This window comes from Williamsia sp. z71, from assembly GCF_059553375.1.
In genome coordinates, this window is the sequence record NZ_JCANWX010000002.1 from 285383 (window position 1) to 514335 (window position 228953).

Here is a 228953-nt window from a genome sequence, read left to right on the forward strand (position 1 = left end):
GCCGATCGGGGCGGCGGCGAGCCGGATGTCCATGTCCCGCCACGACTGTGGGACCCAGGGGGCTTCCGGATTGAGTTCGGCGGTCTCGGCGATGGGCAGCCAGCCGGCATCGGTGAGCTGGGTTTCGGGAGCGCTGGAGCTGCCGAACAACTGGATCGCACCACCGCCACCGCCTGCGGTGATGATGGTCGCCCAGTCGACTCGGAGCACGCGGGGCGCGGAATCGACCAATACCTGCAGGCGGTCCCGGCCCGCCCCGGCGATGTCGTTGACCAATTCGAGTTCGCGATGTGTCTCGAGCAAGCCGGTATACGGCCGGATCGAGTCGACGCGAACCCCGTCGACCTTCTCCGCTGCGGTGATCAGGGTATCGGGCAGCGCACCGCGGGGGACCTCGACAACGATGTCGTCGACCGCGTAACCCTCGCCGCGCTCGACGACGTCGAGGGAGAGGATGTCGGCGCCGACCGAACCGAGTGACACGGCCAGTAGACCGAGTGAGCCGGGACGATCTTGCAGGTAGACGCGCAGCAGATAGGACACGCCGGTCATTGTCCCATCGCAGTTGGTCCGGCGCTGTTCAGGCGGCCGACATGTGAGGTCGGTCGCCGCCCACCATCGACTTGAACCCGGCGCCGATGTTCGATCCGAGATGGCGCGAACGAACGGTCAACCCGAAACACTCGCCGATGGTGTTGGCGATCCGGTACCCGGGAATATCGTCAGAGGTGACAATGATCATGTGATGAACCTAACCGATATTGGTGCAGCAGACGAGATTTGAGAGTTCAGGCGCCGGCGGCGGGAGGGTGAGAGGACGTCCGTGCTGATCGTCGGTATGTGCCGACTACTCTGGCCAGAGGGTTCGGCGCACAGTTTCGTGGCCGACCCACCGACAAGAAAGGGTGCATCTGCGTGTCTGCCATCTCGCGTGATGAAGTAGCGCATCTGGCCCGGCTGTCCCGGCTGGCGCTGACCGACGACGAACTCGACCACTACGCTGGTCAGCTCGATTCGATCCTGTCGCACGTCGCGAACATCTCCGAGGTCGCCGCTGCCGACGTTCCCGGCACCGCGCATCCCGCGGACCTGGCCAATGTGCTGCGTCCGGATGTCGTCGTGCCCGGGCTCACCCCCGCGCAAGCCCTCTCCGGTGCGCCCGCAGTGGAGCAGCAGCGGTTTGCCGTCCCCCAGATCCTCGGAGAAGAGCAGTGAGCGCCCCCACCAGAGAGTCCGGTGTGATCACCGGACAGTCCGCTGCCGACCTCGCCGCGAAGATCCACGCCGGTGAGCTGTCCGCGGTCGAGGTCACCCAGGCCCATCTCGACCGGATCGAGGCGGTCGACGGTGAGCTCAATGCCTTCCTCCACGTCGGTGCCGAGCAGGCGCTGGCGACCGCGGCCGAGGTCGACAAGGCCGTCGCCGCGGGTCAGGCCCCGGCCTCCCCGCTGGCCGGTGTTCCGGTGGCGCTCAAGGACGTGTTCACCACGACCGACGCTCCGACGACCTGCGGTTCGAAGATGCTCGAAGGTTGGGTCCCGCCGTACGACGCCACCGTCACCGCCAAGTTGCGCGCGGCCGGTATCCCGATCCTGGGCAAGACCAACATGGACGAGTTCGCGATGGGCTCGTCCACGGAGAACTCTGCCTACGGTGTGACCCGGAATCCGTGGGACACCACCAAGATCCCCGGCGGCTCCGGTGGCGGCAGTGCCGCTGCGCTCGCATCGTTCCAGGCTCCGCTCGCCATCGGTACCGACACCGGTGGTTCGGTGCGGCAGCCGGCTTCGGTCACCGGCACCGTCGGCGTCAAACCGACATACGGCACGGTGTCGCGGTACGGGCTGGTCGCCTGCGCCTCCTCGCTCGATCAGGGCGGGCCCTGCGCCCGAACGGTTCTCGACACCGCACTGCTGCACCAGGTGATCGCCGGACACGACCCGCGTGACTCGACGTCGATCAACAAACCCATCGCCGACATGGTTGCCGCTGCCAAAGCCGGTGCCGCCGAAGATCTTTCGGGTGTGCGGATCGGTATCGTCACCGAACTCCAGGGTGACGGCTACCAGGCTGGTGTGCTCGAATCGTTCAACGCCGCGGTGACAACGTTGAAGGAGCGCGGCGCCGAGATCGTCGAGGTCTCCTGCCCGCACTTCAGCTATGCGCTGGGCGCGTACTACCTGATCCTGCCGTCGGAGGTGTCGAGCAACCTCGCTCGCTTCGACGCGATGCGTTACGGATTGCGGGTCGGCGACGACGGCTCCCACAGTGCCGACCAGGTGATGGCGATGACCCGCGACGCCGGATTCGGCGCAGAGGTCAAGCGCCGCATCATGATCGGCACCTACGCCCTGTCGTCGGGGTACTACGACGCGTACTACGGTCAGGCACAAAAGGTTCGGACCCTCATCGCCCGGGACTTCGCCAAGGCCTATGAATCGGTCGATGTACTGATCTCGCCGACCACCCCGACCACCGCGTTCGCGATCGGTGAGAAGGTCGACGATCCGCTGGCGATGTACCTGTTCGACCTGTGCACCCTGCCGGTCAACCTGGCGGGCAACTGCGCGATGTCGGTGCCGTCGGGCCTGTCGGCGGACGACGGACTACCCGTCGGTCTACAGATCATGGCGCCGTCGATGGCCGACGAACGTCTCTACCGTGTCGGCGCCGCCTACGAAGCCGCCCGAGGCCCCATCGTCTAACCCGATAATGTGCCCTTTTGGCGAACAAAACCCCAGGTGGGCGCCGCCAGAAGGGCACATCATCGGTGGCACGCAGGCGCTGGTAGGCCCTGTTCGGTGCCGTATTGGTGGCCGTAACCGGCCGGGAACGACAGGGCTCCGATGAGGTCGGCGCTGGTCTGGATGAAACTTGCGACCGGGATCCATGGTGCCCGGGGCATGCCCGAGACCAGGTGGGGCGGTAGCCGCGGTGGTTTCCAGAGCAGTCGCGGAGACCATCGGATGACGGGATCAGAACTGTTGCCCAGCACCGTGGTATCGGGGGCGGCCACCGTCGTCGAACCTTCCGGTGCACCGGCGAGAACCGTGTGGCAGATCGTGTCGGGTGCGGTGTCGAGGAGTCGGCGCCGGGCGGCGTCGGCACCGATCGCGCCCAGGCTCTGACCGTAGAGGTAGATCGCCGGACGCTCATGGGCCGGAGATCGCTCGACGGATCGAACCACCGCCTCGGTCAGTGCCATCGCACTGTCCCGGGCCGGTTGTGGCGACGAGGCGAACGCCTGCCATGACGGAATATTGCTGTACTGCAACGCGATCAGGCCGACATCGCCGCCGAACCGGCTCTCGAATCCGCTGATCGCATCGGGGTCCACCCATCCTGAACCGGTGGGTATCGCAATCACCACCGCCTGCCGCCGCAACCCGCCGGACGCCTGCCAGCGCCGCACGGTCTCGGTCGCTCGAATCCCCACATCACGGTCGTCCAGCTCGCCATAGATCCGCAGCGACGAGGAGGTGGACTTCGCGCTGATGAATTCGTCCGCCCGGCTCTGGGTGGGACCGGCGGCGCCCGCGGGTGAGGGCATCAGCGGCAGTATCGCCGCCGCGGCAAGTGCTGCAACGATCGCCCGCGTCCGGGGCCGGGCGTAACAGATGGCCGCAACCAGCGCCGACGGACCCAGGGTGCCGAGCATCCACCAGAGGTCGATCGGTGCCATGTCCAGGTGTTCACGTAACCCGTTCTGCCACCAGAGCATCTGGACGAACAATCCGGCGGCCAGGGCCGCGCAGATCCACCCGGTGCGAAACCTGGTCCGGACGTTGCCCGCCCACCGCAGTCCGGCGGCCCGGCCGATCAACGCCCCCAGTGTGCCGAAGCCGGCCAGGACCAGTCCGGCAACCAGCGCGCCGCGGGGCAGCGACGCCGGCGCAAGAGCCGGCGCGGCACCCATCATGGCTCCGATGCTGGTCAGCGGACGTGGCCAGGTAGGCGACTTCAGGTGCGGGGTCCTCATCGCAACCCCACCAACGAGGCGAGTGATTGGCCGCCGCGTACAACGGAGGTCAGCACGATGGATGACATCGGTTCCTTGCTCACGGGTGCGCCGGCATGCTGGCGCCAGGTGTTGAACGCCAAGCCGATTCGCGCCAGGTCTGCAGCCCAGTGGCAGGCCGGGTTGCTGCAGGAGTGGTGCATCGACTCGATCAGCATGCGGTCCAACGACGTTCGCGCCCAGGGGCCCAACGGCTGACCGTGGCGCTGCGCGTATCGCAGTAGGTCGTAACCGAAATCGTGTGTCTTGCAGAGGTCCCCGAACTGCTCGGGCAGGGGGATGGGCGACGAGCACGCCCCGTCGGGGTTGCTGGGCAGGCCATCGGTCAGCTGCGGGTGATAGCCGAGCAGCGCCCGGAAATCGTCGGGCAGCACCTGCATCGCCTGCTGGGGGTCGGGCCCGGTGAGGGCGGCGACAACGCGTCCGGCGGCGCTGTTGCGTTCGGACATCTCGGTTGCCGGCATACCCGCCGGGGCGGAGGTGGCGCCGGCTGCGGCGGGCCACATACCCACCGCGACGACTGTGCTGATCACCATGCCGGACAGGAAGATTCGACTTACGGCGGCTCGCATGGGATCAAGGTAGGAACCGCAGGCACCGGGGCACATCGGTCGACCGGGGTGTATGTGGCACATGTGTTCGGGTGAGTTGGACTGCGGACCCCGCCACTGCAGGGCTGCCCCGATCTCACTCTCAGGTATGAGGACCGACGAGCGTCCGAGCACTAGCGTTGGAGTGGTGAAACTGTGGACAGTGGCCACCGACTACGTCGCCGACGAGGTCAAGAAACTACCGATCACCGTGGATCCCGCGGTGGCGCGGTTCCTTGGGCACCGGATCAACATCTTTCTGACGCTCGTGGCACTGATCATGTATTCGATCGCCTGGCCCACGCTGCCGCAAACCCACGACGTCACACCCGCAGTGATGCCGATCGTGGCGGCATTTGCCGCATTCCCGATCATGCTCGGATGGTTCAATCCGACGCTCGGCTGGGCGATTTCTGTGGTGTCGGCACAGCTCATCGGACTGACGATGGATCCGGTCAACGGCTGGAATCACACGATTCAGGTGGTACATCTGATCGAGATCTTGGTGCTGACCGTGCTGGCGTACCTGCGGGCTCCGTTGCGGTTGCTGCCGATCTTCTGGGGTGTGTCGTCATTTGTCATGTATCAGGCCACCCCATCGGAAGCCCGGGCCGGCTGGGTGGTCGGCCTCACTATCGCGGCCATCATCTGCGTCCTGATCCGGATCATCGTCCGATCGCGGGTTGCGTTGGCGCGGCAGACGGTGCTGAAGGACACCGAAAAGTCCAAGAATGCCGTGCTCTCCGAACGGACCCGCATCGCGCGCGACCTCCACGACGTTGTCGCACACCGGATGTCGGTGGTGGTGGTGCAGGCACAGACCGCGAAGTATCGGGTGGACGGAGTCGGGGAGGAGGCAGCCGCCGAATTCGACGCCATCGCCGATGTCGCGCGCGAAGCCCTCGACGAGGTACGGATGATGTTGGGAGTGCTTCGGCTGGAAGATGATTCGCCGGGCGCCGAGGCATGTGTGCGCAATCCGAACCCCGGACTGGAACAGATCGACGGGATCGTCGCGGCCACCCGCGGGGCCGGCGTCGATGTCACCTATCAGCCGTTGTCGACCGGTGAGCAGGTCGGGGACACCTGCGCGCTGGTTGCGTACCGCATCGTTCAGGAATCACTGGCCAACACCACCAGATACGCCGTCGGCGCCCGGGTCACCGTCGAATTGTCGGTGGTCGACGACGATCTGAACATCACCGTCGCCAACACGGCGTCCACGGGAGCGCCGATCAGCCTGGAGTCGTCCGGCGGGCTGGGGATTCCCGGGATGATCGAACGGGCAAAGGCGGTCGGTGGGGTGTTGTCGGCAGCGCCGCAGCCCGGTGGTGGATTCGTGGTCCGTGCTGCTCTGCCGCTCCGAGCGGTCACTGCGCCGGAACTTCCCCGGTCGGACAACTCCTGAAAGTAGGGTTGGCCGGGTGTCCATCACGGTGTTCATCGCAGACGATCAAGCAATGGTGCGTCAGGGTTTTGGTGCGCTGCTGGCTGCGCAGCCCGACATCTCGGTGGTGGGGGACGCCCCTGACGGCCGGGCCGCGGTGACAGGTGTCCGGGCATTGCATCCCGACGTGGTGTTGATGGATGTCCGCATGCCGATCCTGGACGGGCTGGCCGCGGCCGAAGAACTACTCACCGGGCCACTACGGGTGCCGAGCAAGATTCTGATGCTCACCACCTTCGACATCGACGACTACGTGTATCAGGCGTTGCGGATAGGGGCTTCGGGTTTCATGCTCAAGGACGCCCCGGCCGAGGAGCTGGTGCGCGCGGTGCGGGTGGTTGCTGCCGGTGAGGCATTGCTCGCGCCGTCTGTGACGCGTCGTCTGATCGCAGAGGTGACCAGTCGACATCGGCCGCGCAGAGCCGAACCGGGGGCGTTGGCGGCCCTGACACCCCGCGAACGGGAGGTGCTCGAGCAGGTGGCCGAGGGCAAGTCGAATGCCGAGATCGCCGGAGCGCTGTTCGTCGCCGAACAGACCGTCAAGACCCACGTCAGCAATGTGCTCTCGAAGCTGCATCTGCGCGACCGGGCGCAGGCGGTCGTCTACGCCTTCGAGAACGGGGTGCGCTGACCTCGCCCGATGGACGAGGTGAACCCGTACCTCAGCCAGACTTGACGATCGGTTGCACAATTGAGGGCGGTGGGTATGCGCCCGCCGAGGTGACGCCGGAACGACGACTGCCAGACGAGGAGCGGGACATCTGATGCGCATTGGAGTGCTTACCGGCGGCGGCGACTGCCCGGGATTGAACGCGGTCATCCGTGCGGTGGTCCGCACCAGCGAGGTCCGATACGGTTCGGCGGTTGTCGGGTTTCTCGACGGCTGGCGTGGACTACTCGAAGACCGGCGGATCCATCTCGCCGCCGACGACCGCAACGACCGTCTGCTGGCCAAGGGCGGTACCATGCTCGGCACCGCCCGTACCCACCCCGACAAGTTGCGCGCCGGACTCGATCAGATTCGGCAGACGTTGGACGACAACGGGATCGACGTCCTCATCCCGATCGGTGGCGAGGGCACACTGACCGCCGCGAGCTGGCTCTCCGACGAAGGTGTGCCGGTGGTGGGGGTCCCGAAGACCATCGACAACGACATCAATTGCACCGACGTCACCTTCGGTTTCGACACCGCGCTGACCGTGGCCACCGACGCCATCGACCGTCTGCACAGCACGGCCGAATCGCACCAGCGGGTGATGCTCGTCGAGGTGATGGGCCGGCATGCCGGATGGATCGCGTTGCATTCCGGGATCGCCTCGGGTGCGCACATGATCCTCATCCCCGAACAGCCCTTTGACGTCGAAGAGGTCTGCCGGCTGGTGAAACGCCGGTTCCAACGTGGTGACTCGCATTTCATCTGCGTGGTCGCCGAAGGTGCCAAACCCCGAGAAGGGGGCTCATTCTCGATGATCAAGGGCGGGACCGACGAGTTCGGTCACGAACGCTTCACCGGCGTCGCGCAGCAGTTGGCCGTCGAAATCGAACGCCGGATCAGCAAAGAGGTCCGGACCACGGTCCTGGGTCACGTGCAGCGCGGTGGAAAGCCGACACCCTTCGACCGGGTCCTCGCGACCCGTTTCGGGGTCAATGCCTCCGACGCCGCGCACAACGGCGACACCGGGCAGATGGTGAGCCTGCAGGGCCAGAACATCGGGCTCGTGCCCCTCGGCGACGCGGTCAAAGAACTCAAACTCGTCCCCCAGAACCGCTACGAGGACGCTGCAGCCTTCTTCGGCTGACCCCCCCTGCGCCACCCCGATGATGTGCCCTTTTGGCTGTGCTCACCTGGGCTTTTGCTCGCCAAAAGGGCACATCATCGGGGGTGGCGGGGGGCGTTCAGAGGCGGGGTTCGAAGAGACGGGCGGTGGCGTTGAAACGGACTGTGGGGGAGTCGAACTCGGTCGCGATGGTGCCGTCGCCGACCAGTTGATCGGCAGTCGCGGCCACCAGGTTTCCGTCGCGGCGGGCGAGCCAGACCGGCCCGACGATCCGCAGGGCGACCTCGACGTCGTGCGTCGACATCACCACCACGATGCCGGTCTCGGCGGCCAGTTTCCGCAGAACCAAGAGCAATTCGGTGCGGGCGGCGACATCGAGAAAGGAACTCGGCTCGTCGAGGATGAGTAGTTGCGGTTCCTGGGCCAGCGCGCGGGCGATCAGCACCCGCTGGCGTTGTCCGTCGGACAGTTCACCGATTCGGCGGTCGGCAAACGCCGAGGCACCCATCCGGGCGAGCGCTTCGTCGACGATGGGTGCGGTCTGGGACGATCGGCCCGGGATCCACGAGTGATAGGGCGTGCGGCCGAGTTCGACGAGGGCGCGGGCGGTCAGCAGGCCGCTGTCGTCGACGCGGTCGGTGAGCACCACCGCAACCTCGCGCGCCCGGGACGCCGGACTCATCGTCAGCAGTTGGTGGTCACCCAGGTTTGCCGTACCTCCGAGTGCCGGCTGCAGTCCGGCGAGGGTCCGCAGCAGCGTCGACTTACCGGTGCCGTTGGCGCCGATCACCGCGGTCACCACGCCGGGTTCGGCGGTGATGTCGGCGGCCTGCAGGATCTGGTTGTCCTCGCCGCCGAAGCGGTGTCTGCGATAGCCGACCCGCAGCTTCGACAATTCGAGCGACGTCATCGCGTTGCCCCCGATCGCAGTGATCGGACCAGCACCAGGACCACGATCGGTGCGCCGAAGAATGCGGTCAGCACGTTGATCGGCAGGATGCCGTCGCGGCCCGGCATGGTGGTCAGCGCGGCGCAGATCAGCGCGATGACGATGCCCACCAGTGCGGCGACCGGTAGGACCACCCGGTGGTCGGACTTGCCGAGCGCGATCCGCGCGACGTGAGGCGCCGCGATACCGATGAACGCGATCGGCCCGCAGTAGGCGGTGACCGACCCCGCCAGCAGCGCGGTGGCGACCACCGCGCCCACCCGGGTCAGGTTCATCCGGATGCCCATGGTCCGCGCGTAGGATTCGCCGAGCAGCAGCGCATTGAGCGCCGGGATCATGGCGATCGTCACGACGGCACCGGCGGCCACGACCGGGGCCAGGATCTGCAGGTCTTCCCACAGCACCCCGGAAAACGATCCCAACCCCCACATCACGAACTCGCGGATGTCACCGGGACTGGCGTAGGCGAGCATGAACGACACGATCGAACTCACCACGGAACCCAGCATGACGCCGGTGATCAGCAGCCACGACGACGACGTGATCCATTGGGAGAGAATCACAACCACACCCATCACGGCGGCGGCGCCGAGTGCGGCGGCGACCGTCACCGAGGTCTGATGGTCGTCGGCGACGGTGAGGAACGCGCCACCGGCCCCGAGCGTCACCACCGCGACACCGAAACTCGCACCGGCCGAGACACCCAGAATGTACGGCTCGGCAAGGGGATTGGCGAAGATCGCCTGCATCAGCAGACCGGCCAGGGCCATTGCCAGGCCGGCCAGGATCGCGGTCACGATCCGCGGCATCCGGAACTCGTGCAACAGCGTCGTGTACTCGGCGGCGCCGGCGTCCCCGGTGAACAGATACTGAAAACAGTTGCCGATCGGGATGATCGTCGACCCGATCGACATCGCCGCGATCAACGCGGCAACCACCGCCAGCACCAGGCCGGCGATGGTCCAGGAGGTCCGGCTCAACTCAGCTGCTTGTAGAACGTGAAGGTGTGGTCGGGCGCCAGCTCCGGGTGTGCGATCGCGATCAGGTCGGCGAGTGTGAGATCCGGCCGGATGGCGCCGAGTTCGAAGTAGTTGTTGGCGCCGGCGTCGTTGACCTGTGCGGACGCTGACCACGCGTTGCCCTCGCGGTACGCGGCGAACTGCGCGATCCGCGGGTCGGTGGCGATGGCCTGCGCCAGTGTCGCGGTGCTCTCACTGCTCAGGGCCAGCGGCGCGGCGCCGGCGCGTGAGTACACGGTGTCGATGTCTTCGGAGATGCTGCCGGTGGAGGGATTGTCGGCCCAGGCGTAGGTGATCCCGGCCGCCTTCATCAGCGTCGCGCCGTAGCTACCGCCGCCGGGGATGTACCAGGTGCCCTGATAGGGCAGACCGAGCGCGGCGTCCACCGGAGCCACGCCCTCGACCTTTGCCTTGATGGCGTTGTAGCTGTCGGCGACCCGATCGAAGAAGTCGTTGGCCGCTTTTTCGGTATTGGTCAGTGCCGCAAACAGTTTGATCCACTCCGCGCGGCCCAGCGGATCGACCTCGAGCCAGTCGCTGTTGATCATCACCGGTACTCCGGCCTTTTCGATCTGTTCCAGCGACCGGTCGGTCGGATAGTCGGTGATCAGCAGTTGCGGTTTGGCCGTGACCACCATTTCGGGATCGATCTCACCGGTCGGTGCGTATTGCGGAAGTGCGGCAACAGCCTTGCTCTCGGCCTCGCCGTAGACGTAGTCGCTGCTGGCGAAACCGGTCACCACGTCGAGTTGATCGAGCTCGGCCAGTGCGGCGAGCTGTGTGGTCGATCCGAGGAACAATTCGGTCGCCGGCGCGTCGACGACGGTGGCGCCGGTGAGGTCTCCGGTCAGTTCCGGGGTGGGCGCGCCGCACTTGGCGAACACGAACGTGTCCTGCTGCCCCGGGCTGGTCCCGTTGACCCTCGCGACGACGTAGGAGTTGCGGTAGTCCAGGTCGAAGTTGTCGGCGTGGTCGATCGACAACTTCTCCGGGTAGTAGTCGGTATCGGCGTCGAAGTCGACGATGCAATCGCGCTCGGCCCCGACCTGTTCATCATCGCCACCACCGTCCGAGCAGGCGGTGAGCAGTGTCGCGACGAGGGCGGCGACACCGACAAGAGCCAGCGGACCCCTGCGGTTACCGGCGCTGCGCGCAGACGATGAGGCGGATCGAAATGGTGATGGCACAGGCACGGCGTCTCCTCTGCGGGATATCGCGTCCCGCTCTCGATGGATATCTACCGTGCTGCGGTGTTCTGACTCATCACCTCTTCGGTGATCTCACAGTGGCGCGACCGTCCCGGATTGAAACCGGATTTCCCACTCGCACGGCGAACCGACTATAACCTGCAGGTTCGAGCCGGTTTAAACTACGTGTCATGACTGCTGTGACCACCGAACTGCTCGACTACGACGACGTCATCGCCGACTTCGACCCGGTGATGGGTATGGAGGTGCACGTCGAGCTGGGTACCGAGACCAAGATGTTCTGTGGCTGCCCCACAGCCTTCGGTGCCGAACCCAATACGCAGGTGTGCCCGGTGTGCATCGGTCTGCCGGGTGCACTGCCGGTCGTCAACGAGAAGGCCATCGAATCGGCCATCCGGATCGGCCTGGCGCTCAATTGCTCCATCCGGCCCTCGAGCACCTTCGCCCGGAAGAACTACTTCTACCCGGATCAGCCGAAGAACTACCAGATCTCGCAGTACGACGACCCGATCGCCTATGACGGCTACCTCGACGTCGTGCTCGACGACGGCACCACCTGGCGGGTCGAGATCGAGCGCGCCCACATGGAGGAAGACACCGGCAAGTCGCTGCACGTCGGCGGAACCGGACGTATCTCCGGCGCCAGCCACTCGCTGCTCGACTACAACCGCGCGGGCGTGCCGCTGATCGAGGTCGTGTCCAAGACCATCGAAGGCGCCGGTGCCCGGGCACCCGAGGTGGCCCGCGCCTATGTCACCGCCCTGCGTGATCTGCTCAAGTCACTGGATGTCTCGGACGTCCGGATGGACCAGGGCTCGATGCGCTGCGACGCCAACCTCTCGCTGATGCCCAAGGGTGCCACCGAGTTCGGAACTCGCACCGAGACCAAGAACGTCAACTCGCTCAAGAGCGTCGAAGTGGCGGTGCGATACGAGATGCGCCGTCAGGCCGCGCTGCTCAAGGCCGGCGTGGAGATCATCCAGGAGACCCGGCACTTCCAGGAAGGCGACGGGACGACGTCGGCCGGTCGCCGCAAGGAAACCGCCGAGGACTACCGCTACTTCCCGGAACCGGATCTGCCCCCGGTGCAACCGGATTCGGCGTGGATCGAGGAGATCCGGGCCACTTTGCCCGAGCTTCCGTGGTTGCGCCGGGCGCGGATCCAGGAAGAGTGGGGTGTCTCCGACGCGGTGATGCGTGACCTCGTCAATGTCGGTGCCGTGGACCTGATCATCGCGACCGTCGACGCCGGAGCGCCGGTCGACGCAGCCCGCAGCTGGTGGGTGTCGTTCCTGGCGCAGCAGGCCAACTCCCGTGGCACCGACCTGGCAGATCTGTCGATCAGCCCGGCGCAGGTCGCCACGATCATCAAGCTCGTCGAGGATGGCAAGCTGACCAACAAACTGGCCCAGCAGGTGATGACGGCGGTTCTCGAAGGTGAAGGTGAGCCCGAACAGATCGTCGCCGATCGTGGCCTCGAGGTCGTCCGGGACGATTCGGCGTTGCAGAAGGCGGTCGACGAGGCACTGGCCAACAACCCCGACATCGCCGACAAGATCCGCAGCGGCAAGGTCGCGGCGGCCGGAAAGATCGTCGGCGACGTGATGAAGGCCACCCGTGGCCAGGCCGACGCCGGCCGGGTCAAAGAACTGGTGCTCGCCGCCTGCCAGTAGATCTCTGACGGTCCAAGCGAGAACGGGCCCGGCCCGGGGCGACGAACTCCCCGGGCCGGGCCCTTTCAGATGGTGGCGTCTTCCTCACATATTGGTATCTGCCGCGCCGGCAGGCAGCGGGACGATCACGACGCGGTCGTCGGTCGGACCGGCCGTCCCGGTTTGCTTGTTCACCGTTCCGACCTGGAGCAGTCCGGCCGGGACCGCGGTGAGACGGCCGAGGGCCCCGTACTTCTTGTCCAGGAAGGTCGTCGGTGCCTCGATGCCCGGCTTCTCCTCGGTCGGTGCGTTCAAGAACTGCAGTGCCTGCGTTCTGGTCTGCGACACCACGATCATGCCGCCGACGGCGGCGCAGCCCGCGGTCTCCGGCTTGTCCGGCCACGTCCACAACGTCCGTCCGACACCGGTGGGACTGATGATCTGCAAGCGGTCCTCGGCGGGCGCGCGGTCGGTGAGATACAGCGCGCCGGTGACGACATCGGGGCACAGCGCCGGGTTGGCGCCGAGTCCGGAGGTCAGTACGCGTGGCGGTGTGGTGCCGCCCGATGACAGGTCGGTGACCGAGAGTAGTTTTCCGGCAAGCGAATTGGGGTCGGCTGCCGACTCCGGATCGCCCGCGTCACCGGTCGCGACCAGCAGTTCGGTGGGGCTCTTGAAGTAGATCGTGCCCATATTTCCGGTGGGACCCTTGGGGATACCGACCACGATCGGCTTGGGGATGTCGCCCTCGGCGATCCGGACGACCCGATTGTCGGTTGCCGTGGTGATGTAGGCGTAGACCAACTGGTCTTGCGCGTAGTCGGGGGAGGGCGCGAAGTCGAGCAGACCGCCATCGCCGGAGGCATCGACGTCCAACGACGCGATCTCCGTCGTCGGGCCACCGCGTTTGGTCCGCACGATCCTGCCGGTGACCCGCTCGGCGACCACGGTCGAGGTGGCATCGGCACTGGCCGCGAGGATCCCGCTGGTGGCGCCGAGGCACGTCGCGATGACCGCCGGGTCGGGGTCGGGACACGGGCCGGGATCGGCGCCCGGGTCGGTCGAGGGGACGCTGGGCTGGGTTTGGGAGGGCTGCTGCATCTGCGGGTTCTGATTTGCCGAGAAATCACCGGCCTCACGGTTGCGGTCCTGCTCGGCGAAACCGTCGTTGCAGCCGGTCACGACCAGGGCCGCCGCCGCGAGCGAGACCACGAGGCGGGCAAGCGCAGGCCGGTGGCGCAGAGTCATGGCGTCCACCCTACTGATTGCGCCCGAACCGGTTGACCGCGAACTGGTCGGCCGTGATGGGCCCGGTGAGCACATCCTTCCGGCGCACAACCCTTAAGGTCGTCTGTGTGACCGAACGAGATTCCGACGGCCAAGGGTCGAGCCCATACGACGAGCCGACCGAGCAGATCGAGTTGCCCCTGACCCGGGCACACGACCCTCGCAGGACGAAGGCCCAGGGGGATACCGGCGAGTACGGCTATGAGCCCTACCGCTCAGCCGGTTTCTCCGACAGTGAGGCCGAGCTCGAGGAAACCGAGCAGATCCCCACCATGCGCAAACGCCAGGCAAACGATCCCTTCCCGGCCGGTATCGCCGACCAGGACACAGATGTGGTGGTGGCCCCGTCGGCCGATGCGCCGTCGTCCAACGCGACGACACGCATCCCGGCCGCGGCGATCGACCGGGACGACTTCCACCGGGAACACGGCCCGCAGCCGCGCTACGACGACGATGACGACTTCGCCACCGGCGGTCCGGCCGAACCGGAACCGGTGGCGCCGCTGGTGACCGAGCTGCCGGCACGTCGCGGCACGCTCGATCTCGGGCTGCTGCTGCTGCGGCTCGGGGTCGGCCTGATCGCGATGGCGCACGGCAGCCAGAAGTTGTTCGGGTGGTGGAACGGACCACGTCTGTCCGGGTTCGAGGACTACCTGATCAACGCGCCGGACACCTCGATCGGCTTCAATTCCGACGCGGCCAAATACCTCGCGGTCCTCGGCGCACTGTCCGAGACCATCGGCGGTCTGATGCTGGTGCTGGGTCTGCTGACACCGGTCGCGGGGTCGGCGGTGCTGGGCGTGATGCTGGTGGCCTCGGCCTACAAGGCAACTCTTGCCGGTGGCGTCTGGTTCTTCGCCTCGGACCCCGACTACGCCGGTGGTGGCATCGAGTTCGAGTTGCTCCTCGCGCTGGCCGCTGCAGCGATCATCCTGACCGGTCCCGGCCGCATCTCCCTCGACTTCGGTCGAGGCTGGGCCACCCGGCCGTTCATCGGTTCGGTGGCGTGGTTGCTCATCGGCATCGCCGTCCCGATCGCCATCTGGTTCGTCTTCAACGGCACCAACCCGTTCGAGTCCCCGGGTAACCCCACCCCCTGACAGCCCGGTCTCAGACCCCGACGACCACAAACGAGCCACCTATACGAAGACGAGCCACAAATTTGTGGCTCGTCTTCGTATAGGTGGCTCGTTTGCGGTTTGTGGGGACGCCGCAGGGGGGTCAGTCGACCTTGCGGACCGCGCCTTTGTCGGCCGATGTCGCGAGTTTGGCGTAGGCGCGCAGTGCGGTGGTGACCCTGCGCTCGCGGACCTCACGGGGCTGCCACGGACGTTCGGAGGCGTCCATCTTGGCGCGGCGCACGGCCAGGGTCTCGTCGTCGACGAGGACCTCGATCTTGCGGGTCTTGACGTCGATCAGGATCTGGTCGCCGTCCTCGATGAGTCCGATCACGCCACCGGAGGCGGCTTCGGGTGAGATGTGCCCGATCGACAGACCCGAGGATCCGCCGGAGAACCGGCCGTCGGTGATCAGGGCGCACTTCTTGCCCATGCCGGTGCCCTTCATGAAGGCCGTCGGGTGGAGCATCTCCTGCATTCCCGGTCCACCGGCGGGACCTTCGTAGCGGACCACCAGGACGTCACCGGCCTGGATGGTCTTGCTCAGGATGGCCTGGACAGCGTCTTCCTGGGATTCGACCACACGCGCCGGGCCCTGGAAGTGCCAGAGGTCTTCGTCGATGCCCGCGGTTTTGAGGATGGCGCCGTCTTCGGCGAGGTTGCCCCGCAGCACGCAGAGTCCACCCTCGACGGTGTAGGCGTGGGCGAGATCACGGATACAACCGCCGGCCGCGTCGGTGTCGAGTGAGCTCCACCGGTTGGCCGTCGAGAACGGAGTGGTGGTGCGCACGCCGCCGGGGGCGGCATGGAACAGTTCGAAGGCTTCGTCGATGGCCTTGCCGCCGCGGATGTCCCAGTCGTCGAGGAAGGTTCCGATGGTGGGGGAGTGGACCGTGCTCGCGGTGTCATCGATGAGCCCGGCGCGGCGCAATTCGCCCAGGATGGCGGCGATTCCGCCGGCCCGGTGCACGTCTTCCATGTGGTAATCGGAGTTCGGGGAGACCTTCGACAGGCAGGGGACCTTACGGCTGATCTCGTCGATGACACTGAGATCGAAACCGTCGACCTCACCCTCCTGGGCGGCGGCCAGCACGTGCAGAACCGTGTTGGTGGATCCGCCCATGGCGACATCGAGGGCCATTGCGTTGCGGAATGCGGTGGGAGTGGCGATATTTCGCGGCAGCACCGATTCGTCCTCTTCGTGGTAGTACCGCTTGGCGGCCTCCACGACGACGGTTCCGGCGCGGGTGAACAGGGCGTGCCGTGCCTCGTGTGTGGCCAGCGTCGAGCCATTGCCGGGCAGTGCCAGGCCCAAGGCCTCGGTCAGGCAGTTCATCGAGTTCGCGGTGAACATGCCCGAGCACGAACCGCAGGTCGGGCACGCGGCGAGTTCGACCTCGCGCAGTGCGTCGTCGTCCACGGCATCGTTGGCCGAGGCGGAGATCGAGGTGATCAGGTCGGACGACGGGTGAACCGTGTCTCCGACCACGACGGCCTTGCCTGCCTCCATCGGCCCGCCGGAGACGAACACGGTGGGGATGTTCAAACGCATCGCGGCGTTGAGCATGCCGGGAGTGATCTTGTCGCAGTTCGAGATACACACCAAGGCGTCGGCGGTGTGCGCGTTGACCATGTATTCGACCGAATCGGCGATGATCTCGCGGCTCGGCAGGGAGTAGAGCATGCCGTCGTGGCCCATCGCGATCCCGTCGTCGACGGCGATCGTGTGGAATTCGCGGGGCACGCCACCGGCAGCGCGGACGGCCGCGGCGACGATCTCACCGACGTCCTTGAGGTGGACGTGGCCGGGGACGAACTGGGTATACGAATTGGCAATGGCGACAATCGGTTTACCGAAGTCGTCGTCGGTCATGCCGGTGGCGCGCCAGAGTGAGCGTGCGCCCGAGGCGTTGCGTCCGATGGTGGTTGTACGTGACCTCAACTGCGGCATGACTATTGGTTCCTCGCCTATCGACCAGCTCCGACCGGGGCTGCGGTGCGGAGAGTTGCGCGGTTCACGCTACTCCGCTGCGCGGCACCGTTTCAAAACGGTGGTCAGGAGGCGTTTTAGTCCGAGCGGCTCTGGTCGGCGGCCGCAGAGTCCGACGCCGCGTACGGGTCCGGGATGCGGCCTCGACTGGCGGCGGACAGTCGGGGCAGGTCCCGGAAGCTGATCGCGGGCAGGGTCAACGTCGATTCGTCCTGCAGTACCGCTCGCACCGCGCCCCACCGCGGGAACTGCAGTCCGGTGATCTGATCCCACGTCGCGCTGTGCGCTCCGCGCAGTGTCCGCGTGATCAGTCCGTCCTCGGTGACGATCGTGCGCAGACGGTGTACCCACACGGCGACGACGACCGGTACCAGCAACGTCCAGCCGAGGTAGGTAAATGAAACCCCGGCCATCACGAGTGCGGAAACGCCCATCATGAAGACGGCGAAATAAGAGATGGGGTGGATGCGGAACTCCGCGGGCAACTCGATTGCTTCTGGCTCAGACACACCTCCATTGTTCCATCACTTGGGAGTGGCCTTCGACGGTCCGCTCCCACCACCGCATCGGTGGCTGCCGGCTGAGCACCTGATCTCATCATGTGGGATCGATCTGGCATGAGTTTGACTCCTCGAACCTGCAGTTCTAGCCTCGTTAATTGTGATGCAGAAACAGATTCTCGTACTCGGCCGGCGCGTCTCCGCCTGACCGGGTACACGAAGTACTCACAAAGCATCGACGCGCCACCCTCGCACAGCACCGCTGTCGGGGGTTTTTTGTTGTCCACCGACGTTGCCGCCCAAGAGTTGCAACGTCTGAGCAGAGGGAAAGTGCAGTGAGCGCACCAACAGCACGCACCCAGCCGGGGCCAGGCCCCCGCGGAACGGGATCGCGCAACACGGGCATCGGCGCACCGGCCGTACCGGCGTCGCAGCAGCGACGTACGGTCGCGCCTGAGCGTGTCAGTGGGGCGCAGGCAGTAGTGCGCTCGCTCGAGGAACTCGGCGTCACGTCGGTCTTCGGCATTCCCGGTGGGGCCGTGCTCCCCGTCTACGACCCGCTGTTCGACTCCAAGCAGGTCCGCCACATCCTCGTCCGCCACGAGCAGGGCGCAGGACACGCCGCCACCGGATATGCGCAGGCCACCGGCCGCGTCGGCGTCTGCATCGCGACCTCGGGTCCCGGCGCCACCAACCTGGTGACCCCGCTGGCCGACGCGCAGATGGACTCGGTTCCGGTGGTCGCCATCACCGGCCAGGTCGGCCGCTCGCTGATCGGTACCGACGCGTTCCAGGAAGCCGACATCTCCGGCATCACCATGCCGATCACGAAGCACAACTTCCTGGTCAGCAGTGGCACCGAGATCGCCAAGGTTATGGCCGAAGCCTTCTACATCGCCGAGAGCGGTCGTCCGGGCGCAGTCCTGGTCGACATCCCCAAGGACATCCTGCAGGCGCAGACCACGTTCTCGTGGCCGCCGCAGATCGACCTGCCCGGCTACCGTCCGGTCACCAAGCCGCACGGCAAGCAGGTTCGGGAGGCCGCGCGGATGATCGCCGCGGCCCAGGCGCCGGTGCTGTACGTCGGCGGCGGCGTCATCAAGGCAAACGCATCTGCCGAACTGCTCGAATTGGCAGAACTGACCGGCGTTCCCGTGGTCACCACCCTGATGGCCCGCGGCGCTTTCCCGGACAGCCACAAGCAGCACCTGGGAATGCCCGGAATGCACGGCACCGTCGCGGCGGTTGCCGGTTTGCAGCGCAGCGATCTGCTGATCACCCTCGGCGCTCGCTTCGATGACCGGGTCACCGGCATGCTCGACTCGTTTGCGCCGGACGCCAAGGTGATCCATGCCGACATCGATCCGGCGGAGATCGGCAAGAACCGTCATGCGGACGTCCCCATCGTGGGCGACTGCAAGTCGGTCATCACCGAACTGATCGAGGCGGTCCGCGACGAGCGTGCCACCACGACCGAGGCGCCGGATCTGAGCACCTGGTGGCGCTACCTCGACGGGGTTCGTCGCACGTACCCGCTGAGCTACGACCGGCCGTCGGACGGCTCGATGTCGCCCGAGTTCGTGATCTCGGCGATCGGCAAGACGGCCGGACCCGACGCGATCTACTGCGCCGGGGTCGGTCAGCACCAGATGTGGGCGGCACAGTTCATCTCGTACGAGAACCCGCGTACCTGGCTGAACTCGGGCGGTCTGGGCACCATGGGCTACGCCGTCCCGGCCGCGATGGGCGCAAAGCAGGGCAGGCCCGAGGCAGAGGTGTGGGCCATCGACGGTGACGGCTGCTTCCAGATGACCAATCAGGAACTGGCCACGTGTGCCATCGAGGGCATCCCCATCAAGGTGGCCGTGATCAACAACGGCAACCTGGGCATGGTCCGGCAGTGGCAGACCCTCTTCTATGAGGAGCGGTACTCGAACACGAACCTGTCGACCCACAATGCCGATCCGTCACAACGGATCCCGGACTTCGTCAAACTGGCGGATGCCCTCGGTTGTGTCGGACTTCGTTGTGAGCGCGAGGAAGACGTCGACGCCGTGTTGGCGCAGGCGCGTGCGATCAACGACCGGCCGGTTGTGATCGACTTCATCGTCGGCGCCGACGCGCAGGTGTGGCCGATGGTCGCTGCCGGCACCGGCAACGACCAGATCATGGCGGCCCGGGGCATTCGTCCACTGTTCGACGACGACGAGGCCGCATCCACCCATCCCGATGAGATCCACCAGGCGATGAACCGCAGCGTCGAGAAGGGCGAGCAGAAATGACCACCCACCACACGCTCAGCGTGCTTGTCGAAGACCGTCCCGGCGTACTGGCCCGGGTGGCGTCGCTGTTCTCGCGTCGCGGTTTCAACATCGAGTCGCTGGCCGTCGGTGCCACCGAACTCAAGGGTGTCTCGCGGATGACCATCATGGTCTCCGTCGAGGACTTCCCGCTCGAGCAGGTGACCAAGCAGCTCAACAAGCTGATCAACGTCATCAAGATCGTCGAGCAGGACCCCGGCACCTCGGTGGCCCGTGAGCTCCTGATGGTCAAGGTGCGCGCCGACGCATCGGCGCGCGGAGAGGTGATCGAAGTCGTGAACCTGTTCCGCGCCAAGGTGATCGACGTTTCACCCGACTCGATCACCGTCGAGGCGACCGGTACGCAGGACAAGCTCGACGCGCTGTTGAAAATGCTCGATCCGTACGGCATCAGGGAGATCGCCCAGTCGGGCATCGTCGCCCTTGGCCGTGGCCCCAAGAGCATGTCCGCGGCTCGCTGACACAATCTAGACAAACAGAACTGATCCCTGGCCAATGATGGCCGGGAGATTCACCGAAGAAGGGAAGTCAAGTGGCAGTCGAGATGTTCTACGACGACGATGCCGACCTGTCGATCATCCAGGGCCGCAAGGTTGCGGTCATCGGATACGGCAGCCAGGGTCACGCGCACTCATTGAGCCTGCGCGACTCGGGTGTTGAGGTCCGAATCGGCCTCAAAGAAGGCTCGAAGTCTCGTGCCAAGGCCGAGGAAGCCGGCCTGACCGTCGGTACGCCGGCCGAGGTCTCCGAGTGGGCCGACGTCATCATGGTGCTCGCACCGGATACCGCTCAGGCAAGCATCTTCACCAACGACATCGAGCCCAACCTCAAGGATGGCGACGCGCTGTTCTTCGGTCACGGCCTGAACATCCACTTCGACCTGATCAAGGCCCCGGAGTTCGTCACCGTCGGCATGGTTGCGCCGAAGGGCCCCGGCCACCTCGTGCGTCGTCAGTTCGTCGACGGCAAGGGTGTCCCCGCGCTCATCGCGGTCGATCAGGATCCCAAGGGTGAGGGACAGGCTCTGGCGCTGTCGTACGCCAAGGGCATCGGTGGCACCCGCGCGGGCGTCATCAAGACCACCTTCAAAGAAGAGACCGAAACGGACCTCTTCGGCGAGCAGGCCGTGCTCTGCGGCGGCACCGAAGAACTCGTCAAGGTGGGCTTCGAGGTGATGGTCGAGGCCGGTTACGCGCCCGAGATGGCGTACTTCGAGGTGCTTCACGAGCTCAAGCTCATCGTCGACCTCATGTACGAGGGTGGCATCGCCCGCATGAACTACTCGGTGTCCGACACCGCAGAGTTCGGTGGCTACGTCTCGGGCCCGCGGGTCATCGACGCCGGCACCAAGGAGCGCATGCAGGCCATCCTCAAGGACATCCAGGACGGCACCTTCGTCAAGCGCCTGGTCGCCAACGTCGAGGGCGGCAACAAGGAGCTCGAGGCGCTGCGCAAGCAGAACGCCGAGCACCCGATCGAGGTCACCGGCCAGAAGCTGCGCGACCTGATGAGCTGGGTTGATCGCCCGATCACCGAAACCGCCTGATATTCAAGCGAATTCATAGAGAGGCCCCGAACCGTCGGTTCGGGGCCTTTCTGTTGATGTGGGGGCGATTTGTCTGACCCGGACCAGTTGCGCCGGGGCCGGGGAGTGGGTCAGTAGACCCGGAATCCGTTGACCCCGCGCAGGGGCAGGTCGTCGAGGATCGGCTTGATGTTGGTGCCCGTCTCGGGTCCGATGCAGCCGACGTAGTAGTAGGCGTTCACCATGCCGATGAGGCGGTCACCGACGACGACGGGGCTACCGGAGTCGCCTTCGAGGACGCAGATCTGGCTGATGTGCTCGATGCCGTCGGCGAACCAGGTGATGCCGCAGGTGTTGCCGGTGGTGCGGCCTTCCTTACATGCGATGTCCGGGAACCGCGGGGGCGTGGTCTGCACGCTGCGGATGGTCACGTTGCCGACCGTGCGGGTCGGGACGACCTTCTCCGGATCGAAGGCGATGATCGCGTAGTCGAGTCTGTGATTGGAGAAAGTGATCCGGCCCAGGACGCCACGGTTCTGGAACTGCTCGGAGGCGACCCGTTGCCCACCTTCGCCGCAATGGCCCGCGGTCAATCCGTACAGCGCGCCGGTGTTGTCGGTGCCGATGGTGGTCAGTGTGCACGCCGACGCGCTGTTACCGCCCTTGAGGATCAGGATTCCCGAGCCTCCGCCCAAGGCCACTTTCGCCGGAGCGGCGACCGCTGCGCCGCCCCCTGTCACCAGAAGTGCAGCCGACGCCAGCGCCACCAGGGCAACCAGCAGTTTCTTCAGCATCAGGTTCCCCAATCATCGGCATGGTTCATCCGGTTTGTCTCCCCCGAGGCCGTAAATGCCCTACAAGAAACATAGACGTATTCGATCTCTGGGGCGGCATTTCCCTGGTCATTCGGCGGAGTGATCCGATTCGTGCAGGTCCGCGCCGGGTTCGTCCTTATACCCGGGGACGGAACGCTATGGGAGGCAACTAAGCTGGTCGCTGGAGTTGCCACTTTCGCTGGCTCCCGGTATGCGCCGGGCGCTACCCGACCCCAGGAGAAATTACTGTGAGCCCCACCGGCCGCCCAGTCGTCTTGATCGCCGACAAATTGGCACAGTCCACGGTTGCTGCCCTCGGCGAAGATGTCGAGGTGCGCTGGGTCGACGGCCCCGACCGCCCGAAGTTGCTCGAGGCAGTCAAGGACGCCGACGCCATTCTCGTGCGTTCGGCCACCCAGGTCGATGCCGAGGTCCTTGCCGCCGGACCCAACCTGAAGATCATCGCCCGTGCCGGCGTGGGACTCGACAACGTCGATGTCGCAGCTGCCACCGAGCGGGGCGTGATGGTGGTCAACGCACCCACGTCCAACATCCACACCGCCGCCGAGCACGCCGTCAGCCTGTTGCTGTCCGCTGCCCGCCAGATCCCGGCCGCCGATGCCACCTTGCGCCGGCACGAGTGGAAGCGCTCGAAGTTCAACGGTGTCGAGATCTTCGGCAAGACCGTCGGTGTGGTCGGACTCGGCCGGATCGGGCAGCTGTTCGCACAGCGCCTGGCCGCCTTCGAGACCAACATCATCGCCTACGACCCCTATGTGTCCCCGGCTCGCGCCGCGCAGCTGGGTATCGAGCTGGTGACCCTGGACGAGCTTCTCGAGCGCGCCGACATGTTCTCGGTGCACCTGCCCAAGACCCCGGAGACCCTCGGCCTCATCGGTGCCGACGAACTCGCCCGGACCAAGAAGGGTGTCATCGTCGTCAATGCCGCCCGCGGTGGACTGATCGACGAGCAGGCCCTGGCCGATGCCATCAAGACCGGGCATGTGTTCGCCGCCGGCCTCGACGTCTACGCCACCGAGCCGTGCACCGACTCGCCGCTGTTCGAGCTGCCGCAGGTTGTCGTGACCCCGCACCTGGGTGCCTCCACCTCCGAGGCGCAGGACCGCGCAGGCACCGACGTCGCCAAGAGCGTGCGGCTGGCGCTGGCCGGACACTTCGTCCCCGACGCCGTGAACATCACCGGTGGCGCCGTGGACGACGAGGTCGCACCGTGGCTCGAACTCGTCCGCAAGCTCGGTGTCCTCGTCGGCGCCCTGTCGGGTCAGGTTCCGGCCAACCTCAGCGTCGACGTCCGCGGTGAGATCGCCGCGCGCAGCGTCGATGTCCTCGGACTGTCCGCGTTGCGTGGTCTGTTCTCCGCCGTCATCGAGGAGCCGGTCACGTTCGTGAACGCTCCCGCGCTGGCCGCCGAGCGTGGCGTCACCTCTGAGGTGACCACCGCGTCGGAGAGCCCGAATCACCGCAATCTGGTGGATGTGCGTGCGGTGTTCGGCGACGGCACCGTGCTCAACGTCGGCGGCACCCTGTCGGGTCCGGCCGAGGTCGAGAAGATCGTGAACATCAACGGGCGCAACTTCGACCTGCGTGCCGAGGGTCTGAATCTTGTTGTCTCCTACGGCGATCAGCCGGGTTCGCTGGGCAAGATCGGTACCCTGCTCGGTAATGCCGGCATCGACATCCAGGCCGCCGGCCTGTCGCAGGACGCCGAGGGCGAAGGCGCGACCATCTTGCTGCGCGTGAGCCAGTCGATCCCTGAGACCGTACTCACCGCCATCGGTGAGGCCGTCGGCGCGACCCTCATCAAGCAGGTCGACCTGTCATGAAACTCGCTGTCATTGCCGGCGACGGAATCGGACCCGAGGTCATCTCCGAGGCGCTGGCCGTTCTGGACCACGTCCTTCCGGGAGTCGAGACGACCGAGTTCGATCTCGGCGCCAATCGCTACCACCGCACCGGTGAACTGCTGACCGATGAGGACCTGACCGCGATTCGCGGCCACGACGCAATTCTGCTGGGCGCGATCGGCGATCCGTCGGTCACGCCGGGGATCCTCGAGCGTGGTCTGTTGCTGAACATGCGCTTTGCGCTCGATCATCACGTGAACCTGCGTCCGAGCAAGCTCTACCCCGGAGTCACGTCGCCGCTCGCAGGCAATCCCGACATCGACTTCGTGGTGGTCCGTGAAGGCACCGAGGGTCCGTACACGGGCAACGGTGGTGCCATCCGCGTCGGCACCCCGAACGAGGTCGCCACCGAGGTCAGCGTCAACACCCGGTTCGGCATCGAACGTGTTGTGCGCGACGCGTTCAAGCGCGCACAGGCCCGGCGTAAGCACCTGACGCTGATCCACAAGACAAACGTGCTCACGTTTGCCGGTTCGATGTGGAAGCGCACCGTCGATGAGGTCGCGGTGGAGTACCCCGAGGTCACCGTCGACTACAACCACATCGATGCGGCGACCATCTACATGGTCACCAACCCGGGTCGCTATGACGTCATCGTCACCGACAACCTGTTCGGCGACATCATCACCGACATCGCCGGCGCGGTCAGCGGTGGCATCGGCCTGGCGGCATCGGGCAACATCGACGCCACCGGTACCAACCCGTCGATGTTCGAACCGGTCCACGGCAGTGCCCCGGATATCGCCGGGAAGGGCATCGCCGATCCGACGGCCGCCATCTTGTCGGTGGAGCTCCTGCTGCGACACCTCGGCCACGACGCCGAGGCCGACCGGATCTCCCAGGCGGTCGCCGCCGACCTGGCCAGCCGCGGCGAACTGCCGGTCGACACCAAGGAGATCGGTACCCGGATCCGCGCAGCCCTCGGCTGATCCCGCCCACCCCGATAACTCGCTCCGCTTCCCGGCGTTCGCTCCTGTTTGCAACAACTGGAGCAGTCGCGGGAAGCGGAGCGAGTTTGCGTTGGGGGGTTATTCGGGTGTCGAGACCGACGGTGTGCGTTCCTCGTCGGGGGGAACCAATCCGATCGCGGCGGCGGGCGCTGCGGCCGCGAGCAGGAATGCGGCCGGATAGCCGAACGCCGCGATGGCCATGCCGAACAGTGGCGTGGACGCGGCCATCCAGAGGTATTGACCGGTGTTCTGGACCGCCAGGGCGCGGCCGCTCCACTCCGGCCCCGAGAACTCGGCGATGGCGGTGAATGCCAAACCGTTGTCGGCCACCGTGATCACGCTCGCGATCACCATGATGGCAGCGGCAGCGGGACTGTTGCACCAGTCGGTGAACGCGAGCAGGCCCATCGATGCGGTGGCGCCGATCGAGATCAACCGGATCGGTTTGGTGCGTGTGCCCCAGACGTCGGACCATCGGCCGGCGCCGATGCGACCGGCGGCGCCCAGGAGCTGACTGATCGTCACCAGGACGCCCGCGGTCATCGGTGACCAATCGTGCGCAACGATCAGCCAGGCCGGCACAAAGGTCCACAGCATGCCCTGGGGGACGCACAGCAGAATGCTCACTCCGTGAATGCGCGGCAGGAACTGGCTGCGGCGATACGGATTCGACGACATGGCGACGGAGGTGCCGGAGGTCGATGGCCGATTCGGGTCGGCGACCACAACCAGGACGAGCCCGGCCGCGATGATCGTGACAATCAGAGGAATCACCAGTCCGGTTGTGACGCCGAACTTTTCGGACAGGACCGGGATGGTCAGGGCGCAGACACCGATGCCCAGTGGTTGCGCCGTCTGCCGGATACCCATTGCGGTGCCGCGTTTCTCGGGTGAGAACCATCCGACGACGATGCGGCCGCCGGCGCCGTTGGTTGCGGCCGAAGTGATACCGGCGACCAACAGTGCCAGGCCCAGGACGGACTTGGGCGCATCCCACATGTTGGCCAGGCAGGCCGCGGTCATGGCGACGACGGTGGAGGTCAGTGACAGCAGCAGGATGCGGCGTTCGCCGAACCGGTCGAGGGCGATGCCCCAGGCGTAGGTCGACAACAGGAGTCCGAAGGTTGGGGCCGCGGCCAAGGTTGACGCCTCGGTCAGCGACATCCCTTCGGAGCGGTGCAGTTCCGGGATGAGAAATGCGACACCGCTGACGACGCAGGTGGTTGCCATCGCGGACAAGAGGGAGGCGCAGAGCATCGCCCAGCGGCGGGCATCGGTGGGCATTGCGCGACCTCCTCGCGATGGTCTCAGTATATGAAACCGAGTGTCCACATAGTAGAACCGCGACTTTGTTGTTGCCAACCGCGACTCCCGACAGTTGGGACGGTTCCGGTGCGATAGTCTGGCGGTCATGCGACTAGGTCGAATTGCCAGCCCTGATGGGGTTGCTTTTGTCAGTATCGAAGGCGACGGCGACGCCGCCACAGCTCGTGAGATTGCCGAACATCCCTTCGGCACGCCCACGTTCACCGGCCGCAGTTGGCCGCTCGCCGATACCCGCCTGCTGGCGCCGATCCTGGCGAGCAAGGTGATCTGTATCGGTAAAAACTATATGGCGCATGTGCAGGAAATGGCCGGAGACGAAGCGCAGCGGAGCTCGACCAGTTCGGTTGTGGAGGCACCGGAGAATCCGGTGATCTTCATCAAGCCGAACACCTCCATCATCGGACCCGGTGTGCCGATCCTGCGTCCGAAATCGTCGGACCGGGTGGACTTCGAGGGTGAACTCGCGATCGTGATCGGCCGACCGTGCCGCGATGTGAAGGCGGCTGCGGCGAAGGACGTCATCCTCGGCTACACGATCGGCAACGACGTGACCGCCCGCGATCAGCAGAAGGCCGATGGGCAGTGGACGCGCGGCAAGGGCCACGACACGTTCTGTCCGCTCGGCCCGTGGATCGAAACCGACATCGATCCCGCCGATCTCGAGATCCGCACCGAACTCAACGGTGAGGTCAAGCAGCGCAGTCGCACCAGTCTGATGCTGCACGACGTCGGGGACATCGTCGAGTGGATCAGCGCCGTGATGACCCTGTTGCCCGGCGACGTGATTCTCACCGGCACGCCCGAAGGCATCGGTCCGATGGTCGCCGGCGACACGGTCAGTGTGACCGTCGAAGGCCTCGGTACGTTGACCAACCCGGTCGCCGATCGGGGCTAGCAGATGCGTCCGCAGCCGAAAACAGCTCAGGTCAACGGAATCTCGCTCAGTTACGAGGACTCGGGAACGGGTCCGCTGGTAGTCATGGTGATGGGCAGTGGCAGCCCGGGCCGGGTCTGGAAAGCTCATCAGCAGCCGGCGCTGGTCAAGGCGGGTTACCGCGTCGTCACGTTCGACAATCGCGGCATCGCACCGTCGAGCGAATGCGCCGAAGGATTCACCATCGACGACATGGTGGCCGACACCGCCGCACTGATCGAGTTCCTCGGCGGTGGGCCGGCGGCCGTGATCGGCACCTCTCTCGGTGCGAAAGTGACCCAGGAACTGGCGTTGGCGCGTCCGGATCTCGTCCGGTGCGCGGTGATGATCGCGACATACGGTCGCAGTGGGCCACTGCAGCAATGGATTTCCGAGGGGGAGCGGGCGCTCTACGATCAGAAGATCACCCTGCCCTCCCACTTCCATGCGGCGATCACCGCCCACCTCAATCTTTCTCGGCACACACTCGACAACGACACCGCGGTGCGGGACTGGCTCGACGTGATCGAGTTCTCGGGCCAGACGGTGACCCCGGGCATGCGGGCACAGCTCGGCCTGCACGACGGCGAGAGCGATCGGCTGGCCGCGTATGCCGGGATCAGCCGTCCGTCGTTGGTGATCGGATTCGCCGACGACCGTACGTTGCCACCGCATCTGGCTCGTGAGGTCGCCGACGCGATACCCGGTGCGCGGTATGAAGAAGTGGCGAAGGCCGGGCATTACGGTTACCTCGAGCAACCAGGTGAGGTCAATGCACTCCTGGTCGAGTTCCTGGGGCAGCGCAGCGCCTGAGGGTGAGGGGTAACAGCGACGCTGTTACCCCCGCGTAATCTGGGCGTATGAGTCAATCGCAGGTCCGCGTCCGTTTTTGTCCATCTCCGACCGGCACCCCACATGTCGGGTTGGTGCGTACCGCGTTGTTCAACTACGCCTACGCCCGACACAACGGTGGTGCGTTCGTGTTCCGGATCGAGGACACCGATGCCGCGCGGGACAGCGAGGAATCGTATGCCGCGATCCTCGACGCGCTGCGCTGGCTGGGATTGAACTGGGATGAGGGCCCGGAGGTCGGTGGCCCGCATGAGCCCTATCGCCAGTCGCAACGCAAACCGCTGCATCTGGATGCGGTCGCCAAACTCCTCGACGCCGGTGAGGCGTACGAGGCGTTCTCGACTGCCGAGGAGGTCGAGGCGCGGCACAAGGCGGCCGGCCGCGATCCCAAGCTGGGCTACGACAACTTCGATCGCGATCTCACCGAGGAGCAGAAGCAGGCCTACCGCGACGAGGGTCGGACCGCCGTCGTCCGCCTCAAGATGCCCGACCGCGACATCTCGTGGGACGACCTGGTTCGCGGAACCACCACCATTCCGGCTGGGACGGTGCCGGACTTCGCACTGACCCGTGGCAACGGAGATCCGTTGTACACCTTGGTCAATCCGGTCGACGACGCGCTGATGGAGATCACCCACGTCCTGCGTGGTGAGGACCTGCTGTCGTCGACGCCGCGTCAGATCGCGCTGTACGAGGCTCTCATCCGCGTCGGAATCGCAAGCCGGACACCCGAATTCGGTCACCTCCCGTTTGTGATGGGGGAGGGCAACAAGAAGCTGTCGAAGCGCGATCCGCAGTCGAGTCTGTTCCACCACCGCGACCGCGGATTCATTCCGGAGGGCCTGCTGAACTACCTGGCACTGCTGGGCTGGGGCATCGCCGACGATCACGACATCTTCACCCTCGACGAGATGATCGCCGCATTCGACATCTCGAAGGTGAACTCGAACCCCGCGCGTTTCGACCAGAAGAAGGCCGACTCGATCAACGCCGAGCACATCCGTCGGCTTGCACCGGAGGACTTCGCGCAGCGGTTGCGCGACTTCCTCGTCCACCACGGTCAGTTGAGCGAACCGGTGGACGAGGCCCAGTGGGCCGTGGTCGCCGATCTGGTCCAGACCCGCATCCAGGTCCTCGGGGACGCCTGGGGGCTCATCGCATTCCTCTACGTGTCGGATGACGATTTCACGATCGACGAAGCGGCGGCCCGTAAGAACCTCGGAGCCGATGCGGCCCCCGTTCTGGACGCGACCATCGAATCGCTGTCGGCATTGCCTCAGTGGACGACTGAGGCCATCGAAAGCGCCCTCAAGGAAGCGTTGGTGGAACGGCTCGAGCTCAAACCGCGTAAGGCATTCGGTCCGGTTCGGGTCGCCGTGACGGGGTCGCACATCAGTCCGCCACTGTTCGAGTCGATGGAGCTCCTCGGCGCCGAGCGGAGCCTGGCCCGGCTGCGGGCAGCACGCGCGACAATCGCCTAAAAAAGTGCCTCTGACCTGGCGATTACAGGTTGAGGCAAATGGTTTGATAATCTCTTTCTCGTTGCTTTTCCAGCCGCCACAAGCGACTGGGAGAGCAGCGAATGGGGTATGGTGTAATTGGCAACACAGCGGTTTCTGGTACCGCCATTCTAGGTTCGAGTCCTGGTACCCCAGCGACAACAGAGTTAAAAAACTGTGTCAGTTCTGGCCCCGTCGTCTAGCGGCCTAGGACGCCGCCCTCTCAAGGCGGTAGCGCGGGTTCGAATCCCGTCGGGGCTACAACAAGATCAACCCTTCTCCTGCATTGCAGGGGGAGGGTTTTTCTCTGTCCGGACCTCGACCCCGGGGTTGGACACTCCGGGAGTCGACGGGCAGCATGGGCCGATGACCAAGAAGACGACGAAGAACGAGTTGCTCGCCGATCTGGACCTCGAGATCGAGTCGGTGTCACCCGATATGCCGTCGCCCGAATCGCAGCCCGCCAGTGCCGCGCAGGGCCGGGAACGGCATCGCACACTGACCGAGTGGCGGGAACGGGTGGCGGCCGCAGCCGAGGACGATCCGATCATCGAGGAGATCGCAGCGCAGCTCGACAGCTGACGCCCACCGACCGCCCGCGGACGACGAAGAGCAACGGCCCCCACATCCGATCGGATGTGGGGGCCGTTGCCCGTTCGGAACCTCAGGAACTGGTCTCGCTCACGAACCCTGCTCGTTCAGGAATGCCGCCGTGGTCCCGGCGAGCGGTACTTCGGGTAGTCCGAGCTTGCGGTGGTCCCAGCTGCGTACGCGGTCGGTCTTCACGCGGATCGCCACCCGCTTGTTCATCATCTGGTCGACGTACGGCCGCATCTCTTCGGTGTAGGGGCCGTTGTACCGTTCCCACACACTGATACCGCACATCAGGATGGAGTCCGGATCGTCGAGGATCTCGGCGGTCCCGTCGATCGACACACCGCGCAGCTCGTTGTACGTGAGGCCGGCCTCGATCATCACGGTGCAGACCGGATTGCGGCGGATGTTCACGGCTTTCTGTGATTTCGCCTTTGTCTCGAACCAGATTTCGCCGTCGATGACGCCGTACCACATGGCCACCAGATGGGGACGGCCCGCGGCGGACACCGTTGCCATCGTGGCGGTGCGGTTGCGGACGATGAAGTCGTCGATCTCATCGTCGCTCATCACGATCTTGCTGCGCTCGTTCGTTCCCATCGGCTACCTTTCGCGTTTCCTGCCGGGAGCCGCGAAGGCCGGGCAGGTCACTGTCTTTCGGTGATGTGACTTTCGATACCCCACCCTAGAGCCGTTTGTTGATTGCCTCTGCCGCGGCCAGCAGATCCGCCGCCCACCGTGAACCCGGACGTCGTCCCATCCGGTCGATCGGACCGGAGACGGAGATGGCCGCGATGACCTCGCCCGCGTTGTCGCGGACCGGGGCCGAGATGCTCGCCACACCCGGCTCGCGTTCCCCGATGCTCTGTGCCCATCCACGGCGGCGGACCTCGAGCAGTGTCCGTTCGCTGAAGCCGTTCTCACCCAGCAGGAGCCGGGCGGTGGCCGGGTCGGCCCAGGCGAGCAGGACCTTGGCCCCGGATCCGGCGTTCATCGGCAGGCGGGCACCGACCGGGACGGTGTCCCGGAGTCCGGAGGGCGGTTCGATGGCGGCGACGCAGATGCGGTCGGCGCCCTCTCGGCGATAGAGCTGCACACTCTCGCCGGTGATCTCCCGCAGTCGGGGCAGAATGAGTGCGGCGGCCTCGCGCACCGTGTCGGTCGCTCCGGCGGCGAGCTCACCGAGTGCGGGGCCCGGGCACCACAATCCGGAAGTGTTGCGCGCCAACAGGCGGTGGGTTTCGAGTCCGACGGCGAGGCGGTGCGCGGTCGCACGCGGCAATCCGGTCCGTATGCACAGCTGGTTCAGGTTGCACGGCCCCTCGGCGACGGCGTGCAGAACGGCGACGGATTTGTCCAGAACACCGATCCCACTGGCTACTGCCGATGCGGTATCATTTCTCACAGGTCGATACTATGCTCTCGCATACTGAGATGCCAGCCCATCTCATCGGAAGAAGAAACTTGGTGATCATGATGACCGAACGTCCAATGACCTTGGCCGAAAAGGTTTGGGAAGAACATGTTGTGGTGCGCGGCGAAGGAGAAGGTGTGGGCCGCAAGCCCGACCTGATCTACATCGATCTGCATCTCGTCCACGAGGTGACCAGTCCTCAGGCATTCGACGGCCTGCGACTGGCGGGTCGTCCGGTGCGACGCCCCGACCTGACGATCGCGACCGAAGACCACAACGTGCCCACGATGGACATCGACAAGGTGATCGCCGATCCCATCTCGCGTCTGCAGGTCGACACGTTGCGCAGGAATTGCGAAGAATTCGGAATCCGGTTGCATTCCATGGGGGATGCCAGTCAGGGCATCGTCCACATCATCGGGCCGGAACTCGGTCTGACGCTGCCGGGTATGACCGTCGTCTGTGGTGACAGTCATACCGCCACCCATGGTGCTTTCGGCTCTATCGCCATGGGCATCGGTACATCTGAGGTCGAACACGTGTTGGCGACCCAGACGCTTTCGCTGCGGCCGTTCAAGACGATGGCCATCAATGTGGACGGTGAATTGCCGCCCGGTGTCACTGCCAAAGACCTCATCTTGGCGGTCATCGCGCAGATCGGAACCGGCGGCGGCCAGGGTTATGTGCTCGAATACCGCGGCCCGGCCATCGAGAAGCTGTCGATGGAGTCCCGAATGACCGTGTGCAACATGTCGATTGAAGCCGGTGCTCGCGCCGGACTTATTGCACCCGATGACATAACCTTCGAATACGTCAAGGGTCGCCCGCATGCACCGACCGGCGCCGACTGGGATGCCGCTGTGGAGAACTGGCGTCGGCTCCGCACCGACGAGGGCGCGGTCTTCGACGCAGAGGTTCATATCGACGCGAGCAAGCTGACTCCTTTTGTCACCTGGGGAACCAACCCGGGGCAGGGTCTGCCCCTGGGTGCTTCGGTGCCCGACCCGACCAAGATGGCCGATGCCGCAGAGGCAGAGGCGACCGAGAAGGCTCTGCGGTACATGGATTTGACGCCGGGCACGCCGCTGCGGGAGGTCGAGGTCGACACCGTGTTCGTCGGCTCGTGCACCAACGGGCGGATCGAGGATCTGCGTGCAGTTGCCGAGGTCCTGTCCGGTCGTCACGTGGCCGAGGGCATTCGGATGCTGATCGTGCCCGGGTCGGCGCGCGTGCGCCTACAGGCCGAAGCAGAGGGACTCGGCGACATCTTCGAGGCGGCCGGCGCGGAGTGGCGGCAGCCCGGTTGCTCGATGTGTTTGGGAATGAACCCCGATCAGCTCGCACCCGGCGGACGGTCCGCGTCGACCTCGAACCGCAATTTTGAAGGGCGGCAGGGCAAAGGAGGCCGAACTCACCTCGTCTCACCGGCAGTGGCTGCCGCCACTGCGATTCGAGGACGCCTCAGCGCCCCGACCGACCTGACCGATTCAGTTCCCGCGGTCTGAGCGCGGACGAGAAGGAGTATTGAACATGGAACCGATCAGCATCCACACCGGAATCGGCGTTCCGCTTCGCCAGGGCAACGTCGACACAGATCAGATCATCCCGGCGGAGTTCCTGAAGAGGGTGACTCGCACCGGATTTGAGGACGGCCTGTTCGCCGGCTGGCGCACGGACCCGGGCTTCATCCTGAATGTGGAGCCGTACAACCACGGATCGGTCCTGGTGGCAGGCCCCGACTTCGGTACCGGATCGTCCCGCGAGCATGCGGTCTGGGCGTTATCGGACTTCGGTTTTCGGGTCGTGATCTCGTCCCGGTTCGCCGACATCTTCCGCGGCAATGCCGGAAAAGCCGGGTTGGTGGCCGCACAGGTGGACCAGTCGGACGTCGAACTGATCTGGAAGCGCCTCGAGGAGCAGCCCGGGCTGGAACTGACGGTGAGCCTTGAAGATCAGACGGTCACGGCAGCGGACCTAGTGGTGCCCTTCGCAATTGATGAGTACACGCGGTGGCGTCTGATGGAGGGTCTGGACGACATCGGATTGACATTGCGGCAGGTGGAGGCCATTTCCGAGTATGAAAAGGCAAGGCCCGTATGGAAACCGAAGACCCTGCCGGAGCCCGTGTCGGGGCGCTGACGGAGGGTGCGGCTGTAACCTGTTAGACGGCTTACCTTTCGCCACGCCGGGCGAATTTGGCGTGGATCGTGGACCTTTTGCGATTTGACGTTTACCGTGTTCATTTAGATGGCCCAAAGTGGGTCAACAGTTTGCGGAGGTTGAATCCATGAACAAGGCAGAGCTCATCGAAGAACTAACAAAGAAGTTGGGGACCGATCGCCGTACGGCTACTGACGCCGTCGAGCACATCGTCGACACAATCGTGCGGGCGGTGAACAAAGGTGAGAGCGTGACGATCACCGGTTTCGGTGTCTTCGAAAAACGGCGTCGCGCCGCTCGGGTTGCTCGCAACCCGCGCACCGGCGAAACCGTCAAGGTCAAACCGACTTGGGTGCCGGCATTCCGCCCGGGCGCACAGTTCAAACTCGTTGTGTCCGGCAAGCAGAAGCTGAGCGCATCGGGTCCGGCCGTCAAGCGCGGCAGTGCAACTGTCGCAGCGCCGGCCAAGAAGACCGCAGCCAAGAAGGCGGCTCCGGCGAAGAAGGCCGCACCCGCCAAGAAGGCTGCACCGGCCAAGAAGGCCGCACCTGCCAAGAAGGTTGCAGCCAAGAAGGCGGCTCCGGCCAAGAAGGCAGCTCCGGCGAAGAAGGCCGCACCCGCCAAGAAGGCTGCTCCGGCCAAGAAGGCCGCACCTGCCAAGAAGGTTGCAGCCAAGAAGGCAGCTCCGGCCAAGAAGGCCGCACCCGCCAAGAAGGCTCCAGCGAAGAAGGCTCCGGCCAAAAAGCGCTGACGTACACAAACTAAACCCCGGTGGACCTTCCCTCCACCGGGGTTTGTTTTGCGTTCAAGGCATTTCGGTTACCGACGGCTAACCCATCGGGCTGTCGACGTGGTAGGCGTCGACAAGTTTCCCGTTGTGCAGTGAGAGCACCCAGAAACTTCCCTTCCGGTTTCGCGATGCCGGGAGCTTCAGCTCGTCCTGTGCAGCCCACCATTTCAGTAGCGGGGGAATCACCTTGCCCTGGCTGCACACGACGTGAGTACCGCTCGACTGGGCGATCTCTCGTATTCGCCTGCGCCCACTCTTCGGGTCATCGGCGAACGACTCTTCCGACAGCGACGGCTCGGCCTCGATGTGGATGTCGAGTTCGCCGGCCAGTGGTGCGACGGTCTGGACACATCGCACCCGGTCCGCTGAATGGACATCGGTGGGGCCGAACAACACCAGTTGTGACACCAGTGCCTGCGCCTGTGCCAGACCCACCTTGTCCAACGGACGTAACCGGTCGTCGCCCTTGTACCGGGACTTGCGGCCGGCCTTGGCATGCCTGACCAGCAGAAGGACATCGAGCTTTGCCGGCAGGTTCTGAAAGGACTTCAGAACCTTCCTGTCCAGGTGGTAGGAGATCGTGGACTGTGCCGATTCCACTGAAAGCCAACGCAAGTCGTCAACCTCATCATTGGGCGTGAAATCGCCGGAGACAACTTCTGCCGACCAGTAGTGAACGTGCTTGCGGCCGGGACCGCGAAGGTCGTAGCTGACCATCCGCACATGCCTGCCGAGTCGAACGCGGTAGCCCGTCTCCTCACCGATCTCACGGACCGCCGCGCTGAGGAACGTTTCCCCGGGTTCGACCTTGCCCTTGGGCAGGGTCCAGTCGTCGTAGCGGGGACGGTGGACGATCGCGACCTCGATCTCCCCGTCCGGATTCTCGCGCCATACAACGCCACCGGCCGCGTAGACGACCGCGCCGTTGCCGCTTGCCGACTTGCTCACTGGCTCAGGTCGGCCCGACGACGGTTGCGGCGCATCATCTGACGCTGATGATCGCGAACCTCTTCACCCGCTGCGGGTGAAGCCGTCCAGCTGCCATTCGGCCCGAGCACCCAACAGCGGGTGGTCGGGTCCATCGCAGAGGCGAAGATGTCGTCGAGTTCGCGGGTCAGTCTCGGGTCGCGAACCTGCGCCATCACCTCGACGCGTCGGTCGAGGTTGCGGTGCATCATGTCCGCGCTGCCGAACCAGAACTCGTTGATCGACTGGAAGTGGAACACTCGCGAATGCTCCAGGAACTGCCCGAGGATCGACCGAACCGTGATGTTCTCGCTGAGGCCGGGCACCCCGGGACGAAGAGCGCAGATACCGCGCACGACCACATCGACCGGGACACCGGCCTGTGATGCCCGGTACAGCGCATCGATGACCTGCTCGTCGACAAGCGCATTGGCCTTCAATCGGATTCGGACATCGGTGTGTCCGCTCAGCGCTCGCTCGATCTCGGCGCCGATGCGGTCGATGATCCCGGCCCGGACGCCATGTGGTGCCACGAGGAGGTTGCGGTACTCGACCTTGCGCGAGTAGCCGGTGAGCGTGTTGAACAGGTCGGTCAGGTCCGCACCGATATCCGGCGCGGCGGTGAACAAACCGATGTCTTCGTAGAGCCGTGCGGTTTTGGGGTTGTAGTTGCCCGTTCCGATGTGGCAGTAGCGCCGGATCGTCGAGCCCTCACGCCGAACAACCAGGCAGGTCTTGCAGTGGGTCTTCAGTCCGACGAGCCCGTAGACCACGTGCACGCCGGCCTGCTCGAGCTGCCTGGCCCACTTGATGTTTGCGTGCTCGTCGAAGCGCGCCTTGATCTCGACCAGCGCCACCACCTGTTTGCCCGCTGCCGCGGCGTCGATGAGGGCGTTGACGATAGGGGAGTCACCGGAGGTTCGGTAGAGGGTCTGTTTGATGGCCAGGACATCGGGATCGGCGGCCGCCTGCTCGATGAACCGTTGCACGCTGGTGGAGAACGAGTCGTACGGGTGATGCACCAGGACATCTCCCTCGCGCAGCGTGGCGAAGATGCTCTTCGGCGTTTCACGTTCACCGAAGGCCGGGTGGGTGGCCGGGACGAACGGTGGGTCCTTGAGCGCGGGGCGATCGATCCCGGCGACCTGGAACAGGCTCGACAGGTCGAGCAACCCGGGCACCTCGATCACGTCGGCCGGATCGACATCGAGTTCGCGCAGCAGCAGTTCGAGCATGTGCTCGGTCATGTCGCCGGCGATCTCCAGCCGGACCGGTGAACCGAAGCGTCGGCGCGCAAGTTCGCGTTCGAGGGCCTGGAGCAGGTCTTCGTCGCGGTCTTCCTCGACCTCGAAGTCGGCATTACGCGTGATCCGGAAGGCATGGTGCTCAACGATCTCCATACCCGGGAACAGATGGTCGAGATGTGCCGAGATCAGATACTCCAGCGGAAGGAGGATCGATTTGGCCGGTGCGGTATCGGTTTTCGCATACAGGTGGCGGAACTGGGCCGGCATCAAATGGTCCACCCGGACAAAACGGTCGACGTTGTCGGGGACTTTGACGCGGGCGAAATGCTCGCCGCCCTTGCCGACGTCCTTCACCGTCACGGCCAGGTTCAGGCTCAGACCCGAGATGTAGGGGAACGGATGAGCGGGGTCGACGGCCAGTGGCGTGAGCACGGGGAAGACCACTTCATGGAAATACTCGCTCATCCGGCGCCGCTCGTCGTCCGAGAGCACTTCCCAGGTGACGATGTGAATGTTGTTGTCCGCCAGCGCCGGTTGTACCGAGTCGAGGAAGACCCGGGCGTGCCGGTCGGCCAGCACCTGGGTGCGTTGGGCGATCAGCGCCAACTGTTCACGGGGCGACAGACCGTCGGCCGAGCGAACCGACAATCCCGTCTCGTGGCGGCGTTTGAGCCCGGCGACCCGGACCATGAAGAACTCATCGAGATTGGAAGCGAAGATCGCCAGGAACTTGGCACGTTCGAGCAGCGGTAGCGATGTGTCCTCGGCCAGCGCCAGCACCCGGGCGTTGAAATCGAGCCAACTCAGTTCCCGGTTGAGATAACGATCTTCGGGAAGGTCGGCTGTGCTGGTCGGCAGAGCGGTCGCCGCCGGTGGTGCTGTCGGCATCGAGGGAGGGTTCGACGACTGGCGCGTCGTATCTGCTGTGCTCACGTGACCATCATGGCGCATCGGGCCGGACTGTGGAATCGCGAGTTTGTGATTGTTCACTCAGATGCAGGCGGGTCACGATCGCCGAGGTCGCCCGACCGAGACCGAACTGCGCGGCGGTGCGCAGATCGTCGATGGTGTCGACATCGATCCGCAGGTCCGGCCAGCGGTCGGAATCGTCGACGAGATCGACGGCGCCGTGGTCGGAATGACGCTGCGCGGAGTCGGCGCCGAAACGCAGGAAGTCGGTGGTGTGTGGGCCTTCTAGGTCGAGAAACAGTGCGGTGGTTCCGGTCCCGGCGTGATCGGGGATGTACGAGGAGGTCAGGGGTGCGGACTCGGCGATGGCCGCAATCAGGCTGGCCGGAGTCGCGGCGGGCAGATCGGCCTGCAGCACCAGGATTCGGCTGCCGGGCCATCGCGACAGTGCGTGGTCGATACCCATCGCGAACGCCCGGTTGAGGACATCACCCCGGTCGACGACCGTTTCGGCGCCGAACGCGCCGGCGGTGGTGGCCACGGCCCGGTCGGGGGACACCACGACGACCCGGTCGAGCCCGGTGTCGGCCACTGCGGTGAGCGTGTCCTCGAGCATCGCGAGAACCAGGGCGCGGCGTCCATCGTGGTCGATGGCCGGAGCCAGCCGCGTTTTGGCGCCGCTGAGTTCTTTGACCGCAATGACGACTGCGATCGGCCGCGTTTCCATGGGGTCCATCATGGTCGCCGCCCTCACCGGGGTGAAAAGGTACCCCGCCTTGGCACCGACCTCTAGGCTTGGAGCGTCGCGGAGAGACCGCACACAGTCGAGGAGACGAAGTGGTGGGTGGCGTTATGCGGGCGGTCGTCATGGGCTCGGGTTCATGGGGCACGGCGATGGCCAAGGTATTGGTGGAGGCCGGTACCGAGACGATCCTGTGGTCGCGCCGGCCGGAGTTGGCCGACGCGATCAATCAGACGCATACCAACCCTGACTACCTCCAGGACGTGACGCTGCCGCCGGAGCTGCGTGCCAGTGCCGATCTGGCAGAGGCGCTCGATGGTGCGGATCTGGTTGTGTGCGCGGTGCCGTCCCAATCGCTGCGCACGAGTATGCAGACCTGGCTACCGCATCTGAGTGATACGGCCACACTGATGTCCTTGGCCAAGGGCATCGAGACGGGCACCCTGTTGCGGATGAGTGAGGTCATCACCGAGGTGAGCGGGGCGTCCGCGGATCGGGTTGCCGTGTTGTCGGGACCGAACCTGGCCGGGGAGATCGCCATCGGACAGCCGGCGGCCACCGTCGTGGCATGTGCGGACGAGGTCCGCGCCCGCGAGATTCAAAAAGCCTGCAGCACCAAGTATTTTCGCCCGTACACCAACACCGACGTGGTCGGCTGTGAGGTCGGTGGGGCCGTCAAGAACGTCATCGCACTGGCCTGCGGCATGGCCTCGGGGGTCGGACTGGGCGACAACACCCGCGCCTCGATCATCACCAGGGGGCTGGCCGAGACCATTCGCCTCGGGGTCGCCCTGGGGGCGCGCCCGGAGACGTTGGCGGGTCTGGCCGGCATCGGTGACCTGGTGGCCACCTGCTCGTCTCCGCTCTCGCGCAACCGGACCTTCGGCAGTCGCCTCGGCGAAGGCAAGACACTTGCCGAGGCGCAGGAGGCGACCCACGGTCAGGTCGCCGAAGGCGTCAAATCATGTTCGTCGGTACGTGCGCTCGCGCAGAAGCACGATGTCGATATGCCGTTGACCGACGCGGTCCACCAGGTGTGTCACGAGGGTTTGACCGTCACCGACGCGATCTATTCGCTGCTCGGCCGGCGCACCAAACCCGAGTGACTCCGTCACGCCAAACCCGAGTGACTCCGTCACGCCAAACCGGAGTAGAAGGACTAGTTGCCGAGATCGATCGGGGCGGTGGGCAGGTATTCGTCGATCAACTGTGAAAACTGTTGAATCGGAGCATTTCCCACATTCTCGGGAAGCCAGATCGCCACGTAGGGGCGGTGGTCGACGGCGTACCAGAGGAACCCTGGTGCCTCGGTGGTCGCCGACACCAGGAACCATTGCACCGGATCGACCACCTGCAGGCCCGAGGTGGGGGACAGCGACTCGGGTCGATCGACGCCGCAGCGCAGTTGGACCGGTCCGGGTACCTGTTCTCCCGGCGGCCAACTGACCATGCCGTCGTCGGACACCGTCTTCTTGCCGAATCCGTCGAAGGTCTCCGGCAGCGCGGCGACGAGCGCCGCGCAGTCCGGTGAGGACTGCTCGGGTGCCGCCATCGACTTGAGAGGCGTATCGGCAGAGGTGTTGTCGTCGGTCTTGATGACCGCGTAGGTGATGAAGGCCACGATCACCATGACCGGGATCGTGATGATGGTGGCGATGACCGCCGGGTGCAGGCGACCTGCGCGGCTCGGGGCTGACTCGCTCACACCAGCCTCGGGGTGCCGGTCACGACAGGGCATGTCAGGGTTCGGGTGATCCCATCGACCTGCTGGATCTTCGGGACCACCTCTTCGGTGAGGTGGGCCGCGTTGGCCGCGTCGACCCGCACGATGACGTCGTACGGTCCGCTGACCTCCTCGGACGAGGCAACGCCGGCGATATCCGAGATCGCTGCTGCGGCCACCGCAGCCTTGCCGACCTCGGTCTGGATCAGTATGTAAGCCTGAACCACGGCGTTCCCTTCGTTCACGACGATGATCAGCGGAGCGGCTGACCCAAATAGACTGGCACATATTGTCACCGACAACGGCGCCGAGTCGCCAATCAAGCAGGCCGACATCCAAACGAAAGGCGCGGTGAGAACGCTGTCACCCGATCCGGTTCCCACGGTCAGTGAGGTCGGCGAGCAAGTGCTGATCGATCTGTTCACGACCCCCGACGACGACGCCAGAGGCGATCACATGGTCCTGGTCGGTCCCGGCGACGACGCCGCCGTGCTCGCCGGTGGCGGCCCGGTGGTCGTCAGCACCGACGCGCTTGTCGACGGTCGGCACTTCCGCATGGACTGGAGCAGTCCGGAGCAGATCGGGTTCAAGGCTGTGGTCGCGAACGCGGCGGACGTCATCTCGATGGGCGGCCGGGTCACCGGCTTTCTCGCATCGGTGACCTGTCCGAAAGACATTCCGGTCGCCACTCTGGTGGGCCTGCGCGACGGGATGCGCGAGGCGGCCCGGCGGTACGGGGCGAACGTCGTCGGCGGTGATCTGACGGCCGGCGATCAGCTGGTGCTCGCGGTGACCGCGATCGGAGCCATGGATGCCCGTACCCCGGTGCGGTTGTCGACGGCGCAGGTCGGTGACGTGGTCGCGGTGTCGGGACCGCTGGGGTCTTCTGCTGCCGGCATGGAGTTGTTGTCGGCCGGGATCGGCGATTTCACCGACTTGGTGCGCGCACACTGTGCGCCGGAACCGCACCTGGAACTCGGTGTCGCTGCTGCGGAGGCGGGCGTTCATTCGATGACCGACATCTCCGATGGCCTGATGCGGGAGCTCCACACGATGTCGCGGGCCGCCGGGCTGCGGATCGAGATCGATGCTGCGGCCATCCCGGTGGTGCCCGAATTGCCGGCTGCCGCAGCCCGGCTCGGCGTCGACATGAACCGCTGGACGACAACCGGTGGTGAAGATCATGAGTTGCTGGCCACCTTTGCTGCGGGGGAGCTTCCGGTCGGGTGGACGGCGATCGGTTCGGTGCACGCCGGCCCCGCCGAGCCCCCGGTCACCGTGCGTGGCATGGACTCGGTCGACCTCGAAGCGGGTTGGCATACGTTCTAAAGGGGTGCAGGTGCTGTTCGGCACTACCCGATACTGTGACGTTCATGGCTATTTACGCACTTGATGATCGGGAACCCGAACTGGGCGAAGGCGCCTACGTACACCCGGATGCCGTGGTGATCGGCGCGGTGACCCTCGCGGCCGGCGTGTCCGTGTGGCCGGGCGCTGTGTTGCGCGGTGACTACGGGACGATCCACATCGGTGAGAAGACGAACATCCAGGACGGCACCGTAATCCACTGCACACCCGTGCATCCGACGGTGATCGGTGCTGGTTGCGTGGTCGGGCACAACGCACACATCGAGGGTGCGACCATCGGCGATGGTTGCCTGATCGCATCCGGATCGGTGGTACTCAACGGTTCCCAGATCGGGGCCGGGTCGATCGTCGGCGCCGGCGCGGTGGTTGCATACGGCTTCGAACTCCCCGAACGCTCGATGGCACTGGGGGTCCCGGCGAAGATCCGTGAGGGTTACGTGGTCGCCGAGGGGCACATTGAGATGAGCGTAGAGAACTACGCGGCGAATGCTGCGTACTATCGCACCGCGCTGCGTCGGCTGGACTAGCCGGCAATGTCTGACGCACAACCACTTTCGGAACTGGTGGATCCGGGTTGGGCCAGTGCGCTCGCGCCGGTCGCCGACGACGTAGCCCGGATGGGAGATTTCCTGCGGGCCGAACTGGCTGCGGGCCGGACGTATCTGCCCGAGAGCGGAAATGTCCTGCGCGCCTTCACGAATCCTCTGGACCAGGTTCGTGTTCTGATCGTCGGGCAGGACCCCTACCCGACACCGGGCCACGCCGTCGGCCTGAGCTTTTCGGTGGCACCCGAGGTGAAACCGGTACCGCGGAGCCTGGGCAACATCTATACCGAATACACCGACGACCTCGGATTTCCGCGGCCGTCGAACGGCGATCTGACACCGTGGAGCAAGCAGGGGGTTCTGCTGCTCAACAGGGTGCTCACCGTGGCGCCGGGGTCGGCCGGGAGTCATCGCGGGAAGGGCTGGGAGGCGGTCACCGAGTGCGCCATCAAAGCGTTGGCGGCCCGAGATCAACCGCTGGTGGCCATCTTGTGGGGCAAGGATGCGGCGTCGTTGCAGGCGTGGCTACCGGGGGTCGCGACGATCGTCTCGCCGCATCCGTCGCCGCTCTCGGCCCGTCGGGGATTCTTCGGTTCCAAGCCGTTCTCGCGTGCCAATGCCGCATTGGTGGAGCAGGGCGGCGCCGAAATCGACTGGCGCCTACCTTGATCGGACACTGAACTCACAGCCGGTGAATACAAAAAATGGCCACCCGCGAAAGCGGGTGGCCATTTTCAGGTTTGAATATGCGATCGACGACTCAGCGCTCGGCGTTCACGGCCGCGTAGTCCGGCTTGGTCTTGCCGACAAATGCGTTGACACCTTCGATGCCGTCCGGAAGGGCCGACAGCGCGGCGATCGACTCTGCCTCGGCGTCGAGCTGCTCGGTGAGCGAGCGGGTCGCCGATGCGTTCAGGAGCTTGCGCGTCGCGGTGAGCGTGCGCCACGGGCCGGCCGCGATCGAAGCTGCAGCAGCCTCGGCGGTGATCAGCACCTGATCGTCTTCGACCACCCGTGAGACCAGTCCGAGGTCGAGTGCCTCGGCGGAATCGATCGCGCGGTTGGTCAAGATGATCTCGCGTGCACGTGCGGCGCCGATGACCCGCGGCAGCGACCAGGTGAGGCCACCGTCGGGGGACAGTCCGATGCCGAGATACGCCGGACGGAGCTTTGTCGAGGTACCGGCGATGGCAACGTCACAGTGCGTGACGATGCTCATTCCGGCGCCCGCGGCCCAGCCGTGCACAGCCGCGACGACAGGTACGTTCGCAGCGGTCAGTGCCCGGATGAAGTCGTGGAAGTCTCCGGCCAGTCCGGCCAGGAACTCGGCACGATCGTCGGCAGAAGCGAAGTCGCGGACGTTGCCGCCCGCGCAAAAATTCGCTCCGGTGCCGACGAGCAGTACCGCGCCCGCCTTGATCTCGCCGCGTGCCAACTGACGCAGCGCAACAGCGCCACGATCGAAGTAGGCCCGGTCCAGCGAGTTACCGGCCTTGTCCGAGGCGATGGCGATGCGGAGCACACCATCGGTGAGTTGAACTGAGTCGAAATCGGTCGAGGACGACCGCAACTCGGTCACACTCAGCCCCGAACGACTTTGCCGGCCTTCAGGCAGGAGGTGCAAACGTTGATCCGCTTGCGGTTTCCGGGGGCGACCTGCGCACGCACGGACTGGATGTTGGGATTCCAGCGCCGGTTTGTACGCCGGTGTGAGTGCGAGACCGACTTACCGAAGCCGGGGCCCTTGGCGCATACGTCGCAGACGGCAGCCATCGTCGAACTCCTTCATGAGAAATTAGGTGGTCATCGGCCCAGAGGAGCCGACACGGGTGTCGACACCCAAAGGGCAACCCTGCAAGCTTAGCCGCCACCGGGTCTGTGATCCAAATGGTGGTCGAAGGCCTGACCAGAGATGGTCGTGAACGACGGTGTCGGCCTCTCAGATTAGTCTGTGGGTCAGACCACAAGAAGGAGGTGCGGCACGTGGTGGATCAGATCGGGGCACCGGCGATGGACCCGGGTGTATTGCGGGACTGGATCCACGGTGCCGTGACCAGCCTTGATCTGGTGCGCGCCGAGATCAATGACCTGAACGTCTTCCCGATCCCGGACTCCGACACCGGCAGCAACATGCTGCACACCATGAAGGTGGCCGCCGAGGCCGTGGACGCACTCGACGACAACGCGGACACTCCGGCGGTCGCCCGGGCCATGGCCGAGGGTGCCGTCGCCAAGGCCCGCGGCAACTCCGGGATCATCCTCTCGCAGGTCCTCGTCGGCCTGGCCGATGCGGCCGAGATCAATGCCGTCGAACGTCGCGTCTCCTTCAACAGTCTGTGGGTTGCCGGTCTGAGGCTGGGATCGCTCGCCGCGACGCGGGCCGTCAGCGAACCCCGTGAGGGCACGGTCCTGACACTGCTGCGGCGGGCGGCCGAGAACGCCGCCGCCCACGCGGCGTCCACCCCCGCCGACCTGGCCCGCGCCATCGCCGACGGTTGCGCCGAGGACCTCGACCTCACCCAGTCCCAGCTCGATGTCCTGGCCCAGGCCGGAGTGGTCGACGCCGGTGGCCGAGGGCTGCTGGTGATCTTCGACGAACTGGTCAAAGTGCTCACCGGTGTGTCCGCTCGCCGTCGGCGGTACCAGGGCGCACTGGTCGGAGGCGGGGATCGGATCGGGCACCGGATCGGCGAGTCGTGCGACAGCGACAACGAGATGGACTTCGAGGTGATGTACCTGCTGGGCGGTGCGGCCGCCGACAAGATCTCGACACTGCGCACCAACCTCGGTGAGATCGGCGATGCCGTGGTGATCGTCGGGGACAGCGCGGACGACGGTGTCGGCGAACGTTTTTCCATCCACGTCCACACCTGTGAGCCAGGTGCCGCGATCGAGGCAGGCGTGGCCCTCGGTCGAGTGAGCGACATCAGGATCAGCTGCTTCCTCCTCGACGCCCACCGCGGACAAGACGACAAGGCCTCGCGTCCGCCCCGGCGCAATCGCGCTGTCGTTGCCGTTGTCACCGGTGACGAGGCCGCGGAGTTGTTCGAGCAGGAAGGCGCGGTGGTTGTTCGGGCCGATACCGCCGGCGAGGGCGAGCTGGATGCCGAGGTGCTGGCGAAGGCGATCATCGATGTCGACAGTGCACACGTGATCCTGATGGGTAACGGAGCCCTGCCGGCCCAGGACCTGGTCGCCGTGGCGGCGGCCGCGCGCTCGCGCGAACGTTCGGTGGTGATCCTGCCGGGTGGTTCGATGGTCCAGAGCCTGGCGGCGATGGCGGTTCACGACCCGGGGCAACTGCCCGACGACGATGCGTACGCGATGGCCGACGCCGCCGCGGCCACCCGGTTCGGTGCCGTGGTCACGGCCACCGAACGCACCCTGACGTTTGCCGGAACCTGTGAACCGGGTGATCACCTGGGACTCATCGGTGACGGTGTACTCGTCATCCATCGCGAGATCATCGGCGCTGCAGCGGGCCTGGTAGACCTGCTGCTGAGCACCGGTGGCGAGATGGTCAGTGTGCTCGCCGGGCGTAATCTTGATCCCGCGGTGCTCGAACAACTCGAGCATCACGTGAACACCGTGCACCCGGGTGTCGAGTTCGTGAGCTTTCCAGGTGGGCAGGTGGGCGAACTGCTTCAGGTGGGAGTCGAATAGCAGTGGTGGCATTGTCGGAGTCGCTCGATGTCGTGTTGGGAGCGAAGGCTGCCGATCTGCTGGCCGAGCAGATCAACGTGACCACCGTCGGCGAGTTGTTGCGGTACGTGCCGGATCGCTACGTCAAGCAAGGTGATCTGTCGGGGGAGCGCAAACCCGAGCCGGGCGAGCGGTTGACGGTGGTGGCCAGGGTCGAGGACAGCAAGACCATCCCGATCCGGAACTCGCGCCGCAAGATGACCAAACTTGTTGTGTTCGACGGCAATTTCCGCATCTCGGTGACGTTCTTCAACTCGCCCTGGATCGCGTCGAAGCTCCCCAAGGGCTCCCGCGTGATGATGGCCGGTGAGGTGAAGTACTTCAACAAGGAGCTGCAGCTCACGCACCCCAACTGGCTGAAGCTCCCCGAGGACGGTACGTCGATCGAAGCGGACGACGCGGTGGGTTCGGCCCTGATGCAGGGGATCGCGAAGGCGCTTGCGACCGACGCCGGCAGCGGTGAAAAGGTCGATGGCACAATAGATTTCTCCGAGTTCCTGCGCGATGTCATCCCGGTCTACCGGGCCACGGCCAAGCTGCAGGCCTGGACCATCTGGCAGTGTGTGCGCGCCGTACTGGGTTACCTCGACCCGATCGAGGATCCGTTGCCGGACGACGAACGCAAGGCCCGCGGACTGATCGGCGCCGACGAGGCGCTGCGCAAGATCCACATTCCCGAGGGACAGAACGACATCGATCAGGCGTCGGCGCGGCTGAAGTTCGATGAGGCGCTGGCGCTGCAACTGGCGTTGGCGCAACGCAGGTATGTCGATCGCGGCGCCCAGGGACCGTCCTGCCCGCATGTCGACGGTGGTCTCGAAGACCGATTCATGAAGCGCCTGCCGTTCACGCTCACCGAAGGCCAGAACGAGGTCATCGGCGAGATCACCGCGGATATGGCCCGGCCGGAAACGGACGGGCAGACGAAGGTCGCGCCGATGAGCCGGCTGCTGCAGGGTGAGGTCGGATCGGGTAAGACCCTGGTGGCGTTGCTGGCCATGCTGCGGGTCATCGACAACGGTTACCAGTGCGCGCTGCTTGCGCCCACCGAAGTGCTTGCTGCGCAGCACTTCCGGACGCTGGAGAACATGCTGGGCGGATTGGCCAAGGAGGGTGAACTCGAAGGAGAAGAGGGTGCCACCCGGATCGCTCTGATCACCGGGTCGATGAAAACCGCGGCCAAACGCACCGCGCTGCTCGAGACGGTCACCGGGCAGGTGGGCATCCTCATCGGGACGCACGCGTTGCTGCAGGAGCATGTCGATTTCTTCAACCTGGGCTTTGTTGTTGTCGATGAGCAGCACCGGTTCGGTGTGGAACAACGGGATACGCTCCGCTCGCGGGGACGCGACGACATCGTGCCGCACCTGCTGGTGATGACCGCGACCCCGATCCCGCGCACGGTCGCGATGACCGTCTTCGGTGATCTGGAGACGTCGACGCTGCGGGAACTGCCGCGCGGCCGTCAGCCGATCACCACCAGCGTGGTGCCCAAGGGCAACCCGAAATGGGTGCAGCGGGCCTGGGAACGGGTTGACGAGGAAGTGCAGGCCGGGCGCCAGGTCTATGTGGTGTGCGCCCGGATCGGTGACGACGGCACGGCGGCCGGCCAGAAGTCGGCACAGAAATCGTCCGAGGCGGGTGGCGAACCGGCCATCGCAGCGGTCGACATGTTCAACACGCTGTCCACCGGGCCGCTGGGCAAACATCGGATCGAACTGCTGCACGGGCGGCTCCATGCCGATGACAAAGCCCAGGTGATGGCCGACTTCACGGCGGGCAATATCGACATCCTGGTCTCCACCACGGTGATCGAGGTCGGTGTCGATGTTCCCAATGCCACCACGATGGTGATCGTCGACGCCGAGCGGTTCGGCGTGAGCCAGTTGCATCAGCTGCGTGGTCGGGTCGGTCGAGGCGGGTTGCCGGGTCTGTGTCTGCTGATGACCGGAGCGGCAGATATGTCACCGGCGATGGAACGACTGCGGGCTGTTGCGGCGTCCAATGACGGGTTCGAATTGTCGCTCGTGGATCTGGCTCAGCGGAGGGAGGGTGATCTGCTTGGCTCGCTCCAGTCCGGTCAGACGTCCTCGCTCCGGTTCCTTTCGCTCCTCACCGACGCCGACCTCATCGACGACACGAGGGCGTTGGCCGACGAGGTCGTCAGCTCCGACCTCACCCTGGTCGAGCACAAACCGATGGCCGCACTTGTCGATTCGATCCTGGGCCCGGTTCGGCTCGCGTTTTTGGACAAGTCCTAGCGGAGGTCGGCTTCCGGTCCGGATATGGGCCGGGCTGATCGCTTTTGCTGTCTCGGCTGTGCTGGTGGCCGGCGTCGGTGTTGCGATCAACCGACCGCATGACATCTCACCTGACGCGCAGCGGCTGTTGGGTGAGTTGACGCTGATCCCGGCGCTGGCCGGGCGTCCGGATGCGCCGGACTACGACCGCAGCGCTTTCGGTACCGCGTGGACGGACAACACCGATGCTGTTGGTTCAGGCAACGGATGCGACACCCGTAACGACATCCTTGACCGCGACCTGCAGGACAAGACGTTTGCGGTGATGACCAGTTGTGGGCGGGCCGTGGCCACCGGCGAGTTCCGTAGTCCTTACAGCGGTCGGTGGGTGGTCTTCCGGCGGGGACAGGGGACCGGAGCCAGAGTCCAGATCGACCACATCGTGCCGCTCTCGTTCGCCTGGGATATGGGTGCCCGGAATTGGAAGTCGACAGTGCGGCAACGCTTCGCGAACGATCCGGCCAACCTCGTCGCGGTCGACGGAGATGCCAATCAGGACAAGGGTGACAAACAGCCGTCGCGGTGGATGCCGGCGAACAAGTCGTTTCACTGCCAATACGCGGCGCAATTCGTGATGGTGATGCGGACGTACGGGCTCTATCTTGATACGCCGTCGGTACCGGTGCTGCGGTCGGCGCTGCGCCGTTGCTGACGTAAGTCCCTAGAACCAAGTCATATAGACCACGTATCCAACCGTCGCAAGGGCGCATCCGATGACTATTCCCAGCCCTGCGTTCCGCGCTCTTCCTCCCGTCGCTATTCCCACGAATCCCAAAGCAATTGCGACACTCAGCGGATCCCCGTCGAGCGTGCCGATATCCCCGTCGAGTGGGCCTTTATTACCGTCGATCGTGCCGAAAATGCTTGCGGTTGCGTAGTTTTCGTGGTTTGTCGGTGGGTGTTGATGGAACTGTGTCATGGCGTCGGGGGTGGCAGATCTGATCGACCGTATCGAGGGCATGGCCCTGGATGCGGAAGAGATTGTTGCTGTCCGTGAGGTGTTGTCCGGCAGGCTTGTTGAGGTGTCGTTGGCGAGCCTGTCCGACAAAGAGACTGTGGAAATGGCCCAAGCGGTGGAGATGCAGACCCGTCGGGACGAGTTGGTGAAAGTACGGGTCGCCGTCGAGTTGCGGGAGCGGTCCGTGGCTGCGAAACAGGGGTTGAAGCACAACAAGTTTCTGCGGCATCATCTGCGGATTTCCGCGGCCCAGGCCAGTGCCCGGTCGAGAAGGGCTGAGCGCGTCGGCCACTGGCATGCTCCATCGGGTGAGGTGATCGCCCCGACGTATCCCCATACTGCCGCGGCGATGGGTGATGGTGCGATCGGGGTGGGCCTGCACCTGCATGCGCATCTGAACCCGGACGGGGAGTTCGTCGACACCGACCGCGCCCAGAAACGGGAGTTGTCGGTCTCCAAGCAGGGCGCCGACCATATGGCCGGGATCAAAGGCACGTTGGATCCGGCGACCAAAGCACTGTGGGAATGTGGTGGCCGCGAAGTGGGCGGCCAAGGGGATGAACAACCCGAACGATCCGGACTCACCGACCGGCATCGCCGACAAGGCGGAGAAGGAGGCCCTACGTGCGGCGGCCGAGCGCGATACCCGCACGGCTGGGCAGCGTAATCATGATGCGTTCAAGAAGTTGATGGAGATGGTGGTCGGGCAAGGCAAGCTCGGTACCCACCGCGGGCTGCCGGCGCAGGTCATCGTGACGATGACGTTGGAGCAGCTCGAACAGGAAACCGGTCTGGTCACCACCGCCTCCGGCGGAGTCGTGAGTGTCAAGGATGCCTTGAGGTTGGCTGGGGTGAGCCGTAAGTTTTTGGCGTTGCTCGATGACAAACATCGCCCGCTGTATCTGGGTCGGGAACAACGTTTGGCCACCGCCGATCAGCGACTCGCTCTGACTGCCGCCGAGCGGGGCTGTTCACGGCCGGGCTGTGATGCCCCGGCCTCAGAATGCGCGGCCCAACGCCGCATAGCAAGCACCCCGATGATGTGGTCCTTTGGTGACCAAAAGCCCAGGTGGGCACCGCTAAAAGGGCACATCATCGGGGTGGGGAAGCGGATCAGACCCCGGTGGTCACAAACGGAACCGCTGCTTCGCCCGTGTACACGAGGAATGTGAAGGACTCCTGGAAATACAGGTTGACGCCGGTGGCGTCATGGGAGTCGTAGCCGATCGAAACATCTTGTCCGATGGTGAGATCGAAGTCGCCGCCACGGGTACTCAGCAGGAACGCAGAGTCGATGGCGGGGGCCCAGATGATGTCGCCGTCGATGACGCGCTGCAGATGCTGGATGATCGGGTAGCCATGGTTGGAGGTCTCGTTGACCTTCAGCCACACGTCGGCGCTCAGTGCCAGGGAGTAGGGGCCACTCACCGACGACAGGCGAAGCCGGCTCAACGCCTGGCTGATTGCCTCGGGGTATTCGCGAACATCGCTGGGAAGCTGGATCGGATCGCCCGGGGCCTGGCTGCGGATGCCCGCGATGCCCGCAGCGGAATAGCCTTCGAAGATGGCGCGGTCCTCGGCCTGGGCAAGACTGCGCGCAGCCTCGATGACCGGATCCCAATCGGAATCCTGTGCGCCGCGGTCGACGTCGTCGACGGCCTGCCGGCTGACCGTGAACGGCACCTTCAATTCGATGATCGACTGCGATGTGCGGGCACTGGCCTCGATACCGGGGCGCGGTGCATCGATGGGAAGCCGACGTCCCGTGGTGACCGCGGCGAGTTCCAGCCCGTGCGGACCGTTGACATCCACGAGCCGGCGACCGGCGCTGTTGCGCTTGAAGGTTCGCGTCGCCTCCTCCTCGATCTCCTTCCAGGCCGCAGCCGAGATCGGTGCGAGTTCGCGGTGCAGGTTGTTCATTTTTCCTCCGTGGTCAGCTGCCGGCGCCGGGAGAGGTCGCCGATCCGAAGGGACCCCGAATCGGGGACCGTGTCGGTGGTGATCGTTTCGGGTTCGTTCGTTTCAGGTGTTTCGGACGCGCGGTCCGGGAGCGCCGGTGGATCGTCGAGAAAATCGATCGTGGGCGCGAAATAGCGACTGCCGGTGACAGCGGTGGAGAAGTCGAGGAGCCGGTCGTAATTGCCCTCCGGTTTGCCGATGAACATGTTGCGCAACATCTCGTCGGTGACCTCGGGACCGGCCGAGTAACCGAGGAAATACGTCCCGAACTCGTCCTGGCCGACCCTGCCGAACGGCATGTTGTCGCGCATGATCTGCACTTGCTCACCGGTCTCGTCCTCGATGACGGTCAGTGCGGTGTGTGAATTGGACGGTTTGGTGTCGTCGTCCATTTCGATGTTGTCCCACTTGGTACGTCCGAAGACCTGTTCCTGCTCATCGGTGCTCGTGGCGTTCCACGCAGTCATGTTGTGCAGATACTTCTGGATCAACACGTAACTTCCGCCGGCGAAGTCGGGGTCATCGTCGGCGTCGACGGTCACTGCCCGTTCGGCGGCCGGGCCGTCGGGATTCTCTGTCCCATCGACGAATCCGACCATCGAGCGCATGTCGAACAACCGGAATCCGTGGACCTCGTCGACGATCGTCACCGCGCCCTGCAGGGCAAAGGTGATCTGGGTGGCGATCTCGAAGCAGGCGTCCATGGTCCGGGCGCGGATGTGGAAGAGCAGGTCGCCTTCTGTTGCCGGTGCCGTGTGCACGGCGCCTTGCAGCGGGATGAAGGGCGCCAGGCCCGCCGGCCGGGGACCGGTGAAAAGCCGGTCCCAGGCATCGGAGCCGATGCCGACCACACAGAGCAGCCGAGAATCGGGGACTCGTGAGGCGACCGATCGGATGAGACCGGTGACCCCGGAAAGGAAATCCCAGACAGCCTCTTCGGCGCCCTCGTTGACGGTGGCCACCAGAAAGATTGCGGCCTCGGGCAGCCGCGCCAGGATGGGTTGCGGTGTGGGGCCTTCGGAACCGGTGATGATCGTTGCCTTCCGCCGCTGATGGGTATATCCGAATCACGTTAGCGTTACCCGGAGCCGTTGGGTGCGTTGACACCCCGCCGGACAATTGTGTGCAGACTTGCGCCGCGAACACATGAGTCGAATGTCCCGGTTCGGGACGGCGCGCAAAAATATCGTTAGAACTTGATGCACGATGTATTCAAGCCGCCGGCCGATGCGTAGAACGAAATACGTGAGACCACTTCAAAAACAGCGTCCCGGTACAGAATTCGATCCCGACCCACTCCAGCAGGTGGGTCTGTGACACTCACGTCGATCTTGCCGACCCTGCGCGCGAGCATCCCAGACCCGCTCAACGACTCTTTATGGCCCGACAACACAACCACCACCGTGACGGACGTTCTCGTCGACGGACTCTCGATGACACACCTCATCGAATTGTCGGGAACGCCCGCGGTGTATCCGAGCCGCACTCCGGGGCGAGGCGTGGTGATGATGCGGGTGACCGAAGCCCGCGACGTCGGTCCACGCCGGCGGATCATCGCCGTCGACTTCGACGCCGAACGAGTGCAGCTCATCTGGTCCGAGGCGCGCCTGATCGGGCGTATCTCCACCGCCCGAGTGGCGTCGACCGACATCGGTCCGAAGGGGCGAGACGCCGCGATCACCGCCCCACGCCCGGCGGACATCGTGCCCGGCGACGTGCTGGCCGCACCCTGCGTGATGCCTCTGCACCTGTGGCTGCCGAACCGGCCCGCCGAAGTTGCCGCAGCGGGGCGGGTGCATGGGGTCTTTTCGCCGACCACCTGACCGGCTAGGTTCGACGGTAACCGACCTCGGGAGGTGGCCGCCGATGACTACTCCACCGACATCCACGACGGTGAACGTGGACCGCGACGGCCCGGTCACCATGATCAGCATCAACCGGCCGCAGGTGCGTAACGCCGTCGACGCCGTGACCGCGCAAGCGCTGGCCGATGCATTCCGCGAGTTCGACGCCGATCCAGACGCGTCGGTGGCGGTCTTGCACGGCGAGGGCGGAACATTCTGCGCCGGTGCCGATCTCAAGGCCGTGGCGTCCGGCCGCAACATGAATCGGATAGCGGCCGAGGGCGACGGCCCGATGGGCCCGACTCGAATGCGATTGTCCAAGCCCGTGATCGCGGCCATCGCCGGGCACGCGGTGGCCGGCGGTCTGGAACTCGCGTTGTGGGCCGACCTCCGGGTCGCCGACGAGGACGCCGTCCTCGGAGTGTTCTGCCGCCGATGGGGTGTGCCACTCGTCGACGGTGGCACCGTGCGGCTACCTCAATTGATCGGTACGTCGCGGGCGATGGACCTGATCCTGACCGGCCGGCCGGTGTCGGCGGGTGAGGCCGGACAGATGGGGCTGGTCAACCGGGTGGTGCCGGCCGGTGAAGCGGTGTCGGCAGCCCGGGAGCTCGCCCACGAACTGGCAGCGTTCCCGCAGACCTGCATGCGCCAGGACCGGCTCTCGGTCCTCGAACAAGAAGGGCTGTACGAAGAGGACGCCATCTTCAACGAGTACGTCCACGGCCTGACGTCGCTGTCGGCCGACACGGTGACGGGCGCAACCCGCTTCGCCGGGGGAGAAGGCAGACACGGGACGTTCGACAACGGGTCGGGCAAACGGCACGGGCCCTCAGACGAGGATCGGGGCCGCTGAGGCGTCGGTCGGCGAGAACGTCGATCTCATCGCCACCTATTCTGGATGAATGAGTGCCACCACCACGACTCCGGCCGACATCGAACAGATCGTGCGCGCGCAGGCGACCGCCGCGAAAGCCGCATCACGCGTGCTCGCGGGCCTGACGACCGATCAGAAGAACCGGGTTCTGCACGACGCCGCCGAGGCGTTGCTGACCCAGTCCGATGCGGTCCTGGCCGCCAACGCCGAGGACGTCGCCCGGGCCGAGGCCGCCGGGACCGAGGCCAGCCTGATCGACCGGCTGCGTTTGACGGCCGACCGGATCGAGGGCATCGCCACCGGACTGCGACAGGTGGCCGGACTGCCCGATCCGATCGGTGACGTGATCGCCGGCAAGACGTTGCCCAACGGGATGCAGCTCCGGCAGGTCCGGGTGCCGCTCGGCGTGGTCGGCATGGTCTACGAAGCCCGGCCGAACGTCACGGTCGACGCCTTCGGCATCGCACTGAAGTCGGGCAATGTGGCGCTGCTGCGTGGCTCGTCGTCGGCCGCGAGTTCCAACGCCGAACTCGTCCGGATCCTGCGCGAGACCCTCACCGCCGCGGGTCTGCCCGCCGACGCGGTGCAGTTGCTGCCGTCGGACGACCGGTCGAGCGTCACCCATCTCATCCGGGCCCGCGGGCTCGTCGACGTGGTGATCCCCCGCGGCGGGGCCGGATTGATCAAGGCAGTGGTCGAGAACGCGACCGTACCGACCATCGAGACCGGAACCGGCAACTGCCACATCTACATCCACTCGGCGGCCGATCTCGACATGGCGGAAGACCTGGTCCTCAATTCCAAGACCCGTCGGCCCAGCGTCTGCAACACCGCCGAGACGCTCCTCATCGATCAGGCGATCGCCGCGACCGCGCTGCCGCGCCTGACCCAGGCACTGCAGAGCGCCGGGGTGGTCATCCACGGCGACGAACCGGGCATGACCCCGGCCACCGAAAGCGATTGGTCCGACGAGTACCTGACACTCGACATCGCGGTGAAGGTCGTCGCGGGTATCGACGAGGCCGTCGACCACATCGACCGGTACGGCACCAGCCACACCGAGGCGATCGTCACCGCGGATCTGGCCGCGGCCACCGAGTTCACCCAGCGCGTCGACGCCGCAGCTGTCATGGTGAATGCCTCCACCGCGTTCACCGATGGCGAGCAGTTCGGGTTCGGTGCCGAGATCGGCATCTCCACCCAGAAGTTGCACGCCCGTGGCCCGATGGGGCTCCCCGAACTGACGTCCACCAAGTGGATCGCCTGGGGCAACGGCCAGACCCGGCCTCGCTAGCCCGAGCCGCCCGGTCCGGATCCCGCTACTCGTCCAACCACATAGCCCAGGAGCAACAACGATGGCCGTAGAGCCCAGTTTCACCGACGTGCCCGGCGTACGCCAGACGCTTGCCGGCGTCGGGTACCTGGCCGACGAGGCAACCTCGACGTCGGTCTTCCTGGCCGACCGGCTGGGTAAGCCGCTGCTCGTCGAAGGCCCCGCCGGTGTCGGCAAAACCGAGTTGGCGCGCGCGATCTCGCAGTCCACCAACGCCGATCTGGTGCGACTGCAGTGCTACGAGGGAATCGACGAGGCCCGCGCGCTCTATGAGTGGAACCACGCCAAGCAGATCCTGGCGATCCAGGCGACCGGTCAGCGTGGCTGGGACGAGACCAAGGCAGACATCTTCTCCGAGGAGTTCCTGCTGGCGCGTCCGCTGCTCAAGGCCATCACCGCGCCCGGACGGACCGTGTTGCTCATCGACGAGGTCGACAAGGCCGATGTAGACATCGAAGGCCTGCTCCTCGAGGTCCTCAGCGATTTCGCGATCACGATCCCCGAGATGGGCACGGTCACCGCCACCCGTCGCCCGATCGTGCTGTTGACGTCCAACGCCACCCGGGAATTGTCCGAGGCCCTCAAACGCCGCTGCCTGTACCTCTTCATCGACTTCCCCGACGCGGCGCGCGAGCGGGAGATCCTGGCCAGCCGGGTACCGCAGCTCGCCGAGTCGGTTGCAAAAGAACTTGTCCGCATCATCGGGGTCCTGCGCACCCTCGACATCCGCAAGAAGCCGTCGGTGGCCGAGACGATCGACTGGGCCAACACGCTGCTGGCTCTCGGTGTCGGTGAGAAGCCGGGGACCGACATCGACAACGCGTTGATCGCCCAGACCCTGGGGGTCGTCCTCAAGCACCGTCCGGACGTGGCCACGGCCCTCAAGGAACTGAAGCTGAGCTGAGCGCGCCGTGCCCACCCCCATTGCGACTGCCCCCTTCATCACCCAGCTGACCGGGTTCGTCGACGACCTCCGGGCTCGCGGGATCGTGGTCGGGCCGGCGAACCTGATCGATGCCGGGGAGGCGGCCACGGTCCTCGACCTCCTCGACCGGGAAAGCTTCCGCGAGGGGATGGCCTGCACGCTGCTCCACGACAACGGACACCGCCGGGTCTTCGACTCGGTCTTCGATCTGTGGTTCCCACTCGGCGCCGGTGACCGCAGTGGCGACCTGGACGCCGCGTTCGCCCGGGATGCCGACGGCAAGATCGACACCGAGGCCGTGCGGTCCCGTCTCGCCGAACTCCTGGCCGACGATTCGCCGGAGTCCGACGCGGAGTTGGCCCGGTTCGCGGCGATGGTCGTTGCGGAGATGGGCAAATATCAGGCGACCCGGGATTCTGCGTACTCCACGTATCAGGCGATGTCGACGATCGATCCGCAGACGCTGATCGCCCGGATCGCCGCGGCGATGGCCGTCGGGGGCGGTGGCACCGAGGCCGACGGCAGAGATCCGCTCTTCCGCAAGGCCGCCGCCGACCGGGTCCGGAAGTTCCGGACCCTGATCGACGGTGAGACCAAACGCCGGATGGCCGAACGCAACGGACGCGAACGGGTCTCGCAGTACGCGGTGCCGAACCTGCCAGAACGCATCAACTTCCTGTCCGCAGGCGCGGCGGAGGTCGCCGAGGTCCGACGCACGGTCGCACCCCTGGCACGACTGCTGGCATCACGCCTGGAGATCCGCAGGCGGCGTGCACACCGCGGGGCCATCGACGTCCGCAAGACACTGCGCGCCTCGATGTCGACCGGGGGTGTGCCGATCGATCTGGTGCGCCGCAAGCCGCGTCCCGGCCGTCCCGAACTGGTGATCCTCTGTGATGTATCGGGGTCGGTCGCCGGTTTCTCCCAGTTCACCCTTCAGCTCGTCTATGCCTTGCGGCAACAGTTTTCGAAGGTCCGGGTCTTCGCGTTCGTCGACACCGTGGACGAGGTGACCGAGTTCTTCGACGGTCCCGACCTCGACGTCGCCGACGCGATCGGGGACATGATCAAGAATGCCAAGCTGATCACCCGCGACGGTCACTCCGACTACGGCCACGCGTTCGCGGGCTTCGCCGAGGAGCATCTAGACGCCCTGACACGACGCGGCGCCCTGCTGATCCTGGGGGACGGGCGTAACAACTATCGCGACCCGAAGCTCGACGCGCTGACCAAGATGGTCGACCACACCAGGCACGCCTACTGGCTCAATCCGGAGGCCGGCGTCAACTGGGATTCGGGTGACTCGATCGCCGCAACCTACTCCGATGTGATTGACATGCACGAATGCCGAAACGCCTCACAACTGGCAAAGGTGATCGCCAACCTGCTGCCCGTATGAGCTGATCAGTAGACTCAATCCTCATGCCCGAAACGACACCTGACTCCCGCGCCTCCACAGGGCGGAAGATCGGCGTCATGGGCGGCACCTTCGACCCCGTCCACAACGGCCACCTGGTCGCTGCGAGCGAGGTCGCGGACCGCTTTGGTCTCGATGAGGTCATCTTCGTCCCCACCGGCCGGCCCTGGCAGAAGTTCCAGGCCGACGCCGGGGTCAGCCCACCCGAAGACCGCTACCTGATGACCGTGATCGCAACCGCGTCAAACCCACGGTTCTCGGTGAGCAGGGTGGACCTCGACCGCGAAGGTGACACCTACACGGTCGACACGCTACGTGACCTGCGTCGCATGAACCCCGACGCGGAATTGTTCTTCATCACGGGTGCGGACGCGTTGGCATCGATCTTGTCTTGGCAGGACTGGGAAGTGTTGTTCGAGTTGTCGAGCTTTGTCGGGGTCTCCCGGCCCGGCTACGAACTCGGCGCAGCACATCTCGACAGGCATCTGCAGAAGCTTCCTCCCGATACCCTCCATCTGATGGAGATACCGGCACTGGCGATCTCGTCCACGGACTGCCGCGCCCGCGCGGCGGCCGGACGGCCGGTCTGGTACCTGGTACCGGACGGAGTGGTGCAGTACATCAGTAAGCGAAAGCTCTACCAATCGAAAGGCACTCTGTGACAGCGTCACCCGAAGCGGTCGCCATGGCCACCGTCGCCGCCCACGCGGCCGCCGACAAACTGGCCGCCAATGTGATCGTTCTCGATGTTTCCGAGCAGTTGGTCATCACCGACTGTTTCGTCATCGCATCGGCGGACAACGAACGACAGGTCAGCGCCATCGTTGACGAGGTCGAGGAAAAACTGCGCGAAGCCGGCCACAAGCCGGTCCGGCGTGAAGGCACCCGTGAAGGGCGCTGGACCCTGCTCGACTACATCGACGTGGTCATCCACGTTCTCCATGAAGAGGAGCGGGAGTTCTACGCTCTCGAGCGTCTGTGGAAGGACTGCCCGGTCCTGGACATCCCCGGGCTCGAAACCCCCGTGATCGCGACCGGCGGTGACGACGAAGAGCCCGAGAGCCCGGACGATGAATGAGTTGTTGCGTCCGGACGGACACGACTCGAGCGTTGAACGGATGACGCCGGTCGTGCGCCGGCTCGTGCTGCTTCGGCACGGGCAGACCGACTACAACGCAACGAGCCGCATGCAGGGACAGCTCGACACCGATCTGTCCGAGCTGGGTGTGCACCAGGCTGCGGCGGCGGCGAAGGTACTTGCCGCCAGGGAACCGCGGCTGATCATCTCCTCGGACCTGCGGCGGGCGCGGGACACCGCGGCCGCACTGGCCGAGCAGGTCGGCCTCGAGGTCGGGCTGGACCAGCGACTGCGCGAGACCCATCTCGGCGAGTGGCAGGGGCTGACCCATCATGAGGTCGATGCACTGCTGCCCGGGGCCCGCCGCATCTGGCGCGACGACGCCACCTGGACGCCACCCGGTGGCGAGAGCCGCGTCGACGTGGCCCGCCGAAGCATGCCGGTGGTAGAGGAACTCGTTGCCGGACTTGGTGATTGGGGCCGCGGTGACAACGCTGACTCACCCGTTGTCCTGGTGGCGCACGGTGGGGCGATCGCTGCCCTGACCGCAGGCCTGCTCGGACTTCCGATCAGCCACTGGCCGGTCTTCGGCGGACTGGCCAACACCAGTTGGGTACAGCTCAGCGGGCACGGCGAAGACGACGACACCACCTGGCGACTCGACGTGTGGAATGCGTCCGCCGAGGTCTCCGACCTGGCCGTCCAGTGAGTGCGATGTCATGAGCCAAGACCTCGTGCCGGCCGCTGATCCGCTTGGAACAGGGGGGCGGGGCAGTCTGCTGGTGCTCTCGGATTCACTGGCCTACTACGGACCCAAGGGCGGGCTGCCCGCCAACGATCCGCGGATCTGGCCGACCTTGGTCGCGGAGGAACTCGGGCTCGAGCTCGAACTGTTCGGGCGGATCGGCTGGACCAGCCGCGATGTCTGGTGGGCCCTGACCCAGGATCCGAACATCTGGGCTGCCGTCCCGCGGGCCAGCGTGGTGGTTTTCGCTTTCGGTGGGATGGACTCGCTGCCGTCGCCGCTGCCCACCGCACTGCGGGAGCAGATCCGTTACGTGCGGCCACCGCGGTTGCGGCAATATGTCCGCGACACCTACGGATGGCTGCAGCCGAGGCTGGCCCGGACCGGATGGCCGCTGGCACTGCCACCGGCGCTGACGGCCGACTATCTCGGCAAGATCCACGAGGCGCTGATCGCGATCCGGCCCGACCTGCCCGTGGTCGCCTGTCTGCCGTCGACGCACCGCAGTCCCTATTACGGCAACGTGCACAAGGGACGGCCGCAGACGGTGGCCGCGATGACCGAGTGGGCCCGGGCCGCGCAGGTTCCGCTCGTCGACCTGATGCCGCCGACCGCGGCACACTTCGACCGCGGCGAAGGCAATCCGGACGGTATTCACTGGGGCTTCGGTTGTCACCGTGAGGTCGCCGATCTGGTGCAGGCCGCGGTGTCCGGCGCCCTGACGACTTCCGGCCCGTCGACGACTAACGTGTCCCTGTGACCGTTGTCATCGTGACCGACTCCTCGGCGCGCCTGCCGGAGGCACTGCGCCGGCGGTACCGCATCAGACAGGTGCCGTTGCATGTCCTCTCGGGCGAGCTGGATCTGCGTGAGGACGTCGACGAGATCGGTCCGGACATCTACAACAACCCTCAGACGACCACCTCGGGTGTGACACCGGCAGACCTCGAGGCCGCGTACGCCCAGGCCGTGGACGAAAGCGACGGCGACGGAGTGGTCGCGGTCCACCTGTCCCGGCGGTTCAGCGGGACCTGGGGGTCGGCGCGCGTGGTCGCCGAGAAGTTCCAGGGCCACATCCGAGTGGTCGATTCACGGACGGTGGGGCTCGGAGTCGGGTTCTCGACTCTTGCCGCAGCGCAGCATGCCGAGGCCGGTGCCGACATGGACCGCGTGTACGAGGCGGCGATCCGTGTCGGGTCGACCACGGAATGTCTGCTGTGTGTGCAGCAGTTGGAGAATCTGCGGTCGAGCGGACGCATCGGTGCCACCACCAGATTGTTTGCCTCGGCACTCGCGATCAAGCCGATCCTGCGCGTGGTCGACGGGACGTTGGCGCTCAAGGAAAAGCAGCGGACCACGTCCAAGGCCATCGCCAAGATCATCGATTCCGCCGTTGAGATAGCCGACCAGCGCCCGGTGACCCTTGGGGTACAGCATTGTGAGGCACCGGATCTCGCGAACCAGATCATCGAAGCGCTGCGGTCCAAGCTGACCATCACCTCGCTGGTGGAAGCCGACTTCGGTCCGGTCTTGTCTCGGCACGTGGGCAGTGGAGCCGTCGGTATCGCCGTGACGACCTCACTGGACCCGATCGATCTCTCCTGAGTCCACCACCACACGAGCCACTTATACGAAGACGAGCCACAAATTTGTGGCTCGTCTTCGTATAAGTGGCTCGTGTGGTGGTGTGATTGAGGTTGTCCACAGTTCGGCGCTGTATTCACAGGATTAGCGTCACGACTGCTCGGTCGCGGTGAGTTGGCCGGTTCGTTTTCTACGGTTCGGCCATGAGAAGCAATCTCGATCGCCTCGCGGAGCCGGGTTCACCGGAGCCGCCCGAACCACCGCAATCGTCATGGGCGCAGGCCGAACCGGTGCAATCAGAAGCGGCGCAGTTGGCTGTCCCGGCCGAACATGCTGCCCCCGACTGGTTGGGATCGGCGCAGTGGTTGCAGGGCACCGCGACGCACGAATCCGAGCGTGCTCGCCCGGCTGATACCGCTGACCCCGATGATCCCGATGACGGATACCGTCCGCGGTGGGCAGAGGACGACCCTGAACCCGAGGGCCCATTGAAGCGTCGGTGGCGCTCCACTCCGGCGGCCGCCATCGCACTGGTGGCAGTGGGATTGTGCGCCACCGCCATAGCCCTGTACACAGCGTTCGCCAGTGGCGGTACGGGCCCGCAGGTGCCGGTGAACTTTCCGACCACCGCCGGGGCGGCCGCGCCGAGCACCGCAGTGAGTGCGGGTGGGCCGGTTCCGGAAAGCGCCTCACCTCCAGCCGAACTCGTCATCAGTGTGGTCGGTCTGGTGCACCGGCCCGGGCTTGTCCGCCTGCCGCCGCAGGCTCGGGTGGCCGATGCCATCAGCAGCGCCGGGGGCGCGAAGAACGGCGCGGATCTGTTGTCGCTGAACATGGCCCAGCCGCTTCGCGACGGTGATCAGATCCTGGTGGGTTTCGCCGATCCGGCCGGCGGGGTCCAGATGCGCAGTGCGGTGGTGCCGGTCGACGGCTCAGGGGGTGCGGGCGCCACGACAGCGGCGCCAACCGGTTCCGCGTCGGCCGCGCCCGTATCCGGGGGGCTGGTCAACATCAACACCGCAACCGACATCGAGTTGGACACCTTGCCCGGTGTGGGACCGGTGACCGCGGCGTCGATCATCGCCTGGCGGCAGGCCAACGGCAACTTCGCCTCCGTCGATCAGTTGGCGGAGGTCGACGGGATCGGGCCCGGTCGTCTGGAGAAGCTCCGGGACAAGGTCACGGTGTGACGGCTTTGGCAACGTCGACTGGTCGCGGGCGCACCCGGCTCGACATGCGACTGGTGCCCGCGGCGGCCGCGAGTTGGTTCATTTCGACTCTGGGAGTGCTCAGTTCGGTCCCGGTCACCGCCGCAGCGGCCGGCACGGCGTCGCTGAGCACGGTCGTGATGATCGTCGCGATGATTCGTGGGTCGCGAATGGTCATGTTGCCGTTGTTGATCGGATTCGCCGGAACCCTGGCCGGGTTCGGGTGGGCGATGGTCCTGCGGCAGCATCACATCGCGTCGAATCCGTTGGCGGACCCCGGGCTGCGGGGGAGTAAGGCAACCGCCACGGTGCGGATCTCCGACGACCCGAAGATCATCGCGCGCACCGACCGGGTGGTGGTGGCGGTGACGGTGGTGGGCGTACGCGGTCGTTCGGTCCCGAACGTGGGAGCCACGGTCTTGGCCCCGGTCGACGGATGGCTCGAACTGATTCCGGGACAACAGGTATCTGCGGTGTTCACGGTGACCGACCCGCGAAGGCCGGATCTGACGGTGGCCACACTCACCACCTCCGGCGCACCGAAGAAAGTCCGTGGCCCACCGGCCCATCAGCGGTGGGCGGGCACGGTGCGAGCGCAGTTTCAGCAGGTGTCGTCGCAGGCGCTGGGTGCGCCGGAGTCGGGTTTGTTGCCGGGGTTGGTGCTGGGGGACACCTCGGCACTGAGCGACGATCTCAAAGACAACTTCCGGGCCTGCGGACTGACCCATCTGACCGCGGTATCCGGCGCCAACTTCGCGATCATCATCGGGGCACTGCTCCTGGTGGTGCGCTGGCTCGGCGCCGGTCCTCGTCTTGCGGTAGCTCTGACCGCTGTCGCCATCGTGGTGTTCGTGATCCTGGTCCGGCCGAGTCCGAGCGTCGTCCGTGCGGCGGTGATGGGTGGTGTGGGGTTGTCTGCGCTGTTGATCCGTCGACGTTCACAGGCCATGCCGGCACTGTGTGCGGCGATCATGACACTGCTGATGATCTGGCCGGCGTTCGCGGTGCAGCCGGGGTTTGGGCTGTCGGTGATCGCCACTGCCGGGCTCATCGTGCTGGCGCCGGTTGTCGCGGGATGGCTTCGGGATCATCATGTTCCGGTCGGTGTCGCGGAGTTGCTCGCGGTGGCAGTGGTCGCGCAGATGGTGACCACGCCGGCCGTCCTGCTGATCAGCGGACAGATCAGCTTTGTTGCGATCGTGGCCAATCTCGCGGTGGCACTGGTGGTGGCACCGATCACCGTGCTGGGAACCAGCGCGGCGGTGGTGGCGATGATGTGGTCACCAGTTGCGGTGGTTCTGGCCCGGTTCACCGGCCCGGAACTCTGGTGGATGGTGTGGGTGGCCGAACACCTCAGCCGCGTTCCGTTTTCGACTGTGACACTGTGGTGACCGACCCGCTTCGTCGGGAGGAACTATGCCTGCGACGACTGTCGCCAGAGCGAAATATCCGATCCGATGGTGAGTAGGATGTCTCCGCGAGCGCTGGACACAGTTGTGCCGCGCGGGTCGGCGCCGGGGGGGCAATGGAATCGACCAAATGATGTTTCCGTCGGCTGCCCGTAGAGAATGGAAGCCGGTGTAGTCACTGAAGACGTAGTGTTCCCCGTCGGTGAGGCCGTCATATATCCAGTACGCGTCGGTCCAGGGATTTTCCCAAACTTGCTGTCCAGTCCAAAGATCCAGGCCGATCAGCGTCTGTGTCTCGGCCGATGCGACGACGACTGTGCGATCGGCCAGCGCGCGAATGGTGCTGATCGGATCTCCTTGACGGTTGAGAAGGCGGGGATCACGCCAGAGCTCTTGGCCGGTGGCCGGGTCGTAGGCCCCGTCGCCGATGAACACCGGCGGTCCGACAGCGGTGGCCGTCGGCACCGGTGTTGTGGTGTACGCAGGGACAGGTGCGGTAAGGATCGGTGAACCATCACTGGCAACCAGTTCTTGGGTTCCGACCGAGCCGGACTCCGCGCCACGGGTGATGACGAACAGTCCGTCTCCCACGACATTCAGTAGGTCGGCTGCGATGGTGAAACGTGGAGTTCCACTGCCCAAGTTGTAGATCGTGTACTGGTAGATCGGAGCGCCCCCCGTCTGTGTGCTGACGACGAACAGATCCTGCGAGGGAACCACCTGATCCACCGAGGATATTGGCCCCGCGACATCAATCGTGCGTCGAAAAGCAGTGGCTGGAGTCGTAGGGGTTCCGCCGCTCAGGACAATGCTCAGCTTGTCCCCGTCGCGCTTGCTGCCGGAAACGAATGCCTTGCCGTCAACCACCTCGCTGCGGCCGATCTCGAAATCCGGTGCTGTATCCGACAGAAGGTCGCCGGTCTCAGTATCGACGAAAACAACATGATTGCTGTCCCAGCAGGTGATCACGCCAGAGTCGAGTTGATCAGAACATTGAGTGACGTGGCCGATCGGGCGTTTCCACTTTGCCGATCCATCGACGACATCGATCCCGACCAACGTGACGGTGGAGATAGGTTGGCTCTCAGAGAGATCCGTCGTCACGACTTGACCGATAGCGCCAACCAAGCTCGTTGGAGCTTCGAGTACCGATCCATACCCATAGTACGAATCAACCATCTGCGGCAACGCCAACAACACATCATTGACGTTTCCGGTCAATTTTCGGACGTCGAGCGTCCAAGCCTTAGAGGGCAATTCGCCGAGATCAGGTGTCGGTTGCGACCGATCGGGTTCGTCGCGAAACGGTTGGGCCACAAATCCGTAGACCCCCACTGTCGCGATTACCAACAGAATCCCAAACCCGAGCGAAACCGCCCTCAAGCGACTTGGCTGTCTCCACCCCATGGGAAGAACCTACCGTGCGAGACCAGGCCATCATGCAGAGAGGAACAGGGCGCATGCTCGCCTCTGGCCTCACCACGGCTGCACCGCTCAGTCTACCAACGTTCGCGGACGATCAGATGTCATGTGGATATGGAGGAGGCTGAGATGTGCCCGGCGACGTTGGTCACTGACGCAGATCACGCGGGAGCGCGAGTGCAACAGTTGTCGTGTGCCTCTGGCACGATGACCATGTGAACAGCGTGCATCTGATCCTCGGGGATGATGAATTCCTTGCCGAACGCGCGACGTCCGCGGTGATCGCCGAAGTCCGCGGCACCGTCGACAACCCCGAGGACATCCCGATCACGCGGCTGCGGGCCGGAGATGCGACGGCACCGGAACTCGCCGAGCTGCTCAGTCCTTCACTGTTCGCCGAAGACCGGATCATCATCCTGGACGCTGCCGGTGAGGCCGGCAAAGAACCGGCGAAGCTGGTCACCGAGGTAGGTGAGAATCCGCCGGATGGCGTCACGCTCATCGTCTGCCATTCCGGGGGTGGACGCGCCAAGTCGATGGCGTTGGCGCTGCGCAAAGCCGGGGCCGAGGTCCACGAATGTGCCAAGCTGCCGCCGTGGGAGATGGGCACGTTTGTGCGCAGCGAGTTCCTCCGGCTCGGCGTGAAGGCCAACCGCAACGTCGTCGACAAACTGGTCGAGTCGGTGCGCGCCAACCTGCGGGACCTGGCGGCGGCATGTGCGCAGTTGGTCGCCGACACCGGCGGCAAGGTGACTGTCGACTCCGTGACGCGTTATTACTCGGGTCGTCCGGAGATCAAGGGCTTCGACGTCGCGGATCTGGCGGTCAGCGGCGACCGGGCCGGAGCGTTGGAGGCCTTGCAGTGGGCGCACCATCACGGCGTGGCCCACGTACTCGTGGCCGACGCGCTCGGTGAATCGATCCACGGCATCGCCCGGGTGTACGGGATGGGCAAGCCCAATCCGCAGGCCATCGCGTCCGAGTTGGGGATGACGCCGGGCCGGGCCAAGCGCGTCCAGGCGCAAGCCATCGGATGGGATGCACCGTCGATCGCACGTGCAATGTCGGTGGTCGCCACGCTGAACGGCGAAGTGAAAGGTCAAGCTGCCGACGCCGATTTCAGTCTGCAGCGGGCCGTGGCCGCGATTGCTGATCTGCGACCGTCGCCGCGCCGCTAGCGCGTCCACACCGCAGCCGCTCCACCACACACGGGCCTGCCATGTCAGTGCCTGTGAAGCACACGACTTTCGCATACAACAAACACCCCGGCGACTGCGTGGGAGCCGCCAGGGTGAGCGCGTCTAACGTGAAGTTATGGGGCCCGGTGACGGGCGGGGCAGATCAGAGCTTGTTCAGCGCCAATGCCATGGCCGACTTCTTGTTGGCGGCCTGGTTCGAGTGGATGACACCCTTGGTGGCAGCCTTGTCCAGCTTCTTGCCGGTGGCAACCAGGAGCTCGGAAGCCTTGTCCTTCTCGCCGGACGCAACGGCCTCGCGGAATGAACGGATCGCGGTACGCAGGGCCGACTTGGTCGACTGGTTACGCAGTCGTGCAGCTTCGTTGGTCTTGTTCCGCTTGATCTGAGACTTGATGTTTGCCACGCGTGTATTTTCCTTAGCTCAAAGATGGTCGTTTCGGTGTCAGCACCAGCGAGCCACATTACCAGCCGGGTCACTGTGACCCAAATTGCCGACCGGGCCGCAAGATGTGGTGCAGTCAATACCGCGTGGTGGTCAGCCGATATCGGTCACTTACGGCACCATGTGTCAGATGACGGCGGCAACAGCAGCAGGTTCGAAACGTGCGGGAGCACCTCGGGGAAACGGAACCAAGCCTTCGGCGGGGGACCCTCCAACAGGCAAGAAGTCCGCGAAAGTGACGGGTACAGGCGCGCCGCGCGACAAGGCCGCCAAGAAGTCGACCGCGGCCAAACCGGAGAACGGCGCGGTCGGGATCTTCGAGGGATACGAGGCCGGTCCGTACGGCGGTGCCTTCGACGAGATGTTCGACGGCTACGACACCGCCGAGGTCCGCGGCCCGTACAAGGGCATTCACAAGGCGCTCGGCAGCTATGACGGAGCCGATCTGGAGACCCGGGTCGAGGCGCTGGGCCGGGCATTCATCGACCAGGGCATCACGTTCTCGCACTCGGGTCAGGAACGACCCTTCCCGCTCGACGTGGTTCCCCGGGTCATCTCGGCCGGCGAGTGGGCGAAACTCGAACGCGGGATCACCCAGCGCGTCAAGGCGCTGGAGATGTTCCTCGACGACATCTACGGCGACCAGGCCATCCTGCGTGACGGCGTGGTGCCGAAGCGGCTCATCACCTCCTGTGAACACTTTCACCGTCAGGCCGTGGGCATCCGGCCGCCCAACGGCGTGCGAATCCATGTGGCGGGGATCGACCTGATCCGCGACGAGCACGGCGACTTCCGAGTGCTCGAGGACAACCTGCGCTCACCCTCGGGGGTGTCGTATGTGATGGAGAACCGTCGCACGATGGCCCGGGTGTTCCCGGACCTGTTCGCTTCCCATCGGGTGCGCGCGGTCGGCGACTATGCGTCGCACCTGCTGCGGGCCCTGCGGGCGTCGGCGGCGTTCAACGAGGCCGATCCAAATGTTGTGGTCCTGACCCCCGGTGTGGCCAATTCGGCGTACTTCGAACACTCGTTGCTCGCTCGCCAGATGGGTGTCGAGCTCGTCGAAGGTCGAGACCTGTTCTGCCGCGACAACATTGTCTACATGCGCACCACTGAAGGTGAGCAGCGCGTGGATGTCATCTATCGTCGCATCGACGACGACTTCCTCGATCCCATGCAGTTCCGCCCCGATTCGATGCTCGGTGTGGCCGGGTTGTTGAATGCCGCTCGGGCCGGCAACGTCGTCATCTCCAGCGCCGTCGGCAACGGAGTGGGTGACGACAAGCTGACATACACCTACGTCCCCGAGATCATCGAGTATTACCTGGGGGAGAAGCCGAGTCTGGGCAATGTCGACACATTGCGTTGCTGGCTCGACGACGAGTGCGAAGAGGTCCTCGACCGGATCGATGAACTCGTGGTCAAACCTGTCGAGGGTTCAGGTGGTTACGGCATCGTGTTCGGACCGGACGCCACAGCGGAGGAATTGAACGTGTTGGCGCGCAAGGTTCGTCAGGATCCGCGCGGCTGGATCGCGCAGCCTGTTGTTCAGCTCTCGACCGTTCCCACCAAGATCGGGGGACAGTTGGCGCCCAGGCATGTGGACCTGCGTCCGTTCGCGGTGAACGACGGCGAATCGGTGTGGGTGCTGCCCGGTGGGTTGACCCGGGTTGCCTTGCCGGAGGGCTCACTGGTGGTCAACTCCAGCCAGGGCGGCGGGTCGAAGGACACCTGGGTGCTCGCCTCTCGTACCTCGGCCGAAGAGCGGGAACTCGCCGGCGACGAATTGGTCAGCCGGTCGGGGGCAACGGCACAGAGCACACCCACCGAACAGGGCCCGGACATCGCATCGCAGCAGGAACAACAACAACAGCAGCAACAGCAACAACAACAACAGTTCGGTGGTGACCGCTGATGATGCTCGCTCGAAATGCCGAGTCGCTCTACTGGATCGGTCGCTACGTCGAACGCGCTGATGACATCGCCCGGATCCTTGACGTGGCAGTCCATCAGCTACTCGAGGACACCACCGTCGACCCCGATGCCCGGTGTCGGCTGGTGCTCGAAGTCCTGGGTATGGAGTTGCCCCCGAAAAACGAGCCACTCGACGCGTGGTCGCTGACCGAGCGGGTCGCGTATTCGAAGACACTGCCCGGTTCGATCGTCGACAGTGTCGGGCACGCCCGTGAGAATGCCAGGGGCGCGCGAGAAGTCACCTCCAGTGAGATGTGGGAGTGCCTGAACACCACGTACAACGGACTCGGTGACGCAGAACGGGTCGCCCGGAAGCTGGGCCCCTACGAGTTTCTCTCCTATGTGAAGAACCGCGCCGCGATGTTCGCCGGGCTGGCCGATGCGACCCTGAGTCACGACGACGGATATCGCTATCTACTGCTCGGGCGTTCCGTGGAGCGGGTCGACATGACCGTCCGAATGCTGTTGTCGCGAGCCGGAGACCGTTCGGGCTCACCGGCCTGGGTCACCGTATTGCGTTCGGCGGGTGCGCATGACACGTATCTGCGAACCTACCGCGGAGCGCTCGACGCGACCCGGGTCGTCGAGTTCATGCTGCTCGACCGGCTGTTCCCGCGATCGGTGTTCCACGCCATCAGTCTCGCGGAGCAGCAGCTTCTCGAACTCGACAATCGGCCCAGCCGCGTCGGGGCCCGCGCCGAGGCGCAGCGACTTCTGGGCCGGGCGCGTAGCGGCTTGGAGTTCATGCAGCCGGGAATCTTGTTGCAGGACCTGCAACCTCGACTGAAGGAACTGCAGGAGACGTGCCGGGAAGTGAGTGAGGCCGTGACGGCGCAGTACTTCCACGTCTCGCCCTATGTCGCGTGGGCCGGGGTTTCGGCCAGCGATTCCGTTGATCGCTTCATCGAGGAGAGTGAACTGTGAGCTGGCGCCTGCGGGTTGTGCATTCGACGGGTTTTGCCTACAACGCCCCGGTCACGTCGTCCTACAACGAGGCTCGGCTCACGCCTCGAAGCGACACTCGGCAGAACGTGATCATCAACCGCGTCGAGACGATCCCGGCGACTCGTTCATACCGCTACACCGACTACTGGGGTACCGCGGTCACCGCGTTCGACCTGCACGCTCCGCACGAGGAGCTGGAGGTCTCGGGAATGTCGGTGGTCGAGACCGAATCCGACGAAATACCCTCCGAAGAAGAACAGCTCGGGTGGGAAGATCTGCACTCGTACAGCGTTGTGGACCGCTATGACGAGCTGCTCAGCAACACCGGCTACGTCCCGGGCAGTCGTCAGCTGGCGCAGATCGCAAAGCGATTGGCCAAGGGGTTGACTCCGCACGAAGCGGTACTCGCGGTGTGCCAGTGGGTCAATGCGGAGATGGAGTATGTGCCGGGCACCACCGGCGTGCACACCTCGGCCGTCGACGCCTGGAAGGAAAAGAAAGGCGTCTGCCAGGACTACGCGCACCTGTGTCTGGTGATGTTGCGCAGCCTGGGTATCCCGTCGCGCTACGTGTCCGGGTACCTGCATCCGAATCGGAAGGCGGCGATCAACCGCACCGTCGAAGGCCAGTCCCACGCCTGGATCGAGTCGTGGACCGGCCGATGGTGGGGCTACGACCCGACCAACGATGTGACGATCACCGAGCGTCACGTGTCGGTCGGTGTTGGTCGCGACTACTCCGACGTCACCCCGCTCAAGGGCATCTACACCGGCGCCGGCGCGAAAGACCTCGAAGTCAAGGTCGAGATCACCCGGTTGGCCTGATCGATATCAGTTCGTCGCCCTGAAAACTGTGCGATAGCGGGCGTCCGAGGGCATATTGCACTCGGCGCCTACCCATCTGACAGTTTTCAGGGCCTTTGCTTTCAAAGGTGCGGTCAGTGCCAGCCGTATCGGCCGCGCAGGACCGCGGCCACCTGATCGAACTGCGCGCGGGGCACGATGGCGCCTTCGCGGCGGATCCCGTTCTCGGCGATGTCGAGGACGCGGTCGAGCCGGATGAAGCTCTCCCGGTGCTCCCTGTCCCAGGACCCGGTACCGATGCTGACCCAATCCCGGTCGTCGCGACGATGCTCCTGGCTCGAGAGCATCAGTCCGAGCAGGGTGTTGCCGTCGCGGCCGACGACCAGCACTGGCCGGTCCTTGCCCTGCGACGGATCGTCCTCGAATTCGACCCAGGTCCAAACGATTTCGCCGGGGTCGGCGTTGCCGTCGGCCGCGGGGGAGTACTCGAGCTTCCTGGCCCGCTGCTCGGTGGGGCGGGTGGGAGTCGGTCCGGTTCGAGCACCGGGCCGCGCTGCGGACCCTGTTGTGGACCGAGCTGCGGGCGAGGACTTCGTGCCCGACGACTTGGTCAGTTCGCGGAGCAGTCTCGGGCCGTGTTGCCGGACCAGCGACATCGCCAGTCGGCTGAATTTTCCTGCCATCGGTTCAGCCTATTGGCCGCCCTCGATCGCGAAGAACTCGAACATCGCATCGACGGCGAGCCGGGGTGAGCCCGAGCGGTCCGGCTTGAGGTCGTGCCCGACCTTCGGTAGGTCGATGAGCCGGGTGGGTGCCGGGATCAGATCGAGCGCGGCGGTGAGTTCGTCGGTCGTGGCAAAGGGATCACTCGCGCCGTGGACCACCAGGACCGGCCGCGTGATCGATGGCAGGTGTTCCGTGCGCAGCCGGTCGGGTTTGCCCGGCGGATGCAGGGGATAGGACGTCAACACCAGTCCGTCGGCGACGGCCGGGTCGTCGGCCACGACCATCGAGGCCTGCCGTCCGCCGTAGGAGTGTCCACCGACGAGCAACGGTCCGGCCGATTCGCTCCGAAACGCGGTGCACGCGGCGACGATCCCGGCGCGGTCTGCGGCGGCGCCGGACGGGCTCGGTGGACCCTTGGGTCGCTTCTGCCGGTACGGGAGGTCGATGCGGGCCACCGCGACATCGCGTTCGCAGAGCAGTTCGGCCATCGCGCGCAGCATCGGCGAATCGTGGTTTCCGCCGGCTCCGTGCGCGAGAATCACCGCCGCGAGCGCGGTCCCGGAGGGGCGGTGCAGGGCCCCGACGACACCGTCGGAATCCCAGTCGATGACAGTCATGAGCTCACGCTAGCCGCTGCCGAGCGCACCGAATGCCGACCCGGCGGCCCGGCCATGAGAAACTGGAGGTCACACGTGTGCCCAAATGCCGACAGAGCTCGGTCGGGGCTCGACCAGCATCACCCGCGTCACCCAAGGAGTGAGTTCAATTCCCAGGCTTTCCGACACCACGTTCACTGATCCTTCCAAGATCAGGAACTTCTGCATCATCGCGCACATCGACCACGGCAAGTCGACGCTTGCCGACCGGATGTTGCAGGTCACCGGAGTTGTCGAAGGTCGCGACATGCGCGCGCAGTACCTCGACCGGATGGACATCGAGCGGGAACGCGGCATCACCATCAAGGCGCAGAACGTGCGGCTGCCGTGGAATGTCGACGGCACCGACTACGTGATGCACCTGATCGACACACCCGGCCACGTCGACTTCACCTATGAGGTCTCACGTGCGCTCGAGGCGTGTGAGGGTGCGGTGCTGTTGGTGGATGCGGCCCAGGGAATCGAGGCGCAGACGCTCGCCAACCTGTACCTGGCGCTCGACAAGGATCTGACCATCATCCCGGTGCTGAACAAGATCGACCTGCCCGCCGCCGACCCCGATCGGTATGCCGCGGAGATCGCGCACATCATCGGCTGCGAGCCCGGCGACGTGCTGCGGGTCTCGGGCAAGACCGGTGTCGGTGTCACCGAGTTGCTGGACGAAGTCGTGAAGCTGATCCCGGCCCCGGTCGGCGATCCGGACGCCCCGGCCCGCGCGATGATCTTCGACTCGGTCTACGACACCTACCGCGGTGTGGTGACTTATGTGCGTGTGGTCGACGGCAAGATCGTCCCCCGCGAGAAGATCAAGATGATGTCCACCGGGACCACCCACGAGCTCCTCGAGGTCGGCATCGTCTCGCCGGACCCGAAGCCCTCGAAGGGTCTTGGGGTCGGCGAGGTCGGCTACCTCATCACCGGTGTCAAAGATGTCCGTCAGTCGAAGGTCGGTGACACGATCACCCTGGCGCGCAACGGTGCCACCGAGCCGCTCACCGGCTATCGCGAACCGCGACCGATGGTCTACTCGGGGCTCTATCCGGTGGACGGGTCGGATTACCCGGTTCTGCGTGAAGCGCTGGACAAGCTGCAACTCAACGACGCCGCACTCACGTACGAGCCGGAGACCTCGGTGGCCCTGGGCTTCGGTTTCCGCTGTGGCTTCCTCGGACTGCTGCACATGGAGATCAGCCGGGAACGCCTCGAGCGCGAGTTCGGCCTGAACCTGATCTCCACCGCGCCCAACGTGGTCTACCGCGTCGAGATGGAAGACGGCACCGAGCACGTCGTGACCAACCCGTCCGACTGGCCAGACGGCAAGGCCCGCAACATCTACGAGCCGATCGTGAAGACCACGATCATCTCGCCCAGTGAGTTCATCGGTTCGATCATGGAGCTGTGCCAGTCACGGCGCGGTGAGCTCGGTGGCATGGACTATCTGTCGGAGACCCGTGTCGAACTCCGTTACACGCTGCCTATGGCGGAGATCATCTTCGACTTCTTCGATTTGCTCAAGTCGCGGACCCGCGGCTACGCCAGCCTTGACTACGAGGAGTCCGGCGAGCAGATTTCGCAGCTGGTCAAGGTCGACATCCTGTTGCAGGGCGAGGCGGTGGATGCGTTCAGTGCGATCGTCCACAAGGACGGTGCCGCGGCGTACGCCACGAAGATGACCACCAAGCTCAAAGAGCTGATCCCGCGTCAGCAGTTCGAGGTGCCGATCCAGGCTGCCATCGGGTCGAAGATCATTGCGCGCGAGAACATCCGGGCCATCCGCAAGGACGTGCTGGCCAAGTGCTACGGCGGTGACATCAGTCGTAAACGCAAGCTCCTCGAGAAGCAAAAAGAGGGCAAGAAGCGGATGAAGACGATCGGTCGCGTCGAGGTGCCGCAGGAGGCATTTGTGGCAGCACTGTCGTCGGACGACCCAAGCGACAAGAAGGGCAAGTAGCGGGAGACTTCGGGCGCGCGACACTACGATCGGTCCATGGCATCGAATCCTGTCCTGGTCCCCAGTCCGCACCTGCATGGTCTGCCCGACTTCCCTTCGATCAGCGACGACGATTTTCTGCCTGCTTTCGAGGAGGCGATGGCCGAGCATCTGCGTGAGGTCGAGAAGATCGCCGGGCAGAAGCCCTCGCCGACGTTCGCCAACACCGTCGAAGCGCTCGAACGCAGTGGTCAGGCGCTGGCCAGGGCGGCCGGGATCTTCTACAACCTCACCGGTGCCGACACCAACCCGCAGCGCAACGCGATCTCCACGGAGCTCGCGCCGAAGCTGACGGCACACGCCAACACCATCGCGCTGAACCCGGGACTGTTCGCCCGGATCAACCAGCTGTTCGAGACCCGGACGAGTCTGGATCTGGACGAACCGTCGATGCGGTTGCTCGAGAAGCGTCATCGGGAGGCGATCCGGGCCGGCGCCGGACTCGACGTCGACCAGCAACCGCGGATGCGTGAGATCTCGGAGCGACTTTCCACCCTGACCACCGAGTTCGGGCAACGTGTTCTCGAGGGCAGCAACGAGGCAGCGGTGCTGGTCGACACCGAGGACGAGCTCGCGGGTCTGGCTGCTGGGCAGATCGCGGCGGCTCGCCGCGCAGCGAAGGATGCGGGCCATCCGTCGGGTTATCTGCTGGCCATCGAGTTGCCGACGAGCCAGTCCGCGGTTGCCTCCTTGGAGGATTCAGAAACCCGGCGCAGGGTGTTCGAGGCCTCGGTGACGCGGTGCGCCCTCGGGGGCCCCAACGACACCCGCGACATCGTCTTGGAGATCGTCAGGTTGCGCGCCGAACGCGCGAGGATGCTCGGCTACCGCGATCACGCGGAGTTCGTGATCGCCGAGGAGACCGCGCCCGGTCCGGAGGCTGTCGAAGACCTGTTGTCCGACCTGGTGGCCTCGGCCATGCGCGCCGGGGGACGTGAGCTGACCGAGCTATCCGCCGAGCACGGTACGGAGATCGGCGCCGCCGACCTCACCTACTTGCTGGCCAAAGCCGATCAGCAGCGGGCCGCGGTGCCGCTGGATACGTTCTCGGACTATCTCGAACTCGACTCGGTGCTGACGAAGGGTGTGTTCTACGCCGCCGGTGAGCTCTACGGGTTGTCGTTCCGGGAGCGCACGGATCTGCCCGTCTACCACCCCGATGTACGTGTGTGGGAGGTGCTCGACCGAGCCAATACGTCCATTGGATTGTTCCTCGGCGACTTCTACGCCCGGCCCAGCAAGCGCGGCGGGGCGTGGATGAACAACTTCGTCGACCAGAGTTACCTGCTCGACAAACGGCCGGTGGTGGTCAACGTCCTCAACCTCACCAAACCCGAAGAGGGACAGCCCGCTTTGCTGACGATGGATCAGTTGACAACGTTGTTCCACGAGTTCGGCCACGCCCTGCACGGGTTGCTGTCGGCGGTCAGGTATCCGTCGCAGTCGGGAACATCGGTGCCCCGGGACTTCGTGGAGTTTCCCTCCCAGGTGAACGAGATGTGGGCGCTGCACCCGAAGGTGCTCGACAACTACGCGACGCACCACAAGACCGGTGCGCCGATCCCCCCGGAGCTGGCGGACGCGGCCCGCGCCAATGCCGACGTCGAATCCGTCCACGGCACAATCGAATACCTGGCGGCGGCCGTTCTCGACATGGCCTGGCATCGGGTCACGGTCGAGGATGAGATCACCGATGTGGAGACCTTCGAGAAGGCCGCATTGGTGAAGGCGGGTGCGTCGTCGGACCTGATCCCGCCGCGATACCGCAGTGCGTACTTCAACCACATCTTCGGTGGCGGGTACTCGGCCGGCTATTACTCCTACATCTGGTCCGAGGTCCTCGACGCCGAGACCGAGCAATGGTTCCTCGACGGCGGTGGGCTCTCCGCCGAACGCGGTGCCGGCTTCGTGGCGACCACATTGTCCCGCGGCGACAGCACCGACCCGATCAAGGCGCATCAGGAACTCCTGGGCCGCCCGGCCGAGATCGATCCGCTCCTGCGTCGCCGAGGACTTCTCCCGACCTGACCCGCCGATCCGCCGACCGTGCCGAAATCACCGCCGAGCGTGCCGAAGTTGTTGGCAGTCTGGCGTTTTCGGCACGGTCAACGGCGATAAAGGCACGGTCGACGGTGATTTCGGCACGGTCGACGGAGGGTGGGCTGGTCAGTTGGCGGGGATGAAGGTGTTGTGGCCCTGGGCTTCTTCGGCCCGGATCACGTGCATCACGGCGTTGATCAACGCCAGATGGGTGAAGGCCTGCGGGAAGTTGCCCAGGTGCCGGCCGGTGTGTGGCTCGATCTCTTCGGCGTAGAGCTTGAGCGGGCTGGCGTAGTTCAGCAGACGCTCACACAGCGTCTTGGCCCGCGGCAGTTCACCGATCTCCACGAGCGCCGACACGAGCCAGAACGAGCAGATCGTGAACGAACCCTCTTCGCCGGACAGGCCGTCGTCGGTCTCTTCGACGCGATACCGGAGGACGAGTCCGTCCTCGCTGAGCTCGTCCGCGATCGCGATCACGGTGTTGCGCACACGGGGATCGTCGGAGGGCAGGAATCGCAACAGCGGGACCAACAGGAGCGAGGCGTCGAGGGCGTCGCTGCCGTAGCGCTGGGTGAAGATGCCGCGCTCGTTCACACCGAACTCGAGGATGTCGGCCTTGATCTCGTCGGCGATCTCATTCCAGGTCTTCGCGTAGGACTTCTCGCCGTGGATGGCCGCGAGTTTGGCACCACGGTCCAGGGCAATCCAGCACATCACCTTCGACGAGGTGAAATGCTGTGGTTCGCCGCGTACTTCCCAGATGCCGCGGTCGGGTTTGCGCCAGTGCTTGACCGCTTCCTCGACCTGAGCTTTCAGGACCGGCCACAACGTCTCGGACACTGTTTCGGTGGCCTTCGTGTTGAGGTACACCGAGTCGAGCATGGTGCCCCAGATGTCGTGCTGGCTCTGGTTGTAGGCACCGTTGCCGATGCGGACGGGCCGGGCACCGTCGTAGCCGGAGAGGTGATTGAGTTCGGCTTCCTCGAGTGTGCGTTCGCCGCCGACGCCGTACATCACCTGCAGCGGATGATGCTCACCGTTGGTGGTGCCGGAGACATCGGCGATGAAGGAGAAGAAATCGCTGGCCTCGCGGTCGAGTCCCAGGGTGTACAGACCCCACAGGGCAAAGGTCGAGTCGCGCACCCATGCGTAGCGGTAGTCCCAATTACGTTCCCCGTGAGGGGTTTCCGGCAACGAGGTGGTGGCCGCGGCCAGCAGTGCGCCGGTGGGCGAGTAGGTCAGGCCCTTGAGGGTCAGGGCGCTGCGCTGCAGGTAGTTGCGCCACGGGTGGTCCGGGAAGGTGCCGATGTTGATCCATTGCCGCCAACTCTCGGAGGTCTCCCACATCATCTGGGCGGCCTCCTCCCAGTCCTGCGGAGGTGGCTGACTGCCCCAGCTCATGGCGACGAAGTGGTTGTCGCCTTCCACCATGCGGGTACGCGCACGGGCCTCGCGTCCCTCGAGCCCGAGTTTGAGGCTGGTGGTCAATTTCAATGACGGCACGTCGTCTGCCACGACACCGGTCGCGGTGGCGATCGCCTCGCTGTACGCCGGCCCGGCGTACTCCCACTTGGTGCCGCCGCGGTGATAGTCGAAGGCGGGTTCGCAGCTCATCGCCAACTCCACGGTGCCGTTGACGCAACGGACCGTGCGGAGCAGGACGTGCTTGGCATCCCAGTCGGTCGGGGTACGTCGATGTGTCCGGGAGCGGGCCTCGTTGTCGTGCCACGGGCCCATCACCAGGGCGTCGCGGACGATGAGCCATCCGGTGTCGGTCTGCCAGGTCGTCTCGACCATCAGGCTGCCGGGCAGGTAACGGCGGTCGACCGGGACGTTCACACCGTAGGGCGCCAGTCTGAAGTGACCCGCGCTGCGGTCCAGGACGGCACCGAACACGCTGGGGGAGTCCGGGCGGGGGACACACATCCATTCCACCGAACCGTTGCGGGCGATCAGGCAGTTGCACTCGCAATCGGACAGGAACGCGTAGTCGCCGATCGGGGGGAATGCATTCTGCGGCAGTCCGGGAGACGCGGTGGGCATGGGTGAGCTCAGCGCGGAATGCGTGGTCTTGTGGACCACGCCGGGAGGTCCGGCCGGGCCGGTGGCGGTGAGGCCAGAGGTGCTGCTGTCCTCGGATGTGGTTGTCATGGATCCATCATGGTGGCGGCGGTACTCCACTGCCACCGGGGCAGGGATTTCGCTCGGTGACGGGTATGGGCGTCCCAGGACCCCTGGTGATGGCCCCCGGCGACTTTTAATCACGGTGATCAAAAATAGAGGGGATAGGGTGGTCCGGTGGATTCATTGACCCGATGGTGGGATGGCGTCGAAGAGTGGCTGACGTCGTTGTCGTTCGTGCCGCAGATACTCGTCTGCGTGGCGATCGTCATCCCGCTCGCCGTTGGCATCGCGGTGTTGATGAATGTGCTGGTAGATGCATCGTTTCGGCTCTTTGACCGTCGCGATTCCGCTGACGTAGATGGAGGGGAACGGTAATGCCGCGCTCGAAGGTGACTATTGCATTGATCGCTCTGGTTGTTCTGGTTGTCGTCGCCTGGTTTCTTTTGCGCTGAGTTGTGGTGATCGGTCCGGCGAGGTGGTCGGATTCACATGCGGAATTCTGGTGCTAGTGTTCCGCCTATGTCTGCAGCCAGTGGTTACCGCGTGCGCCATACGTTGGCGCTTTTCGCGGTCGACTATCGCTGTGTTTTCGACGCTCACTGTCGTTGAACTCCGTCTTGTTCAGGCCCTGAGCCCACCGACTCGCTCTTCCATCACCTTCTGACCGTGAAACAAGGGGACACAACTATGCTTTTCCGATTCTCGCGCCATGCGCGGCCACGGGGGCGAAAGCGCCGGACAGACCTGTCCGTCGCCGGTTCGCTCACCGTTGCGGTCGTATCGGCGCTGGTGTTGTCGGGCTGCGGGGGCGGCTCGACGGACGAACCCGGAGGCCAGGACATCTCCAGCGGTTCGCGACATCTGAATCTCTATGCCTACGCGGTGCCGAAGATCGGCTTCGACGCGATCATCCCGGCGTTCCGGGATACGCCGGAAGGCGACGGCATCGGATTCTCGGCCTCCTACGGGGCGTCAGGCGACCAGTCGCGCAAGGTCGCCCGCCGGGTACCGGCCGATGTGGTCAACTTCTCGGTCGCGCCGGACATCACCCGACTGGTGAAAGCCGGTGTGGTGGACAAGGATTGGGCTGAGTTGTATCCCAACGGGAGCACCCCGTTCGGTTCGGTGGTGGCGTTGGTGGTCCGTGAGGGCAACCCCAAGAACATTCAGACCTGGGACGACCTGCTCAAGCCGGGCATCCAGGTCGTGACACCGAATCCGGGCAGTTCGGGTTCGGCGAAGTGGAATCTGCTGGCACCGTTCGCCGCCAAGAGCAACGGCGGCGTCGATGAGCAGGCCGGCCTCGACTACGTCGCGGAACTGGTCCGCGATCACACCCGGATCCAGCCGAAGTCCGGACGCGAGGCGACCACGGCCTTCGAGCAGGGCCAAGGCGATGTGCTGATCAGCTACGAGAACGAAGCGATCTTCCTCAAGAACCAGAACGCGACGGCCGAGCCCAGCCAACGGGTCGACTACGTGATCCCGTCCGAGACCTTCAAGATCGAGAACCCGGTCGCGGTGGTGAACTCCAGCGAGGAGAAGGATGCGGCCAACGCGTTCGTCAAGTATCTGTTCACCCCTGCGGCGCAACGGATCTGGGCAGAGAACGGATTCCGCCCGGTTGATGAGTCGGTGATCGAGGAGACCAGGTCGCTGTTCCCGGGTGATATCGCCAAACTCTGGACGATCAAGGAGTTGGGTGCGGTCCTCGGTGAGGGGACCGCCGCCAAGAACGACGGCAAGGATCTCAAGGGCTGGTCCGCGGTGGACAAGGCGCTGTTCGGTACATCCGGCGCGATCACCGAGATCTACAACGCCGGAGGCAAGGTATGACCAGCACTGAAGTAACAGCAGTGAAGCCGCCCCCGGCCGCCAGGCCCACCAAGCGCACCTGGGGCAGCGTCGGACCGCTCAGCGTCGGTGTTGCGATGCTGTGGCTCACGGTGATCGTGCTCCTGCCGCTCGCCGCCATCACCAGCGAGGCGTTCGACGACGGGTGGAGCGGCTTCTGGGACGCCTTCACCGCCGAAGGAGCTCTCGACACCCTCAAGATCACGGTTCTGGTCTCACTGGTCGTCGCCCTGATCAATGTGGTGATGGGCACGATCATCGCCTGGGTGCTGGTCCGGGACGAGTTCCCGGGCAAGCGCTTCGTCAACGCCCTGATCGATCTTCCGTTCGCCCTGCCGACGATCGTCGCGAGCCTCGTGCTGCTCTCGCTCTACGGCCCGAACAGTCCGATCGACATCGAACTCAACGCCACCAAGCCCGCGCTGGTCATCGCGCTGGCCTTCGTGACCCTCCCGTTCGTGGTGCGTCAGGTACAGCCGGTGCTGATCGAGATCGACAAAGAGGTCGAGGAGGCCGCCGCGTCGCTGGGCGCCAACAACTGGGTGATCTGGTGGAAGATCATCTTCCCGGCCCTGGCCCCGGCAGTCCTGTCCGGAGCCGGCCTCGCCTTCACCCGCGCCATCGGTGAGTTCGGATCCGTCGTCTTGATCGGCGGCAACATCCCGGGCGATACGCAGGTTGCGTCCCAGTACATCCAGCAGCAGATCGAGATCGACGCACCCGTCGACGCTGCGACGGTCTCGGTGATGTTGCTGCTGATCGCGTTCGTGGTGCTGCTGGTACTACGCGTTGCGGGTCGTCGGACCTCACGCCGTGAGGAGCTGAACTCATGAAACTGTCTGCCTTCCCTCGCATTTCGTTGCGCATCATCGCGCTGCTCTATCTCTTCTTCCTGCTGGTGATCCCGGTCGGGCTCATCTTCTGGCGGTCCTTTGAACACGGCCTCGGCCAGTTCTGGGACTGGATCACCACCCCGGCCGCGATCTCGGCGCTCCAGTTGAGTTTGCTGATCGTCGCGATTGTGGTGCCGCTCAACGTGATCTTCGGTGTGTTCACCGCACTGGCCCTGGTCCGCGGGCGTTTCCGTGGACGCGGCGTGATGGAAGCGATCGTCGACCTGCCGTTCGCCGTGTCTCCGATCGTTGTCGGTGTGGCCCTGATCCTGTTGTGGGGCTACGGCGGTTGGTTCGGCGGATTGGAGAGTCTGGGATTCCGGGTGATCTTCGGCCTGCCGGGCATGGTGCTCGCGACGCTGTTCGTGACGTTGCCGTTCGTGGTCCGTGAGGTCGAGCCGGTGCTGCGTGAGATCGGGACCGAGCAAGAAGAGGCCGCAGCCACACTCGGTGCCAGCGGATGGCAGACGTTCTGGCGGATCACCCTGCCGGCCATCCGGTGGGGCCTGTCGTACGGCATCGTGTTGACCATCGCCCGCGCACTGGGTGAGTACGGCGCCGTCATCATGGTCTCGTCCAACCTGCCGGGTGTTTCGCAGACACTGACATTGTTGGTGTCGTCGCGGTACACCGACGACTACAACGAGTACGGCGCCTACGCGGCCGCGACTCTGTTGATGATCATCGCGATCATCGTGTTGCTGCTGATGACCTTGGTCGGGCAGAGAACCGAAACCAATCGAATACCCCGCCGACGCGCGCGCGAAGAGGCCGACGCGGCCGCTGCCCCGGCTCCCACCAGCCCGATAGCCCAGGAGAGTGAACTGGTATGACCATCTCGGTGATTGACGCGAACAAGCGCTACGGAGATTTCGCCGCGCTCGACAACGTATCGATCGACATCCCGGTCGGCTCGCTGACCGCCCTGCTGGGACCGTCGGGGTCGGGTAAGTCGACCCTCCTGCGGGCGATCGCCGGTCTCGACCAGCTCGACTCGGGAACCGTGATCATCAACGGCGACGACGTCACCCGGGTGTCGCCGCAGAACCGCGACATCGGGTTCGTGTTCCAGCATTACGCCGCCTTCAAGCACATGACGGTGCGCGACAACGTGGCATTCGGGTTGAAGATCCGTAAGCGGCCGAAGGCCGAGGTCAACAAGAAGGTCGACGAGTTGCTCGAGGTTGTCGGGCTGGCGGGTTTCCAAACCCGTTATCCGGCTCAGCTCTCTGGTGGTCAGCGTCAGCGGATGGCGTTGGCCCGCGCACTTGCCGTCGACCCGAAGGTGTTGCTGCTCGACGAGCCCTTCGGTGCGCTCGACGCCAAGGTCCGAGAAGACCTGCGGGCCTGGCTTCGTCGTCTGCATGACGAGGTGCACGTGACCACCGTCCTGGTGACCCACGATCAGCAGGAAGCGCTCGACGTCGCCGACCGGATCGCAATACTCAACAAGGGTCGCATCGAGCAGATCGGTTCGCCGGCGGATCTCTACGATCGTCCGGAGAATCATTTCGTGATGTCGTTCCTCGGTTCGGTGGCCAAGCTCAACGGAGTTCTGGTGCGTCCCCACGACATCAGGGTTGGACGCACACCTGATCTGGCGTTGGAGACTGCCGACAAGGCGGCTGCGGAGACGGGCGTGCTCAAGGCCCGGGTCAAGCGTGTCGTGTACCTCGGCTTCGAGGTCCGGGTGGAGTTCGAGAACCTCGCCACCAGAGAGGATTTTCACGCCCAGATCACCCGCGGTGACGCGGCGGCGTTGGGCCTGAACGACGGCGATGAGGTGTACGTGCGGGCCACGTATGTGCCTGAGGCCGCGCTCGCCTGACCCCCACCGCAAACGAGCCAGAAATACAAAGACGAGCCACAAATTTGTGGCTCGTCTTCGTATTTCCGGTTCGTTTGCGGGTCGGGGAGCCGGCGGCGGTCGGGGTTGTCAGGTGGTCTGGAGGAACTCGGTGATGAGTTCGGCGGTGCGTTCGGGTTGATCGAGCATGATCAGGACGTAGGCGTCATCGATCTCGACGAGTCGCCCCTGCGGGAGCAGGTCGACGAGTCGGCGCCCGTGATCGCGCGGCATCACCTTGGTCTCCGGTGCCCACAGCACCAACGCGGGGCCGGTGAACTGACGCAACTTCTCGGTGTTGGCGATCAGGGCGGCTTTGCCATAGTCGGTTCCGCGGCCGTAGGTGAGTACATCGCGGCGGACACCGGCCGAGGCGAGTCCCGGATCGGTCCACGCCGTGATGATGTCGTCGGGGATCGGCTTCTTGGCCATCAGTCCCAGCACCATCGGGGTTCTGCGGAGGATCCGGCTACGGAACTGAAGAAGCGCGAACTTGATTCCTCCCGGTACCGAGGCCGCCAGGACGGCCATCTTTCCCGGGAATCCGGGCGGGAAGTTGTCGAATGCCTCGGCGGGGCAGATCACCAGCCGGCTCACCCGCTGCCCGGTCTGCAGCTCGGGTAGGAACAGTGGCCCACCCCAGTCGCTGACCACCAGAGTTGCGTCCCCGGAGATCGAGCGCGGACAGGAAGTCGGACAGGATGGCGACCATCCCGGGCATCGTGAGGTCTGCCTCGGGGCGCATCGGGTTCCGATGGCCGCCCAGTGGTAGCACCGGCAGCAGATACCGAAATGTCTTGGGCAACAGCGGTAATACCAGATCCCACTGATGGTCGTTCATGAGCAGACCGTGGAGGAGCACCACCGGAGGACCGTGGGGATCGCCGGCTTCCCGGTATTCGATGGTGCCGGCGGTCAGTTCGACGTTCTCCATCTGAATCTCCTCGAAGCCTACTAGAGCGTTCGTTCTAGAGCAGTTGTTCTAGTATGTGATGCAGGAGGTCTGGATGGCAAGGGGTACCCGCGAGACAATTTTGACGGCCGCAATCGAACTCATGCGCGTCCACGGTTACGCGGCGCTGAGCATGAAGCAGATCGTGGCGTCGTCGGGTGCTCCGATCGGTTCGATCTACCACCACTTTCCGGAGGGTAAGGCTCAGATCGCGCGAGAAGCGCTGGTCAATGCCGGCGTTGCATACGCGGCGGTCCTACCCATGGTGATGGCCGACCAATCCGAATTGGGTGCCGGGATCCGGGCGGCGTTCAGCCAAGCCGCCGATGACATGGAACTGACCGGATACGCCAACATGTGTCCGGTCTCGACCGTTGCCGGAGAGGTCGCGAACGCCGACGAATCGTTGCGGATGGCTGCGGCGTCGGTCTTCGGTGATTGGATCATGCTCGGGCGCAGCTATTTTCAGAGTCGCGGCCTGGACAAAGATCTCGCCGAAGAAGTTGTCACCGCGATCGTGTGCTCGCTCGAGGGTGCGTTTGTGATGGCGCGGACGCTTCGCAGCAAGGCGCCGCTGCTCGCGGCCGGTCGGGCGCTGTCGGGGACGTACGAGGGCATCGCGCTCGGGCCCGTGCCCGCGATTAGACACTAGGGATGGGTTCAGATCCGGTGGTGCTCGATCTGCCGTTCCGCGGACGCTGGATGGCCCGCAACAGTCCTGCCCGCCGGATACCCAGTCACGGAACACATCTGTTCGGCACCACCTACGCCATCGATTTCATCGCGGTGGATGGGGCCGGACGACCGGCGCCGCGGACGTGGCGGACCGCGCTGTCGGTCGAGCGTCCCGAGTTGTTCGTCGGATTCGGTCAACCGGTGTTGGCGCCCGGTGCCGGAACTGTGGTGATCGTCCACGACGGTGAGGTCGACCATGCCGCGCGCCGCTCACAGCTTGCGCTGTTGCCGTACGCGATCGGGCAGGCTGGTCGAGTTGGGCAGGGCTCCAATGCGATTGCCGGGAATCATGTGGTGATCGATCTGGGTTTCGGTGGTCCATATGTCTTACTGGCGCACTTGCGTCGTGGATCGATTGCCGTGGCGGTGGGGAATGTCGTCGCGGCCGGCGATCACATTGCCGACTGCGGTAACTCCGGGAACAGCACCCAGCCGCACGTCCACATCCAGGTCACCGATTCACTGGATTGGCCCACGACCCGAGGTCTGCCGATGGCGTTCCGTCGGGCGGGCACAGGCGTTTTCATGCCGGGGGAGTCCCAGATCGTCCACGGCTAACCGTCAAACGAGCCACCTATACGAAGACGAGCCACAAATTTGTGGCTCGTCTTCGTATACGTGGCTCGTTTGCGGGAGGAGTCGGGTGGGCGCGCGTCAGGCGGAGACGGGAAGTGCGGCGCGGTAGCGGTCGCAGACGACGTCGATGAGAGCCGGGTGGGCTCCGAGTGGTCCGGCGATCTGGGCACCGGGGGCGAGGGCGTCGACGGCGGTGTCGACACGCTCGGTCAGCAGCCCGGCCGACAGGAAGTACGGGCTCACGACGATGCGCCGGGCACCTTCGCGGCGGAGCCGTCCGATGGCTGAGCGCAGGTTGCGGTTGTCCTCGCCCAGCCGGGTGGCGAACACGAGTTGCACCAGCGGCGTGCCGATTTCGAGCGCCAACTCCGTGGCTCTGCGACGGACCGCGTCGTCGGCCGCGGCATCGCTGGATCCGACCGCGGTCATCAGGACACCGTCGGTGGGCCGCAGGCCGACCTGGTTGAGTCGCTGGATCAGGGCGGTGATGATCCGGGGGTCCCCGCCCAGGGTCGGCAACTGCCGAACCGTCAGGGTCGGATTCGCGGCGCAGGCCTGATCGACGAGCGCGGGCAGGTCGATCTTGCTGTGAAACGCCTCCGACAGCAGCAGCGGCGCCAATAAAACCTCACCGCGGCAGTCGGCCAGGACCTGCGACACCGTGGGGGTGTTCAGGTCGAGGTAGGCCAGTCGGACATCCACGTCGCGTAGGCGAGCGCGGACGGCTGCAGTGATCCGTTCCACGGTGGCCGCGAACCGGGGGTCGCGGCTACCGTGGGCGGCGAGAACCAGTGTTGTCACACAAGCTCTTTCAGGTGCAACGTCGACAGGGCGTCACCCACCAGGCCGGCGCCGAGAGTGTTACCACCCTGCGGATCGATCAGCAGGAAGCTGCCGGTCTCGCGGTTGGTGTTGTAGTCGTCGGCGCTGACCGGCTGTGCGGTCTGCACCGAGATACGGCCGATCTGGTTCAGTTCCAGCGCATCCGGGGACTCCCGCAAGACCAGTTCCTGCTCGTCGAAGAGGACCTCGAGTCCGCCGACGATGGCCTGAGTGGTCCGGGCCCCGTGCTTGAGCAGCAGGCGGGCGCCGGGACGCAACGGCTTGTCACCGAGCCAGCAGACGGTTGCGCTGAACTGCGAGATCGGTTCGGGTGCATCGGCCACCGCGGCGATGACATCACCGCGGGACACGTCGACGTCCTCGGCGAGGATGAGGGTGATGCTGCGGCCGGTGTGTGCCGATTCGAGCGAACCGTCCGCGGTGTCGATCCGTTCGACCGTGGTGCGGGTACCCGAGGGCAGGATCACCACCTCGTCGCCGACGGTCACGCGGCCGGCGGCAACCTGGCCGGCGTAGCCACGGTAATCCGGGTATTCCGCTGTGCGCGGCCGGATCACGTACTGGACCGGGAACCGGAAGCCGACCGGCTTGCGGTCTTCACCGGCAGGTACCGATTCGAGGTGCTCGATCAGGGTGGGGCCGTTGTAGAACGGGGTCTTGTCCGACCGGATCGCCACGTTGTCGCCGTGCAGCGCGGACACCGGGATGGACACGACACGTTCGGCGCTCCAGCCGAGCGACGTCGTCATGTCGGTGAACTCGGTGCGGATCTCGTTGAAGACCTTCTCGGGGTCGTCGACGAGGTCGATCTTGTTGACGGCCAACACCAGACGGGGCACGCCGAGCAGCGCCATCACCGCGGCGTGGCGACGGGTCTGCGAGATGACGCCCTTGCGGGCATCGACCAGCAGGATCACCAGGCCGGCGGTGGAGGCACCGGAAACCGTGTTGCGGGTGTACTGCACGTGTCCGGGGGTGTCGGCCAGGACGAACGACCGCGTCGGGGTGGCGAAGTAGCGGTAGGCCACATCGATGGTGATGCCCTGCTCGCGTTCGGCGCGCAGTCCGTCGACCAGCAGCGACAGGTCGGGCTGGTCGAGGCCGCGGTCCACCGAGGCGCGGGTGACGGCGTCGATCTGGTCGGCCAGAACCGATTTGGTGTCGTAGAGCAACCGGCCCACCAGGGTGGACTTGCCGTCGTCGACGCTGCCGGCCGTGGCCAGTCGGAGAAGATCGGGGGCGTGATTCATCAGAAATAACCTTCTCGTTTGCGGTCTTCCATGGCGGCCTCGGACACTCGGTCGTCGCCGCGGGTGGCACCGCGTTCGGTGAGTCGGGATGCGGCGACCTCGGCCAGCACGGCTTCGTTGTCGGCCGCATCGGAGAGGACCGCGCCGGTGGTGGAGCCGTCGCCCACGGTCCGGTAACGGACCGAAAGGGTCTGCAACTCTTCGCCTTCGGCGGGGCCGCCCCAGACACCGGGGGTCATCCACATGCCGTCGCGGGAGTAGACCTCACGCTGATGGGCGTAGTAGATCGACGGCAGGAGTACCTGCTCGCGGGCGATGTAGCGCCAGACGTCGAGCTCGGTCCAGTTGGACAGCGGGAACACGCGGACGTGCTCACCCGGCGCATGCTTGCCGTTGTAGAGGTTCCACAGTTCGGGGCGCTGACGCTTGGGGTCCCACTGGCCGAATGCGTTGCGCAGCGAGAAGATCCGCTCCTTGGCGCGGGAGCGTTCCTCGTCGCGCCGGGCGCCGCCGAAGACCGCGTCGAAACGGTTCTCGGTGATGCCGTCGAGCAGCGGGACCGTCTGCAGCGGGTTGCGGATGCCGTCGGGCCGCTCGGTGAGTCGGCCGTCGGCGAGGTAGTCCTCGACCTTGGCGACATGCAGCCGCAGGTTGTGGCGGGCCACCACGTCGTCGCGGAACGCCAAGACCTCGGGCAGGTTGTGCCCGGTGTCGACGTGCAACAGCGAGAACGGCAGCGGTGCCGGCCAGAACGCCTTCAGCGCAACGTGCAGCAGGACGGTGGAGTCCTTACCGCCGGAGAAGAGGATCACCGGGCGCTCGAACTCTCCGGCGACCTCACGGAAGATGTGGATCGCCTCGGACTCGAGGGCGTCGAGAGTGGTGAACTCGTCGGCGGTGTCGACGGGCAGGGTGTCTGCCGGTAGGGCGTTGGTGCTCTGTTGGATGGTCATGAGGCGTGCAACCCGCATTCTGTTTTGGCAAGGCCGGCCCAGCGGCCGCTTCGTGGATCGGCACCGGCAATCGGCTTGCTGGTGCAGGGCGCGCATCCGATCGACGGATAGCCCTCGTCGACGAGGGGATTGACGAGCACGCCATTGGCGTCGATGTAGTCCTGGAACTGCTCGTCGGTCCAGGCGGCCAGCGGATTGATCTTCACCAGACCGAAGGCGTCGTCGAACGAGATCAGCGGGGCATCGGCCCGGGTGGGGGATTCGACCCGGCGGATCCCGCTGACCCAGGCCCGGTAGCCGGACAGTTCGCGCTTGAGTGGGACCACCTTGCGCAACCGGCAGCATTCACCGGGGTTGGTGGCGAACAGGTTTCGGCCGACTGTCGCATCTTGCCCGGCCACACTCTGCTCGGCTTCGGCGGTGACGATCTCCACGCCGTAGACCTGCTCGACCGCGTCGCGGGTACCGATGGTCTCGGCGAAGTGGTAGCCGGTGTCGAGGAAGAGCACCTTGAGCTTGTTGCCGCCGAGTTGCTCCGAGCTGATCGCGCCCGTCGCGACATCGATCAGAACCGCGTCCTGCATATTCGAGGCGACCAGGAAGTCGCTGCCGAATGTGTCGGCGGTCCACCGGAACAGATCCTGTGCGGACGCGTCCGGTCCGAGCTGTGCGGCGCCGGCCGTGGCCAGCTCACGCAATTGCGCTTCATCGCGAACTGCGGTACTCATCGCAAATCCTCCTCATCGGCGCGAATCGCCCACTGGGCGAAGCGTTCCCCTTCATTGCGTTCCTTGACGAAGTTGCGGACAACCCGCTCCATGTAGTCGCCGATGTCGGTCGAGAGCACCTTGTGCTGGCGCAGCTTTCGGCCGAAGGCGGAATCCTGTCCGAGGCTGCCACCGAGGTGAACCTGGAAACCCTCGACGGTCTTGCCCTCGTCGTCCTCGACGAGCATGCCCTTGAAGCCGATGTCGGCGATCTGGGCGCGGGCGCAGGAGTTGGGGCAGCCGTTGATGTTGACCGTGATCGGCACGTCGAGCTGATCGTTGATGTCGGCCAGGCGCTGTTCGAGTTCGGGAACCAGGACCTGTGATCGCTTGCGGGTCTCGGTGAACGAGAGCTTGCAGAACTCGATGCCCGAGCAGGCCATCAGGTTGCGGCGCCACGGTGACGGACGGGCCTCGAGACCGTGCTTCGAGACCTCTTCGATGAGCTGCTCGACCTTGTCGTCCGGGACGTCGAGGACAACCAGCTTCTGGTACGGCGTGAACCGTACGCGGTCGGATCCGGCGCGCTGAGCGGCATCGGCGACAGCGGTCAGCTTCGTACCGGAGACGCGGCCGGCGATGGCGGCGAACCCGACGGAGTTCAGGCCGTTCTTGAGTCGCTGAACGCCGATGTGATCGCGCGGCGCGGTCAGTGGGGCGGGTGCCGGTCCGTCGATCAGCTTGCGGCCCAGGTACTCGTCTTCGAGGACCTGGCGGAACTTCTCGATGCCCCAGTCCTTGATCAGGAACTTCAGGCGGGCCTTGGTGCGAAGCCGGCGGTAACCGTAGTCGCGGAAGACCGAGACGACGGCCTCCCAGACATCGGGGACCTCGTCGAGCGGGATCCAGGCACCGACCCGCTGCGCGAGCATCGGGTTGGTCGAGAGGCCGCCGCCGACCCAGAGGTCGAGTCCGGGGCCGTGCTCGGGATGGTTGACGCCGATGAACGCGACGTCGTTGATCTCGTGGGCGACGTCCTGCAGGCCGGAGATCGCGGTCTTGAACTTGCGGGGCAGGTTCGAGTACTTCGGGTCACCGATGTAGCGGCGGACGATCTCGTCGATCGCGGGAGTGGGGTCGAGGACCTCGTCGAGGGCCTCACCGGCCAGCGGTGATCCCAGGATGATGCGGGGGCAGTCGCCGCAGGCTTCGGTGGTCTTGAGTCCGACGGCCTCGAGGCGGCTGAAGATCTCCGGGACGTTGCGGATGTCGATCCAGTGGTACTGGACGTTCTCGCGGTCGGAGAGATCGGCGGTGTCGCGGCCGAACTCGGTCGAGAGCTGACCGACGGTGCGCAGCTGCTCGGTGGTCAGGGCGCCCCCGTCGCACCGCACCCGGAGCATGAAGTGCTTGGCCTCGAGGATGTCGATGTTGTCGTCACCGGTCCAGGTGCCGTCGTAGCCCTCGGCGCGCTGGGTGTAGAGCCCCCACCAGCGCATCCGGCCACGCAGATCCTGCTTGTCGATGGAGTCGAAGCCCTGCTTGGAGTAGATGTTCTCGATCCGGGCCCGGACGTTGAGCGGGTTGTCGTCTTTCTTGACCTGCTCGTTGGGGTTCTGCGGTTCGCGGTAGCCGAGCGCCCACTGACCTTCTGCCCGGCGTTTGGGGGGACGCGCGCGGCGCTGCGGCGGCTTTCCGGGGGCGTCGGTCGTCGACGTCATGATGCTCCTGTCTGACGGATCCATCCAGGGCAGCGCTGGGCATGTGCCGACGGCACCCGAATGATCCTGCGAAATGAAGTGAGGGGGAGGCAGTGAGTGGCACGTATGAGAACCCGGTGCGATCCCGGGCTGCGGGTCGCGAAGCGGACGTGCTGGTTACATGCGACACAGCGCGCTGCATGCGCGCTTGAGATCAATGTGCCGCCGCATTGCGAGCCACACCCCTTGAGAAGTCACGTCGCCCATAGTGCCACGGCCCCCCTCGATGCGTCTACTTGGGCTTACTTCGACTCATCCTGAGTGGAAGTCGGCCGGCTGGATTATTTCGCCTTCAATTCAGAGACAACAACCTGCGCGGAGGAGTCATTCCGAGGTGGACGATTTCCCGTTGCGGATGTCGCGGCTCCATTTCACCGCCGCCAGGATCACCTTGATCCCCACCCCGACAACGATGAGATTGAGCACCATCTGGACGCTGACCACGGCACGGGAGGTATCGACGGCAGCGGTGATGTCACCGAAGCCCACGGTCGCGAAGACCGAGAGGGTGAAGTAGAGCGAACTCATCAGGGACAGCGGCTCGTTGAACTGGTCGGGGTTGTTGTCCGACAACATGAAGTAGCCGAGTGAAAAGGCCAGTAGGTAGATCGGCACGATGATCGCCAGGGCTTCGATGGCGTGCACGGCCGGGTAGGGCGATCTCAGTATCTTGCCGACCTGCCAGATCGCGGTCGCTGTTGCGACGGCCAGGAAGCCGACGACGATCGCCAGAGCCGTCCAGTCGCTGAACCTGTCCCAGGGAAACACGAAGTAGGCGACGAGATAGACCACCACGGTGATCACCGATCGCACCAGCGCCCACACGAGCAGCGTTGTCGGCCATTCGGGTTTGGTGGCCTCGTGCGTACCGCCTTCACCAGTGGCCACCCCGTGTGTGCCCGGCCCGCCTGTGTCCGACTCGTCTGTGGCTGGCATGGCATGACCCCTGTCGCGTGAAGTCGTCCTGAGTTTGTTGTGACCAGCGTGCCTGGGATGATCGATTTACGATGGAAAACTTTCTGATTCCGCAGTCCAGCAGCAACACGCCGCTGGGGCTCTACATCCACGTGCCGTTCTGTGCCACGCGGTGCGGGTACTGCGACTTCAACACCTATACGCCCGGCGAGCTGGGCAGTGCCTCGTCGCCGGACCAGTGGATGACCGCACTCGACGGGGAACTGGCGATGGCTGCCCGGCAGCTGACCCCGGTGCGGCCGGTCTCGACGATCTTTGTCGGCGGCGGTACGCCGTCGTTGCTCGGTGCCGAGGGGCTGGGGCAGGTGCTGACGTCGGTGCGGAAGTACTTCGACATCGCAGACGGCGCCGAGATCACCACCGAGTCCAATCCGGAGTCGACATCACCGGAGTTCTTTGCCGGCATCGTGGGAGCCGGCTTCAATCGGGTCTCACTCGGAATGCAATCCGCCGCAAGCCATGTGCTCGCCGTCCTCGACCGCACCCATACCCCCGGCCGGGCGGTGACCGCGGCGTTGGAAGCGCGCGCCGCCGGGATCGAGCACGTCAACCTCGACCTGATCTACGGCACGCCGGGTGAGCGCGATGAGGACCTGGCGCTGTCGTTGGACGCCGTCCTCGAGGCAGGCGTCGATCACGTCTCTGCCTACGCGCTCATCGTCGAGGACGGCACGGCACTGGCCCGGCGGATCCGGCGGGGAGATCTGCCTGCCCCCGACGATGATGTGCTGGCCGCTCGCTACGAGATGATCGACGCCCGGCTCACCGCGGCGGGGATGCGGTGGTACGAGGTGTCGAACTGGGCGCGACCCGATGTTCCCGGCGCCGAGTGCCGTCACAACCTCGGCTATTGGGACAGTGCGGACTGGTGGGGCGCCGGGCCCGGGGCCCATTCACACGTGGCCGGGGTCCGATGGTGGAACCACAAGCATCCGGCCAGGTACGCGGCCGCGGTGGCCGCCGGCGACCTGCCCGTGGCCGGAAGTGAAGAACTCACCGCCGAGGATCGGCACACCGAAACGGTGATGCTGACCGTTCGGCGATCGAGCGGGCTGCCGTGGGACGAACTGGACGCCGGTGAGCAGGCGCGGGCCCGTCAGAGCATTGCCGATGGACTCACCGAATTGGTCGGCGATGACCTGGTTCTGACCAACCGTGGTCGGCTGCTGGCGGACGGCGTCGTCCGAAACCTTTTGGCGGGGTAGGCAGATCGTTCGTGCTGTCGATGTTCTCCGGGTTCGCCGACGCTGCCGAGAGGTGGTCGAGATCGAGGAGCCGGGCATGGATGACGTTCCGGTTCCGCAGCGCCGACCGCACCGCCCGGTGTAATCCGTCCTCGAGGTAGATCTCGCCGTGCCATTGCACGGCGTGGGCGAACAGGTCGCCGTAGAAGGTCGAATCCTCGGACAACAGCTTGTCCAGCGCGAGCACGGTGGTGACGGTGGTCAGCTGATCGAGCCGGAGCTGCCGCGGTGGGATCTTGGCCCAGTCGCGGATCGAGAGCTGATGGTCCGGATAAGGTTTGCCGTCGCGGACGCCCTTGAAAATCACCGGTTCACCGTAACCGGTATCTCTCGCCGTAGACTGGTCAAACGCCGTGAGGGCGACAACGTCCCTCACCGAACACGCAATCGCCATCGTGAGGGCTGGAGGTGACCGCTCGTGTCGAGCACAGACGACCGTCGTTTCGAAGTTCTACGCGCCATAGTTACCGACTACGTCGCCACGCAGGAACCGATCGGATCCAAGGCGCTGGTAGACCGCCACCACCTCGGGGTGTCGAGTGCCACCGTCCGAAACGACATGGCGGTACTCGAGGCCGAGGGTTACATCACGCAACCGCACACGAGTTCGGGGCGAGTGCCCACGGACAAGGGCTATCGGTTGTTCGTCGACCGGATCAGTGAGGTCAAACCGATCTCCAAGGTCGAGCGCCGCGCGATCCTGAGCTTCCTCGATTCCGGCGTCGACCTCGACGACGTGCTGCGGCGTTCGGTGCAGTTGCTGGCGCAGCTGACCCGTCAGGTCGCGGTGATCCAGTATCCGGTGCTCTCGTCGTCTGCGGTCCGCCATCTCGAGGTGGTCGCGCTGACCCCGTCGCGGTTGTTGCTGGTGGTGATCACCGACACCGGGCGTGTGGAGCAGCGCATCGTCGATCTCGGTGAGGACCTGGGCGACCATGAGATCACCCAGCTGCGGGACATGTTCTCCGCGGCCCTGAACGGACAACGACTCGAGGTCGCCTCCCACGCGGTGGCCGAGCTCGCCAACCAGGCGCCCGACGGTCTTCGTCAGCCCTTCATCCGGGTTGCCACGGTGCTCGTGGAGACCCTGGTGGAACGGTCCGCCGACCGACTGGTGCTCGGTGGTACATCGAACCTGACCCGCGCCGCCGCCGACTTCGCCCCGATGGCAGGGGCGATGGGTTCGGTGCTCGAGGCACTGGAGGAGCAGGTGGTGGTTCTCAAGTTGCTGGCCGCCACCCAGAACACCGGAACGGTGACGGTTCAGATCGGCGAAGAGACCCGCGAGGAGAACCTGCGGGGTACGGCGGTGGTTTCGACCGGGTACGGTGCCTCGGGAACAGTCTTCGGTGGGCTCGGCGTGCTGGGCCCCACCCGGATGGACTATCCGGGAACCATTGCCTCGGTCGCAGCCGTTGCCAGATATGTCGGTGAGGTTCTCGCCGACCGATGATGTGCGATGAAGCACATCGACCAACGAACAGAGATTATCCGGACACCAACTGGGTGAACTTCCGGAACTGAAGAGAGAACGGATAACGCATCGCCGTGGCACGTGATTACTACGGGATTCTGGGCGTCGAACGGGGCGCCACTGATCAGGAGATCAAGCGCGCGTACCGCAAATTGGCACGCGAGCTGCACCCCGACGTCAATCCCGACGAGTCCGCCCAAGCCCGATTCCAGGACATTTCGGCAGCCTATGAGGTGCTGACCGATCCGGAGAAGCGCCGCATCGTCGACGCCGGCGGAGACCCGCTGGCCTCGGCCGGGGCCGGTGGCTACGGTGGCTTCGGCAACGGAGGTTTCAGCGGCGGCCTCGGCGACGTGTTCGAGGCGTTCTTCGGCAACGCCGGTGGCGGGTCGGGACGCGGGCCACGCGGCCGGGTGCAGGCCGGGTCGGATGCACTGCTGCGGATGAAGCTCGACCTCGACGAGTGCGCGGCCGGTGTCAGCAAAGAGGTCAACGTCGACACCGCGGTGCTGTGTGACGTGTGCACCGGCTCGGGCACCAATGGTGACAGCAAGCCGGTCACCTGTGCGACCTGCCAGGGTGCCGGCGAGATCCAGTCGGTTCAGCGCTCGTTCCTCGGTCAGGTCATGACTTCGCGACCATGCCCGACCTGCAACGGTGCCGGCGAGACCATTCCGGATCCCTGCCACAAGTGTGGCGGCGACGGACGTGTCCGGGCCCGGCGCAAGCTGACGGTGAAGATCCCGGCCGGTGTCGGCGACGGTATGCGCGTGCGGCTGGTCGGCCAGGGCGAGGTCGGACCCGGTGGTGGACCTGCCGGTGACCTGTACGTCGAGGTCGTCGAGATTCCGCACAGTGTGTTCGTCCGCGACGGCGACGATCTGCACTGCACCGTGCGCGTGCCGATGGTCGATGCGGCCCTGGGAGGCGAAGTGGAGATCGACACGGTCCTGGGTGGCTCCACCAAGGTGATCATCGAACCGGGCACGCAGCCCGGTCAGGTCTCGAAGGTTCGCGGCCAGGGCATGCCCCATCTGCACACCGGCGTCCGCGGCGCACTGCACGTACATCTCGATGTCGTGGTGCCCACGCGCCTCGACGCGCAGCAGACCGCGAAACTCAAGGAATACCGGAAGCTCACGGACAACGATCAGATCGAGCTCGTGAACAGCGAGTCGTCCAACACCGGCGGTCTGTTCTCACGCCTGCGCAACGCATTCGCCGGGCGCTGACACCGCAGCGATGAGCCCACCGCTGTTCTGGGTCGACCACGTGCCGGACGCCGGCAACGACGCCCGGCTCGACGGGGACGAAGGGCGGCATGCCGTCACCGTCACCAGAGTTGTTGTCGGCGAACGGATCATCCTCGGCGACGGCGCCGGTCGGACCGGCTTGTGCGAGGTGACCGCCACCGAGGGCAAGTCGGTTCTGTGTGCCCGGGTCCTCGAATCCGTTGCCACCCCGTCACCTGTTCCGCGGGTGACGGTGGTGCAGGCGCTACCCAAATCCGAACGGTCCGAACTCGCCGTCGACCTCGCCACCGAGGCCGGGGCCGACGCGATCGTGCCCTGGCAGAGTGCCCGGTGCGTCGCCAAGTGGGTCGGGCCGAAGGCGGACAAGGGCGTGGCCAAGTGGCGTTCGGCAGCAATGGCTGCCGCCAAGCAGAGTCGTCGCGCGCACATTCCGGACATCGCGCCGCTCGCGCGCACCAGCGACGTGCGAACGATGGCCTCCGACGTGGTCGTCCGCGGGGGAGTGGTTGCGGTACTCCATGAATCGGCGACCACCAGCCTGCGTTCGCTGGATCTCGATGTTCCGGAGATCATGCTCGTAGTGGGTCCCGAAGGCGGACTCGATGATTCCGAGATCGACGATCTGACCGCCGTGGGCGCCACCGCGGTGATGCTCGGCCCCGAGGTGTTGCGCACATCGAGTGCGGCCGCGGTCGCACTCGGTGCGATCGGCGCGCTCACCCCGCGGTGGGAGGTGCGTCCCCGGTGGTGACCGCCGTCAAACGTGTGAAAGTTGCTTACGGTGAACGTAATTCGCAGTTCGGTCACGTCTACCTGCCGAAGGTTGCAGGAGCCGGACCCGTTCCGGTGATCGTGCTCGTCCATGGCGGTTTCTGGAGTACCGAGTTCGCTCTGACCATCGAGACCGCGATCGCGCGCGACCTGGCGGCCCGGGGCGCAGTGGTCTGGAACATCGAATATCGCCGCGTCGGCGAGGACGGCGGCGGCTGGCCCCGCACGGGCAACGACGTGGTCGCGGCGATCTCCGCCCTCGATGCGCCGGTCCGCTACGCACTGCCCGAGGAGATCTTGAGCCGGGTCGACTGGTCGAAGGTCAGCGTCATCGGGCACTCGGCGGGCGGGCAACTGGCCGTCTGGGCGACCGCGCGGCTCGGCGCCCGGACCGAGAAGTCGGCCATCTCCACGGTCATCGCCCAGGCCGCACCGCTGGACCTGCAGGCCCGCGAACGCACGTCCCGGCCGTCCCTGCGGGCGCTGATGGACGGGTCGATCACGGAGGTCCCGGACCGGTACGCCGACGCCTCACCGGTGGACCAGCCGGTCTTCTCGGCACACGTGGTGGCCATCCACGGAACCGAGGACACCGCCGTCCCGATCGAGGTCAGCCGCGACTACGTTCGTCGCGCCGGTGCGGCCGGCCAATCGGCCGAACTGATCGAAGTCGCAGGTGAGGGGCACGACGTCTTCGTCGATCCGCGGAGCCGGGGCCATCGCGAGACGGTCCGGGTACTCGGGATATGAGGGTCTTGGCAACGTCCGAAATATTGATGTGAGTCGCGGCGTTTCATGGACGTAGAATCAAAGGACCGACAAATCTGGCAGAGCAGGAGAAATACTTTTCGTGAGTGATGACAACAGCGCGACCCGGGCGCGAAGCAGCGCGGCCGGAAGCAAGGCGCCTGGCGCGGTGATCTCGACAATCGAAGTGTCGCCCGATGTCATCTTCGGACTGCTCGGTGCCGGTGACCAGAACCTCAAAGAACTCGAATCGCATCTCGCCGCCGACATCCATGTGCGGGGCAACGCCGTCACCCTGACCGGCATCTCCGCCGACATCGCGCTCGCCGAGCGGGTGCTCTCGGAGCTGGTGTCGGTGGTTCGCCGCGGCACCCAGCTGAACCCTGACCTGGTGCGGCACAGCGTGCGGATGCTGACCGACGGGTCCGGGCAGTCGCCCGCCGAGGTGCTCAGCCTCGACATCATCTCGCGGCGTGGCAAGACGATCCGCCCGAAGACGCTCAATCAGAAGCACTACGTCGACGCCATCGACAAGAACACGATCGTGTTCGGGATGGGGCCTGCCGGTACCGGCAAGACGTACCTGGCGATGGCCAAGGCCGTGCAGTCGCTGCAGAACAAAGAGGTCAGTCGGATCATCCTGACCCGGCCCGCGGTCGAGGCCGGGGAGCGGCTGGGATTCCTGCCCGGCACCCTGCACGAGAAGATCGACCCGTATCTGCGCCCGTTGCACGACGCGTTGCACGACATGATGGACCCCGAGGCCATTCCCAAGTTGATGGAAGCCGGCGTCATCGAGGTCGCGCCGCTGGCGTACATGCGTGGCCGCACCCTCAATGACGCGTTCATCATTCTCGACGAGGCCCAGAACACCACGGCCGAGCAGATGAAGATGTTCCTGACCCGCCTCGGATTCGGATCCAAGATCGTGGTGACCGGTGATACGACGCAGGTCGACCTCCCCAGCGGCGGTTCCGAGAGCGGATTGCGTGCCGCGGCCCGCATCCTCGAAGGCATCGACGACATCCACTTCTCGCAGCTGACCAGCGCCGACGTGGTCCGGCACCGCCTGGTCTCCGACATCGTCGACGCGTACGGACGCGCCGAGGCCGCCAACGAATTGCACGGAAACCGCGCCCAGCGCCGCGCCGGGAACGGACGACACCGATGAAGGACCCGGCTTTGAGTTTGTCAGCTGAGACGAGGAGACGGCGTTGAGTATCGAGGTGGCCAACGAGTCCGGTATCGAGGTACCGGAAGAAATGCTGATCGACGTTGCGACGTTCGCGCTCGGCCGCATGGACGTCCACCCGGCAGCGGAGCTGTCGATGGTGCTGGTGGACAACGAGACGATGGCAGAACTGCACATGCGGTGGATGGACCTGCCCGGTCCCACCGACGTGATGAGTTTTCCGATGGACGAACTCAGTCCGGGCGGACGTCCCGATACCGCCGGGCCCGGTCCGTCGATGCTCGGCGACATCGTGCTCTGCCCCGAGTTCGCTGCCGAGCAGGCCGCCACCGCGCGGCACTCCACCGACCACGAGTTGTCGGTGCTCACCGTGCACGGCGTGCTGCATCTCCTCGGGTTCGATCATGCCGAGCCGGAGGAAGAAAAAGTGATGTTCGGACTCCAGGGTCAGATCATCGAGGAGTGGTACGACGACCGCCGGTCGCGTGCGCGGGCCGCCCGCGTTGCCGAGCGCGACGCAAAGCTGTTGAACAACATCGGGTTCGGAGACGACAAACCGGCCGGGGAGAGCTGATCACCGGTGCTTTCTGACTTGTTGCCGCTACTCGCTGCGGTGGCGCTGGTGCCCATAGGCGGCCTTTTTGCCGCTGTCGACAATGCTCTGATGACGGTGTCCCCGGCCCGGGTGGACGACCTGGTGAAGGACGGCAGGCCCGGCGCGCTGCGGTTGCGGAACGTGCTGGCCGCCCGGCCGAAGTACATGGCGTTGACCGTGCTGCTGCGTATCACGGCCGAGACCGCCGCCACGGTGGCTGCGGCCGTTTTCGCGATGGACAAACTCGGAACCGCGTGGGGTGTGGTGGTCGCCATCGCAGGTATGGCGGTGATCAATTACGTGGTGGTCGGTGTCGGACCGCGGACCCTCGGCGCGCAGCACGCCTATTCGATCGCGGTCAACTCCGCGGCCGTGCTGCAGGCCATCGGTGTACTCCTGACCCCGCTGACCAGACTTCTCATCACGCTCGGTAACGCGATCACGCCCGGTAAGGGCTTCCGTAACGGACCGTTCGCGACCGAGGTCGAATTGCGCGAAGTGGTCGACATGGCCGAACTCACCGGTGTGGTCGCCGCCGGGGAACGCAAGATGATCCAGTCGGTCTTCGACCTCGGTGACACCAGTGCTCGCGAGGTGATGGTCCCGCGCGGCGAGATGGTGTGGATCGAATCCACCAAATCTGCCGCACAGGCGATTTCGCTGGCCGTGCGTTCGGGTCATTCCCGCCTGCCGGTCATCGGTGAGAACCCGGACGACGTACTCGGCGTGGTGTATCTCAAAGACCTTGTCCAGCGACTGCTTCCGCCGGCTCAGCCGTCCGCGGTCGAGGTCGGGGAGTTGATGCGTCCGCCGGAGTTCATCCCCGATTCCAAGCCCCTCGACAAGGTGCTCGCCGACATGCAGCGCAGCCACAATCACATGGCGGTACTCGTCGACGAATACGGCGGCGTCGCCGGTCTGCTGACCATCGAGGATGTGCTCGAAGAGATCGTCGGTGAGATCAACGACGAATACGACAGCGACGAGGTACCGCCCATCGAGCCGCTCGACGACGGCTCCGGCGGCTACCGGGTGTCGTCACGGCTGCCCGTCCAAGATCTCGCGGAACTACTCGATGTCGAGATCGATGAGGACGACGTCGAAACCGTCGGTGGTCTGTTCGGGCTCGTGCTCGGCCGGGTGCCGCTGCCCGGCGCAACTGTCGAATTGCACGGTCTGCGCTTGGTTGCCGAAGGCGGGCCCAACCGGCAAGGTCGCGTTCGCATCGTCTCGGTCGTGGTCCACAGGATCCCCGAGAAAGAGCTCGAAAAGAAGAAGAAGCGGAAGAAGAAGCGGGACACCGCACCTGATTCCGAGGAGTCCGGCGCGAACGAGATCGAGCGCGACGACGATTCGACGGAGATCGCAGAAGATTCCGATCGGCACGAGGAGGCCTCATGACATCCGACGCGGTGGTGCCCGGTTCGCCGCTCGATGCCGAAGACGACAAGCTGCTGACCCTGGCCCGCGGAGCGATGGCCCGGACCGGGGCCACCTCCGGGGCCGCGGTCCGCGACGCCGACGGGCGAACCTACGCCGCCGGGCCGGTCGACCTTGCCGCACTACAACTCTCGGCATTGCAGGTGGCCGTCGCGATGGCGATCGCCAGCGGTGCAGAGGGACTCGAGGCGGGGCTGCTTGTCGGCGGTCCCGCGACCACCGGGAACCGTGCAGACACGGACCCGGGTTTGGCGGCGCTGACTGAGGTGAGCTCGTCGGCGTACGCGATCGTCGCGGATGCACAAGGCGGGAACCCGCGTCGATTGGATCAACAGTGATGGATCAGTCCGAAGACTTCCGTTCCGGCTTCGTGTGTTTTGTGGGCAGGCCCAACACCGGCAAGTCGACATTGACCAACGCCCTGGTGGGCGAGAAGATCGCGATCACCTCCAGCCGCCCACAGACCACCCGCCACACCATCCGCGGCATCGTCAATCGTGACGACACCCAGCTGATCCTGGTGGACACCCCCGGTCTGCACCGCCCGCGGACGCTGCTCGGCAAACGCCTCAACGATCTGGTGCGCGACACCTACTCCGAAGTCGACGCGATCGGCTTCTGCGTCCCGGCCGACGAGAAGATCGGACCCGGCGACCGGTGGATCGCACAGCAACTCAAGGAGATGGCACCCAAGACGCCGGTGGTGGGTCTGGTCACCAAGATCGACAAGGTCAAGCCCGAACGCGTTGCGCAGCAACTGATGGCGCTCTCGGAGCTCCTCGGACCCGACAGCGAGATCGTTCCGATCTCGGCGACCAAGGGCAAACAACTCGACGTGCTCGTCGACGTCCTTCGTGGATTGATGCAGCCGGGTCCGGCGTTCTATCCCGACGGTGAACTCACCGACGAACCGGAGACCGTCCTGATGGCCGAGTTCATCAGGGAAGCGGCACTCGAAGGCGTCCACGACGAACTGCCGCACTCCCTGGCCGTGGTGATCGAGGAGATCATCGAACGTGAACGCCGCGACGACCAGATCCCGATGGTCGACGTGCACGCGATTCTCTACGTCGAGCGGGACAGCCAAAAAGGCATCATCATCGGCAAACAGGGTGCCCGGCTCAAAGACGTCGGCACGGTGGCCCGGAAGCAGATCGAGAAGCTGCTCGGCGCCAAGGTCTACCTCGATCTCCACGTGAAGGTGGCCAAGGACTGGCAGCGCGATCCCAAACAGTTGGGCCGCTTGGGCTTCTGACCGCATCGCCGATTCGCGGGCACGATCTGGTGCGGGCAGGGTTGAATTGGCGGTATGACGGAGCCCGGACAGCCGGAAGGCAAACACGAACTTCCGCCAGGGGTACTCGACCCCAGTCTTGCGGCGGAGTTGCGGTCGTGGAAGCTGTGGACCTTTCCGGTAGCTGTGGTGGTGCTGGTGATGGGCCTGCTGGGCTTCATGTACATGGCGCCGGTGGTCAATCCGGAAAAGTATCTCGACGATTTTCCGATCGTGGTGGTCGACGCCGACGCCGGGGCCCTGCAACCCGGAACCACCGATGACATGCAATATCTGGGCAAAGAGGTGATCGACGGCCTCAAGGCCGGGGTCGATGAGCAGTATCCGGGCAAGTTCGACCTGCAGGTGGTCGACCGCCAGACCGCGCTCGATCGGCTCGACAACGCGCAGGCCTACGGCGCGATACTCGTACCCGCCGACTTCAGTGCGGCCAGTTTTGCGTTTCTCGGTTCGGCGATCGGTGATACCGAGGTCCCACCGCCGGTGATCGAGGTGTTGACGAACCCGGGTGCGGGCGCGTTCACCGTCCAGATCGCCACGCTGTTCTTCGATCGGGCGATGGAACAGGTGAACACCCAGTTCGGCGACCGGCTCACGGCCGCGCTCGTCCAGCAGACCGAGGCCGCCGGCCTCAAGGTCACCGGCGCCGGTCTGACCGCCATCAGCAAGCCGATCGACATCAAGGCCTCGGAGGCAAACCCGTTGCCGGACTCTGCCGGCAGAGGGCTGACCGCCTTCTATCTGGGGTTGCTACTGATCCTGGCCGGGTTCACCGGATCGATGATCGTCCACACCATCGTCGACAGCCGGCTCGGCTTCGCGCCACTCGAGATCGGTCCGATCTATCTGATGCGCGCACGATTACCGTCCTCGCGGTTGGGGACGATGGTGATCAAGTGGTGGGCGATGTTCCTTGTCGCGATCGTCGTCTCGGGGCTCTACGTACTGATCTGCGAATGGGTGGGCATGTACACACCCAACAAGATGGCCCTGTGGATGTTCGGGGTCCTGGTGATCACCGGCATCGGCGTGGTCGCCAATGCGATCCTGGCGATCTTCGGCAACGCCGGCCTGATCGTCAACCTGATCTACTTCGTCATCCTCGGCATACCCTCCTCCGGAGGCACGGTGCCGTTGGAGGCGGTGCCCGGGTTCGTCCGCGATTTTGCCGTGATCGAGCCGTTGCACCAGGCGTTCATGGGATTGCGGTCGATCCTGTACTTCGATGCCAATGTCGACGCCGGCCTGTTCGACGCCGTGGTCATGTTCGTGATCTTCACCCTCGTCGGACTGATCATCGGGCCGATCGCCTGCATCTTGTATGACCGCAAGGGTCTGATCCGTCGTCCACCGGAGCCGGTCGACCACCCGGGCGTCCACGAAGCGGTGTGATCGGGAAATCCGGGGCAGGCATGTCGCGGTGCGCTTGGTCGGTGGTCAGTGGAAGACTGATCAGGTGAGGTTGTATCGCGATGAGGCCGTTGTCCTCCGCCAGCACAAGCTGGGGGAGGCCGACCGAATCATCACGTTGCTGACCAAGGAGCACGGGCTGGTCCGGGCGGTTGCCAAAGGGGTACGGCGCACCCGGTCGAAGTTCGGTGCCCGGCTCGAACCCTTTGCGCATGTCGATCTGCTGCTGCATCCGGGCCGCAACCTCGACATCGTCACCCAGGTCCACAGCCTCGATACCTTTGCCTCGGCCATCGTGTCCGATTACGGCCGGTACACCACGGCCTGCGCGGTCCTGGAGACAGCGGAACGTCTGGCCGGCGAAGAGCGGGCTCCGGCCGACCGCCTGCAACGGCTGACCGTGGGTGCCCTGCGGGCCATCGCGGACGGGCAGCGTCCCAAAGAGCTGATCCTCGACGCGTTCCTGCTGCGGGCGATGGATTTCGCCGGATGGATGCCGGCCCTGGAACATTGCGCGCGGTGCGGAGATCCGGGACCACACCGGGCTTTTCACGTCGCGGTGGGTGGCTCGGTGTGTGTGCACTGCCGACCGGCCGGATCGGCGACGCCCTCACCCGGCGTCCTGGATCTGATGGATGCGCTCTACCGTGGCCAATGGGAACACACCACCGAGGCGACCGAATCGACTCGGCGGCAGGTCAGCGGATTGACCGCGGCGCACCTGCAGTGGCATCTCGAACGTCAGCTGCGCACGTTGCCGCTGATCGAGCGCGAGGCCCCTCATCGCGGTCTGACGACCGCCGGTGCGAATGCCGACACCGGCAGGAAGGACACACGTGATCGCGCGACGGCGCAACACAACGCAGCAGGCTGAACCGGTAAAAGGGGTCCGGCCACCGGACCCACATCCCTCCGGAGCCCGTCCGCCGGCGATTCCCCCGCAGTTCGTGCCCAAGCACGTCGCCCTGGTGATGGACGGCAACGGGCGGTGGGCCACTGATCGGGGACTGCCCCGGACCGAGGGCCACAAGCGTGGCGAGGCCGTGCTGATGGACGCCGTCTGCGGTTGCATCGAGATGGGTGTCGGCTGGCTGTCGGCGTACGCGTTCTCCACCGAGAACTGGAGTCGCAGCCCGGACGAGGTGAAGTTCCTGATGGGCTTCAACCGCGACGTCATCCGTCGTCGCCGCGACGAGATGAACGAGATGGGTGTGCGGGTCCGGTGGGCCGGGCGTCGACCACGGTTGTGGCGCAGCGTCATCCGCGAACTCGAGACCGCCGAGGAACTCACCAAGGACAACACGGTGATGACGTTGACGATGTGCGTCAACTACGGCGGGCGGGCCGAGATCGCGGACGCGGCCAAAGAGATAGCTCGTCGTGCGGCCGCCGGGACGCTCGATCCGGAACGGATCACCGAGGCGTCGTTCGCCAAGTATCTCGACGAGCCGGACATGCCCGATGTGGATCTGTTCCTGCGCCCGTCGGGGGAGCAGCGGATCTCCAACTTCCTGCTCTGGCAATCTGCGTACGCCGAAATGGTGTACCAGCACAAGCTCTTTCCCGATTTCGACCGTCGCGACCTGTGGGATGCCTGTGTGGAGTACGCGAGCCGGGACCGGCGTTTCGGCGGAGTACCGGGGTCGACCGGTGCCTGAGAACACCGGGGAACCAGACCTCATCGAGCGGACCGCGCGGCTGCTGGCCCCGGAGATGTCGGTGCAGCGCGGCGAGGACGATTCGCTGACCGTCTACCACCAGGGGACCGTGGTCTCGATGAGGGCGCTCGCGCTGGCGCCAGGTCTGGATGTGCTGTCACTGACGCAGGTGCTGGCGTGGGATCTGCCGGTCACCGAACAGTTGCGCACCGATGTGGAAAAGGCCTCCGGTGCGTCCAACTTCGGCACCGTCAAGTTGGCGGTCCACGAGGTGACCGCGGATGTGCTGCTGCACTACACGTTTCCGGCCGGAACCCTGGGCGATGATGCGCTGCGCACCATGCTGCTGATGGTGCTCGGGACCGGCGCGGACGTCGGCGTCACCATCCGCGGCTGACTCCTCGGGCGGTTGGCCGGAAAGTCAGCCGCAGCCCTGGCAGCGACCGAAGATCTCGACGGTGTGGCTGATGTCGGTGAAGCCGTGCTGGGCGGCGACGTCGGTGGCCCACTGCTCCACGCTGTCGGCCTGTATCTCCACGGTGTTGCCGCATTCCCGGCAGACGAGGTGATGGTGATGATGCGCCGACGAACAGAACCGATAGACCGACTCGCCGTTGTCGGTCCGCAGCACATCGACCTGGCCGGCGTCGGCCAGTGCCTGCAGATTCCGGTAGACGGTGGTCAGTCCGATGGACTGGCCGGCGGCCTTGAGCTGGTCGTGCAGATATTGCGCCGAGCGGAACTCCTCGCTGCCCGAGAGGAGTTCGGCGATCGCACTGCGTTGACGCGTGGAGCGGACGCCGGTGACCGGACGCTGTTCGGTTCCCGAACTCATGAATCGCTCTCCTCGGTTGCGTGGGCGAGGGCATCGGTGACGATGTGCGCGAGATGGTCGTCGACCAGGGCGTAGACGACCTCGCGACCGGTCCGTTCACCGTGGACCACACCCGCCGACTTGAGAACCCGCAGATGCTGGCTGATCAGCGGCTGGGGTACCGATAGAGCACCGACCAGTTCGTGAACGCACCGTCCACCGCCGAGCAGTTGCAGCACGATGGCGATCCGGACCGGGGCGGACAGGGCCCGCAGCAATTCGCCGGCAGCGTCCAACGCCTTCTTGTCGACGGCGGTCGGAGCCGCGCTTGCATGCTGACTTGTCACAGGGCACTTCCGTTGCTGCGGGGGGATATCGGGCGGCTGTTGGAAACCATTTTCATATGCGTGGGTGGCCATGTCAAACAATGACTTTCCGGCGCGGTTCGTCCACCCGATGTGGCGGGCGTCAGGTGCCCCGCGCCGCCCGATAGGCTGGTCCCCGTGGCAGGCAAAACCAATCTCGTGGAAACCGTAGTCAACCTCTGTAAACGCCGGGGGTTGGTGTATCCGTGTGGAGAGATCTACGGCGGCACCAAATCGGCGTGGGACTACGGGCCCCTGGGTGTTGAACTCAAGGACAACATCAAGAAGCAGTGGTGGCGCAACATGGTCACCTCCCGCGACGACGTCGTCGGACTCGATTCGTCGGTGATCCTCCCGCGCAAGGTGTGGGAGGCGTCGGGCCACGTCGAGACGTTCAGTGATCCGCTCGTCGAGTCGCTGCACACGCACAAGCGTTACCGCGCCGATCACCTGATCGAGGCATACGAGAACAAGCACGGACATCTGCCGCCCAACGGCCTGGCGGACATCAACGATCCGGAGACCGGTCAGCCCGGTGCGTGGACCGAACCCCGCGCATTCTCCGGTCTGATGAAGACCTACCTCGGACCCGTCGACGACGAGGCCGGACTGCACTACCTGCGTCCCGAGACCGCTCAGGGCATCTTCATCAACTTCAAGAACGTGATGACGACGTCGCGGAAGAAGCCGCCGTTCGGCATCGGCCAGATCGGCAAGAGCTTCCGCAACGAGATCACGCCCGGAAACTTCATCTTCCGCACGCGCGAGTTCGAGCAGATGGAGATGGAGTTCTTCGTCAAGCCGGGCGAGGACGAGCAGTGGCACCAGTATTGGATCGACCACCGGATGAAGTGGTACACCGATCTCGGCATCGATCCGGAGAACCTCCGACTGTTCGACCACCCCAAAGAAAAGCTCTCGCACTATTCCAAGGGCACCGTCGACGTCGAATACCGATTCGGATTCGCCGGCGGGGAATGGGGCGAGCTCGAGGGCATCGCCAACCGCACCGACTTCGACCTCAGCACACACATCAAGCACTCCGGTGAGGACCTGTCGTTCTTCGATCAGGCCACCGGTGAGCGCTACACGCCGTACGTGATCGAGCCGGCCGCCGGCCTGACGCGTTCGCTGATGGCGTTCCTCTGTGACGCGTACACCGAAGAGCAGGTACCGAATGCCAAGGGCGGCACCGACACCCGCACCGTACTGAAGATCGACCGCCGCCTCGCGCCGGTCAAGGTCGCGGTGCTCCCGCTCTCGCGTAACGAGCAGCTCTCGCCCAAGGCGAAGGCGCTGGCCGCAGAACTCCGCCAGAACTGGAACGTCGAGTTCGACGACGCCCAGGGCATCGGCAAGCGTTACCGCCGTCAGGACGAGATCGGTACGCCGTTCTGTGTCACGGTCGACTTCGACACGCTCGACGATCAGGCGGTCACCGTGCGTGAGCGCGACACCATGACGCAGGAACGCGTCGCCCTGGACAAGGTGGTCGACTACCTGGCAGTCCGGCTGATCGGCTGCTGAGACCGGCTTCGGCTGCCTATGATTCACAGGCGGTGACGAGGCCGGAGCAGGAGGTCGGAGCGGATATGAACAAGAAGATCCTCAGGACGCTGTCGGAAGAGGAATACCGGCTGGTCCGAACGACCAAGCGTAAGAACTTGGCGGAACTCGACGAAGACGCTCTGATCAAACTGCACACGCGTACCCAGCGGGCACGCAACAAGCACGTCAAGAACTACCGGCAGGCGGGCGCCGCCAAGGTCCAGAACAAGGGGAGCCGCGGCGCCGCCCGTCCTGCCAATACTCACCATGCCGCCCGCGCGGAGGTTTTCGAGAAGGCGTTGGCGCGGGTGAGCCGTCAGCTCGGTGTGGTGGCCAGGCAAAGCGCTGCGGACCTCAAGGATTCCCGTCTGGCAAAAGCCAAGGGCAAGGGCAACGGCAAGGGTAAGAGCAAAGACCCGGCGTTGGACCCCGCACTTGTCGGCGGCAAGGGCAAGGTCATCTCGGCGGGCAAAGACCGCGTCGATGCGACCCGTAAATCGCCCGGCCGCAAAAAACAAGAGGCGTCGTCGAAGGCCGCAGGTAAGCGCCGGCAGGTGAAGAAAGACAGTCGCTGACCGCCGTGTGTCACTTTCCCGCTCGGATTCCGGCCCCGGTGGCCGGTTGGGTGTGTGAACCCTCCGGTATCTGAGATACTGAAGGTTGGGCAAGCCGTTCGGCCCCACATGGGGTGGGGTCGGTATATGCGGCCAGAGAGTGGGTTAAACCGTGTCTGTGAGTGGAAAAATCGTTCATTTCGACGCCAACAAAGGCTTCGGATTCTTGGCGCCTGATGCCGGCGGCTCGGATGTCTTCCTGCATATCAACGACATCGACATCGACGAGAATTCGCTTAAACCGGGCGCCGAGGTCGAGTTCGACATCGAAGAGACCGACCGTGGTTCCAAGGCGGTCAATCTCGTGGTGACCGGGGCTGCACCTGCCGGTGCCGCACCTGAGCGTCCGCGTCGCGAGGAGCGCCCGCGTCCGGATCGTCGCCATGACGACAGCCGTGGCGCCGGTCGTGACGATCGTCGTCGGCCTGCGCGCAGCGATTCCGCGACGCTCGATTCGGGCGCGTTCTCGGAGGAGATCACCGAGCTGCTGCTCGACGCCTCCGGAACCTTGACCGCGACCCAGATCCTGGCGATCCGGCAGCGTGTCACCGATTTCGCGATCGCTCGCGGCTGGGTGCTTGACTGACTTGTCGGCGGATACGACACCGCCACCGGTCCTGCGTGCCGACTACGACGAATCCGACGTAGAGCGGCCGATTCCGGAGGGCGTGAAGGTAGCTGGGCTGACCGGCACCCGCAATGACTATCGCAGTGCGTTCGCCCGCGACCGCGCTCGCGTATTGCACTGTGCGGCGCTGCGCCGGTTGGCCGACAAGACCCAGGTCGTCGGTCCGCACGAGGGTGATACCCCGCGTACCCGTCTGACCCACTCACTGGAAGTGGGTCAGATCGGGCGGGGTATCGCCATCGGTATCGGTTGTGATCCGGACCTGGTCGAACTGGCCGGACTGGCGCACGACATCGGCCATCCGCCTTACGGTCACAACGGTGAACGGGCGCTGGACGAGGTCGCCAGCGTGTACGGCGGGTTCGAGGGCAACGCACAGAACCTGCGTATCCTCACCCGGCTCGAACCGAAACTCCTCGACGCGCAGGGCCGCAGCGTCGGACTGAACCTGACACGGGCGTCGCTCGACGCGACGTTGAAGTATCCGTGGACCCGCAAGAAGCCCGGTGGCAAGTTCGGTGCGTACGAGGACGACGCGGCCGCGCTCGCGTGGATCCGGAACGGTCGTACCGATACCAGGCAGTCGCTCGAATGCCAGGTGATGGACTGGTCCGACGATGTGGCGTACTCGGTGCACGACGTCGAAGACGGTGTGATGGCCGGGCGTATCGATCTGCGCAGCCTCGGTGACCCCACCGAACAGCGTGACCTGGCGGCGGTGGGTCTCAAGGAATTTCCCGACCTGGAAGAAAACGTTCTCATCGAGGCCGCAGCGCGACTGTGGTCGATGGAGATCGTGCAGGATGTCGGCGCCTATGACGGCACCATGACCCGGTTGGTGGCGCTCAAACGCCTCACCAGTGAGCTCGTGGGCCGGTTCGCGTCGGCGGCCATCACCACCACCCGCCGCGAAGCGTCCCAGCGTGCGGTCTGCCGCTATCAGGCCGACCTCGTCGTGCCGCCGATCGTCGCCGCCGAGGTCGCGATGCTCAAGACGTTGGCGCTGCGCTTCATCTTCTCGGATCCGCGGCACCGGTCTCATCAGGCCCGCCAGCGTGACCGCATCCATCGGGTGGCGAACTGGCTCCTGCATGCCGCACCCGGCGGACTCGATCCGTTGCTGGTACCGGCCTGGAACGACGCGGCCGACGACGCCGCGCGGGTCCGGGTCGTCGTCGACCAGATCGCCTCGATGACCGAAGGTCGCCTCGAGCGGATGGACCGGCAGAACATGGGCGCCTCCGCGCACCTGGGCTAACCCGATGATGTGCCCTTTTTGCGAACGTTTTCCCAGGTGGACGCCGCCAAAACGGCACATCATCGGGGGTGGGCGGACGCGTGACGAGTTCCGCCTAGACTGATCTGCGTGGCAGGCCGAATTCCCGATCGTGACATCACGGCAATCCGTGAGAGTACGCACATCGAGGACATCGTCGGCGACTACGTCGCGCTGCGTAAGGCGGGCGCCGATTCATTGAAGGGGCTCTGCCCTTTCCACGACGAGAAGTCGCCGTCGTTCCATGTGCGTCCCAACCATGGACACTTCCACTGCTTCGGCTGTGGTGAGGGCGGCGACGTCTATTCGTTCCTCCAGAAGGTCGAACACGTCAGCTTCGTCGAGGCCGTGGAGCAGCTGGCCGACCGGATCGGCTACCAGATCAGCTACGAGGGCGGTGGCACCAGCGTCGCCCGCGACCGCGGTACCCGCGCCCGGCTGGTGGCAGCCAACGCGGCCGCGCAGAAGTTCTATGCCGAGCAGCTGAAGTCGCCCGAGGCGCAGAAGGCCCGCGACTATCTCACCGAACGGGCCTTCGACGGCGCCACGGCCCTGCAGTTCGGCTGCGGCTATGCACCCGCCGGCTGGGACACGATGACCAAGGCGCTGATGGCGCAGGGGTTCGAGTTCGCCGAACTCGAGGCGGCCGGGCTGTCCAAACAGGGTCAGCGCGGACCGATCGACCGGTTCCATCGTCGCCTGCTGTGGCCCATCAAGAACCTGGGCGGCGACATCATCGGCTTCGGTGCCCGCAAGTTGTTCGACGACGACAACATGGGCAAATACATGAACACGCCAGAGACCATGCTGTACAAGAAGTCTCAGGTCTTGTTCGGTCTCGACCACGCCAAGAAGAACATCGCCAAGGGTCACCAGGCCGTGGTGGTCGAGGGATACACCGACGTCATGGCCATGCATCTGGCCGGCGTGACCACCGCGATCGCCTCGTGTGGAACCGCCTTCGGTGAAGACCATCTGGCGTTGTTGCGACGGCTGATGATGGACGACAGCTACTTCCGCGGTGAGGTGATCTACACCTTCGACGGCGACGACGCGGGGAAAGCCGCGGCATTGAAGGCATTTGAAGGCGAACAGAGCATCGCCGGGCAGACCTTCGTGGCGGTGGCACCCGATGGTATGGATCCGTGCGAGCTGCGCCAGAACCATGGCGACGCCGCAGTCCGGGACCTGATCGCCCGTCGCATCCCGATGTTCGAGTTCGCCGTCAAGGCGCTGCTGGGCACGTACGACCTCGACACCGCGGAGGGCCGCGTCCACGCGCTGCGGGAGGCGGTACCGGTCGTCGCCCGGATTCGCGATGTGGCGCTGCGCGACGAGTACGCCCGACAACTGGCCGGCTGGGTCGGCTGGGAAGAAGTACCCCAGGTGTTGCGCCGCGTGCGCGAGGAGGCGGTCAGGCAGGCCAAGGCCGCGCGCTCCGGCGTGAAGGACACCTCGAAGTCGCGGGACCGCAGGGTGCAGTCGGCCCCACCGGTACCAGGACCCGATACCGACTCGAAGAACCCGACGGTGGTGCGGCCGCGGCCGTCCGATCCGCAATTGTGGGCGCAGCGTGAAGCTCTCAAGTCGGCGCTGCAGTATCCGGCGATAGCCGGGACCGTCTTCGACTCGCTGCCCGAGGAGTGCTTCACCGAGCCCGCGTACGAGATCATCCGGACGGCGATCAAGGCAGCCGGTGGTACCGGCGCGTCCCATGGGGGAGCGCAGTGGGTCGAGACCATCGCCCAGTCCGTGGACGGCACGGTATTGGAGTCGTTGGTCACAGAACTTGCCGTCGAGGCGATGTCCGTGTCGGAGAACATGATCCCGAAATACATCGGAAGCGTGCTCGCGCGGCTCCAGGAAGTCTGGGTCGGCTCTCAGATCGCCGATCTGAAGTCGAAACTGCGCCGGATGTCACCGGGGGACGACCCGGACGCCTACAACGCCTTGTTCGGCGATCTGGTGGCCCTGGAGGCCTATCGACGGAGCCTGCTGGAGCTGGCCGTGGGACCGGACGAGAACACCGCCTAGTTCGCGTGGTGTTCGTCGTTCTCAGTTGTTCCGGTATTCCTCGGGGCCGAGCACGGTTGTGTCCTCGTCGATGGTCCGCAATTCGGTCAGCTTCGGCTGCGTGCTGATCTTCTCGGAGAGCTTCTGCCTGCCGACGTCGACGGCCTTCTTGGTGGCCGGGGACTCGGCAATGGTGCGGTAAGCGCGGTTGATCTGCTCGTAGCGCTTCCGACCGGCCTTGGCCCCGAGGACGTAGCCGACGCCGAGTGCAGCGAGAAATCGAACCATAGGTGCTCAGTCCTCCGTGGTACGTGCGCAGCGGACGCGTTCGGTGCGTCCGCAGGGGGTTGGGTCTCCATCCTGCCTGATCGAGTCCGGGGTGGGGGAATCTGGCCGCGTGAAGCCGTCAGAAAAGGCCGCCACCAGCACGATTTGGTATGCGACCACCCCTATGCGCTAAAGTCTTTTTCGGCCCCAGGGCCAAGATATTCCCCCATAGCTCAATTGGCAGAGCATTCGACTGTTAATCGAAGGGTTACTGGTTCAAGTCCAGTTGGGGGAGCGCAAAGGTCCAGGTCACTCGGTTTCCGCCGAGAGATCTGGACCTTTTTTGCACCAGTGGTGCAAACGATGAGCCGAGTTTTGGCGTTCGCGATCATTGGCCATGGTTGAGGCACACTTCGACGCCGTCAGGTCCGTGCCTCGCGCCGAGGGGCGGGTTGCGCGAAGACGATGCCGACTCGGTAGCATCAGCGAGGTTTGTGGCGGTGTTTCGTCACACTTGGGGCGGTAGCTCAGTTGGTTAGAGCCGTGGACTCATAATCCATAGGTCGCGGGTTCGAGCCCCGCCCGCCCCACCAGTACCCACCGAACATCGATGGCAGGTTACCGGCCGTGGCGCCCGGCGAACCCGTCGGACAACAGGCCCACCACATCCGGGCCCGCTTCCCCCGAATGCCCGTGGCCGTCACGTTGGCCCCGGCTGAATGTGGGCCCATACACCGAACGCGACAGCTCTGCCCTTGCCGCGGAGGATGGAGTTCATGGTGGACAACGTGGCAGGGGAGGACACATGGTCCACCGCCCGGAGAAGCGTCGGTATTCGGATTGCCGATGTCACACTCCGGAGAGGGTGGATTGGGCAACGCCCGGCGCCTCGCAGGTGGAGTATTTACAACAAATTCGACGCCTGTGAGCAGATCAGTTTTGTGACAAAGGAGTTTGCTAATTCGCTGCGTGCCAGTCGATTTGATCCACACGTCCGTAGATGTGAATTGAATGATGTTGTGCTGCAGGGAAATATGAAACAACGGCGGTCAATTATGTGAGGATAATAAGGGAAATCGCCGAGATCGGTATGTCATCACCGCGCCGAAAAGCTCGGCAATCATGAAGTGTGACCTGTGCAATATGTGGCCGTGACCGTGACTTCGCCGATGGTGCCGGCGGCAGAGGTCGCAGATCGTCGGTGGGGAGGAATTGGCCCCTGAAAATGCGCCTGCCCCGACCCTGTGGGGTCGGGGCAGGCGTGCTCCGGCTTGTCTGCGCAGATGATCCGTGCCCTATTTGAGGGTAAATGGAGCTTGGATCAGGCCATGGTCAGTGCGCTTCGTCGTAGGCTTCGATGATCGCGCCCGGGATTCGTCCGCGGTCGCTGATCTCGTAACCCTCTTCCTTGGCCCACTCCCGAATCGCTTGTGTGGGTGCCTTTTCGGCCTTTTCAGCCACCCGGCCGCCCTGGCGGGAGTTGTTGATCCGCCGCGAGGCGCTCAGGTATTTGGCGAGTGCGCGGCGGAATTGTTCGGCGTGCTTGGGGGACGTGTCGAACTCGTATTGTTTGCCGTCGAGTCCCCAGCGCACGGTCTCGAATTCCTCGAGAACCTTTCCGTCGAGGTCGTCGATGAACTCTACTACTTGCTTCTTGGCCACTTCTGGACTCTCCACTCATTGTTTTTTGCGCCCGACGAACACGAACTCGAGTCTGATGGGAAGTCAATCATAACAACTTGACCTGTGAAGAAGGCAAAAGATCGCAATAGCTGGTCCGCTGTGAAGACCATCCGCGATCCCGGACCGCACAACTTGGGCGGACAACGTCGGTGGTCGTGCATCCGGACAACTATCGAAAGGCGGAAGATCACCGCTGACTTGTCCGTATTGCGTGACCCGTGCCGCATCGGAATCCGATCAAGAGATATCGGTTGATCCCGCACATTCTTGAACAAGGCCGCGGGTTCGACCACGTTCATCTTCTCCGGGGAATAGCCGGTGAGTTCGGTCATGTTGTCGACGACCGGGATGAGCCGGCCCGCCATGTCATGACGCCCGCGTCGGAAAAGCGGGTTGTGAGCATAGATTTGCCGATCAGCGCGGTCAGTTCCGGGCGGAGAACGCGGGCCCGATCACCTGCTTGGCCTTCGATTGCGGCGTGCATTGTGTGGCGTGCCGCTTGTTGGTCCGAGGTCGGCCGCGGAGGATCTCGAATCGTTCGTCGAGCATGTCGATGATTTGACGGACCGGGATCGTAGCCGATTGGCCCGCGGCGAGCCCGAATCGCCAATGGCGTGTGAACGACTGCAGCACAAATGGTTTCGATCGGCCAGTCGTGGGACGTCGGCATCTTTGCATCTCGGGCCACCTGGGGTGCGGCACGGGTTTTGCCCATGCCGCCCCACAGTGCGTTCGCACCGGCCTTTGCTCAGTCCTTGGTTGCCGCGCCGGGGCCGCCGGGTTCGTCTGTCCACAACCCGATGGATTCGAGATGACGGGTCAGCCGCTCGGCGCCGTCGGTGAACTGGCGCCGCGTCTGTGCGATCACCTCGTCGCGATCGCCCTTGCGATAGGCGTCGATCAGTTTCGCGTGGCTCTCACAGGCGACCGCGCCCCACTGCGGATCGTTGGCGTACAGGTCATGCGGTGTGTAGCGGGTGGCGTTGAGCAGGAACCAGGCCAGTTTGCCGCCGTCGGCGATGCGGTTGTGAACGCGATGGAACTCGAACTCGGCAGCGGTGACGTCCTCGGGCCGTCCGGATTCGACTGCGGTCCGCAGTTCGTTGTTGAGTTCGGTCAGCTCGTCGAGTTGGTCCGGGGTCACAGTTTTCGCGATCCGGACCGCGAGCTCTACGGCGAGAACACCCTGGAGCCAGAAGATGTCCTCGACGTCCTGGCGCGTCAGGTCGGCGACCACATATCCGCGATGCGGCGCCAGGTTGACCATCCCCTCACCGCGCAGGGTGAGCAGCGCCTCACGCACCGGGGTCACACTGACCTGCAGGTCGACGGCGGTTTCGTCCATCCGGATGAACTCGCCCGGGCGGATGGCGCCGGTCATGATGAGATGACGAAGATGACCGGCGACCTCCTCGGAGAGTTGAGGTCGCCGGCGCAGCGAGGATCGGGACGTGGTCGCCCGAGGTGTGGTCATCAGAGCAAGTTACAGACCGTAGGTCTTGCCGATGATGTCGCGTTGGATCTCATTGGTTCCGCCATACACGGTGGAAATGATCGCACCCCGCATCAAACGCTCCGCATCGAACTCCGTTGCGTACCCGTATCCACCCATCATCTGCATGCCGTCGATGGTCATCGCCTTGGAGACCTCGGTGGCCTTGAGCTTGGCCATCGACGCCTCGCGCGGCAGCATTTTCTTCGGATTCGCATCCGACTGTGCGGCCACACTGTAGACGAGCAGTTTGGTGCATTCGATCTCGGTGGCGTGGTCTGCCAGGCGGTGCCGCAGCGCCTGGAAGGTACCCACCGGGCGACCGAATTGCTTGCGCTCACTGACGAACTCGAGGGTATTGGCGAATGCACGTTCGGCGACGCCGAGTTGCATCGCGGCCAGGATGAGGCGTTCGGTGTTGAGTCCGCTCATGAGCTGGTTCCAGCCGTTGCCGACCTCACCGACCACCGCGCTGTCCGGCACGCGCACGTTGGTGAAGTAGAGGTCGTTGACCTCGCGGCCGCCGAGCGTGTCGATGCCGCTGATCTCCAGGCCTTCGGTACCCGCGGGAATGTGGAACTGGGTCAGGCCCTCGTGTTTCTTGCCGGTGCGATCCGTCCGGGCGACGAGCAGGATGCTCTTGGCGAAGTGTGCGTTGGAGCACCAGGTCTTCTGGCCGTTGATGACCCAGCCGCCATCGACCTTCTCGGCCCGGCAGGTGAGCGCGGCGACGTCGGAGCCCGCCTCGGGTTCGGACATCGAGATCGAGAGCGATTCGCCGGCAACAACATCGGCGAGAACTTCTTTTTTCATCGGCTCGTCGGCGAACTTCTGGTAGGCCGCAGCGGTGATCAGGGTCGGGCCGATGCCACCGATCGGGGCATTGCCTCGCATTGCCTCCTCGAGCAGGATGCACATCTCCATGTTTCCGGCACCGGCGCCGCCGTACTCTTCGGGCACCAGGATTCCGGCCCATCCGAGGTCCGCCATCTTCTTGTAGAGCTCCACCGAGTGCAGCTCTGCGCCGCCGGCGGTCAGAGCGTCGCGCTGTTCGCGGGTGCCGGCCTCCCGGGCGCAGAAGTCTGCGACCGATTTGGCGAAATCGGCCTGTTCGGGCGTGAAAGTGGTCATGACGATGCTCCTGAAATAGGGTTCGACTCACGGTGAAAGTAACACATCACATATATGTGATGGAATACCTGGATTCCGGCGCGACGTGAGCGAGCGGTGGTGTGGTGCCGGTCGCAGGAGGGCTTACATTGGCGGCATGAGTCCGAAAGCGAAGGTTGATCGAAACGCCGAACCCGGTGACTCGCCCAAGCCTGAACCCGCGACGACCGCGGCTACCGGGGTCGATCGCGAGATCGCGGCGACCGACACCGATTCGGAGGTCCGGGCGGATCCGTCGCCGTTCGATTCGGAGGAGTTCCTCGAGACGAATCGTCGCAACCGCGAGAAGATGCGCGCTGCCGCCGAGGCAAAGCGGGCCAAGGAGGCGGCCCGCGAACAGCGGCGGTCCGCTCGGGGACGTGGCGCCGGGCCGACGTCGGGGAAGATCGGCGATGAGCCGGTCCGCCGGCGAGTGGGCTGGGCCGTCCCGGTGCTCTCGATCCTGTTGGTCGCCGCACTGGTCGCCACCGGGGTGCTGGCCCATCTGTATCGCGAGGCCGACAACCGGGCCGCCGGTGGTGATCGACTCGATGAATTGCGACCCGGAGCGGTCACGGCCGCGGGTGAGTATGCCGCCGCACTGCTGACCTACGACTCCGCGAACTTCGCCGAGCTCGATTCCCGGATCACCGATATTTCGACTCCGGCGTTCGCGAAGGACTTCATCGAGGGCTCGAGGCAGGCTCGCGAAGGCAGTGCCGGCGCGCAGGCGGTTGCGTCGGCGTACGCCAAAGATGCTGCACTGCAATCGATTTCACCGACGACGGCGGTGGTGTTGGTGGCGATGGATCAGACCGTCAAGTCGCCACAGACAGATGCCCAACTGCCTGAGGGGATCCGATACGAGTCGATGGTCAAGGTGACGCTCGAACTGGTGGACGGCAAGTGGCTGATCAAGGACTTCGAGGTGGTCTGACGGACGATCCGGGCGGCGCTCAGGTGTGCGGGCGCAGGATCGTGGTCATCACGGCCTCGATCCGGCGTTTGGTGGCCGGGCGGGGGTCGTAACGCACCCAGTTACCGAGGTCGAGGACGGTGTTGAACGCAGCGTGCACCAGGTATCGGGCCTCGACGGGATTGAGGCCCGGCCGGACCTGGCCGACCAGTTGGGCCCACTCCTCGACGTTGCGACGCTGCTGATCGCGGAGTTCGACACGCTGCGGTTCGGGCACGCTGCCGATCTCGGACAGGTAGAGATTGAGCAGGTCGCTGTTCGCGAACGAGAGGTCCACGTATCTGCGGACCAGCTTGTCGACGGCTTCGTCCGGGGTTGCCGACTCGGCGAGGGCGTCGCTGATCCCCGCGGTGATGCGGTCACTGGCCCGCGCGAAGGCGGTCGAGAGCATGGCGACCTTGGTATCGAAGTGCCGGTACACGCCCGATTGGTTCATGCCGACCGCGGCGCCGATCTCCTCCATCGTCACGTCGTGGAATCCGCGGGCGCTCATCAACCGGATCGCCTCAGTCAACAAGGCCTCCCGCTTGGACGCCATCGGCAGGCCCACCGACACCGCCGGTCGTGTGGTCGAGGGGGCCGGATCATTCGGCGGCAGGTCGGTGCGGGACACATTCATCGCGGCGTCGAGGATCACCGCCTCGATCCGCTTGCGGGGTAACGATGCCCGGTGCGTGGTGATCGATCCGATGACGCTGAGCACCGCGCCGCTGAGGTACTGCGCGTCGGTGCCGAGACGACCCGGCTGGGGTTCGCCGCCGGCCGACAGCTCCGGGTGTATCTGATCGAGAAGCGCAGCGAAGCGGGCGTGCAGCCGGCCGACCAGCCGGCCGAGGTCCCGGCGGTCTTCAGGATTGAGGTATCGCGCCTCCCACCGGTAGAGCGCCCCGCGCGACCGGTTTTCGATGGTGGTCTGGGTGAGTTCGGTGATGAGCAGATGCAACTCGCGTTCGGGCTCGCCGGGCAGGACCGGTACCTGCGCCATCGCACTGTCAAGGTCGGCGCCCAGAGTGCGGACGGTCTCGGAGAACAGCGCATATTTGTTGGGGAAGTGGCGGTACAGGGCCGGGCCGCTGATGCCCACCTTTCCAGCGATCTGATCGACACCCGTCGCGAAATAACCCTGTTCGCTGAAGGACTCGGCAGCCACCCGAACTATCTGTTCCCGACGGTCCTTCGGTCGCTGCCGAGTTCTCGGGGCGACGGCAGCGGGTGCGAGGGCGTCGTTGACGCGTCCGTTGGCGGAAGCCATTTATCCATGTTAGCGGCAGGTACAGACCTTCTGCAGCAGAGGGGGTGAGTCCCGCCGACCAGCGAGGAAGGGCGACGGGCCAACACTTGACGCGTCTGGCGAAGATCTGACAAGTTAATGTGGATTCACGTGATCTACATCGCAATCGTGATTATTTGAGCTTAGGGTGGCGAGCATGCCAGGGGACAAGGGTCTGATCACGTCGGTCGACGACCGGGGTGTTGCGCGCGTTCTGATCAACCGGCCCACCCGGAAGAATTCGATCGATTCGGCGGCCAATCAGGAACTGATCGACGTGTTGGGGACGTGGGCGGACGACGCCTCGATCCGGGTCGTGGTCATCGGGGCGCCGGGCCAGGATTTCTGTACCGGTGCCGACCTCATCGAGATGGCGACGGCGCCGCCACCGGCCACTGAGGACGAGGCCCGCGCACGCGCCGAGCGGACGATCAATGCCGGTTCCGATGTCGTCCGGGCAGTCCGGGCGCTGCAGGTTCCGGTTGTCGCGGTGGTCGACGGAGCAGCAGTCGGTATCGGCGCTTCGATCGCGTTCGCCTCAGACCTGATCTACGCCTCCCAGAACGCGTACTTCTTGCTCGCCTTTGTCAACATCGGACTGATGCCGGATGGGGCGGCGACGGCAACAGTCGCCGCGGCGGTCGGTCGCGCCCGGGCCAATGAACTGGCACTGCTCGGTGAGCGGTTGCCGGCGGCCCAGGCGTTCGCCGACGGTTTGGTGACCGCGGTCCTGGCGCCAGAAGCGTTGTCGCCGAAGGTTGATCAGGTGGTCGACAAACTGCTGGCCGCCTCACCGCGGGCGCTGACGTTGACCAAGAAGGCCATCGACGCGCAGACCATGACCGGCTTCGATCTGGCGTTGGAGCTCGAGACCGAGGGACAGACAGAGCTCTTGCAATCACCCGAGTTCGCGGCGCTCATCACCGCATTCGCGCGTGGCAAAAAGGCGAAACCGACAGCGGCATCTCAGTAGCAATCGAATCATCATCGCCGGGGGTCGATTTCGGCGAATGGTCACACGACAAGGAAGTGGAAAATGACGAGCACCACGTTGCCCCAATCGGACCATCTCGTCGAGGAACCATTCCGGTCCCGGCGCAACAACTGGAACACCCATGTCCGTCGCCATGCGGAGATGAAGCCCGACGCGGTCGCCTTGCGCTTCGCCGGGCAGGACACCTCGTGGAAGCAACTGAACGAGCGGTCCACCGCATTCGCCGCTGCATTGCACCGTCGCGGCGTCCGCTTCGGTGATCGTGTCCTGGTGCTCATGCTCAACCGCAGCGAATACGTCGAGGTGATCTTCGGGGCAAACCTGATCGGTGCGATCGCGGTGCCGGTCAACATCCGGATGACACCGCCCGAGATCGGGTTCCTGATCGCCGATTCCGGTGCCACCGTGGTCGTCACCGAGTCGCTGCTCGCTCCACTGGCGGATGCGGTCCGGAAGAGCACGCCCGGGGTGGGGCACCTGATCATCGTCGGACCCTCCGACGTGGAGAACGCTCTGGACTTCGAGACGCTCGTCGCCGAGGGTTCGTCCGACCTGCCGGCGATCGATGTGCCGGAGAACTCCACCGCGATGATCATGTACACCTCGGGGACAACGGGTAAACCCAAGGGCGCCATGCTTTCCCACGCAAACATGCAGGCGCAGGCGGTGACCTGTATCTCGGCTCTGCAGATCCGGACCGACGACATCGGTTCGTGCGTGGCGCCGATGTTCCACATCGCGGCGATGGGTGCGATGGCACCGCTGTTCTACATGGGGGTGCCCACGGTGATCCATCCGCTCGGTGCGTTCGACCCCGAGGCGTTGCTCGATGTGCTCGAGGCGGAAGAGATCACCTCGATCTTCCTGGTGCCCGCGCAGTGGCAGGTGGTGTGTGCGGTACAGCAGGCCACGCCGCGCAACCTCAAACTCCGGGTCATCTCGTGGGGTGCGGCGCCTGCCTCGGACACCGTGTTGCGCGCGATGTCCGACACCTTCCCGGACGCGGTGAACGTCGCGGTGTTCGGGCAGACCGAGATGTCGCCGATCACCTGTGTGCTCGAAGGCAAGGATGCGTTACGCAAACTCGGTTCGGTCGGTCAGGTGATCCCTGCCGTGCAGGCGCGGGTGGTCGATGCGGAGATGAACGATGTCCCGGTGGGAGAGGTCGGCGAGATCGTCTACCGCGGACCGACGATGATGGAAGGCTACTGGCAGAACCCGCAGGGGACGGCGGATGCGTTTGCCGGTGGCTGGTTCCACTCCGGTGATCTGGTGCGAATGGACGAAGAGGGGTTCGTCTACGTCGTCGACCGTAAGAAAGACATGATCATCTCCGGCGGCGAGAACATCTACTGTGCCGAGGTCGAGAATGCGCTCTTTGCGCATCCGAAGATCCTCGAGGCCGCGGTGGTCGGCCGGGCCGATGATCGCTGGGGCGAGGTGCCGGTGGCGATCGTCGTCCTGAAGCCGGAGCAGACGCTCGAGTTCGATGAGCTGATCGAGTTCCTGAACGAACACCTCGCGCGATTCAAGCAGCCCAAGGAAATGATCATCATCGATGAGTTGCCGCGCAACGCATCCGGCAAGGTCGTCAAGCCGTCGCTTCGTAAGGAGTACGGCGGCAAGGATGCCGGACTGCACTGACACGTCGCCCAACTGGCACTGGCGGCAAAACTGAAACACGTTACACTTTTCCCAAGACCGTGATTGCGGTCACTGTTCTGTTCGAAGTTGCTCTCCGGCCCTGGCCGGGTGCGGCGGCTTGTAGGCACCCGTGCGTGCCGCGATTGAGAGGATTCGATGAAGACAAAAGGTGCATTGCTCAGGAACTTCAATGAGAAGTGGGCGATCGAAGAGATCGAGATCGGCGACCCGCGGCCCAGTGAGGTCAAGATCCGGATGGAAGCCGCGGGCATGTGCCACTCCGATCACCATCTGGTGACCGGAGGCATCCCGATGGGTGGGTTCCCCGTGCTCGGCGGGCACGAGGGTGCCGGTGTGATCGAGCAGGTCGGTGAGGGTGTCACCGATTTCGAGGTCGGCGACCACGTGGTGCTGTCCTTCATCCCGTCGTGTGGCAAATGTCCGTCGTGCCGATCGGGCCAGAGCAATCTGTGCGATTTCGGCGCAATGCTCCTCCAGGGCGAGGCGGTGTCGGATCATACGTTCCGAATCCAGACCGCCGCAGGGGAGAACGTCTACCCGATGACCCTGCTCGGCACCTTCTCGCCGTACATGGTGGTGCACGAGACGTCCGTCGTGAAGATCGACCCGTCGATCCCGTTCGAGGTCGCCTGTCTCGTCGGTTGTGGTGTGCCGACCGGGTATGGATCGGCCACTCATAGCGCCAATGTGAAGCCGGGAGAAGACGTCGCGATCATCGGCTGTGGAGGTGTTGGTATCGCTGCGCTCCAGGGCGCAGTGATCTCGGGCGCCCGCAACGTCTTCGCCATCGATCCGGTGGAGTGGAAGCGCGAACAGGCCATGAAGTTCGGCGCGACCCACGCGTTCGCCAGCGTTGAAGAGGCCGCGATGACGATTGCCGAGGTGACTGCCGGAGGCATGGCCAAGAAGGTCATCGTCACCGTCGGTGAAGTGCACGGCAAGGATGTCGACCTGTGGATGGGCATCACGGCCAAGGCCGGCACCTGCGTGCTGACCGGTATGGGCAACATGATGGAGACCGAGGTGACGCTCAACCTCGCGATGCTGACCCTGCTCCAGAAGAATCTGCAGGGGAGCATCTTCGGTGGTGGTAGCCCGAAGATCGATATCCCGCAGCTGCTCTCGCTGTACAAGATGGGCAAGCTCAACCTCGACGACATGGTCACGCGGCAGTACCGCCTCGATCAGATCAATGAGGGCTACCAGGACATGCTGGACGGCAAGAACATTCGCGGCGTGATTCGTTTCACCGACGAGGACCGCACCGTCTGATCGCTCGGCTTTGAGATGGCCACGGGCCGGTGAGTGGCAACAACCACTCACCGGCCCGAGTCAGTTGCCGCGCACGCACCCGGCGTGATGGCATGGGCACCATGCTCAAACAACTCGACAGCTGGCCCGTGGATCACGTCTCGGCAGCGGTGGTGTCCGGTGGACAGGTGATCGAACAACACGGTGACACCACGCAGGTGTTCGCGCTCGCGTCGGTCACCAAACTGCTTGCGGCGCACGCGGCGCTGGTCGCGGTCGAGGAGGGGGCGGTCGAACTCGACCAGCCGGCCGGCCCGCCCGGCTCCACTGTGCGGCATCTGCTGACGCACGCCTCGGGCCTGGACTTCGGCACCCGCGAAGTGGTTGCCGGGGTGGGGGAGCAGCGCATCTACTCGAGCGCCGGTTTCGAGGTGATGGCCGAGCTGATCGAAACCGAGGCCGACATCGCTTTCCCGGAATATCTCGAGCAGGCCGTCTGTGAACCCCTCGGGATGACCTCGACCGGCCTGGCGGGTTCGGCCGGTCACGGCGCGCGTTCCACGGTCGCGGACCTGGCCGCGTTCGCCGCGGAACTGCTCGCACCCGAGCTGGTCTCCGCGGATCTGTTCCGCGAGGCGACATCGGTGCAGTTCCCGGGCCTGGACGGATTCGTCCCGGGATACGGCAAGCACCGCCCCTGCGACTGGGGACTGGGTTACGAGCTGCGGTCGCACAAGAGCCCGCACTGGACGGGGAGCCGGAACAGCCCGGAGACCTTTGGTCACTTCGGTCAGTCGGGGACGTTCCTGTGGGTGGACCCGGCGCTGTCGGCGGCATGCGTGGTTCTCACCGATCGGGCCTTCGGTGCCTGGGCGAAACCGCTGTGGAGCGAGTTCAACGATTCCCTGGTGTCAGTTCTTTCCGATTGAAAACTATTTTCACTCAATACCCATGGGACACTAGCGCAACACGGGTCACATGAGGCACAATAAATAACAAGTGTGTGGTATCTACCGTGGTTTCGCCAGGCGTTGGGGAAGACGTTCCTCGTCGAAACCGGAGGTGGAAAGTGCGCAACCTTAATCAGTTTGCGGACGTAACGGCAGGTGTGGTTTTTATACATTCCGCACCGGTCGCGTTGTGCCCGCATGTCGAGTGGGCGCTCTCGTCGACTCTTGATGCCCGCGCGAATCTGAAGTGGTCGGCACAGGAAGCCAGCCCAGGTCTGCAGCGGGCCACCGTCGATTGGCAGGGACCGGTGGGTACCGGTGCGCGCCTGGCCAACGCTCTGCGCGAGTGGTCGGCCCTGCGTTTCGAGATCACCGAGAACGCCAGCGAGGGTGTGGACGGCGAACGGTTCTGCTTCGTCCCCGGACTCGGTCTGTGGCGGGGGTCGATGAGCGCCAACGGTGACGTGATCGTCGGTGAGTTGCAGTTGCGCTCACTGATGGCATCGCATGCCGACGGGATGGAACTCGCCGGTGCGCTCGATGCCGCGCTGGGCACGGCCTGGGATGAGGCGTTGGAGCCCTTCCGCATGGGTGGCGCGGGCGCCGAGGTCACCTGGTTGCACCAGCGCGTCGGCTGATCCGCACAACGCCGGCACACGACACCATCACGAAAGCGGGCCCGGACTTTTCAGTCCGGGCCCGCTTTCATGTGTCTTTGTCAGATCATCGCGTCAGATCACCGCGTCAGATCACAAGGGGATGTTCTTGTGGCGTCCGCGGCGAGCCGGTGCCGAAGCGAGTGCCTCGGCGATGATGCTGCGGGTCTTGGCCGGGTCGATGATCTCGTCGACCACGCCGATCGACTGCGCACGGCCAACGCCACCGGCGATGGCTTCGTGCTCGACAGCCAGGCGATCGTGCAGTGCCTCGCGCTCGTCGTCGGGTGCGGCGGCCAGTGCCTTCTTGTGCAGGATGCCGACCGCGGCCTTGGCGCCCATCACGGCGACCTCGGAACCGGGCCACGCGAAGACTGCCGTGGCGCCCAGGGCCCGCGAGTTCATCGCGATGTAGGCGCCACCGTAGATCTTGCGGGTGACCAGGGTGACGCGGGGGACCGAGCATTCGGCGAACGCGTGCAGCAGCTTGGCGCCGCGACGCACAACGCCGTCCCATTCCTGGCCGACACCGGGCAGGTAGCCCGGGACGTCGGTCATCACGATCAGCGGAACGCCGAACGCGTCACAGAGACGGACGAACCGAGCGGCCTTCTCAGCACTCTCGGAGTTGAGGCAGCCACCCATGCGCAGCGGGTTGTTGGCGATGACGCCGACACTGCGTCCGGAGAGCCTGCCGAAACCGATCGTGATGTTCGGTGCCCACTTTGCCTGCAGCTCTTCGAAACTCGAGATCTCGGTTTCGCCGTCCGCAGCCACGTCCGTGTCGAGCAGGGCCCGCACGATCGGATGGACGTCGTATGCACGACGGTTCGATTCGGGCATCAGGGCCCGCAGGTCGGTATCGCCGGCCTCGGCCTTCTGCCGACTGAAATGTCCCTGCTGACCGAAGGTTCCGATCAGGCGACGGGCACGCCAGTAGGCGTCGGGTTCGGAGTCTGCGGTGATGTGCGAGACGCCCGACTTCTTGCCGTGGGTGAGCGGCCCGCCGAGCGACTCCATGTCGACGACCTCGCCGGTGACGCTCTTGACGACGTCCGGGCCGGTGACGAACACGCGGCCGGCCGGCGCCATGATGACGACGTCGGTCAGTGCCGGGCCGTAGGCCGCGCCGCCGGCGGCGAAGCCGACGACGATCGAGATCTGCGGGATGTATCCGGACGCCCGGACCATCGCCTCGAACACCTGGCCGACGGCATGAAGGGCTTCGACGCCCTCGGCCAGTCGGGCACCACCGGAATGCCAGATCCCGACAACCGGGGCCTGCTCGGCGATGGCGGTATCGATGGAGTTGACGATGTGCTTGCAGCCCACCACCCCCATGGCCCCGCCCATTACGGTGCCGTCGGTGCAGTAGGCGACGGTGCGGACACCGTTCACCCGCCCGACGGCGGCCTGCACACCCGACTTGTCGCGGGGGTGCAGCAACGACATGGATGCTTCGTCGAAGAAATTGGTCAACCGCAGCAAGGGATCCCGAGGATCAATGGATTCCTCTTGCTGTGTGATCGGGGCCATGGTGGTCATGAGTCTCCTTAGATCTTCAGCGCCCGCCAGAGAACTGGCTCAGGGGCGGTGGGTTCAGTAGCGCCCAAAGGCGAGCGCAACGTTGTGCCCACCGAATCCGAACGAGTTGTTGATGGCGTAGTCGATCTGTCCGTAACGGGGCTCGCCGTGAACGACGTCGATGTCACACTCGGGATCCTGATTGTCGAGATTGAGCGTCGGAGGAATGACACCCTCCTCAACGGCCTTGACCGTCAGGATCGACTCCAGCGCACCCACTGCGCCGATGGAATGCCCGAGGGCAGACTTCGGTGCGTACACCGCTGCGTGGTTGCCCACCGCGATGTTGATCGCCAGGGCCTCGGCGGTGTCACCGACCGACGTGGACGTGGCGTGCGCGTTCACGTGCGTGATGTCGGACTTGCCGAGTCCTGCGGTCTGGAGTGCGCGCGTCATCGCGCGAGCGGCGCCGGTGCCCTCCGGATCAGGTGCGACCAGGTGATACCCATCGGAGGTGATCCCGGCACCGAGTAGCCGCGCATGGATGTGCGCGCCCCGGGCGATGGCGTGATCTTCGCGTTCGATGACCATCATGGCCGCGGCCTCACCGAAGACGAAGCCGTCCCGGTCCTTGTCGAACGGACGAGACGCAGACGCCGGATCCTCATTGCGGGTGCTCATCGCACGCATCATCGCGAAGCTGGCGATGGGCACCGAGTCGATATGACCCTCCACGCCACCGGTGACGACCATGTCGGCGTCACCCATGACGATCTGACGCCAGGCGTGCGCGATCGCTTCGGAACCCGAGGAGCAGGCCGAGACGGGTGTGATCACACCGGCCTTGGCGCCGATCTCGAGTCCGACCACCGCGGCCGGGCCGTTGGGCATGGCCATCGGTACGGCGAGCGGGGAGACCTTGCGGTAGTTGCCGGTGGTGTGCATCGAGTTGTAGGCCTCGATGAGCGCGTCAGCGCCGCCCTGGCCGGTACCGATGACAACGCCGAGGCGCTCTTTGTCGACATCGGGTTCGCCGGCCTGGGCCCACAGACGCTTACCCATGACATAGGCGACCCGCTCGACGTAGGCCATGCGACGGGCCTGGACCCGTGAGACCTCCGTCGACGGATCCTTCACCAGACGCCCACCGAACCGGACGGGAAGCTCGTACTCCTCGACCCAGTCATCGGTGAGGGTTTTGATGCCACTCTCTCCGGCGAGAAGACCCTTCCACGTCGAATCGAGGTCTTCGCCGATGGAGGTGGTCGCGACCATGGAGGTCACAACCACGTTCGGGAAATTCCCGCCGAGGGTGGAGTAATCGCGAAGAGAGTTAGTCACAGTCTGTCACTCACCGGTGTTCTTGTCGGAGTCGAGCTTTGCGCGGATGGCGTCGGCGGCATCGGCGTTCTCGGCTTCGAGCTTCTGGATGTAGTTGACGGCGTCACCGACGGTGCGCAGTCCGGCGAGATCCTCATCGGGGATCTTGACGCCGTACTTGTCTTCGGTCTGCACTGCGATTTCGACCATCGACAGAGAATCGATATCGAGGTCGTCGACGAACGACTTCTCCACAGTCACCTCAGAGGGTTCAATGCCGGTGACCTCCTCGATGATCTCAGCGAGTCCGGCAATGATTTCTTCCTGGGCGGCGGCCACTGTGTGGCTCCCTTCATATTCGTGTTGCGAGTGTTTTCCGGAGAACAGTGCTGATGCGCTGCTTTGGACGGATGTGGCGAGCAACTGTGCTCTCCTACATCTCCCGGGGACGACGGCACAGGCGTGCCGCCGTCGCTATCCAAGTTCGGTGATGCCCGCGAGGTCGTCGGGGGTCTTGAGCGCGAGGGTCGGTGTTCCCTTCAGCTCACGCTTCGCGATGCCGGCAAGTGTTCCGGCTGGGGGCAGCTCGATCAATCCGGTGGTGGAGAGCTCGCGCATGGTCTGCGAGCACAGGTCCCACCGCACGGGCCGGGTGACCTGAGCAACGAGTTTATCGAGTGCGTCACGGCCGTCCTTGACCGGTGCCCCGTCGGAGTTGGAGAGCAGCGGTCGGGTCGGCTGTGACGGCGTGATGCCGGCTGCGGCACGTGCCACGGCGTCCTGGGCCGGAGCCATGTACCGCGTGTGGAATGCGCCGGCGACGGCGAGCTTGCGGATACGGGCCTTCTCCGGCGGGTTGGCGATCAATTCATCGATCGCGTCTACGGCTCCGGCGGCCACGATCTGCCCGGCCGCGTTGCGGTTGGCGGGAACCAGATCGAGTTCTTCGAGGCGGGCCAGCACGGTTGCCTCATCGCCACCGAGGACGGCGGCCATGGTGGTGGGCTCGAGGGCGCAGGCCTTGGCCATCTCGGCTCCGCGGATCGCGGCCAGTGACACGGCCTCATCGGCGGTCAGCACGCCGGCGATGGCGGCGGCGGCCAACTCTCCGACGGAATGGCCGGCGACCAGGGTGTCCGAGGGCAACGCAGAGCGCTTGCTGATCTCCTCGTAGGCGAGCAGTGCCGAGACCACAACCAGCGGCTGTGTGACTGCGGTGTCGGTGATCTCGTCGGCCGTGGCGGTGGTTCCGAGGCGTTCGATGTCAAGGCTCGTCAGCTTCGACCAGGACGCAACCTGGTCGCGTGCGCCGGGCAGCTCAAGCCAAGGCGTGAGCATTCCGACGGTCTGAGAGCCCTGTCCGGGCGCAAGCAAGGTGAGCACCTGATCAGAGAACACCCTATTCGCCCTCGATGAAGGTGCTGGACGCAATGAACCTTCGGCGACGCCTTTGTGGGAACTCCACAAAAGTGCACAACAGCGTGCCTGCATCGTCACCTCACCGATATCCGTTACATCGATGTGAATTGATGCACAACCGTAGTTTTTACTCGTTCGAACCTGTGGCTGGTGTGACTGTAGGGAAAATTGTGCGCATGTCGTGTCTGACCCGTGCCAATCTGCCCACAGTTGTTGCGACTCTCAGAACGTAAGCATCACGGGGGTTCATCGGATCGCGACCAGTAATGTCCGAAATTCTTTTTAGTCGATATCTCACAGTATTGGGATGAACGAATAGTTGACGCGCACACGACTCGACGGATCCTCCGGAATCGAGGTAGGCGTCAAGGGTGGCGGTCAGGGTGTCACCGCCCTTGGCGAGTGGCTTGACCAGAGCATCGCTCAATGTGGTCATCGCGGCCTGATCGCCGAGCAGTGCGCGTTCGGGCAGGAGCTCGAGGGAGTGAACGGGACGGGGCGCACTGGGCCAACCGGCCACCGCCTCGATGCCGGCCAGGGCGTCGATGGCACTGGCGTGGGCGGCCCCCAGGTTGGGCCTGGTGGGACCGATGACCACCGGGCCGTCGGCGAAAAGGAGGAGCAGATCGGTGATGAAAGGGTCGTCCAGCGGCACCGGGCCGCTGACGATCGCGACGAGGAGACTGCCCTGAACCACCGATAGTGCGGCGCGGCCGTGTTGACGTGCGGTGTTGTGCACGGCCAGGGGTACCGAGACGTTCCGCTCGGGTGGCGGCATCCCCACGACGACGGTGGCGGTGGCCTCGGTGTCCCAGTTGAGTGCCGCCGCCCGGGACAGCAGGGTCGGGCCGGTGTCACCGCGGACCACGGCGTCGACGACCAGCGCCTCGAGTCGAGAGTCCCAGGCGCCGCGGGATTCGGCGGCGGATGCATAGATCGAGGCGGCGGCGAACCCGATCTCACGGCCGTAGCGCAGGACGGCCTCGGTCAGGGCGCGGAGCTGGGCGTCGTTGCGGGCCAGAAGTGGCAGCCACTTCTCGAAGAACTCCATCGCCACGCGGACCATCTCGACGGTCTGCAGCAGGCTGATCCGGCGGGCGAGGTCCTGGGGGACCACCTGGAAGGCCTGCACCGTGAACTTGACGTTGCCCTCGGGATCCTGGAGCCATTCGACAAAGTTCACCACCGCGGTCTGGACCACGAGCTGGACACTGGCCCGTTGACCCGCCTCGAGATCCTCGAAATAGGGCAACTGTTCCTGCATCGAGTGAACGGCTTCGGTGGCCAGTCGTCCGCTGTACTGCTTCACCCGGCGGAGCAGGGTGTCCGGCAGGGCGTCGTGAACATTCGCCGGTGCCGGGACGTGGGCGCCACGCGGGCCGAAGAGATCGCCTACGGGCTGATCACCCGTACGGGACTCAGTCATGGCTTCAATCTATGTCAGAGGCGCGCCCGATTGGGAAACATGACGACCGCAACCGCCGACCGCCCACCCGTCGGGTGACGGATGGGCGGTCGGTGGGGGGGTGCGGAACGATCAGGCGCCGGGACCCGGATCGCTGGTCTGCTTCGGAGCAGCCAGTACATCTTCGATCTGATACTTCTCGGCAGCCTCGGCGGCAACCTTGATGTCGATATGGCCGTCGCGCGCCAGTGCCGAGAGGACACCGACCGCGATGGACTCACCATCGACGTTGAAGTAGCGGCGAGCGGCCGGTCGGGTGTCGGAGAATCCGAAACCGTCGGTTCCCAGGGTGAGGTACGTGCCCGGGACCCAGGCACGGATCAGTTCCGGCACACCCCGCATGTAGTCGGTCGCCGCAACGAACGGTCCGTCGGTATCGGCAAGGACCTCCGTGGCGAAGGGTTGCGGATGACTGCCGGCAGGTTCACGCAACGCTGCTTTCTCGTACTCGACCCCGTCCCGGGCCAGCTCGCCCCACGACGTCACCGAGTAGATGCTCGCCCCGACGTTCCACTCGTCGGCCAGCAACTGCTGTGCCTTCAGAGCGCTCGGCATCGTGACACCCGAGACCAGGATGTTGGCCGGGTACTGCTTGCCCTCGGGGGCATCGGCGAACTTGTAGATGCCCTTGAGAAGGCCTGCGATATCAAGGTTTTCGGGCTGCGCAGGCTGGGTGATCGGCTCGTTGTAGATGGTGATGTAGTAGAAGATGTTCTCGGGATCTTCGCCGTACATCCGCCGCAGGCCGTCGGAGATGATGTGTGCCAGCTCGTAACCGAACGCGGGGTCGTAGGCCACCGCCGCCGGGTTGGTCGAGGCCAGCACCAGTGAATGACCGTCGGCGTGCTGCAGACCCTCACCGGTCAGGGTGGTGCGACCGGCAGTGGCGCCGAGCACGAATCCGCGGGCCATCTGGTCCGCGGCGGCCCACAGGCCGTCGCCCGTGCGCTGGAACCCGAACATCGAATAGAAGATGTACAGCGGGATCATCGGCTCATCGTGGGTGGCATACGAGGTACCGACCGCGGTGAACGACGCCGTGGATCCGGCTTCGTTGATGCCCTCGTGCAGGATCTGGCCCTCGGGGCTCTCCTTGTAGGCGAGCATCAGTTCGGCGTCGACCGAGGTGTACAGCTGGCCGTTGCGGTTGTAGATCTTGAGCGTCGGGAACCAGGAGTCCATCCCGAACGTACGGGCCTCGTCCGGAATGATCGGCACGAGTCGCTTGCCGATCTCCTTGTCGCGCATCAATTCTTTGAAGATGCGCACGATGGCCATCGTCGTGGCGACCTGCTGCTTGCCCGAACCCTTGGCCGCGAGTTTGATGGCGCCGCTGGTGTCGGGCTTGAGCACCTTGCTCTTGGTGCGCCGCGCAGGCAGGAACCCGCCCAGTTGCTTGCGGCGATCGAGCATGTACTGGATCTCGGGGGAGTCGGCCCCGGGGTGGTAGTACGGCGGCAGGTACGGGTCTTTTTCGAGCTCGGCATCGCTGATCGGGATGCGGGTGCTGTCCCGGAAGTCCTTGAGATCGTCGAGTGTCAGCTTCTTCATCTGGTGCGTGGCGTTGCGGCCCTCGAAGTGCTTGCCGAGCGTGTAGCCCTTGATCGTGTGGGCCAGGATGACCGTCGGCTGTCCCTTGTGGGCCAGTGCCGATGCGTACGCCGCATGCACCTTGCGGTAGTCGTGACCACCGCGCTTGAGGCGCCAGATCTCGGCGTCGCTGAGGTCTTTGACGAGCTCCTTGGTGCGCGGATCGCGCCCGAAGAAGTGCTCGCGCACGAATGCGCCGTCGTTGGCCTTGTAGGTCTGGTAGTCGCCGTCGGGGGTGCTGTTCATCAGATTGACCAGCGCACCGTCGCGGTCCTTCTGAAGCAGCGAGTCCCACTCGCGGCCCCAGATCACCTTGATGACGTTCCAACCGGCACCGCGGAAGAACGACTCGAGTTCCTGGATGATCTTGCCGTTGCCACGGACCGGGCCGTCGAGACGCTGCAGGTTGCAGTTCACCACGAACGTCAGGTTGTCCAGACCCTCGGTGGCCGCGACATGCGCCAGGCCGCGCGACTCGGGTTCGTCCATCTCACCGTCGCCGAGGAATGCCCAGACGTGCTGATCCTCTGTGTTCTTGATACCCCGGTCGTTCAGGTAGTGGTTGAAGCGCGCCTGGTAGATGGCGTTCATGGGACCCAGGCCCATGGAAACCGTTGGGAATTGCCAGAAATCGGGCATCAAGCGTGGATGCGGGTACGACGGCAGGCCGCCGCCGGCGTGGGAATGCTCCTGGCGGAAGCCGTCCATGCGGGATTCGTCGATGCGGCCTTCGAGGAAGGCGCGGGCGTAGATACCGGGGGAGGCGTGGCCCTGGATGAAGATCTGGTCGCCGCCACCGGGGTGGTCCTGGCCGCGGAAGAAGTGGTTGAAGCCGACCTCGTACAGCGCCGCGGACGACGCGTAGGTGGAGATGTGCCCGCCGACGCCGACGCCGGGACGCTGGGCGCGGTGCACCATGACCGCGGCGTTCCACCGGATGAATGAGCGGAAGCGGCGCTCGACCTCTTCGTCGCCCGGGAACCAGGGTTCGTTCTCGGTCGGGATCGTATTGACGTAGTCGGTGGAGGTGAGCGCCGGAATCGACACCCGTTTCTCGCCGGCGCGTTCGAGCAGACGCAGCAGGAGATACCGTGCGCGGCCGGGCCCGGCGTGCTCGAGGAGACCATCGAATGAATCGAGCCATTCATCGGTCTCGGTCGGGTCGATGTCGGGCAGGTACGACGCGACACCTTCCCGGATCACCCGAACACGGGCCTGATTCTTTGGGGCGTTACTGCTGTCAGTCACTGCGTGCTCTTTCTCCTCGAGTCACTCGGCAGCGGTGGCCGCCGTCAACGGGATTGACCCGCCGGAACCGGGGTGTGGTTTCGACGTTGTCTTAATCGTGCCGCAACTGATGAGTAAAGGCACCGGTGCGCGGCAAAGTAACCCTACCCACGGGCGTTTCGTCGCCTTATTGCGCGCACGTCGGGCAGTATCTGGTCTGTGAGAGTTTGGGGTGTGGCCGTCTGTGCGGTTGTCGGGTTGGGCGTGACCGGGTGCGCGGCCACGATCGACGGCGCGAGTTCTGTCGACGGGCGCCAGGTGTCGGCGTACCGGAGTGAGCAGTCAGTGGCAGCGGCGCAGTCACGGGCCGCCGACTCGGCGCGGCGCGCGCAAGCCGCCAGAAATCTCACGCTGGAATTGTGCTCGCAGTTCACCACCACCGTGGTGACGATGCTCGGCAACTACAACGACTTCGTGACCAAACTCAATGAAGTGCAGTCGTATTCGGCGATCGGTGGCGCCGCACAGGTCGCGATCGATCAGCTCAACGCCGGTGAGCAGGTGATCAAGGCCAAATTGGTGCCTGACGTCGACGCTTCGTTGAGCCGACTTGTCAGCGCATTTTTCGTCCGGAACCAGGAGCTGGTGCGGGCGATAGAGGGCCAAAATCAGTCCGGCCTCAACGAACCGGCGGGGCAGTGGATCGAGGCGCGGAACAAGGTGGTGGACGTTTGCGGGGGGCTTTCCGATTGAAAAACCGGCATTCGGCTTGCAACTTGGGGGTTTACCCTGTTCGCTTGAGTGATCTAAGTGGGCACGAAACCGTGTTCACCCATTTTTTGACAGGAGGTCGTCGCGTTGGTTGCCGCTTCAGATGGTGATCGCGCCCAGAAGCTGGGAGTGACAGCGGGCATGATCGTGCAGGAGCTGGGGTGGGATGAGGACACCGACGACGACCTGCGCGGCCTCATCGAAGACACCATCGACGCTGAGATGGTCGATGAGGATTCGGACGAGGTCGTCGACATGGTCGTGCTGTGGTGGCGCGACGGTGACGGGGACCTGGTCGATACATTGATGGACGCCATCGGACCACTTGCCGATGACGGATTCGTCTGGGTGTTGTCGCCGAAAACCGGCAACGAGGGATACGTCGACCCCACCGAGGTCGCCGAGGCCGCCCCGACAGCAGGTCTCACCCAGACCAGCGCCGTGAGTTTCGGCGAATGGCTGGGATCGCGCTTGGTCCAACCGAAGACGCGGGTCGGCAAGAGAGCATGACTTCCTCTCTCGGTCGGGAGCTCCAGGTGGGAACCGAGGCTCCCGGCTTCAGCCTGCGTGACCAAAACAATCAAGTGGTCAGTCTCGCCGACTACCACGGCAAGAAGAACGTTCTGCTGGTGTTCTTTCCACTGGCGTTCACCGGAACCTGCGAGGGCGAACTGAGCATGGTCCGGGATCGGCTGCCCCTGTTCTCGAACGAGAATTCCGAGTTCGTCGCCGTATCGGTGGGTAGTTCACCCACGCACAAGGTGTGGTCGTCGGCTCAGGGGTATCTGTTCCCGATCCTGGCGGACTTCTGGCCGCACGGTGAGGTGTCGGAGGCCTATGGCGTCTTGAACCACGACAAGGGCTATCCGAACCGCGGAACGTTCGTCATCGACAAGAACGGGATCATCACTTTTTCGGAGATGATGGATCCCGGTCAGGTCCGTGACCAGTCGCTTTGGGAGAAAGCTCTGGCCACGCTAAATTCTTGAGTGTGTCCGGCACCTTCGGGTGATCGGATGGGCGGCGAGTCCGAATGTTTTCTCTCGCCGTCGCGGCTGGCGAACTCGCCTTCGTTCAGCCGCCTTGCGCGTATAGCTCAGCGGTAGAGCTCTGGTCTTACACACCAGCGGTCGGGGGTTCAAATCCCTCTGCGCGCACCGACATCGAACAATGGACAGGCCTGCTCACAGTTCTCACACCCGCTCGCTCTGTAGCGCGAGCGAATGTGAGGAACGCGAGCGGAGTCAGCTTTCTTCTGTTTTCTGACCGAATCGGCCTTGCACGGTATCGAGGATCGACATCCCCTGTGCGACGACGTTGGTCGCGAGTTCGTTGACACCCTGTGCCCCGTTGAACACGGTCAGATTCGCGCCGGCCAAACCCTTGGACACCGCTTCGACGAGCTCGGGCAGCTGCTCGATCAGCAGCTGGTCGAGTGAGATGCGGTCGTTCTCGGCGGCGGCAGCGGCCTGGATCCTGATGGCGGCGGCCTCGGCCTCGGCCAGGATGCGCGTGCGCTGTGCCTCGGCCTCCGCGGGTTTGATCACCTCGGACAGAAGTTGGCGCTCGCGCAGCTCTGCCGTGGTCTGCGCCAATTTGGTCTGCTCCGTGGTGATCTCCTGGTTCACGCGGGCCTGGGCCAGTGGACCGGCCTGCGCGGCTTCGGCGTTGGCCTTGTCGGTCTGGGATTTGATCTCGGCCCGCTTGAGGGCGGTCTCGCGCTCGTAGTCCGCCTGTGCCCGTGCAGATTTCTGCTGGGCTTCCACAGCTTGCTGCTCGGCAGCTGCCTGGGCGACGGCGGCATCACGCTGCACCCGGGCGACCTCGGGCGCGGCGAGGGACTTGATGTAACCCGAACCGAGATCGTCGATCGACTGGATCTGGAAGGAGTCGACCTTCAGGCCGATCAGGGTCAGCTCACGCTTCGACGCATCGAGGACCTGCCGGGCCAGGGTGTCGCGTTCACGAATGATCTGCTCGACGGTCATGGACCCGACGATGGAGCGCAGGTGGCCCGAAAAGATCTGGCCGGTCAGCTGATTCATCTCGTTTGACTGTTCGGAGATGAATCGTTGTCCGGCATTGACAATGGACTCGGTGTCCGACCCCACCTTGTGTGCGATCACCGCGCGGACCTTGAGTTGGATGCCCTGCGTGGTCACACACGTCTCTTCGATGGCGGCCTCGTGCATCGCCAGGGACAGATAGCTGACGCGGCGGAAGAACGGCATCACCCACTTGCCATGGCCGATGATCACCAGGAATGGTGCATTCTCGTCGTGTGACTTTTTTCCGGAGATGATCATGGCTTCGTCGGGATCGGGCACGTGATAGCCGAGCATCAATCGTCCTGCTTTCAGTTGGTGGTGCTATTTCTGCCGGCGCGCAATCACTTCGGGGACGGAAACCATTTCTCGACAACCAGGCTTCCGTCATCGGTCCGGTCGATCACCAAGATGTCGTCGCCACGGGCGATGTCGACCGACGACGTCGCCACAAACGTTTGACTCGCGCCGCTCACGGTGAGGACCACCTCACCATATCCACCGGCCTCGATCGAAAGGTATGCGGTACCGAGCTTGCCGACCATCGGATCCACGGGGGCCGCGCCCCTTCAGCGGTTCTGGCGCAGTTTGTAGATCTTGATCCCGTTGGCGATCTCGACAAGGATCAGAAGATTTCTGGTGAGCGCGTAATTCTTTGCGGAATCGGTGGTGATCACCGGTCGAATATAGCCGGGGTGCGCACTTCATTCGAGGTGAATTGTGGGGGTGACCCTGACATCTGTGTTCAGCGAATTGGCGATGTAGCACCCGTGGTGGGCCTGTTCGACAATGGCCAGAACCTGATCGGTGTCGGTGCCCGGCGCCACCCGGATGGTGGGTGAGAGATCGATGGTGTCGATGCGAGCCGGCGTGGAAGCGTCGCTCATTGCGCCGCAGGCATCGTCCTCGTAGCCCAGAACATCAATTCCGGCGCGAGCGGCAACGGCGAGGAATGACAGAAGTTGACATGAACTGGCCGCCAGCACAACGAGTTGTTCGGGATTCATCAACTGGTCGTTGCCCCGGAAATGCGGATCGGCACTCAGTCCGATCTCGTCGAGCGCCGGTGGCGTCACGCCCCGGTGGTCGCGCGAATACGCGCGATACCCGCCGCCGGTCGAACCTTCCCAGACGAGGTGTGAGAAATACGTGTGAGTCGCCATGAGTGACAATAACTCTGTCCACGCAGCGTTTTCGGTGGTTCTATCGCCACCTCATCGACCTGGCGATTGTCGCCTTGCCGATTCTGCGGCCGCTGCGGCTGCTGCGCTTGGTCATCTTGATCGGTGTGTTCCAGAAGGTCGTCGGAGGAGTCATTCGAGGACGGGTGATCATCTATACGGTGGCCAGTGCCATTCTGCTCATCTATGTTGCGTCGCTGGCGATCCTGGAGGCCGAGCGGGCACATGCCGACGCGGGCATACAGTCGTTCGGTGAGGCGCTCTGGTGGTCGATCACCACTGTCACGACGGTCGGATATGGCGACTACGCGCCAGTTTCGGCAACCGGCCGGGTCATCGCCGCGCTCTTGATGATCGGCGGGATCAGTCTGATAGGTGTTGTCACCGCTACGTTGGCATCCTGGATTGTTCAGCGAGTTGCCGAAGAGGACACGGCGAACCAGGCGGCGACTGCGGCGCACATAGACCTGCTCCGGAGCGAGGTCGCTGAACTCAAGGCAATGCTGACAACAGCCGGGTCGGTGCCATTGCCGGGCGAGAATGCTCCAGCCGACTCGACTTCTGATCAGGCATTGCGATAACGCTCGGCAGTCTTGATGTGGAAGTCTGCGACGATACGGCATTCCGTGCGTAGTTCCGCGGGAGAGATGATCGTGAAGTCGGCGTCGAATGCGTACAGCCACCGGGCAATCGACGTCAGCGACTTGCCGAAGAGCGCGACCTCGCAGCTGTTGGCATCACCACTCTCGACCTCACCCCAGGCGGAATCGACCATCTCCGCGACCTGTTGGAGGGGGCGGTGGATCCGCACCCGGGCAGTGGACTGCCGGTACACGGACCCGATGCTGGCGGCGATGAACGCGGCGGCACCACCTTCTGGAAGTTCGCGTGGGGTGAACCTGGGGCCGGTCGGGATCTTCGGGGTCAGGCGATCGACGCGGAAGGAACGCCAGTCGTCCCGACCGAGGTCCCAGGCGAGCAGGTACCAGCGTAATCCGCTGCGCACCAAACGATATGGCTCCACTTCGCGGCGGGTTTCGGCGCCGTCGCGGGCACGGTAGTCGAACCGCAGGCGTTCGTGCCGGTGGCAGACCGCCGCCACATCGGACAGCACGGTCGCTTCGACCTGGGATACGGCCGCGTGCATCGGGGTGGCGTCGATCTGGAGGGAATCGAGCCGGTGACGCAGTCGGGACGGCATCACCTGCCGCAACTTCGACATCGCCCGCACCCCGGCTTCGTCGAGCCCGGTGACCGACGCCGTGGCACCGGCTCCGAGCCCGAGGGCCACCGCGAGGACCTCCTGATCGTCGAGGAGCAGCGGAGGCATCTCCGCGCCGGCGCCGAGTTGGTAGCCGCCGCCCACCCCGACCGTGCCGTCCACCGGATAGCCGAGTTCGCGGAGTCGGTCGATGTCGCGCCGGACCGTGCGGGTGGTGATGTTGAGCCGTTCGGCCAAGTCGGCGCCCGACCATTCTTTCCGGGTCTGCAACAGGCTCAGGAGGCGGAGCAGTCGCGCCGACGTGTCCAACATGCGTATCACTTTGCCAGAAAATGCGGACCGATTCTGTCCTCATTGCGTCATAGCTTCAAGTCAATGCAGTTCACGGGCAACTTCTGGAGGCACAAGATGACACTGGGTACCGACAAGGCCGCGCCGGCGATCGAGGTCGCGGCATTGACCAAGACATTCAAACAGGGAAAGAACACGGTCGAGGCGGTCAAGGGAATAGACCTGACCGTGGCGGAAGGGGAGTTGCTGGCCCTGCTCGGTCCGAACGGTGCCGGGAAGTCGACGACCCTGCGCATGATCACCACACTGCTGCGTCCGACCTCGGGCTCGGCCTGGGTCGCCGGGCAGAACATCGCCGACGATCCCGACGCGGTCCGGCGACAGATCGGTTATGTCGGTCAGGGCAACGGTGGCGGCAACAATCAGCGCGTCCGTGAGGAACTCGTGACCCAAGGACTGTGCTATGGCATCAAGAAATCCGAAAGTGTCTCCCGCGCCGACGAATTGATCACCGCACTCGACCTGACGGGCATGGAGAACCGAAAGGTCGGCACACTCTCCGGTGGGCAGCGTCGCCGACTCGACATCGCACTGGGCATTGTTCATCGCCCTCCGGTGATCTTCCTCGACGAACCGACCACCGGGATGGATCCGCAGAGCCGGGCCAACCTGTGGACGCACATCGGGCGACTGCGCACAGACACCGGGGCGACCATCGTGCTGACCACGCACTATCTCGAAGAGGCCGACGCGATGGCCGAACGGGTGGTGGTCATCGACAAGGGCACGGTGATCGCGGACGATTCTGCGGCGGTGCTGAAAGACCGGCTGGCAGGGGACAGCATCGAGTTCACCCTCGACTCGAGCGCTGACGCGGACGAATTGGCCCGGCTGGCAACCGGTTTCGATCGGGTCCGCGGCGTGGTGGTCGATGCTCTGACCGTCGGGCTCGAGGTGGAAGGTGCCGACGTGATGCTGCCGACATTGATCGCAGCGGCCACCGAGCGGGCGATCACCATACGCACGGCACAAGCGACCCGTCCGACCCTCGACGATGTCTTCCTCTCACTCACCGGGCGCAGCTTGCGCGAATCCGCAGCCGCCTGACCCACTGCATCCAAGGAGAACTCTGATGACAACAAACCTCATGCGAGACAGTTCGATCGTCCTGGTTCGTGAACTACGGCCCACCGTCCGTGACCCGTTCACGGTGATCTTCAGCCTCGTTCAGCCGCTGATCCTGCTGGCCCTGTTCGGACCGCTGTTGAAAGGTGTTCCGGGGGCGGCGGATTCGGGCAACGTCTGGAATTGGTTCATCCCGGGTGTTCTAGCGATGATCGCAATCTTCGGAACCTCGATGACCGGCGCGAACCTGCTGGACGAGATGCACAGCGGCAGTCACGAACGGATGCTCGTGACCCCGCTGAGTCGCAGTTCACTGCTACTGGGCCGCGCTTTGAAAGAGATGGTACCGCTGGCGGCGCAGGCGGTTGTCATCCTGTTGATCGGATTGCCGCTGGGCTTCGACATCAACATCGGGGGAGCGGCGATCGGGATCGGAATCCTGGCCGTCTTCGGGGTCGGTCTGGGGTCGCTCTCGTACAGTCTGGCTCTGGCTGTCCGCGAACAGGATTGGGTGTTCTGGACCGTACAACAGACTTTGATGTTCCCGCTGCTGATCCTGTCGGGAACGATGCTGCCGCTCGATGATGCGCCCGGCTGGATGAGATTCCTGGTGAGCATCAATCCGTTGCACTACGTCGTCGAAGCCGAAAGAGCGCTCTTTGTCGGCGACTTCGACTTCTCGGTGATCGGCGCCGGCGCATTGGCCGCGGCGTTGATGGCGTGCGGTGGTCTGGCCGTGGGCATCCGGGCGATGGGCGCGGCGTCCCGAGCCTGACCCCGCCCCCGAAACTGTGCCCTTTTGGCGAACAAAACCCCAGGTGGGACCCGCCAAAAGGGCACAGTTTCGGGGTGGCTCGGGCCGGGGTGGGGAGGGGTCGGGTGCCTCAGGTCAGGATGTTCGCGGCCTTCGCGGCGCGGAGCCAGTCGGGGAATTCGGAGAGCAGTCGCTGATACAGCTCATCGTCGGAGACATTGTCGATGTCGTCGAGCGCGAAGAAGCCGGCGTTGTCGACGACCCGGCCCTCCATCTCGTCGAGTTGTTCGAGGACGCCGTAGTTCGCCTTGCCGATGCCCACGAACTGCCAGAAGACAGGGGCACTCGACGCCGCCCGCATGAGGGCGCTGATCGGGCCCTTCTTGCGGAATCCGCCGTCGGTGAAGAACAGGACGAGTACCGGACGCCCGGGTGTCACCGAACCCAGGATTTCGTTCATGATCGGCAGTTCTTCGTTGGTGGCGCCGATTTTGTCGTAGTCGAATCCGCCGTGCTTGCCGTAGATGTGGAGGTATTCGCCGGTCCACGACTCGACGTTGTCCACGCTGATGTCCGGTACCCGCAGGAAGGACTTGGCGTACATGTACGGCTCGAGTTGTCCGTCGTCGTCGATCTGGGTGGCCACGGCCAGCATGCGCTCGACGACCCGGTGGATCACCTTCTTGGAATACTGCTGGGCCATGCTTCCGGTCTTGTCGATGACGATGACAACCCGGGCCCGCACGCCGGCGGCGTTCTTGGACAGCAGCACCTTGTGCACTTCGCGCTTGCGCATGTCGAGACGCTGACGCTTTTCGAGCGAGAGTTTCTCTTCTCCCGCAACACTTCTCACGTCGATTTCGCTCGCCGGCGGTATTGGTGTCGGCGGTGCGGCCGGAGCTTCGTCGACGCTCACCCCGTGTTCACGGACGAGGTCGGCGAACCCGCGGTCCCACCCGGCGCTGACGTTGCGCACCTTCCATAGCCCGTTGCGGCGATAGATCTCGCCGAGTACGGCCGCCCGCTCGGTCGTGAGTCCGGCGGCCGGTAACTCCACCGCGACGCCGGCCCCACTGACGGCGACGGCGAGACCGGGAAGGGAGGCCAGCGCGGCGGTGCAACCCTCGTCGCAGGCGACCGCGACGGCAACGGTCTCGATGTCGACGGGGATCCGCGCGAGGTCGATCGACAGTGTGGCGGTCCCGGACAGGACAACCGCACCTTCCGGGGAGCTCGGCTGATTGAAGAAGACGAAGTCGCCGTCGGTGCGGGTCTTGTGATCGCCGGCCAGCTGGAAGGCCATCACATCGACCATGCCGGGTTGGGCTCCGGAGACCTCAACCGTCACCGGGCCGGTGTTGATGGAGGTGTTGGCGCCACGCGTCAAGGAGACCATCGGCCCATTATCTACAGTGCCCGGCGGTTCTTGCGCGGGGGACGGCCGACCCTTCAGGCGGCGGGCAGGCCGGCGAGCGGTTGAGTTGTGCGGGCCATGCCGTAGTGAGCGCTCCACGGGTATTCGCCGGTGGCATCGGGCCACACCAACTGCCAGGCCGCCACCTCACCGTAGACCGCCCGGGCGACCCGCAGGTCGCTGGTGGTCAATGCTTCGATCACCATGAGGTCGAGATCGTCGTCGATGAATCCGGAGAGGCGTTCACCTGCAGCGAGTTTGCCGCCGGCCCGCGCGACCCGGTGGCCGACGGTGTTGAGGATCGACCCGGCGATGCCGGGATCGAGTCCGTAGACGATCAGCTCGGGATGACCGAGCGAGGTCAGCCCGGTGGTGTAGGCGTGCGACGGGAAGCCGGCTGCGGGATTGGCGCGAACCGCGGTGACGGTCCAGTACCGCTTGGCGATGGCGCGGTGGGCGAAGTCGACGGGATCGGACTGCAGACGCATCGTGTCCTCCTGTGGCGGTGCGATCTTCGGAGCCGATCGCGTATGCGGAGCACCCTAATGGGCGGCTCCGACAATCGGATCGGCGAAGCCATGGCCGGCCTCTGGGGGGACGGATAGAGTTCGCGGATGCGTGATGTGGCGGTGGTGGTCGGTGTCCTTGCGCTGATCAACGGGCTTGCCCACTTCACGTTCGACCATGCGATCACGTTGTTCGTCCCCCTCGGCGCACTCGGCCTGCTCGTCTACGCCCGGTGGCGGGGATACAGCTGGAACGAGCTGGGGCTGGCCCGCAGTCAACACCGCAGGGGGCTCAAATGGGCTGCGGCGATCCTGATCCCCGTTGCGGTGATCGCGATCGGCGGCGCCCTGCTGCCGTGGACCCGGTCTCTGTACCTGTCAGATCACTACGACAACGTATCGGTGGCGCTGTGGGGTGCGTTCGTGATCATTCCGCTGCAGACGGTGATCCCCGAGGAACTCCTCTTCCGGGGTGTGCTCAATGCGGCCCTGGTCCGGGCCGCACCGGTGTGGGTGGTTTACGTCGCCGGTGCCGGATTGTTCGGTCTCTGGCACGTCTCGTCCTCCCTCGGGCTGACCGAGGGCAACGGCGGGCTGACCGATCTGCTCGGGGCAGGTGTGCTCGCACAGATCGCCGGCGTGGCCGGCGCCGTCATCGTGACCGGTACCTCCGGGTTGATCTTCATCTGGCTACGACTACGAAGCGACAGTCTGTTGGCGCCGATGGCTTTTCACTGGGCGGTCAACGGCACCGGTGCACTCGGTGCCGCACTCGCGTGGCAACTCGCCTGAAATCTGCGCAGAGCAACGGTGTGCCCGGTGGGACCCGGACGAAGTGCCGTCGGCGAATTACCCGGGAGGTAATCGACGTGCTTCTGCGGCTCGCCCACACTTGAATACAACCCGGCAGAAAAGACAGACAGGAGCCCCAGCCATGAGCGAGAGCTACGCGGTCGCCGTCCTCGACGACGTCTCCATGGGAGACGACATCACCGAATACCTGCGACGTATCGACGACACCCTGGCGCCGTTCGACGGCCGGTTCCTCATCCATGGCGCTCGGCCGAACGTCCGCGAGGGGACCTGGCCCGGCGACCTCATCGTCGTACGGTTCCCGAGCTCAGACGGCGCGCAACGCTGGTATGACTCCGATGCCTACCAGGTCATCGCCCCGCTCCGCACCAACAACTCGAAGGGCACGGTCGCACTGTTCGAAGGTGTCGACGCCGACCACCGGGCGACCGACATCCTGGCTGATCGACCTCAGACCGGCTCGCCGTCCGCCGCGGCCTCGTCCGGATACCAGCGTGCATAGACGTCCGGATGGGCCCGGGTGCGGCTTTTCCAGGTGTTCTCGCCGTAGGTCGAATAGAGCGGATTGGCCGGGTCCTGCTCGACGCCTCGGGCCTTGGCCGCGAGTTCGGCGGGCAGATCGACCGTCGGTATCACCGCGTCGAGAGCCGGGCTGAAGAAGTAGGGGATCGATACGCGTTCACCCGCCCCCGGAGGCGTCAGAACCCGATGCCTGGTGGCCCGCAGATAGCCGTGGGTTGCCACTTCCAGCATCTCGCCGATATTGACGACAAACGCCCCGGGCAGGGGCGGCGCGTCGATCCAGTTCCCGTCCGACGTCTCCACCTGTAGGCCGGAGGACCCCTCCTCGATCAGCAGTAGCGTCAGCACACCGGAATCCTTGTGCGCACCGACACCCTGATCACCGGCCACCGTTGCGGCCGGACGGGCCGGGTAACGCACCAGCTTGATCAGGGTCGCCGGGGCATGGGCGAAGGCGTCGTCGAACAAGCCGGGATCGGCCGAAAGCCCCGCGGCCCAATGACGCAGCAGGCGAAGCGATACCTCGGAGAGTGCGGCATCGTAATCGGTGATCGCCGAGCGCAGCTCGGGTAGAGCCGCCGGCCACTGGTTGTGCCCCTGTAGGCGCAGGTAACCGGTTGCGTGATCGAGCGGGTCGCGATCGGGGCCGATATCGATCTGTTCGCGCCAATCGACCTCGCCGTTGGTGAACTCGCCACCGAGGCGGTTGTAGCCACGGAAGTGAGGACTGTTGATCATCGAGACCGCCGATTTGTCCTCGTCCGGGAGTGCGAAGAAGGCGCGGGCCGTGGACTGGACGCGGTGGATGAGTTGCGGATCCACCCCGTGGCCCACGAGGTAGAAGACACCGACCTCGTGGGTGACGGCACGGAGCTCATGCCGGCCGGCGGTGGTCTCGAGTTCGGCCAGATCGATCACGGGGAGCACACCGCCAACGGTAGCCCGTCCCGCGCCTGTCGCCACCGATGGATTCAGGCCGATCCGAGTACTTGTTGCAAGACGGATCGGCACATGGGGTTTCGTGGCGACCAAGATGGGGTAATTCGGCTCACAGCCCACATTCGTGTGGTCTCCGAGAGCAGTGTGGAACTGCATGACCAGCACCATGAGAGGTAGACGATGGCAGCCAGGGAACCAGAGGAATTCCGCGAGACGGAGGTCCCATCCGAAAATACCGACAGTGAAGTGTTGGCCCCCGCGACGCCCGGAGCAGAGGTCTTGGGTGTCGATACGGAAGACGAAGAGACACAAGCCGAATAGAACCGTGCCAAGACCCCGACTTCGAGTGAATCGAGGTCGGGGTCTTGTCGTATTCGCATCTCTCAATCGCGGCCTTGTCGAAATGCAATGTCCGAATACGTCCCGGGAATGGTGGGCTCGAGGGTACGGTTCAGTCACTGGCTTCACGAGAGCACAAGCCAGTCGCCGATATCCCTTGGTGACTTCGGAACCCTTGTTCCACACCACGATTGGCGAATACTCATCCCCACGAACCGCTGCGAAGTTCGTTTGGACTCGTGGCACCGGATGCTGCCTTGCCACGCTCACCCGACTCGAGAGGTCGACAGTGCCCCGAAACAGACGTATGCCCAGGATTGCCGCGTCATCGCTTTCCGTTGTGCTGATCCTATTGTTGGCCGCGTGCGGTGGAGGCAGTACCTCGAACGGCAATGGTGCGTCCGAAGGCGAAGGCACACCGGTGGCGGGAGGTTCCGCGCGGATATTGCAGAGCGGCGAACCACGCTCTCTCGATCCCGCGGCGTTGACGAATACCTGGTCACACCAACCGGTCCTGGGTAACGCGCTGTATGGCGCATTGATGGTCAACAATGGCGAATCGCTCGCGATCGAGTACAAGATGGCCACCGACTTCTCCAGCTCCGACGGAGGCGTCACGTTCAATCTCGCCTTGCGCCCGGGACTGACGTTCACCGACGACACACCGCTCGATGCCGCAGCGGTCAAGTTCAATTGGGATCGCCTGAAAGATCCGGCGCTGGGCTCGACGTCGATCCGACAGGCAACGCAGGTGGCCGCCACCGAGGTGATCGACCCGCAGAACCTCAAGGTGACCATGACGACCGCCAATCCGCATTTTGCTCAATCGCTGCTCAGCGGGTCGATGAACTGGATTGCTTCTCCCACCGCACTGGCCAAGGGGACGAAAGCTTTTGACGAAAATCCGGTCGGCGCAGGGCCGTTCGTGCTGTCCAACTGGGCTCGTCAGGATGCGATCGACCTGACCAAGAATCCGGGGTTCTGGGACGCGCCCAAACCGTATCTGGACCAGATCACCATCACCACCGTGCCCGACAGCAATCAGCGAATCAACGTGATGACCACCGGCGGAGCCGATCTCGCCTCCGAAACAAATTGGGCGAACATTCACAAGGCCGAAAAGGCGGGCCTGACCGGTCAGGTCGTCGCCACCAGCGGCGGCCAGATCGTGGGCATGAACTTCCGCCGGGCCCCGTTCAATGACATCCGCGCCCGCGAAGCCATTGCGCTCGCCGTGGACCGCGATGCACTGAACACCGTTGTCTACAACAACGAAGCAGAGGTCCCGGCAACGCTACTCGCCAAAGGGTCACCGTTCTTCAGCGATGTTCAGATTCGATCAGCCGACAAGGCGCGAGCGCAGGAACTGTTCGATGAGTTGGCCGCAGAAGGAAAACCGGTCTCGTTCACATTCCTTTCCTATCCCACCACCGAGAGCAAAGCGGTTGCCGAAGGTGTTCAGACGCAATTGAGTGCATTCGACAATGTCGACGTCGAGGTCGAGGTCGTGGACTATGCAGCGGCCACCGCGCGTGCCGGTCAGCGTGATTTCGACATGACGATCACCGCATCACTCTTCGAAGACCCGGACGCCGGCCTGTGGCCGTCGTTCCATTCGACGTCGTCGGGCAACTTCCTGGGTGTCAACGATCCTGAGTTGGATCAGGCGCTGGATCTCGGTCGAACCGCGTCGACACCAGAGGAACGCACCCAAGCCTACGAAACCGTCCAGAAGCGTTTGGCAGAGATTTATCCCGGCGTCTGGTACGTCAGGGCCCTGCCCAGCGTCATCTTCGGGGCGAACGTCCACGGGGTCGATCTGTACACCCTGGGATCACCGCTACCCGAGGACGTCTGGCTGAACTGACGGGTCGCGCAACACCTTTCCGGCCGCGGCGAACTCGCGAACCCTGGTGTTGTCCCAGATCTGCGCGGGCACGCCGCCGCCGAGGAGCGCGCGGGTCAGCGCAGGGGAGCGGCCGATCTCGGTGTCGCTGCCCGCGATCACGATGTTGCCGTAGCGGCGGCCCTTGAGCATGGCCGGATCGGCGATGATCACCATGTGTTCGAAGATGGTTCCCATGGTGGCGGCCTCGGCGCGCGCCAAGGTCAGATCGCGGGTGTCTCCGCAGTTCACGACATAGATGCCGCCGGGCGCCAACACCCGTCGCACCTGGTTGACGAACTCCAGCGTGGTCAGCTCCGGCGGCGTGACGACCCCGGAGAACACGTCGCGGATGATCAGATCCCGGGTTGTGTCGGTGAGCGACTCGGTGACCTCCCGCGCATCGCCCGCACGAAGTCGCAGAAGCGGCGCGCGGGGCAGGTTGAACCACTCGCGGACCAGTTCGGTCAGCCGCTTGTCGATGTCGACGGCGACCTGCCTCGCGTCGGGATAGGTGGCTGCGAGATAGCGCGCCATCGAACACGCGCCGGCGCCCAGATGCAGGGCGCGCAGCCGCTCGGTGGTGGGCCAATGGTCACCGATCAACTCGGCCATCCACTGCATGTACTCGAAATCGAGCATGGTCGGATCGGCCAGGTTGATATGCGAGCTCTGCGCACCGTTGACGGTGATCATCCAGCCGTCGGTCAGGTGATCGCGGACGAGCTCACACGTACCCGTGTCGATGGGGTAGATGCCCGGCTTCGGCCCGTCGTCCTCGCGGGCCGGCGTGGACCTGCGGGACTGGGTGTTCTTACGCGATTTGGCCATCGACGTCAGTACACGTCACGGAGATAACGCTTTTCGCGTTTGAGGGTGTTCACGAAATCCTCGGCGGCGTCGGCGTCGAGGCCGCCGTGTTCGGCGACCACATCATGCAGTGCGGCGTCGACGTCCTTGGCCATCTGCGATGCGTCGCCGCAGACGTAGAGGTGCGCTCCATCGCGGAGCCAGCCGAACAGTTCGTCACCGTTCTCACGCATCCGGTCCTGGACGTAGATCTTGTGCTCCTGGTCGCGGGAGAAGGCCAGGTCGAGGCGGGTGAGGATGCCGTCGCGCTGGAACTGGACGATCTCGTCCTCGTACATGAAATCGGTGGCCCGGTGATGATCACCGAAGAACAACCAGTTGCGGCCGCGCGCGCCGCGGGCCTTGCGTTCGTAGAGGAACGACCGGAAGGGTGCCACGCCGGTGCCGGGACCGATCATGATCACCGGAACCGAGTCGTCGGCCGGCAACCGGAACGACTTGTTCTTCGAGAGGAAGACTCCTGCGGTTCCGCCGGCCTTTATCCGGTCGGCCAGATACGTCGAGCACTGTCCGCGTCGGTCACGCTCGCCCGAACGGTGACGCACCGCGGCAACCGTCAGATGGACCATGCCGCGGTGGGTCAGCGGGCTCGACGAGATCGAATAGACGCGGTGGGCGAGGGGCCGCAGCAGGTCGATGAGTTCGGCGGCGGAGATCTGCAGGGTCGGCTCGAGGTCGAGGAGGTCGAGGACATCTTTGCCCCACAACCAACCCTCGAGCGCTTCGCGGTCTTCCGTCGAGAGGATGTGGACGAGTTCGGCGTCGCCGGAGTGATCGGCCATGTGGTTGATCAGCTCCCGCGTCGGCAGCGAGATCTCGTACTCGAAGGTGAGCAGGTCGCGAAGTGTCGACTCGCCGGCGCGCGTGGTGATCATCTCGTCGGGGTCGGCGCCGATGCGCTCGATCAGCGCGGCCACCAACGCCGGATCGTTGACCGGCTTGATGCCCAGCCCGTCGCCGGCCTCATAGTCGATGTCGCTGTCACCGAGGTCGAACACCACGTGACGGACGTCCTTGCGGGATTCAGATCCCCGCAGCGGACGGTTCGCGACGAGCGTCGCGCCGTACGGGTTCTTGCGGGTCCAGGGGGAGCGCTTCGGTTTGTCCGCCCGTGGCAGAGAAGGGGTTTCGGTGGTGGCGGTCACAGCGTGCAAAATCTCCGGTGCATCAGTTGTCGTATCCAGGTCACGTAACGCGATCAGGGCGCGGGCGAGGACGTCCTCGCGGGAGGCGACGATGGTCCCGGACGCCGATCCGGTGTCGTAGCCGGCAAGGAAGCCGGACAACCACAGCCGCTCATCTCCGGTGAACTGGGCGTCATCGGGCAGGTTGGACGTTTTCATGGCCTGATTGCTCTCCGAAGTCTGCGCGCGTGCGTGTACCTGCGTCGGGTACCGCTGCTCCATTGAAGCGGCACCAGACGGTGCTGAGGGTACCCTCAGCTGGTGGTGTCGGCCGATCGCATGGATCTGGATCACATGGACCTAGGATGTGGCCGGTGAGGTCATCGGGAGCGCACCGGACAGCAGGGTTGGCGATCGGCTATCTCCTCGATCGTAGGTTCGGCGATCCGCGGCGACTGCATCCGGTGGCCGGGATGGGGATCTCTGCGGGCAGGCTAGAACGGCTCCTGTATCGCGATTCGCGGTCGGCCGGAGTGGCCTTCACCGCGGTCTGTGTGGGCACTGCGCTCGGTGCCGGGCTCATCGGTCGACGCGGCGGTGTGGTCGGTGTGGCGTTGGCCACGTGGGTTGCGCTGGGCGGATCGTCATTGGCGGACGTCGGCGACCGGTTGGCCGATGAGTTGGAAGCCGGTCACGTCGACGGAGCCCGCGGGCTCATCCCGAGTCTGTGCGGTCGTGATCCGAACAGCCTCGACGCATCCGGGATGGCGCGTGCGGCGGTGGAATCAGTGGCAGAGAACACATCTGATGCGGCGGTGGCGCCGCTGCTGTGGGGGTTCGTGGCGGGCGTTCCCGGGCTGCTGGCCTACCGGATGATCAACACCCTCGACGCGATGGTCGGCTACCGCAACGAGCGCTACGAGAACTTCGGCTGGGCCAGTGCCCGGCTCGACGATGTTGCGAACTATCTGCCGGCACGTCTGACCGGGGCACTGGTGATCGCCCTCGGGCCGAATCGGCGAGGCGCGGTGGCCGCGGTCCGGCGTGATGCCCGGGCTCATCCCAGTCCGAATGCGGGTGTGGTCGAGGCTGCGTTCGCCGGGGCGCTCGGGGTGTCGATCGGCGGCCGGACCGTCTATCGCCACCGGATCGAGGATCGGCCGGTCCTCGGCCGGGGTCCGGCACCGGCCGCGCAGGACGTACGTCGGACAGCTCAGCTGTCCCGACGAGTTCAGGTCGGAGCGTTAGCGGCCGTAGCGGTCGGACAGCTTGTCGCTGCTGCCCTGATCGGCCTTCGGACCCGAACCGATCACCCCACCGCGAACCTCTGAACCGGCGCCCCCGGTCGACGACGCCGCCAGCGCTTCCCGGGTCTCGCGCCCGCGCTCGCGGGGCTTCTTCGGGATCGTCCCGTCCTTGGCGGCACGGCGTTGCTTGTATTCGGACCAGGCGAAGTAGCCCAATCCCAGCGGGGCCATCACGCCGAACGCGATCCATTGCAATCCGTACGACAGGTACGGACCCGAATCGAGCTGGGGGAGACCCATCACGCCGAGACCGCCGGGCTGACCCTCATCGAGCTGGAGGTATCCGTTGGTCAGTGGGAGATCGACGGCAGCACCCAGGACCGTGGGGTCGATCGAATACACCTGCAGGGCACCGGCTTCGACGCGGGGTTCTCGGCCGGGACTGGTGCCTTCGGCCGAACGGATCCGAGCCTCGACCGTGACCTCGCCGGTCGGTGGTGCCGCGATAGGTGGCAGCGACGTGCCCTGCAGCGGTGTCACATATCCACGATTGACGAGATAGGTGGCGCCGTCGGTGCTCTGCAGCGGTGTGAGCACCTCGTACGCCGGCTGCCCATCGATATGGCGGAGGCGGACGACAGCCTGCTGCTCGGGGAGATAGGTGCCGGTCACCAGGACCTTGCGCCATTCGGCGTCCTCGACCGGTTGCCCGTCGTCGTACAGATCTGCGATCGGCACCGGGTCCGTGGTCTCGGCCTTGCGGAGCAAATCGTTCTGGTGTTCATTGTCCGAGTTCTTGCCCAGTTGCCAGGGCGCGAGGAGCCAGAAGCACGCCACCGCGAAAGCGACCACAACGACAGCGAGCAGAAGCCAGCCGGGCCGAAGGAAACTACGGAGGATGCGCACCCCTATACGGTACCGAGCTGCTCGATGTGTCCCCCGACTCCCCATACACACGTGCGGCGAATCCTGCCGACCGACCTCGGCCTGGTTACTCTTGGCGAGGTTGGCGGGCGGACGGCCCGCCACGTGTTGGGGAGGCTCGAATGCGCGATCTGGTGTGTCGTAAATGTGGACAGAAGTTGTCTTTCGAGAACACGCTGTGCTTGAGCTGCAGTAGCCCGTTGGGGTTTCATCTGCCGTCGCGCACCATGTTCACGCTGGACGAGGAGGCGACCACCGAGATCGACGGCGACGTTCTCGTCCGGTGTGCCAACTTCGAACTGATCTCGTGCAACTGGTTGGTGCCCCCGGTCGAGCCGGGTGCAAGCAGCCCCGAAGGAGAGCCGGATCCGTCGGCGCTCTGTGAATCGTGCCGCCTGACGCGGACCCGTCCGGCCGACAAGGACGTCGATGCGATCGCGGCGTTCGGTACCGCCGAGACCAACAAGCGGCGCGTGATCCTCGAACTCAGTGAGTTGGGCCTGCCGATCGAAGGCCGGGACGTCGATCCGCAGACCGGGCTGGCCTTCGATCTGCTCTCGAGTGCCAAGACGAAGGTGATCACCGGTCATGCCGACGGGGTGATCACCCTGGACCTGGCCGAGGGCGACGACGTGCACCGAGAACAGTTGCGGGTGTCGATGGACGAGCCCTACCGGACCCTGATCGGGCACTTCCGCCACGAGATCGGGCACTACTACCAGATGGTGCTGGTCGGGACCGGTGAGCATCGGCCCCGGTTCGAAGAACTCTTCGGCAACCCCGACGACGACTATCAGGCGGCGCTCGACCGGCACTACAGCCAGGGTCCGCCCGATGACTGGAAACAGGATTACGTCTCGTCCTACGCGACGATGCATCCCGCCGAGGACTGGGCCGAGACGTTCGCGCATTATCTCCACATCCGCGACACCCTCGACACCGCCGCCGCGTTCGCGATGGCACCTGCCGGCGCAACGCTCGACAGCGTGCTGGTCGGGGATGTGGGGTTCGATCAGATCATCGACCTGTGGTTACCGCTGACCTGGGCGCTGAACCAGATCAACCGGTCGATGGGGCATCGGGATCTCTACCCGTTCGTGCTGCCGCCGAAGGTGCTCGAGAAGATGCGGTTCATCCATGGACTGATCGCCCCGGCAGCCCTCTGATCCGAAAGAACGCCGGAGATCTACACCCGCGTGCGCACCCAATCGAGAAGTCCGGGCATGGCGGCCTCGATCTGGGTGCGCACGGTCGCGAAGTCTTTGTCGCTGCCGTAGTACGGGTCGGCGATGTCGACGTCGTCGGCGTCGGGATCGAAACTGCGCAGCAGCCGGGTCCGGTCGCCGGCGCCCATCTTGTGCAGGGCTGCGTCGTGGCTGCTGTCCATTGCGATCAGCAGGTCGGCGTCCAGATGCTCGGGGCCCACTTTTGCAGCGGTGTGTTCGTCGTCGTATCCCGCAGCAGTCAATTCGGTGCGCGCACGGGCGTCGGCGGGATCGCCGACGTGCCAGCCGCCGGTACCAGCGCTCGTCACGCGGACCTTGCCGTCCAGGCCGGAGTCTTCGAGTGCGCGCCGAAAGATGTTCTGCGCCATCGGTGACCGGCAGATGTTGCCGGTGCAGACAAACGTGACGTGTAGTGGTTCAGCCATGGATCAGCTTCCTCAACCGGTCCACCGAGTCCACCGTCCAGGCGGCGTCGGCGCCCTCGTCACCGACCGCGTACCCCCAGTCGACGAAGATCGCCGGGATCCCGTACTGCGCCGAACCGTGGACGTCGTGGGACCGGTCGCCGATCATGACGATCGGATGATCTGCGGCGTCGGCGATGCCGAGTTCGCTCAGGGCGTGTCCGATCACGTCGGACTTGCTGCGCCTGCTGCCGTCGCCGGAGGCCCCGGCGATGTACTTGAAATGCGAGGCGAGACCGAAATGTTCGAGGATCGCCTGGGCGGTGTCCTGGTTCTTGGAGGTCGCGACGGCCATCAGCCGACCGGACTGCGTCAGGTCGGCCAGCAGGTCGGCCATGCCGTCGAAGACCGAGTTCTCCAGCCATCCGGTCTCGACGTAACGCTGCCGATAGGCGGCCATGGCGGCCTCGACGTCGGCGTCGTCGAGGTCCATGCCGCGCAGGCTGTCGATCATCGGTGGTCCGGCGAGTCCGGCGACGAGCGCCGGGTCGGGTTCGGGTGCGCCGACCGCGGCGAGCGCGTGGCGGAAACTCTTCTCGATGCCCTCGAACGAATCGGTGATCGTGCCGTCGAGGTCGAACAGCAGAATGGTCGCCGGATCGGCCGGGTCCGGAAGGTCAGGCCTGTTGATCGAACTCACCACTCCATCCTGCCCGTAGGCTCGACAACTGTGAAATCGGACGAGCTGACCGACCTGGGGCGCCACGGCGACGCGGACGCCCAACCCGGCCTGATCGACTTCGCGGTCAATGTCCGCGGCAACACCCCACAGTTCGTTCTCGACGCACTGGCAGCGCGCCTCGGTGACCTGGCGGCCTATCCCGGCGCCGGCGATCAGCAGCGCGCCACCATGGCGATCGCGCGGCGTCATCACCGGGATCCGTCCGAGGTGTTGTTGCTCGCCGGTGCCGCCGAGGGTTTTGCTCTGCTGCCGGAGTTGGCCCCCCGCCGGGCCGCGCTGATCCAACCGTCGTTCACCGAACCCGAGCGGGCATTGCGTGCGGCAGGCATCGACATCGAGCAGGTGGTGCTGCCGCCGCCCTGGACATTGGACCCGCAGTCGGTGCCCGAGGATGCGGACCTGGTGGTCCTGGGCAATCCCACGAATCCGACGTCGGTGCTGCATCCCCGGCAGACGATCGAGGCATTGCGTCGGCCCGGCCGGGTCATCGTGGTCGACGAGGCATTCGCGGACGTGGTGCCGGGCGAGCCGCAGACGCTGTCGGGGTACCGCGGCGACGACATCCTGGTCCTGCGCAGCATCACGAAAACATTTGCGCTGGCGGGTCTGCGGGCCGGCTACTTCCTGGGATCGCCCGAGCTGCTCGATCGGCTGGGGCGCCGGCGACCACACTGGCCGCTGGGTACCTTGCAACTGGCGGCGCTGGAACTCTGTGCCGGCGAGCAGGCAGCCGACTACGCTCACGCCGAAGCGCTTTCGGTTGTGGAGCAACGTGATTGGCTGATCGAGGCGTTGTCCACCGTGGGGGTGCGGGTGGTCGGCGAACCGGCGGCGTCCTTTGTGACGATCTCGGTGGCCGACGGGACCGCTCTGAAAGAGGCTCTGCGGGGACATGGTTACGCGGTCCGCAGCTGCGCCAACTTCGTCGGGATGGACGCGAACCATCTGCGGCTCGCGGTCCGGGACCGCGCAACCGTCGACGGATTGGTCGACACGATCAGAAAGGTGCTCTGATGACGGGTATGACCACTGTGGCCGATGTGATCGGGATCCTCGAACGCGCATATCCGACCCGGCTGGCGGAGAGCTGGGATTCGGTGGGCCTGGTCTGCGGTGACCCCGGCGACGCCGTCACCTCGGTACTCTGTTGTGTCGACGTCACCGATGCGGTGGTCGACCAGGCACTGGAATCCGGGGTGGATTTGATTGTGGCCCACCATCCTCTGCTCCTGCGTGGTGTCGACACCGTCGGTGCCCACACCCCGAAGGGGCGGATCGTGCACCGCCTGATCAGGGGCGGGTGCGCTCTCTATACCGCGCACACCAACGCCGATTCGGCCAACCCGGGTGTCTCTGATGCCCTGGGTGCGCTGCTCGGGCTCACCGACCTCCGGCCCCTCGACCCGAAACCTGCAGAGGCGATGGACAAGTGGTCCGTGTTCGTCCCGGCCGACGACGTGGCGTCCGTCCGGGAGGCGATGTTCGATGCCGGCGCCGGTGAGATCGGTGACTACAGCCACTGCTGCTGGAGCACGTCCGGCACCGGCCAGTTCCGGCCCGGCGCGGCTGCCGCCCCGGCGATCGGCGAGCGCGGCGAGGTGACGAGGGTGGCCGAGGAACGCGTCGAGATGGTGTCGGGTCGCCGCGTGCGCTCGGGTGTCCTGACCGCGCTGCGCAGCGCCCATCCTTATGAAGAGCCGGCCTTCGACCTCATCGAGTTGGTACCGGCCCGCGGCGACGAGGGCCTCGGACGCGTTGGTGAGCTGCCCGAATCGATGAGTCTGGCGGCGTTCACGGAACTGGTCGCGCGGGCCTTGCCGGCCTCGGCCGTGGGAATCCGCGCCGCCGGTGACCCGGAGGCGACCATCACGACCGTCGCGGTTTGTGGCGGTGCCGGTGATTCGATGCTGGCCACGGCCCGCGCGGTGGGCGCGGACGTCTACGTCACCGGCGACCTACGGCATCACCCGGTGGACGAACATCTGCGAGGTGGTGGTCCGGCGCTGATCGACGCCGGGCATTGGAGTACCGAGTTCCCCTGGTGCACGCAGGTCGCGGGTCTTCTCGCCGATGCCGTCCCCGGGCTCGGGACCGGCGTTTTCGCCACCCCGACAGATCCATGGACAATTCATCGGAGCGGCCACTGACACGCGTGACCGCGTACGGTTGCAAAAATGTCATCACCGGCGCCGGGCGGCGCCGCACGACTTGTTGATCCGGCCCGTTGGACCGGACAGTAGAGGAATGAAGGAACACTGGTGAAAGCAGATCCGGCCGACCAACGCTTGATGTTGGACATTGCCGATGTCGATGCGGAATTGCATCGAGTCGAACACCGGCGGTCCACGTTGCCCGAGATCGCCGAACTGGCCCGACTCGAAGAGCAGCTGAACACGCAGCGGGACGAGGCCGTGCGGGCTCAGATCGCCGCCGAGGACCTGCTCCGCGAGGCCCGGCGACTCGACAACGAGATCACGTCGATGACGATGCGTGAGGAGAAGGACAACCAGCAGTTGGCCGCGGGCAACCTGCCGGCCAAGCAGCTGAGCGAATTGGAGCACGAGGTGACCGGATTGATCCGCCGCCGTGGACTGCTCGAAGACGAGATGCTCGAGGTGATGGAACAGCAGGAAGCCGTCGGCGCGGACGAACAGCGCGCATCGGCGATGACCAACCACACGCTGCGGCAGATCGAGGAGGCCACGGCCCGGCGCGACGCCGCCCTGGCGAAGATCGACGAAGATGCGGCCGCCATCGCCGAGAAGCGCGCCGCGCTGACCGCCAACGTCAACCCGGATCTGATGGCCATCTACGACAAGCAGGTGTCGTCGGGACGGGTGGGTGCCGGACTCCTGCGGGCCGCACGGTGCGGTGCCTGCCGGATGGAACTCGATCGGGGACTGCTCAGCCGGATCAACTCGACCCCCACCGACGAGGTCGTCCGATGCGACGAATGCGGCGCCATCCTGGTGCGCACGCACGAGTCGGGATTGGCTTCTTCGTGAGAGTTGTTGTCGAGGCCGACGGCGGTTCGCGGGGCAACCCCGGACCGGCGGGCTACGGCGCGGTCGTGTTCGACGCCGACCGGGCCGCGGTCCTGGCCGAACGCAAAGAGGCCCTCGGTATCGCGACCAACAACGTCGCCGAGTACCGCGGGCTGATCGCCGGTCTGGCCGCGGCGCAGGAGGTGGGCGCCGACGAGGTGTCCGTCCGGATGGATTCAAAGCTGGTCGTCGAGCAGATGTCCGGCCGGTGGAAGATCAAGCATCCGGACATGATTCCGCTGGCCGCGCGGGCGAAGTCGCTGGCGTCGGGATTCTCGAACGTCGACTACACCTGGATTCCGCGGCATCAGAACTCACACGCCGATCGTCTGGCCAACGAGGCCATGGATGCCGCGGCCGCCGGTGAGGAGGTCGCCGCGGTGACCGGGCAACCGAGCAAGGAACCGCTCAAGCCCGCGCCGAGGGCGCCGGGCTGGAACGGTGCGATGGGCAATCCCACGCGAATGTTGTTGTTGCGGCACGGGCAGACCCCGTTGTCGGTGGAGCGGCGCTACTCCGGGCGCGGGAATCCGCAACTGACCGAATTGGGTCGCGATCAGGCGGCAAGGGCAGCCAAACGCCTGGCGGCCCGGGCGCAGACCGCCGCCGAACCGGACGGTATCTCGGCAGTGGTCTGTTCCCCGCTGGGGCGCGCCCGCGACACCGCCGAGGCCGCTGCGGCGGCGCTGGGTCTGTCGGTCGTCGTGCACGACGGGCTGATCGAAACCGATTTCGGCGACTGGGAAGGATTGACCTTCGCCGAGGCGGCGGCCCAGGATCCCGAGCTCCACAAGGCCTGGATCGGCGATACGAGCATCGCGCCTCCCGGCGGCGAGAGCTTCGACACCGCCACCATCCGAATCCTCAAGGCGCAGGCGGAGATCATCGATCAGTACGGCCCCGGCGAGGTGCTGGTGGTGTCCCACGTGACACCCATCAAGGTGCTCCTGCGGGAAGCGCTCGGTGTGGGGTCGTCGATTCTCTACCGGATGCACCTCGACCTGGCATCTCTGAGCATCGCCGAGTTCTATCCCGACGGTGGTGCGTCGGTGCGGTTGGTCAACGACACGAACCACCTGGGCGAGATCTGATCTCTCCCAGGTGGTTCGGGGCGCACTACCGGTGCGCGATCAACTCGCGCGGGATTGTTGCTGCGGGACGGCCGCGGCGCGGCGGCGGTCGACCTGCTCGAATCCCGGCCGCTTGCTGCCGATGAACGCGTAGAGCCACGATGCGATGGCGGCAAAGCGGTTGCGGAAGCCGATCAGGTAGAACAGGTGCACCGCCAGCCAGGTGATCCAGGCGAACATGCCCCGGAATCGGATCTTCTCGTTGATGGCGACCACGGCGCTGAACCGGCTGATCACCGACATGCTGCCCTTGTCGCGGTACTTGAACGGTGTGCCCGGCAGCTTCTTCCGGCTGATGACGTCAGCGGCGTGACGGGCTTCCTGCATGGCCACCGGGCTCTGGCCCGGGTAGCCGTTGAGGGAGGTCATGTCACCGATCGCGTAGACGTTGGCGTAGCCGCCCACGGTCAGGTCCTGATTGATGAGGATGCGTCCGGCGCGATCGGTCTGCGCTCCGGTTGCCTCCGCCAGCACTGCGGTGAACGGGCTGGCCTGTACACCGGCCGACCAGATGATCGTGTCGGCCGCGATCTTGCGGGTGGCCGCTCCGGAACCGATCTTGACGGTGACGCCCTCGGAATCCATATCGGTGACAAGCGAATTGAGCAACAGCTCCACGCCGCCGGCCTCGAGCGACTTCTTCGCGTACGCCGAGAGGGAGCCGCCGTAGACGGGCAGCGCGTCCCCGGCACCCTCGACGAGGTAGACCGATACGTCGTCACGCTTGTAGTAGCGGGTGGCCAGTTCCCGGATCTGACCGGCGACCTCGACACCGGTGGGCCCGGCGCCGACGATCACGAAGCTCAGCAGGCGGCGGCGAAGATCGTCGTCGGTGGTCTGGGCGGCCCGTTCGAAGTTCTGGCGGATCTGGGTGCGCAGCTTGGTCGCATCCTCGATGGTCTTGAGCGCGTAGGAGTACTGCGCGAACTCGTTGCGTCCGAAGTAGGACTGCGTGGCACCGGTGGCCGCGATCAGGTAGCGGAACCGAACCGTCTCGGTACCGCTCTCGTGGCGGAAATGCAGGACGCCGGCGTCGGGATCGACATCGGTGACCGTGCCCAGGCGGACCTCGATGTTGCGGTGCTTGCGCAGGATGCCGGCGATGTCGGGAGCGATCTCTTCGCTGGAGAGCACGCCGGTCGCGACCTGGTAGAGCAGGGGCTGGAAAAGGTGTTCGGGGGTGCTGGAGATCAACACGACGCGCAGTCCGGTTTTGGCCAGCCGCTGTGCGGCGGTCAGTCCACCGAATCCCGAACCCACGATGGCCACATCGGCCTCGAGTTGGGTGGGAACGCTGTGCGGTGTGGGCATGGGTTGGTGATCCTTTTATCTACTTGATGGCAACTACTTCCATGTATAGCGCAATTAACTGGGGTGAAAATCCCTAATCAGGCCTATATCCAACCTGTTCTGAAGATAGAACTTATCTGCATCCCTCATATAAGCTGGTCGCATGGAACTTCGCCAGCTGACGTACTTCGCGGCCGTCGCCGAGGAGTTGAGTTTCAGCCGGGCCGCCGCCCGCTGCTTCATCTCGCAATCGGCGATCAGCCACCAGGTCGCCCGACTCGAACACGAACTGGGCTCGAAATTGATCGCCCGGTCGACGCGGACGGTGCGCCTGACCGACCTCGGCGCCCAGGTGCTGCCACTGGCTCAGCAGATGATCCGACTCGAATCGATGATCACCGCGACCGCACGCGCACCCGGCGGACGGGTCCGGATGGCGGCCAACATGTCGTTCGCGCAGCAGTCCCTGGCCGCGATCGCCAAGCTGCGCACCGAGCACCTCGATGTCGAGATCGAGTTCATCATCAAGAGCTTCGATCAGCGGATCGACGCGGTCCTCGGCGGCGACGTCGACCTGGCCCTGATCCGCGGTGGCCTCGAGCGCCCGGGCCTGGCCATCGAACACCTGTGGGTCGACGACCTGGTGGTGGCGATGTCGCAGCGGCACCCACTGGCCGGAGCTGCCGAAGTCGGGCTGGAACAGCTCGGCAAGTACCCGTTGCTGCTGCCGTCGGCGCGTGATCAGGTGCTGTTGCACAACGTGATCCGGGAGGCGTTCGATCGCCACGGACTCGACCGTCCCCGCCAGGCGCCGCCACTGCCGGTGGATCACACCGCGACCATGGAGCTGCTCAACCACCCCGAGGAGTGGACGGTGCTCTACGAGCGCACACCGCTGGCCGGCATCGCCTTCACCCGGGATGCCGAACGCGCACTGCGGGTTCCGGTGTCCGCGGTGGTGCGCGCGCCGACCGGACAATCCGAGATCGTCAACGACCTGATCGCCGCGCTGAGGTCGGTGCGCGCGGATCTGGCCGGGGGAGACGGCGCCTCCGGCTAGGTGTTGGAGAGAGAATCGCCTCCGGCTAGGTGACCAGCCACAGTGCGAACACCGATGACAACAGGGTCAACGGGACGGTCACCAGGCCCACCTTGGTGAACTCGGCGACCTTCACCCGGTGGCCGCGGGCGTTGACCAGGTTGCGCCACAGCAGGTTTGCCAGCGAGCCGAGGTAGGTCAGGCTGGGGCCGATGTTGACCCCGAGCAGCATCGCCAGGATCAGTGCCGCCGGGGCACCGCTGCCCAGTGCGGCGAGCATCAGCAAGGTGGCCGGGATGTTGTTGATCACGTTTGATGCGATGGCCGCGACCACGGCGACGATGAGCAGGTCGAGCAGTCCGGTCCCGTTCGGCAGGAGGTCCGCGAGCCACCCCCCGATCTCGCCGTCGGAGATCCCGGTCACCAAGACCGCCAGCGCACAGACGAACAACAGGAAGCCCGGTTGCGCCGACATCGCCAGCGCGCCGGGACCACAGGCACGTCCGCGCAATGCCAGGTACGCCATCGCGACCGCGCCGGCCACGGCGCACCACACCGGTTCGATGCCGACCAGTGAACTCACCCCGAACGCGATCAGGGTTGCGGTGAGAACGACGAGCGGGGCCCGTGGCGCCGGGCCGGGCTCGTCGAGCACATCCGGGCCGGGCGCGACCTCGAGGTCGCTGCGAAACCACCAGCAGAACAACGCGAACTCGACCGCAAGGGTGACCAGCCAGGGAAGCGCCATCAGCAGGGTGAACTCGATGAAGCCCAGACCCGTTGCGGCGAAGGCGAGCAGATTCGTCAGATTCGAGACCGGCATCAGTGTCGAGGCCGAATTGGCAAGCGTGACGGTGGCGTAACTGTGTGGACGGGCCGGTACCCGCAGCGCCGAGGTCATCGACAGCAGCACCGGTGTCAGCAGCAACACGGTGGCGTCCAGGCTCAGTGCGGCGGTCGTGATCGCCGCGGCGGCGAACACCAATCCGAAGAGCCGGCGCCCGGATCGGTGCCCGGCACCCTCGGCCGGGGACGCGCGGTGCGCGATCACCCGGGCCACCCATTCGAATACGCCCAGTACCGAACAGGCGTAGGAGATCACCAGCAGTGCCGCCAGGAACAGCACGGTGGACGACAACTCCCGCAACTCGTCCCAGGCCCGGTCGGGCTCCACGGCACCCACGACCATGGCGAGCGCGGCTGCCGGGACCGCGACCGCCGCCTCCGACAGGCCACGCGGACGCCACACGGCCAGTCCCAGCGCTGCCACCATCAGAACCACCGCGACAACATCCACGGCGCAATGTTCCCCGACGTCCCGGCAGCGCACCAATCAGGCATCGCCCGGAAGGATGCGTGGATCCGGTCCCGGAGAACGTACAGTGATGATGCGAACGAGCCGGCTGGGCGGCCGCGGTCGCGGGGACAGTCGCTTGTGCGGCGAGCCCGAGATCGAGGAAAGTCCGGACTCCACAGAGCAGGGTGGTTGCCAACAGCAACCCGAGGTGACTCGCGGGACAGTGCCACAGAAAACAGACCGCCGGCGCAAGCCGGTGAGGGTGAAAAGGTGCGGTAAGAGCGCACCAGCATCACGGGTGACCGTGATGGCTCGGTAAACCCCACCCGGAGCAAGGTCGAAGGTTGCACCAGGTGACTGGTGTGGCTGCGCAGGTGTTCGAGGGCTGCTCGCCCGAGCCTGCGGGTGGACCGCTCGAGGTACCCGGCGACGGTGTGCCCAGATGGATGGCCGCTGCCGACCCTTGTGGTCGGTACAGGATCCGGCTTACAGGCCGGCTCGTTCGCCCCGCAACGTGGCCTCACACCGATTACCCCGGTGTGGAGGTCACTGCCCGCTAGTGTTGGTGCGGTGCAACGGATACTTCGCGCCGCCGACATAGATTTCGGTGCCATCCGCACCGACCTCGGTCTGTCCGAGGAGTTCGGTGCCGCCGCCCAGACCGAAGCGGAGACGGCGTCGGATCGCTACGCCGAGGATCGTGTCGACCGGACCGACCTGCCCCTGGTCACCATCGATCCGCCCGGCTCGGTGGATCTCGATCAAGCCGTCCACATCGTCCGCGACGGCACCGGTTTTGTGGTGAACTACGCGATCGCCGACGTCGCGGCGCTGGTTCGGCCCGGTGGTCCGCTCGACCTCGAGACCCGCAGACGAGGGCAGACGATCTACTTCCCGGACGGCAATGTGCCGCTGCATCCGCGGGCGTTGTCGGAAGACCGCGGATCGTTGCTGCCCGATCGGCTTCGTCCGGCCGCACTGTGGCGGATCGCCGTCGACGGACACGGACACCCGACCTCGGTCGACGTTCAACGCGCGCTGGTGAGGTCGGTGGCCCGGCTGGACTATGAAACCGTGCAGGCCGACGCCGACGCCGGGAGACTGCATCCGTCCATCGAGGCGCTCCCTGACTTCGGTGAGCTCCGGCAGCGTCTGGCGATCGAGCGGGGCGCGGTGGATCTGGGTCTGCCCGAACAGGACGTGCTGCACGACGGGGCGGCCGGATGGCAGCTGGTGGTGCAACCGCGGACCCGGGCCGACATGTGGAACTCACAGATCTCACTGCTCACGGGTATGTGCGCCGGGCAGATGATGCTGGACAACAAGGTCGGGTTGCTGCGGACGCTACCGGCGGCGACCGACGATGCGGTGAAGGTGTTCCGGGCCTCCGCCGCCGCGCTGGATGTGCCCTGGCCGGAGGGAGTTTCACCGGGTGCGTTCCTGGCCGGACTGGATCCGCAGTCCCCGCTGACCCTGGCGGTGATGTCGGATGCGACGACGTTGCTGCGGGGAAGTGACTACCTGCCGATGCTGGGTGTGATCCCGGACGATGCGGTGACAACGCATGGCGGTATCGCCGGGGTCTACGCCCACGTGACCGCACCACTGCGCCGGTTGGCGGACCGCTTCGCCACCGAGACCTGCCTGGCGCTGGCTGCCGGTGAACCGGTGCCCGACTGGGTGTGCAGCGCTCTGCCGATCCTGCCCGAGGTGATGAAGAGTTCGAGTTCGGTTGCCGGCAGAGCAGATCGGTCGAGTCTGGACATGGCCGAGGCGGTCCTGCTGGCCGACCGGGTCGGCGAGACGTTCACCGCCACCGTGTTGCACGCCGCACGCGGCAAGCGGCCCGCACAGATCTTCATCGCAGATCCCGCGGTGTTCGCCACGTGCGGTGGTGATCCGGCGGAGGGGCAGCAGGTGCAGGTCAAACTGATGGACGCCGATCCGCGCACACCTCAGGTGACGTTCATGCCGGTGTAGGCGGTCGGTGCGGGCTACACCGGCCGGTACGTCGCGAGGTCGCGTGCCGCAGCAGCCTCTTCGCGGGCGTCGAGGCGCCCGTACACGTATGCGTCGGCGACGGTGACGCCCGAACCCATCGCCAGGACCGCAATATGGCTGCGGCTGATGACCGCGTCGTGGAAGTCCCCGAGAGCACTCTGGGCCCGCTTGGCAATCTTGCCGAGTTTGCGGTACTTGTCGGTGCCGAGCCGCTCGCCGGAATCGATGGTGTACCGCAACTGTTTCGCGCGTTTGCGTACGGTGTGCAGCTGCTCGACCCAGTCGGCTGAACCCTTGGCCAGGGCGTCGGCCTTCTTCTGGGCCCTGCGGACACGTTTGGTGCTGTGGGCGACGGCCTTGTCGAAGATCTCGCGGGCCGGTGCCTCGGCGTCGTCACCGGGCTGCGGTTCTGCGATGGTCCGGTCGAGCTCATCGAGCAGATCGAAATACCGCTTGGAATGCAGGAAGTCGGTGGCGGCGGCCAGCGTGATGTGCTGTGTTTCGACCTGCCCATCGATCAGGGCCTGCAAGACATGAGAGGATGCCGCTTCGCCCTTGAGCAGGTGACGATTTCGCTCCAACTGGACTTCCGCATCACGGGCGTCGCCCAATATGCCTGCCAGATACTTCAATTCACCTTCGAGCTCCTCGACACCCGTGCCCCGCAGGACGTTCGGGAACGACTGCAGGACGCTGCGTGCCCGCCGCGTCGCGACCCGCATCTGGTGGACGGCGTCGGGAGCGTTGCACCGGACCTGTGGGTCATGGGCGATGAGGTGGTCGCGGTGGTCGGCGAGCTCGGCGACCACCAGTTCCAGCGCGGTGGCCTTCTTGCCCAGGGTGGACTTCTTCGGGTGGTGCCGATCGGAACCGTCATGGGTGGTCGGGGTGGTACCGATGGCGCGCGCGAGCTTGGACGCACTGGAGGCGGTGCGGGCACCGTTGGCGCGCAACACCTTGTCGGCGGCGTAGAGGAGGTCGGTATCGCCGGTCACCAACTCGAGTTCCCATTCGCGCCAGCTCTGGGCGACACCGCCGGGGAGCAGGGATTGCGCGGCGACCGAGTCCTCGCACAACACCGCGAGCACCGCCCCCTCACCGTCGTGGAGTTCGGTGATGCGGCGAATCGTCGAGACCGTTGCGATGGGTGCCAGGTGTCGGCCGCGGATGTGGACCTGGACGGGGTCGGTCAGTTCTGCCGGCACCGCGACCTCGGCGAACGGATCGGTCGCGGTCTGCAGCGGCACGTGCATCTCGCGTCGGCCCAGGGGAGTGCCAATGCCGGGCCGTTTGAGGTGCCAGCCCTCGTCGTGGCCCCCTTCTCGCCGTCGAAGGGTGATCTTGTTGCCCGCGAGATCGAGTGCGTCGGTGTCGTAGTAGGTCGCGTCCAGGTGTTCGATCACCGGTCCCGACAGCGACTGCACAGCAGGCAACACCGTGAGGTCGGGAACGGTCGCATTGGCGTCGAGGTCGTATTTGAGCTCGACTTCGGTTGTTTCCTGGGCGCTCACGGTGCGTCCTTCCCACTGCTCTGGTCACCGACTCCGGCAAAACGATCCGTCGCCTCGATCAGATGATGCCGGATTCCGGGTTCGAACGATGCGTGTCCGGCATCGGCGACGATGTTCAGCTGCGCGGTCGGCCAGGCGCGGTGCAGATCCCAGGCGCTTCGGGCCGGGCACACCACGTCGTAGCGGCCTTGCACGATCACGCCGGGGATGTCGGCGATCAGGTGCGCGTCGGCCAGTAGCTGACCGTCTTCGAGGAAACCACCGTTCATGAAGTAGTGGTTCTCGATTCCGGCGAACGCGAGGGCATACCGGGCCGGATCGCTGTCTTTGTCGTCCTCGGCCTGGGGCAGGAGATGACTCGTGGTCTGTTCCCAGGTGGTCCAGGCGAGGGCGGCCTCGACCGCCTTCTCCTGGTCGTCGCCGGTCAGGAGCCGGTGATAGGCGGCCACGAGATCACCGTCGCGCTCGTCGGCGGGGATCGGTTCGAGGTATCCCTCCCACCGGTCGGGGAAGATGTTGGCCGCGCCCCCGTTGTAGTACCAGTCGATCTCGCTGCGGCGGAGCAGGAAGATCCCGCGCAGCACCAATTCGGTCACCCGATCGGGGTGGCGCTGGGCATAGGCCAGCCCGAGTGTCGACCCCCACGAGCCGCCGAACACCTGCCACTGCTCGATCCCGAACTCTTCGCGCAGTGATTCCATGTCGGCGATCAGGTGGTCGGTGGTGTTCACCGACAGGTCGCCGCCGTCCGCGATGTGCGGTGTCGACCGGCCGCAGCCGCGCTGATCGAACAGGATGATGCGATACGCGTCCGGGTTGAAGAACTGCCGTTGTGACGGGGTGGTTCCGCCACCGGGTCCACCGTGGACAAAGATCGCCGGCTTGCCCGTGGGATTACCGCTCTGTTCCCAATAGATCCGTTGTCCGTCACCGACATCGAGATGTCCGGTGGCGTAGGGCTCGATCGGAGGGTAGAAGTCGCGCATCCCCCCACTATGCCGGTTGAGGTCAGTACGCGTGCTCGGGGCCGGGGAACTGGCCGCGACGAACCTCGTCGGCGTACTGCTCTGCCGCGCGGCGCAATTCGCCGCCGACATCGGCGTACCGCTTGACGAACCTGGCGGTCTTGCCGTGGGTGAACCCGGCCATGTCCTGCCAGACGAGAACCTGGGCGTCGGTCTCGTTGCCTGCGCCGATACCCACCGTGGGGATGGTCAACTTGCGGGTGATCTGTCCGGCGAGGTCGGCGGGAACCATCTCCATGACAACGGCGAAGGCGCCGGCTTCCTGGACGGCGATCGCGTCGGCGATGAGCTGGTCGGCACCGTCGCCGCGGCCCTGCACGCGGAATCCGCCGAGCCCGTTGACGCTCTGCGGGGTGAATCCGATGTGCGCCATGACCGGGATGCCCGCGGCAACCAGCGTCGCGATCTGGTCGGCGACCCGTTCACCGCCTTCGAGCTTGACCGCGTGCGCGCCGCCTTCCTTGAAGAAGCGGATCGACGATTCGAGTGCCTGTTGCGGGCCGGCCTCGTAGCTACCGAACGGCAGGTCGGCGACGACCAACGCGTGCGGGGCGCCCTTCACGACACCGCGGACCAGCGGGAGCAGCTCATCGATGGTGACCGGGATGGTGGTGTCGTATCCGTACACCACATTGGCTGCCGAGTCACCGACCAGCAGGACCGGGATCTGTGCGTCGTCGAAAATGCGCGCACTGGAGTAGTCGTATGCGGTGAGCATCGACCATTTGTCGCCCTCGGACTTCATCTGGGCCAGATGGTGCACGCGCGTCGCGCGGCGGCGGGGAGAAGAAGGATCAGCTGCGGCCGCAGAAGAGGAGGGCGCAGCGCCATATACCGAAGTGTCGGACATCATTGTCTCTTTCGTGCCTCGAGTCCTGCATCCGCAGGTACCCGGGTTGGTGGATGACCACACCAGTGTGGCACCGCGGGTCGGGCAGGGAAATGCCTGGTGGTGTGCAATTTGTCACAACAGTTCGGATATTTCGGTCCCGCTCGGGCCCGTCGGTGCGCCGATACCGGCGTGGCACGATGGAACCGGTGAAGACACGAGCACGGGGTGGACGGGGAATCCTGTGCGGGGTGACCGCCATCGCGGCGGTGGCCCTGGTGGCCGGCGGTTGCAGTACCGAGCTCGAGGGTTCCGCCGAGTCGGCGACGTTCAGCTCGGGTGTCGCGCCGACGCCGGCGTTGGACCGCTTCTACGGGCAGCGACTCCATTGGGAACCCTGCGACGAATATGCCGATCAGGAGTCGTTCGGATATCCCGAGGACCGGACGGACTGCACCACCGTGACGGTCCCGGTCGACTACGACGATCCTGACGGGGATGCTGCGAAGATCGCGATACTGCGGGTGCGTGCCGGCGGCGAGAAGGTCGGTTCGTTGCTGATGAATCCGGGCGGCCCGGGCGGATCGGGCGTGGACTTCCTGGCCGGGCAGGCCTCGGCTTTCTCCGACCTCGAACTCGCAGAGCGGTTCGACCTGATCGGTTTCGATCCCCGGGGCGTCGGGAAGTCGACCCCGCAGATCCGTTGCCTCACCGACTCCGAGCGGGACGAGCAGCGGGCGCAGACACTGGTCGACATGACCCCGGCCGGCATCGCGGAGCAGGAACGCGAAGCCAGGGAGACCGCCGAGAAATGCGAGCAGCGGATGGGTGTCGGGTACCTGGCACATGTCGGGACGGTCGACGTGGTCAAAGACCTCGATGTGCTGCGCGCGGTGCTCGGAGACGACAAGCTCAACTATCTCGGCTATTCCTACGGCACCCGGATCGGGGCCGCCTATGCCGAACAGTTCCCGTCCAGGGTCCGGGCGATGGTCAATGACGGCGCGGTCGATCCGGCGGCAGATCCGGTGGAGGACATCATCAAACAGATGGCCGGGTTCCAGTCCGCATTCGAGGCTTTCGCCGCAGACTGCGCAGAGCGTGGTGGTTGCCCGCTGGGCGACGACCCGGCTCAGGCAACGGCCCGTTTCCAGGAGCTCACCCGACCGCTGATCGATCGGCCCGCGACGACGGGTCTGGGTCGGCCCCTGTCGTACGACGACGCGATGACCGGCGTGATCCAGGCGCTGTACAGCGATGCGCTGTGGGATCCGCTGCGCGAGGGGCTGGACCAGCTGGCCGAGGGCAACGGCGACACCCTGCTCCGGCTCGCCGACCTCTATGAGGGGCGCGACGAGAACGGTCGCTACAACAACACGGCCGACGCGTTCACCGCGATCCGGTGCATCGACGACCCGCCGATCACCGACCAGGCCACGATCGATCGGCTCGACACGGAGGCGCGTCGGGCGGCACCGTTCACCGACGACGGCCGGGGGACCGGTGTCGGTGCCCGGGATGCCTGTGCGTTCTGGCCGATCCCACCCACCAGCACACCGCATGAGCTGAACGTCGAGGGTCTGCCGACGACGGTTGTCATCTCCACGACAAACGACCCGGCGACGCCGTATGAAGCCGGTGTTGCCCTCGCGAAAGAGCTCGGCGCCAGACTCATCACGTTCGAGGGCGACCAGCACACGGCATCGCTCGAGGGGAAGGACTGTGTCGACGATGCGGTCACCGCGTACTTCGTTGATCTCACATTGCCGGATGAAGGCCTCATATGTTGAGAATTTTGGACGAAATCCCCAGGATATTCTGGTTGATGCGCGTCTGTAACATGCATTTAACAGGGCACTCCTAGGCTCGTTTGTCATGGATCGCCAAAAAGAATTCGTGCTCCGAACCCTCGAAGAGCGCGACATTCGCTTTGTCCGCCTCTGGTTCACCGACGTACTGGGCTACCTGAAGTCGGTTGCCATTGCGCCCGCCGAGCTAGAAGGTGCTTTTGCCGAGGGAATCGGCTTCGACGGATCGGCGATCGAGGGCTTTTCGCGGGTGTCCGAAGCCGACACCATCGCCAAGCCCGATCCCTCCACATTCCAGGTCCTGCCGTGGACCACCAGCGCCGGCCGGCCGCACTCCGCCCGCATGTTCTGCGACATCGTGATGCCCGACGGCGAGCCGTCGTGGGCCGATTCGCGGCATGTGTTGCGTCGCCAGCTGAACAAGGCAGCCGATCAGGGCTTCAGCTGCTACGTCCATCCCGAGATCGAGTTCTTCCTGCTGAAGAACCCGCCCGCGCTCGACGGCTCGGTCCCCATCCCCGCCGACAACGGTGGGTACTTCGACCAGGCCGTGCACGACTCGGCACCCAACTTTCGCCGCCACGCCATCGACGCCCTTGAATCCATGGGCATCTCGGTCGAGTTCTCGCACCACGAGGGAGCACCGGGCCAGCAGGAGATCGACCTGCGGTACGCGGACGCCCTGTCGATGGCAGACAACGTCATGACGTTCCGTTACGTCGTCAAAGAGGTCGCGATCTCGGAGAACGTGTGGGCCACGTTCATGCCCAAGCCGTTCAGTCAGCACGCCGGTTCGGCGATGCACACCCACATGAGCTTGTTCGAGGGCGACACGAACGCCTTCCACAACCCCGACGATCCGATGCAGCTGTCGACCACCGGCAAGCAGTTCATCGCCGGCATCCTGCACCACGCCGACGAGATCAGCGCGATCACCAACCAGTGGGTCAACAGCTACAAGCGACTCATCCACGGCGGCGAAGCGCCGACCGCTGCGAGCTGGGGAGCGGCCAACCGCTCGGCGCTCGTCCGGTTGCCGCTCTACACACCGAACAAGGCGTCGTCCCGGCGTATCGAGGTTCGTAGCCCCGACTCGGCCTGTAACCCGTACTTGACGTTTGCCGTCCTGCTGGCCGCCGGCCTCAAAGGCATCAAGGAAGGCTACGAGCTGCCGGACCACGCCGAGGACGACGTGTTCTCGCTGACTCCCGCCGAGCGCCGGGCCATGGGCTACAAGGAGTTGCCGGGGTCGTTGGCCGAAGCACTCACGAAGATGGAGAAGTCCGAACTGGTTGCCGAGGCCGTCGGCGAGCACGTCTTCGAGTACTTCCTGCGCAACAAATGGGCGGAGTGGACGAACTACCGCAGTCAGGTGACTCCATTTGAACTGCAGAACTATTTGTCGCTCTGACGCCGGTCGCGGGCTCCGGGTGGGCTCATGGTGTGACCAGGGCCTCGCCCAGTACGGTTTACCTCTGTGACACCACCTGCGTCCAGATCACGAGTTCCCAGCGTCGGCCGGCTCGGTCTGCTCGAACCGACGGCCACCGCGGACCTGGCCGAACTCGGCTGGGGCGACGAAGCGAGCATCGACCTGCTGTGGGCGTTGTCGCGCGCACCGAGCGCCGACATCGCCCTGCGCGCCCTGGTGCGTCTGCACAGTGCGGTCGAGTCGGAGTGGGCCGAGATCGACCGACTCCTGCGCACCGACCGGTGTTTCCGCGGGCGGTTGTTCGCGGTTCTGGGTTCGTCCACCGCGCTCGGTGATCACCTGGTCTCAGAGCCGCAGACCTGGCGACTGCTGACGCGCCCGGACCTACCCGGTCCCGATGAGGTCAGGCAGTTGATGCTGGACGCGGTCGGCGCCGAGCCGGAGCCGGGCTACAACGGCCACGAAACCGGCGCCACCGACGGGAATCTCGTCTTCCGTGCGCAGCTCACCGGCCCCAAGGCCGTTCCCGCGCTTCGGTTGGCCTATCGCAACCTGTTGGTGCAGTTGGCTGCTCGCGACCTGGCACCGACTGTCGAGGACGAGCCGGTCATGCGGTTCCGTGATGTGGGCGCTTACCTTGCCGACCTCGCCGACGCGGCGCTGACCGCGGCACTCGCGGTGGGGGTCGCGGAAGTCTGCGGCGACAAGCCGATGACATCGCGGATCGCGGTTGTGGCGATGGGCAAATGTGGTGCGCGAGAGCTGAACTACGTCAGCGATGTCGATGTCATCTTCGTCAGCGAGCCGGTCGATGCCGAGTCGAGCCGGATCGCGGGGGAGATGATGCGGGTCGGTTCCCTGGCCTTCTTCGAGGTCGATGCCGCCCTCCGTCCCGAAGGCAAGGCCGGTGCGCTGACCCGGACCCTCGAATCGCATCTGACCTATTACCGACGCTGGGCGAAGACCTGGGAGTTCCAGGCCCTGCTCAAGGCCCGGCCGATGACCGGCGACATGGAGCTCGGGCGTGACTACGTCGACGCCGTCAGCCCCATGGTCTGGGAGGCGTCGGAACGCGAGGACTTCGTTGTCGACGTGCAGGCGATGCGCCGTCGGGTGGAGGCCCAGCTACCCGAAGAGCTGCGGGTGCGTGAGATCAAGCTCGGTCGGGGCGGGCTGCGGGACGTGGAGTTCGCGGTCCAGTTGCTCCAGATGGTGCACGGACGCGTGGACGAATCGCTTCGGGTCAAGAGCACTGTCGAGGCGCTGACCGTTCTTCGAGATGGTGGCTACGTCGGTCGTGATGACGGCGCCAATCTCATTGCGTCGTATGAGTTCTTGCGGTTGCTGGAGCATTGCCTGCAGTTTCAGCGTCTCAAGCGGACCCACACCTTGCCGGAGTTCGAGGACTACGAGGCGATGCGCTGGCTCGCCCGGGCCGCCCACATCCGGCCCGAAGGCGACCTCGACGCCGGCGGCACACTGCGCGAGGAGATTCGCCGGCAGTCCTATCGGGTGCGCAAGCTGCACGAGAAGCTCTTCTATCGTCCGTTGCTCGAAGCGGTCACCCGTTTCGAAAAGGACGAGTTGCGGCTGTCGACCAGTTCGGCGGTCCGCCGACTCGCCGCTCTGGGGTACGGCAAACCCGAGAACGCCCTCGGGCACCTCAAGGCACTGGTCTCCACGGCCGGCCGGAAGGGCCAGATCCAGGAGTTGCTCCTGCCGACGCTGCTCGAATGGCTCAGCCGCACACCCGATCCCGATGCCGGCCTGTTGAACTACCGGCGGTTGTGCGACGCGGCCGCGGACCGGGACTGGTTCCTGCGGCTACTCCGCGACGAAGGGGTTGTCGCCGAGCGCCTGATGACGGTGCTCGGTACCTCGGTGTATGCCGCGGAGTTGCTGATGCGGACGCCCGATGTCATCCGGCTCTACGCGGACGGGGCCAGTGGTCCCAAGCTGACCGAGGTCGACTCCGAGGATGTGGTGGCCGGCATGATCGCCTCGGCGACCCGCCACCGCGACGTCAAGATGGCGATCTCGGTCGCCCGTTCCCATCGTCGCGGGGAGCTCGCCCGGATCGCCTCGGCGGACCTCCTCGGAATGTATGACGTCCCACAGGTCTGTCGGGCACTGTCGCTGGTGTGGGCCGGTGTGCTCAATGCCGCACTGCAGGTTGTCGTGAAAGCCTCTGTGGCCGAGCGTGGTTCGCCCGCCCCCGCGCGTATCGCCGTGATCGGGATGGGGCGACTCGGCGGAGGCGAACTCGGTTACGGATCCGACGCCGATGTGCTGTTCGTCTGTGAACCCGAAGAGGGCGTCGACGACGCCGAGGCGGTGCGGTGGGCCAACAGTGTCGCGGACAAGGTGCGGTCACTGCTCGGCACGCCCAGCGCCGACCCGCCACTGGAGGTCGACACCGGTTTGCGGCCGGAGGGGCGCAACGGTCCGGTGGTCCGTACGCTCGCGGCCTACGCGGCCTACTACGAGCAGTGGGCACAGGCCTGGGAGGTCCAGGCACTGCTGCGGGCCCACCAGGTGGCCGGTGACGAACAACTCGGTATCGCTTTCCTGCACATGGCCGACAAGATCCGTTACCCGTCCGGTGGTGTCTCGTCCGACGCGGTGAAGGAGATCCGCCGGATCAAGGCCCGCGTCGACGCCGAGCGGCTGCCACGCGGTGCCGATCCCGCGACCCACACGAAGCTCGGACGCGGCGGCCTGGCCGACGTCGAATGGACGGTGCAGCTGCTCCAGTTGCGGCATGCGCACCGGATCCCGGCGTTGCACAACACGTCGACCCTGGAGTGTCTCGACGCGATCGGTGCTGCCGAATTGCTCTCCGAAGAAGACGTGACACTCCTCAAACAGGCCTGGCTCACCGCGACAAAGGCGCGTAATGCGTTGGTGCTCGTGCGCGGCAAGGCCGTCGACCAGCTTCCCGGACCGGGAAAAGCATTGCGTGCGGTCGCTTTTGCCGCAGGCTGGCATGACGACGACTCCGGGGTGTTCCTGGACAACTACTTGCGGGTCACGCGCCGGGCCAAAGCCGTGGTGCTGAAAGTCTTCGGCGGGTGAGGCGGACTTCGGAACGACTTGCCGAGCGTGGTCCGGTGTTCAAGGTTCTGTACCTGGTTGCCGTGCTCCTCGGCTGGGCGTTGCTCGGCGCCGTGGTCGCGGCGATCTGGCTGCACTTCTATCCGGGCAAGGGGCGCGTTTCCACGGCCTTCGCCAGCGCGGTGCCGTGGCTCCTGCTCGCCGGCATCCCGGCGACCATCATCCTGGCCGTGACCAGACGCTGGCTCACCACGGCGCTGACGGTGATCCTGCTCGGGGTCGGTATCTGGACGCAGGCGCCGCTGTTCGTCGCCTCGGACGCACCGTCCGGCGAGCGCACGGTGGTGGTTCAGTCCAACATCACGCTCGGTGCGGCCGACGTCTCGGAGCTGGTGGCAAAGGTGCGGGCCAGTAAGGCGCATCTGCTCACGGTCGAGGAATTGACACCCGAAGCGCTCGAACGGATCGAGAAGACCGATTTGCGGAGTCTGTTGCCGTACGAGTTCGTCGTCCCCGGCGAAGGCGGCGTGGGCACCGGGATCTTCAGCCGGTATCCATTGCGAAACACCGCGGAGCTCAGCGACTTCGGGCTCAACAATCTGCGAGCCGAGGTCGACCTGCCGGGGGCTGCCAACACCACGGTGTTCGCCGTGCATCCGATTCCGCCCTATCCGCACGAACCGTGGCGCTGGGTCGAGGAGATGAAGCGTCTACGCGGGATCATCGGGTCGACGACCACCGAACGGGTGATCGTCAGCGGTGACTTCAACGCGACCTGGGACCACAAGCAGTTCCGGGAGTTGTTGACCGACGGATTCGCCGACGCCACCGATCAATCCGGAGCCGGATGGAAGATGACCTTCCCGGCCGACCGGAGCTATCCGGCCCTGATCGGGATCGACCACGTGATCTCCCGCGGATTCACTGCGGTGGAGCTGGACAGTTTTGGGATCGAAGATGCCGACCATCGCGGCCTGGTGGTATCACTTATACCTAACTGAGGTTGACCTAACTCCGGGATGTTCAACCGGTCGGCTCGAAAGAGGGACGCGATGACTGAAACACCTGTTGCAGCGGGGACGACGATGGATCGGCTCCGTGCCGCAACGGCCAGTGCGCACACGCGTGCCGAAGGCGCAGCGTTCATCGGAAACCTCATGGAGGGTGAGCTCGGCGTCGACGCGTACCGGGCGATGGCGGCACAGCAGTACTTCATCTACGAGGCGCTGGAATCGGTGTGTGATCAGCTGGTCGACGATCCCATCGCCGGTGCGGTGATGGACGAACGACTGCGCCGACTGCCGCGGCTCGCCGCCGATCTCGACGCGCTCGGGATCTCGGTGCCCGACATCGAGATGTTGCCGTCGACGGCGCAGTACGTGGCCTGCATCCGGGACGCTGCCGCGGACCCGGTTGCCTTTCTGGCACATCACTACACGCGGTACCTGGGCGACCTCTCGGGCGGTCAGATCGTGCGGAGCCGGCTGAAGCTGCACTACGGGATGACCGACGAGGTGCTGAGCTTCTACAACTTCGACATCGACAAACTGAAGCGGTTCAAGGATGCCTACGCCGAGTCGATCGACCGGTTGGACCTCGATGAGGAATCGGTGACGCGACTTCTCGATGAGGCAGTGCGGGCCTTCGGTTTCAACGAGGCGTTGTTCGCCGAACTGGGTGTGCACACCGGCTGAAGCGCCGATGATTTCCCGCCGATGATTTTCTCCGGGTGTTGTTGTCGATATGAGGGACGTTCATTCGACGTGGGTGTAGGAATCACTCAACCGTGATTGTCGAACCACTCAACAAGGAGAATCACCATGCGCACCCTGATCGTCACTGCTTTTGTCTCGCTGGACGGAGTCATGGAGGCCCCGGGCGGCGAAGCGGGCTACCGGAACGCCGGCTGGACCTTCAAGGACGTCGAGTTCGACCCGGCGGCCTACGAGATCAAGGGCGCTGAACAGCAGGAGACCACCGCCCTGTTGCTGGGCCGGACCTCGTACGAGGCGTTTGCGCCGGTATGGCCCACGATGGACGACTTCGCCGGGTACAACGCGATGCCCCGGTACGTGGTCTCCACCACGCTGGAATCGGACGATGAGCGCTGGCCGGCCACGATTCTGAGGTCGGTCGATGAGGTGGCCGCGCTCAAGGAAACCGAGGGCGGGCCGATTGCGGTGCACGGCAGCGCGACTCTCGGTCGCAGCCTCGCCGACGCCGGCCTGGTCGACCGGTACCACCTGCTGGTGTTCCCGCTGCTGCTCGGCGCGGGCAAGCGTCTGTTCAGCGATGCCGACAAGGACGCCACCAAGCTGAAGCTCACCGATCACGACGTGTACGGCAACGGCATCAGCAAGCAGGTTTTCGAGGTCTTGCACTGAGCATCCGCACTGAGGGGAACCGGATCACCGGCCGTCGACGAGGATCGCGAACAATGCGCGGATGTCGTCGCTGGTCGGCGTCGGGAGGCTGGCATGGCCGTGGATGAACCCGATGCCCGCGTAGACAAGTAGTCCGGCGCGCAATCGCGCGTCCTCTTCGCTGAGGTTCAGTTCGATCAGTGCTTCGCGGACGAGGTCGAAGATCCGGCGATCGAGTTCACGGACAGACTTGGCAACCTCTTCGTTCCGGAGCGCCCATTCTCTGATCGCGGCCTCGACCGACCAGTTGCGTTCGACCAGCATGCCGGCCATCTGCTCTAGCCTTTGATCGGCGGGGATGTTTTCGATGTCGGCCAGGCCGCGCAGGGCCTCGACCTGAGTGGTCTTCCAATGATCGGCGAGCGCGTTCATCAGCGCGTTGATGTCCTCGAAGTGCCAGTAGAAACTGCCCTTCGTCACGCGGAGTTCTTCGCAGAGGCGGCTGATCTTGACCTGACCCACACCTTCGCGGATGAGGAGATCAAGGGCAGCCGCGAGCCAGTCCTGCATCGAGAGCCGTGAGCTCGTATCCCGCTTCGGTTGGGTGGCCAATTACCGCGCCTGCCAATCGCATCCAGCAGAGATGTCGTGATTCGGGAGCATGAATTCGATCATACGGCGATCGTTCGGCGGGCGACTTCGCCCATACCATGCAGTAGGGTGGTGTGACGGCCGCCTCAATCGGGGCGGATCGGAGGTCGGGTGAATTTGAGCAAGCAGATCGATCGCCGTACCGCACTACGAGGTGCGGCAGTCGCGGCCGCAGCAGGCTTCGTTGCGACCCGCACAGGCGTTGCCGGTGCGGCGCCGCCGATTCCGGATCCGCCATTCGACAGCCCGCTTCTCTTTCATTCGCCGCCGATGCGCAAGTTTGTCGACGAGATGCCTCGACCTCCGGTGATCAGTGGCAGCGAATTGCACCTGACAGCCAGGACCACGCGCGCCAAGTTCCACGCCGATCTGCCCGCCTCGCCGGCTTTCGGGTTCAACGACATGCCGTATCTGGGCCCGACGATTGAGGCGCACGTTGATGAGCCGGGTGTCGTCACCCTCACAAATGCCATTGACGGCCATCCTTTTGGCGTCGATCTGGATACATCGCTTCACGGCGTCGCCGAGTCGTGGCGAACGCGTCCGCCGACGAACCTTCATCTCCACGGAGGGGTCAGCGCACCCGACAGCGATGGACACCCGCAGCGAGTCTTGCTGCCGGGTGGTGGGACGGCAACTCACTTCTTCCCGCATCGACAGGAAGCCGGCCACCTCTGGTATCACGACCACGCGATGGGCATCACGCGTGCCAACGTGGCTGCGGGACTGGCCGGTATGTACTTTTTGCGAGACGGCTACGACACCGGCCGGGAGAACAACCCGCTGGGTCTTCCCGCCGGAGACCACGAGATGCCACTGATCCTGCAGGAGAAGCTGTTCGGCGCGAACGGGTTCCAGAGCCTTCGCTCGACTCTGTTCGTGCCGGAGGGTGGTTGGGAGGGTGGTGCGGTCGGCGACGTCGGTCTGGTCAATGGCAAGGCCTGGCCGCAGTTGGAAGTCGATCGTGGGCTCTATCGCTTCCGGCTCATCAATGCCGCATCCTTCAGTGTGTGGAATCTGTTCTTCTCCAACAAGATGCAGTTCTGGGTGATCGGCAACGACCATGGGCTGTTGGGCGCTCCGGAACCTGTCCGCTCGATCAAAGTCGCCCCGGCCGAACGCTTTGACCTGTTGGTCGACTTCTCCGGAATGTCTGCTGGCGAAACCGTGGAGCTCTGCAATGACGAGGCGCCGCCATTCCAGGCCAAGATCCTGGGCGCTGTGGCAATGCCCGTGTTCTGCCGCTTCAAGTCCACTGGCGGGGCGGGTTTCACCCAGCCGGTTCCGACGGAACTCCGTGGTGGGTATGGCCTGCCAGAGGCGTTGCCGCCATTGGCAAAGCCGACATCGCAGCGCACTGTCACGGTCAGCCAGCCCTACGCGCTCCGAAATCCGCCTGCCATCATGTCGCTCAACAACCTTCGGTTCTCGGATCCGCAGATCGAGGCGCCGAAGCAGGGGACCACCGAGATCTGGAACATTGTCAACATCACCGATGATCCGCATCCGATCCATATCCACCTGGTGATGTTCCGCATCCTCGGCCGCACCCCGCTGCGGACCGTCGAATATCAGGCGGCACATCCGCAGCCGGCAATCGGCGTGAAGTGGACACCCGATCCGGCCGGCTTCCTCTCCGGCCCGATGGTGGTGCCTGCGCGATGGGAAGCCGGCTGGAAAGACACCGTATGGGTCGATCCGGGAACCGTGACCAGGATCGTTGTCCGCTTCCCGACCGCCGAAGAACTCCAATTCGATCCCGATGCGACCTTCTCTTCCGACCCGACCGCTTTGCCGGTGAATCTTCCTGTCGCTGAGCCCCCAGTTGTGGATGATCCTGTTGCGGTGGAGGAAGGACCGGATCTTCCTGCTCCGGCTCCTGCTCCGGCTGCGCCCTCGCATCATCAGCACTCCGATGAGCACGGCGGCACACCGGCGATGCTGCAAGGCTATGTCTGGCACTGCCACCTTCTCGATCACGAAGATCACGACATGATGCTCAGGTTCCGGACGGTCGAATAACCGTTGCAATTGCCTAGCGTCAGAACGTCGGCGGCGGTTCATTCCTTCCTCGTTCTTCGCGGCGTTCCCGCTTGAGTTGCTTTGCCAGTTCGCGCTGGCGACGGTTGGCGAGTCGTTCTTGTTGACGGCGTGCGTGTTTGGCAGCGGTGCGCGGCTGCGATCTTGGCGGTGATGTTGGCGGCGATGTTTTCGGTGAGCCGCGTTGGTTGTCGAAGACGATCAACCTCAGTGTCGGGAACAGGTCGTCGCCGGTCCATCCCGGGCCGTGGTAGTTGCGGTGTTCGGGGGTGGTGAAGATCAGCCGTGTCCGCCCCGTCCGAGGGTCGGGGTACTGGTCATCGAGCCAGTCGGAGTAGGTCTTGAGCAGGTGGTGAAAACGGCACAGCGTCTTCATCTCTGACGGATGGGTGCAGCCACCGGCCTCGGGATCGTTGTGGTTGTACTCGCAGGTGTGGTCCAGATCGGCGCCCCAGGCCTTGTGCTCACAGCCGGGCCACATGCAATAGACATCCCGGATCCGAAGGAAACTGTCGAGCACAGCTGACGGCCGGTACTGGTCACCGGGTTGGGTGGCCGGCAGCGGAATCACCTGCGGGAACGGGGCGGTGACGATCGTGCTGTCGTTGCTGCCCCTCTCGGCTGGCGGGTGCTGCGGTCCGCGCATGTATAACCTCGGCCGCTTCGGTTTTGGCGTCTCCTGTTCGGGCTGAGGCTCAGGCGCGGGTGCAGGTTTGTTGCCCATCGGCCGCTGCACTGTCTCGGGACGAGCAGCGATATCACGAACATGATCGCCGGAAATCACGCCGTGTCCGTCCATGAAGCCTGGATTTTCGGCGCGACCGTCGACGGTGGCCTGATCAGCGATCACATGCAGCACGATCTTCACATCCACACCCGTAACCACCTGTCCGGCAGGAACGGTGATGATCTCAGCGGTGCAGGGATGCTTCGGATCATTCGGGCATTCACAGCGGAACTCACGGCCCATCACCGTGGCGAACAACGCATCGGCCATCCGATCAGACCGCTTCCGCGGATCAGCCTTACAGGTGGCCATCGCCAGTTTTTCCAACCGCGCCATGATCAACGTCAATTCCTCAGCCGTGGAATGCGCATCCAAAACCGCCATGCCGTGTTCGGTGTTGTTGGCCCACACCCCACGATTGTTTTTCGCATCCTCCCGGTTCTTACGAACCAGGTCCGGATCCCGGCGAAAGATGATGGCATCGACCATGTCCCGCATCCGGCCCTTCGACCACGACCCCCGCCGACCCAGCGCTTCAGCGATCGCAGCATCGATATCGGCCATGTGGGCTGAGCCCTCGATCAACTCGGTCCGGGCGATGATGTCAGGAATATGGTGCGAAGCGATGCGCCCGGCTTTCAGCAACGCATTGACCGCAGGCAGGCGATCGCGCAACGCCACCCCGCGATTGATCTGCAACTCCGCAGTTCGTTGTGTCAGCCCCTGTGCCGCAGATAATCTCGCTGCGCACTGCGCGAACGGATCCAGCGGCCGCATCTCCGCCTCAGACCCGGCGGTGGGCTCGACGAGATGTCGGTGCAGCATCGCCGCAGCGGCGTAGCGTTCCCACTCCATCCTCGACTGCTGCGCCATCGCGAGTTCGGTGTTACGCAGCAACTCGTTGACACCCAGTGACTCGACAGGGCCGATTTCGTCGCCCCCACCTGCATCTTCAATCTCCCCCTCGAACATACATTTGATTCTAGACGGGGCGTCTGACAAGCGATGGAGTTTGTGGATGCGGTTTGGCGTGGAGTTCACCTCGGCGAGCATGCGGCGCTGTCCGGTTCGAGTTCGCCGGCGTCCGGCGCGTCGCCTCCCGCGGTCTGCGCTCCGGTGCCAGCGCTTCAAAACATACCCTTCGGTATGGTACGGTCACGAAATGTGATCTGGATCGCACATGCGATTGAGTTGTCTCGATCACCAGTTGTGCCACGCCGAAACAGGAAGTGAGCCCAGGGTTGACGATCGGTGACAGTTTTCAGCGAATACCGTTCGAACCCGCCACGGATGGGCGGGTGGAGAGTCATTCGGGGCTGACCCGTCACTATCCGACATTGCCCGCCAATTTTGTTGCACCAGAAGGTCACTCGAAGCGGGTGGGTCTGATCATGGCTCATCCCGCGTCCAACTTCCTGACCCACTTTCTACTCCGCGGGTTTGCTGAGGCCGGCGTCCCGATCATGGGGATCAATACGCGCTACAGCACCAATGAGCCCGCCTTGATCATGGAACGGGCCGCTCTGGACCTCGGTTGTGGTGTGCGGTGGATGCGCGAAGAGCTGGGCTTCGAGAAAGTTGTCATCCTCGGATTCAGCGGCGGGGGATCGTTGGCTGCGTTCTACCAGGCCCAAGCGCTGGACAACGATGTCACGCAGACGCCTGCGGGCGATCCGGTCGACCTGTCCGGGCTCGTGCCCGCTGACGGTCTTGCCCTGATCGGAGCGCACCCGGGCCGGGCGCGGGTGCTGCGACACTGGATCGATGGTTCCGTGGTCGACGAGGCGAATCCCTTTGAGACAGACGAGCACCTGAATCTCTACAACCCGGCACGGACGGCTCCGCTGGATCCGGACTGGGTGGCGGAATACCGCGACGCACAGCTTCGCCGAATCCGCCGGATCGATGCATGGGCACTCGACCAGCTCGCGGTGCTCGACCGGAATGGCGCTGCCGATCGGGCTTTTGTTGTCCATCGCACCGTTGGCGACCCGCGATTTGTCGACCTTACGATCGATCCCAGCGACCGGGCGACCGGGAGTATGTACGGCGACCCCGCCTCAGCGAACATGGCGGCCGGTGGCTTGGCCCGGTTCAGCACCGTCCGATCATGGTTGAGCACTTGGAGTTTCGATCGCACCAACGCCGATGCGCTGCGCAACCTGAAGACTGTCACGACGCCGACCACGGTTGTGTGTCTGCGCGCCGATCAGGCCGCATTTGTCAGTGACTCGCGGGGCATGTACGAGGCGTCGGCGGATCCGCAGGCGTCGCTGGTGGAGCTCGACAACCTCAACCATTACCTCGTCGATCAACCCGGTGGCCTGCCGATGATCGTCGAAGACCTCAAAGCCTGGCTCATCAAGCGTGAACTTGCAGAGGGCTTCGACGGAAAGGGGTTCGAATCATGACCATCGACGAAACCGTCACTGCAACTGCTGTATCCGCCCTCGACAACGGGAGGCATCCGACGGCGTTCCGCTACGAGGAGGGGATGAACTCGCCGGGTGTCCGGCGGGCGCAGGCGGTGGTACGCAGGCTCTTCCGGGCCGAGATGTTCCCGACGCAGCAACAGATCCACGACATCTGCGCGGACATGTTCACGGCGGATCCCGTCGCGGAACGGTTTGTCGACGAGGTGTTCTACGGAGAGATCGGAGCCGCCCGCGGACGGGCGATGCTGCAACAGGCCTTGGCCGAGGGCATTTCGGCGGTCGCTGATCCGCCGGAGTCGATGGTGGCCCTTTTCGACGAGTTCGAGCACGTGCCGGACTGGGTGGATCCCGAAATCGTCGAACGGGGTGCGGCGATCTGGCGGCGTTGGGGAACAATGCTGTTCAGTGTTGCCGGCGGGATAACTCTCGAGATGTACACCGAATCGTCGGTGGCGACCCCGCTGTCGCTGGCCGGTGGGTACGCCGGTGACAACGCGTTGCGCAGATTCCTCGAGACGGCTCGGTTCTGGATCGACGTCTCGGAACCGCACGCGTTGCTGACCCGCGGCAGCAAAGGCCGGGAGACGGCAATGCTGGTGCGGGTGATGCACGTGTCGGTGCGCCGGCGGGTGGCGGAACATCCGGAATGGGACACCGAGAAGTGGGGGATCCCGATCAGTCAGACCTACATGCTGCTGACCCTGCTCGGCGGCAGCGTGGCACCGGCTCTTGCCCTGCGGCTGGTCGGAATACAGACGCCGGCAAGAGAGATACGCGACCTGATCCACTTCCAGAAGTACATGGGTCACGTGCTCGGTGTGCGGACCAGATGGCACCCGGAGACCATTGCCGACTCGTTGCGACTCCTTCTGCTGGTCGCAGTGTCGCGCAGTCACGATGCGGGTGAGCACGGTGCCGAGCTCATCGAATCGTTCCCCAGAGCGTTCGCGCCGCGATGTGGGCATACCGGAGTGAAGAAGCTCCGGGAGCAGTACAACGGCATGATCTATTCGGCGTATTCAGCAGTCTTCATGATGCCGTGGACGCGAAAGAAGTACGACATGCCCAGTGCGGTCCCTGGACTACTGTGGCTGGTCGCGCGGCTACCGGCGGTGACGGTCTACGAACTCCTGCGACGACTGATTCCCCCGTTGGCCCGGCACCACGAAAAGCTCATGCGCCGTCATCGGGAGAACTGGTATCGCGCTCAGATGGACGGCCGGGAATCAGAGTTCGACGCCTCGGGGGCGCTGCGCCGATGACTGCGTCGAACATCAGGCCAGAACTGCAGTACCTGACCGGTTTCGGCAATGAGCACTGGTCCGAGGCGATACCCGGTGCGCTGGTCACCGGCCAGAACTCGCCACAACGCGCGCCGATGGGGCTGTTCGCGGAACAGATCTCGGGCACCGCGTTCACCGAGCCCCGAACGATCAACCGGCGCACGTGGATGTACCGGATCATGCCGAGCGCAGCGCACCGCCCGTTCACCCGTATCGACGACGGCAGAATGCGTAGTGCGCCGATCAGCGAACCTGCTGACCCGAACCGGCTGCGTTGGGATCCGTTGCCGGCGCCGACCGGGCCGGTCGATTTCCTCGATGGCATCCATACCGTCGCCGCCAACGGTGATGTGTTGACACGCACCGGAATCGCTGTGCATCTGTACTCGGCAACAACGTCGATGACCGACCGCTACTTCTCGAACGCCGACGGTGAACTGCTGATCGTGCCGCAATCCGGTGAACTGACGGTCCGCACCGAACTCGGGGTGCTCGGCGTCGGTCCGGGTGAGATCGTGGTCATCGGACGGGGCATCAAGTTCTCCGTCGACATCGCCGACGACCTGGTATCGGGGTACATCTGCGAGAACTACGGCGCCTATTTCGAACTGCCGGAGATGGGGCCGATCGGTGCCAATGGTCTGGCCCATGCGCGGCACTTCCACCACCCCGTTGCCGCGTTCGAGGACGTCGCACGCAATATGCAGTGGGTCAACAAGTTCGGTGGACATCTCTGGGCCACCGACCTGGATCATTCGCCGCTGGACGTGGTGGCGTGGCACGGCAGCCACGGCGTCTACAAATATGACCTGTCGCAGTTCAACGTGATGGGGACGCTCGGCTGGGACCATCCCGACCCGTCGATCTTCACGGTCCTGACGTCGGTGTCAGAACGGCCCGGGCAGGCGAACGTCGATTTCGTGGCCTTCCCGCCGCGCTGGGTGGTGGGGGAGCACACGTTCCGGCCGCCGCACTTTCATCGCAACGTGATGACCGAGTTCATGGGGCTCATCCACGGCGTTCACGATTCGAAGGCAGAGGGCTTCGTCCCCGGTGGATCGAGTCTGCACAACATGTTCGCCGCGCACGGACCAGACCTGCAGACCTTCGAAGCCGGAAGCAATGCGGAACTCGCACCGCAAAAGTTCGACAACTCATTGGCTTTCATGTTCGAGACCCGGTGGCCGCTGGTCGTCACCGAGTTCGCCATGGCGGCCGCACATCGGCAGAACGACTACGACGGCGTCTGGTCCGGTCTGCGCCGCAACTTTCAACCATCGACAAGGGAGTCCTCATGACAGCTGCAGCAGTCCGGCCGAAATCACCCGTGCTCCCCGAGGCGGGGCTGCGGATCGGGGGACAGGTACGTCCGTCATCCGGTGGACAGACCTATCAATCCATCAATCCGGCCGATGAGTCACTGGTTGTCGAACTCCCGGCGGGCAATGCCGCTGATATCGACGAGGCCGTCGGTGTTGCCCGCGCACAGTTCGAAGAGGGGCCGTGGGCAACCATGCCCGCGCATGAGCGGGGCCGGGTGCTGACCCGGGTGGCGGACCTCATCGAGGCCGATGCAGAGAACATCTCGGCGCTGGAATCGATCGAGATGGGCAAGCTGTACGTGGATACCGTGAACGGGGACGTGCCGGCCGCGGCCGCCGTCTTCCGGCACTTCGCGGGGTGGGCCGACAAGATCGGCGGATCCACCGCGCAGCTGCCGGACATCGCCGGGCAGCACCGATTCGGCTTCACCCTGCGACAGCCGGTGGGCGTGGTCGGTGCGATCACCCCCTGGAACAACCCGCTGGTCATCGCTGCATGGAAGCTGGCTCCGGCCCTGGCCGCCGGATGTACCGCGGTCGTCAAGCCCGCCGAGGACGCGTCGCTGTCGACCATTCGCCTGGCCGAATTGTTCAGCGAGGCAGGACTTCCGGATGGTGTACTCAACGTGGTCACCGGACTCGGTGACGAAGCCGGTGCTGCGCTCGCCGGACATGCCGGTATCGACAAGATCTCGTTCACCGGGTCGGCGCGGGTCGGCAAACAGATCCAGCCGCTGGCCGGTGACAAGTTCCGCAAGATGACATTGGAGCTCGGTGGGAAATCGCCGCAGCTCATCTTCCCGGACGCCGATCTGGACGCCGCGATGTTCTGGATCGCGATGGGCAACTTCTACCACCAGGGACAGGTGTGCGCGGCCGGTACCAGGGTGCTGGTCCACGAGTCGATCGCCGATCAGGTCGTCGAGGGATTGACCGAGGCGGCACGCGCTGCGGTGATCGGCGATCCGATGGACCCGTCGAGCACGATGGGAACGATCGTGAACGAGAAGCAACTCAACCGGGTGATGGGTTACATCGAGAAGGGTAAGCAGGAGGCCGAGCTGATCACCGGCGGCAACCGGATCGACGGTCCGGGCTTCTTCGTCGAACCGACCGTGTTCCGCGGTACCAACGACCTGACGATCGCCCGCGAGGAGATCTTCGGCCCGGTGGCCACGGTCATCACCTTCCGCGACACCGATGAGGCTGTGCGCCTTGCCAATGCAACCAAGTACGGGCTCAACGCGATGATCTATACGTCGAGCCTGTCCACCGCACACTCGGTGATCCCGCGGCTCCGGGTGGGCATGGTGTGGGTGAACGGCTGGGGCGTGCCGGAGCCGCAGCTTCCGTGGGGTGGTCGCGAGGCCAGCGGCTATGGCCGCGAACTCGGCCAGGCCGGTCTGCTGGCGCATACCGAAGAAAAGACCGTCCACCTGGCCTTCTGACCCGGGTCAAAATCGGTCAGAACACGATCAATACCAACAACGGAGTGAGATCATGGCAACCGTGGACATCGTCGAAGCCTGGAACGGCCCCGGCCGCAAGGACGGGGTGATCACCGACGCATCACCGAAAAACAATGCAGTACACCTCAGTTCAGGTGGCGCGGCATTCGAGCACTGGTATTTCGATGCCCAATTGGACGACGGTCACACCGTGGTCGCGTTCCTGAACAAGCGGCGGCCCGAGGACCCGCCCAAATGCCGGCCGTGGGTCGAGATCATCATCTATGCCCCGGACGGCACCCGGCGGGAGATCGCCAAGAAATACCCACGCGGGGAGTCGTTCTTCTCCGAAGAGAAGTGCGATGTGCGGATCGGCAAGAACACTGCGCGCGTGAGCTTCCCAGATGAAGGTGGGTTACCGAGCTACCACGTCTTCATCCAGGAAGAGGACGTGACGTTCGACCTCACCTTCACCAATGAGTTGCAGCCATGGATGCCGGGACGTGGTGAAACACATTTCGGTGCAAAGCATTCCTTCGGCTGGATGGTCGGCGCACCCCGGGCAAGCGTCACCGGAACCGTGAAGCTGGGTGCTACGACCATCGACGCGACCGGGCGCGGCTACGCCGACCACAACTGGGGCGTCGGCGACATGAAACGGGTCATCGACTGCTGGCACTGGGGTCGGCTCTACGTGGACGATTACTCGCTGCTGTACGCATCGGTGAAGACTCAGGAGAAGTTCGGATCGCACGCGATCCAGCCACTGATGCTCGCGCACAACGATTCCATCGTCCTGAGCACTGGCGAGGTCGAGTTCACCACCGGGCCGACTGCGTTCGACGAGGTGGCCAATCGCAGCTATCCCACCTGGATTTCGCTGATGGTGCCCGGCAGTCTGGAACTTCGCCTCGATGTCCATCGCGTACTACACGCCCACGACTTCCTGGACGACATCCCGGTGGTCGGCAGCAAACTGCTGCGCCCGCTCGCGTATCGGCTGATCGGGCACCCGGGATATTTCCGGTTCCAATCGAGGTTCGAACTGACGATCATCGACGGCGATCAGACCCACCATCGCACCGGGACGACGCTCCACGAACTTGTTGCCCTGCGCTGACCACACCGAGCGTTTAGGGGTTTGGGGTCAGCCGGTGACGTCGAGGATCTTGATGGCGAAGATCAGGGTGTCGTCGCCCTCGATGCCGGCGCGCGGGTTCCCGGTGGCGCCGTAGCCGTCGTCGGGGGTCATCGCCACGGCGACGGTGGAGCCGACCTTCTGCCCGGCGATGGCCTTCTGGAAGCCCTTGACGACACCGGTCAGCGGGAACTCGACCGGTGCGCCGCGCTCGTAGCTGCTGTCGAAGACGGTGCCGTCGCGGCCGTTGACGCCCATGTAGCAGACCGACACCTCGGCGGTCTCGGCGACAATGGCGCCGTTTCCCTCGGTCAGGGTCTGCACGGTGGTTGCGTCGACCGAAAATGGCTCGGTAACAGTCACTTCGGGGGCAGCGTCGTCTGTCGATCCGGTGACCTCCACCGAACCGGTGGTGCCGTCGAAGGTCCACTCCGACGCGACGTTGCCGGCCGGCGACGCGGTGGGGCAGGACGCGGTGTTGTCGGACGAGCTGTCGTCGGAACCACAGGCGGTCAGCAGCAGTAGTGATGACGAGGCCACGAGGGCCATGGTGAGGCGCTTGGAGAACATGGGGTGAACTTAACAGCCCCGCCTGAGGCTTCGGTCGGACGGTGGACAAGCCGACTCGCGCCCGGTTACTGTTAAGGCAACCGCAAGGCGGACAGTATCGCTTTTGTGAATCGAACCCTTCAGTGGAGGTGCACGGTGACGAGGGTTTCTGACGCTCGGCAAGGAAGCAAGATCTCCTACGATCGCCCGGTTGACTGTGACAACCACTATTACGAGAAGATCGACGCCTTCACCCGTCATCTCGACCCGAAGTACAAGAGGCGGGGCATCGAGATCATCACTCGGGGCACCCACACCGAACTGCTCGCCGGTGGAAAGCTGTTCGAGTTCGTGCCCAATCCCACGTTTGATCCGGTGATCGTTCCGGGCTGCCTGGACGCGCTGTTCCGTGGCGAGATCCCGGAGGGGGTGGATCCCTCGGAGTCTGTCGAAGGTCGAACCGCTCAATCCTGCCTACCAGGACCGGGACCTGCGGCTGGAGATGATCGAGAAGCAACAGATGGCGGGTGTGATTCTTCTGCCCACCCTGGCATGCGGTGTCGAGGAAGCGCTCAAGCACGACATACCGGCGACGATGGCGAGCATCACCGCCTTCAATTGCTGGCTGGACGAGGACTGGGGATATGCGTATCAGGGCCGGATCTTCGCGACGCCGATGCTGTCGTTTGCCGACCCCGACGGGGCGCTCGAAGAGATCGATCGCCTGATCGAGCGCGATGTCCGCATCGTCTCGGTGCGTCCGGCGCCGATACCGGCCGGTCACGGAACGTCCAAGGCGTTCGGTGATCCGCGATATGACAAGGTCTGGGCCAAACTCGCCGAAGCCGACATCCCGGTCGCGTTCCATCTCAGCGACAGTGGGTACACCGAGTTCCTGGGCGCGGCCTGGGGTGGACCACCGAAGTTTGCACCCTTTCGCTACAACGATCCACTGGCCTCGCTCGTGGTCTCGGATCGGGCGATCCACGACACCATCGCGAGCCTCGTCGTCGGTGGTGTGTTCACCCGCCATCCAAAGCTGCGGGTGGCGAGCATCGAAAATGGTTCGGACTGGGTGCATGTGCTGCTCAAACGCTTGCGCAAACTCGCCAACCAGGCGCCGTGGCTGTTCACCGAGGATCCCGGGGACACCCTGCGCAGGCACCTGTGGGTCTCGCCGTACTACGAGGACGACGTCCCGAAACTCGTCGAGGTGATGGGGGCCGACCGGGTGATGTTCGGTTCGGACTGGCCCCATGGCGAGGGGCTGGAGACGCCCCTCGATTTCATCCACGAACTCGAGGGCTTCAGTGAGGTCGAGATCGACCAGATCATGCGAACCAACGTGCTCGATCTGATGGGTATCGACCACTGACCCCGCCGGCGGTTGCCGAAAGCTCCTGAAACTCTTGCATTTTCGGCACGCTCGACGGTGATTTCGGCACGGTCGACGGAAGGGTTCCGCCGAGCGTGCCGAAATCACCGTTGACCGTGCCGAAATCGCACGTATCGCAGTTGGGCTTACCGTATGGTTGCGCCCATGAGCGGAACATTTGCCGGCAAAGTTGCGATTGTCACCGGCGGTGGGTCCGGAATCGGTGCCGCTCTGACCCGCGCTCTCGTTGCCGCCGGTGCTGACGTGACCTGTACCGACATCGATCCGGATGCGGCCCGCGCGGTGGCGACATCGGCGGTGGGCGACGGAACGGCGCGTGCCGAACGGTTGGACGTCACGGATGCCGACGCTGTCCGGGCGGTTGTCGACGACGTCGTCGAGCGCTGCGGCCGCCTGGATCTGATGTTCAACAATGCCGGGATCCTCTTCGGCGGTGACACCGAGCTACTGACTCTGGACCAGTGGAATGCCATCATCGACATCAACATCCGCGGTGTCGTGCATGGTGTTTCGGCTGCGTACCCGGTGATGATCCACCAGCGCAGCGGCCACATCATCAACACCGCCTCGATGGCGGGGCTGGCGGCGACCGGTCAGATCACCAGCTACGTGATGACCAAGCACGCAGTGGTCGGACTCTCACTCGCCCTGCGCACCGAGGCGGCCGCACATGGCATCGGAGTTCTGGCGATCTGTCCCGGTGCGGTGGAGACGCCGATCATCGAGAAGGGCGCGGTCGGCGACTTCGACGGACGCGACTTCTTCCGGCAGGGACAGGGAACCAAGAACTTTCACGATCCGGATCGACTCGCCCGCGATACATTGCGCGCCATCGAACGGAACCGCGCCCTGCTGGTGACACCGGCACGCTCACGGATGGCCTGGAGGTTCGCGCGACTCGCTCCGGGGATGATGCAGAAGATGTCCATTCGTTTTGTGGCGCAGTCCCGCTCCGCGCACGGCAACAACAGCCTGCAGAAGTGACCACCGAAGGAAAACGCCCATGAGCGCGACGCTGTCGATCCCGCGGTTCCCTTCCGACGTCACCAACACCTGGCTGTCGGGAGTATTGAGTGCCGGACGTGCGCCGGTGACGGTGGACGAGGTGACGGTCAGTCCGATCGGCACCGGACAGACCGCCGCGACGTACCGCATCAACGCGACGTACGGCTCCGGCCGAAGCAACCTGCCTGACAGCTTCGTGCTGAAACTTCCGGCTCAGGACGATGGCGTGCGCGACGGTCTGGTGCTGGGGTACGTCAGCGAATGTGCGTTCTACGAGACGGTGGCAGAACTGGTCAGGATTCCGATCCCGCAGTGCTACCACAACGACATCGCCGACGGCGGAAAGAACTTCGCCCTCCTGCTCGGTGATGAGGCGGACGCCGTACAAGGTGATCAAATCGGTGGTTGTGGGCAGGAACAGGCCTTGTCGGTCGCGCGGGCGCTCGCCGGACTCCATGGACCGACCTGGTGTGATCCGGCCTGGCACGACTTCGCCGGACTGGCCTTCGCAACGAAGGAGGCATCGGCGATCTCGGGGCTGAGTGACGTGGCAAAACTGAGTGCCGCGATGACCATCGATAAACTCGGCGACCGCTTGTCATCGGGCGACCGCGAGACCCTCACCGTCGCAATGGACCTGGTCACGCCGTGGCTGAGCGATTCGCCGGAGCGTTTTGCTCTCATGCACGGCGACTTCCGGCTGGACAACATGCTGTTCGGTTCGGGCGGCAAACTGACCGTGGTCGACTGGCAGACACTCGGTGTGGGCTTACCGGCCCGCGATCTGGCATATTTTGTCGGAACCAGCGTGGAGTCAGACCTGCGGGCCGTGATCGAAGAGAAGGTCGTTGAGACCTATCACCGGGCTCTGCTCGACTTCGGTATTGCCGAGTACTCATTCGAAACCTGTTGGCGTGATTACCGGTTCGGCATGTTGCAGACCTTGCTGATCACCTCACTGGGGTGCGCGTTCGCGACCGGCACCGACCGCGGAGAACGGCTGTTCGAGGTGATGCTGCAGCGGGGGTGCCAGGCGATCCGCGACCTGGGCAGTCTGGAACTCGTCGCGGCGACGGCCTGAACCCTACCCGGGGTTCGGTGACCCGGCGGCGGTGGCCAGCAGTTCACGGAGCTGCGGCGCCGGGACCTTGCCGGTGCCCCCGCGGGGGATGTCGTCGTCGGAATCGACCAGGAGCCAGACGGTGGGTACCTTGAACGAACTCAGTGCGGCGGCCGCGGCGGCCCGCAAGTTTTCGACCGTGATGGTGGCGGTGTCGCAGACGACCGCGGCGCCGACCTGCTGTGTACCGTCGACCGGCACATCGGTCACGTACGCCGCCTGGACGCCCTCGATTCCGCGGAGGGCCTTCTCGACCTCGCCGGGATAGACCGAGGCGCCGCTGACCTTGAACATGTCGTCGGATCGGCCGTGGTAGAACAGGAATCCGTCGTCGTCGAGGTGGCCGAGGTCGCCGGTGGGGTAGAAGCCGTCGGGAGTGAAGATGTCGTCGCGGCCACGTCGGCAGATCCCGCGCAGGACATGTGGACCGCGGACCTGGATTTCTCCGGGCGATCCGGTTGGTACCGGGCCGGCCTCGGACATGATCCGAATGTCCATGCCGGCGAACGGTTTTCCGCAGCTACCCCACGCTGATCGGGGCAGGTCGGTGTCCGCCGGGTATCCGCAGTAGGGACCGAAGGTCTCCGTCATGCCGAACAGACGGGCGCGGGCGCCGGGCGCGGCCCGTTGGCCGGCCGGTAGCAGGGCATCCAGACTGCCGACGACGAGCGAGGACAGGTCGGCCCCGACGGTCTGCTGATGACGCGCGAGTGCCTCGGCCTGATCGGGCCACCCACGGAACAGGGTGACCCGTTCACGTTCGAGCAGGCGCAGCGTGGCCCGGGGCCGGGGGATCTGCTCGGTCACCAGCGTTGCACCGGCTAGCAGTGTCGTCAGGACACCGCTCCCGACTCCGCCGACCCAGAAGAACGGCATCGGAACGTACAGGCGGGTGTCGGCGGTGATGCAGCGAGCGGCGAGTCCGGACGCCACCGCACCGAGCGCGCCGCCGTGGGAATGCAGAACGCCCTTGGGGATTCCGCTGCTCCCGGAGGTGAAGATGATCATCAGCGGATCGTCGGGATGCACGGAACCGGAAACCGCGTCGACCATCTGCTGCATCGCCGACACCGCCGTTGCCCGGGGTGGTCCGTCGTCGGACCAGACCCGACGAAGCGAGGGGAGTGCGGGGTGGTAGAGCACCTGATCGGTGAGATCGCCGGAGTCCAGTGACGCCTGTAGATCGTCGATATACCGATGTCCGCGGAACCCGCGCACGCTGATCAGGTACTCGACCGATGCGATATCGCACTGCGCCAGCAGTTCTCGCGATGACAGCAGGGTGCTCAACGGGACCAGCACTGCTCCGATCCGGGTGAGCGAGAGCGCGATCTGCACCCAGCGGGCACTGTTGGGCATGATCAGCCCGACGCGAGAACCCTTTCCCACCCCGGCCTCGATGAAGCCGGCGGCCAACTCCCGGGTCGTTGCGTCGAGTTCGCGGTAGGTGATCCGGACCTCGGGATCGATGACCGCCGGTTTGTCGGGGTGCTGGGCGGCACCGGATTTCACCGCCTGCTCGATGGTCGATGCGGTGCCATGGTGGTCAGGCATGTGCACCGCCGACGTCGAAGTGGCGGCGGACGGCCCCGAGATCGGCTTTGCCAGAGGGGGTTCGGGGTATCTCGCGGACGATGGTGATCTCGGCGGGGATCTCGTAGCGGGCCAGGATTTTCTGGAGATACCCGGCCAAGGCGTTGGCGTCGACAGATTCGCCCGGACGCAGTTCGACCATGGCGACCGGGACCTGGCCCAGGCGCGGGTCTTCGCGTCCGACCACGGCGGCGCCGGCGATCGCGGGATGACGCTCGAGCGCCGGCCTCACATCGTCGGGCATCACCTTGAATCCGCCGCGGATGATCGCCTGATCGGCCCGGCCCAGGATCCACACAAAACCGTCCGCGTCGATGCGACCGAGGTCGGTGGTACGAAGCCAGGGTGCGCAGGCGCCCATCTGCCCCGGTTTGACCTCGAGTACCCCGGATTCGTCGGGGCCGAGTGGGATCCCGTTGCCATCGACCACCCGCAGTTGTGCGCCCCCGGACGCTCGCCCCACGCTGCCTCGTTTGTTCTCCCAGTACCGCTGGTGGTCGGGCAGTGTCCAGCCGGCCACTCCGCCACCGAATTCGGTTGCTGCGTAAGAGGTCAGGACCGGGATACCGAATTTGTCGGTGAATGCCTCGGCGTCCTCGACCGACAGCGGCGCGGTACCCGAGGTGACCGCCCGAATGCTGCACAGGTCATCACGGGTCAGGTCGGAATGCAGGACCATCCGCAAGGCGGTGGGGACGAGGGAAACCGCGCGCGGCCGGTGGGTGCGAACGGCTTCGGACCAGCGGTCGAGATCAAAGCGGGGCAGCAGGACGAAGGACCGTCCCTCGCTGACGCATCGGAGTACGCGGTAGATACCGCCGATGTGCACCAGCGGCGCATTGACGATGGCCACCCCGTTGCGCAGCTCGGTGGGCGACGACGACCAGGTCGGGTCGGCACCCATCACACTGCGCGCCAACATGTCATAGGTGATGTCCACCCGCTTCGGTGGACCGGTGGTGCCGCTGGTCAACATGTGCACGGCAACATCGCCGGCGTCCCCGGGCGCTGAGGTGCTGATCCGACCGGCCTCGCGCAACACCGGTGGGCTCGTGAGGTCGGAGATGGTCGCGACGGTCGAATCCGGCGTCAGTGCAACCAGTGTGGTGATGTCGTCGGCGGTCCCGATGATCAGCGGCAGGTCCAAGGCAGTGGTCTCGGCCCGCGTGCGGTCGTCCCCGCGGGATGGATTGATGACGACCACACTGCCCCCGGCCATCAATACGCCCAGGAGCGTGGCCACGTGTGCCGGTTGATTGCGAAGGAGGATCCCGACCCGGCCGGCGGCGCCCGAGCGATGGACCAGGGCGCCGACCCGTTCGGCGAGTGTGTTGAGGTCACCCCACGTCGACCACGTGCCGTCGTGTTCGATCGCACGGGCATCGGGCGCCAGGGCAAGGACATCGGTGATCCGCCGGCCCAATGGGTGCCGCGCCACGACGCCGGTCGGTTCGGTCATCAGCGGATCCTCGGTGTCTGCTTGGTCAGTGGTCTGGCGGCGAGTTCTTCTTTACCGATCGGATTGCCCAGCCGGGTATAGATCAGGCCCTGGTCCATGGCCGCTCGATACGGTTTGTCGAGCGATTCCCAGACGGCTTTCACCGTGCCCTGGGTCGCGGTGGGTGGTTTGGCCGCGATGGATCTGGCGATTGTGTGGGCTCGGCTCCAGAGTTCCTCTGCCGGGACCACTTCGGTGACCAACCGGATGTCCAGGGCCGTCTGCGCGCTGACCCGTTCGTCGTTGCCCATCAGCGCCATCCGCAGGGTGTCGGCCAGGCCGACCCGCCGCATCAGGCCGATGGGTTCGAGAGCCGACACCAGTCCGACCGAGACGTGCGAGTCGAAGAAAGTGGCATCGGAGGAGCAGATGACGACGTCGGCCTCGTTCACGAAGTACAGGGCCCCGGCGGTGCACATGCCCTGGACCGCACAGACCACCGGCTTCCACACCTTCTGCCATTTCGGGCTGAGCAACTCACCGGGGTCTTCGTGATTCCAGACGATGTCGGGTTGGTCGTACCCCGATTTCACGTCGAGGCCGGCACTGAACGCGCGGGTCCCGGCCGATCTCAGGACCACCGCGTTGACCCGGTCGTCGGCTTTGATCCGCTGCCAGATCTCGGCCATCTCGTGGCACATCGTCCGGTTGAACGTGTTGAGTTGGTCGGGCCGGTCGAGGGTGATGGTGGCAACCCGGTCGGTCGGGTCGACCTCGAACAAAAGGGTGCCGAATGACCCGCTCATCGGCACTGCCAGTCGGGCGCGCGCTTTTCGGTGAAGGCGCGTGGCCCCTCCAGTGCATCCTCGGTTCTGGTGACCCGTTCGCGGAACGATTCGGCCAGCATCTCGGCCTCGTGGAGTGGCAGATCGAGACCCTTGATGATCGCCAGTCGGGTACCCCGAACCGCCAGCGGCGCATTCGAGTTCACCACTGCGGCGATCTCATGAGCCCGTTCGAGGAGCCGGTCGTGGTCGACGACCTCACTGATCATCCCGAGTTCGTAGGCCCGCTGCGCACTCATCCGCTCGTGTTTGCCCATCAGAGCCATCCTCAGGGCGACCGATCTGGGCAGCACCCGGACCAGGCGGACCGTTTCACGGCCGGCGACGAGGCCGATACTGACGTGTGGGTCGAAGAAGGTCGCCTGATCGGAGGCGATCACGATGTCGCCGGTGGTGACCCAGTCGAGCCCGGCGCCACAACATAATCCGTTGACCGCGACCACTATCGGCTTGGCCATGGTGCGAAACGGTGGAGTGCCCTCCTGCGGTGCTTCCCACTGTTCGTAGGTCGACAGGTAGGGACGTTCATTGATGACCTTGCCGTCTCCGGGGATCTCCTTGACGTCGGCTCCGGTGCAGAATGCCCGGCCGGTCGCCGTGACGATGATCAGCCACACGTTGTCGTCGTTCTCGGCCTCGTCGTAGGCCGCGCGCAACTCGGTGATCATGTGGGGACTGAGCGCGTTGAGCGCTTCTGGGCGGTTCAGGGTCACAGTGGCCGTGTGACCGTCGACCTCGTATTTGATGCAGTCGAACGACATCGGACTCCCTTCGGTGGGGACATGGTCATCGACCATCGAACTTCGGGGTCCGTCGCTCTGTGAATGCCGACAGTCCTTCTTTGAAATCGCTTGTTCTGCAAGCCAGTTCCAGGGCCGAGAGTTCGTGGTTCATCGTTTCGGTGAGCGATGCGCCCTGGCCGACATTGATCGACGCCTTGGCCAGGCCGATCGCGATGGTGGGTCCGCCGGCGAGGCGGTCGACCAGATCGGCGGAGATCTTGTCGATCTCGGTGGCGCCGACGGCCCGATGGATCATGCCCCATTCCTGCGCCTGGGCTCCGGACACCTTTTCCCCGAGCAGGAGCATTTCCTTGGCCCGGGCGATGCCGATCAGCCGCGGTAGCAGCCAGGTGGCACCGGAGTCGGGCGTGAAGCCCCTGGCCATGAACGGTTCCCAGAAGACGGCGTGTTCGTCGGCCACGGTGAAGTCGGCGGCCAGTGCCAGGCTGCAGCCCAGGCCGGTCGCCCAGCCCCGAACGCTGCAGACCACGGGAAGGTGCATGGTGGTGACCAATTCGATCACCCGGTGCGCGGTATGCGGTATCCGTCGGATGAGATTACCTGCGCGGGGACGCTGTTCGGTCTTGTTCGTCGCCACCCAGTCCGATCCGGCACAGAAATCGCCGCCGGCACCACGGATGTGGACAACACGCAGTGAGTCATCGGTCGCGGCATCGGTCAACGTATCGACAAATGTGCCGATCATGGCGTGCGTCATGGCATTTCGCCGGGAGGGACGGTCGATCACGATGCGCAGGACGCCGCCTTCTGCAGAGACCGCCAGTTCGCCGGCGGCCGGATCCGGCGGGTTCACGTCGCCCATGGTGTAGTCCGCACCTCTCTGCTGTGCCGCCCCGACAGAAGCCGTCGGTCCGGGGTTCCGAATAAGCATACTGTTACACCTACGGTAGATGCTACGATTTGGTCTCGCCGCTTGTGAACATCACGCTGCGCCCGTGTGCGGGGACGCGGCCCGAGAGCCCGAGGTTGGAAAATGCCCAGACCCGTCATCGTTGGTGCAGCCAGGACAGCGATCGGCCGATCGTTCAAAGGTTCCCTCGTCAACACACCTGCCGAGACACTCGCCACCGCCGTCCTGCCCGAGGTGGTTCGCCGCGCGGGTATCGACCCCGCAGCGGTCGACGACGTGATCTTTGCCGAGTCCCACTACGGCGGTGGTGACCTGGCGCGATACGCCGCGGTCGCCGCCGGCATGGAATCCGTGCCCGGGCAAGCGGTGAACCGGCACTGCGCAGGCAGTCTCACCGCCATCGGCAATGCATCGGCGCAGGTCGGCTTCGGGATGGAGCGCGTGGTGGTCGCCGGAGGCGTGCAGTCGCTGTCGACGGGTCCGGCGATGAAGTGGCGGATCCCCGGTCCGGAGCCGGCGTTCAAGGAGGGCTGGATGCCCCCGAGTCACCCGGAAACGCCGGACGCACCGACTCTCGACATGTCGATCACGGTCGGCTGGAACACCGCGAAGTCGGTTGGCATCAGCCGAGCGGAAATGGATGCCTGGGCACTGCGCTCGCATCAGCGTGCGATCGCCGCGATCGACGCCGGAAAGTTTGTCGACGAGATCTTCCCCCTGAAGATCGAACTCCCGGACGGCAGCGTTGTCGACTTCAGCGTCGATGAACATCCCCGGCGCAACAGCAGTCTGGAGCGGTTGGCGGCGCTGCCCGTCCTCCATCCCGAGATCGAGGGTTTCTCGATCACCGCGGGCAACAGCAGCGGTGTCAACGACGCCGCGGCCGCCGTGGTCGTCGTGGACGAGGACCATGCGCGCGCAGAGCGTCTGGACGTCCTCGGCTCCGTAAAGGCCTGGGCTGCTTCAGCGGTCGCACCGCGCGATACCGGACTGGGTGCGGTCGCGGTGATCGGGAAGGTGCTCGATCGCGCGGGTTTGTCGGCCGGGGACGTCGACCTGTGGGAGATCAACGAGGCGTTCTGCTCGGTGCCGATCGCAGCGGTGCGCGAGTACGGGCTCGATGAGGAACGGGTCAACTTCTCCGGAAGCGGCGCGAGCCTGGGCCATCCCATCGCCGCGTCCGGCGCACGAATGGTGACCACGCTGCTCTACGAACTCCGGCGTCGGGGCGGCGGCATCGGGGTCGCGGCCATGTGCGCCGGCGGTGGACAGGGCGGCGCCGTTGTCATCGAGGTCTGAGTTCTTCTATCGCGCTCTGAAATACACATATTCAATGAGGGGGAGTAAGGCATGTCAGACGAGGTCCTTGTCGAGCGCCGTGGGCGTGCGCTGGTCATCACCATCAACCGTCCGGACGCACGAAATGCGGTGAACCTGGCTGTCAGTCAGGGGCTGGCCGATGCGGTCGACGAGCTCGACAGCAGTCCGGAACTGTCTGTTGCGGTGCTGACCGGAGCAGGTGGAAACTTCTGCGCGGGTATGGATCTGAAGGCTTTTGCCGCCGGGGAAATGGTGTCGATCAAGGGTCGGGGGATGGGTTTCACCGAGAAGCCACCTGCCAAGCCGATCATCGCGGCCGTGGAGGGTTACGCCCTGGCGGGTGGAACCGAACTCGTGTTGGCCACAGACCTGGTGGTGGCATCGAAGACGGCAAAGTTCGGTATCCCGGAGGTCAAGCGGGGTCTGGTGGCGGCCGGCGGCGGACTACTGCGGCTGCCTGATCGCATCCCCTACCAGAAAGCCCTGGAACTGGCGCTGACCGGCGACAGCTTCACCGCCGAGGAAGCCGCCGGCTACGGGTTCGTGAACGTCGTCGCCGAACCGGGTGAGGCACTGGACAAAGCACTGGAACTCGCCGAGAAGATCACCGCCAACGGACCGCTCGCGGTTGCGACCACCAAGGAGATCATCGTCAAGTCGCGCGGTTGGAGCGAACAAGAGATGTGGGACAAGCAGATGGAGCTGATCATTCCCATCTTCGGGTCCAAAGACGCACAGGAAGGCGCGGTCGCCTTCGCGGAGAAGCGCAAGCCCAACTGGACCGGCGAATAGTCATCCCACCTGCGTCAGCAAGGACGATGCAACAGCTCACTTCTAGGAGACAACCGTGTCATTTGAAGGTCAGTCAGTACTTGTCACCGGAGGCGCGGGAGGCCTCGGCGCGGCCACCGTCCGCAAACTCCACAGCGAGGGTGCCGCCGTTGTCATCGCCGATCTGGCCGACGACAAGGCGCTGGCTTTGGCAGAGGAACTGGGCAACAAGGTCGCCTACGTCCGCACCGATGTGCTCGACGACGACGCGGTGCTCGTCGCCATCGCCAAAGCCGAAGAGCTGGGTGACTTCCGGTCCGTGGTCATCGCGCACGGCGGCTTCGGGGTCCTGGAAAAGGTGGTCAACCGCGACGGCACCCCGCACACCAAAAAGGGTTTCACCGATACGATCGCGCTGTACCTGACCGGCACCTACAACGTGCTGCGGCTGGCGGCGGCCAACATCGCCACCCGGGAGCCCAAGGCCGACGGTGCCCGTGGCGCGATCGTGATGACCAGTTCGATCGCCGGGTATGAGGGCCAGATCGGTCAATCCGCCTATGCCGCAGCAAAAGGCGGCGTGATCTCGTTGACGCTGACCGCCGCCCGAGACCTCAGCGCCGTGGGTATTCGGGTGAACAGCATCGCCCCCGGGACCATGCGGACCCCGCTGATGGAATTGCTAGGTGAAGAAGGGCTGGCGAAGTTCGCCGCGTCGGTGCCCTTCCCGAAGCGGCTGGGCCAACCCGACGAGTTCGCTGGGCTGGCGCACTATCTGTTGGAGAACACCTACATCAACGGCGAGGTCGTCCGCATCGACGGCGCCCAGCGATTCGGGCCGAAGTAGGCACGCCACAGCACCGGGATCGAGAATCATGGATCTGGGATTGGGCGGTGCCACCGCAGTGGTGGCGGGCGGAGGCCGGGGCATGGGCCTGGCCGTCGCCTGCTGCCTTGCCGAAGAGGGTGCGCGGGTGGCCGTCCTGGCCCGGACGCCTTCCGACCTCGAGCGCGCCGTCGCCGAGCTCATCGCATCAGGTAGCCCGGATGCGGTCGGCGTGGTCGCAGATGTCCGCGATCAGGCGAGAGTGATCGAGGTCTTCGTCGAGCTGGGGCAGCGGTGGGATGGCCGACTCAACGTATTGGTCAACGCTGCGGGCCCGAACGTCCAGGGCGACTTCGAGACACTGACTGACGAGCAGTGGCAAGCCGGTTTCGATGACGGGGTGATGGGGGTGGTCCACACCGTCCGGGCGGCGCTCCCGCTTCTGCGACAAGCCGACTGGGCGCGGGTGGTGAACTTCTCGGCCGGTTCGACCCAGCGGCAGAGTGTCCGGTTGCCCGCCTATACGGCGGCCAAAGCGATGGTCACCAGTATCTCCAAGAATCTGTCGCTGTACCTGGCACCGGACGAGATCATGGTCAACGTGATCTCGCCCGGCAGCGTGGCGTCGGATTCACTGATCGCGTGGGCGAAATCGGTGGGCGTCGACAGCGACGACCCCTATCAGCTGATGGCGGCGATCGACACACACTTCGGGCATCCGGCGCATCTGCCCCGGGCCGGACTTCCCGAGGAGATCGCCCGGGTTGCAACCTTTTTGGCCTCGCGCGCGAATTCCTACATGACCGGGGCCAACGTGAATGTCGACGGTGGCACCGATTTCACCTGACCGGCGTCAATCGACGATCGTGATGGCCTGACGAGGACATCGGCGCACAGCTTCTTTGACCAGCGCCAGTTTCTCGGGCGTGACCTCGGGGTCGAGGACGGTGAGCATGTCGTCATCACCAAGTTCGAACACCTCCGGGAGCACGGCCATGCAGAAGCCGTTGCTCTCGCAGAGCCCGAAGTCGACCTGCACCCTCATCGGATCACCCGGACGGGTACGTTGCTCCATCCGGCCACGTTCTGCATGGTCACCCGCTTGCAGCGATCGGCGTCGACCGTGAACTTCGGCATGAAATCGAGCAGGCGATCGATCGCGATGGTGCTCTCCATCCGGGCGAGCGCGGCACCGAGGCAGCTGTGGATGCCGTAGCCGAAGGCGAGGTTTTGCGCCTCGCTGCGGTCGCGGTCGATGTCGAAGGTGTCGGGGTCGGTGAAGGCCTCGGGATCGCGATTCGCCGAGCCGCCGAGCAGGAACACCGGCTTGCCCGCCGGGATGGTCACACCGTGCAGTTCCACCTCTTTGAGGGAGTACCGCACGTTGTACTGTGCTGGGGCCTCATAGCGCAGCAGCTCTTCGATCGCCGCCGGGATCTTGCTGCGATCTTGCCGCAGCATCTCCCACTGCTCTGGATGCTGGGCGAAGAGTACGCCCACGTTGCCGATGAGCTTGGCGACGGTCTCGGCACCGGCACCGCCCAACAATGTTGTGAAGCTGGCGATTTCGATGTTGTCGAGGCCGGTCACGCTGCCGTCTTCCCGCTCGATCTCGGCGTTGACGAGCTTGGTGAGCATGTCGTCGCGGGGTTCGGCGCGGCGCTCCTGGGCGAGCCCGTAGTAGAGCATCGCCGTGTCGATGGCGCACTGCAGGCCGGCCTCCGACATCTCGACCTGGCCGGGATTGCGATGGAGCATCTCGTCGACCCACAGCCGGATCTGTTGCCGGCGATCGGCAGGCACACCGAGCATCCGGGTGATGACCTCCACCGGGAAATACACCGAGAAGTCCTGAACGAGATCGAATTCATTGGGATCGACCTCGCCGAGGAAGCGATCGACCTGTTCGGTGACCATCGGTGCCAGTGCGTTGATCGCCCGGGGCGTGAACACCTTGCTGAGCAGTCCGCGCATATGGCGGTGATCCGGGGGATCCATCACGATGATCGACTTGAACTTCTCGGCGCCGCCGACGCGGACCTGCGCGAGGTCCACCCCGCGTGCTGATGAGTAGGTGGCGAAATCGGTGAGGCCGTGTGCCACATCGGCATGCCTGCTGAGCGCGTAGAAGTCGTATTCTTCGCTGTAGTAGACCGGTGCTTCTTCACGCATCCGCCGGTACGTCTCATATGCACCGTCGAAGAACTCCTGCGAGAACGGATCGAATTCGAGTTTCGCCCCGAACGTGGTTCGCCCGGCTTCGAACTTGGTCATACTTCCTCCACCGCTGTGCCGCACCACATGCTCGCCGCGACGGCCCACTGTTGCCTTATACCGTAAGCCATACTATATCTGTTTCGCGTGCGAGCCAAGAAGCCTGCGCGTATTGCCCGGCTCGACCAATGAGTTTACTGTTGCCCTTACAGTCAATCGTACGATGACGGGGGTTGTGGGCGACATGAGCGGTGGAGAACAGCGCAGGGTGGTGGTTGTGGGAGCCGGATCGGGGATCGGCGCGGCCACCGCCGCCCACTTCCACTCACGAGGGGATCACGTTCTCGCCGTGGACCTCAAGCCCAACGCGACGCCGGCGTCAGAACATCTTCAGGTCGATCTGCGTGATCCGGCGGCGATCGCCGCGTTACTCGACGACATCGGTTCCGGTTGGGATCTGCTGGCGCACGTGGCCGGCGTACCCGGGACGGCTCCCGCCGACGACGTGTTGCTGGTCAACTATCTCGGGATGCGTTTGATGACCACCGGGATGCTGCCACTGCTGAACACCGGCGGCGCGGTGGTGGTGGCATCGGTGGCGGCGCTGGGTTGGGAGCAGCGCGCAGCCGACCTCGCCGGACTACTCGATGCGACCGAGCCCGCGGCGGTCGTGGCCTGGCAGGCCACCCAGGATCCGGACTATCCGGTGTACAGCACCTCCAAACAGGCCGCGATCCTGTTCGCGAAACGGATTGCGGGCCCGGCGCTGTCGAAATACGGGGTGCGGATCAACACCGTCAGTCCGGGGCCGACCGAGACCCCGATCCTGATCGACTTCGAGGCGTCGATGGGCAAGGACGTGCTCGATACGGTGAAGGCCACCGTGGGCAGGCATGCCGACGTCGGCGACATAGTCCCGGTCATCGACTTCGTCGGCTCGCCCGCAGCCGGCTGGATCGTGGGACAGGACATCCACGTCGACGGCGGGTTCGTCTCATCGATGATGGCCGGGCCGTCGATCGTGCTGTAGCCGGCCGTCAGCGCCTGCCGGGACTCTTCAAAGTTTCAGCCAACCAACACAATCCAGGGGTTTCGATGACGATCGACAGTGCGCCGGTTTCGCCACATCCATATCATTCGCTCGACATCTCGGCCGAGAACTTCTGGAAAGCCGGGAACTTCCGTACCCGTGACGACGCGTTTGCGCAGCTCCGCGCCGAGGAGGGACTGAGCTGGCATGCCCCCGTGTCAGCGGTCTTTCCACACGAGGAGACCGGTTACTGGGCGCTGACCCGGCACTCGGACATCCGAGAGGTCAGCCAGAACAACGCCGTCTTCGGTTCCAGTCTGGGGGTGTCGCTGGATCCGATGCCGGCCGAGATCCAGCGCATGACAACCTATTTCCTGGCGATGGATCCACCGGATCACACGCGGCACCGAAAGCTGATCAGTTCGGCCTTCACGCCGCGACAGGTCAAGCGGATCGAGGATCAGATCCGGACCAATGCCCGGGTGGTGGTGGACGAGTTCCTGACGCAGCTGCGTTCCGGCGACGAGTTCGACTTCGTCTCGTCGTGCTCGACGAAGCTTCCGATGAAGACGATCTCCGACATGATCGGTATCGAGCCGGAGAATCAGGAAGCCGTCGCGTACGCCGCCGAAAGCCTGTTCGGCGGAAGCGATGACGAGTACGCGTCCCTCGAGGAACGGGCGATGCATGTGATGGGTCAACTCGGGATCCTCCAAAATGCCGGCGTCGAACTCGCTGCGCGCCGACGCATCGATCCTCGTGAGGACCTGATGACCAACATCATCAACGCCGAGGTCGACGGTCACCGGGTCTCGGACACCGACATCGGTTCGTTCATGGTGCTGCTCGGTTCGGCGGGCAACGACACCACCAAACAGACAACAACCCACGTGTTCAAGGCGCTGACCGAAAACCCGGACCAAAAGGCCTGGCTGCTAGAAGATTTCGACGGTCGGATCAACACCGCCGTCGACGAGTTCGTCCGCTGGTCGACACCGGTCGTCTCGTTTGCGCGGCACGCCCTGGTCGACACCGAGCTGGGCGGCACACAGATCGCGGCCGGTGAAAAGTTGGGCCTGTTCTACTGCTCGGGTAACCGCGACGAATCAGTCTTCGACCGTCCACACGAGTTCGACATCACCCGCGACCCCAATCCCCACGTCGGCTTCGGCGGTGGAGGAGCACACTACTGCCTGGGAGCCCAACTCGCGAAAATGGAACTCCGCCACCTCTTCTACGAGCTGCTGACCCGGGTTCCGGAGGTGACCCTCGGGGAACCGGAGTACCTCCAGAGCACCTTCGTCCACGGCGTCAAACGGATGAGCGTCAGCCTCGCCTAGCGCCACCCCACCCCAGACGAGGGTGGGAGGCTAGGTGGTCAGAATGGTGGCGCCTGCGGTGCCGGGGGCCCCGTAGAGCTGGGCGAAACCCACCGTCGGATTTCCGCCGACCTGGCGGTCGCCGGCCTCGCCGCGGAGTTGGCGGACCAGCTCGTGGATCTGGCGGATGCCCGATGCCCCGATCGGCTCACCGTTGGCGATGAGCCCGCCGTCGGTGTTGACCGGCATCGAACCGCTGATCTCGGTCAGCCCCTCGGCGAGCAACTTCTCCTGGTCTCCGTGGGCGCAGAAGCCCGCCTCGGCCATGTGGATGAGCTCGGCTCCGGCATCGGTGTCCTGCAGCTGGATCACGTCGACGTCTTCGGGGGAGACACCGGCCGCTTCGAACGCCGCTCGTGATGCGTAGACGGTCGGCGCCACATCCTCGTCGACGGGCCCATAGGTGGTGTTGACCTCGTAGGCACCGTAGCTGCGGGTCCGCAGTTCGACGGCCCTGACGAAGACCGGCTTGGTCTTGAAGCGATGGGCGAGGTCGGCGTTGCACATGATCACCGCGGCGGCACCTTCGTCGGGTGCGCAGAACATGTAGTGCGTCAACGGATAGTTGAGCATCGGGGAACCCAGGATCTCTTCTTCGGAGATCGGCTTGCGGCGGAAGGCGTTTGGATTCAGGGCACCGTTGCGGTAGTTCTTGGCCGCGACTCTCGCCAGCGTCTGCTGCGAGATGTTGTGATCGTGGAGATAGCGATTGGCCTTCATGCCGAAGAACTGGGTGGTCAGGTACTGCCCGTTCTCGGCGTACCACCTCGGCATACCCACCAATGTCGGGTCTTCGGTGAACGCACCGCGCGGATGTTTGTCGAGGCCGATCGCGATCCCGATGTCATGGCGGCCGACCCGGATGGTGTCGGCGCACAACTGGGTTGCGCTCGCGCCGGTGGCGCAGGCGTTGAACACGTTGGTGAAAGGTATGCCGGTGAGCCCCAGCATCCCGACGATGTTGTCGGGATTGGCGACGGTCCAGCTGCCGCCGACACCGAATTGGATGTCTTTCCATTCCAGGCCGGCGTCTTTGAGTGCGTAGCGGACGGCGTCGACGCCCATCTCCATGGCGGACTTGCCCTCGAACCGGCCGAACGGATGCAGTCCGACCCCGATGATCGCGACCTCTGTCATGTCAAGACCTCTTCTGTGGGTCGGTGAGCGCGGTGATCAGATGGCCTGGAAGGCGAACGTCACGATCTCGTTGCCGTCGTCATCGGCCGTGAACGGGATCATCGTCAGTTCGACGTTCATCCCGAAATGCAGTTTGTCGATGTTACTTTCGGTCAATCGACCCTCGACCCGCACGACATCACCGAGCTGGACCAGGCCCACCGCGAACGGTGTGAAGGTCTTGATGGTCTCGCGTCCGGCGTAGGGAGGTCCCGGCAGAAACCCCTGGGTGGTCCACGCCACCAGGGTTCCGCGCCGCGGCAGAAGCGCCGTCGAGACCTGATCGCTGCTGCAGCGTGGGCAGAGTCTGTGTTCGGGAAATACGGTGGCCTCGCAGTCGTCACAACGACTTCCGATGAGCTGGGGATCGGTGCTCGGCCAGGTGGAGATCTCCGGGGCCAAGGCCTTCTGCATCAAGCACTCCGTTCGTGGGGTTTGTGTGAAGAAGGGATACGGTCAGTCGCCGGTGGCCGCCTGTTGGCGGGCCCACCGATAGTCGGCCTTGCCCACCGGACTTCGCTGGATCTCGGACCGGAACAGGACGGCCTTGGGCAGCTTGTACCGGGCCAGGGATTTGCCGGCATGCTCGACGATCTCGTCCGAATATGCTGTGGCACCGTCGATCAGCGAGACCACCGCAACAACCTCCTCACCCCAGCGCTCACTGGGGCGACCGGCCACGACCACATCGCTCACGGCGGGATGGGAGGCGATGGCCATCTCGACCTCTTCGACGAAGACCTTCTCGCCGCCGGAGTTGATGGTCACCGAATCTCGGCCGAGCAGGGCAACGTTGCCATCGGAGAGCAGTCGCGCGCGGTCGCCGGGCAGTGAGTAGCGGATGCCCGCGACGGTGGGAAACGATCTGGCGGATTTGACTTCATCACCCTTGTAGCCCAGCGGTACGTGGCCGCGCTGAGCCAGCCAGCCGATGCCGTCGTGTCCGGGCTCGAGGACTGCCTCGAGATCCTCCGAGAGGACGTAGGTGTCCGGCCCGGGATTGAAAGTGCCCGTGGAAACCGCGTCGGCGGTGGACAAGTGGGTCATCTGTGCGCCCGTCTCCGACGAGCCGACACCGTCGATCACGATGGCATTGGGGAGGGCGTCGATCAGCCGTTGTTTGATGGTCGGGGTCAGGATCGCGCCCCCGTTCGCCACGGCGAACAGGGAGCTCAGGTCTGCGGAGGTCTCTTCCAGCGCGGTGAGCAGGGGCCGCGCCACGGCGTCGCCGACCAGCATCACCACCCCGGCCTTCTCTCGTTCGATCGCGGCCACGATGTCATGGGGGTCGAGATGGTCGACGACGGTGGGGAACACCAGGGACTGGCCCGTACTCAATGCCTGCATGGCGGCCCACTGGGCGGCGCCGTGCATCAGCGGTGGCAACACCACGATCTTGATGCCGGGGTTGTCGACCACACGGGCGGCGATGTCGTCATAGGAATGCGCCAGCTCCCCGGTGGCGAGATTGCGTCCACCGAAAGCGGCCACGAAGATGTCGTGCTGACGCCACAGCACACCCTTGGGCATACCGGTGGTCCCGCCGGTGTAGAGAACGTAGAGGTCATCGGGCGATGGCTCGACGGGCGGTGATTCGGGGGAGCTGTCGGCGATGACGGTCTCGTAGTCCACCGCGCCGGGCAGCAGGCTGTTCCCGGAGCTGTCGGCGATCTGGATGAGCACCCGCAGGTGCGGGAGATCGGGCAGCACCGCGGCGAGTTGTGGTGCAAATGCGGCGTGATAGATCAGCGCGCTCGCGCCGGCGTCGGAAAGCAGGTATCGAAGCTCGTCGCTGACGTACCGGTAGTTCACATTGAACGGCGCGACCCGGGACCGGAAGGCGCCGAGCAGCGCCTCGATGTATTCGTTGCCGTTGTAGGCGTAGATGCCGAGCAGGTCCTGTCCGGTCTCGTGGCCGCCGAGCGAATCACGTTCGGTATGCGCGCCGAGCCCACATGAATGTAGATAGGAGGCAAGGCGTTTGGAGCGATCCGCGACCTGGGCGTGGGTGTAATGATCGTCGCCCTGGGAGATGAAGACGCGGTCACCGATCGCGGCGGCGACGACGTCGGCAGCCGCTCCGACGGTGAACTCTGTGGTTGTCGGCTGGGCTCCGGTCTCCGTGTTGGACACTATTGCTCCTCGATGGCGGTTTCTCGACCACAGACGGTCGGATGTCCACTACTGTAAGGTATACCGGAATGCCTGCGGCTGTGTTTCGCGACAAGTAATCCGAAGGAGTGGGGGGCCATGGTGTCGGACGACCAGGTGACCTCGGGAGCGAGTGCCAGACCCAGCTACGGAGAGGTGCCCCTGGAGCAGACGGTCGCCGCCGCCGCGGCCATCCGCCGGCTGATCGAGGTGACGCTCTCACTCGAGCACGAGCACCCCACGATTGACGCGATCGTCACCCAGTGCGAGCAGTGGGAACGCGAACTCGCACCGTCGGTACCCCCGAATCCGGCCCCGCGTTTCGGTGACGATCTCGGCGCGGATCGACGGGTCTATCTCGACCACGCTTTTGACGTCGGTGCCTTCAATCCGTGTTTCCCGCAGTACGAGTTCGATCACCTCGACGCCGATACCGCATCGGGAACGGTCGAGTTCGGGTTGTCGTACGAGGGGCCGCCGGGCCTGGTACACGGGGGATTTCTGGGCGTCTTCTTCGACTGTGTTGTGCAGCAACAGAATTGTGCGGTACGACTGTCGGGCAAGACCCGCACTCTGGACATTTCTTATCGTCGGCCGACACCGGTGCTGACCCCGCTGCGGTTCGAGGTCGACCGGACACGCGAGGGTCGCGAACTCATCTCGACGGCGCGACTACTGCTCGGCGAGACCGTGTTGTGCGGCGCACGGGTCACCGCGGTGGCGTTACCTCCGGAACAGTTGACCGGCTCACGCCACGGCAGACGCCGGATTTCGAACTGATGCGCAAGACCACACGCACGCCGTGCGAACCGATGAGGAGTTTGGCAGATGACATCGTCGACTGTTGGAAGTGACCGGGTCCTGTTCGACGTGGATCGCCAGACCCGGATCGCCACGATCACGCTGAACAATCCGCAGCGCCGGAACTCCTATGACGCGGCCATGCGCGAAGATCTGGCCCGGTGCCTCGATGCGGTCGCCGATGACGACGACGTGACGGTCGCACTGTTGCGCGGCGCGGAAGGCGTGTTCAGCACCGGTGCCGACATGAACAACGCCTACGGCTGGTACGGCGAGGAGGAGGGTTCCGGGAACAGCGATGCGGCAGCGGCGAAGAATCGTCGGCCGAGTCAGCGTCGACGACTCAATGTGGACCGCAAGTCATTTGGCTTCTATCACGAGTTCCTCGGCTTCCCGAAGGTCACCGTCGGCGAGATCGGTGGGTACGCACTGGGCGGCGGATTCGAGATGGCGCTCATGTGCGACATCTCGGTCATCGCCCGGGATACCAAGATCGGGATGCCCGCAACCCGATTCCTGGGTCCGGCCCTGGGTAGCCTGCACATGTTCTTCCACCGTCTCGGTCCGGTGCTCGCGAGGCGGATGCTGTTGACCGGCGACATCATCGCGGCCGGGGAGGTGGAGCATCTGGGTGTCTTCACCGAGACCTGCGACCCGCAGTCGCTGACCGCTTCTGCGCGTTACTGGGCCCGCAAGGCGGCCAAGATGCCGGCCGACGGCGTGGTGATCGCCAAAGAGGCGTTTCGGATGGTGGAGCAGAGTCAGGCGTATCAGGGCGAGGAGGTGGCGAGTTACCTCTTCCACGCCTTCGGGACGAACCTGCAATTCGCGCCGGGGGAGTTCAACTTCGTCAAGACGCGGGCCGAACACGGCACCCGGGAAGCATTCCGGTTGCGTGACGAGCACTTTCGCGTCGAACGAGAGGACATCAAGAACCTCTGAGACCCGCGTCGGTGGTCAGGGCCCGGGTCAGGAACTTCACCTGGTGCGCGAGCACCGACTCATGCCAGGGTTTGCCCGGGTACACGTCGAAGTGGTCGCAGGGATAGTGCCGAACCTGGGCGCGCGCCCGTACTGCGGTCTTGATCGCGGCATCGACCGACACGCAGCGGTCGAAGTCCGCGATCTGGAACAGGGTGTGGCAGTGGACCCGGCCGGCGAACCGATCGGGCCGGTGGCGGATGGCCTCGACCGCTATCGAGGCGCTCACCTCGTTTCGCCAGGTGGGGCCGGCTATGGACGTGTAGTCGTCGAGCGTGCCGGAGGTGTCCAGCAGTGCGCCCGACCCCGGCGTTCCGACCGCGGGCACCATGATCCTGGACCGGCCGAGTGCGCCGGCGGCCTTGTCTCGAAGCCCCTGTGTCAGAAGCTTTGTCACCCGAAGCGCCCGGTGATCGGGGCGACTGGCCACCAGGGGTGTGAGCGAGATCAGCCCGACGATGTCGCTGCGACCGGCCGCAACCTCCAGGATGGTGCCGCCCGCCAAGGAGACACCCCAGAGCACCATACGTTGGGGATCGACTTCGGGGAGCAACGCGGCCTGGCGGAGCGCGGCGCGGTAGTCCTGCACCTGCCCGGGCAGGGAGATGACCTGACGTGGCTGCCCGGCGCTGGCACCGAAACCCCGATAGTCGAATGCGATCACGTCGAGTCCGGCAGTGGCCAGACTCCGTGCGAAGGGTTCGAGCCCAGAGTCTTTGGTGCCCGCGAAGCCGTGCGCCATCACGGCAACGGGCCTACCGGTCGCGCCTGCGAGCCGGTTGTCGGCTGCGGGGAAGTGCCAGGCATCGATATCGACACCGCCGGAGGGGAAGACGAGGTGATTCTTCACTGCGTGACACCTGCCCGTCGGCGACCCCGCGGGAGTTCCTGCAATCGAGACGGGGAGGCGATGTTGTGGCCGGTGCAGCGTGACCCGGCGGATCCGGACCCAGTAGCGATGCCCATTCGATCTCATCTCAGCCGAAATGTTGTCGTATGCCTTTGTCCATCAGGCCACTTCGTTGAGTTTGGTTCGTATCGGCCGTGTTCGCAGGCGGTTGGCTAACTCGCTTCAGGAGTCTTTCCGTTGCGGCGTTGCGATGCCGATGATTTCTTCGCTCCCGACGCAGTGGACTCGATCAGCCGGCTCGCATGATCGAGGATGCATTCGAGACCGAAGGCGAAGTTCTTGTCGTCGGGCGCGCCGATGCTGTGCCCGCGACCGACGCCTTCGGAGAGCAGGGGTGTCGTCTCGGGGGTGATGATCAGGTGTTCGTAGTAGGCGCGGGCCTCCGGGTCGGCAGCCTTCTGCTTCTGCTGCAGCCGGGCCAGGACAACCGAGCCGCGGACGTGGAGCTGGACTGCGGAATACGTGTCGAATGCGTCATCGAGGGACAGTCCGGCCTTGACCAGATTGGCGACGGCCATCTCGATCAGTTGGGCGCCGGGCTGTGCAGCCCGCGGACTCATCGACGCCCGGATCAGGATCAGATCGCAGAGGATCGGATTGGCGAGAAAGGTCTCCCGCATCTGGTACGCGTGTTCGCTGAGCGTCTCGCGCCACGGCCGGTTTTCCGGAAAAGGGGTTTCGACGGTGAACCGGTTGAACGCACGGTCGGTCATCGCGTTGAGCAGGTCATCCTTCTTGCGGAAGTACCAGTAGATGCTCGTGACCCCGACGCCGAGGTGTTTGCCGAGCAGCGGCATGCTCAAGTTGTCGATCGAGACCTCTTCGGCCAGTTCAAAGGCACCCTTGATGATGTCGTTGGGATCGATGGATCCACGCTCTCGCCGTTGCCGCTTCACTGGAGCGCTCTGCTTCGCCATTCGCAACCACTTCCGTCACCACTCGTCTGCCGACGAGCGCGTCCGCCGTCGTGCTTGATCGTCCCCGTAAACGTTACCGAAGACCGTGCAGTATCCACCGCTGTCATGCCTGTGAGCTGGGTCTCCGTCTGCCGGTGCGGTAGCCGGATCGGCGTATGCGCCGGGCGGCTCCCACGGCCGGTGCAAACCCTTGTGGAATGCACTACCGATAGGTATACAGTAATGGTGCCAGAGGGTCCTCGGAGCCGTTTTCCCAATCCAGGAGGTGCCGCCGTGTCCGAGGCGGATGTCGATCAGCCGGTTCTGTATTCAGAGACCGAAGCCGGGGTCGCCGTACTCACGCTGAATCGTCCCGATCGGATGAACGCGTGGGGCATCGACATGGCAAATGCCTTCTACGAGTGGGTCGATCGCGCCGAAGCAGCCCCGCATATCCGCGTCCTGGTCGTCACCGGCGGTGGTGGTGCGTTCTGCGCCGGCGCGCATCTGGGGTCGTCGGAGACCATCGGTGACTCGCTCGAGCGCGCCGGCGCCGTCGACATCAGCAAGATCATCGGGGACCGGCCGGTGTCGTTCCTGACCGGTCTGCGCAAACCCGTGGTCGCGGCCATCGACGGCCCCTGCGTCGGCATCGGTCTGGTGCTGGCCCTGATGTGTGATGTCCGTTTCGCCACCACCGGCGCAAAATTCGCCGCACCGTTCGCCAAGCGGGGCCTGGTCGCCGAGAACGGCATCTCGTGGATCCTGCCGCGGCTGGTCGGTTGGGGTGTGGCCATGGACCTGCTGCTCAGCGGTCGCACCTTCTATGCCGATGAGGCAGCGGATCTCCATCTGATCAAAGAGGTCGTCGCCACCGAGGTGCTCATGGAGACGGTGCTCGAATACGCCGAAGGTATTGCGCTGCAATGTGCGCCGAGCTCGCTGGCGTACATCAAGGAGCAGGCGTACCGGGATTCGACCGGAGACGTGGACGAAGCCGGTTCGCGCGCCGGGGTATTGATGGGTGAGTCGCTGACCCGGCCGGACTTCGCCGAAGGCATCTTGGCCTTCTTCGAAAAACGAAAGCCGAACTTCCCGCCGCTGCAGTGAGCGCTCCACTGCGCGGCAACGGCAGTTTCGAACAACACCCAAGTCCCCGCTCGCCGGATCGAAAGGACCGTCAATGCCGAAACTTCCGTACCAGGCGATTGATGTCGACAATCACTACTACGAGCCGCTCGACGCCTTTACGCGCCACCTGGACAAGAAGTTTCGCCGCCGGGGTGTGCAGTTCGCCGACAACGGACGGCACACCATGGCGATCATCGGTGACCGGGTGAACCGATTCATCCCCAACCCGTCCTTCGACCCGATCATCGTGCCGGGCTGCCTCGACCTGATGTTCCGGGGCCAGATCCCCGACGGGGTCGACCCGGCTTCCCTGATGCAGGTCGAGAGTATCGAGATGCGTCCGGAGTATCGCGACCGCAGCGCGCGGGTGGCAATCCTCGACGAGCAGGAGGTCGAGACGATCTTGATGTTCCCCACGTTCGGGTGCGGTGTCGAGGAGGCATTGACCCACGACATACCCGCGACGATGGCATCCCTGCACGCATTCAATCTGTGGCTGGATGAGGATTGGGGCTTCGCCCGACCGGACAACCGGATCATCACGGCCCCGATCATCTCCTTCGCCGATCCGGAAGCTGCTGCCGCAGAAGTCGATTCAGTCATCGACAAGGGTGCCCAGTTGGTCTGCGTCCGGCCTGCGCCGGTGCCGGGGATCCCGAAGCCGCGGTCGCTGGGGGACCGTCTGCACGATCCGGTGTGGGCGCGACTGGCCGAAGCCGGTGTGCCGGTGGCCTTCCACCTCAGTGACAGCGGATACCTCAGCATCGCCGCGATGTGGGGTGGCAAGGCGAACTTCGAAGGATTCGGCACCACCGACCCGTTCGACAAGATCGTCGTCGACGACCGGGCGATCCACGACACCATCGCCTCTCTGATCGTCCACGGTGTGTTCGACCGTCATCCCAGGCTTCGGGTGGCCAGCATCGAGAACGGTACGGACTGGATGCACCGGTTGGCCAAACGGCTGGCCAAGCTCGCCAACCAATTCCCGCGGTCGTTCCCCGTGGATCCGGTCGAGACGCTGCGCAACCACGTGTGGGCGGCCCCGTACTACGAGGAGGACATGACGGCACTGGCAGAGTTGATCGGCGTCGAACGAATTCTCTTCGGTTCGGATTGGCCGCACGGTGAGGGGTTGGAGACACCGGTGTCCTTTGTCGACGACCTGGCCGATTTCGGTGACGCGGATGTCCGGAAGATCATGCGCGACAACGCATTGGATCTACTGGGTCGTTCACCGGTGGTGGTCGGCGCGGGTCCGGGCGAGAAGGCGGGCCGATGAGGGAGTGGTCGATCGGGGATGTGCTCGACGAGGTGGCGTCTGCGGTACCGGACCGGGTGATGACGATCTGCGGCTCCCGGCGCAGCACTTTCGGCGAGTCCGCGGTCCGGACGCGCCGGCTGGCCAATTATCTGGCTGATCAGGGGCTCGGCGCCCACACCCCGCAATCCGAACACCCGCGCTGGGAATGCGGGCAGGACCGGGTCGCGCTGATCATGCGCAACGACCTCTACCCCGATGCCATGATCGGCTGTCTGAAGGCCCGCGTGGTCCCGGTGAACGTCAACTACAACTACACGGCCCGCGAGATCACTGAACTCCTCGAGTACGTTCGTCCGCGCGCGGTCATCTACCACCGCTCATTCGGACCGGAGTTCGCCGCGGCGCTGACCGGCGAGGGCATCGACCTCCTGATCGAGGTCGACGACGGAAGCGATGCACCGAGGGTCGCGGGTGCGGTGTCCTTTGACGATGCGGTGGCACAGGGTGATTCGGACCGGGAACTGCCGTCGTCGCCCGATGACATGGTCATGCAATGCACCGGCGGAACAACCGGACGGCCCAAAGGGGTGATGTGGCGGCAGAGTGATCTCTATGTGTCGTCACTGGCCGGCAACGACTACGAGTCCGCCACCGACCTCCACAACATTGCGCTGACCGGCGGGCAGGTCTGGTTCGCGGTGTCGCCGCTGGTGCATGCGGCAGGTATCTGGACGGCGTTCTCGGGGCTGCTGACCGGGCAGACCGTGGTGCTCTTCGACGACCGCGACCACTTTGATCCCCGCGCGGTCCTGGAAACGGCGGAGCGGGAGAAGGTCTCGCTCATGACGATGGTCGGGGACGCATATGCGGCGCCGATCGCCGCAGAGCTGGGGCGCAAGAGCTACGACCTGTCATCGATGTACGCCATCGCCTCTGGCGGCGCGGCCACCAACCCGATCCACAAGACCGCACTGCTCGAAGCGCTGCCGCATGTGCTGGTGATCGACGGATACGGTTCATCGGAAACCGGCGGCCTGGGTTTCTACACCAGCCAGAAGGGCGCGCTGGGAGAGACTTTCGGCCTGCGGCCCGGCGGCGCCGTGGTGTCCGCCGATCGCAGCAGGCTCCTCGAGCCGGGCTCTGGCGAGATCGGCTGGACGGCTCGGGTCGGCCGGGTTCCGCTGGGCTACTTCCGGGATCGAGCCGCGACCGAGAGCACGTTCCCGGTGCTCGACGGGGTGCGGGTGTCGATTCCCGGTGACCGGGCGACGCTCGACGCCGACGGCACCGTCCGCCTCCTCGGACGGGATTCGCTGGTGGTCAACACCGGCGGTGAAAAGGTCTTCGTGGAAGAGGTCGAAGCCGTCCTGCGCCGGCAGTCGGGTGTCGCCGATGCGCTGGTGATCGGCCGGGCGAGCGACCGCTGGGGCCAGGAGGTGGTGGCGCTGGTGGCGCTCGAACCCGGTTCCGGGGAGACCGCGGAGAGCTTACAGGCGCTGTGCAAGGTGGATCTGGCCGGTTTCAAGGTCCCCAAGGCGGTGATCTTCGTCGACCACGTGAAACGCCTCGGCAACGGAAAGCCCGATTACCGATGGGCGAAGGTCGCGGTGGAATCAGCCGGCGACACCGCCCGTCCCGCGACCTCGACACTGTAGAAACGGATTCGCCCAGATGCCAACAGAAGTAGCTGCCACACCGGCAATCGACTGCCTGGTCAACGTCCACTTCGGTGAGACCGCGCAGCAACCGGGCTGGATGCTGAAGGTTCGAGACGACTACTTCAAGGGGCCCAAGTCGATGTTCGAGCCGGTGGACATGGCCGAACTGCTCGACGAGATGGACGCCCACGGCGTCCGCAGGGCGATCCTGATGGACAACCTCGCAACCCCGTCGACCACGGCACGTAAGTTCGTCGAGGCCGAACCCGGCCGTTTCACGCTCGCGATGGGCGGTATCAACCTGCTGAAACCGATGCCGTCGCTCCGCGAGCTCAGTGCTGTGGTCCGGGACCTGCCGGTGACGTATGCGGTGGTGGGGCCGAGCTTTTGGGGCGATGGGATGTACCCGGCCAGTGACGCGGTCTACTACCCGCTCTACACCAGGTGCGTGGACCTGGACCTGCCGCTGTGTATCAACACCGGCATACCCGGGCCGCCGATACCCGGGGAAGTGCAGCATCCGATCCATCTCGATCGGGTGTGCGTCCGTTTTCCCGAACTGCGGCTGTGCATGATCCATGGGGCGGACCCGTGGTGGGATGTGGCGATCCGACTGTTGGTGAAGTACAGCAATCTGCGGTTGATGACGTCGGCCTGGTCGCCAAAGCGTCTGCCCGAGAGCCTCTTGCACTACATGCGCACGCGCGGTCGGGACAAGATCATCTTCGGTTCGGACTGGCCGGTGCTGCCGATGCGTCGCGTCCTGCCGGAGGCGGCAGCGCTCGATCTGCCTGTCGACGCACTCGAGAACTACCTCTACAACAACGCGCAGGATTTCTTCTTCGCCGGCCCGAAACAGGAGCAATGAACATGGACCGCTACGAATTGCGCAGGCTGGACTACACCCTCTCGCCGGACCAGCTCGACCTGCAGGCCGCGTACTCGAAGTTCTTCAACACCCATTGCTCCATCGACGTGGTGCGGGCCGCCGAACCGGACGGCTTCGACAAGAATCTCTGGGAACGCCTGTGCAGCACGGGTGCCACCTCGATGGCGGTGCCGGAGTCCACCGGTGGTGACGGCGCCACGCTGGTCGACCTCACCATCGTGGCCGAGGAGATCGGGAAGTCGATCGCACCGGTGCCCTGGATCGATCACGTCTGCTCGACCCGGTTGCTGGGGAGAATCGGTGCACTGAAGGATGATTCGCCGTTCGCTCAGGACGTTGTCGCCGGTCGGCAGTTGGCCACCCTGGACCCGCATGGCGACGAGGTGGAAGGGCCCCGCCTGGTGGCCGCCGCTTCGGTGGCCGATCACATCATCCTGCGTGACGGCGACAACATCGTCAGGTTGACCGCGGACACCCGCCCGGCCCGGGTGAACAACATCGGACATCTGCCGATGGCCTGGGTGGACCCGTCCGGCGCAGAGCATCGCACGGTTCTGGCCGGCGGCCCCGAGGCGATCGCCGAATACGAACTGGCCCTAGACGAATGGCGTGTGCTGACGGCGGCCGCGCTGGTCGGTCTGGTCGAGAAGACCATGCAGATCGCCGCCGAGTTCGCCAAGAACCGGTACACGATGGGTGTTCCGATCTCGACGCTGCAGGGCATTTCGCATCCGTTGGCCAATATGGCGATCGTGGTGGAGTCGGGTCGCAATCTGTCGCGGCGGGCGGCCTGGTTCCTCGACAACGAGCCGGAAGAACGCCGGGAACTGTCTGCGGCAGCGTTTGTGTACATGGCCGAGGAAGCCGCCCGTTCGGCGGCCGGCGCGGTCCACATCCAGGGCGGTCTAGGTGTCACCACCGAAGCGGCGGCCACCGGATACCTCGTGCGGGCCAGGGGATGGCCGCTGGCGGGCGGAGATCCGGCGGTCAGTGCGCGGCGGGTGGCTCAGATCATCGGTGCTCGCGAAAGCGCGCCGGACGCGGCTCGGACGTCGACGCCGGTGACGGTCTAGGAGGGGATGAGAAGGACATGGATTTCTCGAAGGTTGAACTGGCAGCGGCAGATCAGGCGTTTCTCGACGAGGTGCGCGGATTCCTGGGGACACACGTCACGGATGAGGTGATCCGCCGAGATCGCGAATCCGGTGACAACTTCGACGAGGCGGTGCACCTGGCGATGGGTGCGGCGGGCTATCTCGCGGCGGAGTTCCACAGCGAGGAGGAGGGCGGCTGGGGCCGGATCCAGCGGCGGATCTGGCAACTGGAGAAACGGCGATTCCACGCCCCGTGGGTGACCTGGGGGACCACGGCGATCGTGGCGCGGTCGGTGCTGACGTTCGGCTCGCCGGAGCTCCGGGACGAGGTCCTGCCCGGTGTGTTCAGCGGGCACGTCCGGATGTGCCTGGGCTACACCGAGCCCGAAGGTGGCTCGGACATCGCAACCTCCAAAACCCGGGCCGTGCGTGACGGCGGACGCTGGATCATCAACGGGTCCAAGATGTTCACCACCGGCGCCCACAACTGCAAGTACGTCTTCCTGATCACCAACACCGAACCCGACGCCAAGAAGCACAAGAGCCTGACGATGTTCCTGGTGCCCCTGGATTCGCCGGGTATCGAGATCCAGGGCATCCGCACAGTCGACGGGGACCGCACCAACATCGTCTACTACAGCGACGTCGAGGTCGACGACCGGTATCGCCTCGGCGAGGTGAACGGCGGATGGGCCGTGCTGATGGGGCCGCTCAGCGTCGAGCACGGCGTGACAGAGCGCAAGCCCGACGGCCTGGACGACATCGCGATCATGATGCACCAGGGCCTGTACATGGCGACGACGGTCGACCAGGTCGCGGCCGCGGTGGCGCGTGAGACGCCGTCCGGCAAAAGAGCTCTCGATGACTCCTCGGTGGCCTACCGACTCGGTCGCAGTGCCGCGCGGATGGAGGCGTCACTCTCGGCGCCGAGCATGTTCGGGCGCGTCGCCATCGCCCAGGCGATGCGCGAGCTCGCGCCGGATCTGATGGACATCCTCGGCACCGCATCGACCCTGCCGATCGAGACGGACGGCGCCGCCGACGACGGTGCGTCGGAATACCTGTACCGCTGGGCGCCGCTGTGCGGCATCTATGGCGGCACCCTGGAGGTGTTCCGTAACATGATCGCTCAGCACGCTCTGGGGCTCGGACGTCCAGACTACTCGCCGGCCAAGACCACAGCGGGGTAGTGGTCGGCCATCACCTGTGGCACAACCATTTTGACAACTAGGAGTGCGCAACCATGCCGTCGCGAAAAGTCAGCTTCCCGGTGTTCGATTCCGACAGTCACATGTACGAGACGCAGGAGGCGCTGACCAAGTTCCTCCCCGAGCATGCCAAGGGCACGATCCGCTACGTCGACATCGACGGGCGCACCAAGATCGTCGTCCGCGACACGATCAGCGAATTCATCCCCAACCCGACCTTCTCGGTGGTCGCCGCACCCGGCGCGCAGGAAGACTACTTCCGCAACGGCAATCCGGACGGCAAGAGTGCCCGCGAGATCATGGGTAAGGCGATGAAGTCGATCCCCGCGTTCCGCGAACCGGCGGCCCGGCTGGAGAAGATGGACGAACTGGGTGTCGACTACGCGTTGATGTTCCCGACGCTGGCATCCCTGGTGGAGGAGCGCCTGAAGGACGATCCGGAACTGACGCACGACGTGATCCACGCCCTCAACGAGTGGATGTTCGAGCAATGGTCGTTCAACTACGAGGACAGGATCTTTGCGACCCCGGTCATCACGCTCCCGATCGTGGACCGGGCCATCGAGGAGTTGCACTGGGCCCTCGAGCGCGGCGCCCGTACGGTGCTGGTGCGCCCGGCCCCGGTCCCGGGGTTCAAGGGTTCGCGGTCCTTCGGTTTCGAGGAGTTCGACCCGTTCTGGCAGGCCTGTGTCGATGCAGACATCCCGGTCTCGATGCATGCCTCGGACAGCGGCTACTCCGAGGTGCTCAACATTTGGGAACCGGCGTCGGAGTTCAAACCTTTCGCCCCGACCACCGGCTTCCGGACGGCGGCGATGGGCAGCCGTGCCATCGAGGATGCGATGACCGCGTTGATCTGTCACGGAACCCTGTCGCGGGTGCCGGATCTCAAGCTCCTGTTGATCGAGAACGGGGCCGACTGGCTGCCGACGTTGTTCCGCAACCTCGAGAACACATACAAGAAGCTGCCACAGTTGTTCCTGGAGAACCCGATCGAGGCCTTCAAACGTTGTGTGTACGTCAACCCGTTCTGGGAGGACAGCTATGCCGAGGTGGTCGATCTCCTCGGGGCCGATCATGTTCTCTTCGGCTCCGACTGGCCGCATCCGGAAGGACTCCGGGACCCGTTGAGTCTGATCGACAGCAAACTTGCCGGCCTGTCCGATGAGGACACCCGAAAGATCATGGGTGGCAACATGTCCAGGCTGCTCGGTATCGAGGCGAGGATTCGTTTCGATTGATCTCCCGGTCGCGGATCCGAAGGTCAGATGATCGCGCCGGATTCCTTTGCGGCGATGATCTGGTCCCAGTCCAAACCGAGTTCGAGAAGGATGGTCTCGGTGTGCTCACCGTATTCGGGGGCCCGGGCGCCGTCAGGGGCGATGTTGTTGAATTGGATTGGCGCACCGACGGTGTAAAAGTCGACACCGTCGTCGTCTGTTGCGGTCAGGAGGTAACCATTCGCGGCGACCTGGGGGTCGTCGAGCACTTCGCGCGGCGTGGCCAGGCTGGCCCAGACGCCGGGCTCGTCGGCGAGGACCTTGCACCATTCCGCCAGATCCCGTTCGGCGAAGGTCTTTCGCAGCTCGGCGGTGGCGACGTCTCTGTTGGCGATCAGGTTCGCGATGGGCGTGAACCGTTTGTCCTCCGCGAGTTCCGGGCGTCCGATCCGATCACAGAAACCGGCCCAGTAGCGGTCCGCCTGCAGGAACACCAGCTGCAGCCAGCGGTTGTCGCGGGTCTTGTACCGATTGACCACCGGATTGGGAGCCTCGCCCGGCGGGTAGGCGGGAATGCGATCGATCCCGTAGTGGTCGGCGGCGATGATGTCCGGGGCGACGGCCCACATGCCCTGTGCGAGTAGCGAACCGTCGACGATGTCGGGTTCACCGGTGCGCTCGCGGTGGAACAGTGCGGCGGCGATGCCACCGGCCAGCGTGCTGCCGCCCTGCAGATCGCCGAAGGCCGGACCCTGGGCGAACGGGAACTCGCTGCCGTCCGGTGTCAGTGCGTAGGCGACGCCGGCACGAGCGGTGTACCCGGAGGCATCGAAACCTCCCTTGTCGCGGTCGGGGCCACGTGACCCCTGGCCGCTGCCGCGGGCGATGATGAGTTTCGGGTTCAGTTCGCGAAGCGCGTCGACAGTGAGACCGGCGCGTTCGAGCGGACCCGGCAACCAGTTGGTCAGGAAGACATCCGCCCCGGCTATCAACTTCCCGAAGATCGCCTTGCCTTCAGTGGTTTTGACGTCCATGCCGATGCTGCGTTTTCCCCGATTGCCGATCTCCATCATGAAGTTGACCTTGACTCGCGAGTCCTGAGGTTGCAGGCCACCGACGGTGAGCTGACGACAGGGGTCGCCCCCACGGGTGTCCTCGATCTTGATCACATCGGCGCCCCAATCACGCAGGATGACCCCCGCGCTCGGGACGTACGTCCATGAAGCCAGCTCGACCACGGTGACACCGCTCAGCAATGAGGACATCCGCACTTGCCTTTCCAACCGTTTGACGGACTGTTGTTCGAGCCTACTGTAAGAACTACAGTTAGTCAGCCCGGTTCCCGGACACCCTTTTGGCCCCTTCGGTGTGTCGTCTCCCACACCACCGGGCTGTTGAGCACCCTGGCCACACTGAAGGCGGAGTACGCCGCCGGGCCCGAGCTGATCGATGCACCCGTCAGCGGATCGGCAGACGACATCCTCGCCGGATCGCTGACCGTCTTGCCGGCCGGGCCGGAAGCGGTGCGCGATCGCGTCCGGCCGGTGCCGGCCGCATACGCCGGCCCGATCGTCGACACCGGGGACGTGGGAAGTGCGGTGTCGCTCAAGCTCATCAACAATGTGCTGTGCGCCCGCCAACGCGCAAATGGTCGCCTCGGCAATCCAGCTCGGCGAGAAGCTCGGCGTCGACGAGACACAGCTGCTCGAGGCGCTTGCCGTGTGCAGCGGTGCGAGTAAAGCGGCGTAATCGTTGCAGCTGATCGGTGGACTGCAGGGCTTCACCGATCTGGCCGGCCGGTACATCGCGAAAGATGTGGCGGCTTGCATCGCCTCGGCCGAGGAGTCCGATGTCGACCTCGGACTTCTGCGGACCGTGGTCGAGACCAGACCGATGAACATCACGTGACCGCGGATCTTCTGGATAGGCAACAGGTGCGGTGGTGGACCCGTCGCAGGCTGAGGTCTCGAGGCGCGGCGAGGTCTACCCTCACGAGGAGGTACCGACCGCCTCGGTGGGCGGGACGTCGTAGAACTGTGTCGCCCACTTGCGCATCGCCCGAAATGGCGGCGCATCAACCCGGGACAGCGGTGGATGCTCGACATACTCCTGATGACGCCAGATGCTCAGATCTTCGAAAACCGTGACCAGGAACTGCTTTTCGACCTTCTCCTGGACGTCGTCGGGCGGGATGTCGGAGGGATCACCGGGATTGCGCGGCCACCAGATGGAATAGAACAGGTCGGAGTAGCCGTCCTCGACCGGTGTGCAGGCGAAGATCAGGCGATAGTTGGTGGCCCCCTCGAAAGCACTGATGGCAAAGCCCAGTCCCGAGAAGTGACTGTGGATGAACAGCGCCATCTTGTCGGGGTCGCCGCTGCGGACATCGGGCCAGCCGGTGAGGAATCTCCATTCGTTGTCGACGACTTCCCAGTTCAATCCGACCGGGGTGACGGTGGCATTGTGGACGTACCGGAAATGCGCGCTGTCCGGCCCGTTTTCGGCAACGATCTGCGGGTGGACGGGTTCATGCTCCGACTTGCGGGCGAACTCGGGATACGGCCGGTAGTAGGCGTCTGCATCGGTTGGGAACTGCGGGAACTTCTCGAACAGGTCCGGCAGTTCCCACCTCGGTGGCTCGCCGTGGGGGTGGTGCCACATGAACACCAGACCGTATTGCTCCCGGACGGGAAAGGTGCGCAATGTCAGCAGTTTGTTGGGCCGGTCGGGTTCGTCCGGCCGGAACTTGTTGACCCCGTCCGGACCCCAGCGCCAGCCGTGAAAGGGACATTCGACGCAGTCGCCCACCACCTTTCCGCCATGCCCGAGGTGGGCACCGAGATGCCGGCAGCGGGCCGATGTCACGTGCATGTCCCCGGACTCACCGCGATAGGCGACAAGGTCTTCACCGAAGTACCTGAGCGGCTTGGCCTCGCCGGCCGGATACTCTTGCGACCATCCGATCACGAACCAGCCGGTGACCTTCCACGTGAACGGAACCTTCATCGGGGGTATACCTCTCAGGGGGTGATGGTTGTTCGCGTGACCGGTTGGGCCGCGGCCTGTCGTCCGCGCAGTGCGCGTTCGAGCGAGGTGAGCAGTGCGTTGCGCGTCTCGGTGGGATCGATCAGCTCGTCGAAACCGAGGTGTCCGGCCGACCGGTAGGACGCCTCGAGTTCCATTTCGCGAAGCACCGTACTCATGTCCTCCTCGGCGCCCGACGCCCGGCTCAATGCGGCGGCACTCATCGCGCCCATGGTTGCCCCGGGGAAGGCGAATGTGGCTGCCTGGCTGTCGAATCCGATCAGGGACATGACCATAGAGCCGAACCCGTAGGCCTTACGTAGGGTGACATGCAACTTGATGGTGGTCGCGCCGGTCTGGGCCGCGAACATCCGTGCCCCGCTGCGAAGGACACCGTTGCGCTCGGACTCGCTACCCGGGAGCATCCCGGGGTTGTCGGCCAGGAAGATCAGTGGAAGATGGAACGAATCGGCCACGTTGACGAAATGGGCGGCCTTGTCGGCGGCGTCGGAATTGATGGAACCGGCCATCACCTGAGGCTGGTTGGCCACGACCGCAACCGGATGGCCACCGAGATGTGCGAGCGCACAGATGATCGCCGGACCGAAGGTCGGCTGAACCTCGAAGTAGTCGGGGCGGTCGAAGACAACGTCGAGCACGTTGTGCATGTCGTAGACCCGCCGACTGTCCCGTGCGATGACGTCGAGAAGTTCTGCGGTGGGCCGTTGTTCGTTGTCATCGTCGTCGCCCGCTGCCAACGATGGCGGATACGACCAGGCGCTCGACGGGAAATAGCTCAGATATCGGCGTAGGTCGTCGAGGGCGGCCTCGTCGTCGTCCGCGAGGTTGTGGATGACGCCGCTGGCGATCGCGGTCGCCGGTCCGCCGAGGTCTTCCTTGGAGATGGTCTCTCCGGTCGACTCCTTGACCACCGGGGGGCCTGCGGTGAAGATCGCGCCCTGTTCTGACATGACGGTGAAATCGGAGATGGGCGCGACCAGGGCGCCGTGCCCGGCCGACGACCCGAGGACCGCGGTGACCAGCGGGACCTGTCCGGAACACCGTGCCTGCGCCAACAGGTCGGTGGGGGTGCGGCCGTAGGCGTGGGCAGTGGCACGGAAACCGGCGCCTTCGAGCAACATGACGAGTGGGATCTTGTTGCGCACAGCCAGTTCGGCGATGCGGTAGCGCTTGGAGTTGCTGCCCGGTGCGATGGTGCCGGCCATGGTGGTGAAGTCTTCTGCGCCCACCATCACCGGACTCCCATTGACCAGACCCGAGCCGACCACGATGCCGTCGGACGCGATCTCGCCGCCGACCAGGGTTCCGAACTCCTGGAAGCTACCCGGATCGAGGAAGCGCGTAATCCGTTGCCGGGCATCGAGTTTGCCCTTCGCGTGATGTTTGGAAACCCGGTCGGGTCCGCCCATCGCGTGCGCGTGCTGACGGCGGTCCTCGAGGTCGGAGAGCGTTTCCTTCCAGCCGTGTGCGTTTGTCATGAGCCTCGTTCCTCGTCAAAGTGCTGGGGCCGGGTGGAAAGTGCTGCTCCCCGTTTCGATGGACATACAGTATGGCTTTCAATTTAGCGCGGATCGGGGTGCTTGGAAAGTCGTTTCAGTCCCGGGAAAATGGGCTACCGTACGACTTACAGTCAGATGCCGTGATCGTCGGGCGACGAGTATTGTCCGGCCTCAACAGAAGTGATGGGGGGTATTTCGTATGACGGTTCCGAGTATCGACGACGCGGCCAGGATGCTGGCCGACCCATCGGCGTACACCGACGACGCGCGGTTGCACACCGCGCTGACCCATCTGCGGGCCACGGCGCCGGTCTGCATGGTGACGGAACCGAAGTACCGGCCCTTCTGGGCGATCACCAAACATGAAGACATCATGGCGATTTCGCGCAACAACGCCCTGTTCACCAACTTTCCGCGCCCGGTTCTGATCAAATCCATGCAAGAGGAGATGGACATCGCGAGCCAGGTGAAGACGTTGATCCACATGGACGATCCCGAACACAAGGTGGTGCGGGCGATCGCGGGGGACTGGTTCCGGCCCAAGGCGATGAAGGCGATGAAGGCCCGGGTCGCCGACCTGGCCACGATCTACGTCGACAAGATGCGTGCGATGGAGGGCGACTGCGACTTCGTCCAGGAGGTCGCGGTGAATTATCCGCTGTACGTGATCATGTCGCTGCTCGGCGTACCCGAGGCCGACTTCCCCCTGATGCTCAAGCTGACCCAGGAGTTGCTCGGCAGTGAGGAGCCGGAGTACCACCGCGGTGACACCCAGGAAGATCGCACCATGGCGCTGATGGAGATGTTCGAATACTTCAATGCCGTGACCGCCGCCCGCCGTGAGCATCCCACCGACGATCTGGCGTCGGCGATCGCCAACGCAACAATCGACGGTGAGCCGCTCGATGACATCGAGACGGTGTCGTACTACCTGATCATCGCCACCGCCGGCCACGACACCACCAGCGCGACCATCGCCGGTGGAATGCAGGCGCTCATCGAGAACCCGGCAGAGCGAGCGCGTCTGGTTGCCGATCCCGGCTTGATGCCGTCGGCCGCCGAAGAGATGATCCGGTGGACCACGCCGGTCAAGGCCTTCATGCGGACCGCCGCGCAGGACACAGAGGTTCGCGGGGTGCCGATCGCGCAAGGGGAGTCGCTGCTGTTGTCTTATGTGTCGGGCAACCGGGACGAAGACGTCTTCGACGACCCGTTCCGGTTCGACGTCGGCCGCAGTCCCAACAACCACGTTGCGTTCGGCTACGGCGTCCACTTTTGTCTCGGTGCGGCGCTGGCCCGTATGGAGGTGAGCAGCTTCTATTCGGAGCTGCTGCCCAGGCTGCGGTCGGTGGAGTTGACCGGCGACCCCGAACTGATCGCCACCACCTTTGTCGGTGGCCTCAAGCACCTGCCGATCAGGGCGCAGGTGGTGTGACAAGACAAATCCGCCCGCCCGGCTGATGCCGGGCGGGCGGATTGTTGTCTTACTTCAGATCACACGTCACATCGTCGGAGACGATCACACGTCACATCGTCGGAGACGATCACACGTCGTAGTAGAGCGAGAACTCGTACGGGTGCGGACGGATCTGGACGGGCTCGATCTCGTTCTCGCGCTTGTAGCTGACCCAGGTCTCGATGAGATCCTCGGTGAACACGCCACCCTCGGTGAGGTAGTCGTGATCCTCTTCGAGGCGGTCGATGACGGCGCTGAGCGAGGTCGGGGCCTGCGGGATGCCCTTGGCCTCCTCCGGCGGGAGCTCGTAGAGGTCCTTGTCGACGGGCTCGTGCGGCTCGATCTTGTTCTTGATGCCGTCGAGGCCGGCCATCATCATGGCGGCGAACGCGAGGTACGGGTTGCCCGAGCTGTCGGGGCAACGGAACTCGAGGCGCTTGGCCTTCGGGTTGTTGCCCGTGATCGGGATACGCACACAGGCGCTGCGGTTGCGCTGGCTGTAGACCAGGTTGATCGGGGCCTCGTAACCCGGGACCAGACGCTTGTAGGAGTTCACCGTGGGGTTGGTGAACGCCAGCAGCGACGGTGCGTGGTGCAGGATGCCGCCGATGTAGTGGCGAGCCAGGTCGGACAGACCTGCGTAGCCGGCCTCGTCGTGGAAGAGCGGCTTTCCGTCTTTCCACAGCGACTGGTGGGCGTGCATGCCCGATCCGTTGTCGCCGAACAGCGGCTTCGGCATGAAGGTGACGGACTTGCCGTTCTGCCATGCGGTGTTCTTCACGATGTACTTGAACAGCTGAACGTCGTCAGCGGCCTGCAGCAGCGTGTTGAACTTGTAGTTGATCTCGGTCTGTCCGCCGGTGCCGACCTCGTGGTGACCGCGCTCGAGGATGAACCCGGCGTTGGTCAGGTTGGTCGAGATCTCATCGCGCAGGTCGACGTAGTGGTCATACGGCGCGACCGGGAAGTAGCCACCCTTTTGGCGAACCTTGTAGCCGAGGTTCGGTGAGCCGTCCGGGTTCTGCTGCGAAACGGTGTTCCACCAGCCCGACTCCGACTCCACGTTGTAGTGGGTGCCGTTGACCTCGGAGCTGAACGAAACCGAGTCGAAGATGTAGAACTCGGCCTCGGCACCGAAGAAGCAGGTGTCGGCGATGCCGGTGCTGACCAAGTAATCCTCGGCCTTGCGGGCGACGTTGCGCGGGTCGCGGCTGTAGGACTCACGGGTGAACGGGTCGTGCACGAAGAAGGTCACGTTCATCGTCTTCGCCTTGCGGAAAGGATCGATGCGCGCGCTCGTCGGGTCGGGGAGGAGCATCATGTCCGACTCGTCGATCGACTGGAAACCGCGGACCGAAGACCCGTCGAATGCCAGACCGTCTTCGAAGACGCTCTCATCGAAGGCCGTGGCCGGGATCGAGAAGTGCTGCATCGTTCCTGGGAGATCACAGAACCGGATGTCGACGTATTCGACGCCTTCGGACTTGATGCCCTCGAGCAGTTCTTCTTTTGTGTTGTACACCTGCGGGTGACTCCTTCACTCGTGCCAATTGCTGCCAGCACCCCAAATTGATGGATGTTGCAAGGCCTGGCGATTGTCCCTGTCCACTCTAGAGTGGCGGATCATCAACGCTGACCGTATTGACGTCAGGTTGCTAGCCAGATACTTCGGTGTTTCGCCCGTGTTACACGAGCCATTCCGGGGCGAAACGTGGTGTGAGATGGGCCGCATAATGCTTGGTGAGACTGTTCTCCCAGCACATCTATGATTGTGGCCATGGGACGTATTACCGGATCGTGGCTTTCTGGCCCGCAGGCAGCACTCGGAGACAATGTCGATGTAGGCGCCTACCGCGGCGAAAAGCTGGGTCTGGCCGAGTCCGGCCCGAACTCGCTGGCATCTTCCTGGCATCGCTGCCTGGGGCTGTTCGCAGACTGGGTGATGTCCGGTGGTGTGGCGATGATCTTCGTCCAAGACCTGCAGTCGCCGGTTCTCTCGAACGTGGTCTTGCTCGTCTGGTTCGTCGTCGGCGTCGGTTCGGTGACCGTATTCGGATTCACCCCGGGACAATTCCTCACCGGCATGCGCGTCGCCCGCGTCGACGGGGGAGCACGAGTCGGCTTCGTCCGTGCCCTGGTCCGGCAGATCCTGATCGTGTTCCTGGTCCCACCGCTGATCAACGACCACGACGGACGCGGCATGCACGACCGGGCAACCGGCACCGCGTTGATCCGCACCCGCTGAGCAGTTCGGCGTAACAAAAAACCACCCGTCAAGACGGGTGGTTTTTTGTTGCCCGGATATCGGGGGCAGGGAGATCAGCGACGACGCGCGGTGCGCTGGATGCTGCGCATCTTGGCGCCGGCGGGCATCGGACCCTTGGGCATGCCCGGACCGGGCTGCTTGCCACCGAGTGCGGCAAGCCGTGACTCGAGCGCGTCGATGCGCTTCTTGTCGATGTTCTTCGGCAGTTTGTTCAGGTGCTTCTCGAGGTTCTTGAGCGGAACCTGACCCTCATCGTTACCGACGGTGATGTCGTAGATCGGGGTGTCGCCGACGATGCGGGCGACTCGCTTCTTCTCCTGGGCCAGCAACGGCTTGGTACGACTCGGGGCACCCTCGGCGACCAGGATCACACCCGGTTTGCCGATCACGCGGTGGATGGCATCGAGGTGGGCGGTGCCGGTGACGGCCTGCTTGACCCGCCACTGCCCGCGCATGTTGTCCAGCGCCCAGGCCGCGGCACCGGCCTGACCGTCCGCCTTGCGGAAGACCGTCTTCTGCACCCGGCGTCCGAAGATGATGAACGCGATCAGAACGCCGAGCAGGATGCCCATCGGGAGGACGAAGACCAGACCGCCGACGAAGATGCCGATGAGAACCGCGATCACCGTCGCGCCGACGATCGCGCCGATCATCAGGGGCAGCAGCAGCTTGTCTTCTTTGCGCTGCATCTGGAACGCTTGCCACAGTTGTTTGCGGCGAGCTCGCGACGCTTCCTTACGGGCAGCCTTCGCAGCTGCCTTTGCTTCTTTTGTCGCCTTTGTTGCCTTCGCCATGCTCACCAGGATACTGGCCTGCGCCAGGCATCCGGTCAACCCGGTACCCCGGCAATCGGATGTCGGGGAAAACTGGTCGGCGGCCGGCGCCGATCAGACCTCAGCGGGCGAGACGGGCCATCAACGACGAGGCTTCCTGGCTGGCGCTTCCACCGTCGGTCAGATGTGACATCGCCTCGGGAAGTTCACGTCCGTGATGCTTCATCGCCTGCGCGTACAGCCGACCGGCCCGGTACGACGAGCGGACCAGCGGTCCGGCCATGACACCGGCATAACCGAGGTCTTCGGCGAACTTCGAATGCTCGACGAACTCCTCGGGCTTGACCCAGCGGTCCACCGGGTGATGCCGCGGCGACGGACGCAGGTACTGCGTGATGGTCAGGATGTCGCAGCCGGCCTCGTGTAGGTCGACCATCGCCTCGGTGACCTCTTCGGGGGTTTCGCCCATCCCGAGGATCAGGTTCGACTTGGTCACCAGACCGGCATCGCGGGCAGCGGTGATGACGTCGAGGCTGCGCTGGTACCGGAACGCCGGACGAATCCGCTTGAAGATACGCGGGACCGTTTCGACGTTGTGCGCCAACACCTCTGGGCGTGAGGCGAAGACCTCGGCCAGCTGGTCGGGATCGGCGTTGAAGTCGGGGATGAGCAGCTCGACACCGGTGGTCGGGTTGAGTTGCTTGATGTACCGCACGGTTTCGGCGTAGAGCCAGGCCCCGCCGTCGGGCAGGTCGTCGCGGGCGACACCGGTCACCGTCGAGTAACGCAGACCCATGGTGGCCACGCTCTCGGCCACCCGCCGAGGCTCGTCGCGGTCGAGATCGGCGGGCTTGCCGGTGTCGATCTGGCAGAAGTCGCAGCGGCGGGTGCACTGCTCACCACCGATCAGGAAGGTGGCCTCGCGGTCTTCCCAGCACTCGTAGATGTTCGGGCATCCGGCCTCTTCACAGACCGTGTGCAGGCCCTCGCTCTTGACCAGGGACTTGAGTTCGGTGAACTCCGGACCCATCGTCGCGCGGGTCTTGATCCACGACGGTTTGCGCTCGATCGGCGTCTCGGAGTTGCGGGCCTCGAGGCGCAGGAGTTTGCGTCCGTTCGGGCCGACCGATGCCGAAGCGCTCGATTTGGCTGGTTTGTCGTGCGAAACAGTCACTGGACAGATCCTACGTGGGTTTGATTGTCACTCTGGGTGACGCTGGTTGTTGCAGTATGTGTGCTGACCGGCAACGTCCCGTCGAGGACGTCGGCAATGGCCGCGGCGAGCAAGGGGCGAACCTCGTCGACCGTGACCGTGCGACCGAGTTCGTCGGACAGTGAACCGGCGCCGGCGTCGGGGATGCCGCAGGGGATGATCGAGCCGAAAGCGCGCAGGTCGGGATCGCAGTTCACGGCGATGCCGTGCAATGCCACCGCCCGAGCCACCCGGATGCCGATCGCGCCGATCTTGCGGTCCGGGCGGGAAGGTTTCTGATCGTCGTCCGGCTCATCGATCGCCCACACCCCGGAGCGGCCGTCGACGCGGAACGTCGGCAGGCCCAGGGTCTGGCAGACATGGATCATGGCTTCTTCCAGTCGCCGGACGTAGTCGACGACGTCGACCGGACTGGCCAACGCGACGATCGGATAAGCGACCAGCTGGCCGGGACCATGCCAGGTGATCTTCCCGCCGCGGTCGACATCGATCACAGGAGAACCGTCGTTGGGACGATCGGCCTCTTCGGTACGCCGGCCCGCGGTGTAGACCGACGGATGTTCCAGCAGCAGCAGGACGTCGTGGTCGAGG

Annotated in this window: 214 protein-coding genes, 5 tRNA genes, 1 other RNA gene and 4 pseudogenes (2 of these 224 running past the window's edge); 136 read left to right on the forward strand and 88 right to left on the reverse strand. The window is 64.9% G+C overall.

Translation table 11 applies throughout. The features are described from left to right. On the reverse strand, positions 1-552 hold the 5' portion of the coding sequence (locus AC51GR_RS05450; protein ID WP_496323590.1) for an ACT domain-containing protein. It extends 117 nt beyond the left edge of the window; 552 of the gene's 669 nt are visible here — the first part of the coding sequence; its start codon is at positions 550-552; the stop codon falls past the left edge of the window. A 52-nt stretch (positions 553-604) separates the two neighbouring features. Next, positions 605-742 (reverse strand): annotated as a pseudogene (locus AC51GR_RS05455) (heavy metal-binding domain-containing protein); the annotation flags it as partial. A gap of 173 nt (positions 743-915) precedes the next feature. Between AC51GR_RS05455 and gatC the strand changes: the two are divergent. Continuing rightward, positions 916-1215 carry an Asp-tRNA(Asn)/Glu-tRNA(Gln) amidotransferase subunit GatC gene (gatC, locus tag AC51GR_RS05460; RefSeq protein WP_496323591.1) on the forward strand — a complete coding sequence of 100 codons (300 nt, stop codon included), beginning with the start codon at positions 916-918 and terminating at the stop codon, positions 1213-1215. Next, positions 1212-2705 (forward strand): Asp-tRNA(Asn)/Glu-tRNA(Gln) amidotransferase subunit GatA, encoded by a 1494-nt coding sequence (gatA, locus tag AC51GR_RS05465; protein WP_496323592.1) that lies wholly within the window; start codon positions 1212-1214, stop codon positions 2703-2705. Before gatC ends, gatA begins: the two co-directional genes overlap by 4 nt. Positions 2706-2764: 59 nt before the next feature. On the opposite strand, the gene AC51GR_RS05470 is transcribed toward gatA, so the two are convergent. Together AC51GR_RS05470 and AC51GR_RS05475 are read right to left on the reverse strand one after the other, a co-directional pair. After that, positions 2765-3979, reverse strand: a complete 1215-nt coding sequence (locus AC51GR_RS05470) for an alpha/beta-hydrolase family protein (RefSeq protein ID WP_496323593.1) — start codon at positions 3977-3979, stop codon at positions 2765-2767. After that, on the reverse strand, positions 3976-4590 hold the full coding sequence (locus AC51GR_RS05475) for a hypothetical protein (RefSeq protein ID WP_496323594.1): 615 nt from the start codon (positions 4588-4590) through the stop codon (positions 3976-3978). Before AC51GR_RS05475 ends, AC51GR_RS05470 begins: the two co-directional genes overlap by 4 nt. 166 nt (positions 4591-4756) lie before the next feature. On the opposite strand from AC51GR_RS05475, the gene AC51GR_RS05480 reads away from it, so the two are divergent. The 3 genes from AC51GR_RS05480 (at position 4757) to AC51GR_RS05490 (ending at position 7854) form a co-directional block, all read left to right on the forward strand. Further along, a complete protein-coding gene (locus AC51GR_RS05480; protein WP_496323595.1) occupies positions 4757-6016 on the forward strand; it encodes a sensor histidine kinase in 1260 nt (419 codons plus the stop codon). 16 nt (positions 6017-6032) lie between these two features. After that, positions 6033-6686 carry a LuxR C-terminal-related transcriptional regulator gene (locus AC51GR_RS05485; RefSeq protein WP_496323596.1) on the forward strand — a complete coding sequence of 218 codons (654 nt, stop codon included), beginning with the start codon at positions 6033-6035 and terminating at the stop codon, positions 6684-6686. Positions 6687-6819: 133 nt separating this feature from the next. Then, entirely contained in the window at positions 6820-7854 is a 1035-nt protein-coding gene (locus tag AC51GR_RS05490; protein WP_496323597.1) for an ATP-dependent 6-phosphofructokinase, read from the forward strand. A gap of 97 nt (positions 7855-7951) precedes the next feature. On the opposite strand, the gene AC51GR_RS05495 is transcribed toward AC51GR_RS05490, so the two are convergent. The 3 genes from AC51GR_RS05495 to AC51GR_RS05505 are packed head-to-tail and all read right to left on the reverse strand — an operon-like array spanning position 7952 to position 10994. After that, positions 7952-8743: an ABC transporter ATP-binding protein gene (locus tag AC51GR_RS05495; RefSeq protein WP_496323598.1), complete on the reverse strand. Its 792-nt coding sequence runs from the start codon at positions 8741-8743 to the stop codon at positions 7952-7954. Next, positions 8740-9762 (reverse strand): FecCD family ABC transporter permease, encoded by a 1023-nt coding sequence (locus AC51GR_RS05500; RefSeq protein WP_496323599.1) that lies wholly within the window; start codon positions 9760-9762, stop codon positions 8740-8742. Before AC51GR_RS05500 ends, AC51GR_RS05495 begins: the two co-directional genes overlap by 4 nt. After that, on the reverse strand, positions 9759-10994 hold the full coding sequence (locus tag AC51GR_RS05505; protein WP_496323600.1) for an ABC transporter substrate-binding protein: 1236 nt from the start codon (positions 10992-10994) through the stop codon (positions 9759-9761). The genes AC51GR_RS05500 and AC51GR_RS05505 overlap by 4 nt, the downstream gene beginning before the upstream one ends. A gap of 185 nt (positions 10995-11179) precedes the next feature. Here AC51GR_RS05505 and gatB point away from each other — a divergent pair, with 185 nt between their 5' ends. Then, a complete protein-coding gene (gatB, locus tag AC51GR_RS05510; RefSeq protein WP_496323601.1) occupies positions 11180-12682 on the forward strand; it encodes an Asp-tRNA(Asn)/Glu-tRNA(Gln) amidotransferase subunit GatB in 1503 nt (500 codons plus the stop codon). Positions 12683-12766: 84 nt separating this feature from the next. Here gatB and AC51GR_RS05515 read toward each other — a convergent pair whose 3' ends face one another. Then, complete coding sequence (locus tag AC51GR_RS05515) at positions 12767-13909, reverse strand: PQQ-dependent sugar dehydrogenase (RefSeq protein ID WP_496323602.1); 1143 nt, start codon at positions 13907-13909, stop codon at positions 12767-12769. A 107-nt stretch (positions 13910-14016) separates the two neighbouring features. Between AC51GR_RS05515 and AC51GR_RS05520 the strand changes: the two genes are divergently transcribed. After that, positions 14017-15048 carry a DoxX family membrane protein gene (locus tag AC51GR_RS05520; RefSeq protein ID WP_496323603.1) on the forward strand — a complete coding sequence of 344 codons (1032 nt, stop codon included), beginning with the start codon at positions 14017-14019 and terminating at the stop codon, positions 15046-15048. 121 nt (positions 15049-15169) lie between these two features. On the opposite strand, the gene ilvD is transcribed toward AC51GR_RS05520, so the two are convergent. Further along, positions 15170-17017, reverse strand: a complete 1848-nt coding sequence (gene ilvD / locus AC51GR_RS05525; protein WP_496323604.1) for a dihydroxy-acid dehydratase — start codon at positions 17015-17017, stop codon at positions 15170-15172. Between the two features lie 116 nt (positions 17018-17133). Continuing rightward, complete coding sequence (locus tag AC51GR_RS05530; protein WP_496323605.1) at positions 17134-17565, reverse strand: PH domain-containing protein; 432 nt, start codon at positions 17563-17565, stop codon at positions 17134-17136. Between the two features lie 326 nt (positions 17566-17891). Here AC51GR_RS05530 and AC51GR_RS05535 point away from each other — a divergent pair, with 326 nt between their 5' ends. From AC51GR_RS05535 to ilvC, 3 genes are all read left to right on the forward strand, one after another. Further along, complete coding sequence (locus AC51GR_RS05535; protein ID WP_496323606.1) at positions 17892-19838, forward strand: acetolactate synthase large subunit; 1947 nt, start codon at positions 17892-17894, stop codon at positions 19836-19838. After that, positions 19835-20338, forward strand: a complete 504-nt coding sequence (gene ilvN / locus AC51GR_RS05540) for an acetolactate synthase small subunit (protein WP_496323607.1) — start codon at positions 19835-19837, stop codon at positions 20336-20338. The genes AC51GR_RS05535 and ilvN overlap by 4 nt, the downstream gene beginning before the upstream one ends. 83 nt (positions 20339-20421) lie before the next feature. After that, positions 20422-21423, forward strand: a complete 1002-nt coding sequence (ilvC, locus tag AC51GR_RS05545) for a ketol-acid reductoisomerase (RefSeq protein WP_496324094.1) — start codon at positions 20422-20424, stop codon at positions 21421-21423. Positions 21424-21533: 110 nt separating this feature from the next. Here ilvC and AC51GR_RS05550 read toward each other — a convergent pair whose 3' ends face one another. Further along, a complete protein-coding gene (locus AC51GR_RS05550; protein WP_496323608.1) occupies positions 21534-22196 on the reverse strand; it encodes a chymotrypsin family serine protease in 663 nt (220 codons plus the stop codon). 269 nt (positions 22197-22465) lie between these two features. Here AC51GR_RS05550 and serA point away from each other — a divergent pair, with 269 nt between their 5' ends. Next, a complete protein-coding gene (gene serA / locus AC51GR_RS05555; protein ID WP_496323609.1) occupies positions 22466-24061 on the forward strand; it encodes a phosphoglycerate dehydrogenase in 1596 nt (531 codons plus the stop codon). Beyond that, the gene (locus AC51GR_RS05560; protein WP_496323610.1) at positions 24058-25071 is read left to right on the forward strand and encodes a 3-isopropylmalate dehydrogenase; all 1014 of its coding nucleotides are present in this window, start codon (positions 24058-24060) and stop codon (positions 25069-25071) included. Before serA ends, AC51GR_RS05560 begins: the two co-directional genes overlap by 4 nt. A 99-nt stretch (positions 25072-25170) precedes the next feature. On the opposite strand, the gene AC51GR_RS05565 is transcribed toward AC51GR_RS05560, so the two are convergent. Then, complete coding sequence (locus AC51GR_RS05565) at positions 25171-26376, reverse strand: MFS transporter (RefSeq protein WP_496323611.1); 1206 nt, start codon at positions 26374-26376, stop codon at positions 25171-25173. A 127-nt stretch (positions 26377-26503) separates the two neighbouring features. Between AC51GR_RS05565 and AC51GR_RS05570 the strand changes: the two genes are divergently transcribed. The 6 genes from AC51GR_RS05570 (at position 26504) to AC51GR_RS05595 (ending at position 30264) form a co-directional block, all read left to right on the forward strand. Beyond that, entirely contained in the window at positions 26504-27313 is an 810-nt protein-coding gene (locus tag AC51GR_RS05570; protein WP_496323612.1) for a fumarylacetoacetate hydrolase family protein, read from the forward strand. Between the two features lie 3 nt (positions 27314-27316). Beyond that, positions 27317-28144, forward strand: a complete 828-nt coding sequence (locus AC51GR_RS05575; protein ID WP_496323613.1) for an alpha/beta fold hydrolase — start codon at positions 27317-27319, stop codon at positions 28142-28144. Positions 28145-28191: 47 nt separating this feature from the next. Next, a complete protein-coding gene (gene gltX / locus AC51GR_RS05580; protein WP_496323614.1) occupies positions 28192-29664 on the forward strand; it encodes a glutamate--tRNA ligase in 1473 nt (490 codons plus the stop codon). Between the two features lie 102 nt (positions 29665-29766). After that, positions 29767-29838 (forward strand) — tRNA-Gln (locus tag AC51GR_RS05585). A 32-nt stretch (positions 29839-29870) separates the two neighbouring features. After that, positions 29871-29943, forward strand: a tRNA-Glu gene (locus AC51GR_RS05590). Positions 29944-30048: 105 nt separating this feature from the next. Next, positions 30049-30264 carry a hypothetical protein gene (locus AC51GR_RS05595; protein ID WP_496323615.1) on the forward strand — a complete coding sequence of 72 codons (216 nt, stop codon included), beginning with the start codon at positions 30049-30051 and terminating at the stop codon, positions 30262-30264. Between the two features lie 99 nt (positions 30265-30363). Here the strand turns inward: AC51GR_RS05595 and AC51GR_RS05600 are convergent, their stop codons facing one another. Beyond that, on the reverse strand, positions 30364-30876 hold the full coding sequence (locus AC51GR_RS05600) for a pyridoxamine 5'-phosphate oxidase family protein (protein WP_496323616.1): 513 nt from the start codon (positions 30874-30876) through the stop codon (positions 30364-30366). An 85-nt stretch (positions 30877-30961) separates the two neighbouring features. After that, positions 30962-31681 carry an IclR family transcriptional regulator gene (locus tag AC51GR_RS05605; protein ID WP_496323617.1) on the reverse strand — a complete coding sequence of 240 codons (720 nt, stop codon included), beginning with the start codon at positions 31679-31681 and terminating at the stop codon, positions 30962-30964. 71 nt (positions 31682-31752) lie between these two features. On the opposite strand from AC51GR_RS05605, the gene leuC reads away from it, so the two are divergent. The 3 genes from leuC (at position 31753) to AC51GR_RS05620 (ending at position 34601) form a co-directional block, all read left to right on the forward strand. Then, positions 31753-33195: a 3-isopropylmalate dehydratase large subunit gene (gene leuC, locus AC51GR_RS05610; protein WP_496323618.1), complete on the forward strand. Its 1443-nt coding sequence runs from the start codon at positions 31753-31755 to the stop codon at positions 33193-33195. 25 nt (positions 33196-33220) lie between these two features. Continuing rightward, complete coding sequence (gene leuD / locus AC51GR_RS05615; protein WP_496323619.1) at positions 33221-33829, forward strand: 3-isopropylmalate dehydratase small subunit; 609 nt, start codon at positions 33221-33223, stop codon at positions 33827-33829. 148 nt (positions 33830-33977) lie between these two features. Continuing rightward, positions 33978-34601 (forward strand): HU family DNA-binding protein, encoded by a 624-nt coding sequence (locus AC51GR_RS05620; RefSeq protein WP_496323620.1) that lies wholly within the window; start codon positions 33978-33980, stop codon positions 34599-34601. Positions 34602-34679: 78 nt separating this feature from the next. Here the strand turns inward: AC51GR_RS05620 and AC51GR_RS05625 are convergent, their stop codons facing one another. The 3 genes from AC51GR_RS05625 to cofC are packed head-to-tail and all read right to left on the reverse strand — an operon-like array spanning position 34680 to position 38489. After that, complete coding sequence (locus tag AC51GR_RS05625) at positions 34680-35588, reverse strand: NUDIX hydrolase (protein WP_496323621.1); 909 nt, start codon at positions 35586-35588, stop codon at positions 34680-34682. Then, a complete protein-coding gene (locus AC51GR_RS05630; RefSeq protein WP_496323622.1) occupies positions 35585-37786 on the reverse strand; it encodes an RNA degradosome polyphosphate kinase in 2202 nt (733 codons plus the stop codon). Before AC51GR_RS05630 ends, AC51GR_RS05625 begins: the two co-directional genes overlap by 4 nt. Positions 37787-37793: 7 nt before the next feature. Further along, a complete protein-coding gene (gene cofC, locus AC51GR_RS05635) occupies positions 37794-38489 on the reverse strand; it encodes a 2-phospho-L-lactate guanylyltransferase (protein WP_496323623.1) in 696 nt (231 codons plus the stop codon). Between the two features lie 125 nt (positions 38490-38614). Between cofC and AC51GR_RS05640 the strand changes: the two genes are divergently transcribed. Next, positions 38615-39610 carry an NAD(P)H-dependent glycerol-3-phosphate dehydrogenase gene (locus tag AC51GR_RS05640; protein ID WP_496324095.1) on the forward strand — a complete coding sequence of 332 codons (996 nt, stop codon included), beginning with the start codon at positions 38615-38617 and terminating at the stop codon, positions 39608-39610. A 53-nt stretch (positions 39611-39663) separates the two neighbouring features. On the opposite strand, the gene AC51GR_RS05645 is transcribed toward AC51GR_RS05640, so the two are convergent. Further along, positions 39664-40209: a DUF3515 domain-containing protein gene (locus AC51GR_RS05645; protein ID WP_496323624.1), complete on the reverse strand. Its 546-nt coding sequence runs from the start codon at positions 40207-40209 to the stop codon at positions 39664-39666. Beyond that, the gene (locus AC51GR_RS05650) at positions 40206-40454 is read right to left on the reverse strand and encodes an Lrp/AsnC ligand binding domain-containing protein (protein ID WP_496323625.1); all 249 of its coding nucleotides are present in this window, start codon (positions 40452-40454) and stop codon (positions 40206-40208) included. The genes AC51GR_RS05645 and AC51GR_RS05650 overlap by 4 nt, the downstream gene beginning before the upstream one ends. A 124-nt stretch (positions 40455-40578) precedes the next feature. On the opposite strand from AC51GR_RS05650, the gene AC51GR_RS05655 reads away from it, so the two are divergent. Genes AC51GR_RS05655 through AC51GR_RS05665 form a run of 3 tightly spaced genes read left to right on the forward strand, consistent with a single transcriptional unit; the run spans position 40579 to position 42809 of the window. Then, positions 40579-41556: a thiamine-phosphate kinase gene (locus AC51GR_RS05655; protein WP_496323626.1), complete on the forward strand. Its 978-nt coding sequence runs from the start codon at positions 40579-40581 to the stop codon at positions 41554-41556. Between the two features lie 44 nt (positions 41557-41600). Continuing rightward, on the forward strand, positions 41601-42122 hold the full coding sequence (locus AC51GR_RS05660) for a gamma carbonic anhydrase family protein (protein ID WP_496323627.1): 522 nt from the start codon (positions 41601-41603) through the stop codon (positions 42120-42122). 6 nt (positions 42123-42128) lie between these two features. Further along, positions 42129-42809, forward strand: a complete 681-nt coding sequence (locus tag AC51GR_RS05665) for a uracil-DNA glycosylase (protein ID WP_496323628.1) — start codon at positions 42129-42131, stop codon at positions 42807-42809. A gap of 91 nt (positions 42810-42900) precedes the next feature. Here AC51GR_RS05665 and AC51GR_RS05670 read toward each other — a convergent pair whose 3' ends face one another. Beyond that, on the reverse strand, positions 42901-43719 hold the full coding sequence (locus AC51GR_RS05670; protein ID WP_496323629.1) for an enoyl-CoA hydratase/isomerase family protein: 819 nt from the start codon (positions 43717-43719) through the stop codon (positions 42901-42903). 2 nt (positions 43720-43721) lie between these two features. Continuing rightward, positions 43722-43913 carry a 50S ribosomal protein L28 gene (gene rpmB / locus AC51GR_RS05675; protein ID WP_036517975.1) on the reverse strand — a complete coding sequence of 64 codons (192 nt, stop codon included), beginning with the start codon at positions 43911-43913 and terminating at the stop codon, positions 43722-43724. Positions 43914-44150: 237 nt separating this feature from the next. Here rpmB and AC51GR_RS05680 point away from each other — a divergent pair, with 237 nt between their 5' ends. From AC51GR_RS05680 to AC51GR_RS05700, 5 genes are all read left to right on the forward strand, one after another. Next, positions 44151-45803, forward strand: coding sequence for a DAK2 domain-containing protein (locus AC51GR_RS05680; RefSeq protein WP_496324096.1), 1653 nt, complete (start codon positions 44151-44153; stop codon positions 45801-45803). Then, complete coding sequence (recG, locus tag AC51GR_RS05685; RefSeq protein ID WP_496324097.1) at positions 45800-48103, forward strand: ATP-dependent DNA helicase RecG; 2304 nt, start codon at positions 45800-45802, stop codon at positions 48101-48103. Before AC51GR_RS05680 ends, recG begins: the two co-directional genes overlap by 4 nt. A gap of 64 nt (positions 48104-48167) precedes the next feature. After that, positions 48168-48794, forward strand: a complete 627-nt coding sequence (locus tag AC51GR_RS05690; protein ID WP_496323630.1) for an HNH endonuclease family protein — start codon at positions 48168-48170, stop codon at positions 48792-48794. Positions 48795-49059: 265 nt separating this feature from the next. Further along, the gene (locus AC51GR_RS05695) at positions 49060-49767 is read left to right on the forward strand and encodes a DUF222 domain-containing protein (protein ID WP_496323631.1); all 708 of its coding nucleotides are present in this window, start codon (positions 49060-49062) and stop codon (positions 49765-49767) included. Then, positions 49658-50272: a DUF222 domain-containing protein gene (locus AC51GR_RS05700; protein ID WP_496323632.1), complete on the forward strand. Its 615-nt coding sequence runs from the start codon at positions 49658-49660 to the stop codon at positions 50270-50272. The genes AC51GR_RS05695 and AC51GR_RS05700 overlap by 110 nt, the downstream gene beginning before the upstream one ends. Here the strand turns inward: AC51GR_RS05700 and AC51GR_RS05705 are convergent. Together AC51GR_RS05705 and AC51GR_RS05710 are read right to left on the reverse strand one after the other, a co-directional pair. After that, complete coding sequence (locus tag AC51GR_RS05705; protein ID WP_496323633.1) at positions 50214-51020, reverse strand: family 1 encapsulin nanocompartment shell protein; 807 nt, start codon at positions 51018-51020, stop codon at positions 50214-50216. The genes AC51GR_RS05700 and AC51GR_RS05705 overlap by 59 nt on opposite strands. Next, the gene (locus AC51GR_RS05710; protein WP_496324098.1) at positions 51017-52054 is read right to left on the reverse strand and encodes a Dyp-type peroxidase; all 1038 of its coding nucleotides are present in this window, start codon (positions 52052-52054) and stop codon (positions 51017-51019) included. Before AC51GR_RS05710 ends, AC51GR_RS05705 begins: the two co-directional genes overlap by 4 nt. 318 nt (positions 52055-52372) lie before the next feature. Between AC51GR_RS05710 and AC51GR_RS05715 the strand changes: the two genes are divergently transcribed. The 12 genes from AC51GR_RS05715 (at position 52373) to AC51GR_RS05770 (ending at position 63461) form a co-directional block, all read left to right on the forward strand. Next, the gene (locus AC51GR_RS05715; protein ID WP_496323634.1) at positions 52373-52882 is read left to right on the forward strand and encodes an urease accessory protein UreE; all 510 of its coding nucleotides are present in this window, start codon (positions 52373-52375) and stop codon (positions 52880-52882) included. 43 nt (positions 52883-52925) lie between these two features. After that, positions 52926-53759, forward strand: a complete 834-nt coding sequence (locus tag AC51GR_RS05720) for a crotonase/enoyl-CoA hydratase family protein (RefSeq protein ID WP_496323635.1) — start codon at positions 52926-52928, stop codon at positions 53757-53759. A 49-nt stretch (positions 53760-53808) separates the two neighbouring features. Continuing rightward, complete coding sequence (locus AC51GR_RS05725; RefSeq protein ID WP_496323636.1) at positions 53809-55074, forward strand: glutamate-5-semialdehyde dehydrogenase; 1266 nt, start codon at positions 53809-53811, stop codon at positions 55072-55074. Between the two features lie 61 nt (positions 55075-55135). Then, the gene (locus AC51GR_RS05730) at positions 55136-56017 is read left to right on the forward strand and encodes an AAA family ATPase (protein ID WP_496323637.1); all 882 of its coding nucleotides are present in this window, start codon (positions 55136-55138) and stop codon (positions 56015-56017) included. A gap of 7 nt (positions 56018-56024) precedes the next feature. Continuing rightward, positions 56025-57437 carry a vWA domain-containing protein gene (locus AC51GR_RS05735; protein ID WP_496323638.1) on the forward strand — a complete coding sequence of 471 codons (1413 nt, stop codon included), beginning with the start codon at positions 56025-56027 and terminating at the stop codon, positions 57435-57437. A 23-nt stretch (positions 57438-57460) separates the two neighbouring features. Further along, a complete protein-coding gene (gene nadD / locus AC51GR_RS05740; RefSeq protein ID WP_496323639.1) occupies positions 57461-58117 on the forward strand; it encodes a nicotinate-nucleotide adenylyltransferase in 657 nt (218 codons plus the stop codon). Beyond that, positions 58114-58533: a ribosome silencing factor gene (rsfS, locus tag AC51GR_RS05745; RefSeq protein ID WP_496323640.1), complete on the forward strand. Its 420-nt coding sequence runs from the start codon at positions 58114-58116 to the stop codon at positions 58531-58533. Before nadD ends, rsfS begins: the two co-directional genes overlap by 4 nt. Next, positions 58526-59242, forward strand: a complete 717-nt coding sequence (locus AC51GR_RS05750) for a histidine phosphatase family protein (protein WP_496323641.1) — start codon at positions 58526-58528, stop codon at positions 59240-59242. The genes rsfS and AC51GR_RS05750 overlap by 8 nt, the downstream gene beginning before the upstream one ends. A gap of 10 nt (positions 59243-59252) precedes the next feature. Beyond that, positions 59253-60038, forward strand: a complete 786-nt coding sequence (gene octT / locus AC51GR_RS05755) for a diglucosylglycerate octanoyltransferase (RefSeq protein WP_496323642.1) — start codon at positions 59253-59255, stop codon at positions 60036-60038. Further along, on the forward strand, positions 60035-60883 hold the full coding sequence (locus AC51GR_RS05760) for a DegV family protein (protein WP_496323643.1): 849 nt from the start codon (positions 60035-60037) through the stop codon (positions 60881-60883). Before octT ends, AC51GR_RS05760 begins: the two co-directional genes overlap by 4 nt. 182 nt (positions 60884-61065) lie before the next feature. Continuing rightward, positions 61066-62052 carry a ComEA family DNA-binding protein gene (locus tag AC51GR_RS05765; protein ID WP_496323644.1) on the forward strand — a complete coding sequence of 329 codons (987 nt, stop codon included), beginning with the start codon at positions 61066-61068 and terminating at the stop codon, positions 62050-62052. Further along, a complete protein-coding gene (locus AC51GR_RS05770) occupies positions 62049-63461 on the forward strand; it encodes a ComEC/Rec2 family competence protein (RefSeq protein WP_496323645.1) in 1413 nt (470 codons plus the stop codon). Before AC51GR_RS05765 ends, AC51GR_RS05770 begins: the two co-directional genes overlap by 4 nt. Here AC51GR_RS05770 and AC51GR_RS05775 read toward each other — a convergent pair. Then, the gene (locus AC51GR_RS05775) at positions 63351-64796 is read right to left on the reverse strand and encodes an outer membrane protein assembly factor BamB family protein (protein ID WP_496323646.1); all 1446 of its coding nucleotides are present in this window, start codon (positions 64794-64796) and stop codon (positions 63351-63353) included. The genes AC51GR_RS05770 and AC51GR_RS05775 overlap by 111 nt on opposite strands. A 320-nt stretch (positions 64797-65116) precedes the next feature. On the opposite strand from AC51GR_RS05775, the gene holA reads away from it, so the two are divergent. Next, on the forward strand, positions 65117-66079 hold the full coding sequence (gene holA / locus AC51GR_RS05780) for a DNA polymerase III subunit delta (protein WP_496323647.1): 963 nt from the start codon (positions 65117-65119) through the stop codon (positions 66077-66079). Between the two features lie 163 nt (positions 66080-66242). On the opposite strand, the gene rpsT is transcribed toward holA, so the two are convergent. After that, positions 66243-66503: a 30S ribosomal protein S20 gene (gene rpsT / locus AC51GR_RS05785; RefSeq protein WP_020105577.1), complete on the reverse strand. Its 261-nt coding sequence runs from the start codon at positions 66501-66503 to the stop codon at positions 66243-66245. Positions 66504-66672: 169 nt separating this feature from the next. Here rpsT and AC51GR_RS05790 point away from each other — a divergent pair, with 169 nt between their 5' ends. From AC51GR_RS05790 to AC51GR_RS05800, 3 genes are read left to right on the forward strand one after another with little or no spacing between them, the layout of a single operon-like run. Then, positions 66673-68457 (forward strand): circularly permuted type 2 ATP-grasp protein, encoded by a 1785-nt coding sequence (locus AC51GR_RS05790; RefSeq protein ID WP_496323648.1) that lies wholly within the window; start codon positions 66673-66675, stop codon positions 68455-68457. A gap of 2 nt (positions 68458-68459) precedes the next feature. Further along, complete coding sequence (locus tag AC51GR_RS05795; protein WP_496324099.1) at positions 68460-69440, forward strand: alpha-E domain-containing protein; 981 nt, start codon at positions 68460-68462, stop codon at positions 69438-69440. Then, entirely contained in the window at positions 69437-70285 is an 849-nt protein-coding gene (locus tag AC51GR_RS05800; RefSeq protein ID WP_496323649.1) for a transglutaminase family protein, read from the forward strand. The genes AC51GR_RS05795 and AC51GR_RS05800 overlap by 4 nt, the downstream gene beginning before the upstream one ends. Positions 70286-70398: 113 nt before the next feature. Here the strand turns inward: AC51GR_RS05800 and AC51GR_RS05805 are convergent, their stop codons facing one another. Then, positions 70399-70947, reverse strand: a complete 549-nt coding sequence (locus AC51GR_RS05805) for a type II toxin-antitoxin system PemK/MazF family toxin (RefSeq protein ID WP_496323650.1) — start codon at positions 70945-70947, stop codon at positions 70399-70401. Between the two features lie 9 nt (positions 70948-70956). Further along, positions 70957-71607 (reverse strand): alpha/beta hydrolase family protein, encoded by a 651-nt coding sequence (locus AC51GR_RS05810; protein ID WP_496323651.1) that lies wholly within the window; start codon positions 71605-71607, stop codon positions 70957-70959. 85 nt (positions 71608-71692) lie between these two features. On the opposite strand from AC51GR_RS05810, the gene lepA reads away from it, so the two are divergent. Continuing rightward, the gene (lepA, locus tag AC51GR_RS05815) at positions 71693-73597 is read left to right on the forward strand and encodes a translation elongation factor 4 (RefSeq protein ID WP_496323652.1); all 1905 of its coding nucleotides are present in this window, start codon (positions 71693-71695) and stop codon (positions 73595-73597) included. Positions 73598-73633: 36 nt separating this feature from the next. Further along, the gene (locus AC51GR_RS05820) at positions 73634-75664 is read left to right on the forward strand and encodes a M3 family metallopeptidase (protein WP_496323653.1); all 2031 of its coding nucleotides are present in this window, start codon (positions 73634-73636) and stop codon (positions 75662-75664) included. A gap of 138 nt (positions 75665-75802) precedes the next feature. Here AC51GR_RS05820 and AC51GR_RS05825 read toward each other — a convergent pair whose 3' ends face one another. After that, the gene (locus tag AC51GR_RS05825; protein WP_496323654.1) at positions 75803-77830 is read right to left on the reverse strand and encodes a glycoside hydrolase family 15 protein; all 2028 of its coding nucleotides are present in this window, start codon (positions 77828-77830) and stop codon (positions 75803-75805) included. Between the two features lie 147 nt (positions 77831-77977). On the opposite strand from AC51GR_RS05825, the gene AC51GR_RS05830 reads away from it, so the two are divergent. The 6 genes from AC51GR_RS05830 (at position 77978) to AC51GR_RS05855 (ending at position 82378) form a co-directional block, all read left to right on the forward strand. After that, entirely contained in the window at positions 77978-78178 is a 201-nt protein-coding gene (locus AC51GR_RS05830; protein WP_496323655.1) for a hypothetical protein, read from the forward strand. Between the two features lie 144 nt (positions 78179-78322). Then, positions 78323-78412 carry an Ms4533A family Cys-rich leader peptide gene (locus AC51GR_RS05835; RefSeq protein ID WP_496323656.1) on the forward strand — a complete coding sequence of 30 codons (90 nt, stop codon included), beginning with the start codon at positions 78323-78325 and terminating at the stop codon, positions 78410-78412. A gap of 78 nt (positions 78413-78490) precedes the next feature. Continuing rightward, on the forward strand, positions 78491-79639 hold the full coding sequence (locus AC51GR_RS05840) for a sulfate ABC transporter substrate-binding protein (RefSeq protein ID WP_496323657.1): 1149 nt from the start codon (positions 78491-78493) through the stop codon (positions 79637-79639). Further along, positions 79636-80490: a sulfate ABC transporter permease subunit CysT gene (gene cysT / locus AC51GR_RS05845; RefSeq protein ID WP_496323658.1), complete on the forward strand. Its 855-nt coding sequence runs from the start codon at positions 79636-79638 to the stop codon at positions 80488-80490. Before AC51GR_RS05840 ends, cysT begins: the two co-directional genes overlap by 4 nt. Then, entirely contained in the window at positions 80487-81383 is an 897-nt protein-coding gene (gene cysW, locus AC51GR_RS05850) for a sulfate ABC transporter permease subunit CysW (RefSeq protein ID WP_496323659.1), read from the forward strand. Before cysT ends, cysW begins: the two co-directional genes overlap by 4 nt. Next, positions 81380-82378, forward strand: coding sequence for a sulfate/molybdate ABC transporter ATP-binding protein (locus tag AC51GR_RS05855; RefSeq protein ID WP_496323660.1), 999 nt, complete (start codon positions 81380-81382; stop codon positions 82376-82378). Before cysW ends, AC51GR_RS05855 begins: the two co-directional genes overlap by 4 nt. 108 nt (positions 82379-82486) lie before the next feature. Here AC51GR_RS05855 and AC51GR_RS05860 read toward each other — a convergent pair. Next, a pseudogene (locus AC51GR_RS05860) lies at positions 82487-83330 on the reverse strand (alpha/beta fold hydrolase). 73 nt (positions 83331-83403) lie between these two features. Between AC51GR_RS05860 and AC51GR_RS05865 the strand changes: the two are divergent. After that, complete coding sequence (locus AC51GR_RS05865; RefSeq protein WP_496323661.1) at positions 83404-84000, forward strand: TetR/AcrR family transcriptional regulator; 597 nt, start codon at positions 83404-83406, stop codon at positions 83998-84000. Positions 84001-84002: 2 nt separating this feature from the next. Continuing rightward, entirely contained in the window at positions 84003-84641 is a 639-nt protein-coding gene (locus AC51GR_RS05870) for a peptidoglycan DD-metalloendopeptidase family protein (protein ID WP_496323662.1), read from the forward strand. 96 nt (positions 84642-84737) lie between these two features. Here the strand turns inward: AC51GR_RS05870 and AC51GR_RS05875 are convergent, their stop codons facing one another. The 6 genes from AC51GR_RS05875 to AC51GR_RS05900 form a co-directional block, all read right to left on the reverse strand. Then, positions 84738-85460 carry a sirohydrochlorin chelatase gene (locus AC51GR_RS05875; RefSeq protein WP_496323663.1) on the reverse strand — a complete coding sequence of 241 codons (723 nt, stop codon included), beginning with the start codon at positions 85458-85460 and terminating at the stop codon, positions 84738-84740. Beyond that, positions 85457-86752 carry a sulfate adenylyltransferase subunit 1 gene (locus AC51GR_RS05880; RefSeq protein WP_496323664.1) on the reverse strand — a complete coding sequence of 432 codons (1296 nt, stop codon included), beginning with the start codon at positions 86750-86752 and terminating at the stop codon, positions 85457-85459. The genes AC51GR_RS05875 and AC51GR_RS05880 overlap by 4 nt, the downstream gene beginning before the upstream one ends. After that, positions 86752-87705, reverse strand: a complete 954-nt coding sequence (gene cysD / locus AC51GR_RS05885) for a sulfate adenylyltransferase subunit CysD (RefSeq protein WP_496323665.1) — start codon at positions 87703-87705, stop codon at positions 86752-86754. Before cysD ends, AC51GR_RS05880 begins: the two co-directional genes overlap by 1 nt. Next, positions 87702-88433 carry a phosphoadenylyl-sulfate reductase gene (locus AC51GR_RS05890; RefSeq protein WP_496323666.1) on the reverse strand — a complete coding sequence of 244 codons (732 nt, stop codon included), beginning with the start codon at positions 88431-88433 and terminating at the stop codon, positions 87702-87704. Before AC51GR_RS05890 ends, cysD begins: the two co-directional genes overlap by 4 nt. After that, positions 88430-90133: a nitrite/sulfite reductase gene (locus AC51GR_RS05895; RefSeq protein WP_496323667.1), complete on the reverse strand. Its 1704-nt coding sequence runs from the start codon at positions 90131-90133 to the stop codon at positions 88430-88432. Before AC51GR_RS05895 ends, AC51GR_RS05890 begins: the two co-directional genes overlap by 4 nt. A gap of 363 nt (positions 90134-90496) precedes the next feature. Beyond that, the gene (locus AC51GR_RS05900; RefSeq protein WP_496323668.1) at positions 90497-91060 is read right to left on the reverse strand and encodes an ion channel; all 564 of its coding nucleotides are present in this window, start codon (positions 91058-91060) and stop codon (positions 90497-90499) included. Between the two features lie 119 nt (positions 91061-91179). Between AC51GR_RS05900 and hemW the strand changes: the two genes are divergently transcribed. Then, positions 91180-92352, forward strand: a complete 1173-nt coding sequence (gene hemW / locus AC51GR_RS05905; protein ID WP_496323669.1) for a radical SAM family heme chaperone HemW — start codon at positions 91180-91182, stop codon at positions 92350-92352. Here the strand turns inward: hemW and AC51GR_RS05910 are convergent. Then, positions 92264-92698, reverse strand: a complete 435-nt coding sequence (locus tag AC51GR_RS05910; RefSeq protein ID WP_496323670.1) for a type II toxin-antitoxin system VapB family antitoxin — start codon at positions 92696-92698, stop codon at positions 92264-92266. The genes hemW and AC51GR_RS05910 overlap by 89 nt on opposite strands. Positions 92699-92809: 111 nt before the next feature. On the opposite strand from AC51GR_RS05910, the gene hrcA reads away from it, so the two are divergent. The 13 genes from hrcA to AC51GR_RS05975 all read left to right on the forward strand — a co-directional run bounded on the left by hrcA (position 92810) and on the right by AC51GR_RS05975 (position 104622). Continuing rightward, positions 92810-93844, forward strand: a complete 1035-nt coding sequence (gene hrcA, locus AC51GR_RS05915) for a heat-inducible transcriptional repressor HrcA (RefSeq protein ID WP_496323671.1) — start codon at positions 92810-92812, stop codon at positions 93842-93844. Positions 93845-93939: 95 nt separating this feature from the next. After that, positions 93940-95097, forward strand: a complete 1158-nt coding sequence (gene dnaJ, locus AC51GR_RS05920; protein ID WP_496323672.1) for a molecular chaperone DnaJ — start codon at positions 93940-93942, stop codon at positions 95095-95097. Between the two features lie 10 nt (positions 95098-95107). Next, on the forward strand, positions 95108-95869 hold the full coding sequence (locus AC51GR_RS05925; RefSeq protein ID WP_496323673.1) for a 16S rRNA (uracil(1498)-N(3))-methyltransferase: 762 nt from the start codon (positions 95108-95110) through the stop codon (positions 95867-95869). Next, positions 95863-96639 carry an alpha/beta hydrolase family protein gene (locus AC51GR_RS05930; RefSeq protein ID WP_496323674.1) on the forward strand — a complete coding sequence of 259 codons (777 nt, stop codon included), beginning with the start codon at positions 95863-95865 and terminating at the stop codon, positions 96637-96639. Before AC51GR_RS05925 ends, AC51GR_RS05930 begins: the two co-directional genes overlap by 7 nt. Before the next feature lie 100 nt (positions 96640-96739). Then, positions 96740-97807, forward strand: coding sequence for a PhoH family protein (locus AC51GR_RS05935; protein WP_496323675.1), 1068 nt, complete (start codon positions 96740-96742; stop codon positions 97805-97807). 43 nt (positions 97808-97850) lie between these two features. Continuing rightward, positions 97851-98402, forward strand: coding sequence for an rRNA maturation RNase YbeY (gene ybeY / locus AC51GR_RS05940; RefSeq protein ID WP_496323676.1), 552 nt, complete (start codon positions 97851-97853; stop codon positions 98400-98402). 6 nt (positions 98403-98408) lie between these two features. Beyond that, a complete protein-coding gene (locus AC51GR_RS05945; RefSeq protein WP_496323677.1) occupies positions 98409-99824 on the forward strand; it encodes a hemolysin family protein in 1416 nt (471 codons plus the stop codon). Further along, entirely contained in the window at positions 99821-100201 is a 381-nt protein-coding gene (locus AC51GR_RS05950) for a cytidine deaminase-like protein (RefSeq protein WP_496323678.1), read from the forward strand. Before AC51GR_RS05945 ends, AC51GR_RS05950 begins: the two co-directional genes overlap by 4 nt. Beyond that, entirely contained in the window at positions 100201-101118 is a 918-nt protein-coding gene (era, locus tag AC51GR_RS05955; protein ID WP_496323679.1) for a GTPase Era, read from the forward strand. Before AC51GR_RS05950 ends, era begins: the two co-directional genes overlap by 1 nt. Before the next feature lie 54 nt (positions 101119-101172). Next, complete coding sequence (locus tag AC51GR_RS05960; RefSeq protein WP_496323680.1) at positions 101173-102549, forward strand: YhgE/Pip domain-containing protein; 1377 nt, start codon at positions 101173-101175, stop codon at positions 102547-102549. A gap of 64 nt (positions 102550-102613) precedes the next feature. Then, the gene (gene recO, locus AC51GR_RS05965) at positions 102614-103441 is read left to right on the forward strand and encodes a DNA repair protein RecO (protein WP_496323681.1); all 828 of its coding nucleotides are present in this window, start codon (positions 102614-102616) and stop codon (positions 103439-103441) included. Next, positions 103377-104225, forward strand: coding sequence for an isoprenyl transferase (locus AC51GR_RS05970; protein ID WP_496323682.1), 849 nt, complete (start codon positions 103377-103379; stop codon positions 104223-104225). Before recO ends, AC51GR_RS05970 begins: the two co-directional genes overlap by 65 nt. Then, positions 104218-104622, forward strand: coding sequence for a hypothetical protein (locus tag AC51GR_RS05975; protein WP_496323683.1), 405 nt, complete (start codon positions 104218-104220; stop codon positions 104620-104622). Before AC51GR_RS05970 ends, AC51GR_RS05975 begins: the two co-directional genes overlap by 8 nt. A 24-nt stretch (positions 104623-104646) precedes the next feature. On the opposite strand, the gene AC51GR_RS05980 is transcribed toward AC51GR_RS05975, so the two are convergent. Continuing rightward, a complete protein-coding gene (locus AC51GR_RS05980) occupies positions 104647-105060 on the reverse strand; it encodes a Fur family transcriptional regulator (protein ID WP_496323684.1) in 414 nt (137 codons plus the stop codon). After that, positions 105057-105386 carry an ArsR/SmtB family transcription factor gene (locus AC51GR_RS05985; protein WP_496323685.1) on the reverse strand — a complete coding sequence of 110 codons (330 nt, stop codon included), beginning with the start codon at positions 105384-105386 and terminating at the stop codon, positions 105057-105059. Before AC51GR_RS05985 ends, AC51GR_RS05980 begins: the two co-directional genes overlap by 4 nt. A gap of 156 nt (positions 105387-105542) precedes the next feature. On the opposite strand from AC51GR_RS05985, the gene AC51GR_RS05990 reads away from it, so the two are divergent. From AC51GR_RS05990 to dnaG, 5 genes are all read left to right on the forward strand, one after another. Next, entirely contained in the window at positions 105543-106931 is a 1389-nt protein-coding gene (locus AC51GR_RS05990; protein WP_496323686.1) for a glycine--tRNA ligase, read from the forward strand. A 65-nt stretch (positions 106932-106996) separates the two neighbouring features. Continuing rightward, positions 106997-107527 carry a hypothetical protein gene (locus AC51GR_RS05995; RefSeq protein ID WP_496323687.1) on the forward strand — a complete coding sequence of 177 codons (531 nt, stop codon included), beginning with the start codon at positions 106997-106999 and terminating at the stop codon, positions 107525-107527. 151 nt (positions 107528-107678) lie between these two features. Continuing rightward, a complete protein-coding gene (locus AC51GR_RS06000) occupies positions 107679-108152 on the forward strand; it encodes a cold-shock protein (protein ID WP_496323688.1) in 474 nt (157 codons plus the stop codon). Position 108153: 1 nt separating this feature from the next. Then, positions 108154-109452, forward strand: coding sequence for a deoxyguanosinetriphosphate triphosphohydrolase (locus AC51GR_RS06005; RefSeq protein WP_496324100.1), 1299 nt, complete (start codon positions 108154-108156; stop codon positions 109450-109452). 108 nt (positions 109453-109560) lie between these two features. After that, positions 109561-111504, forward strand: a complete 1944-nt coding sequence (gene dnaG / locus AC51GR_RS06010) for a DNA primase (RefSeq protein WP_496323689.1) — start codon at positions 109561-109563, stop codon at positions 111502-111504. 21 nt (positions 111505-111525) lie between these two features. On the opposite strand, the gene AC51GR_RS06015 is transcribed toward dnaG, so the two are convergent. After that, on the reverse strand, positions 111526-111771 hold the full coding sequence (locus AC51GR_RS06015; protein WP_496323690.1) for a hypothetical protein: 246 nt from the start codon (positions 111769-111771) through the stop codon (positions 111526-111528). 201 nt (positions 111772-111972) lie between these two features. Between AC51GR_RS06015 and AC51GR_RS06020 the strand changes: the two genes are divergently transcribed. Both AC51GR_RS06020 and AC51GR_RS06025 read left to right on the forward strand, forming a co-directional pair. Continuing rightward, positions 111973-112045 (forward strand) — tRNA-Asn (locus AC51GR_RS06020). A gap of 221 nt (positions 112046-112266) precedes the next feature. Next, positions 112267-112343, forward strand: a tRNA-Ile gene (locus AC51GR_RS06025). Positions 112344-113082: 739 nt separating this feature from the next. On the opposite strand, the gene AC51GR_RS06030 is transcribed toward AC51GR_RS06025, so the two are convergent. The 3 genes from AC51GR_RS06030 to AC51GR_RS06040 all read right to left on the reverse strand — a co-directional run bounded on the left by AC51GR_RS06030 (position 113083) and on the right by AC51GR_RS06040 (position 116056). After that, the gene (locus tag AC51GR_RS06030; RefSeq protein ID WP_496323691.1) at positions 113083-113412 is read right to left on the reverse strand and encodes a histone-like nucleoid-structuring protein Lsr2; all 330 of its coding nucleotides are present in this window, start codon (positions 113410-113412) and stop codon (positions 113083-113085) included. A 769-nt stretch (positions 113413-114181) separates the two neighbouring features. Beyond that, positions 114182-114907 carry a GntR family transcriptional regulator gene (locus tag AC51GR_RS06035; protein WP_496323692.1) on the reverse strand — a complete coding sequence of 242 codons (726 nt, stop codon included), beginning with the start codon at positions 114905-114907 and terminating at the stop codon, positions 114182-114184. 9 nt (positions 114908-114916) lie between these two features. Next, entirely contained in the window at positions 114917-116056 is a 1140-nt protein-coding gene (locus AC51GR_RS06040; RefSeq protein ID WP_496323693.1) for an acyl-CoA dehydrogenase family protein, read from the reverse strand. 136 nt (positions 116057-116192) lie between these two features. On the opposite strand from AC51GR_RS06040, the gene AC51GR_RS06045 reads away from it, so the two are divergent. Next, complete coding sequence (locus AC51GR_RS06045) at positions 116193-117011, forward strand: hypothetical protein (RefSeq protein ID WP_496323694.1); 819 nt, start codon at positions 116193-116195, stop codon at positions 117009-117011. A gap of 19 nt (positions 117012-117030) precedes the next feature. Here the strand turns inward: AC51GR_RS06045 and AC51GR_RS06050 are convergent, their stop codons facing one another. Continuing rightward, on the reverse strand, positions 117031-118302 hold the full coding sequence (locus tag AC51GR_RS06050; protein ID WP_496323695.1) for a TetR/AcrR family transcriptional regulator: 1272 nt from the start codon (positions 118300-118302) through the stop codon (positions 117031-117033). Positions 118303-118477: 175 nt separating this feature from the next. On the opposite strand from AC51GR_RS06050, the gene AC51GR_RS06055 reads away from it, so the two are divergent. From AC51GR_RS06055 to AC51GR_RS06075, 5 genes are all read left to right on the forward strand, one after another. After that, the gene (locus AC51GR_RS06055) at positions 118478-119293 is read left to right on the forward strand and encodes an enoyl-CoA hydratase-related protein (RefSeq protein ID WP_496323696.1); all 816 of its coding nucleotides are present in this window, start codon (positions 118478-118480) and stop codon (positions 119291-119293) included. A 63-nt stretch (positions 119294-119356) separates the two neighbouring features. Further along, entirely contained in the window at positions 119357-120958 is a 1602-nt protein-coding gene (fadD5, locus tag AC51GR_RS06060) for a fatty-acid--CoA ligase FadD5 (protein WP_496323697.1), read from the forward strand. 156 nt (positions 120959-121114) lie between these two features. Continuing rightward, the gene (locus AC51GR_RS06065; protein ID WP_496323698.1) at positions 121115-122251 is read left to right on the forward strand and encodes an NDMA-dependent alcohol dehydrogenase; all 1137 of its coding nucleotides are present in this window, start codon (positions 121115-121117) and stop codon (positions 122249-122251) included. 92 nt (positions 122252-122343) lie between these two features. Then, positions 122344-123159, forward strand: coding sequence for a serine hydrolase domain-containing protein (locus tag AC51GR_RS06070; RefSeq protein ID WP_496323699.1), 816 nt, complete (start codon positions 122344-122346; stop codon positions 123157-123159). 140 nt (positions 123160-123299) lie between these two features. Then, on the forward strand, positions 123300-123818 hold the full coding sequence (locus AC51GR_RS06075) for a DUF3145 domain-containing protein (RefSeq protein WP_496323700.1): 519 nt from the start codon (positions 123300-123302) through the stop codon (positions 123816-123818). 111 nt (positions 123819-123929) lie between these two features. Here AC51GR_RS06075 and AC51GR_RS06080 read toward each other — a convergent pair whose 3' ends face one another. From AC51GR_RS06080 to aceE, 6 genes are all read right to left on the reverse strand, one after another. Next, the gene (locus AC51GR_RS06080) at positions 123930-125381 is read right to left on the reverse strand and encodes a carboxyl transferase domain-containing protein (RefSeq protein ID WP_495515402.1); all 1452 of its coding nucleotides are present in this window, start codon (positions 125379-125381) and stop codon (positions 123930-123932) included. A gap of 54 nt (positions 125382-125435) precedes the next feature. Further along, positions 125436-126701 carry a KasA/KasB family beta-ketoacyl-ACP synthase gene (locus tag AC51GR_RS06085; RefSeq protein ID WP_496323701.1) on the reverse strand — a complete coding sequence of 422 codons (1266 nt, stop codon included), beginning with the start codon at positions 126699-126701 and terminating at the stop codon, positions 125436-125438. Between the two features lie 6 nt (positions 126702-126707). Continuing rightward, positions 126708-127019, reverse strand: a complete 312-nt coding sequence (gene acpM, locus AC51GR_RS06090; protein WP_496323702.1) for a meromycolate extension acyl carrier protein AcpM — start codon at positions 127017-127019, stop codon at positions 126708-126710. Positions 127020-127154: 135 nt separating this feature from the next. Then, positions 127155-128063: an ACP S-malonyltransferase gene (locus tag AC51GR_RS06095; protein WP_496324101.1), complete on the reverse strand. Its 909-nt coding sequence runs from the start codon at positions 128061-128063 to the stop codon at positions 127155-127157. A gap of 163 nt (positions 128064-128226) precedes the next feature. Further along, positions 128227-129525, reverse strand: a complete 1299-nt coding sequence (locus AC51GR_RS06100) for a PucR family transcriptional regulator (protein WP_496323703.1) — start codon at positions 129523-129525, stop codon at positions 128227-128229. Between the two features lie 111 nt (positions 129526-129636). Then, on the reverse strand, positions 129637-132402 hold the full coding sequence (gene aceE, locus AC51GR_RS06105; protein ID WP_496323704.1) for a pyruvate dehydrogenase (acetyl-transferring), homodimeric type: 2766 nt from the start codon (positions 132400-132402) through the stop codon (positions 129637-129639). A gap of 198 nt (positions 132403-132600) precedes the next feature. Between aceE and AC51GR_RS06110 the strand changes: the two genes are divergently transcribed. From AC51GR_RS06110 to AC51GR_RS06125, 4 genes are all read left to right on the forward strand, one after another. Continuing rightward, a complete protein-coding gene (locus tag AC51GR_RS06110; protein ID WP_496323705.1) occupies positions 132601-133134 on the forward strand; it encodes an Rv2240c family protein in 534 nt (177 codons plus the stop codon). 105 nt (positions 133135-133239) lie between these two features. Then, positions 133240-133662 carry a DUF3052 domain-containing protein gene (locus tag AC51GR_RS06115; RefSeq protein WP_496323706.1) on the forward strand — a complete coding sequence of 141 codons (423 nt, stop codon included), beginning with the start codon at positions 133240-133242 and terminating at the stop codon, positions 133660-133662. Further along, on the forward strand, positions 133659-134141 hold the full coding sequence (locus AC51GR_RS06120) for a peroxiredoxin (RefSeq protein ID WP_496323707.1): 483 nt from the start codon (positions 133659-133661) through the stop codon (positions 134139-134141). Before AC51GR_RS06115 ends, AC51GR_RS06120 begins: the two co-directional genes overlap by 4 nt. Positions 134142-134237: 96 nt before the next feature. Next, positions 134238-134309: transfer RNA gene (locus tag AC51GR_RS06125), tRNA-Val, on the forward strand. An 87-nt stretch (positions 134310-134396) separates the two neighbouring features. On the opposite strand, the gene AC51GR_RS06130 is transcribed toward AC51GR_RS06125, so the two are convergent. The 3 genes from AC51GR_RS06130 to AC51GR_RS06140 all read right to left on the reverse strand — a co-directional run bounded on the left by AC51GR_RS06130 (position 134397) and on the right by AC51GR_RS06140 (position 136360). Then, positions 134397-135494 (reverse strand): flotillin family protein, encoded by a 1098-nt coding sequence (locus AC51GR_RS06130; protein WP_496323708.1) that lies wholly within the window; start codon positions 135492-135494, stop codon positions 134397-134399. Between the two features lie 47 nt (positions 135495-135541). Next, positions 135542-135742 carry an NfeD C-terminal domain-containing protein gene (locus AC51GR_RS06135; RefSeq protein ID WP_496324102.1) on the reverse strand — a complete coding sequence of 67 codons (201 nt, stop codon included), beginning with the start codon at positions 135740-135742 and terminating at the stop codon, positions 135542-135544. A gap of 159 nt (positions 135743-135901) precedes the next feature. Next, the gene (locus AC51GR_RS06140; protein ID WP_496323709.1) at positions 135902-136360 is read right to left on the reverse strand and encodes an OsmC family protein; all 459 of its coding nucleotides are present in this window, start codon (positions 136358-136360) and stop codon (positions 135902-135904) included. 23 nt (positions 136361-136383) lie between these two features. Here AC51GR_RS06140 and AC51GR_RS06145 point away from each other — a divergent pair. Continuing rightward, positions 136384-136959, forward strand: a pseudogene (locus AC51GR_RS06145) (potassium channel family protein); the annotation flags it as partial. On the opposite strand, the gene AC51GR_RS06150 reads toward AC51GR_RS06145, so the two are convergent. Beyond that, positions 136944-137912 carry a helix-turn-helix transcriptional regulator gene (locus AC51GR_RS06150; RefSeq protein WP_496323710.1) on the reverse strand — a complete coding sequence of 323 codons (969 nt, stop codon included), beginning with the start codon at positions 137910-137912 and terminating at the stop codon, positions 136944-136946. The pseudogene AC51GR_RS06145 and the gene AC51GR_RS06150 sit on opposite strands and share 16 nt — an antisense overlap. 96 nt (positions 137913-138008) lie before the next feature. Between AC51GR_RS06150 and AC51GR_RS06155 the strand changes: the two genes are divergently transcribed. Beyond that, the gene (locus AC51GR_RS06155) at positions 138009-138998 is read left to right on the forward strand and encodes an ABC transporter ATP-binding protein (protein WP_496323711.1); all 990 of its coding nucleotides are present in this window, start codon (positions 138009-138011) and stop codon (positions 138996-138998) included. A 25-nt stretch (positions 138999-139023) separates the two neighbouring features. After that, the gene (locus AC51GR_RS06160) at positions 139024-139791 is read left to right on the forward strand and encodes an ABC transporter permease (protein ID WP_496323712.1); all 768 of its coding nucleotides are present in this window, start codon (positions 139024-139026) and stop codon (positions 139789-139791) included. 109 nt (positions 139792-139900) lie between these two features. On the opposite strand, the gene AC51GR_RS06165 is transcribed toward AC51GR_RS06160, so the two are convergent. Together AC51GR_RS06165 and AC51GR_RS06170 are read right to left on the reverse strand one after the other, a co-directional pair. Next, positions 139901-141166 carry a vWA domain-containing protein gene (locus AC51GR_RS06165; protein WP_496323713.1) on the reverse strand — a complete coding sequence of 422 codons (1266 nt, stop codon included), beginning with the start codon at positions 141164-141166 and terminating at the stop codon, positions 139901-139903. A gap of 53 nt (positions 141167-141219) precedes the next feature. Then, the gene (locus AC51GR_RS06170) at positions 141220-141672 is read right to left on the reverse strand and encodes a DUF4262 domain-containing protein (protein ID WP_496323714.1); all 453 of its coding nucleotides are present in this window, start codon (positions 141670-141672) and stop codon (positions 141220-141222) included. Between the two features lie 126 nt (positions 141673-141798). Here AC51GR_RS06170 and AC51GR_RS06175 point away from each other — a divergent pair, with 126 nt between their 5' ends. Together AC51GR_RS06175 and AC51GR_RS06180 are read left to right on the forward strand one after the other, a co-directional pair. Continuing rightward, positions 141799-142482 carry a CPBP family intramembrane glutamic endopeptidase gene (locus tag AC51GR_RS06175; protein WP_496323715.1) on the forward strand — a complete coding sequence of 228 codons (684 nt, stop codon included), beginning with the start codon at positions 141799-141801 and terminating at the stop codon, positions 142480-142482. Between the two features lie 142 nt (positions 142483-142624). Further along, positions 142625-143005: a DUF1330 domain-containing protein gene (locus AC51GR_RS06180; RefSeq protein WP_496323716.1), complete on the forward strand. Its 381-nt coding sequence runs from the start codon at positions 142625-142627 to the stop codon at positions 143003-143005. Here AC51GR_RS06180 and AC51GR_RS06185 read toward each other — a convergent pair. Continuing rightward, positions 142954-143952, reverse strand: a complete 999-nt coding sequence (locus AC51GR_RS06185; protein ID WP_496323717.1) for an isopenicillin N synthase family dioxygenase — start codon at positions 143950-143952, stop codon at positions 142954-142956. The genes AC51GR_RS06180 and AC51GR_RS06185 overlap by 52 nt on opposite strands. Before the next feature lie 772 nt (positions 143953-144724). Between AC51GR_RS06185 and AC51GR_RS06190 the strand changes: the two genes are divergently transcribed. Then, positions 144725-146170 carry an ABC transporter substrate-binding protein gene (locus tag AC51GR_RS06190; protein WP_496323718.1) on the forward strand — a complete coding sequence of 482 codons (1446 nt, stop codon included), beginning with the start codon at positions 144725-144727 and terminating at the stop codon, positions 146168-146170. Here AC51GR_RS06190 and AC51GR_RS06195 read toward each other — a convergent pair. Beyond that, positions 146144-147019 carry a spermidine synthase gene (locus tag AC51GR_RS06195; RefSeq protein ID WP_496323719.1) on the reverse strand — a complete coding sequence of 292 codons (876 nt, stop codon included), beginning with the start codon at positions 147017-147019 and terminating at the stop codon, positions 146144-146146. The two genes, AC51GR_RS06190 and AC51GR_RS06195, sit on opposite strands and share 27 nt — an antisense overlap. Positions 147020-147024: 5 nt before the next feature. Continuing rightward, on the reverse strand, positions 147025-148401 hold the full coding sequence (locus AC51GR_RS06200) for a sulfite reductase subunit alpha (protein ID WP_496323720.1): 1377 nt from the start codon (positions 148399-148401) through the stop codon (positions 147025-147027). 146 nt (positions 148402-148547) lie between these two features. Between AC51GR_RS06200 and AC51GR_RS06205 the strand changes: the two genes are divergently transcribed. Further along, positions 148548-149513, forward strand: coding sequence for a cobalamin biosynthesis protein (locus AC51GR_RS06205; protein WP_496323721.1), 966 nt, complete (start codon positions 148548-148550; stop codon positions 149511-149513). Here AC51GR_RS06205 and AC51GR_RS06210 read toward each other — a convergent pair. Further along, the gene (locus AC51GR_RS06210) at positions 149427-150335 is read right to left on the reverse strand and encodes an SURF1 family cytochrome oxidase biogenesis protein (RefSeq protein WP_496323722.1); all 909 of its coding nucleotides are present in this window, start codon (positions 150333-150335) and stop codon (positions 149427-149429) included. The genes AC51GR_RS06205 and AC51GR_RS06210 overlap by 87 nt on opposite strands. 140 nt (positions 150336-150475) lie before the next feature. On the opposite strand from AC51GR_RS06210, the gene AC51GR_RS06215 reads away from it, so the two are divergent. Beyond that, entirely contained in the window at positions 150476-151519 is a 1044-nt protein-coding gene (locus tag AC51GR_RS06215) for a zinc-binding metallopeptidase family protein (protein ID WP_496323723.1), read from the forward strand. A gap of 20 nt (positions 151520-151539) precedes the next feature. On the opposite strand, the gene AC51GR_RS06220 is transcribed toward AC51GR_RS06215, so the two are convergent. Together AC51GR_RS06220 and AC51GR_RS06225 are read right to left on the reverse strand one after the other, a co-directional pair. Then, the gene (locus AC51GR_RS06220) at positions 151540-152004 is read right to left on the reverse strand and encodes a low molecular weight protein-tyrosine-phosphatase (protein ID WP_496323724.1); all 465 of its coding nucleotides are present in this window, start codon (positions 152002-152004) and stop codon (positions 151540-151542) included. Further along, entirely contained in the window at positions 151997-152683 is a 687-nt protein-coding gene (locus tag AC51GR_RS06225; RefSeq protein ID WP_496323725.1) for an HAD hydrolase-like protein, read from the reverse strand. The genes AC51GR_RS06220 and AC51GR_RS06225 overlap by 8 nt, the downstream gene beginning before the upstream one ends. Before the next feature lie 30 nt (positions 152684-152713). Between AC51GR_RS06225 and cobC the strand changes: the two genes are divergently transcribed. The 4 genes from cobC (at position 152714) to AC51GR_RS06245 (ending at position 156860) form a co-directional block, all read left to right on the forward strand. Continuing rightward, entirely contained in the window at positions 152714-153739 is a 1026-nt protein-coding gene (gene cobC, locus AC51GR_RS06230; protein ID WP_496323726.1) for an Rv2231c family histidinol phosphate aminotransferase CobC, read from the forward strand. Positions 153740-153747: 8 nt separating this feature from the next. Next, positions 153748-154872: a Nif3-like dinuclear metal center hexameric protein gene (locus AC51GR_RS06235; protein WP_496324103.1), complete on the forward strand. Its 1125-nt coding sequence runs from the start codon at positions 153748-153750 to the stop codon at positions 154870-154872. 111 nt (positions 154873-154983) lie between these two features. Continuing rightward, positions 154984-155730, forward strand: coding sequence for a zinc ribbon domain-containing protein (locus AC51GR_RS06240; RefSeq protein WP_496323727.1), 747 nt, complete (start codon positions 154984-154986; stop codon positions 155728-155730). After that, entirely contained in the window at positions 155679-156860 is a 1182-nt protein-coding gene (locus tag AC51GR_RS06245; RefSeq protein WP_496323728.1) for a bifunctional RNase H/acid phosphatase, read from the forward strand. Before AC51GR_RS06240 ends, AC51GR_RS06245 begins: the two co-directional genes overlap by 52 nt. Before the next feature lie 39 nt (positions 156861-156899). On the opposite strand, the gene AC51GR_RS06250 is transcribed toward AC51GR_RS06245, so the two are convergent. Then, the gene (locus AC51GR_RS06250; RefSeq protein WP_496323729.1) at positions 156900-158210 is read right to left on the reverse strand and encodes an NAD(P)/FAD-dependent oxidoreductase; all 1311 of its coding nucleotides are present in this window, start codon (positions 158208-158210) and stop codon (positions 156900-156902) included. 142 nt (positions 158211-158352) lie between these two features. Here AC51GR_RS06250 and AC51GR_RS06255 point away from each other — a divergent pair, with 142 nt between their 5' ends. Continuing rightward, positions 158353-159249: a LysR family transcriptional regulator gene (locus AC51GR_RS06255; protein ID WP_496323730.1), complete on the forward strand. Its 897-nt coding sequence runs from the start codon at positions 158353-158355 to the stop codon at positions 159247-159249. A gap of 25 nt (positions 159250-159274) precedes the next feature. Here the strand turns inward: AC51GR_RS06255 and AC51GR_RS06260 are convergent, their stop codons facing one another. Then, positions 159275-160525 (reverse strand): SLC13 family permease, encoded by a 1251-nt coding sequence (locus tag AC51GR_RS06260; RefSeq protein WP_496323731.1) that lies wholly within the window; start codon positions 160523-160525, stop codon positions 159275-159277. 98 nt (positions 160526-160623) lie between these two features. On the opposite strand from AC51GR_RS06260, the gene rnpB reads away from it, so the two are divergent. Together rnpB and AC51GR_RS06270 are read left to right on the forward strand one after the other, a co-directional pair. Further along, an RNA gene (rnpB, locus tag AC51GR_RS06265) (RNase P RNA component class A) lies at positions 160624-161030 on the forward strand. A 65-nt stretch (positions 161031-161095) separates the two neighbouring features. Continuing rightward, the gene (locus AC51GR_RS06270) at positions 161096-162505 is read left to right on the forward strand and encodes an RNB domain-containing ribonuclease (protein ID WP_496323732.1); all 1410 of its coding nucleotides are present in this window, start codon (positions 161096-161098) and stop codon (positions 162503-162505) included. Positions 162506-162519: 14 nt separating this feature from the next. Here the strand turns inward: AC51GR_RS06270 and AC51GR_RS06275 are convergent, their stop codons facing one another. The 3 genes from AC51GR_RS06275 to panB are packed head-to-tail and all read right to left on the reverse strand — an operon-like array spanning position 162520 to position 165912. Further along, positions 162520-164037, reverse strand: a complete 1518-nt coding sequence (locus tag AC51GR_RS06275) for a CYTH and CHAD domain-containing protein (RefSeq protein WP_496323733.1) — start codon at positions 164035-164037, stop codon at positions 162520-162522. After that, positions 164034-165023 (reverse strand): prolyl aminopeptidase, encoded by a 990-nt coding sequence (gene pip, locus AC51GR_RS06280; RefSeq protein WP_496323734.1) that lies wholly within the window; start codon positions 165021-165023, stop codon positions 164034-164036. The genes AC51GR_RS06275 and pip overlap by 4 nt, the downstream gene beginning before the upstream one ends. A gap of 22 nt (positions 165024-165045) precedes the next feature. Next, a complete protein-coding gene (panB, locus tag AC51GR_RS06285; RefSeq protein ID WP_496323735.1) occupies positions 165046-165912 on the reverse strand; it encodes a 3-methyl-2-oxobutanoate hydroxymethyltransferase in 867 nt (288 codons plus the stop codon). A 188-nt stretch (positions 165913-166100) separates the two neighbouring features. Between panB and AC51GR_RS06290 the strand changes: the two genes are divergently transcribed. From AC51GR_RS06290 to AC51GR_RS06315, 6 genes are all read left to right on the forward strand, one after another. Beyond that, entirely contained in the window at positions 166101-167681 is a 1581-nt protein-coding gene (locus tag AC51GR_RS06290) for an alpha/beta hydrolase (RefSeq protein ID WP_496323736.1), read from the forward strand. A gap of 85 nt (positions 167682-167766) precedes the next feature. After that, positions 167767-169110, forward strand: a complete 1344-nt coding sequence (locus AC51GR_RS06295) for a glutamine synthetase family protein (RefSeq protein WP_496323737.1) — start codon at positions 167767-167769, stop codon at positions 169108-169110. Positions 169111-169176: 66 nt separating this feature from the next. After that, a complete protein-coding gene (locus AC51GR_RS06300; RefSeq protein ID WP_496323738.1) occupies positions 169177-172206 on the forward strand; it encodes a bifunctional [glutamine synthetase] adenylyltransferase/[glutamine synthetase]-adenylyl-L-tyrosine phosphorylase in 3030 nt (1009 codons plus the stop codon). Then, positions 172203-173186 (forward strand): endonuclease/exonuclease/phosphatase family protein, encoded by a 984-nt coding sequence (locus tag AC51GR_RS06305; RefSeq protein ID WP_496323739.1) that lies wholly within the window; start codon positions 172203-172205, stop codon positions 173184-173186. Before AC51GR_RS06300 ends, AC51GR_RS06305 begins: the two co-directional genes overlap by 4 nt. Before the next feature lie 51 nt (positions 173187-173237). After that, positions 173238-173879, forward strand: coding sequence for a biliverdin-producing heme oxygenase (locus AC51GR_RS06310; protein ID WP_496323740.1), 642 nt, complete (start codon positions 173238-173240; stop codon positions 173877-173879). Between the two features lie 126 nt (positions 173880-174005). Continuing rightward, positions 174006-174569 (forward strand): dihydrofolate reductase family protein, encoded by a 564-nt coding sequence (locus AC51GR_RS06315; RefSeq protein ID WP_496323741.1) that lies wholly within the window; start codon positions 174006-174008, stop codon positions 174567-174569. Between the two features lie 24 nt (positions 174570-174593). Here the strand turns inward: AC51GR_RS06315 and AC51GR_RS06320 are convergent, their stop codons facing one another. Continuing rightward, positions 174594-175160 (reverse strand): TetR/AcrR family transcriptional regulator, encoded by a 567-nt coding sequence (locus AC51GR_RS06320; RefSeq protein WP_496323742.1) that lies wholly within the window; start codon positions 175158-175160, stop codon positions 174594-174596. Positions 175161-175316: 156 nt separating this feature from the next. Between AC51GR_RS06320 and AC51GR_RS06325 the strand changes: the two genes are divergently transcribed. After that, the gene (locus AC51GR_RS06325) at positions 175317-177221 is read left to right on the forward strand and encodes a multicopper oxidase family protein (RefSeq protein WP_496324104.1); all 1905 of its coding nucleotides are present in this window, start codon (positions 175317-175319) and stop codon (positions 177219-177221) included. Between the two features lie 19 nt (positions 177222-177240). Here AC51GR_RS06325 and AC51GR_RS06330 read toward each other — a convergent pair whose 3' ends face one another. Beyond that, on the reverse strand, positions 177241-178938 hold the full coding sequence (locus tag AC51GR_RS06330) for an HNH endonuclease signature motif containing protein (protein ID WP_496323743.1): 1698 nt from the start codon (positions 178936-178938) through the stop codon (positions 177241-177243). A 326-nt stretch (positions 178939-179264) separates the two neighbouring features. Between AC51GR_RS06330 and AC51GR_RS06335 the strand changes: the two genes are divergently transcribed. Genes AC51GR_RS06335 through AC51GR_RS06355 form a run of 5 tightly spaced genes read left to right on the forward strand, consistent with a single transcriptional unit; the run spans position 179265 to position 185574 of the window. After that, positions 179265-180377, forward strand: a complete 1113-nt coding sequence (locus tag AC51GR_RS06335; protein ID WP_496323744.1) for an alpha/beta hydrolase — start codon at positions 179265-179267, stop codon at positions 180375-180377. After that, positions 180374-181663: an oxygenase MpaB family protein gene (locus AC51GR_RS06340; protein ID WP_496323745.1), complete on the forward strand. Its 1290-nt coding sequence runs from the start codon at positions 180374-180376 to the stop codon at positions 181661-181663. Before AC51GR_RS06335 ends, AC51GR_RS06340 begins: the two co-directional genes overlap by 4 nt. Continuing rightward, positions 181660-182982 (forward strand): homogentisate 1,2-dioxygenase, encoded by a 1323-nt coding sequence (gene hmgA / locus AC51GR_RS06345; RefSeq protein ID WP_496323746.1) that lies wholly within the window; start codon positions 181660-181662, stop codon positions 182980-182982. The genes AC51GR_RS06340 and hmgA overlap by 4 nt, the downstream gene beginning before the upstream one ends. Continuing rightward, complete coding sequence (locus AC51GR_RS06350) at positions 182979-184454, forward strand: aldehyde dehydrogenase family protein (RefSeq protein WP_496323747.1); 1476 nt, start codon at positions 182979-182981, stop codon at positions 184452-184454. The genes hmgA and AC51GR_RS06350 overlap by 4 nt, the downstream gene beginning before the upstream one ends. 52 nt (positions 184455-184506) lie before the next feature. Next, positions 184507-185574: a lipocalin-like domain-containing protein gene (locus AC51GR_RS06355; protein ID WP_496323748.1), complete on the forward strand. Its 1068-nt coding sequence runs from the start codon at positions 184507-184509 to the stop codon at positions 185572-185574. A gap of 27 nt (positions 185575-185601) precedes the next feature. Here AC51GR_RS06355 and AC51GR_RS06360 read toward each other — a convergent pair whose 3' ends face one another. Beyond that, on the reverse strand, positions 185602-186162 hold the full coding sequence (locus AC51GR_RS06360) for an FKBP-type peptidyl-prolyl cis-trans isomerase (protein WP_496323749.1): 561 nt from the start codon (positions 186160-186162) through the stop codon (positions 185602-185604). A gap of 171 nt (positions 186163-186333) precedes the next feature. Here AC51GR_RS06360 and AC51GR_RS06365 point away from each other — a divergent pair. From AC51GR_RS06365 to AC51GR_RS06375, 3 genes and pseudogenes are all read left to right on the forward strand, one after another. After that, positions 186334-187516, forward strand: a pseudogene (locus AC51GR_RS06365) (amidohydrolase family protein). Between the two features lie 165 nt (positions 187517-187681). After that, the gene (locus AC51GR_RS06370) at positions 187682-188521 is read left to right on the forward strand and encodes an SDR family NAD(P)-dependent oxidoreductase (RefSeq protein ID WP_496323750.1); all 840 of its coding nucleotides are present in this window, start codon (positions 187682-187684) and stop codon (positions 188519-188521) included. Between the two features lie 19 nt (positions 188522-188540). Further along, positions 188541-189623 carry a phosphotransferase family protein gene (locus AC51GR_RS06375; RefSeq protein ID WP_496323751.1) on the forward strand — a complete coding sequence of 361 codons (1083 nt, stop codon included), beginning with the start codon at positions 188541-188543 and terminating at the stop codon, positions 189621-189623. Positions 189624-189626: 3 nt separating this feature from the next. Here AC51GR_RS06375 and AC51GR_RS06380 read toward each other — a convergent pair whose 3' ends face one another. The 5 genes from AC51GR_RS06380 to AC51GR_RS06400 are packed head-to-tail and all read right to left on the reverse strand — an operon-like array spanning position 189627 to position 195143. After that, positions 189627-191216 (reverse strand): class I adenylate-forming enzyme family protein, encoded by a 1590-nt coding sequence (locus AC51GR_RS06380; RefSeq protein ID WP_496323752.1) that lies wholly within the window; start codon positions 191214-191216, stop codon positions 189627-189629. After that, the gene (locus AC51GR_RS06385; protein ID WP_496323753.1) at positions 191209-192714 is read right to left on the reverse strand and encodes a class I adenylate-forming enzyme family protein; all 1506 of its coding nucleotides are present in this window, start codon (positions 192712-192714) and stop codon (positions 191209-191211) included. The genes AC51GR_RS06380 and AC51GR_RS06385 overlap by 8 nt, the downstream gene beginning before the upstream one ends. After that, complete coding sequence (locus AC51GR_RS06390; RefSeq protein ID WP_496323754.1) at positions 192714-193499, reverse strand: enoyl-CoA hydratase/isomerase family protein; 786 nt, start codon at positions 193497-193499, stop codon at positions 192714-192716. Before AC51GR_RS06390 ends, AC51GR_RS06385 begins: the two co-directional genes overlap by 1 nt. Further along, the gene (locus AC51GR_RS06395; RefSeq protein WP_496323755.1) at positions 193496-194299 is read right to left on the reverse strand and encodes an enoyl-CoA hydratase/isomerase family protein; all 804 of its coding nucleotides are present in this window, start codon (positions 194297-194299) and stop codon (positions 193496-193498) included. The genes AC51GR_RS06390 and AC51GR_RS06395 overlap by 4 nt, the downstream gene beginning before the upstream one ends. 25 nt (positions 194300-194324) lie before the next feature. Further along, positions 194325-195143 (reverse strand): enoyl-CoA hydratase-related protein, encoded by an 819-nt coding sequence (locus tag AC51GR_RS06400; protein ID WP_496323756.1) that lies wholly within the window; start codon positions 195141-195143, stop codon positions 194325-194327. Positions 195144-195314: 171 nt separating this feature from the next. Here AC51GR_RS06400 and AC51GR_RS06405 point away from each other — a divergent pair, with 171 nt between their 5' ends. From AC51GR_RS06405 to AC51GR_RS06420, 4 genes are read left to right on the forward strand one after another with little or no spacing between them, the layout of a single operon-like run. After that, positions 195315-196490, forward strand: a complete 1176-nt coding sequence (locus AC51GR_RS06405) for a thiolase family protein (RefSeq protein WP_496323757.1) — start codon at positions 195315-195317, stop codon at positions 196488-196490. A gap of 51 nt (positions 196491-196541) precedes the next feature. Next, positions 196542-197303 carry a crotonase/enoyl-CoA hydratase family protein gene (locus AC51GR_RS06410; protein ID WP_496323758.1) on the forward strand — a complete coding sequence of 254 codons (762 nt, stop codon included), beginning with the start codon at positions 196542-196544 and terminating at the stop codon, positions 197301-197303. A gap of 55 nt (positions 197304-197358) precedes the next feature. Next, positions 197359-198129, forward strand: a complete 771-nt coding sequence (locus AC51GR_RS06415) for an SDR family oxidoreductase (protein WP_496323759.1) — start codon at positions 197359-197361, stop codon at positions 198127-198129. Between the two features lie 28 nt (positions 198130-198157). Further along, complete coding sequence (locus AC51GR_RS06420) at positions 198158-198955, forward strand: SDR family NAD(P)-dependent oxidoreductase (protein ID WP_496323760.1); 798 nt, start codon at positions 198158-198160, stop codon at positions 198953-198955. Positions 198956-198961: 6 nt separating this feature from the next. Here the strand turns inward: AC51GR_RS06420 and AC51GR_RS06425 are convergent, their stop codons facing one another. Next, entirely contained in the window at positions 198962-199153 is a 192-nt protein-coding gene (locus AC51GR_RS06425) for a ferredoxin (protein WP_496323761.1), read from the reverse strand. After that, entirely contained in the window at positions 199150-200382 is a 1233-nt protein-coding gene (locus AC51GR_RS06430) for a cytochrome P450 (protein ID WP_496323762.1), read from the reverse strand. Before AC51GR_RS06430 ends, AC51GR_RS06425 begins: the two co-directional genes overlap by 4 nt. A gap of 163 nt (positions 200383-200545) precedes the next feature. On the opposite strand from AC51GR_RS06430, the gene AC51GR_RS06435 reads away from it, so the two are divergent. Together AC51GR_RS06435 and AC51GR_RS06440 are read left to right on the forward strand one after the other, a co-directional pair. Next, positions 200546-201352, forward strand: coding sequence for an SDR family oxidoreductase (locus AC51GR_RS06435; protein ID WP_496323763.1), 807 nt, complete (start codon positions 200546-200548; stop codon positions 201350-201352). Positions 201353-201417: 65 nt separating this feature from the next. Then, a complete protein-coding gene (locus AC51GR_RS06440) occupies positions 201418-202692 on the forward strand; it encodes a cytochrome P450 (protein ID WP_496323764.1) in 1275 nt (424 codons plus the stop codon). Between the two features lie 30 nt (positions 202693-202722). Here the strand turns inward: AC51GR_RS06440 and AC51GR_RS06445 are convergent, their stop codons facing one another. The 3 genes from AC51GR_RS06445 to AC51GR_RS06455 are packed head-to-tail and all read right to left on the reverse strand — an operon-like array spanning position 202723 to position 206040. Then, positions 202723-203868 carry a thiolase family protein gene (locus AC51GR_RS06445; protein WP_496323765.1) on the reverse strand — a complete coding sequence of 382 codons (1146 nt, stop codon included), beginning with the start codon at positions 203866-203868 and terminating at the stop codon, positions 202723-202725. A 36-nt stretch (positions 203869-203904) separates the two neighbouring features. Beyond that, positions 203905-204321: a Zn-ribbon domain-containing OB-fold protein gene (locus AC51GR_RS06450; protein WP_496323766.1), complete on the reverse strand. Its 417-nt coding sequence runs from the start codon at positions 204319-204321 to the stop codon at positions 203905-203907. A 42-nt stretch (positions 204322-204363) separates the two neighbouring features. After that, complete coding sequence (locus AC51GR_RS06455) at positions 204364-206040, reverse strand: acyl-CoA synthetase (protein WP_496323767.1); 1677 nt, start codon at positions 206038-206040, stop codon at positions 204364-204366. 117 nt (positions 206041-206157) lie between these two features. Between AC51GR_RS06455 and AC51GR_RS06460 the strand changes: the two genes are divergently transcribed. After that, a complete protein-coding gene (locus tag AC51GR_RS06460) occupies positions 206158-206838 on the forward strand; it encodes a PaaI family thioesterase (RefSeq protein WP_496323768.1) in 681 nt (226 codons plus the stop codon). Positions 206839-206886: 48 nt separating this feature from the next. Beyond that, positions 206887-207801, forward strand: a complete 915-nt coding sequence (locus AC51GR_RS06465) for an enoyl-CoA hydratase/isomerase family protein (RefSeq protein WP_496323769.1) — start codon at positions 206887-206889, stop codon at positions 207799-207801. On the opposite strand, the gene AC51GR_RS06470 is transcribed toward AC51GR_RS06465, so the two are convergent. Together AC51GR_RS06470 and AC51GR_RS06475 are read right to left on the reverse strand one after the other, a co-directional pair. Continuing rightward, the gene (locus AC51GR_RS06470) at positions 207788-208690 is read right to left on the reverse strand and encodes an alpha/beta hydrolase (protein WP_496323770.1); all 903 of its coding nucleotides are present in this window, start codon (positions 208688-208690) and stop codon (positions 207788-207790) included. The genes AC51GR_RS06465 and AC51GR_RS06470 overlap by 14 nt on opposite strands. A 212-nt stretch (positions 208691-208902) precedes the next feature. Further along, the gene (locus tag AC51GR_RS06475; protein WP_496323771.1) at positions 208903-209667 is read right to left on the reverse strand and encodes a TetR/AcrR family transcriptional regulator; all 765 of its coding nucleotides are present in this window, start codon (positions 209665-209667) and stop codon (positions 208903-208905) included. 222 nt (positions 209668-209889) lie between these two features. Between AC51GR_RS06475 and AC51GR_RS06480 the strand changes: the two genes are divergently transcribed. The 7 genes from AC51GR_RS06480 (at position 209890) to AC51GR_RS06510 (ending at position 218131) form a co-directional block, all read left to right on the forward strand. Beyond that, positions 209890-210756, forward strand: coding sequence for an enoyl-CoA hydratase (locus AC51GR_RS06480; protein WP_496323772.1), 867 nt, complete (start codon positions 209890-209892; stop codon positions 210754-210756). A gap of 73 nt (positions 210757-210829) precedes the next feature. Continuing rightward, a complete protein-coding gene (locus tag AC51GR_RS06485; protein ID WP_496323773.1) occupies positions 210830-212059 on the forward strand; it encodes an amidohydrolase family protein in 1230 nt (409 codons plus the stop codon). Then, positions 212056-213696 carry an acyl-CoA synthetase gene (locus AC51GR_RS06490; RefSeq protein ID WP_496323774.1) on the forward strand — a complete coding sequence of 547 codons (1641 nt, stop codon included), beginning with the start codon at positions 212056-212058 and terminating at the stop codon, positions 213694-213696. The genes AC51GR_RS06485 and AC51GR_RS06490 overlap by 4 nt, the downstream gene beginning before the upstream one ends. Positions 213697-213712: 16 nt before the next feature. Next, positions 213713-214567, forward strand: a complete 855-nt coding sequence (locus AC51GR_RS06495; protein ID WP_496323775.1) for an amidohydrolase family protein — start codon at positions 213713-213715, stop codon at positions 214565-214567. A gap of 2 nt (positions 214568-214569) precedes the next feature. Further along, positions 214570-215661, forward strand: a complete 1092-nt coding sequence (locus AC51GR_RS06500; protein ID WP_496323776.1) for an acyl-CoA dehydrogenase family protein — start codon at positions 214570-214572, stop codon at positions 215659-215661. Positions 215662-215678: 17 nt separating this feature from the next. Then, positions 215679-216872, forward strand: coding sequence for an acyl-CoA dehydrogenase family protein (locus AC51GR_RS06505; protein ID WP_496323777.1), 1194 nt, complete (start codon positions 215679-215681; stop codon positions 216870-216872). 53 nt (positions 216873-216925) lie between these two features. Further along, on the forward strand, positions 216926-218131 hold the full coding sequence (locus AC51GR_RS06510) for an amidohydrolase family protein (RefSeq protein WP_496323778.1): 1206 nt from the start codon (positions 216926-216928) through the stop codon (positions 218129-218131). A gap of 23 nt (positions 218132-218154) precedes the next feature. On the opposite strand, the gene AC51GR_RS06515 is transcribed toward AC51GR_RS06510, so the two are convergent. Beyond that, on the reverse strand, positions 218155-219375 hold the full coding sequence (locus tag AC51GR_RS06515; protein ID WP_496323779.1) for a CaiB/BaiF CoA transferase family protein: 1221 nt from the start codon (positions 219373-219375) through the stop codon (positions 218155-218157). A 129-nt stretch (positions 219376-219504) separates the two neighbouring features. Between AC51GR_RS06515 and AC51GR_RS06520 the strand changes: the two genes are divergently transcribed. Further along, complete coding sequence (locus tag AC51GR_RS06520) at positions 219505-219849, forward strand: NAD(P)-binding domain-containing protein (RefSeq protein WP_496323780.1); 345 nt, start codon at positions 219505-219507, stop codon at positions 219847-219849. 13 nt (positions 219850-219862) lie between these two features. Next, complete coding sequence (locus AC51GR_RS06525) at positions 219863-220018, forward strand: hypothetical protein (protein WP_496323781.1); 156 nt, start codon at positions 219863-219865, stop codon at positions 220016-220018. An 81-nt stretch (positions 220019-220099) separates the two neighbouring features. Here the strand turns inward: AC51GR_RS06525 and AC51GR_RS06530 are convergent, their stop codons facing one another. Further along, entirely contained in the window at positions 220100-221116 is a 1017-nt protein-coding gene (locus AC51GR_RS06530; RefSeq protein ID WP_496323782.1) for an aromatic ring-hydroxylating oxygenase subunit alpha, read from the reverse strand. A 14-nt stretch (positions 221117-221130) separates the two neighbouring features. Continuing rightward, positions 221131-222633 (reverse strand): acyl-CoA carboxylase subunit beta, encoded by a 1503-nt coding sequence (locus tag AC51GR_RS06535; protein ID WP_496323783.1) that lies wholly within the window; start codon positions 222631-222633, stop codon positions 221131-221133. Between the two features lie 220 nt (positions 222634-222853). Here AC51GR_RS06535 and AC51GR_RS06540 point away from each other — a divergent pair, with 220 nt between their 5' ends. Further along, complete coding sequence (locus AC51GR_RS06540; protein WP_496323784.1) at positions 222854-224089, forward strand: cytochrome P450; 1236 nt, start codon at positions 222854-222856, stop codon at positions 224087-224089. Positions 224090-224198: 109 nt separating this feature from the next. On the opposite strand, the gene glnA is transcribed toward AC51GR_RS06540, so the two are convergent. After that, positions 224199-225632: a type I glutamate--ammonia ligase gene (gene glnA, locus AC51GR_RS06545; RefSeq protein WP_496323785.1), complete on the reverse strand. Its 1434-nt coding sequence runs from the start codon at positions 225630-225632 to the stop codon at positions 224199-224201. Between the two features lie 255 nt (positions 225633-225887). Here glnA and AC51GR_RS06550 point away from each other — a divergent pair, with 255 nt between their 5' ends. After that, entirely contained in the window at positions 225888-226355 is a 468-nt protein-coding gene (locus tag AC51GR_RS06550; protein ID WP_496323786.1) for an RDD family protein, read from the forward strand. Between the two features lie 74 nt (positions 226356-226429). On the opposite strand, the gene AC51GR_RS06555 is transcribed toward AC51GR_RS06550, so the two are convergent. The 3 genes from AC51GR_RS06555 to lipB all read right to left on the reverse strand — a co-directional run. Further along, complete coding sequence (locus tag AC51GR_RS06555; RefSeq protein WP_496323787.1) at positions 226430-227170, reverse strand: DUF4191 domain-containing protein; 741 nt, start codon at positions 227168-227170, stop codon at positions 226430-226432. Positions 227171-227270: 100 nt separating this feature from the next. Beyond that, complete coding sequence (gene lipA, locus AC51GR_RS06560; RefSeq protein WP_496323788.1) at positions 227271-228323, reverse strand: lipoyl synthase; 1053 nt, start codon at positions 228321-228323, stop codon at positions 227271-227273. Beyond that, on the reverse strand, positions 228320-228953 hold the 3' portion of the coding sequence (gene lipB, locus AC51GR_RS06565; protein ID WP_496323789.1) for a lipoyl(octanoyl) transferase LipB. The gene runs 116 nt beyond the window's last position; the window shows 634 of its 750 coding nt (coding positions 117-750); its start codon lies off the right edge, out of view; it ends in the stop codon at positions 228320-228322. The genes lipA and lipB overlap by 4 nt, the downstream gene beginning before the upstream one ends.

Excerpts from the sequence above, each read along its gene's own strand:
- AC51GR_RS05475 (WP_496323594.1), bottom strand. The coding sequence starts at position 4,590 with ATGCGAGCCGCCGTAAGTCGAATCTTCCTGTCCGGCATGGTGATCAGC.
- AC51GR_RS05720 (WP_496323635.1), top strand. The coding sequence starts at position 52,926 with ATGACTACTCCACCGACATCCACGACGGTGAACGTGGACCGCGACGGC.
- AC51GR_RS06385 (WP_496323753.1), bottom strand. The coding sequence starts at position 192,714 with ATGACCGAACCGACCGGCGTCGTGGCGCGGCACCCATTGGGCCGGCGG.
- AC51GR_RS05495 (WP_496323598.1), bottom strand. The coding sequence starts at position 8,743 with ATGACGTCGCTCGAATTGTCGAAGCTGCGGGTCGGCTATCGCAGACAC.
- AC51GR_RS06140 (WP_496323709.1), bottom strand. The coding sequence starts at position 136,360 with ATGGCGACTCACACGTATTTCTCACACCTCGTCTGGGAAGGTTCGACC.
- AC51GR_RS06410 (WP_496323758.1), top strand. The coding sequence starts at position 196,542 with ATGTCAGACGAGGTCCTTGTCGAGCGCCGTGGGCGTGCGCTGGTCATC.
- AC51GR_RS05795 (WP_496324099.1), top strand. The coding sequence starts at position 68,460 with ATGCTCGCTCGAAATGCCGAGTCGCTCTACTGGATCGGTCGCTACGTC.
- rpmB (WP_036517975.1), bottom strand. The coding sequence starts at position 43,913 with ATGGCTGCCGTCTGCGACGTATGCGCCAAGGGCCCCGGCTTCGGTAAG.
- AC51GR_RS05620 (WP_496323620.1), top strand. The coding sequence starts at position 33,978 with ATGAACAAGGCAGAGCTCATCGAAGAACTAACAAAGAAGTTGGGGACC.
- ilvN (WP_496323607.1), top strand. The coding sequence starts at position 19,835 with ATGACCACCCACCACACGCTCAGCGTGCTTGTCGAAGACCGTCCCGGC.
- AC51GR_RS06465 (WP_496323769.1), top strand. The coding sequence starts at position 206,887 with ATGACATCGTCGACTGTTGGAAGTGACCGGGTCCTGTTCGACGTGGAT.
- AC51GR_RS05880 (WP_496323664.1), bottom strand. The coding sequence starts at position 86,752 with ATGAATCACGCCCCCGATCTTCTCCGACTGGCCACGGCCGGCAGCGTC.
- AC51GR_RS06065 (WP_496323698.1), top strand. The coding sequence starts at position 121,115 with ATGAAGACAAAAGGTGCATTGCTCAGGAACTTCAATGAGAAGTGGGCG.
- AC51GR_RS06370 (WP_496323750.1), top strand. The coding sequence starts at position 187,682 with ATGAGCGGAACATTTGCCGGCAAAGTTGCGATTGTCACCGGCGGTGGG.
- AC51GR_RS06245 (WP_496323728.1), top strand. The coding sequence starts at position 155,679 with ATGCGGCGCCATCCTGGTGCGCACGCACGAGTCGGGATTGGCTTCTTC.
- AC51GR_RS06330 (WP_496323743.1), bottom strand. The coding sequence starts at position 178,938 with ATGTTCGAGGGGGAGATTGAAGATGCAGGTGGGGGCGACGAAATCGGC.
- gltX (WP_496323614.1), top strand. The coding sequence starts at position 28,192 with ATGAGTCAATCGCAGGTCCGCGTCCGTTTTTGTCCATCTCCGACCGGC.
- AC51GR_RS06490 (WP_496323774.1), top strand. The coding sequence starts at position 212,056 with ATGAGGGAGTGGTCGATCGGGGATGTGCTCGACGAGGTGGCGTCTGCG.
- AC51GR_RS06150 (WP_496323710.1), bottom strand. The coding sequence starts at position 137,912 with ATGTTGGACACGTCGGCGCGACTGCTCCGCCTCCTGAGCCTGTTGCAG.
- AC51GR_RS06045 (WP_496323694.1), top strand. The coding sequence starts at position 116,193 with ATGAGTCCGAAAGCGAAGGTTGATCGAAACGCCGAACCCGGTGACTCG.
- AC51GR_RS06035 (WP_496323692.1), bottom strand. The coding sequence starts at position 114,907 with ATGACCACACCTCGGGCGACCACGTCCCGATCCTCGCTGCGCCGGCGA.
- AC51GR_RS06375 (WP_496323751.1), top strand. The coding sequence starts at position 188,541 with ATGAGCGCGACGCTGTCGATCCCGCGGTTCCCTTCCGACGTCACCAAC.
- AC51GR_RS06055 (WP_496323696.1), top strand. The coding sequence starts at position 118,478 with ATGCCAGGGGACAAGGGTCTGATCACGTCGGTCGACGACCGGGGTGTT.
- AC51GR_RS06120 (WP_496323707.1), top strand. The coding sequence starts at position 133,659 with ATGACTTCCTCTCTCGGTCGGGAGCTCCAGGTGGGAACCGAGGCTCCC.
- AC51GR_RS05575 (WP_496323613.1), top strand. The coding sequence starts at position 27,317 with ATGCGTCCGCAGCCGAAAACAGCTCAGGTCAACGGAATCTCGCTCAGT.
- AC51GR_RS05640 (WP_496324095.1), top strand. The coding sequence starts at position 38,615 with ATGCGGGCGGTCGTCATGGGCTCGGGTTCATGGGGCACGGCGATGGCC.
- fadD5 (WP_496323697.1), top strand. The coding sequence starts at position 119,357 with ATGACGAGCACCACGTTGCCCCAATCGGACCATCTCGTCGAGGAACCA.
- cysW (WP_496323659.1), top strand. The coding sequence starts at position 80,487 with ATGAAACTGTCTGCCTTCCCTCGCATTTCGTTGCGCATCATCGCGCTG.
- AC51GR_RS06100 (WP_496323703.1), bottom strand. The coding sequence starts at position 129,525 with ATGACTGAGTCCCGTACGGGTGATCAGCCCGTAGGCGATCTCTTCGGC.
- AC51GR_RS05680 (WP_496324096.1), top strand. The coding sequence starts at position 44,151 with ATGGACCCGGGTGTATTGCGGGACTGGATCCACGGTGCCGTGACCAGC.
- AC51GR_RS05595 (WP_496323615.1), top strand. The coding sequence starts at position 30,049 with ATGACCAAGAAGACGACGAAGAACGAGTTGCTCGCCGATCTGGACCTC.
- AC51GR_RS05855 (WP_496323660.1), top strand. The coding sequence starts at position 81,380 with ATGACCATCTCGGTGATTGACGCGAACAAGCGCTACGGAGATTTCGCC.
- AC51GR_RS05865 (WP_496323661.1), top strand. The coding sequence starts at position 83,404 with ATGGCAAGGGGTACCCGCGAGACAATTTTGACGGCCGCAATCGAACTC.
- AC51GR_RS06295 (WP_496323737.1), top strand. The coding sequence starts at position 167,767 with ATGGATCGCCAAAAAGAATTCGTGCTCCGAACCCTCGAAGAGCGCGAC.
- AC51GR_RS06205 (WP_496323721.1), top strand. The coding sequence starts at position 148,548 with ATGTGGCCGGTGAGGTCATCGGGAGCGCACCGGACAGCAGGGTTGGCG.
- AC51GR_RS06155 (WP_496323711.1), top strand. The coding sequence starts at position 138,009 with ATGACACTGGGTACCGACAAGGCCGCGCCGGCGATCGAGGTCGCGGCA.
- AC51GR_RS05950 (WP_496323678.1), top strand. The coding sequence starts at position 99,821 with ATGACATCCGACGCGGTGGTGCCCGGTTCGCCGCTCGATGCCGAAGAC.
- pip (WP_496323734.1), bottom strand. The coding sequence starts at position 165,023 with ATGCGCGACTTCTACCCTCCGATCGAGCCCTACGCCACCGGACATCTC.
- AC51GR_RS06430 (WP_496323762.1), bottom strand. The coding sequence starts at position 200,382 with ATGACCAAGTTCGAAGCCGGGCGAACCACGTTCGGGGCGAAACTCGAA.
- AC51GR_RS05700 (WP_496323632.1), top strand. The coding sequence starts at position 49,658 with ATGAACAACCCGAACGATCCGGACTCACCGACCGGCATCGCCGACAAG.
- AC51GR_RS06070 (WP_496323699.1), top strand. The coding sequence starts at position 122,344 with ATGGGCACCATGCTCAAACAACTCGACAGCTGGCCCGTGGATCACGTC.
- AC51GR_RS06480 (WP_496323772.1), top strand. The coding sequence starts at position 209,890 with ATGGTGCCAGAGGGTCCTCGGAGCCGTTTTCCCAATCCAGGAGGTGCC.
- AC51GR_RS06220 (WP_496323724.1), bottom strand. The coding sequence starts at position 152,004 with ATGGCTGAACCACTACACGTCACGTTTGTCTGCACCGGCAACATCTGC.
- AC51GR_RS06445 (WP_496323765.1), bottom strand. The coding sequence starts at position 203,868 with ATGACAGAGGTCGCGATCATCGGGGTCGGACTGCATCCGTTCGGCCGG.
- AC51GR_RS06160 (WP_496323712.1), top strand. The coding sequence starts at position 139,024 with ATGACAACAAACCTCATGCGAGACAGTTCGATCGTCCTGGTTCGTGAA.
- AC51GR_RS05660 (WP_496323627.1), top strand. The coding sequence starts at position 41,601 with ATGGCTATTTACGCACTTGATGATCGGGAACCCGAACTGGGCGAAGGC.
- AC51GR_RS06340 (WP_496323745.1), top strand. The coding sequence starts at position 180,374 with ATGACCATCGACGAAACCGTCACTGCAACTGCTGTATCCGCCCTCGAC.
- AC51GR_RS06435 (WP_496323763.1), top strand. The coding sequence starts at position 200,546 with ATGACGGGGGTTGTGGGCGACATGAGCGGTGGAGAACAGCGCAGGGTG.
- AC51GR_RS06165 (WP_496323713.1), bottom strand. The coding sequence starts at position 141,166 with ATGGTCTCCTTGACGCGTGGCGCCAACACCTCCATCAACACCGGCCCG.
- AC51GR_RS06130 (WP_496323708.1), bottom strand. The coding sequence starts at position 135,494 with ATGCTCGGCTATCACGTGCCCGATCCCGACGAAGCCATGATCATCTCC.
- AC51GR_RS05895 (WP_496323667.1), bottom strand. The coding sequence starts at position 90,133 with ATGACGTCGACGACCGACGCCCCCGGAAAGCCGCCGCAGCGCCGCGCG.
- AC51GR_RS06515 (WP_496323779.1), bottom strand. The coding sequence starts at position 219,375 with ATGTCCTCATTGCTGAGCGGTGTCACCGTGGTCGAGCTGGCTTCATGG.
- AC51GR_RS05925 (WP_496323673.1), top strand. The coding sequence starts at position 95,108 with ATGAGCCCACCGCTGTTCTGGGTCGACCACGTGCCGGACGCCGGCAAC.
- AC51GR_RS05570 (WP_496323612.1), top strand. The coding sequence starts at position 26,504 with ATGCGACTAGGTCGAATTGCCAGCCCTGATGGGGTTGCTTTTGTCAGT.
- AC51GR_RS05560 (WP_496323610.1), top strand. The coding sequence starts at position 24,058 with ATGAAACTCGCTGTCATTGCCGGCGACGGAATCGGACCCGAGGTCATC.
- AC51GR_RS06540 (WP_496323784.1), top strand. The coding sequence starts at position 222,854 with ATGACGGTTCCGAGTATCGACGACGCGGCCAGGATGCTGGCCGACCCA.
- leuC (WP_496323618.1), top strand. The coding sequence starts at position 31,753 with ATGACCGAACGTCCAATGACCTTGGCCGAAAAGGTTTGGGAAGAACAT.
- AC51GR_RS05750 (WP_496323641.1), top strand. The coding sequence starts at position 58,526 with ATGAATGAGTTGTTGCGTCCGGACGGACACGACTCGAGCGTTGAACGG.
- AC51GR_RS05820 (WP_496323653.1), top strand. The coding sequence starts at position 73,634 with ATGGCATCGAATCCTGTCCTGGTCCCCAGTCCGCACCTGCATGGTCTG.
- hemW (WP_496323669.1), top strand. The coding sequence starts at position 91,180 with ATGGAAAACTTTCTGATTCCGCAGTCCAGCAGCAACACGCCGCTGGGG.
- AC51GR_RS06395 (WP_496323755.1), bottom strand. The coding sequence starts at position 194,299 with ATGTCGTTCGACTGCATCAAATACGAGGTCGACGGTCACACGGCCACT.
- AC51GR_RS06420 (WP_496323760.1), top strand. The coding sequence starts at position 198,158 with ATGGATCTGGGATTGGGCGGTGCCACCGCAGTGGTGGCGGGCGGAGGC.
- AC51GR_RS06535 (WP_496323783.1), bottom strand. The coding sequence starts at position 222,633 with ATGACAAACGCACACGGCTGGAAGGAAACGCTCTCCGACCTCGAGGAC.
- AC51GR_RS06315 (WP_496323741.1), top strand. The coding sequence starts at position 174,006 with ATGCGCACCCTGATCGTCACTGCTTTTGTCTCGCTGGACGGAGTCATG.
- AC51GR_RS06170 (WP_496323714.1), bottom strand. The coding sequence starts at position 141,672 with ATGCGTCTGCAGTCCGATCCCGTCGACTTCGCCCACCGCGCCATCGCC.
- AC51GR_RS06360 (WP_496323749.1), bottom strand. The coding sequence starts at position 186,162 with ATGTTCTCCAAGCGCCTCACCATGGCCCTCGTGGCCTCGTCATCACTA.
- AC51GR_RS05825 (WP_496323654.1), bottom strand. The coding sequence starts at position 77,830 with ATGACAACCACATCCGAGGACAGCAGCACCTCTGGCCTCACCGCCACC.
- AC51GR_RS06555 (WP_496323787.1), bottom strand. The coding sequence starts at position 227,170 with ATGGCGAAGGCAACAAAGGCGACAAAAGAAGCAAAGGCAGCTGCGAAG.
- AC51GR_RS05565 (WP_496323611.1), bottom strand. The coding sequence starts at position 26,376 with ATGCCCACCGATGCCCGCCGCTGGGCGATGCTCTGCGCCTCCCTCTTG.
- AC51GR_RS05810 (WP_496323651.1), bottom strand. The coding sequence starts at position 71,607 with ATGACTGTCATCGACTGGGATTCCGACGGTGTCGTCGGGGCCCTGCAC.
- AC51GR_RS06355 (WP_496323748.1), top strand. The coding sequence starts at position 184,507 with ATGGCAACCGTGGACATCGTCGAAGCCTGGAACGGCCCCGGCCGCAAG.
- leuD (WP_496323619.1), top strand. The coding sequence starts at position 33,221 with ATGGAACCGATCAGCATCCACACCGGAATCGGCGTTCCGCTTCGCCAG.
- AC51GR_RS05550 (WP_496323608.1), bottom strand. The coding sequence starts at position 22,196 with ATGCTGAAGAAACTGCTGGTTGCCCTGGTGGCGCTGGCGTCGGCTGCA.
- AC51GR_RS06530 (WP_496323782.1), bottom strand. The coding sequence starts at position 221,116 with ATGAAGGTTCCGTTCACGTGGAAGGTCACCGGCTGGTTCGTGATCGGA.
- AC51GR_RS06405 (WP_496323757.1), top strand. The coding sequence starts at position 195,315 with ATGCCCAGACCCGTCATCGTTGGTGCAGCCAGGACAGCGATCGGCCGA.
- AC51GR_RS06235 (WP_496324103.1), top strand. The coding sequence starts at position 153,748 with ATGACCACTGTGGCCGATGTGATCGGGATCCTCGAACGCGCATATCCG.
- hmgA (WP_496323746.1), top strand. The coding sequence starts at position 181,660 with ATGACTGCGTCGAACATCAGGCCAGAACTGCAGTACCTGACCGGTTTC.
- AC51GR_RS06550 (WP_496323786.1), top strand. The coding sequence starts at position 225,888 with ATGGGACGTATTACCGGATCGTGGCTTTCTGGCCCGCAGGCAGCACTC.
- AC51GR_RS05890 (WP_496323666.1), bottom strand. The coding sequence starts at position 88,433 with ATGAGTACCGCAGTTCGCGATGAAGCGCAATTGCGTGAGCTGGCCACG.
- AC51GR_RS05730 (WP_496323637.1), top strand. The coding sequence starts at position 55,136 with ATGGCCGTAGAGCCCAGTTTCACCGACGTGCCCGGCGTACGCCAGACG.
- AC51GR_RS06255 (WP_496323730.1), top strand. The coding sequence starts at position 158,353 with ATGGAACTTCGCCAGCTGACGTACTTCGCGGCCGTCGCCGAGGAGTTG.
- AC51GR_RS05470 (WP_496323593.1), bottom strand. The coding sequence starts at position 3,979 with ATGAGGACCCCGCACCTGAAGTCGCCTACCTGGCCACGTCCGCTGACC.
- AC51GR_RS05960 (WP_496323680.1), top strand. The coding sequence starts at position 101,173 with ATGACGGAGCCCGGACAGCCGGAAGGCAAACACGAACTTCCGCCAGGG.
- AC51GR_RS05970 (WP_496323682.1), top strand. The coding sequence starts at position 103,377 with ATGCCGACACCGGCAGGAAGGACACACGTGATCGCGCGACGGCGCAAC.
- AC51GR_RS05805 (WP_496323650.1), bottom strand. The coding sequence starts at position 70,947 with ATGGCAGGAAAATTCAGCCGACTGGCGATGTCGCTGGTCCGGCAACAC.
- AC51GR_RS06460 (WP_496323768.1), top strand. The coding sequence starts at position 206,158 with ATGGTGTCGGACGACCAGGTGACCTCGGGAGCGAGTGCCAGACCCAGC.
- AC51GR_RS05835 (WP_496323656.1), top strand. The coding sequence starts at position 78,323 with ATGTCTGCAGCCAGTGGTTACCGCGTGCGCCATACGTTGGCGCTTTTC.
- AC51GR_RS05490 (WP_496323597.1), top strand. The coding sequence starts at position 6,820 with ATGCGCATTGGAGTGCTTACCGGCGGCGGCGACTGCCCGGGATTGAAC.
- AC51GR_RS06450 (WP_496323766.1), bottom strand. The coding sequence starts at position 204,321 with ATGCAGAAGGCCTTGGCCCCGGAGATCTCCACCTGGCCGAGCACCGAT.
- AC51GR_RS06475 (WP_496323771.1), bottom strand. The coding sequence starts at position 209,667 with ATGGCGAAGCAGAGCGCTCCAGTGAAGCGGCAACGGCGAGAGCGTGGA.
- AC51GR_RS06200 (WP_496323720.1), bottom strand. The coding sequence starts at position 148,401 with ATGAAAACGTCCAACCTGCCCGATGACGCCCAGTTCACCGGAGATGAG.
- AC51GR_RS05995 (WP_496323687.1), top strand. The coding sequence starts at position 106,997 with ATGAACAAGAAGATCCTCAGGACGCTGTCGGAAGAGGAATACCGGCTG.
- cysT (WP_496323658.1), top strand. The coding sequence starts at position 79,636 with ATGACCAGCACTGAAGTAACAGCAGTGAAGCCGCCCCCGGCCGCCAGG.
- AC51GR_RS05870 (WP_496323662.1), top strand. The coding sequence starts at position 84,003 with ATGGGTTCAGATCCGGTGGTGCTCGATCTGCCGTTCCGCGGACGCTGG.
- AC51GR_RS05665 (WP_496323628.1), top strand. The coding sequence starts at position 42,129 with ATGTCTGACGCACAACCACTTTCGGAACTGGTGGATCCGGGTTGGGCC.
- AC51GR_RS05980 (WP_496323684.1), bottom strand. The coding sequence starts at position 105,060 with ATGAGTTCGGGAACCGAACAGCGTCCGGTCACCGGCGTCCGCTCCACG.
- AC51GR_RS05765 (WP_496323644.1), top strand. The coding sequence starts at position 61,066 with ATGAGAAGCAATCTCGATCGCCTCGCGGAGCCGGGTTCACCGGAGCCG.
- AC51GR_RS06180 (WP_496323716.1), top strand. The coding sequence starts at position 142,625 with ATGAGCGAGAGCTACGCGGTCGCCGTCCTCGACGACGTCTCCATGGGA.
- AC51GR_RS06250 (WP_496323729.1), bottom strand. The coding sequence starts at position 158,210 with ATGCCCACACCGCACAGCGTTCCCACCCAACTCGAGGCCGATGTGGCC.
- AC51GR_RS06015 (WP_496323690.1), bottom strand. The coding sequence starts at position 111,771 with ATGGTTCGATTTCTCGCTGCACTCGGCGTCGGCTACGTCCTCGGGGCC.
- AC51GR_RS06440 (WP_496323764.1), top strand. The coding sequence starts at position 201,418 with ATGACGATCGACAGTGCGCCGGTTTCGCCACATCCATATCATTCGCTC.
- AC51GR_RS06135 (WP_496324102.1), bottom strand. The coding sequence starts at position 135,742 with ATGGTCGGCAAGCTCGGTACCGCATACCTTTCGATCGAGGCCGGTGGA.
- AC51GR_RS06195 (WP_496323719.1), bottom strand. The coding sequence starts at position 147,019 with ATGGCCAAATCGCGTAAGAACACCCAGTCCCGCAGGTCCACGCCGGCC.
- AC51GR_RS06390 (WP_496323754.1), bottom strand. The coding sequence starts at position 193,499 with ATGAGCGGGTCATTCGGCACCCTTTTGTTCGAGGTCGACCCGACCGAC.
- AC51GR_RS06500 (WP_496323776.1), top strand. The coding sequence starts at position 214,570 with ATGGACCGCTACGAATTGCGCAGGCTGGACTACACCCTCTCGCCGGAC.
- AC51GR_RS05515 (WP_496323602.1), bottom strand. The coding sequence starts at position 13,909 with ATGACTCTGCGCCACCGGCCTGCGCTTGCCCGCCTCGTGGTCTCGCTC.
- AC51GR_RS06400 (WP_496323756.1), bottom strand. The coding sequence starts at position 195,143 with ATGGGCGACGTGAACCCGCCGGATCCGGCCGCCGGCGAACTGGCGGTC.
- AC51GR_RS06425 (WP_496323761.1), bottom strand. The coding sequence starts at position 199,153 with ATGAGGGTGCAGGTCGACTTCGGGCTCTGCGAGAGCAACGGCTTCTGC.
- cofC (WP_496323623.1), bottom strand. The coding sequence starts at position 38,489 with ATGGAAACGCGGCCGATCGCAGTCGTCATTGCGGTCAAAGAACTCAGC.
- panB (WP_496323735.1), bottom strand. The coding sequence starts at position 165,912 with ATGTCCGACACTTCGGTATATGGCGCTGCGCCCTCCTCTTCTGCGGCC.
- ilvC (WP_496324094.1), top strand. The coding sequence starts at position 20,422 with ATGTTCTACGACGACGATGCCGACCTGTCGATCATCCAGGGCCGCAAG.
- AC51GR_RS06080 (WP_495515402.1), bottom strand. The coding sequence starts at position 125,381 with ATGACCACCATGGCCCCGATCACACAGCAAGAGGAATCCATTGATCCT.
- AC51GR_RS06510 (WP_496323778.1), top strand. The coding sequence starts at position 216,926 with ATGCCGTCGCGAAAAGTCAGCTTCCCGGTGTTCGATTCCGACAGTCAC.
- AC51GR_RS06175 (WP_496323715.1), top strand. The coding sequence starts at position 141,799 with ATGCGTGATGTGGCGGTGGTGGTCGGTGTCCTTGCGCTGATCAACGGG.
- AC51GR_RS06215 (WP_496323723.1), top strand. The coding sequence starts at position 150,476 with ATGCGCGATCTGGTGTGTCGTAAATGTGGACAGAAGTTGTCTTTCGAG.
- lepA (WP_496323652.1), top strand. The coding sequence starts at position 71,693 with ATGCCGACAGAGCTCGGTCGGGGCTCGACCAGCATCACCCGCGTCACC.
- era (WP_496323679.1), top strand. The coding sequence starts at position 100,201 with ATGGATCAGTCCGAAGACTTCCGTTCCGGCTTCGTGTGTTTTGTGGGC.
- gatB (WP_496323601.1), top strand. The coding sequence starts at position 11,180 with ATGACTGCTGTGACCACCGAACTGCTCGACTACGACGACGTCATCGCC.
- AC51GR_RS05600 (WP_496323616.1), bottom strand. The coding sequence starts at position 30,876 with ATGGGAACGAACGAGCGCAGCAAGATCGTGATGAGCGACGATGAGATC.
- AC51GR_RS05695 (WP_496323631.1), top strand. The coding sequence starts at position 49,060 with ATGGCGTCGGGGGTGGCAGATCTGATCGACCGTATCGAGGGCATGGCC.
- AC51GR_RS05725 (WP_496323636.1), top strand. The coding sequence starts at position 53,809 with ATGAGTGCCACCACCACGACTCCGGCCGACATCGAACAGATCGTGCGC.
- cysD (WP_496323665.1), bottom strand. The coding sequence starts at position 87,705 with ATGACCATCCAACAGAGCACCAACGCCCTACCGGCAGACACCCTGCCC.
- AC51GR_RS06380 (WP_496323752.1), bottom strand. The coding sequence starts at position 191,216 with ATGCCTGACCACCATGGCACCGCATCGACCATCGAGCAGGCGGTGAAA.
- AC51GR_RS06485 (WP_496323773.1), top strand. The coding sequence starts at position 210,830 with ATGCCGAAACTTCCGTACCAGGCGATTGATGTCGACAATCACTACTAC.
- AC51GR_RS06040 (WP_496323693.1), bottom strand. The coding sequence starts at position 116,056 with ATGACCACTTTCACGCCCGAACAGGCCGATTTCGCCAAATCGGTCGCA.
- octT (WP_496323642.1), top strand. The coding sequence starts at position 59,253 with ATGAGCCAAGACCTCGTGCCGGCCGCTGATCCGCTTGGAACAGGGGGG.
- nadD (WP_496323639.1), top strand. The coding sequence starts at position 57,461 with ATGCCCGAAACGACACCTGACTCCCGCGCCTCCACAGGGCGGAAGATC.
- AC51GR_RS06310 (WP_496323740.1), top strand. The coding sequence starts at position 173,238 with ATGACTGAAACACCTGTTGCAGCGGGGACGACGATGGATCGGCTCCGT.
- AC51GR_RS06505 (WP_496323777.1), top strand. The coding sequence starts at position 215,679 with ATGGATTTCTCGAAGGTTGAACTGGCAGCGGCAGATCAGGCGTTTCTC.
- AC51GR_RS05840 (WP_496323657.1), top strand. The coding sequence starts at position 78,491 with ATGCTTTTCCGATTCTCGCGCCATGCGCGGCCACGGGGGCGAAAGCGC.
- AC51GR_RS06050 (WP_496323695.1), bottom strand. The coding sequence starts at position 118,302 with ATGGCTTCCGCCAACGGACGCGTCAACGACGCCCTCGCACCCGCTGCC.
- AC51GR_RS06350 (WP_496323747.1), top strand. The coding sequence starts at position 182,979 with ATGACAGCTGCAGCAGTCCGGCCGAAATCACCCGTGCTCCCCGAGGCG.
- AC51GR_RS06495 (WP_496323775.1), top strand. The coding sequence starts at position 213,713 with ATGCCAACAGAAGTAGCTGCCACACCGGCAATCGACTGCCTGGTCAAC.
- AC51GR_RS05790 (WP_496323648.1), top strand. The coding sequence starts at position 66,673 with ATGACGGCGGCAACAGCAGCAGGTTCGAAACGTGCGGGAGCACCTCGG.
- ilvD (WP_496323604.1), bottom strand. The coding sequence starts at position 17,017 with ATGCCGCAGTTGAGGTCACGTACAACCACCATCGGACGCAACGCCTCG.
- AC51GR_RS05705 (WP_496323633.1), bottom strand. The coding sequence starts at position 51,020 with ATGAACAACCTGCACCGCGAACTCGCACCGATCTCGGCTGCGGCCTGG.